The organism is Candidatus Poriferisodalis sp. (genome assembly GCF_965237655.1).
Taxonomy (GTDB): domain Bacteria; phylum Actinomycetota; class Acidimicrobiia; order Acidimicrobiales; family Poriferisodalaceae; genus Poriferisodalis.
In genome coordinates this window covers 1,993,803-2,224,488 of record NZ_CBDEGB010000002.1, presented here as the reverse complement: position 1 = coordinate 2,224,488, position 230,686 = coordinate 1,993,803, and the positions used below count along the sequence as shown (strand labels likewise).

209 protein-coding genes, 5 tRNA genes and 5 pseudogenes (2 of these 219 only partly in view) are annotated in these 230,686 nt (G+C 66.0%); 137 read left to right on the top strand and 82 right to left on the bottom strand.

The features are described from left to right. Positions 1-205: the final stretch of an LLM class flavin-dependent oxidoreductase gene (locus tag ACPXYO_RS18505; protein ID WP_423923608.1), read on the top strand. Its footprint begins 1,151 nt before the window's first position; only the last 205 of its 1,356 coding nucleotides appear in the window; its start codon lies off the left edge, out of view; the stop codon is at positions 203-205. A gap of 110 nt (positions 206-315) precedes the next feature. Here ACPXYO_RS18505 and ACPXYO_RS18500 read toward each other — a convergent pair whose 3' ends face one another. Next, positions 316-2,307, bottom strand: a complete 1,992-nt coding sequence (locus ACPXYO_RS18500) for a polysaccharide deacetylase family protein (RefSeq protein WP_423923606.1) — start codon at positions 2,305-2,307, stop codon at positions 316-318. A gap of 151 nt (positions 2,308-2,458) precedes the next feature. On the opposite strand from ACPXYO_RS18500, the gene ACPXYO_RS18495 reads away from it, so the two are divergent. The 5 genes from ACPXYO_RS18495 to ACPXYO_RS18475 all read left to right on the top strand — a co-directional run bounded on the left by ACPXYO_RS18495 (position 2,459) and on the right by ACPXYO_RS18475 (position 9,623). Then, entirely contained in the window at positions 2,459-3,382 is a 924-nt protein-coding gene (locus tag ACPXYO_RS18495) for a hypothetical protein (protein ID WP_423923604.1), read from the top strand. Between the two features lie 9 nt (positions 3,383-3,391). Continuing rightward, positions 3,392-4,333, top strand: a complete 942-nt coding sequence (locus ACPXYO_RS18490; RefSeq protein WP_423923602.1) for a hypothetical protein — start codon at positions 3,392-3,394, stop codon at positions 4,331-4,333. An 85-nt stretch (positions 4,334-4,418) separates the two neighbouring features. Further along, a complete protein-coding gene (locus tag ACPXYO_RS18485) occupies positions 4,419-6,974 on the top strand; it encodes a CaiB/BaiF CoA transferase family protein (protein WP_423923600.1) in 2,556 nt (851 codons plus the stop codon). Between the two features lie 73 nt (positions 6,975-7,047). Next, a complete protein-coding gene (locus tag ACPXYO_RS18480; RefSeq protein WP_423923598.1) occupies positions 7,048-9,009 on the top strand; it encodes a CoA transferase in 1,962 nt (653 codons plus the stop codon). After that, positions 9,009-9,623 (top strand): CoA transferase, encoded by a 615-nt coding sequence (locus ACPXYO_RS18475; RefSeq protein WP_423923596.1) that lies wholly within the window; start codon positions 9,009-9,011, stop codon positions 9,621-9,623. The genes ACPXYO_RS18480 and ACPXYO_RS18475 overlap by 1 nt, the downstream gene beginning before the upstream one ends. Positions 9,624-9,666: 43 nt before the next feature. Here ACPXYO_RS18475 and ACPXYO_RS18470 read toward each other — a convergent pair whose 3' ends face one another. Further along, positions 9,667-13,125, bottom strand: a complete 3,459-nt coding sequence (locus ACPXYO_RS18470) for a carboxyl transferase domain-containing protein (protein ID WP_423923594.1) — start codon at positions 13,123-13,125, stop codon at positions 9,667-9,669. 235 nt (positions 13,126-13,360) lie between these two features. Between ACPXYO_RS18470 and egtB the strand changes: the two genes are divergently transcribed. Beyond that, the gene (gene egtB, locus ACPXYO_RS18465) at positions 13,361-14,671 is read left to right on the top strand and encodes an ergothioneine biosynthesis protein EgtB (protein WP_423923592.1); all 1,311 of its coding nucleotides are present in this window, start codon (positions 13,361-13,363) and stop codon (positions 14,669-14,671) included. Continuing rightward, positions 14,671-15,711: an L-histidine N(alpha)-methyltransferase gene (gene egtD / locus ACPXYO_RS18460; protein WP_423923590.1), complete on the top strand. Its 1,041-nt coding sequence runs from the start codon at positions 14,671-14,673 to the stop codon at positions 15,709-15,711. The genes egtB and egtD overlap by 1 nt, the downstream gene beginning before the upstream one ends. 146 nt (positions 15,712-15,857) lie before the next feature. Here the strand turns inward: egtD and ACPXYO_RS18455 are convergent, their stop codons facing one another. Both ACPXYO_RS18455 and ACPXYO_RS18450 read right to left on the bottom strand, forming a co-directional pair. Further along, complete coding sequence (locus tag ACPXYO_RS18455; protein ID WP_423923588.1) at positions 15,858-16,592, bottom strand: SCO6745 family protein; 735 nt, start codon at positions 16,590-16,592, stop codon at positions 15,858-15,860. Between the two features lie 60 nt (positions 16,593-16,652). Continuing rightward, positions 16,653-16,814, bottom strand: coding sequence for a dienelactone hydrolase family protein (locus ACPXYO_RS18450; RefSeq protein WP_423923927.1), 162 nt, complete (start codon positions 16,812-16,814; stop codon positions 16,653-16,655). A gap of 365 nt (positions 16,815-17,179) precedes the next feature. On the opposite strand from ACPXYO_RS18450, the gene ACPXYO_RS18445 reads away from it, so the two are divergent. From ACPXYO_RS18445 to ACPXYO_RS18410, 8 genes are all read left to right on the top strand, one after another. Then, the gene (locus ACPXYO_RS18445) at positions 17,180-17,995 is read left to right on the top strand and encodes an enoyl-CoA hydratase-related protein (RefSeq protein WP_423923586.1); all 816 of its coding nucleotides are present in this window, start codon (positions 17,180-17,182) and stop codon (positions 17,993-17,995) included. 106 nt (positions 17,996-18,101) lie between these two features. Continuing rightward, positions 18,102-18,344: a FitA-like ribbon-helix-helix domain-containing protein gene (locus ACPXYO_RS18440; RefSeq protein ID WP_423923584.1), complete on the top strand. Its 243-nt coding sequence runs from the start codon at positions 18,102-18,104 to the stop codon at positions 18,342-18,344. Then, positions 18,341-18,742 carry a type II toxin-antitoxin system VapC family toxin gene (locus tag ACPXYO_RS18435; protein ID WP_423923582.1) on the top strand — a complete coding sequence of 134 codons (402 nt, stop codon included), beginning with the start codon at positions 18,341-18,343 and terminating at the stop codon, positions 18,740-18,742. Before ACPXYO_RS18440 ends, ACPXYO_RS18435 begins: the two co-directional genes overlap by 4 nt. Before the next feature lie 59 nt (positions 18,743-18,801). Beyond that, positions 18,802-20,298, top strand: a complete 1,497-nt coding sequence (locus ACPXYO_RS18430) for an amidase (RefSeq protein ID WP_423923580.1) — start codon at positions 18,802-18,804, stop codon at positions 20,296-20,298. Positions 20,299-20,321: 23 nt separating this feature from the next. Then, a complete protein-coding gene (locus ACPXYO_RS18425) occupies positions 20,322-21,815 on the top strand; it encodes a 3-hydroxyacyl-CoA dehydrogenase NAD-binding domain-containing protein (protein WP_423923578.1) in 1,494 nt (497 codons plus the stop codon). Positions 21,816-21,875: 60 nt separating this feature from the next. After that, a complete protein-coding gene (locus tag ACPXYO_RS18420; protein WP_423923576.1) occupies positions 21,876-23,045 on the top strand; it encodes an acyl-CoA dehydrogenase family protein in 1,170 nt (389 codons plus the stop codon). A gap of 51 nt (positions 23,046-23,096) precedes the next feature. Beyond that, positions 23,097-25,373, top strand: coding sequence for an acetate--CoA ligase family protein (locus ACPXYO_RS18415; protein WP_423923574.1), 2,277 nt, complete (start codon positions 23,097-23,099; stop codon positions 25,371-25,373). Beyond that, positions 25,370-26,185: an enoyl-CoA hydratase-related protein gene (locus ACPXYO_RS18410; RefSeq protein WP_423923572.1), complete on the top strand. Its 816-nt coding sequence runs from the start codon at positions 25,370-25,372 to the stop codon at positions 26,183-26,185. The genes ACPXYO_RS18415 and ACPXYO_RS18410 overlap by 4 nt, the downstream gene beginning before the upstream one ends. 56 nt (positions 26,186-26,241) lie before the next feature. Here ACPXYO_RS18410 and ACPXYO_RS18405 read toward each other — a convergent pair whose 3' ends face one another. From ACPXYO_RS18405 to ACPXYO_RS18395, 3 genes are all read right to left on the bottom strand, one after another. Continuing rightward, positions 26,242-27,171, bottom strand: a complete 930-nt coding sequence (locus tag ACPXYO_RS18405) for a DMT family transporter (protein WP_423923570.1) — start codon at positions 27,169-27,171, stop codon at positions 26,242-26,244. 262 nt (positions 27,172-27,433) lie between these two features. After that, the gene (locus ACPXYO_RS18400) at positions 27,434-28,018 is read right to left on the bottom strand and encodes a hypothetical protein (RefSeq protein ID WP_423923568.1); all 585 of its coding nucleotides are present in this window, start codon (positions 28,016-28,018) and stop codon (positions 27,434-27,436) included. 251 nt (positions 28,019-28,269) lie between these two features. Further along, positions 28,270-28,545: a hypothetical protein gene (locus tag ACPXYO_RS18395; protein ID WP_423923566.1), complete on the bottom strand. Its 276-nt coding sequence runs from the start codon at positions 28,543-28,545 to the stop codon at positions 28,270-28,272. 52 nt (positions 28,546-28,597) lie between these two features. Here ACPXYO_RS18395 and ACPXYO_RS18390 point away from each other — a divergent pair, with 52 nt between their 5' ends. Together ACPXYO_RS18390 and ACPXYO_RS18385 are read left to right on the top strand one after the other, a co-directional pair. Next, the gene (locus ACPXYO_RS18390) at positions 28,598-28,834 is read left to right on the top strand and encodes a hypothetical protein (protein ID WP_423923564.1); all 237 of its coding nucleotides are present in this window, start codon (positions 28,598-28,600) and stop codon (positions 28,832-28,834) included. Beyond that, positions 28,821-29,159, top strand: a complete 339-nt coding sequence (locus ACPXYO_RS18385; protein WP_423923562.1) for a type II toxin-antitoxin system PemK/MazF family toxin — start codon at positions 28,821-28,823, stop codon at positions 29,157-29,159. Before ACPXYO_RS18390 ends, ACPXYO_RS18385 begins: the two co-directional genes overlap by 14 nt. Positions 29,160-29,217: 58 nt before the next feature. Here ACPXYO_RS18385 and ACPXYO_RS18380 read toward each other — a convergent pair whose 3' ends face one another. The 5 genes from ACPXYO_RS18380 to ACPXYO_RS18360 are packed head-to-tail and all read right to left on the bottom strand — an operon-like array spanning position 29,218 to position 33,981. Further along, positions 29,218-29,976: an ABC transporter ATP-binding protein gene (locus tag ACPXYO_RS18380; RefSeq protein ID WP_423923560.1), complete on the bottom strand. Its 759-nt coding sequence runs from the start codon at positions 29,974-29,976 to the stop codon at positions 29,218-29,220. 2 nt (positions 29,977-29,978) lie between these two features. After that, the gene (locus ACPXYO_RS18375) at positions 29,979-30,695 is read right to left on the bottom strand and encodes an ABC transporter ATP-binding protein (protein WP_423923558.1); all 717 of its coding nucleotides are present in this window, start codon (positions 30,693-30,695) and stop codon (positions 29,979-29,981) included. Continuing rightward, positions 30,692-31,672, bottom strand: a complete 981-nt coding sequence (locus tag ACPXYO_RS18370; RefSeq protein ID WP_423923556.1) for a branched-chain amino acid ABC transporter permease — start codon at positions 31,670-31,672, stop codon at positions 30,692-30,694. Before ACPXYO_RS18370 ends, ACPXYO_RS18375 begins: the two co-directional genes overlap by 4 nt. After that, entirely contained in the window at positions 31,672-32,598 is a 927-nt protein-coding gene (locus ACPXYO_RS18365; RefSeq protein ID WP_423923554.1) for a branched-chain amino acid ABC transporter permease, read from the bottom strand. Before ACPXYO_RS18365 ends, ACPXYO_RS18370 begins: the two co-directional genes overlap by 1 nt. A gap of 45 nt (positions 32,599-32,643) precedes the next feature. Next, positions 32,644-33,981, bottom strand: a complete 1,338-nt coding sequence (locus tag ACPXYO_RS18360; RefSeq protein ID WP_423923552.1) for an ABC transporter substrate-binding protein — start codon at positions 33,979-33,981, stop codon at positions 32,644-32,646. 335 nt (positions 33,982-34,316) lie between these two features. On the opposite strand from ACPXYO_RS18360, the gene ACPXYO_RS18355 reads away from it, so the two are divergent. After that, a complete protein-coding gene (locus tag ACPXYO_RS18355) occupies positions 34,317-35,042 on the top strand; it encodes a hypothetical protein (protein WP_423923550.1) in 726 nt (241 codons plus the stop codon). Between the two features lie 42 nt (positions 35,043-35,084). Here ACPXYO_RS18355 and ACPXYO_RS18350 read toward each other — a convergent pair whose 3' ends face one another. After that, entirely contained in the window at positions 35,085-35,510 is a 426-nt protein-coding gene (locus ACPXYO_RS18350) for a GlcG/HbpS family heme-binding protein (RefSeq protein WP_423923548.1), read from the bottom strand. Positions 35,511-35,669: 159 nt separating this feature from the next. Here ACPXYO_RS18350 and ACPXYO_RS18345 point away from each other — a divergent pair, with 159 nt between their 5' ends. The 6 genes from ACPXYO_RS18345 to ACPXYO_RS18320 all read left to right on the top strand — a co-directional run bounded on the left by ACPXYO_RS18345 (position 35,670) and on the right by ACPXYO_RS18320 (position 42,190). Continuing rightward, positions 35,670-36,620: an LLM class flavin-dependent oxidoreductase gene (locus tag ACPXYO_RS18345; protein WP_423923546.1), complete on the top strand. Its 951-nt coding sequence runs from the start codon at positions 35,670-35,672 to the stop codon at positions 36,618-36,620. Positions 36,621-36,728: 108 nt separating this feature from the next. Beyond that, positions 36,729-37,301, top strand: a complete 573-nt coding sequence (locus ACPXYO_RS18340) for a VOC family protein (RefSeq protein WP_423923544.1) — start codon at positions 36,729-36,731, stop codon at positions 37,299-37,301. Between the two features lie 13 nt (positions 37,302-37,314). After that, positions 37,315-38,283 (top strand): quinone oxidoreductase family protein, encoded by a 969-nt coding sequence (locus tag ACPXYO_RS18335; protein ID WP_423923542.1) that lies wholly within the window; start codon positions 37,315-37,317, stop codon positions 38,281-38,283. 95 nt (positions 38,284-38,378) lie between these two features. Next, the gene (locus tag ACPXYO_RS18330) at positions 38,379-39,944 is read left to right on the top strand and encodes a 4-hydroxyphenylacetate 3-hydroxylase N-terminal domain-containing protein (protein WP_423923540.1); all 1,566 of its coding nucleotides are present in this window, start codon (positions 38,379-38,381) and stop codon (positions 39,942-39,944) included. A 111-nt stretch (positions 39,945-40,055) separates the two neighbouring features. After that, positions 40,056-41,366: an LLM class flavin-dependent oxidoreductase gene (locus ACPXYO_RS18325; RefSeq protein WP_423923538.1), complete on the top strand. Its 1,311-nt coding sequence runs from the start codon at positions 40,056-40,058 to the stop codon at positions 41,364-41,366. Next, positions 41,363-42,190, top strand: a complete 828-nt coding sequence (locus tag ACPXYO_RS18320; protein ID WP_423923536.1) for an alpha/beta fold hydrolase — start codon at positions 41,363-41,365, stop codon at positions 42,188-42,190. Before ACPXYO_RS18325 ends, ACPXYO_RS18320 begins: the two co-directional genes overlap by 4 nt. Before the next feature lie 67 nt (positions 42,191-42,257). On the opposite strand, the gene smpB is transcribed toward ACPXYO_RS18320, so the two are convergent. Beyond that, positions 42,258-42,722 (bottom strand): SsrA-binding protein SmpB, encoded by a 465-nt coding sequence (gene smpB, locus ACPXYO_RS18315; RefSeq protein WP_423923534.1) that lies wholly within the window; start codon positions 42,720-42,722, stop codon positions 42,258-42,260. A gap of 177 nt (positions 42,723-42,899) precedes the next feature. Between smpB and ACPXYO_RS18310 the strand changes: the two genes are divergently transcribed. The 7 genes from ACPXYO_RS18310 (at position 42,900) to ACPXYO_RS18280 (ending at position 47,909) form a co-directional block, all read left to right on the top strand. Next, complete coding sequence (locus ACPXYO_RS18310) at positions 42,900-43,175, top strand: ubiquitin-like small modifier protein 1 (protein WP_420623319.1); 276 nt, start codon at positions 42,900-42,902, stop codon at positions 43,173-43,175. A gap of 36 nt (positions 43,176-43,211) precedes the next feature. Beyond that, entirely contained in the window at positions 43,212-44,159 is a 948-nt protein-coding gene (locus tag ACPXYO_RS18305) for a PLP-dependent cysteine synthase family protein (RefSeq protein ID WP_423923532.1), read from the top strand. Between the two features lie 59 nt (positions 44,160-44,218). Continuing rightward, positions 44,219-45,010, top strand: coding sequence for a hypothetical protein (locus ACPXYO_RS18300; protein WP_423923530.1), 792 nt, complete (start codon positions 44,219-44,221; stop codon positions 45,008-45,010). A 59-nt stretch (positions 45,011-45,069) separates the two neighbouring features. Then, on the top strand, positions 45,070-45,819 hold the full coding sequence (locus ACPXYO_RS18295; protein ID WP_420623322.1) for an MBL fold metallo-hydrolase: 750 nt from the start codon (positions 45,070-45,072) through the stop codon (positions 45,817-45,819). Between the two features lie 46 nt (positions 45,820-45,865). Then, positions 45,866-46,594 carry a ribonuclease PH gene (gene rph / locus ACPXYO_RS18290; protein ID WP_423923528.1) on the top strand — a complete coding sequence of 243 codons (729 nt, stop codon included), beginning with the start codon at positions 45,866-45,868 and terminating at the stop codon, positions 46,592-46,594. A 56-nt stretch (positions 46,595-46,650) separates the two neighbouring features. Beyond that, positions 46,651-47,220, top strand: a complete 570-nt coding sequence (gene rdgB, locus ACPXYO_RS18285) for an RdgB/HAM1 family non-canonical purine NTP pyrophosphatase (RefSeq protein ID WP_423923526.1) — start codon at positions 46,651-46,653, stop codon at positions 47,218-47,220. Positions 47,221-47,288: 68 nt separating this feature from the next. Further along, the gene (locus tag ACPXYO_RS18280) at positions 47,289-47,909 is read left to right on the top strand and encodes an ATP-dependent Clp protease proteolytic subunit (RefSeq protein ID WP_423923524.1); all 621 of its coding nucleotides are present in this window, start codon (positions 47,289-47,291) and stop codon (positions 47,907-47,909) included. 85 nt (positions 47,910-47,994) lie between these two features. Here the strand turns inward: ACPXYO_RS18280 and ACPXYO_RS18275 are convergent, their stop codons facing one another. From ACPXYO_RS18275 to ACPXYO_RS18230, 10 genes and pseudogenes are all read right to left on the bottom strand, one after another. After that, positions 47,995-48,441, bottom strand: coding sequence for a hypothetical protein (locus tag ACPXYO_RS18275; RefSeq protein ID WP_423923522.1), 447 nt, complete (start codon positions 48,439-48,441; stop codon positions 47,995-47,997). A gap of 5 nt (positions 48,442-48,446) precedes the next feature. After that, the gene (gene rpe / locus ACPXYO_RS18270) at positions 48,447-49,166 is read right to left on the bottom strand and encodes a ribulose-phosphate 3-epimerase (RefSeq protein ID WP_423923520.1); all 720 of its coding nucleotides are present in this window, start codon (positions 49,164-49,166) and stop codon (positions 48,447-48,449) included. Positions 49,167-49,238: 72 nt separating this feature from the next. After that, positions 49,239-50,486: an acetyl-CoA C-acetyltransferase gene (locus ACPXYO_RS18265; protein ID WP_423923518.1), complete on the bottom strand. Its 1,248-nt coding sequence runs from the start codon at positions 50,484-50,486 to the stop codon at positions 49,239-49,241. Between the two features lie 156 nt (positions 50,487-50,642). Continuing rightward, positions 50,643-52,943, bottom strand: coding sequence for a xanthine dehydrogenase family protein molybdopterin-binding subunit (locus ACPXYO_RS18260; protein WP_423923516.1), 2,301 nt, complete (start codon positions 52,941-52,943; stop codon positions 50,643-50,645). Between the two features lie 152 nt (positions 52,944-53,095). After that, positions 53,096-53,893, bottom strand: a complete 798-nt coding sequence (locus tag ACPXYO_RS18255) for an alpha/beta fold hydrolase (protein WP_423923514.1) — start codon at positions 53,891-53,893, stop codon at positions 53,096-53,098. Between the two features lie 70 nt (positions 53,894-53,963). Next, positions 53,964-58,217 carry a hydantoinase B/oxoprolinase family protein gene (locus ACPXYO_RS18250; protein ID WP_423923925.1) on the bottom strand — a complete coding sequence of 1,418 codons (4,254 nt, stop codon included), beginning with the start codon at positions 58,215-58,217 and terminating at the stop codon, positions 53,964-53,966. A 56-nt stretch (positions 58,218-58,273) separates the two neighbouring features. Beyond that, positions 58,274-58,873 (bottom strand): annotated as a pseudogene (locus ACPXYO_RS18245) (ISL3 family transposase); the annotation flags it as partial. A gap of 358 nt (positions 58,874-59,231) precedes the next feature. Continuing rightward, positions 59,232-59,453 (bottom strand): annotated as a pseudogene (locus ACPXYO_RS18240) (transposase family protein); the annotation flags it as partial. Positions 59,454-59,627: 174 nt separating this feature from the next. Beyond that, positions 59,628-60,917: a deoxyguanosinetriphosphate triphosphohydrolase family protein gene (locus ACPXYO_RS18235; RefSeq protein WP_423923511.1), complete on the bottom strand. Its 1,290-nt coding sequence runs from the start codon at positions 60,915-60,917 to the stop codon at positions 59,628-59,630. 27 nt (positions 60,918-60,944) lie between these two features. Continuing rightward, entirely contained in the window at positions 60,945-61,148 is a 204-nt protein-coding gene (locus tag ACPXYO_RS18230) for a hypothetical protein (protein WP_419552642.1), read from the bottom strand. A gap of 228 nt (positions 61,149-61,376) precedes the next feature. Between ACPXYO_RS18230 and ACPXYO_RS18225 the strand changes: the two genes are divergently transcribed. The 5 genes from ACPXYO_RS18225 (at position 61,377) to ACPXYO_RS18205 (ending at position 66,266) form a co-directional block, all read left to right on the top strand. Further along, on the top strand, positions 61,377-62,708 hold the full coding sequence (locus ACPXYO_RS18225) for an aspartate aminotransferase family protein (protein ID WP_423923509.1): 1,332 nt from the start codon (positions 61,377-61,379) through the stop codon (positions 62,706-62,708). 10 nt (positions 62,709-62,718) lie between these two features. Continuing rightward, positions 62,719-63,864: an aromatic ring-hydroxylating oxygenase subunit alpha gene (locus tag ACPXYO_RS18220; RefSeq protein ID WP_423923507.1), complete on the top strand. Its 1,146-nt coding sequence runs from the start codon at positions 62,719-62,721 to the stop codon at positions 63,862-63,864. A 207-nt stretch (positions 63,865-64,071) separates the two neighbouring features. Further along, positions 64,072-64,323, top strand: a complete 252-nt coding sequence (locus ACPXYO_RS18215; RefSeq protein ID WP_423923505.1) for a hypothetical protein — start codon at positions 64,072-64,074, stop codon at positions 64,321-64,323. Beyond that, a complete protein-coding gene (locus ACPXYO_RS18210) occupies positions 64,313-64,669 on the top strand; it encodes a type II toxin-antitoxin system PemK/MazF family toxin (RefSeq protein ID WP_423923503.1) in 357 nt (118 codons plus the stop codon). The genes ACPXYO_RS18215 and ACPXYO_RS18210 overlap by 11 nt, the downstream gene beginning before the upstream one ends. Positions 64,670-64,793: 124 nt before the next feature. Further along, the gene (locus ACPXYO_RS18205) at positions 64,794-66,266 is read left to right on the top strand and encodes an amidase (RefSeq protein WP_423923501.1); all 1,473 of its coding nucleotides are present in this window, start codon (positions 64,794-64,796) and stop codon (positions 66,264-66,266) included. A 55-nt stretch (positions 66,267-66,321) separates the two neighbouring features. Here the strand turns inward: ACPXYO_RS18205 and ACPXYO_RS18200 are convergent, their stop codons facing one another. From ACPXYO_RS18200 to ACPXYO_RS18185, 4 genes and pseudogenes are all read right to left on the bottom strand, one after another. After that, on the bottom strand, positions 66,322-67,347 hold the full coding sequence (locus ACPXYO_RS18200) for a choice-of-anchor R domain-containing protein (protein ID WP_423923499.1): 1,026 nt from the start codon (positions 67,345-67,347) through the stop codon (positions 66,322-66,324). Continuing rightward, positions 67,313-68,887, bottom strand: a complete 1,575-nt coding sequence (locus ACPXYO_RS18195) for a choice-of-anchor R domain-containing protein (RefSeq protein ID WP_423923497.1) — start codon at positions 68,885-68,887, stop codon at positions 67,313-67,315. The genes ACPXYO_RS18200 and ACPXYO_RS18195 overlap by 35 nt, the downstream gene beginning before the upstream one ends. 178 nt (positions 68,888-69,065) lie before the next feature. Further along, positions 69,066-69,986 (bottom strand): annotated as a pseudogene (locus tag ACPXYO_RS18190) (choice-of-anchor R domain-containing protein); the annotation flags it as partial. A gap of 443 nt (positions 69,987-70,429) precedes the next feature. Continuing rightward, the gene (locus tag ACPXYO_RS18185) at positions 70,430-70,687 is read right to left on the bottom strand and encodes a hypothetical protein (RefSeq protein ID WP_423923495.1); all 258 of its coding nucleotides are present in this window, start codon (positions 70,685-70,687) and stop codon (positions 70,430-70,432) included. 233 nt (positions 70,688-70,920) lie between these two features. Here ACPXYO_RS18185 and ACPXYO_RS18180 point away from each other — a divergent pair, with 233 nt between their 5' ends. Then, positions 70,921-71,784: an acyl-CoA thioesterase gene (locus ACPXYO_RS18180; RefSeq protein ID WP_423923493.1), complete on the top strand. Its 864-nt coding sequence runs from the start codon at positions 70,921-70,923 to the stop codon at positions 71,782-71,784. A gap of 57 nt (positions 71,785-71,841) precedes the next feature. Here the strand turns inward: ACPXYO_RS18180 and ACPXYO_RS18175 are convergent, their stop codons facing one another. Next, positions 71,842-73,005: a CaiB/BaiF CoA transferase family protein gene (locus ACPXYO_RS18175; RefSeq protein ID WP_423923491.1), complete on the bottom strand. Its 1,164-nt coding sequence runs from the start codon at positions 73,003-73,005 to the stop codon at positions 71,842-71,844. A 189-nt stretch (positions 73,006-73,194) separates the two neighbouring features. Beyond that, a complete protein-coding gene (locus ACPXYO_RS18170; RefSeq protein ID WP_423923489.1) occupies positions 73,195-74,661 on the bottom strand; it encodes an amidase in 1,467 nt (488 codons plus the stop codon). 163 nt (positions 74,662-74,824) lie between these two features. Here ACPXYO_RS18170 and ACPXYO_RS18165 point away from each other — a divergent pair, with 163 nt between their 5' ends. Together ACPXYO_RS18165 and ACPXYO_RS18160 are read left to right on the top strand one after the other, a co-directional pair. Continuing rightward, a complete protein-coding gene (locus tag ACPXYO_RS18165) occupies positions 74,825-75,493 on the top strand; it encodes a hypothetical protein (protein ID WP_423923487.1) in 669 nt (222 codons plus the stop codon). A gap of 62 nt (positions 75,494-75,555) precedes the next feature. Next, entirely contained in the window at positions 75,556-78,006 is a 2,451-nt protein-coding gene (locus ACPXYO_RS18160) for a CaiB/BaiF CoA transferase family protein (protein ID WP_423923485.1), read from the top strand. Between the two features lie 55 nt (positions 78,007-78,061). Here the strand turns inward: ACPXYO_RS18160 and ACPXYO_RS18155 are convergent, their stop codons facing one another. Then, complete coding sequence (locus tag ACPXYO_RS18155) at positions 78,062-79,045, bottom strand: isopenicillin N synthase family dioxygenase (protein ID WP_423923483.1); 984 nt, start codon at positions 79,043-79,045, stop codon at positions 78,062-78,064. A 127-nt stretch (positions 79,046-79,172) separates the two neighbouring features. Between ACPXYO_RS18155 and ACPXYO_RS18150 the strand changes: the two genes are divergently transcribed. After that, entirely contained in the window at positions 79,173-80,159 is a 987-nt protein-coding gene (locus ACPXYO_RS18150) for an NADPH:quinone oxidoreductase family protein (RefSeq protein ID WP_423923481.1), read from the top strand. A 53-nt stretch (positions 80,160-80,212) separates the two neighbouring features. On the opposite strand, the gene ACPXYO_RS18145 is transcribed toward ACPXYO_RS18150, so the two are convergent. Then, complete coding sequence (locus tag ACPXYO_RS18145) at positions 80,213-81,868, bottom strand: AMP-binding protein (protein ID WP_423923479.1); 1,656 nt, start codon at positions 81,866-81,868, stop codon at positions 80,213-80,215. A gap of 101 nt (positions 81,869-81,969) precedes the next feature. Here ACPXYO_RS18145 and ald point away from each other — a divergent pair, with 101 nt between their 5' ends. Next, on the top strand, positions 81,970-83,082 hold the full coding sequence (gene ald, locus ACPXYO_RS18140) for an alanine dehydrogenase (RefSeq protein ID WP_423923477.1): 1,113 nt from the start codon (positions 81,970-81,972) through the stop codon (positions 83,080-83,082). A 446-nt stretch (positions 83,083-83,528) separates the two neighbouring features. Then, positions 83,529-84,539: an HNH endonuclease gene (locus tag ACPXYO_RS18135; protein ID WP_423923475.1), complete on the top strand. Its 1,011-nt coding sequence runs from the start codon at positions 83,529-83,531 to the stop codon at positions 84,537-84,539. Between the two features lie 547 nt (positions 84,540-85,086). Here ACPXYO_RS18135 and ACPXYO_RS18130 read toward each other — a convergent pair. Continuing rightward, positions 85,087-86,295, bottom strand: coding sequence for an ATP-binding protein (locus ACPXYO_RS18130; RefSeq protein ID WP_423923473.1), 1,209 nt, complete (start codon positions 86,293-86,295; stop codon positions 85,087-85,089). 219 nt (positions 86,296-86,514) lie between these two features. After that, the gene (locus ACPXYO_RS18125; protein WP_423923471.1) at positions 86,515-86,904 is read right to left on the bottom strand and encodes a very short patch repair endonuclease; all 390 of its coding nucleotides are present in this window, start codon (positions 86,902-86,904) and stop codon (positions 86,515-86,517) included. Positions 86,905-87,087: 183 nt separating this feature from the next. Between ACPXYO_RS18125 and ACPXYO_RS18120 the strand changes: the two genes are divergently transcribed. After that, positions 87,088-88,335, top strand: a complete 1,248-nt coding sequence (locus ACPXYO_RS18120) for an amino acid ABC transporter substrate-binding protein (RefSeq protein WP_423923469.1) — start codon at positions 87,088-87,090, stop codon at positions 88,333-88,335. Here ACPXYO_RS18120 and ACPXYO_RS18115 read toward each other — a convergent pair. Beyond that, positions 88,332-88,901, bottom strand: coding sequence for a peroxidase-related enzyme (locus ACPXYO_RS18115; protein ID WP_423923467.1), 570 nt, complete (start codon positions 88,899-88,901; stop codon positions 88,332-88,334). The genes ACPXYO_RS18120 and ACPXYO_RS18115 overlap by 4 nt on opposite strands. A gap of 145 nt (positions 88,902-89,046) precedes the next feature. Here ACPXYO_RS18115 and ACPXYO_RS18110 point away from each other — a divergent pair, with 145 nt between their 5' ends. Then, a complete protein-coding gene (locus ACPXYO_RS18110) occupies positions 89,047-89,652 on the top strand; it encodes a carboxymuconolactone decarboxylase family protein (protein ID WP_423923465.1) in 606 nt (201 codons plus the stop codon). Next, a complete protein-coding gene (locus ACPXYO_RS18105; protein WP_423923463.1) occupies positions 89,649-92,900 on the top strand; it encodes a cell wall-binding repeat-containing protein in 3,252 nt (1,083 codons plus the stop codon). Before ACPXYO_RS18110 ends, ACPXYO_RS18105 begins: the two co-directional genes overlap by 4 nt. Positions 92,901-92,929: 29 nt before the next feature. Here ACPXYO_RS18105 and ACPXYO_RS18100 read toward each other — a convergent pair whose 3' ends face one another. The 3 genes from ACPXYO_RS18100 to ACPXYO_RS18090 all read right to left on the bottom strand — a co-directional run bounded on the left by ACPXYO_RS18100 (position 92,930) and on the right by ACPXYO_RS18090 (position 93,764). Then, complete coding sequence (locus tag ACPXYO_RS18100; RefSeq protein WP_423923461.1) at positions 92,930-93,475, bottom strand: beta-class carbonic anhydrase; 546 nt, start codon at positions 93,473-93,475, stop codon at positions 92,930-92,932. A 96-nt stretch (positions 93,476-93,571) separates the two neighbouring features. After that, positions 93,572-93,645: transfer RNA gene (locus ACPXYO_RS18095), tRNA-Lys, on the bottom strand. 43 nt (positions 93,646-93,688) lie between these two features. Beyond that, a tRNA-His gene (locus ACPXYO_RS18090) sits at positions 93,689-93,764 on the bottom strand. Between the two features lie 107 nt (positions 93,765-93,871). Between ACPXYO_RS18090 and ACPXYO_RS18085 the strand changes: the two genes are divergently transcribed. From ACPXYO_RS18085 to ACPXYO_RS18050, 8 genes are all read left to right on the top strand, one after another. Further along, positions 93,872-94,381: a glycine/sarcosine/betaine reductase selenoprotein B family protein gene (locus tag ACPXYO_RS18085; RefSeq protein ID WP_423923459.1), complete on the top strand. Its 510-nt coding sequence runs from the start codon at positions 93,872-93,874 to the stop codon at positions 94,379-94,381. A gap of 18 nt (positions 94,382-94,399) precedes the next feature. Then, a complete protein-coding gene (locus tag ACPXYO_RS18080) occupies positions 94,400-94,867 on the top strand; it encodes a hypothetical protein (RefSeq protein WP_423923457.1) in 468 nt (155 codons plus the stop codon). 7 nt (positions 94,868-94,874) lie between these two features. Then, complete coding sequence (locus ACPXYO_RS18075; protein WP_423923455.1) at positions 94,875-95,813, top strand: NUDIX hydrolase; 939 nt, start codon at positions 94,875-94,877, stop codon at positions 95,811-95,813. A gap of 85 nt (positions 95,814-95,898) precedes the next feature. After that, positions 95,899-95,972 (top strand) — tRNA-Arg (locus tag ACPXYO_RS18070). Between the two features lie 71 nt (positions 95,973-96,043). After that, positions 96,044-96,712, top strand: coding sequence for a GTP cyclohydrolase I FolE (gene folE, locus ACPXYO_RS18065; protein ID WP_423923453.1), 669 nt, complete (start codon positions 96,044-96,046; stop codon positions 96,710-96,712). A gap of 102 nt (positions 96,713-96,814) precedes the next feature. Next, entirely contained in the window at positions 96,815-99,781 is a 2,967-nt protein-coding gene (locus ACPXYO_RS18060) for an ATP-dependent DNA helicase UvrD2 (protein ID WP_423923451.1), read from the top strand. 129 nt (positions 99,782-99,910) lie between these two features. After that, positions 99,911-100,171, top strand: coding sequence for a ribbon-helix-helix domain-containing protein (locus tag ACPXYO_RS18055; RefSeq protein ID WP_420623374.1), 261 nt, complete (start codon positions 99,911-99,913; stop codon positions 100,169-100,171). A 2-nt stretch (positions 100,172-100,173) separates the two neighbouring features. Then, positions 100,174-100,602 carry a TA system VapC family ribonuclease toxin gene (locus ACPXYO_RS18050; protein ID WP_419552688.1) on the top strand — a complete coding sequence of 143 codons (429 nt, stop codon included), beginning with the start codon at positions 100,174-100,176 and terminating at the stop codon, positions 100,600-100,602. Between the two features lie 48 nt (positions 100,603-100,650). On the opposite strand, the gene ACPXYO_RS18045 is transcribed toward ACPXYO_RS18050, so the two are convergent. Both ACPXYO_RS18045 and ACPXYO_RS18040 read right to left on the bottom strand, forming a co-directional pair. Further along, positions 100,651-101,307 (bottom strand): NUDIX hydrolase, encoded by a 657-nt coding sequence (locus tag ACPXYO_RS18045; RefSeq protein ID WP_423923448.1) that lies wholly within the window; start codon positions 101,305-101,307, stop codon positions 100,651-100,653. A gap of 47 nt (positions 101,308-101,354) precedes the next feature. Then, positions 101,355-102,197 (bottom strand): LLM class F420-dependent oxidoreductase, encoded by an 843-nt coding sequence (locus tag ACPXYO_RS18040; protein ID WP_423923446.1) that lies wholly within the window; start codon positions 102,195-102,197, stop codon positions 101,355-101,357. Positions 102,198-102,412: 215 nt separating this feature from the next. Here ACPXYO_RS18040 and ACPXYO_RS18035 point away from each other — a divergent pair, with 215 nt between their 5' ends. Then, entirely contained in the window at positions 102,413-102,604 is a 192-nt protein-coding gene (locus tag ACPXYO_RS18035; RefSeq protein ID WP_423923444.1) for a ferredoxin, read from the top strand. 181 nt (positions 102,605-102,785) lie between these two features. After that, positions 102,786-102,862, top strand: a tRNA-Pro gene (locus ACPXYO_RS18030). A 523-nt stretch (positions 102,863-103,385) separates the two neighbouring features. Here ACPXYO_RS18030 and ACPXYO_RS18025 read toward each other — a convergent pair. Beyond that, on the bottom strand, positions 103,386-104,936 hold the full coding sequence (locus ACPXYO_RS18025; protein WP_423917481.1) for a transposase: 1,551 nt from the start codon (positions 104,934-104,936) through the stop codon (positions 103,386-103,388). 51 nt (positions 104,937-104,987) lie between these two features. Here ACPXYO_RS18025 and ACPXYO_RS18020 point away from each other — a divergent pair, with 51 nt between their 5' ends. From ACPXYO_RS18020 to ACPXYO_RS17990, 7 genes and pseudogenes are all read left to right on the top strand, one after another. Then, positions 104,988-105,281 carry a protein-tyrosine phosphatase family protein gene (locus ACPXYO_RS18020; protein ID WP_423923442.1) on the top strand — a complete coding sequence of 98 codons (294 nt, stop codon included), beginning with the start codon at positions 104,988-104,990 and terminating at the stop codon, positions 105,279-105,281. Next, a pseudogene (locus ACPXYO_RS18015) lies at positions 105,274-105,897 on the top strand (ADP-ribosylglycohydrolase family protein); the annotation flags it as partial. The gene ACPXYO_RS18020 and the pseudogene ACPXYO_RS18015, both read left to right, overlap by 8 nt. A 76-nt stretch (positions 105,898-105,973) precedes the next feature. Next, complete coding sequence (locus ACPXYO_RS18010; protein WP_423917982.1) at positions 105,974-107,068, top strand: IS630 family transposase; 1,095 nt, start codon at positions 105,974-105,976, stop codon at positions 107,066-107,068. Continuing rightward, the gene (locus ACPXYO_RS18005; protein WP_423923440.1) at positions 106,993-107,385 is read left to right on the top strand and encodes an ADP-ribosylglycohydrolase family protein; all 393 of its coding nucleotides are present in this window, start codon (positions 106,993-106,995) and stop codon (positions 107,383-107,385) included. Before ACPXYO_RS18010 ends, ACPXYO_RS18005 begins: the two co-directional genes overlap by 76 nt. A gap of 184 nt (positions 107,386-107,569) precedes the next feature. Then, positions 107,570-107,809: a hypothetical protein gene (locus tag ACPXYO_RS18000; RefSeq protein ID WP_423923438.1), complete on the top strand. Its 240-nt coding sequence runs from the start codon at positions 107,570-107,572 to the stop codon at positions 107,807-107,809. After that, complete coding sequence (locus ACPXYO_RS17995) at positions 107,806-108,243, top strand: TA system VapC family ribonuclease toxin (protein WP_423923436.1); 438 nt, start codon at positions 107,806-107,808, stop codon at positions 108,241-108,243. The genes ACPXYO_RS18000 and ACPXYO_RS17995 overlap by 4 nt, the downstream gene beginning before the upstream one ends. Then, complete coding sequence (locus ACPXYO_RS17990) at positions 108,240-108,407, top strand: hypothetical protein (RefSeq protein WP_423923434.1); 168 nt, start codon at positions 108,240-108,242, stop codon at positions 108,405-108,407. The genes ACPXYO_RS17995 and ACPXYO_RS17990 overlap by 4 nt, the downstream gene beginning before the upstream one ends. A 116-nt stretch (positions 108,408-108,523) precedes the next feature. Here the strand turns inward: ACPXYO_RS17990 and ACPXYO_RS17985 are convergent, their stop codons facing one another. Further along, the gene (locus ACPXYO_RS17985) at positions 108,524-109,714 is read right to left on the bottom strand and encodes an HNH endonuclease (protein ID WP_423923432.1); all 1,191 of its coding nucleotides are present in this window, start codon (positions 109,712-109,714) and stop codon (positions 108,524-108,526) included. 48 nt (positions 109,715-109,762) lie between these two features. Continuing rightward, a pseudogene (locus ACPXYO_RS17980) lies at positions 109,763-110,047 on the bottom strand (hypothetical protein); the annotation flags it as partial. A 127-nt stretch (positions 110,048-110,174) separates the two neighbouring features. Between ACPXYO_RS17980 and ACPXYO_RS17975 the strand changes: the two are divergent. Together ACPXYO_RS17975 and ACPXYO_RS17970 are read left to right on the top strand one after the other, a co-directional pair. Then, positions 110,175-110,465, top strand: coding sequence for a hypothetical protein (locus tag ACPXYO_RS17975; RefSeq protein ID WP_423923430.1), 291 nt, complete (start codon positions 110,175-110,177; stop codon positions 110,463-110,465). After that, positions 110,452-110,865 (top strand): PIN domain-containing protein, encoded by a 414-nt coding sequence (locus ACPXYO_RS17970; protein ID WP_423923428.1) that lies wholly within the window; start codon positions 110,452-110,454, stop codon positions 110,863-110,865. The genes ACPXYO_RS17975 and ACPXYO_RS17970 overlap by 14 nt, the downstream gene beginning before the upstream one ends. 42 nt (positions 110,866-110,907) lie before the next feature. Here the strand turns inward: ACPXYO_RS17970 and ACPXYO_RS17965 are convergent, their stop codons facing one another. The 4 genes from ACPXYO_RS17965 to ACPXYO_RS17950 all read right to left on the bottom strand — a co-directional run bounded on the left by ACPXYO_RS17965 (position 110,908) and on the right by ACPXYO_RS17950 (position 115,962). Then, positions 110,908-112,737 carry an SWIM zinc finger family protein gene (locus ACPXYO_RS17965; RefSeq protein ID WP_423923426.1) on the bottom strand — a complete coding sequence of 610 codons (1,830 nt, stop codon included), beginning with the start codon at positions 112,735-112,737 and terminating at the stop codon, positions 110,908-110,910. A gap of 11 nt (positions 112,738-112,748) precedes the next feature. After that, on the bottom strand, positions 112,749-112,919 hold the full coding sequence (locus tag ACPXYO_RS17960; protein ID WP_423923424.1) for a hypothetical protein: 171 nt from the start codon (positions 112,917-112,919) through the stop codon (positions 112,749-112,751). A 153-nt stretch (positions 112,920-113,072) separates the two neighbouring features. Continuing rightward, entirely contained in the window at positions 113,073-114,338 is a 1,266-nt protein-coding gene (locus ACPXYO_RS17955) for an ATP-binding protein (RefSeq protein ID WP_423923422.1), read from the bottom strand. A gap of 127 nt (positions 114,339-114,465) precedes the next feature. Then, positions 114,466-115,962: a CoA-acylating methylmalonate-semialdehyde dehydrogenase gene (locus tag ACPXYO_RS17950; RefSeq protein WP_423923420.1), complete on the bottom strand. Its 1,497-nt coding sequence runs from the start codon at positions 115,960-115,962 to the stop codon at positions 114,466-114,468. 241 nt (positions 115,963-116,203) lie between these two features. Here ACPXYO_RS17950 and ACPXYO_RS17945 point away from each other — a divergent pair, with 241 nt between their 5' ends. The 5 genes from ACPXYO_RS17945 (at position 116,204) to ACPXYO_RS17925 (ending at position 120,135) form a co-directional block, all read left to right on the top strand. Beyond that, on the top strand, positions 116,204-116,716 hold the full coding sequence (locus ACPXYO_RS17945) for a VOC family protein (RefSeq protein WP_423923418.1): 513 nt from the start codon (positions 116,204-116,206) through the stop codon (positions 116,714-116,716). A 3-nt stretch (positions 116,717-116,719) separates the two neighbouring features. Continuing rightward, positions 116,720-117,673 (top strand): SDR family NAD(P)-dependent oxidoreductase, encoded by a 954-nt coding sequence (locus ACPXYO_RS17940; protein WP_423923416.1) that lies wholly within the window; start codon positions 116,720-116,722, stop codon positions 117,671-117,673. A 199-nt stretch (positions 117,674-117,872) separates the two neighbouring features. Further along, the gene (locus ACPXYO_RS17935; RefSeq protein WP_423923414.1) at positions 117,873-118,826 is read left to right on the top strand and encodes an SDR family NAD(P)-dependent oxidoreductase; all 954 of its coding nucleotides are present in this window, start codon (positions 117,873-117,875) and stop codon (positions 118,824-118,826) included. A 44-nt stretch (positions 118,827-118,870) separates the two neighbouring features. After that, entirely contained in the window at positions 118,871-120,028 is a 1,158-nt protein-coding gene (locus ACPXYO_RS17930) for a glycine cleavage T C-terminal barrel domain-containing protein (protein WP_423923412.1), read from the top strand. Between the two features lie 35 nt (positions 120,029-120,063). Then, positions 120,064-120,135 (top strand) — tRNA-Gly (locus ACPXYO_RS17925). A gap of 87 nt (positions 120,136-120,222) precedes the next feature. On the opposite strand, the gene ACPXYO_RS17920 is transcribed toward ACPXYO_RS17925, so the two are convergent. Both ACPXYO_RS17920 and tig read right to left on the bottom strand, forming a co-directional pair. Then, positions 120,223-120,864 carry an ATP-dependent Clp protease proteolytic subunit gene (locus ACPXYO_RS17920; protein WP_423923923.1) on the bottom strand — a complete coding sequence of 214 codons (642 nt, stop codon included), beginning with the start codon at positions 120,862-120,864 and terminating at the stop codon, positions 120,223-120,225. Positions 120,865-120,899: 35 nt separating this feature from the next. Beyond that, positions 120,900-122,405 (bottom strand): trigger factor, encoded by a 1,506-nt coding sequence (gene tig / locus ACPXYO_RS17915; RefSeq protein ID WP_423923410.1) that lies wholly within the window; start codon positions 122,403-122,405, stop codon positions 120,900-120,902. A 191-nt stretch (positions 122,406-122,596) separates the two neighbouring features. Between tig and clpX the strand changes: the two genes are divergently transcribed. The 19 genes from clpX (at position 122,597) to ACPXYO_RS17820 (ending at position 143,590) form a co-directional block, all read left to right on the top strand. Continuing rightward, positions 122,597-123,862, top strand: a complete 1,266-nt coding sequence (clpX, locus tag ACPXYO_RS17910; protein WP_420623395.1) for an ATP-dependent Clp protease ATP-binding subunit ClpX — start codon at positions 122,597-122,599, stop codon at positions 123,860-123,862. Continuing rightward, complete coding sequence (locus ACPXYO_RS17905; RefSeq protein ID WP_423923408.1) at positions 123,859-125,283, top strand: bifunctional folylpolyglutamate synthase/dihydrofolate synthase; 1,425 nt, start codon at positions 123,859-123,861, stop codon at positions 125,281-125,283. The genes clpX and ACPXYO_RS17905 overlap by 4 nt, the downstream gene beginning before the upstream one ends. A gap of 63 nt (positions 125,284-125,346) precedes the next feature. Next, positions 125,347-125,793 (top strand): nucleoside-diphosphate kinase, encoded by a 447-nt coding sequence (ndk, locus tag ACPXYO_RS17900; RefSeq protein ID WP_423923406.1) that lies wholly within the window; start codon positions 125,347-125,349, stop codon positions 125,791-125,793. Then, positions 125,793-126,851 (top strand): rod shape-determining protein, encoded by a 1,059-nt coding sequence (locus tag ACPXYO_RS17895; protein ID WP_423923404.1) that lies wholly within the window; start codon positions 125,793-125,795, stop codon positions 126,849-126,851. Before ndk ends, ACPXYO_RS17895 begins: the two co-directional genes overlap by 1 nt. 53 nt (positions 126,852-126,904) lie before the next feature. Then, positions 126,905-127,774, top strand: coding sequence for a rod shape-determining protein MreC (mreC, locus tag ACPXYO_RS17890; protein WP_420623398.1), 870 nt, complete (start codon positions 126,905-126,907; stop codon positions 127,772-127,774). A 16-nt stretch (positions 127,775-127,790) separates the two neighbouring features. After that, positions 127,791-128,324: a hypothetical protein gene (locus ACPXYO_RS17885; protein WP_423923402.1), complete on the top strand. Its 534-nt coding sequence runs from the start codon at positions 127,791-127,793 to the stop codon at positions 128,322-128,324. Then, positions 128,317-130,494, top strand: coding sequence for a penicillin-binding protein 2 (gene mrdA, locus ACPXYO_RS17880; RefSeq protein WP_423923400.1), 2,178 nt, complete (start codon positions 128,317-128,319; stop codon positions 130,492-130,494). Before ACPXYO_RS17885 ends, mrdA begins: the two co-directional genes overlap by 8 nt. After that, a complete protein-coding gene (gene rodA / locus ACPXYO_RS17875; RefSeq protein WP_423923398.1) occupies positions 130,491-131,660 on the top strand; it encodes a rod shape-determining protein RodA in 1,170 nt (389 codons plus the stop codon). Before mrdA ends, rodA begins: the two co-directional genes overlap by 4 nt. A 70-nt stretch (positions 131,661-131,730) precedes the next feature. Continuing rightward, the gene (locus ACPXYO_RS17870; protein ID WP_423923396.1) at positions 131,731-133,806 is read left to right on the top strand and encodes a radical SAM protein; all 2,076 of its coding nucleotides are present in this window, start codon (positions 131,731-131,733) and stop codon (positions 133,804-133,806) included. 67 nt (positions 133,807-133,873) lie between these two features. Next, positions 133,874-134,665, top strand: a complete 792-nt coding sequence (locus ACPXYO_RS17865) for a TIGR03936 family radical SAM-associated protein (RefSeq protein ID WP_423923394.1) — start codon at positions 133,874-133,876, stop codon at positions 134,663-134,665. Further along, a complete protein-coding gene (locus ACPXYO_RS17860; protein WP_423923392.1) occupies positions 134,658-136,631 on the top strand; it encodes an Rne/Rng family ribonuclease in 1,974 nt (657 codons plus the stop codon). Before ACPXYO_RS17865 ends, ACPXYO_RS17860 begins: the two co-directional genes overlap by 8 nt. A 57-nt stretch (positions 136,632-136,688) precedes the next feature. Then, positions 136,689-137,000, top strand: a complete 312-nt coding sequence (gene rplU, locus ACPXYO_RS17855; RefSeq protein WP_420623405.1) for a 50S ribosomal protein L21 — start codon at positions 136,689-136,691, stop codon at positions 136,998-137,000. A 3-nt stretch (positions 137,001-137,003) separates the two neighbouring features. Then, entirely contained in the window at positions 137,004-137,255 is a 252-nt protein-coding gene (rpmA, locus tag ACPXYO_RS17850; RefSeq protein ID WP_420623406.1) for a 50S ribosomal protein L27, read from the top strand. Between the two features lie 87 nt (positions 137,256-137,342). Beyond that, complete coding sequence (gene obgE, locus ACPXYO_RS17845) at positions 137,343-138,602, top strand: GTPase ObgE (RefSeq protein ID WP_423923389.1); 1,260 nt, start codon at positions 137,343-137,345, stop codon at positions 138,600-138,602. Positions 138,603-138,663: 61 nt separating this feature from the next. Further along, positions 138,664-139,758 (top strand): glutamate 5-kinase, encoded by a 1,095-nt coding sequence (gene proB / locus ACPXYO_RS17840; RefSeq protein ID WP_420623408.1) that lies wholly within the window; start codon positions 138,664-138,666, stop codon positions 139,756-139,758. A gap of 145 nt (positions 139,759-139,903) precedes the next feature. Then, positions 139,904-141,157 (top strand): glutamate-5-semialdehyde dehydrogenase, encoded by a 1,254-nt coding sequence (locus ACPXYO_RS17835; protein WP_423923921.1) that lies wholly within the window; start codon positions 139,904-139,906, stop codon positions 141,155-141,157. Positions 141,158-141,233: 76 nt separating this feature from the next. Then, the gene (locus ACPXYO_RS17830) at positions 141,234-142,115 is read left to right on the top strand and encodes an AAA family ATPase (RefSeq protein WP_423923386.1); all 882 of its coding nucleotides are present in this window, start codon (positions 141,234-141,236) and stop codon (positions 142,113-142,115) included. 33 nt (positions 142,116-142,148) lie between these two features. After that, a complete protein-coding gene (locus ACPXYO_RS17825) occupies positions 142,149-143,369 on the top strand; it encodes a VWA domain-containing protein (protein ID WP_423923384.1) in 1,221 nt (406 codons plus the stop codon). Next, positions 143,321-143,590 carry a VWA domain-containing protein gene (locus tag ACPXYO_RS17820; RefSeq protein WP_423923382.1) on the top strand — a complete coding sequence of 90 codons (270 nt, stop codon included), beginning with the start codon at positions 143,321-143,323 and terminating at the stop codon, positions 143,588-143,590. The genes ACPXYO_RS17825 and ACPXYO_RS17820 overlap by 49 nt, the downstream gene beginning before the upstream one ends. 75 nt (positions 143,591-143,665) lie before the next feature. Here ACPXYO_RS17820 and ACPXYO_RS17815 read toward each other — a convergent pair whose 3' ends face one another. Further along, a complete protein-coding gene (locus ACPXYO_RS17815; protein ID WP_423923919.1) occupies positions 143,666-145,069 on the bottom strand; it encodes a class II 3-deoxy-7-phosphoheptulonate synthase in 1,404 nt (467 codons plus the stop codon). Beyond that, a complete protein-coding gene (locus ACPXYO_RS17810; protein ID WP_420623412.1) occupies positions 145,062-145,928 on the bottom strand; it encodes a sigma-70 family RNA polymerase sigma factor in 867 nt (288 codons plus the stop codon). The genes ACPXYO_RS17815 and ACPXYO_RS17810 overlap by 8 nt, the downstream gene beginning before the upstream one ends. Positions 145,929-146,284: 356 nt before the next feature. Here ACPXYO_RS17810 and ACPXYO_RS17805 point away from each other — a divergent pair, with 356 nt between their 5' ends. Continuing rightward, complete coding sequence (locus ACPXYO_RS17805; RefSeq protein ID WP_423923380.1) at positions 146,285-146,878, top strand: nicotinate-nicotinamide nucleotide adenylyltransferase; 594 nt, start codon at positions 146,285-146,287, stop codon at positions 146,876-146,878. Between the two features lie 2 nt (positions 146,879-146,880). Continuing rightward, a complete protein-coding gene (rsfS, locus tag ACPXYO_RS17800; RefSeq protein WP_423923378.1) occupies positions 146,881-147,300 on the top strand; it encodes a ribosome silencing factor in 420 nt (139 codons plus the stop codon). 50 nt (positions 147,301-147,350) lie between these two features. On the opposite strand, the gene ACPXYO_RS17795 is transcribed toward rsfS, so the two are convergent. After that, positions 147,351-148,277 carry a DUF3048 domain-containing protein gene (locus tag ACPXYO_RS17795; protein ID WP_423923376.1) on the bottom strand — a complete coding sequence of 309 codons (927 nt, stop codon included), beginning with the start codon at positions 148,275-148,277 and terminating at the stop codon, positions 147,351-147,353. A 574-nt stretch (positions 148,278-148,851) separates the two neighbouring features. On the opposite strand from ACPXYO_RS17795, the gene galE reads away from it, so the two are divergent. After that, positions 148,852-149,859: a UDP-glucose 4-epimerase GalE gene (galE, locus tag ACPXYO_RS17790; protein WP_423923374.1), complete on the top strand. Its 1,008-nt coding sequence runs from the start codon at positions 148,852-148,854 to the stop codon at positions 149,857-149,859. 11 nt (positions 149,860-149,870) lie between these two features. Here galE and ACPXYO_RS17785 read toward each other — a convergent pair whose 3' ends face one another. Both ACPXYO_RS17785 and ACPXYO_RS17780 read right to left on the bottom strand, forming a co-directional pair. Then, positions 149,871-153,209 (bottom strand): glycosyltransferase family 2 protein, encoded by a 3,339-nt coding sequence (locus tag ACPXYO_RS17785; RefSeq protein ID WP_423923372.1) that lies wholly within the window; start codon positions 153,207-153,209, stop codon positions 149,871-149,873. Further along, positions 153,206-154,798: a hypothetical protein gene (locus ACPXYO_RS17780; RefSeq protein ID WP_423923370.1), complete on the bottom strand. Its 1,593-nt coding sequence runs from the start codon at positions 154,796-154,798 to the stop codon at positions 153,206-153,208. The genes ACPXYO_RS17785 and ACPXYO_RS17780 overlap by 4 nt, the downstream gene beginning before the upstream one ends. Before the next feature lie 244 nt (positions 154,799-155,042). Between ACPXYO_RS17780 and ACPXYO_RS17775 the strand changes: the two genes are divergently transcribed. The 5 genes from ACPXYO_RS17775 (at position 155,043) to ACPXYO_RS17755 (ending at position 161,865) form a co-directional block, all read left to right on the top strand. Then, entirely contained in the window at positions 155,043-156,431 is a 1,389-nt protein-coding gene (locus ACPXYO_RS17775) for a sugar transferase (protein WP_423923368.1), read from the top strand. Further along, a complete protein-coding gene (locus ACPXYO_RS17770) occupies positions 156,428-157,459 on the top strand; it encodes a glycosyltransferase family 2 protein (protein ID WP_423923366.1) in 1,032 nt (343 codons plus the stop codon). The genes ACPXYO_RS17775 and ACPXYO_RS17770 overlap by 4 nt, the downstream gene beginning before the upstream one ends. Positions 157,460-157,532: 73 nt before the next feature. Next, the gene (locus tag ACPXYO_RS17765; RefSeq protein WP_423923364.1) at positions 157,533-159,248 is read left to right on the top strand and encodes an N-acyl-D-amino-acid deacylase family protein; all 1,716 of its coding nucleotides are present in this window, start codon (positions 157,533-157,535) and stop codon (positions 159,246-159,248) included. Between the two features lie 4 nt (positions 159,249-159,252). Continuing rightward, positions 159,253-160,461 carry a CaiB/BaiF CoA transferase family protein gene (locus ACPXYO_RS17760; protein ID WP_423923362.1) on the top strand — a complete coding sequence of 403 codons (1,209 nt, stop codon included), beginning with the start codon at positions 159,253-159,255 and terminating at the stop codon, positions 160,459-160,461. A 150-nt stretch (positions 160,462-160,611) separates the two neighbouring features. After that, positions 160,612-161,865 (top strand): ATP-binding protein, encoded by a 1,254-nt coding sequence (locus ACPXYO_RS17755; RefSeq protein WP_423923360.1) that lies wholly within the window; start codon positions 160,612-160,614, stop codon positions 161,863-161,865. Positions 161,866-161,906: 41 nt separating this feature from the next. Here the strand turns inward: ACPXYO_RS17755 and ACPXYO_RS17750 are convergent, their stop codons facing one another. The 3 genes from ACPXYO_RS17750 to ACPXYO_RS17740 all read right to left on the bottom strand — a co-directional run bounded on the left by ACPXYO_RS17750 (position 161,907) and on the right by ACPXYO_RS17740 (position 165,218). Next, positions 161,907-163,241 (bottom strand): bifunctional o-acetylhomoserine/o-acetylserine sulfhydrylase, encoded by a 1,335-nt coding sequence (locus tag ACPXYO_RS17750; RefSeq protein WP_423923358.1) that lies wholly within the window; start codon positions 163,239-163,241, stop codon positions 161,907-161,909. Between the two features lie 175 nt (positions 163,242-163,416). After that, positions 163,417-164,442 (bottom strand): D-2-hydroxyacid dehydrogenase, encoded by a 1,026-nt coding sequence (locus ACPXYO_RS17745; RefSeq protein ID WP_423923356.1) that lies wholly within the window; start codon positions 164,440-164,442, stop codon positions 163,417-163,419. Beyond that, complete coding sequence (locus ACPXYO_RS17740) at positions 164,439-165,218, bottom strand: 2-keto-4-pentenoate hydratase (protein WP_423923354.1); 780 nt, start codon at positions 165,216-165,218, stop codon at positions 164,439-164,441. Before ACPXYO_RS17740 ends, ACPXYO_RS17745 begins: the two co-directional genes overlap by 4 nt. Before the next feature lie 144 nt (positions 165,219-165,362). Here ACPXYO_RS17740 and ACPXYO_RS17735 point away from each other — a divergent pair, with 144 nt between their 5' ends. Beyond that, positions 165,363-165,800, top strand: coding sequence for an ArsI/CadI family heavy metal resistance metalloenzyme (locus ACPXYO_RS17735; protein WP_423923352.1), 438 nt, complete (start codon positions 165,363-165,365; stop codon positions 165,798-165,800). Between the two features lie 21 nt (positions 165,801-165,821). Here the strand turns inward: ACPXYO_RS17735 and ACPXYO_RS17730 are convergent, their stop codons facing one another. The 6 genes from ACPXYO_RS17730 to ACPXYO_RS17705 all read right to left on the bottom strand — a co-directional run bounded on the left by ACPXYO_RS17730 (position 165,822) and on the right by ACPXYO_RS17705 (position 172,766). Next, entirely contained in the window at positions 165,822-166,640 is an 819-nt protein-coding gene (locus ACPXYO_RS17730; RefSeq protein WP_423923350.1) for an acyl-CoA thioesterase, read from the bottom strand. Between the two features lie 45 nt (positions 166,641-166,685). Then, positions 166,686-167,888, bottom strand: a complete 1,203-nt coding sequence (locus ACPXYO_RS17725; protein ID WP_423923348.1) for an acyl-CoA dehydrogenase family protein — start codon at positions 167,886-167,888, stop codon at positions 166,686-166,688. Further along, positions 167,888-168,706 (bottom strand): enoyl-CoA hydratase-related protein, encoded by an 819-nt coding sequence (locus ACPXYO_RS17720; protein WP_423923346.1) that lies wholly within the window; start codon positions 168,704-168,706, stop codon positions 167,888-167,890. Before ACPXYO_RS17720 ends, ACPXYO_RS17725 begins: the two co-directional genes overlap by 1 nt. 38 nt (positions 168,707-168,744) lie before the next feature. Beyond that, positions 168,745-169,866 (bottom strand): acyl-CoA dehydrogenase family protein, encoded by a 1,122-nt coding sequence (locus tag ACPXYO_RS17715; RefSeq protein WP_423923344.1) that lies wholly within the window; start codon positions 169,864-169,866, stop codon positions 168,745-168,747. Between the two features lie 95 nt (positions 169,867-169,961). Continuing rightward, positions 169,962-171,113 carry an acyl-CoA dehydrogenase family protein gene (locus ACPXYO_RS17710; protein WP_423923342.1) on the bottom strand — a complete coding sequence of 384 codons (1,152 nt, stop codon included), beginning with the start codon at positions 171,111-171,113 and terminating at the stop codon, positions 169,962-169,964. A 27-nt stretch (positions 171,114-171,140) separates the two neighbouring features. Then, positions 171,141-172,766: an NAD(P)-binding domain-containing protein gene (locus ACPXYO_RS17705; RefSeq protein WP_423923340.1), complete on the bottom strand. Its 1,626-nt coding sequence runs from the start codon at positions 172,764-172,766 to the stop codon at positions 171,141-171,143. A gap of 67 nt (positions 172,767-172,833) precedes the next feature. On the opposite strand from ACPXYO_RS17705, the gene ACPXYO_RS17700 reads away from it, so the two are divergent. Further along, positions 172,834-174,354, top strand: a complete 1,521-nt coding sequence (locus ACPXYO_RS17700) for an amidase (protein ID WP_423923338.1) — start codon at positions 172,834-172,836, stop codon at positions 174,352-174,354. A gap of 29 nt (positions 174,355-174,383) precedes the next feature. Here ACPXYO_RS17700 and ACPXYO_RS17695 read toward each other — a convergent pair whose 3' ends face one another. Beyond that, the gene (locus tag ACPXYO_RS17695; RefSeq protein WP_423923336.1) at positions 174,384-176,690 is read right to left on the bottom strand and encodes a hydantoinase/oxoprolinase N-terminal domain-containing protein; all 2,307 of its coding nucleotides are present in this window, start codon (positions 176,688-176,690) and stop codon (positions 174,384-174,386) included. A gap of 165 nt (positions 176,691-176,855) precedes the next feature. Between ACPXYO_RS17695 and ACPXYO_RS17690 the strand changes: the two genes are divergently transcribed. Continuing rightward, positions 176,856-177,263 carry a rhodanese-like domain-containing protein gene (locus tag ACPXYO_RS17690; protein ID WP_423923334.1) on the top strand — a complete coding sequence of 136 codons (408 nt, stop codon included), beginning with the start codon at positions 176,856-176,858 and terminating at the stop codon, positions 177,261-177,263. Between the two features lie 45 nt (positions 177,264-177,308). Further along, the gene (locus tag ACPXYO_RS17685; RefSeq protein WP_423923332.1) at positions 177,309-179,606 is read left to right on the top strand and encodes a N,N-dimethylformamidase beta subunit family domain-containing protein; all 2,298 of its coding nucleotides are present in this window, start codon (positions 177,309-177,311) and stop codon (positions 179,604-179,606) included. Positions 179,607-179,666: 60 nt separating this feature from the next. Here the strand turns inward: ACPXYO_RS17685 and ACPXYO_RS17680 are convergent, their stop codons facing one another. Further along, on the bottom strand, positions 179,667-180,368 hold the full coding sequence (locus ACPXYO_RS17680; RefSeq protein WP_423923330.1) for a hypothetical protein: 702 nt from the start codon (positions 180,366-180,368) through the stop codon (positions 179,667-179,669). 220 nt (positions 180,369-180,588) lie between these two features. Between ACPXYO_RS17680 and ACPXYO_RS17675 the strand changes: the two genes are divergently transcribed. Further along, entirely contained in the window at positions 180,589-181,743 is a 1,155-nt protein-coding gene (locus ACPXYO_RS17675) for an NAD-dependent epimerase/dehydratase family protein (protein ID WP_423923328.1), read from the top strand. 109 nt (positions 181,744-181,852) lie between these two features. On the opposite strand, the gene ACPXYO_RS17670 is transcribed toward ACPXYO_RS17675, so the two are convergent. Genes ACPXYO_RS17670 through modA form a run of 3 tightly spaced genes read right to left on the bottom strand, consistent with a single transcriptional unit; the run spans position 181,853 to position 184,715 of the window. Beyond that, a complete protein-coding gene (locus ACPXYO_RS17670; protein WP_423923325.1) occupies positions 181,853-183,037 on the bottom strand; it encodes an ABC transporter ATP-binding protein in 1,185 nt (394 codons plus the stop codon). After that, a complete protein-coding gene (gene modB / locus ACPXYO_RS17665) occupies positions 183,034-183,879 on the bottom strand; it encodes a molybdate ABC transporter permease subunit (protein WP_423923323.1) in 846 nt (281 codons plus the stop codon). Before modB ends, ACPXYO_RS17670 begins: the two co-directional genes overlap by 4 nt. Continuing rightward, positions 183,876-184,715 carry a molybdate ABC transporter substrate-binding protein gene (gene modA, locus ACPXYO_RS17660; protein ID WP_423923321.1) on the bottom strand — a complete coding sequence of 280 codons (840 nt, stop codon included), beginning with the start codon at positions 184,713-184,715 and terminating at the stop codon, positions 183,876-183,878. The genes modB and modA overlap by 4 nt, the downstream gene beginning before the upstream one ends. Positions 184,716-184,773: 58 nt before the next feature. Between modA and ACPXYO_RS17655 the strand changes: the two genes are divergently transcribed. Next, on the top strand, positions 184,774-185,685 hold the full coding sequence (locus ACPXYO_RS17655) for an MBL fold metallo-hydrolase (RefSeq protein WP_423923319.1): 912 nt from the start codon (positions 184,774-184,776) through the stop codon (positions 185,683-185,685). Between the two features lie 42 nt (positions 185,686-185,727). Here the strand turns inward: ACPXYO_RS17655 and ACPXYO_RS17650 are convergent, their stop codons facing one another. After that, positions 185,728-186,852 carry a DUF418 domain-containing protein gene (locus tag ACPXYO_RS17650; protein WP_423923317.1) on the bottom strand — a complete coding sequence of 375 codons (1,125 nt, stop codon included), beginning with the start codon at positions 186,850-186,852 and terminating at the stop codon, positions 185,728-185,730. Positions 186,853-186,895: 43 nt separating this feature from the next. After that, positions 186,896-187,987, bottom strand: a complete 1,092-nt coding sequence (locus ACPXYO_RS17645) for a Zn-dependent alcohol dehydrogenase (protein ID WP_423923315.1) — start codon at positions 187,985-187,987, stop codon at positions 186,896-186,898. A gap of 171 nt (positions 187,988-188,158) precedes the next feature. On the opposite strand from ACPXYO_RS17645, the gene ACPXYO_RS17640 reads away from it, so the two are divergent. The 4 genes from ACPXYO_RS17640 to ACPXYO_RS17625 all read left to right on the top strand — a co-directional run bounded on the left by ACPXYO_RS17640 (position 188,159) and on the right by ACPXYO_RS17625 (position 190,332). Further along, entirely contained in the window at positions 188,159-188,425 is a 267-nt protein-coding gene (locus ACPXYO_RS17640) for a hypothetical protein (RefSeq protein WP_323673011.1), read from the top strand. A 6-nt stretch (positions 188,426-188,431) separates the two neighbouring features. Further along, the gene (locus ACPXYO_RS17635) at positions 188,432-188,755 is read left to right on the top strand and encodes a hypothetical protein (protein WP_423923312.1); all 324 of its coding nucleotides are present in this window, start codon (positions 188,432-188,434) and stop codon (positions 188,753-188,755) included. 142 nt (positions 188,756-188,897) lie between these two features. Beyond that, a complete protein-coding gene (locus tag ACPXYO_RS17630) occupies positions 188,898-189,776 on the top strand; it encodes a 1,4-dihydroxy-2-naphthoate polyprenyltransferase (RefSeq protein ID WP_423923310.1) in 879 nt (292 codons plus the stop codon). 70 nt (positions 189,777-189,846) lie between these two features. Beyond that, positions 189,847-190,332: a YbaK/EbsC family protein gene (locus ACPXYO_RS17625; protein ID WP_423923308.1), complete on the top strand. Its 486-nt coding sequence runs from the start codon at positions 189,847-189,849 to the stop codon at positions 190,330-190,332. Between the two features lie 30 nt (positions 190,333-190,362). Here the strand turns inward: ACPXYO_RS17625 and ACPXYO_RS17620 are convergent, their stop codons facing one another. After that, positions 190,363-191,076 (bottom strand): ubiquinone/menaquinone biosynthesis methyltransferase, encoded by a 714-nt coding sequence (locus tag ACPXYO_RS17620; protein WP_423923306.1) that lies wholly within the window; start codon positions 191,074-191,076, stop codon positions 190,363-190,365. Beyond that, on the bottom strand, positions 191,073-191,516 hold the full coding sequence (locus tag ACPXYO_RS17615; protein WP_423923304.1) for a hypothetical protein: 444 nt from the start codon (positions 191,514-191,516) through the stop codon (positions 191,073-191,075). Before ACPXYO_RS17615 ends, ACPXYO_RS17620 begins: the two co-directional genes overlap by 4 nt. A gap of 105 nt (positions 191,517-191,621) precedes the next feature. Here ACPXYO_RS17615 and mshD point away from each other — a divergent pair, with 105 nt between their 5' ends. The 4 genes from mshD to ACPXYO_RS17595 are packed head-to-tail and all read left to right on the top strand — an operon-like array spanning position 191,622 to position 195,166. After that, positions 191,622-192,386: a mycothiol synthase gene (gene mshD / locus ACPXYO_RS17610; RefSeq protein ID WP_423923302.1), complete on the top strand. Its 765-nt coding sequence runs from the start codon at positions 191,622-191,624 to the stop codon at positions 192,384-192,386. Then, a complete protein-coding gene (rlmN, locus tag ACPXYO_RS17605) occupies positions 192,383-193,543 on the top strand; it encodes a 23S rRNA (adenine(2503)-C(2))-methyltransferase RlmN (RefSeq protein ID WP_423923300.1) in 1,161 nt (386 codons plus the stop codon). The genes mshD and rlmN overlap by 4 nt, the downstream gene beginning before the upstream one ends. A gap of 9 nt (positions 193,544-193,552) precedes the next feature. After that, a complete protein-coding gene (gene nth / locus ACPXYO_RS17600) occupies positions 193,553-194,194 on the top strand; it encodes an endonuclease III (RefSeq protein WP_423923298.1) in 642 nt (213 codons plus the stop codon). 54 nt (positions 194,195-194,248) lie between these two features. Further along, complete coding sequence (locus ACPXYO_RS17595; protein WP_423923296.1) at positions 194,249-195,166, top strand: HpcH/HpaI aldolase/citrate lyase family protein; 918 nt, start codon at positions 194,249-194,251, stop codon at positions 195,164-195,166. A gap of 32 nt (positions 195,167-195,198) precedes the next feature. On the opposite strand, the gene ACPXYO_RS17590 is transcribed toward ACPXYO_RS17595, so the two are convergent. From ACPXYO_RS17590 to ACPXYO_RS17575, 4 genes are read right to left on the bottom strand one after another with little or no spacing between them, the layout of a single operon-like run. Continuing rightward, the gene (locus tag ACPXYO_RS17590) at positions 195,199-195,387 is read right to left on the bottom strand and encodes a hypothetical protein (RefSeq protein ID WP_423923294.1); all 189 of its coding nucleotides are present in this window, start codon (positions 195,385-195,387) and stop codon (positions 195,199-195,201) included. 60 nt (positions 195,388-195,447) lie between these two features. Further along, positions 195,448-197,562, bottom strand: coding sequence for a cell wall-binding repeat-containing protein (locus ACPXYO_RS17585; RefSeq protein ID WP_423923292.1), 2,115 nt, complete (start codon positions 197,560-197,562; stop codon positions 195,448-195,450). A gap of 4 nt (positions 197,563-197,566) precedes the next feature. After that, the gene (locus ACPXYO_RS17580; protein ID WP_423923290.1) at positions 197,567-197,938 is read right to left on the bottom strand and encodes a hypothetical protein; all 372 of its coding nucleotides are present in this window, start codon (positions 197,936-197,938) and stop codon (positions 197,567-197,569) included. Beyond that, positions 197,907-200,687, bottom strand: a complete 2,781-nt coding sequence (locus ACPXYO_RS17575; RefSeq protein ID WP_423923288.1) for a cell wall-binding repeat-containing protein — start codon at positions 200,685-200,687, stop codon at positions 197,907-197,909. Before ACPXYO_RS17575 ends, ACPXYO_RS17580 begins: the two co-directional genes overlap by 32 nt. 102 nt (positions 200,688-200,789) lie before the next feature. On the opposite strand from ACPXYO_RS17575, the gene hisD reads away from it, so the two are divergent. The 7 genes from hisD (at position 200,790) to ACPXYO_RS17540 (ending at position 207,809) form a co-directional block, all read left to right on the top strand. Next, a complete protein-coding gene (gene hisD, locus ACPXYO_RS17570) occupies positions 200,790-202,094 on the top strand; it encodes a histidinol dehydrogenase (RefSeq protein WP_423923286.1) in 1,305 nt (434 codons plus the stop codon). Next, a complete protein-coding gene (hisC, locus tag ACPXYO_RS17565; RefSeq protein WP_423923284.1) occupies positions 202,091-203,164 on the top strand; it encodes a histidinol-phosphate transaminase in 1,074 nt (357 codons plus the stop codon). The genes hisD and hisC overlap by 4 nt, the downstream gene beginning before the upstream one ends. Positions 203,165-203,246: 82 nt before the next feature. Then, positions 203,247-203,855 (top strand): imidazoleglycerol-phosphate dehydratase HisB, encoded by a 609-nt coding sequence (hisB, locus tag ACPXYO_RS17560; RefSeq protein ID WP_419552775.1) that lies wholly within the window; start codon positions 203,247-203,249, stop codon positions 203,853-203,855. 63 nt (positions 203,856-203,918) lie between these two features. After that, entirely contained in the window at positions 203,919-204,578 is a 660-nt protein-coding gene (gene hisH, locus ACPXYO_RS17555) for an imidazole glycerol phosphate synthase subunit HisH (protein ID WP_423923282.1), read from the top strand. Further along, positions 204,575-205,381, top strand: a complete 807-nt coding sequence (locus tag ACPXYO_RS17550; protein WP_423923280.1) for a HisA/HisF-related TIM barrel protein — start codon at positions 204,575-204,577, stop codon at positions 205,379-205,381. The genes hisH and ACPXYO_RS17550 overlap by 4 nt, the downstream gene beginning before the upstream one ends. A 10-nt stretch (positions 205,382-205,391) precedes the next feature. Further along, entirely contained in the window at positions 205,392-206,174 is a 783-nt protein-coding gene (hisF, locus tag ACPXYO_RS17545) for an imidazole glycerol phosphate synthase subunit HisF (RefSeq protein WP_423923278.1), read from the top strand. Positions 206,175-206,252: 78 nt separating this feature from the next. After that, the gene (locus ACPXYO_RS17540; RefSeq protein WP_423923276.1) at positions 206,253-207,809 is read left to right on the top strand and encodes an acyl-CoA synthetase; all 1,557 of its coding nucleotides are present in this window, start codon (positions 206,253-206,255) and stop codon (positions 207,807-207,809) included. A gap of 12 nt (positions 207,810-207,821) precedes the next feature. Here the strand turns inward: ACPXYO_RS17540 and ACPXYO_RS17535 are convergent, their stop codons facing one another. Then, positions 207,822-208,487, bottom strand: coding sequence for an alpha/beta hydrolase (locus tag ACPXYO_RS17535; RefSeq protein WP_423923274.1), 666 nt, complete (start codon positions 208,485-208,487; stop codon positions 207,822-207,824). Between the two features lie 172 nt (positions 208,488-208,659). On the opposite strand from ACPXYO_RS17535, the gene ACPXYO_RS17530 reads away from it, so the two are divergent. The 10 genes from ACPXYO_RS17530 (at position 208,660) to fabZ (ending at position 216,608) form a co-directional block, all read left to right on the top strand. Further along, positions 208,660-208,956: a GroES family chaperonin gene (locus ACPXYO_RS17530; RefSeq protein WP_420627082.1), complete on the top strand. Its 297-nt coding sequence runs from the start codon at positions 208,660-208,662 to the stop codon at positions 208,954-208,956. A gap of 21 nt (positions 208,957-208,977) precedes the next feature. Then, positions 208,978-211,167, top strand: a complete 2,190-nt coding sequence (locus ACPXYO_RS17525) for an anthranilate synthase component I (RefSeq protein ID WP_423923272.1) — start codon at positions 208,978-208,980, stop codon at positions 211,165-211,167. Continuing rightward, positions 211,164-212,045, top strand: coding sequence for a YgfZ/GcvT domain-containing protein (locus ACPXYO_RS17520; RefSeq protein ID WP_423923270.1), 882 nt, complete (start codon positions 211,164-211,166; stop codon positions 212,043-212,045). Before ACPXYO_RS17525 ends, ACPXYO_RS17520 begins: the two co-directional genes overlap by 4 nt. An 89-nt stretch (positions 212,046-212,134) precedes the next feature. Then, positions 212,135-212,449: a putative quinol monooxygenase gene (locus ACPXYO_RS17515; RefSeq protein ID WP_419552782.1), complete on the top strand. Its 315-nt coding sequence runs from the start codon at positions 212,135-212,137 to the stop codon at positions 212,447-212,449. Between the two features lie 64 nt (positions 212,450-212,513). Next, positions 212,514-213,185 carry a phosphoribosylanthranilate isomerase gene (locus ACPXYO_RS17510; protein WP_423923268.1) on the top strand — a complete coding sequence of 224 codons (672 nt, stop codon included), beginning with the start codon at positions 212,514-212,516 and terminating at the stop codon, positions 213,183-213,185. Between the two features lie 90 nt (positions 213,186-213,275). Beyond that, positions 213,276-214,442: a tryptophan synthase subunit beta gene (gene trpB / locus ACPXYO_RS17505; RefSeq protein WP_423923917.1), complete on the top strand. Its 1,167-nt coding sequence runs from the start codon at positions 213,276-213,278 to the stop codon at positions 214,440-214,442. Positions 214,443-214,452: 10 nt separating this feature from the next. After that, on the top strand, positions 214,453-215,259 hold the full coding sequence (trpA, locus tag ACPXYO_RS17500; RefSeq protein ID WP_423923266.1) for a tryptophan synthase subunit alpha: 807 nt from the start codon (positions 214,453-214,455) through the stop codon (positions 215,257-215,259). A gap of 3 nt (positions 215,260-215,262) precedes the next feature. Continuing rightward, complete coding sequence (locus ACPXYO_RS17495) at positions 215,263-215,676, top strand: hypothetical protein (protein WP_423923264.1); 414 nt, start codon at positions 215,263-215,265, stop codon at positions 215,674-215,676. Then, on the top strand, positions 215,673-216,068 hold the full coding sequence (locus ACPXYO_RS17490; RefSeq protein ID WP_423923262.1) for a c-type cytochrome: 396 nt from the start codon (positions 215,673-215,675) through the stop codon (positions 216,066-216,068). The genes ACPXYO_RS17495 and ACPXYO_RS17490 overlap by 4 nt, the downstream gene beginning before the upstream one ends. An 87-nt stretch (positions 216,069-216,155) precedes the next feature. Further along, positions 216,156-216,608: a 3-hydroxyacyl-ACP dehydratase FabZ gene (gene fabZ, locus ACPXYO_RS17485; RefSeq protein WP_423923260.1), complete on the top strand. Its 453-nt coding sequence runs from the start codon at positions 216,156-216,158 to the stop codon at positions 216,606-216,608. A gap of 18 nt (positions 216,609-216,626) precedes the next feature. On the opposite strand, the gene ACPXYO_RS17480 is transcribed toward fabZ, so the two are convergent. Continuing rightward, the gene (locus tag ACPXYO_RS17480) at positions 216,627-217,421 is read right to left on the bottom strand and encodes an SDR family NAD(P)-dependent oxidoreductase (RefSeq protein ID WP_423923258.1); all 795 of its coding nucleotides are present in this window, start codon (positions 217,419-217,421) and stop codon (positions 216,627-216,629) included. 128 nt (positions 217,422-217,549) lie between these two features. Between ACPXYO_RS17480 and ACPXYO_RS17475 the strand changes: the two genes are divergently transcribed. Continuing rightward, positions 217,550-218,434: an alpha/beta hydrolase gene (locus ACPXYO_RS17475; protein ID WP_423923256.1), complete on the top strand. Its 885-nt coding sequence runs from the start codon at positions 217,550-217,552 to the stop codon at positions 218,432-218,434. 35 nt (positions 218,435-218,469) lie between these two features. On the opposite strand, the gene ACPXYO_RS17470 is transcribed toward ACPXYO_RS17475, so the two are convergent. The 3 genes from ACPXYO_RS17470 to ACPXYO_RS17460 are packed head-to-tail and all read right to left on the bottom strand — an operon-like array spanning position 218,470 to position 221,745. Then, positions 218,470-219,168, bottom strand: a complete 699-nt coding sequence (locus tag ACPXYO_RS17470; RefSeq protein ID WP_423923254.1) for a type 1 glutamine amidotransferase — start codon at positions 219,166-219,168, stop codon at positions 218,470-218,472. Beyond that, complete coding sequence (locus tag ACPXYO_RS17465) at positions 219,165-220,457, bottom strand: cytochrome P450 (protein ID WP_423923252.1); 1,293 nt, start codon at positions 220,455-220,457, stop codon at positions 219,165-219,167. The genes ACPXYO_RS17470 and ACPXYO_RS17465 overlap by 4 nt, the downstream gene beginning before the upstream one ends. A 4-nt stretch (positions 220,458-220,461) precedes the next feature. Beyond that, positions 220,462-221,745, bottom strand: a complete 1,284-nt coding sequence (locus ACPXYO_RS17460; protein ID WP_423923250.1) for a cytochrome P450 — start codon at positions 221,743-221,745, stop codon at positions 220,462-220,464. 350 nt (positions 221,746-222,095) lie between these two features. Here ACPXYO_RS17460 and ACPXYO_RS17455 point away from each other — a divergent pair, with 350 nt between their 5' ends. After that, positions 222,096-223,136 (top strand): glutamine synthetase family protein, encoded by a 1,041-nt coding sequence (locus ACPXYO_RS17455; RefSeq protein ID WP_423923248.1) that lies wholly within the window; start codon positions 222,096-222,098, stop codon positions 223,134-223,136. Positions 223,137-223,185: 49 nt separating this feature from the next. Here the strand turns inward: ACPXYO_RS17455 and ACPXYO_RS17450 are convergent, their stop codons facing one another. After that, complete coding sequence (locus ACPXYO_RS17450; protein ID WP_423923246.1) at positions 223,186-224,490, bottom strand: glutamine synthetase family protein; 1,305 nt, start codon at positions 224,488-224,490, stop codon at positions 223,186-223,188. Between the two features lie 90 nt (positions 224,491-224,580). On the opposite strand from ACPXYO_RS17450, the gene ACPXYO_RS17445 reads away from it, so the two are divergent. The 7 genes from ACPXYO_RS17445 to ACPXYO_RS17415 all read left to right on the top strand — a co-directional run. After that, the gene (locus tag ACPXYO_RS17445) at positions 224,581-225,855 is read left to right on the top strand and encodes an ABC transporter substrate-binding protein (RefSeq protein WP_423923244.1); all 1,275 of its coding nucleotides are present in this window, start codon (positions 224,581-224,583) and stop codon (positions 225,853-225,855) included. 60 nt (positions 225,856-225,915) lie between these two features. After that, positions 225,916-226,689 (top strand): ABC transporter ATP-binding protein, encoded by a 774-nt coding sequence (locus ACPXYO_RS17440; RefSeq protein ID WP_423923242.1) that lies wholly within the window; start codon positions 225,916-225,918, stop codon positions 226,687-226,689. Further along, positions 226,686-227,573, top strand: coding sequence for a branched-chain amino acid ABC transporter permease (locus ACPXYO_RS17435; RefSeq protein WP_423923240.1), 888 nt, complete (start codon positions 226,686-226,688; stop codon positions 227,571-227,573). The genes ACPXYO_RS17440 and ACPXYO_RS17435 overlap by 4 nt, the downstream gene beginning before the upstream one ends. Beyond that, positions 227,573-229,453, top strand: coding sequence for an ATP-binding cassette domain-containing protein (locus ACPXYO_RS17430; protein ID WP_423923238.1), 1,881 nt, complete (start codon positions 227,573-227,575; stop codon positions 229,451-229,453). Before ACPXYO_RS17435 ends, ACPXYO_RS17430 begins: the two co-directional genes overlap by 1 nt. A 69-nt stretch (positions 229,454-229,522) precedes the next feature. Continuing rightward, complete coding sequence (locus ACPXYO_RS17425; protein ID WP_423923236.1) at positions 229,523-230,260, top strand: Phenylacetic acid catabolic protein; 738 nt, start codon at positions 229,523-229,525, stop codon at positions 230,258-230,260. 6 nt (positions 230,261-230,266) lie between these two features. Next, the gene (locus ACPXYO_RS17420) at positions 230,267-230,557 is read left to right on the top strand and encodes a hypothetical protein (RefSeq protein WP_423923234.1); all 291 of its coding nucleotides are present in this window, start codon (positions 230,267-230,269) and stop codon (positions 230,555-230,557) included. Positions 230,558-230,579: 22 nt separating this feature from the next. Further along, positions 230,580-230,686: the beginning of an FAS1-like dehydratase domain-containing protein gene (locus ACPXYO_RS17415; RefSeq protein WP_423923232.1), read on the top strand. It continues 343 nt past the right edge of the window; 107 of the gene's 450 nt are visible here — the first part of the coding sequence; its start codon is at positions 230,580-230,582; its stop codon lies off the right edge, out of view.

The window sequence follows — 230,686 nt, the reverse complement described above, 5'->3', positions numbered from 1 at the left end:
CTTCGAGGAATGGTTCACCGAGCGTGCCGTCGACGGGTTCGTGATCGCCGGGACGCACATGCCGGGGGCCTTCGAGGACTTCGTCGAGCTGGTCGTGCCCGAACTGCAACGCCGCGGCCTCTTCCGCACCGAGTACGACGGCACCACGCTGCGGGACCACCTCCGCTTGAGTGTCCCCACGCCGGGAGCCTGGCGTTTGGCATAGGCGCCGCCTCGACGGCCACGACTCTGCGCAGAAATGCCGCCACAGACGGCAAATTTGCGCAAAGAATCGTGACAGTGGCGTTTCGAGACGTCATCTCTCGGCGCGTCTGCTCAGCCGAAGAAGGTCCGGGCGTGTGCGGCCAGGTCAGTTGCAGTTGCGGTGTGGATGTTGCCGAGAGCGGTCACCTGGTTGAGCGCATCGTCGAGCACCGGAGCCCGGAAAGGTTGGCCAGCGAGCCAGGGCCGCAGCGTCAGCATTAGCAGCCGGCCGCCGGCAGGGTGCTCGGCGCCATCGCGGTGCATGCGGGCTGCAGCGCCGGAGATGATTCCGCGCCAGCTGTCCAGCGATGCCCGGCGGTGCCACAGGGCGAATTCGTCATCGGCTTCGAGGAACAGCGGCAGCGACACCATGGGCGCCGTTGCGGGCGATTGGTGAGCCCCGGCCAAGACACCGTCGGTGGTCATGAGATATGGCTGCTCGTCGTTGGGCCAGTCGAGCACGGTGTCAATGCCGGCTTCGGCCAGCAGCGCCGGGGTGCGGAACGACTCGACGCCTTCGGCGGAGAACCAGGTAGTGGGCCGAGTCCCGGCCGCGCCCTCGATGGCGTCGAGGCATTGCGCAATGGCGGTCCGCTCGTCCGTCTCGGAGTTCTTCGAAGTGATGAGCCGGGTCGCTGCGATGCCCCGCCCAGTGATCTCGCAGCCCCGTTCGACCAGGTAGGACGCCAACCAGCTGTAGTGCTCGGCGGTCAACGCGTCGACAGCGACGGTGGCGGCGATGCCATGGCGTTCCAGCACGTCGAGCAAGCGGAAAATGCCGACCCGGTGGCCGTACTCGCGGATCGTGAGCTGCGGGTAGTCCGGAGCGGGCAGGCGTGCCAGCCCACCGCTGCGGCGGCGCAGCGAATACGCGTCCGGCGGCGGCTCCCACTCGACGTGTTCGAGAACGATGACCGCGCCAACGGCAAGAGGGCTCTGGTTCGGCCATTCGAAGGGGGCCCGGCTCGGCAGCGGCGACCAGTCGTAGTAAGGGTGGTCCATGCCGTGCTGATGATGGGCGGGGCCGAACTCGAAGGGGGCTTGCGACGCTGCTACGGGGCGTGAGCTCGGGGCCGAAGCCGCCGCCACGCGCGGTCGCGACGGGTGCGGTTCAGGCGGGACAGGCTCGTGGGCGGCGAAGTCGTCGTAGTGATGGTCGATGAAGTGCTGCGCAATCTGGCTGGCAGTGGTCTGCCACACGTCGTCGTGGCCCATCAGGTACTCGAGCATCGCCGCAAGCCCGTCGACCCGGTGCGGCATGCCCATCAGGTAGGGATGCAGCGCCACGCACATCACCCGTCCGCCAGCATCGTCGTCGGCTTCACGCCGCAGCACGTCGAGCTGGGCTCGCGCCATGGCCACGAAGTCGTCGGTGTCGTAGTGCTGGGTGAACACCGGCACGTCGTTCAGCTCCATCGAGTACGGCACCGACACGAGACGCTGACCGCTGCGGGTTGCCAGCGGCACGGGCTGATCGTCGTGGAACCAGTCAGCGTGGTAGATCAACCCCGCTTCGGCCATGAGGTCCGGCGTGAGGGCCGTGTTCGACACCGCCGGGCCCAGCATGCCCCGCAGCTGTTGACCGGCGTGGCTGCGCAACGCCTCGATGCACTCGATGTAGAAGGTCCGCTCGGCGGTCTCGTTAATCGAGGAGATGTAGCGGGTGTTGTAGATGCCGTGGGACATGATTTCCCACCCGCGCTCGACCATGGCGGCACCGACTTCGGGGTAGTGGTCGAACACGGCCAGATTCGTTGAGGCGGTGGCGACCACTCCATTGCGGTCGAGCACGTCAAGCATTCTCCAGAAGCCGACCCGGTTGCCGTAGTCGCGATAGCCGTACCCCTGCACGTCGGGGTGCGGCGACCGTGTCCACGTGTTGCGTTGCGGGTCTCGCGGCGGCAGGTACTCGTAGTGCTCGACGTTCGGCGCGATCCACAGCGCCACGCGAGCATCGTTCGGCCACCGGATTCGCGGCCGGTCCACGATCGGCAGGTACTTCACGCGGTGCGGGGGCAGGCTGCCCGGCAGCGGTGCGATCAGGCCGGATGCCGTGTTGTCCATGCGCCGAACCTAGATCAGCGTTCCCAGCCGGACCGCTGTTGCCCGACGGCCGCAAGTAGCTTCGCCATGTGCCTGTCGGGCGGCCACCACAGCCGAAGATCCCCCAGATCGTTCGTCAGATCCCACGGTCAAGGCCCTCGACGAAGTCCACGTGCCCGAGGAGCCGCCCGTAGATCCGCCTGAACCGTTCTTCTGGACCAGGCCCGCCGAGCCCGATCCCAGAACGCTCCGACCTATTCCCGCCCTCATCGGCGACACGTTGAGATTCGTTGCGCGCCAAGCGCCTGCGCTGGTGCGTGTGGCTGTCCCGGCCGCAGCGATCCTCATACTCGTCGGACTGGTTCGCTGGCGGGCGTACGAGTCATTCGCAAAAGTCGACGGGTCGGATGCGTTGTCCGCGTCGGCGTTCAGCCTGGTCGCTCTGGCCCTCGCTCCGGTTGCGGCTCTCGGCGCCTACTTCCTCAGTACTGCAATAGCGCTGCTCGTCGTGCAGCATGTGCGCGGCGGGTCGATGCAAGCAGGCGCCGCAGGCCGCCTGGCGGTTCGCAGACTTCCGCGCATCATGACGGTCAACCTGGTGTACGGGCTCTTGGTGGGCGCCGTGTTCTTCGCGCCTCAGTTTCTGCTGGTTCCATACCTCTACGACCACGACCTGGCGGCGTTGTGGCCGTGGTTGTACTTGGGCGCCGGCATTGTTGCCTATTCCACTCCGCAGATCAACGTCTTTTTCACGGCAATCAAGCTGGAGGACCGTCGACCGAAGTTCCGTCAAGCTCGCCAACTCGTTCGTGGTCAGCGTGCGGCGACCTGGGGTCGAGTACTGCTGTTGCAGCTCGTGCGTGTCGCATTGACTGCGGCTTGGCAGATCTCTGGGTTCGGAGCGTGGTCGATGGCGACCGTGCTCCTAGGGACGCTTTCCACCGTCATCGAGATCACCATCCTGACGACTGCCTTCACCCTCTTGTACGTGGACTTGGCGGGGGTGTCCGCCGACGATCCGATCCTTGTCGATGACGCAACTCTCCACGACGGTTCAGAAGCTGGCCACGACGTACTCGCACGGCGGCCGACCTAGCATCTCGCCGTGACTGATGACGACATGCGGCCGCGCCCGGTCCCACCGCCGTCCGAGTCGCGGCACAGTGGCCGGCGACCTGATGCGCACCGCTCTGTGGGAGCGCTGTGGGGGGGCACCTTCGCAGTGGTCGGCAGGCGGTGGCGCGACTTGGCCGTAGCCGCGACGCTCGGTTCGGCCTTGTGGCTCGTTGCGTTCGTGAGCGCCTACGTGGGCATGGACGAACTCTTCGATGGCCGATTCTGGGAGAAGCTCGACGCCCTGTTCGATGGCCAGATCGAGACGTCCGCTGAAGTCGAAGTATGGATGGCGTCGTTCGAATTCATCTTCACGCCACAGGCCGCGGTTCTGCTGCTTGTGGCGCTCATAGCCAGTTTCTTCAGCATTCTCCAAGCCGCCGCGAGCGCCCAGATTGCGCGCCAAGAGCTGACGGGCATCAATGCCGGTGGCAGCACCGCTGTGAGCATCGCGCTCAGTCGGCTGCCGGCACTGCTGCTCGTCAATCTCGTGTTGTTCGTCATTCAAGCGGTGCTGTTCCTGGTCGGGATGGGGCTTGCTGCGGCCGCTGACTCGCTCGGCGTCGTGTGGGATCTCATCACGTTCGTTGTTGTCGCAGTGATTGGCCCTCTCTTGACCATCTTGTGGGTCATGGTGTACGTCGAGCCTGGGTTGCCGTCGTTGCGCCGCTGGAGTCGGCTCCTGGGCCGCACCAAATTGGCGACATGGGGCCGAGTGGTGCTGTTCGACTTAGTGCGCATGGTCTTCGCGGCAGTTGCCTTCGTCGTGCTGATGCTGAGTCCGCTCTCGTTCGCGTATTCCTTGGCGATCGTGGTCGTCTTGGTTTGGCCGGTGACCGTCGGCATCGTCACCGTCTCGCACGTGATCATGTACGGGGATCTCGTCAGCGCGCTGTCGTCAGCTGGGGGCGCGCCCGAAGACGACCAAGGCTGACGTTTCACGGCTGGCCGTTGCACGCCGGAGCGAGGTGTTGCACTTCCCGGCAAGAAGGCATGGGTGGGCGTGCTGAAATGTGCCCATGAGTGGAGAAACGAACACAGACGTAGATGGTGTGCTGGCCGACTACCGCATCATCGACTTCACCGACGAACGGGGGCACCTGGCCGGGGCGATCTGGGCCCAGATGGGCGCCGACGTCATTGCGGTGGAGCCGCCCGAGGGCTCGCCGGCTCGCCGACTCGGTCCCTTTGCCGGCGATGTCGAAGATCCCGAGCGCTCGCTGCACCACTGGTCCTACAACCGCGGCAAGCGCAGTGTGGTGCTGGACCTCTCCACACCGGAGGGTGTCGAGCGAGCCAAGGCGCTCATTGCGGGTGCGGACGTCGTGTTCGAGTCGTTCGAGCCTGGCCAGGCCGAGGCGATGGGTCTGGGCCGCGACGTGCTCGCAGACCTGAACCCCGCCCTCATCCATGTCTCGATCACGGCGTTCGGCAGCGACGGCCCGAAGGCCAACTGGGCCGTGTCGGACCTGGCGCTTCAGGCCTCAGCGGTGAACATGGCCATCACCGGCGACAAGGACAGATCTCCGTTGCGGGCCGGCGGCACGCTCCCGCAGGCGATGCACAACGCAGCCTCTGAGGGAGCCGGTGCCGCACTCATTGCGCTGTGGGATCGCCAGACCCGCTCGGGGCTCGGCCAGCACGTCGACATGTCCGCGCAGCAGTCGATGAGCCAGGCCTCCATGTCGTCGACGCTCAACACGTCGCTGAACGCCACGATGACAAAGCGCATCGCGGGCGGCGCCAGCCTCCAGGGCATCGACATCCAGCTCATGTGGCCATGCGCCGATGGCCACGCGTCGGTGACCTTCCTGTTCGGGCCCGGATTCAGCGCCTTCACTCAGAACCTCATGGAATGGGTTCGCGAAGAGGGTTTCTGCGACGAGGCCACCCGGGACAAGAACTGGACCGAGTACGCCATGATGCTGCTCGACGGCCGCGAGCCGGTCTCGGAATACGAGCGGATCAAGCAGGTTCTCACCGACTTCTTCGCCACCAAGACGAAGGCTGAGTTGCTGGATGCGGCGATGACCCGGCGTGTGCTCATCACGCCCGTGTGGACGACGGGCGAGGTGTGCGACAGCGAGCAGCTGGCGTTCCGCCAGTACTGGGAGGACGTCGACCACAGCGATGTCGTGTCTGACGCCCGCGCGGGCTCCTTCGATCCAGCGGCAGTGCGCTATCCGGGCGCCTTCGCGAAGTTCAGTGAGACCCCGCTCGCGAGTCTGGGCCGTCCTCCGAGACTCGGCGAGCACACCGACGAAGTTCTGGCCGAGCTTGACGCTGTGGGCGCCGCCCGGACCCCGACCGTTCCGGTCTCGGTGCGTGAGGTCGCCGATGCCGCCTCGATCACGGCGCCGCCGCTTGAGGGTGTCAAGATTCTCGACTTCATGTGGGCGATGGCAGGACCGGCGGCATCCAGAGTCCTGGCCGACTACGGCGCCGAGATCATCCGTGTCGAGTCGGCCAACAAGCTCGATGCAGTGCGTTCGATCCAGCCGTTCCACAACGATGTCGGCGATCCGGACGGCTCGGGTCTGTTCAGCAACCTGAACGCAGGAAAGCGCGGCTTGGCGCTGGACATGTCCAAGTCTGAAGCGCTCGAGGTCATCTGGGATCTCATCGACTGGGCCGACGTGATCCTGGAGTCGTTCTCGCCTAAGGCCATGGCGGGATGGGGCATGGGCTGGTCCCAGATTCACCAGCGGCGGCCTGACGTGGTGATGGCGTCGAGCTGTCTGATGGGCCAGACCGGGCCGCTTGCGATGCTGGCCGGTTTTGGCACCATGGCCGCGGCGATCTCGGGGTTCTTCTACCCGGTTGGATGGCCCGACCGGGCGCCGGCTGGGCCATTCGCTGCCTACACCGATTACACGTCGCCTCGCTGGCTGGTGGCTGCTGTGATGGGGGCGCTGGAGCACAAACGCCAGACCGGCCGGGGCCAGTACGTGGATATGTCGCAGGCCGAGGCGGCGCTGCACTTGATGGCACCGGCGCTGCTCGAGCGCACCACCAATGGGCGCATCTGGGAATCGGCGGGCAACCGGGACCTGGTGTTCGCTCCGCAGGGTGTGTACCGGTCCGCTGTGGGCGGACCCCCAGGAGATGACCACGACGACAACTGGATCGCTATCTCGTGTGTGAACGACGGCCAATGGGCGGCCTTGGCGGGGTTGATGGGCCGCAGCGACCTGGCCTCGCTGAACGCCGCCGAGCGCCATGCGCGCCACGACGAGCTCGACGAGATCATCTCGGCGTGGACCCGGGGCCGCGACGGCTACGAGTTGATGGCCGAATTGCAGGCGGCGGGTGTTGCGGCGCACATCGTGCAGAATTCGCCCGAGTTCACGGTCGATCCGCAGATTGTGCACCGCCGGCACCTCGTCGAGGTGGGCCACGGCAAGCAGGGCACGACCACAGTCGAGAACAGCCGCTTCGTGCTGTCTCGCACGCCGGCGTCGGTGACCTATGGCGGACCGACACTCGGCGAGCACACCTTCGAGGTCCTGACTGAGACGCTCGCTTACGACGGCGACCGCATCGCCGAACTGGCGATTGCGGAGCTTCTGGAGTAGCGCACTCGGCACTTTGCAGTGGGTTGCGCACTCCACCCCGAACAACACAGCGTGTCCGTGCTGAAATAGGCGAATGACTGACGCAGCCGATGAGGAAGCCGACGCCGTTTCGATGCTGAGCCCGTTCCGCGTGCTCGACCTCACCGACGAGCGGGGGCACCTCACCGGAGCAATCCTCGCCCAGATGGGCGCAGACGTCATCGCGGTCGAGCCGCCCGAGGGATCGAAGGCGCGGCGGCTTGGGCCATTCGCCGGCGATGTCGAAGATTCCGAGCGCTCGCTGCACCACTGGGCGTACAACCGAGGCAAGCGCAGCGTGGTGCTTGACCTGAGCAGCGACGAAGGCGCCGACCGGATGCGGGGGTTGGCCGCTGTGGCCGACATCCTGATCGAATCAGCCGGCCCGGGTGTGATGGACCGCTGCGGCCTCGGCTACGACACGATGGCCGAGATCAATCCCGAGTTGGTGTACGTGTCGATCTCGCCGTTCGGCTCAGACGGTCCGAAGGCTGACTGGGCCGCATCGGACCTCACGCTGCAGGCGGCGGCGGTCAACATGGCCATGACCGGCGACGCCGACCGGGCGCCGGTGCGCACCGGTGGGCTGTTCCCGCAGGCGTTCCACAACGCCGCATCGGAGGCGGCGGGTGCTGCATTGATCGCGCTGTGGGAGCGGCAAACACGTTCAGGACTGGGCCAGCACGTCGACATGTCGGCGCAGCAGAGCATGAACCAGGCCTGCCAGTCGTACGCGCTGTCGACACCCATCGGCGCGACACCGCCGATTCGCAGCGCAGGCGGGGTGCTCGTGGAGGGCCTGCACATCCAGCTGATGTGGCCCTGCGCCGATGGGCACGCCTCGGTCACATTCCTGTTCGGGCCGGGGTTCCGGGCCTTCACCCAGAACCTCATGGATTGGGTGCACGAAGAGGGCTACTGCGACGAAGCCACCCGCGACAAGAACTGGACCGAGTACGCCATGATGCTGCTCGATGGTCGTGAGCCGGTCTCGGAATACGAGCGGCTGAAGCAGGTACTCCACGACTTCTTCGCCACCAAGACGAAAGCCGAGCTGCTCGACGCGGCAATGAGCCGACGGGTGCTCATCACACCGGTATGGACCGCGGACGAGGTCATCGACTCGCACCAGCTGGCGGCACGCGAGTACTGGGAAACCGTCACTCAGGACCTCGGCGATGACGGCCCAACTGACGTGCTCTACCCGGGGCGATATGCCCGCTTCAGCGTCACGCCGATGCAGCCGCTCGGACCGCCGCCCAAACTGGGCGAGCACACCGATGAGGTGCTGGCCGAGCTCGGTGCGGCAGGGGCTCGGACGCGGCCCCGCATCGAGGCCACCGGGGCCGACGTCACCGAGCACGTGGCGTCGACGGCCCTCCCGTTAGAGAACGTCAAGGTGCTCGACTTCATGTGGGCGATGGCCGGGCCCGCGGCGTCACGGGTACTGGCGGACTACGGCGCCGACATCATCCGAGTCGAGTCGGAGACCCGGCTGGAGGTGGCGCGTTCGCTGCAGCCGTTCCGCGACGACATCGGCGATCCCGAGTACTCGGCGCTCTACAACAACATGAACGCCGGCAAGCGGGGCATCTGCTTGGACATGTCGAAGCCCCCGGCGCTCGAAGTCATCTGGGACCTCATCGACTGGGCCGATGTGATTGTGGAGTCGTTCTCGCCCAAGGCGATGGCGGGTTGGGGGATGGGCCCCGAACAGGTGCGCGAGCACCGGCCCGATGTGATCATGGCGTCCAGCTGCCTGATGGGTCAGACCGGGCCGCTGGCGATGCTGGCGGGCTTCGGGACGATGGCCGCGGCCATCTCGGGCTTCTTCTACCCGGTCGGCTGGCCCGACCGGGCGCCGTGCGGGCCGTTCGGCGCCTACACCGACTACACCTCGCCGCGCTGGTTGGTGGCAGCGGTGATGGGAGCGCTGGAGCACCGGCGACGCACCGGCGACGCACCGGCGAAGGCCAGTACATCGACTTCTCCCAGGCCGAGTCGGCGCTGCACCTGATGGCACCGGCATTGCTCGACCGCACCGTGAACGGCCGTGTTGCCCACCGGGTCGCCAACCGCGACCGCCACATCGCGCCCCAAGGCGTCTACCAGACTGCAGCGACTGTGTCCGATGCTGCACCGGACGCAGGGTCCCAGACAGTGATGCACGACGACAACTGGATCGCGATCGCCTGCGTCGACGACGTCCAGTGGCGGTCGCTGGCGGCACATATGGGGCGTGGCGACCTGGCAGAACTGACGCTTGCACAACGTCACGAACGCCACGACGAGCTCGACGCGGTGATCTCAGCGTGGACTCGCCCCCAAGACGGCATGGCGGTGATGTATCGCCTGCAAGACGTCGAGGTGGCGGCCCACATCGTGCAGAACTCGCCCGAGTACACGGCCGATCCGCAGGTCATCCACCGGGGCCAGCAGGTGGAAGTGGCGCACGCCAAGCAGGGCACCACCGTCGTCGACGGGTCACGCTTCGTGCTGTCGCGAACGCCGGCGCAAGTGACCTATGGCGGCCCGACCCTCGGCGAGCACACCTTCGACATCCTCACCGACGTGCTCGGCTACCACGGCGACCGCATCGCAGAACTCGCCGTCGCCGAACTCTTGACCTGATCGGCTTCCTGCAGGCCGATCGAGGCCGGCATACGCCGGTGTGCTACCAGGTGTCGACCATCGGGCGCTTCTTGCCGGTTCGTGGCGCCGGCTTGGGCGCTGAGAGCAGGGCCATGCGGATCCAGTCGCGGCTCTCGGCGGGGTCGATCACGTCGTCGATCTCGAAGAACGCGGCGGTGTTCACAGCCTTGCCCTGGTGGTACAGACGGGCGACACGCTCCTCGTAGGACCGCTTGCGCTCTGCGGGGTCTTCGATGGCCTCGAGCTCCCTTCGATAGCCGAGCTTCACGAAGCCCTCGAGACCCATGCCGCCGAACTCCCCGGTCGGCCATGCCACGGTGAAGGTCGGTGCCTTGAAGCTGCCGCCGGCCATGGCCTGTGCGCCCAAGCCGTAGCCCTTGCGCAGCACGATGGTCATGAACGGCACGTCCACATTGGCCGCCGTCACGAACATGCGTGCGGCATGGCGAACAGTCGCCTCGTACTCGGCTTGGGGGCCGACCATGATCCCGGGCGTGTCGCAGAGGAACAACAACGGAACGTCGTGCGCGTCACAGAGCTGGATGAAGCGAGCTGCCTTGTCGCCGGTGTCGGCGTCGACGGCACCGCCGAGGTGGTGATTGTTGTTGGCCACAATGCCGATAGGGCGACCCTCGATGCGTGCGAGCGCCGTCACGCATCCCGGTCCCCATCCGCGGCGGATCTCCATCACCGAGTCGACATCGCAGAGCTTCTCGATGACCTCGCGCACGTCGTAAGCCCGCAGCCGGTTCTCAGGAACGACATGGCGCAGTTCGCGCTGGTCGTGGCATTCCCACTCGTCGATGGGTCCCTGGAAGTACGACAGGTACCGCTTGGCGGCGACTATCGCCTCGGCCTCATCGGGGACGAGCACGTCGATGACGCCGTTGGGCCACTGCACGTCGACCGGACCGACTTCCTCGGGACGGAACACGCCCAAGCCGCCACCCTCGATCATGGCCGGGCCTCCGACGCCGATGTTCGAGCCTTCGGTCGCGATGATCACGTCGCAGCAGCCCAGCAGCACCGCGTTGCCTGCGAAGCAGCGTCCGTTGGTGACACCCACCAGCGGCACCAGGCCGCTGAGCTGCGCAAAGTACGTGAATGCCCAGCAGTCCAGGCCTTGACCGCCGAGGCCGTCGGTGTCGCCCGGTCGCCCGCCGCCTCCCTCGGCCAACAGGACGACCGGCAAGCGATTGTGCTCGGCGATCTCGAACATGCGGTCCTTCTTGCGGTGGTTGTTCACGCCCTGGGTCCCCGCCAGCACCATGTAGTCGTAGGACATGACCATGGTTTGGGACTTCTCGGGGCCAAAGAGGTCGCCGTTGACGCTGGCCACGCCTGCGACCATGCCGTCACCCTGGGTGTTAGCGATCAGGTCCTCCATGGAGCGGCGCTTGCGCTGCGCGGCGACCATCAGCGGGCTGTACTCCACGAAGGTGCCGGGGTCCACGAGGTCGGCGACGTTCTCGCGCGCAGTGCGGTGGCCGCGGCCGTGACGCTTCGCGACCGCCTCGGGCTTGTGCTCATCGAGGCCCACGGCTCGCCGGCCCATGACCTCGGCCAGGTCAGGCCGGATGTAGTCCAAGTCGACCGCTGCGGCCGCTTCGACGAGTGCAACGTCCACATCGGCTTCCTCGACGAACAGCAGCGAGTGCCCCTCATAGACGATGTCGCCCGCGGCAACCCCCAGCATTCGCACGACTCCGGTGACCGTGGAGGTGACGACGTGCTCCATCTTCATCGCCTCCATCACCGCCACCTGCTGGCCCGCAGCAACCGCGTCGCCCTCGGCAACAGAGATCGAGACGATGGTCCCTTGCAGCGGGGCGGGCACGCCGACGCTGCCGTCGGGACCGGTGATCGTCGCCACGGGCACTCCGTGAAGCGACGCAGCAGCACCGGACATCGCCTGTGCGCGCACCGCGTCGGATGCAGCGCGGTCAGTGGAGGCGCCGTCGATGTCGCCGTGCCTCAGCACTGCCAGCGGATCGTCGTCGACACGCGCCCCTGCCAGTCCGCCAGCGCCAGAGACAGCGCTCGACGCTGCAGGGGCCCAGAGCGACGCGACGTCGGCAGCGGCGGCGCACAGCTCGGCCGCGTGGTCGGTGACGAATCGGGTAGTGATGTCGTTGGCGCTGATTTCGGGCCGGTCCATGAGCGCAGCCAGGAAGCTCAGGTTGGTCGCGACGCCGTCGATGCGGAACTCACCGAGCGCTCGCCGGGTGCGCCGGACCGCATCGGCATAGTCGCTGCTGCGGCTGTGGCCGATCACCTTGGCGAGCAATGAATCGAAACTCGGATTCGTGCCGTAGCCCACAAAGCCGTAGGTATCAGTGCGGATGCCAGGTCCGGTGGGCGGCTCGAACGCCGTCAGCATGCCGCCACTGGGTCGGGCCGTGCCGTCGTCGGCCATCGTCTCGGTGTTGACGCGGCACTGGATGGCGTGTCCGAGCGGGGCCCCGATGTCGGCTTGTGTCAGGTCCACGTCGGCCAGCGTCGCTCCGCCCGCGATCCGGAGCTGAGCTGCCACGAGGTCGACACCCGTCACCTCCTCGGTGACGGTGTGTTCTACCTGAATCCGGGCATTCACCTCGATGAACGCGACCGTGTCGGGATCGTCCGCGTCAACCAGGAACTCCCAAGTGCCCAGGCTGCGATATCCCGTTCCCGAGGCCATCGCCACCGCTGCATCGCAGATGCGCTGGCGCGTCGAGGGCGACAGGCTGGGGGAGGGCGCGATCTCGACGATCTTCTGGTTCTGGCGCTGCAGCGTGCACTCACGCTCGCCGAGGTGCGATACCGCGGCGCTGTCTCCGATGATCTGCACTTCGATGTGACGGGCGCGCCCGATGAGCCGTTCGACGTACACGTCGCCGAGGCCGAACGCGGCAGTCGCCTCGCTGATGCAGCGCTCGTAGGCAGCTTCCAGCTCATCGGGCCTCAGGACCGGCCGCATGCCGCGGCCTCCGCCGCCCGCGACGGCCTTGATCATCATCGGACCGTGCTCGGCCCCGAATGCAGCGGCTTGCGCGAGCGAGGTTGCACCGTTCGTGGCCGGCACGAGGGGCACGCCGTGTTCTTCGGCAAGCCGCCGTGCAGCCACCTTGTCGCCGAAGAGGGCAAGCTGGCCTGCCGTCGGGCCGACGAAGACGACGCCCGCAGACTCGCAGGCCTCAGCGAGCGCAGGATTCTCCGCCAGGAAGCCGTAGCCGGGATGGATTGCGTCACAGCCCGCCGCCACCGCCGCGCCGACCACCTGGTCGACGTCGAGGTACGGGGCTACGCCGCGGCCGTCGAGCGTGACGGCCTCGTCTGCAACGCGGGTGTGAAGCGAGGCAGCATCGTCCGCGCCCGAGACCGCAACGGTGCCGATGCCCAGCTCGGCGGCGGCGCGTGCGACCCGCACGGCGATCTCTCCCCGGTTCGCAATCAACAGCTTCTTCAGGCCCATCGGTGCTGTCTCCCTGTTCCCAGTCATCGTTGCCAGGCGTGGTGGCCGTCCGCCGCGTGGCGGCGGCAATGCGAGCGCACAAGCGTCGCGCTGCGTGTTTACCGCAGACGGCCTCGCTCGCGTCGATTGAGTGTCACGCAGACACGTGGCCTATGCAAATTTCGGCTGTCACCGAGCTCGAAACATGAAGCGGTGTCCATCGTACAAATGCGACGGCTTCATGAATTGCGGTTACCCTCCATCTGGCCCTGTGGCGACAACTATGACCAGCGACTCCTCCTTGAGCCTGTTGCAGGCGTACCGCTCGGTTCGGGCGCACACCGATTCGCTCACCGCACCGCTCAGCGACGAGGACCAATGCATCCAGACGATGCCCGATGTCAGCCCCACGAAATGGCACCGGGCGCACGTCACATGGTTCTTCGAGACCTTTCTGTGCAAGCCGCATCTCCACGGGTACGTCGAGCACGACCCCGCGTTCGGGTTCCTGTTCAACTCGTACTACGAGACCATCGGCAAGCGGCACCCCCGGCCCGAGCGAGGCAACCTCTCTCGGCCGTCGTGCGCCGAGGTAGCTGCGTATCGCCGTCATGTCGACGAAGCGATGCAGCGATTGCTCACCCTCGGACTTGATAGCGAGGTCACCGATCTCGTGACCCTCGGCCTGCATCACGAGCAGCAGCACCAAGAGCTGATCCTGATGGACATCAAGCACGTGCTGTCGTGCAATCCAGCGCTGTGGCCTGCGTACCGCGCGCCGGGTGAGGCGGCACCCGCCGCATGCACCCGTGCCGACGGAAGCGCCGTGAAGTGCGCGGACAAGGCCCGCTGGTCGAGCTTCGACGGCGGCGAGTTTGCCGTCGGCCATGACGGCGCGGGATTTGCGTTCGACAACGAGGGGCCACGCCATCGAGTGCTGGTTGAGCCGTTCCGGCTGGCCGAGTGCCCGGTCACGTGCGCGCAGTGGCTCGAGTTCATTGCCGACGGCGGCTACGAGACGCCGACGCTGTGGCTCTCCGACGGCTGGGGCCAGCGGTTGGCCCACGGCTGGGAGGCGCCGTCGTACTGGTATCTCGCCGATGACGGCTGGCAGGTGTTCACGCTTGAGGGCCTCAAGGCCGTTGCGCCCGAGGAGCCGGTGTGCCATCTGTCGTACTACGAGGCCGATGCGTTCGCTCGCTGGGCTGGCGCTCGGCTGCCCACCGAGTTCGAATGGGAGCACGCTGCGGAGGGTTTGCCTCGGAAGGGGAACATCGGCGGCTGTGCCAGCCTGCATCCCGTCCCGGCTGAGGGTCCCACGATGTCCCTCGGCAATGAGCCGGTCGAAGTCCAGCAGATGTACGGCGACGTCTGGGAGTGGACGTCGAGCCCCTACACCGCCTATCCCGGGTTCAGCGTCGCTCAGGGCGCAGTCGGCGAATACAACGGCAAGTTCATGATCAACCAGATGGTGCTGCGCGGCGGATGCTGCGCGACGCCCGAGCTTCACATCCGGCCCACGTATCGCAACTTTTTCCACCCCCACACCCGCTGGCACTTCTCGGGCCTGCGCCTCGCCGCCGACGCCCAGTGATGAATTCAGCTCACGCCGCGCAACCCGTTAGCGCGCCTGTGGTCGACAACTGGCTCGACGCTGGCTGGGCCGACCGCGAACTGCGCGCGGACGTCTCGGTGGGCCTGTCGTCGCGTCCCAAGGAGCTGCCGCCGAAGTGGTTCTACGACGACCACGGCAGCGACTTGTTCGACCAGATCACCCGTCTTGACGAGTACTACCCGACCCGACGTGAGCGGGAGATTCTCGAGCGTGAAGCTGCCGACATCGTGACTGCGTCGGGCGCAGGCAGCCTGGCCGAGCTGGGTTCAGGGAATTCGAACAAGACGCGCATCCTGCTCGACGCGTTCGCGGCTGCCGGCCAGCTCCGGCGCTACGTCCCGTTCGACAACAGCGAAACGATCTTGCGCACCGCTGCGGACGAGCTGGCTTCGGCATACCCGGGACTGCGCGTGCACGGCGTCGTCGGCGACTTCGAGCACCACCTCGGTCGCCTGCCGCTCGTCGAGCCGGCGGATTCCGGAGCGGGGCAGCCCAGCCCGCCTTGCATGGTGATGCTGCTGGGTGGCACCATCGGCAACTTCGCGCCAACAAAGCGCCCCGCCTTCCTCGATGCCGTTGCGGTAGCGATGCGGCCCGGCGATACGTTCCTCCTCGGCACCGATCTCGTCAAGGACCTCGGCCGCCTAGAAGCCGCGTACAACGACGCGGCGGGCGTTACCGCCGAGTTCAACCTCAACGTGCTGTCGGTGCTCAATCGCAGGCTCGGCGCGGACTTCGACCTCGACGCCTTTGAGCATGAGGCGGTGTTCGATGCGGACAACGAGTGGATCGAGATGCGCTTGCGCTCTGCTCGGACGCAGACGGTGCACATCCCGGCCCTGGAGATGACTGTCGACTTCGCAGCGGGCGAGCGGATGCGTACCGAGATCAGCGCGAAATTCCTTCCCGGGCGGGTTCGAGCCGAACTCGGCGCTGCCGGCCTCGTCGTCCAGCAGATGTGGACCGACGCGCAGGGCGACTACGCCCTCACCCTCGCTCGGCGGGTCCGACGACCCTGACGGGTCGGCCCGTCGCCGGCTACCAGCCGTTGACGTGGACGAATTGGTCGAACGGCTTGCGGCGGCCGGGCTTGAAATCGGTGCCGGACAGCCCGGGTTGTGGCCAGCACCTCGTCAGCGCTGAGAGACAGCGTCATCGGTCAGCGCTAGCCGGCGAGAGCGGCTTCGATGTTGGCGACGCCGTCAGTGAGCGCCGTGGCCTCGGCGCCGTCGAGCACCCCGTAGATCGGCGCCAACAACTCGTCGGTGAGTGCCTCAGCGGTTTCCCAGCGAGCCCTGTCGTCGTCGGTGACCTCGACGTCGTCGGTCCAGCCGAACATCGTCACGTCGTCGGGACGGCGGATCCGGTGAGCGGTTTCAGGCGTCAGTCCTGACGCCACCACTGCCACCAGGTGCAGGCTTCCTCGCAATTCGCGCAAGACAGCCACGTTCTGGAACGCACGAGCAGCAGTGTCATCGCTGCGGGGCTCTGCCGCCGTGCCGGCGAACAGGGCCTGGCCGGCACAGTTCGCCAAGCCCGCAGCGATCACCTTGTCGGCGGCAGCGTTGAAGGCGTCAAGGCCCTCGACGTCACCGAGCTTGGAGGCACCGAAGGCCCCGGCGCACTCCATGTACAGCGTCCCGGCCTCACGCGCTGGCATCACTTCCTTGGCGGAGTTCCAGATCTTGGAAGCCAGGCCGAAGTTGAAGTAGCCGAACGCGCTGTGCACGACCTCGGCCTCGACATCGCCAAGCACGCCGCCGCGGCCCAGGAAATACAGGCGGAAGCCGTCAAGGCCTGCCTCCTTGCCCCGCGCGAGCGTGCCGGGATCGAAATAGAAGCTCGAGCCCAGTGCTGCGATGGGCGGCGAGACGTTGCGGACGAAGTCAAGTGTCTCCATGGCGCGACAGTGTGGCACCGCGCCGCCGGGCTTGCTCCAGGGCTGGCCCGGCCGGCCCCCTCAGTGCAGGAGGCGGGCGAACATATCCAGCAGCAACTCCCAGTGGCGCTCGGCGGCTGGCTGGTCGTACACCGGCCGCTGCGGGAAGACGAATCCGTGGTGAGTGCCGTCCACCCAGTAGGTCTGTGCATCGGTACCTGCGTCGGCAAAGGCCTTGCACAGCCGATCGAAGTGCGCGCGGTCGACGTAGTCGTCGTGTTCGGCAGCAGCACGTAGTACCCGACGGTGGCGATACGCCGCGCCATGTCGTGCAGTTCTTCGCGCTTGCCCGGCGCATCCATCAGGAACAGCACGGTGGGGAACGGCCCCGGCCGGCGCTCGCTCGGCTCGGGATGGACGACGAAAGTGCTCATCTCGCCCTCGCCGGTGTCGATTGACACGTGGTCTTCGAACATCGCTGCCTCCTCGTCCTCGGCATTGTGTCTGCCGCCGGTGATCCAGTTGTCCTTGTGTAGTGCGTGCGTCAACCGTGCGCTCGCAAGCTCATCCTCCGACGGCGTCGGGCTCGCCGCATACGATCCCGGGCCATGAAGGCATTGGGAACCGAACCGCAGTACTTCGTCTACGAGGAGATCAGGCCACGTGTTGCCCGGATCACCATCAACAGACCCGAGGTGCGCAACGCCATCAACACGCCAGCCCACAAGGAGTGGTCCGACATCCTGGATCACGCCGCAGCCGACGAGGAGGTGTGGCTGATGGTCATCACCGGGGTGGGCCGACAGGCGTTCTGCGCTGGGCGCGACCTCAAGCACCTGTCGATGGTTCGCCAGTCCGACGAGGCGACCCAGGCCGCTGACCGCGAGCTGATGAGCCAGGTGACACGCCTGATCGAGCGCTTCGACTATCCCAAGCCGCTGATTGCCCAGGTGAACGGCGTGGCGCTCGGCGGCGGGTTCGAGGTAGCGATGGCGTGCGATCTTGTGGTGGCAGCCGACCATGCCCAGTTCGGGCTGACCGAGCCGCTGCGTGGCCTGTACGCGGGCGGCGGGGGAGTGCACCGCCTGCCGCGCCAGATCCCGCTCAAGCTGGCAATGGAGTTCCTGCTGACGGCTCGCACCATGAGTGCGCAGCGGGCACTGGAGCTGGGCATCGTGAACGACGTGGTGCCCTACGCCGACCTCGACGCGGCAACCGACCGGCTCATCGACGACATCATGCGGTGCGCGCCGCTGTCCATCCGGGCCACCAAGCAAGCGGCGATGCGCGGGCTTGACATGCCGCTCGGCGAAGCGTTCCACCATCCCTATCCGGCCGTCACTCGCCTGAGGGCCAGCGAGGACGTGAAGGAAGGCCCGCGAGCCTTCGCCGAGAAGCGTCAGCCCAACTGGCAAGGCCGCTGAACCGGGCTCTGACAGACCCTGCTGTGCTGGATTGCGAAACTGCGCCCAATGACTCGATAGCGCTAAATTGGCGCCACTAGCGTCACTCTGGCGTTAAGGTGGGCACATGGCGACGATCCAGATCAAGCACGTGCCCGACGAGGTGCACGACAAGCTGAAGCGACGAGCAGCTACAACCGGTCAGTCGCTGCAGCAGTACATGCTTGACGCCGTCTGCCGCGAGGCAGAGATGGCAGCGGTAGAGGAACTTCTCGCAGTCAAGCGTGTGGAGGCGTTGGCCTACGGCGAATTCGACCTCGATCCCGACATGATTGTCGAGATTATTCGCGTCGATCGCGAGTCGCATTGATCGTCGTCGACGCCAGCGTCGCCGTCACGGCGGTGGGAACGGTCGGCGAGCGCACTGATCGTGCCTTGCGTCGCATTTCGCTGGAACTGGCACTTGCACCTCACGTGCTCGACCTCGAAGTTGTTTCCGCGTTCCGTCGGATGTACCGCCGTGGCGAGATTTCGGAAGCCGCGGCGCGACGTGGTTTGCGCCATCTTGCAAGAGTGGGGATCAGACGCGTCGATCACACCCCGCTCATCGCTCGTTGCTGGGAATTGCGCGACAACCTGACGCCCTGCGACGCGTCGTACGTGGCGCTGGCTGAACAAACCGGCGCGACACTGCTCACAAGCGATGCCCGACTGTCGCGAGCGCCGGGCATTGAGTGCGATGTGGAGCTCTTTGACGCGTCGACCTGATCTGGTGCTGCGCGAGACTGCGCCGTGGACTGCGAAGCCTTCGACAGACGGGGACGACGATGAACGATGCGACGGCGCTGGCCGATCAGGTGCGAGCCGGCGAGGTCGACGCTGCCACGGCGGTCGATGAGGCAATCGCACGCTGCGAAGAGGTGAACCCGACGATCAACGCGATCGTCGAGCAGACCTACGACACGGCGCGGCATCGCGCCGCGCAATTCGATACAGCACGGCAGCGGTCCGCCGCACTTTCTGCCTGCGGCGACAACTCTGGGCTGCTCGCGGGCGTGCCGATCGCGCTGAAGGACCTGCACTGCCCGGCTGAGGGCGAGCCTGCGTACCAAGGCAACCGTCGGCTGGCCGAGCTCGACTACCGCTACAGCGAGACCGGCGCCGTGGCGCGCCGCTGGGCCGAAGCGGGCGCCGTCAGCATTGGGCACTCCCACAGTCCCGAACTCGGCGGGGGACAGTGTCCTGCCGCAGCCGAGACGGCGTTATACGGACCGACGCGCAACCCGTGGAACACCGACCACACGGTGCTTGGCTCAAGCGGCGGCGCTGCCGCAGCGGTGGCGGCAGGCATCGTGCGCATCGCGCATGCCAGCGACGGCGGTGGCTCCATCCGCATCCCGGCCAGCGCCAACGGGCTCGTCGGTCTCAAGCCGTCGCGGGGTCGGATCTCGGGCGCGCCGTCCGGCGAGGGCTGGGGAGGCGGCACCACCGATGGCGCCGTGGCTCTCACCGTGCGCGACGCAGCACTGGCGCTCGACGTGTTGGCTGGACCCGAACCGGGCGACCCCTACGTGCCGGCGCACCCTGCGCCTGCCGCCGGTTACGTCGCCGAAGTCGGCCAGGATCCCGGCCGGCTGCGCATCGGCGTCAGCTCGACCCTCCCGTTCGCCGACACCGAACTGCTGTGCACCCAGGCCGCTGAAGCCGCCGCCGGCATTCTCGACGGACTCGGGCATCGAGTCGAAGCGGGACTGCCTGAACCGATGGCCTCCAATGACTACATGTACGACTACATCCGGGTGATCCGCACCAGCGCGACGGCGACTCTGCGGTCCTACGAAGGGGTGCTCGGCCGCCCGTGGGCCGAAGACGACGTCGAGCCGGTGGCGTGGATCAACTACCAGCGCGGTGCCAAGATCAGCGCCCCCGACTACATGGACAGCCGTGAGCGCCTGCACCACTTCACACGCCGGATGGTCTCGTGGTGGAACGCCGAGCCCGGCAGCGGTGACGGTTTCGACCTGCTGCTGACTCCCACGCTGGGCGTTGTCCCACCCCCCGTGGGCTACCTCGTCGAGGGAGACGAGCGCACGCTGACCAAGCGGCTGGCAAAGGTGACGCCGTACCTGCCGCAGTTCAACGTCACCGGTCAACCCGCCATCTCGGTACCGCTGGGCACTCCCGACGGCATGTCGCCCGAAGGCCTGCCGATCGGCGTACAGCTGGTGGCCGCACCTGGCCGCGAGGACGTGCTGCTGCGCATCGCCGCGCAGATGGAACAAGCCGCCCCCTGGAGCCATCACCGCCCCGCCGTGGCTGCCTGAAGGAGATCGCGAGCGTGCCCACTGTGGACACCAGATCGGCCCGTACGATTGGGCTGGCAGGGACGGGCGTCATCGGGGCGGGCTGGGCGGTGCGCGTGCTGGCACGGGGCCACGACGTGATCGCCTGGGATCCGGCCGACGGTGCTGAGTCCCGGCTGCGCGCAGCAGTGGAGCGAGCCTGGCCATCGGCGACGCGCCTCGGGTTATTCCCCGGTGCCGACCCGTCCCGACTGCGCTGGGCCGACTCTGCTGAGGACATGGCGGCGGCCGCCAACTGGGTGCAGGAGAGCGTCCCCGAGGACGAGGCCGTCAAGCTCCCGCTGCTTCGCCGCCTTGCCGCAGCCGCTGCGCCCGACACCGTGATCGCCAGCAGCTCCTCAGGATTGCTGCCGTCACGCCTCGCCGAAGGCTGCCGACACAGCGAGCGCATCATCATCGGCCACCCGTTCAACCCGGTGTACCTGCTGCCGCTGGTGGAGGTGGTGCCCGGCGACTCCACCAGCCCCACCGTGGTGGAGGCCGCGGTCGCGCACTACCAGGACCTGGTCATGCACCCGCTGGTGGTGCACAACGAGATCGAGGGCTACCTGTCGGACCGCCTGCAAGAGGCGCTATGGCGAGAGGTGCTGCACTTGGTGAACGACGGCGTGGCCACCACCGCCGAACTGGACGACGCCATCATCTACGGGCCCGGTCTGCGGTGGGCAGCGATGGGCACCAACTTGACGTTCCATTTGGCCGGCGGCGAGGGCGGCATGGGCCACATGCTGCGCCAGTTCGGACCGGCGCTGAAGCTGCCGTGGACCCATCTGGAAGCGCCCGAGCTGACCGAAGAGCTGGTAGTGGCGATGGAGAGCGGCTGCGAGGCCCAGGCCGCCGGACGCTCGATAGCCGATCTGGAGCAGCTGCGCGACGACTACTTGCTGTCGGTGATGCGGGCGTTGCGCCCCTGCGACATCGGCGCCGGCCGCCTCGTGGCAGAGCGCGAAGCCCGCATCCTCGAAGCCGGCGTCACCGCCCAACCCTGGACGCCGGGCGCGCATGTCGCCGCTCCGCTCGAGCTGTACTCGACTGTCGTCGAGCCGGACTGGGTGGACTACAACGGCCACATGACCGAAGCGGCGTTCCTCACGGCCTTCGGCTGGGCGTCGGACATGCTGTTCCGCTACTTGGGTATCGACGAGGACTATCGCACGGCCGGCCACTCGTACTACACGGCCGAAACTCACATCAACTACCTGCGCGAGGCCTCCCTGGGCGAGCCGTTGCGGGTGACCACTCAGGTGCTGGGCAGCGACGCGAAGCGGCTCCACATCTTCCATGCCATGTACCGAGGCCGCAGCGAAGAGCTGTTGTGCACGACAGAGCAGATGCTCTTGCATGTGAGCACCGAGGCCGGGCGCGCGGTGCCTGCGCTGGCGGGCCCAGCAGCGGCTGTTGCCGCCATCACCGCCGCCCACGCCCCGATGCCCGCGCCGCCCCGGGCAGGCCGGCGCATGTCCATTCCCGCCGGTTGACGCCCGAGCCACCCTGAGATCCAAACCACGCCGGCACGACCAACACAACAGGAGCACCCCTTGGATTTCTCCATCGACGACGACCAGGAGATGGTGGTCGACACCGTGCGCGCGTTCGTGAACCGCGAGCTGGCGCCCTACGAGGACGAGGTGGAACGCACCGGACAAGTGCGCCCCGAGTTAGTGCAACAGATTCGCGAACGGTCCCTGGCGGCTGGCATCTATGCGGCCAACATGCCCGAAGACCTGGGCGGCGGGGGACTGGACGACCTGACGTTGTCCATGGCCGAGCGGGCCTTCGGCTGGACCGCTTACGCGCTGCAGTACATCGTGGCGCGACCGTCGAACATCTTGCGCGCCTGCACCGGTGACCAGGTGGAGGAATACCTATTGCCGACCGTGCGGGGCGAGCGGGTGGAGTGTCTGGCGATGAGCGAACCGGGCGCGGGCTCCGACCTGCGGGGCATGACCTGCCGGGCCGAGCGCCGGGGCGACGACTTCGTGGTGAACGGCACCAAGCATTTCATCAGTCACGCCGACCTCGCCGACTACGTGATCCTGTTCGCAGCCAGCGGCGTCGAGCCGGCCGGATCGGACGGCCGTCCGCCCCGCAAGCTGATCTCGTCGCTGCTGGTGGACTTCGACATTCCTGGCGTGGAGCGGTTGCCGGGCTACAACAGCGTGTCCAACCGGGGCTACCACAATCTCATCTTGAACTTCGACGACGCCCGGGTGCCCGCGGCGAACCTGCTGGGTCCCGAGCACCGGGGATTCGACGTGGCCAACGAGTGGCTCGGCAGCACCCGCCTGCAGGTGGCGTCCACCTGTTTGGGGCGAGCCGACCGGGCACTGGCAGTCGCGCTGGACTGGGCCGCCAACCGGGAGCAGTTCGGGCAGCGCATCGGCCGCTTCCAGGGGGTGTCGTTCAAGCTGGCCGACATGCGTCTGCGCCTGGCCGAGGCCGAGCTCATGACCTACCGAGCCGCCTGGCTGTCGGCGAGAGGCGAGATGACCGACGCCGATGCGGCGATGGCCAAGCTGTCGGCCACTGAGATGCTGCAGTTCGTCTCCGATGAGGCGATCCAGATCCTCGGCGGCATGGGCCTGATGGACGAGCTGCCGCTGGAACGCATCTGGCGCGACGCCCGCGTCGACCGGATCTGGGACGGAACCAGCGAGATCCAGCGTCACATCGTGTCCCGCGACATGCTGCGCCCGCTGGGCTCCTGAGCAGTCGTCGGGCGGCAGGCGGGCGATGTGCAGGCGGGCAGTGAGCAAGCGGTGAGCGAACGGCTCGACCGGCTGCTGCGACCACGGTCGCTGGCCTTCGTCGGTGGAACCGCGGCCGAATTGGCCATCGAGGCCAGCCGTTCGTTCGGCTTCGACGGCGAGATGTGGGCTGTCAACCCCCGCCACGAGCTGCGCGGCGCCCCCACTGTCGCGTCGGTCGCGGAGTTGCCTGGCGTCGCCGACGCAGCCTTCGTGGCCGTGGCCCGCGACACCGCCACAGAGGTCGTGCGAGAGCTGGCCGCCGCAGGGACAGGCGCGGCTGTGTGCTACGCCTCAGGCTTTGCCGAGACCGGCGACGCCGGGGCGGTGGCACAACGCGAACTGGTCGAAGCCGCCACTGGCATGCCGCTGGTGGGCCCCAACTGCTACGGCACGCTGTCGGCGGTGACCGGTGCTGCGCTGTGGCCCGACGTGCACGGGCTGGCCCGCTGCGAGCGCGGTGTCGCCTTTGTCAGCCAGAGCGGCAACGTCGCGGTGAACCTCACCATGGCGCGGCGTGGCCTTGCGGTCGCCCATGTGCTGGCACTGGGCAACCAGGCCGATGTGGGCCTGGCCGAGTCGTTGGAAACGTTGGTGGCTGATCCGGCCGTGACCGGGGTAGGCCTCTATCTGGAGGCGGTGGACGACATCGACCGGTTCGCTGCCGCGATGGACGTGGCACACCAGCGGAGCCTGCCGGTCGTGGCTCTCAAGTTGGGTGCCACCGAGGCGTCGGGCGTCATCGCCGTGTCCCACACGGCCTCGCTGGTTGGCAGCGACACCGCCTACGACGCTCTGTTTCGCCGGCTCGGCGTGCGCAGGGTGCACACGTTGCCCGAACTGCTCGACACGCTGTCGGTGCTGGTCGCCACCGGTCCGCTGCGGGGCAACCGGCTGGTCTCGCTGAGCTGCTCCGGCGGCGAGGCGGCGCTGATTGCGGACCGCAGCCGCGTCCGCGACCTGTCGTTTCCGGCGTTCTCCCTCGAGCATCGGGACCGGGTGGCTGCAGCGCTGGACCACCGCGTCGCGGTAACCAACCCGCTCGACTATCACACCTTCATCTGGGGCGACACTGCCCGACTGACCGAGTGCTTCACCGCCGTGCTGTGCGACGTGCAAGCCTCCGTCGAGCCGTCCGCCGAGCCCTCTGGGGGCGCGCCCGCGGCCCCGCCGTTCGACGCCGCTGTCGTGCTACTGGACGTGCCGGCTGAGGGACTCGACAGATCACGCTGGTGGCCCACGCTGGATGCCTTCGGTGCTGCATGCGTCGCCAGCGGCACTCCCGGCGTGGTCGCGGCCTCACTGGCAGAGAACCTGCCCGACGAAGCGCGTGTGCGGGCCGGCGAGCTCGGCCTGTGCGCCTGTGGTGATATCGACACTGCACTGGGTGCCTTGGAGGCTGCGGCTGCGTTCGGACAGTCGCTCGCCGCCTTCGCGGGCGCGCCACCGGCCCCGCTGTTCGCTCCAGCCCACAGCGCCCGGCCGGCACACGAGCCATACCTGCAGGGGGCCTCGAGCGGCGGGGAAGCAACGGCGTCGGAAGCCGCCGCCCTGGCTGAGTCGGTGCTGGCTGAGACGGTGCTGGCTGAGACGGTGCTGGCTGAGCCGGTCCTCACGGAGACGGTGCTGGCGGAGTCTGAGGCCAAGGAGCGGCTGGCCGCAGCGGGCATCTCGGTGCCTCGCGGGTTGCTGGTGACAGCGGCCGAAGCCGCTGCAGCCGCCGTTGAGATCGGTCTGCCCGTGGTGGTGAAGGCCACCGGCGTTGCACACAAGTCCGATGTCGGCGCAGTGGCGCTGGGATTGGACGACCTTGACGATGTCGCGAGTGCGGCCGCACGCATCGGCGCTCTCGGCGACGGAACCGTGACGGTCGAGGAGTGTGTCGCCGAGGCGGTGGCAGAGTTGCTCGTGAGCGTCCGTTCCGAGCCGCCGGTGGGAATGCTGCTGACGTTGGGAGCGGGCGGCACGCTGGTCGAGATGCTCGACGACACTGCCGCGTTGTTGCTTCCAACCGACCCGGCCGATGTCCACTCAGCTCTACGCAGCCTTCGCATCTGGCCGCTGCTGGCGGGCCACCGCGGAAAGTCCCCCGCAGCACTGGACGCCGTCGTCGAGGCGGTGTCGGCTCTCACCTCGCTGGTCAGCATTGATCGCAGCATCACCGAAATCGAGATCAACCCATTGCTGGTGACCCGAGAATCCGCAGTCGCCGTCGACGCGCTGATGACCGTCGCGCGGCCCGGCGGTGATGAGATCGAACCTGTCCACCGGAGGCCTGACCGACCATGACCAGCTCCACCGAGGCCAGCGCCGACGCTGCGCGTCCTGCCGTCACCAGCGTCGTCGACGGGCCGGTGCTCGAGGTCACCCTCGACCGACCGAAGGCCAATGCCATCGACGCTGCCACCAGCCGCGAGCTCAGCGCCGTGTTCGCCGAGTTCCGCGACACCCCAGAGCTGCGGGTCGCCATCTTCAGCGCCGCCGGTGATCGATTCTTCTCTGCGGGCTGGGATCTGAACGCCGCCGCCGCGGGCGAGGAGTTCGAGGCCGACTACGGCGAGGGGGGCTTCGGCGGTTTCGGCGAGCTGCCAGGACTGGCCAAGCCGGTGATCTGCGCCGTGAACGGCATGGCGGTGGGCGGCGGTTTCGAGATCGTCTTGGCGGCCGATCTGGTGGTCGCGGCCGAGACCGCTCGGTTCTGGCTGCCCGAGGCCGGCTTGGGCATCATCGCCGACACGGCCTCGGTGCGCCTTCCCAGAATGCTGCCGCCGGTGGTGGCCAACGAAGTGCTGTACGCCGGCCGCCGCCTCGATGCCGCCGAAGCGCTGCGTTGGGGGCTCGTCAACGCCGTGGTCACCGGTGGCGATCTGATGCCAGAGACCCGCGCCTTGGCAAAGCGAGTCGCACTGTCAGCGCCGCTGTCGGTGGCAGCAATCAGCGAGATCGGCCGCCGGACCGCCCACCTCGGTCTGCCCGAGGCCTTCGAATCGCTGCGCTCGGGCCAGCTCGCCGCCTATGAGGCCATGCTCGCCTCCGACGACGCCACCGAGGGCCCCCGCGCGTTCACTGAGGGCCGTCCCCCGCGCTGGCAGAACCGCTAGTCCGCGCAACCCGTTCCGCATTGCTGAGAGGCCAAGCGGAAGCGCAGCGCGCTCTCCTACGCGCGGGCGCCGCGGGACTGGTCGACGACCACCACGGCGAGGGAGAACATCACCACGGTCATGCCGACGAACTGCAACAGCGACACTTCGTCGCCGAGGAACGCCCAGGCCATCAGCGTGCTCGTGACCGGGATCGCCAGCGTCATCGTCGAGCCCACCCACGCCGGGATGCGCGCCAGCGACCAATTCATCAGCATGTGAGAGGCAAAGCCGGGCCCGATCGACAAGATGACCAGCCACACCCAAGCGCCGGGCGACGGGATGTCGAACACCTGCCCCGAACCGATTGCGAACGGCGAGCACACCAGCGAGCACACCAGCGCGCTGCCACCTGTGTACTGAGCCGAGCTGATCTTCTGCGTGCTCAGCTTGGAGAACACGAAGTAGCCGGTCCAGGCGAACAGCGTCAGCGCTGCCAGCAGATCGCCCAGCAGGCTCCACTCGGGAATCCCTGACGAACCGAACACCACGATGGCGATGCCGCCGCTGGCAATCATCACTATGCCCCAGTGGCGACCTCGCGGCTGCTCGCCGAACAGTTTCGGCGCCAGATACAGCATGAGCAGCGGCTGCAGCGACGCCACGACCGTCGCATTGGCCACCGTTGTCAGCCGCAGCGCCGTGAAGAACAGCATGATGTCGAACGCCAGTGAGATGCCGCCCCACGCCGAGATCTTGATCGAGTTCCATTTCAGCGGCGTGCCGTTCGCCCACAGGAACAGCAGCACCAGGCCGGTGTAGAGCCACATCCGCCAGAACACGACAGCCAGCGGGCCCAGCTCGGACAGCCCCTTGGCGATGACGCCGGAGGCAGCCCAGCCCACCATCGCGACGGCTGCGGCTGGAATGCCCAGCGCACGCTCGGAGGCGTCCGGCAGGCCGCGGCCGCCGTAGGGGTCGCTCGGCATGCCCGGTGTCTCGGCCATAGCCCCGCCCCCCTCGGCCGCGGGCATTCCGAGCCGACCTCGGAAGACTACGCCTACTGGAATCGGAGAGTGCAGTTGTTCGAGGGTCGTAGCTCAGTCGAAATGAGCGCGCTCATAAGTAGCGTGCGGGCAGCAATGCACCACGGGGACTGAACATGAGCATGCTCGGCAATGCCGTCGTGCGGCGGGAAGATCCCGGATTCCTGACCGGCTTGGCTGCCTACGTCGACGCCCTGCTGCCGGCGGATGCCCTGCATCTGGCCTACGTCCGTTCGCCGTTCGCCCACGCCCGCATCACGAGCCGATCCATCGACGCGACCTGTCCCGAGACCACGAGCACCTGCTGGAACTTGTCGGCCACATCGGCTCGAACTCGTCCGGGGTTGTGGGCTGCGGGGTGCAGCGGGAACGCCGACGCGACTGCGGGCACCCGCAGCGAGGTCAAGTAGGGGGGTTCGCACAGGTATCGCCAGAATCCGAAGTTCAACCCGGCGATGACCTGGTCGTGCACCTCTGCGCGCCTGCCTCCGCGGGTTGCGCGTTGCCGGGCGTCGGCGATGTCTTCTCGGGCCCGCCGAGCGTGCCGACCCGGGAAGAGTTGCATTCGCCGGTACCACACGTCCGGCCACTCCCTGGCCGATCCGTATCTCAGGAGCGCATCGTCGACCGCGTTGCGGAAGATGACTTCCAGGCGACCAAGATCGCCATGTAGAGCACTGGCCGCGCTGGTGTTCCAGTCGTATAAGTGAATGGCGGCCTCAACATCGCCGCCAGCCGCTTGCAAGTACGATTTTAAGCGTGGTGTCGTTTGGCGGGCGGCAACCTCTTGGAAGTTGATGCTTGACATTCTCTTCCCAGACCCTAGAGTTGTCTTTGAAGACCCCGGAACCGTCACTGCTTCGGCAAACGGCCGGGGTTACGCCTTTTTAGGGCTCTCGGCGGGAACCCTTGGCTCAGGTCCGCACCAGTTGCCAACAGGTCTGCGAAAGACTCCTCGCGCTTGGTGTCGAACCTGTCTCGCTCATGCTGCGTCAGGCTCTCATAACTGCGTAGATATGCGCTGGTCTTTTCGTGAGTCGGCACCGGCGTAGATCGGGGCTAGTCGGCGGCGCGGCTGTTACGGCGCAGCCGGATTGCCGACAGAAGCGACTCGTCGCTGTAGTAGCGGTCGAGGTCAATCTCGTCTGCCAGGAACGCCGCCGGAGCGTCGGGGCGTCGAGTGTCAGGTGAGTCGAGTCCATTTGCCGCCTTCGGCGCGTCGGGCACTATCGGCGCCATTCCCGCCGTCCACAACGCCGTCGTCGACGCGGTGTCACACCTCGGCATCCGCCACCTGATCACGCCGATCACCTCGCAACAGCTCTGCGAAGCCATCGCCGCAGGTTCGTGTAGACGAATTGTCTACACGATAGAATAGGATGCTCACGTGGATACGACGACGGTGCGAGTGGACCGCGCGACGCACGCGCGCTTCTTGGAGATGAGCAAGGCGTCAGGGCGGTCGCTCACCGAGACGCTGCGGGACGCCGCTGAGGCGCTGCGGAGAGTTCGCTTCGCGGAGCAGGTGCAGTACGAGCTTGAAGCGCTGCGCGAACGCCCTGATGACTGGGCTGGGTACCTGACGGAAGCCGCGGCAACCGAAGTCGGCGATGGCATCGGTTGACGAGCTCTGGTTGATCGATTTCGGCGAGCCGCACCCCGGGGAACCCGCCTTCGGTCATCCGGTGCTCGTCCTGGGGCCGCCGAACATCTTCGGCTCTGACTTCCCGCTCGTCATCGTTGTGCCGCTCACGACGACATGGCGAGGTCTCTCACTCCACGTCGAGGTCGAAGCCGACGAATCCAACGGCCTCGATGACACGAGCTATGTCCAATGCGAGCTGCTGCGCTCAGTTCACCGCCACCGTCTCGTGCACCGGCTCGGCACCCTCAGCGGTGATGTCAGCGCTCAGGTGGACAGCATCGTGAGGGTGCTCCTCAACCACTGAGACTGCGCCGAGGACCAGCAGCGGCCACCTGCTACTCCTCGTCGCCTGCATCGGCAGGTCAGTCGCGCAGCAGGTACGCCGAGTGCAGCACGTCGGGTCGCTCGATCAGGTCCTCGGCGCTGCCGTCGTAGCGAATCCGCCCGCCTTCGAGCACGTACGCCTTGGTGGCCAGCCCGAGGGCGACCTGCGCGAACTGCTCGATCAACAGCACGGCGACGCCGCTGTCGGCCACTTGGGCGAGCACTGGCGTGAGCCGCTTCACCACGATCGGCGCCAACCCCAGCGACAGCTCGTCCACAACGAGCACCTTCGGCCGCGACACCAGCGCTTGGGCCAGCACCACCATCTGCTGCTCGCCTCCCGACAGCAGGCGTCCGAAGTACTCCCAGCGACGGTCCAGTTCGGGAAACAGCGACCTTGCGTATTCGATCCCGTCCTCGGCAGCCTCGGCGTCCAGCGAGTAGGTCGCCACCCGCATGTTGTCGGCCACGGACAGATCGGTCAGCAGGCGACGACCCTCGGGAACCACCGATACTCCGGCGTGACGCACCCGCTCGGGCCGCCAGTTGGTGATGTCGACGCCAGCCATGGTGACGTGGCCAGAGCGCACCCGGGCCAGCCCGGCGATGGCCGCGGCAATGCTCGACTTGCCGGCACCGTTCGGCCCGAGCATCGTCGTGATCTCGCCCGGCGGCACTTCGATGGCGACGTCGTGCACCATCGGCCGCCCGCCCCGATCGACGGTCAGATCGGTGAGAACCAGGCTGGACCCCGCGCTGGCGGAGACGGCGGCTTTGGCCACAGTGCCGTCAGACATCGTCACGTCTCCTCGTCGCCGACGTAAGCGGCCAGGACCCGCTCGTCGCGTAGCACTTCGGCAGTCGGCCCGGCGGCAACGAGTCGGCCGAAGTCGAGCACCGCCGTCCACTCGCAGCACGCCTGCACCAGCGACATGTCGTGGTCGACCAAGATCACAGTGGCACCTGTTCGTCCCGGAACATTGCGAATGATCTCGGCCAGTTGCTCAGTCTCCTCCTCGGGCAGACCTGCTCCGGGTTCGTCGAGCAGAACCACCCTCGGCTCTCCCACAATGGCCCGCGCAACCTCGATGAAGCGCCGGTCGCGCTGTGGCAGCGTGCGCACTACCTCATCTCGTATATCGGTCAACCCGACGAATGACAGGACGTCGTCGACCGCATCTTGCCGTTCGGAGCGCGAACCCTCAGAGGCGTGCTCGTGGACTGTCCGTACGTTCTCGTACACGGTCAGGCTCTCGATGGTCTGCACGGTCTGAAAGGTGCGTCGTAGCCCCCAGCGCGCTCGCCGGTAGTCGGTCATCGAAAGCAGGTCTACGTCGTCGATCTCGACGCGGCCAGCAACCGGCGTCACGAAGCCCGACAGCACGTTGAACAGCGTCGTCTTGCCGGCGCCATTGGGGCCGATCAACCCGCACGTGCCGTCGGGAAACGTGAGTGTCACCTCGTCGAGCGAGCGGACGCCGCCGAACTGCACGCTCAGATCGGTGATCTCGATCACTCGAGCAGGCCCTTCTTTTCCATCGACTTCGTCGTCTGGATGAGGTTGATCATGAGACCGATGCCGAAGATGGTCAGGGCGAAGTCGTTCCAGAACTGGTGACCGATGACGTTCTGGGTCAGGAAGTCGAGCATGATCTTGGCGAAGAAGGCTGCGAGCAGAGCACCCCACAGCGAGTTGATGCCACCCATGAGCACGACCGCGATGAGGAGCAGCGCGGCCTGCCGGTTGAACTGGTTGATGCCGATCGAGTTCTGCACGTGGCCGGCGAACAATCCACCCGCCACGCCGGCCATGAACGCCGCGAGGCCGAACGCGATCAGCTTGTAGCGGGTGATGTCGATGCCTGAAGCCAGCGCGGAGGGCTCGCTCTGGCGCACCGACGCCCAGGCGCGTCCCGGCTTGGTTGCGAGGAAGGCCACCGCCACCATGAAGACGATGAAGGCAGCCACCACGGCGAACCGGAAGTAGGCAACATCGGTTTCTGCGAAGACCGGCCGTCGCACCGGCGTGATCGCAGTGAGCGACGCTGCAACACCCCGAAAGCCGCTGCCGCCGTTGGGCAGCTTCAACTGGAACAGGACGATTTCGACCCCCACCGCCAGCATGAGCGTGACCAGCGCCAAATACAGCCCGCTGACTCGCAGCGCAGGCAGGCCGATGAGCACGCCGATGACGGCGGCGCCGATGCCGCCCACGATCATGAGCAACGGGTAGGGGACATCGGTTGCGAACGCCAGCCGAACTGTGATCCAGGTGCCAATGCCATAGGGGGCAACCTGGCCGAGTGACACCAGACCCACCCGGCCATACAGCATTCCCACGCTGGCTGCCACGATCGAGAAGGTCGCCATCTGGGTGAAGTTGTGGATCCACGTAGCGTCGAAGATCGACGGCATCGCGAACAGGGCGAAGACGAACAGCGCGATGACGATCGCCGGCTGGAATGCCCAATGCGACACCACTCGGCTGGCCATCACGTCATCTCCCTGCCAGCGAGCACGACGGTCCGCCGACGCGAGATCCACAAGATCGCAACCACCGAAATCACAACAGGGGTGAGCCGGCGGTAGGTCGCCAGGAATTGCAGATTTCCGTGGAACGGCGTCAGCACCGACTCCACCACTCCGATCAGGAGGCTGGCACCGAAGGTGATCCACAGCGATCGCAGCTGGCCGACGATGGCGCCGGCCAATGCCGGGATCACGAACCAGGTGAGCGTGGCCTGGTCCATGCTCTTGAACAGCGACGGCAACAGCAGGAACACGCAGCCGCACAGGATGCCCGCCCCGAACCATGCCATTGCCTCGACGCGCCGTACCGGGACGCCCAGCAGGCCCGACGTCTCACGGTTGTTCGCGATGGCCCGCATCGCTGTGCCGGTCTCCGTTCGCCGCAGGTAGACCTCCACGACAATCACGACTGCGAGAGCGAACAGCAGTGCCAGCACCTGGGTGGTCGTCACGACCGTGCCGCCGACTCTGAACGTCGAGTTGGGGAAGTGCATGGAGCGCGGCTTGGACGTGTCCCAGCGCTCCTTCATGATCCCCATCAGGAACAGCGCAAGCGCCACCGTGCCGAGTGACTTGGCGAGCGCATCACGCCGGTCGAGCAATGGCGCCAAGAACCATCCGTAGATCAGGAAAATCAGCGCGCAGACGCCCACGAGCGCGGGGTACAGCAGGATCGCGAATCCAGATGCCCGGGGTTCGGGCAGGATCAGCGAGCCGCCCATCAGCGACCACACGATGTGGACGCCCATCGAGCCGATGGCCCCGAACGCCAGGTTCACCACACCGGTGGTGCGGTACAGGACGACGATGCTCGTCCCGGTTACCGCATACATCGCCCCGAATGCCAAGCCCTGGATGATGAAGGGCAGCAGTATTGAAGTATCGGGCATCCGAAGCGATGTATCCGGTGTAGCTCGGTTCGTGAATTGGGCGGATCAGCCGCCGGAGCCCAAGCCGCCCGTCCAGTTGTTCGGCTCGTCCGCAGTGAGGCCGCCGGCCCGCTCCGCGTCGCGCACGGCGATCAGGATCGGATCAACCTCGGCAATCTCGAAGCAGCCGCTGTCGTCCACCATGCGGTCGACGCCGTTGGGCACCACGTTGTAGTCCCAGTTGTTGGGCACATTGCCAAGTGGCAGGCCGCCGAAGTACCACGGCTTGCACAGGTGGTCGGTCTCGAAGTTGGCGACCGCGCCGATCGCTGCGTTGACCGCTACCGGGTCGTCCAGGTCGGCCGGGTCCATTTCAAGCAGGGCGTGCACGAGGATCTGGCCGGCCACGAAGCCCATCTGCTGGAAGCTGCCGAGCGTCGGGTCGGGGTTGAACTGGGCCGTCACCTGCCGGTACAGCTCCACGTCCGGGCGAGGATCGTCAAGCAGGCTGAACTCGGCGTTGACGTTGATGTTGCCTTCCCAAGCAGGGCCGAGCGCAACCGCTACTGAGCTGTCGTTCAGTGGCGTGGACGAACCCCAGAGAACCCGGTCAATCAGACCCTGCTCCTCGGCGGCCTTGAGGATCTTCAAACCCTCCGGCGGCGTGAAGTTGAGGATCACCCCGCCGCCGTCGCCGGCTCGGTTGACCAGGTCAAGCACAATCGACGTGGCATCGGAGAGCGGCAGCTCGTGCTGCACGTCTTCCCACTCGAGACCATGCTGCTGGACGTAGATGCCAGCCAGCGAGTTGTAGTAGTGCGAGGTGGGCGTGATGCCAGTTGTGGTCACGACCTTGCCAGCTGCGCCCTTGGCCACCACTGCCTGGGCCGCACCGAGTGCCGAGTAGGCGGGTCCCATGTTGGTCGCAGCGATGTTCGGCGAGCTGAAGCACTCCGCTGGCACTCCTGAGACGATGACTTTGTAGCCCTGCTCCTCGTAGTAGCCGGCGTTGACCGGGCAGTCCAGGATCGAGAAGCCTCCAGCGAGGGCCACGACCTGGTCGGTTTCGACCAGCTTACGAGCAGCCGCCGCAGCGTCCGCAGGATTCAAGTTGTCGTTCTCCCAGACCATCTCCAGCGGGCGACCGTGAATGCCGCCATTGGCGTTCACGCAGTCGAAGAACGCCTTCATCATGAGCGGACCGGTCGAGAAATCGATGCCGGGAACGGAGGTGGTCACGTTGCCGATGACGATCGGTTCACCGGTCGCTTGCTGACCGTTTCCGAGACCGCACGCGAGATGGTCGCCTTCGGCCATGTCGTCGTCGGCCATGTCGTCATCGCTTCCGCAGGCTGCGGCTACGAGTACGAACACGAACGCGATTGCTGTCAATTTGCGAAGCATGGGTGCTCCCCCTCCGTGTGGCGCCCGGGATCTCGCCCGGAAGGGAACCAGGCCTCTTTCGAGCCCGCGCCCCCTGCGAGCGAGATGTCGAACCCCGCCCAGCGCGGAGTATAAGTCGGTTTGAAGAACTGAGCCCACTCGGCAAATGTGCTGTATCTGGGGCGGTTGCCCGAGGAAGCGGAGCCAAGATTGCAGCCCACGCACTCGAGTTCTTACAGCCTGTCAAGGGGCACAACGGTTCAATGCATGGTGGGCTTGGCTACATTGCTGCCAGCGCGAAGCCAGTCAATGCGCAGCATGAGAAAAGCCCGATCGGGCAATACAAAGGGGAACCCATGGCCGACGCAGAATTCCGCCCGGTAGCGCTCACCGACGACATGCGCATGAAGTTCAACGCCGTGTCGACCGCCACGCTGGCGGGCCAGATGCAGCGGCGGGGAATGCAGAACAGCTTCCTGAACGGGCTGCGGCCGCTCAACGAGGGCCAGCGAATGCTCGGCTATGCACACACGCTTCGCTTCGTGCCCAAGCGTGAAGACTTCGAGCGGCGCCATCAGGGACCGAACGCGCAGCGCCAGGCCGTCGAATCGATCGAGCCCGAAGAGGTGCTGATTGTCGAAGCCCGGGGCGAGCCGCATGCCGGAACGATCGGTGACATCTTCTCCATGCGAGTGAAGCAACTCGGCGGCGCCGGTTTCATCACCGACGGCGCGCTGCGCGACACGCCCGCCGTGGCCGAGGTCGGCCTGCCCGTGTACCACCAGTCGTCCCACGCCGCGACGCTTGGCCGGCTCCACACACCGCTCGATCACCAGGTGCCGATCGCCTGTGCTGGCGTCACCGTGCTTCCGGGCGACATCATCGTGGGCGACGGCGAAGGCGCCGTAGTGATCCCGGCGCTGCTGGCCCCCGAAGTCGCCAACGACTCCTACGCCCAGGAGATCGAAGAAGAGTGGGCCATCGAGCGGGTCGCTGCGGGTGAGAGTTCGATCGGCGTGTTCCCGATCGCGAAGGACCGGCGCCCCGAGTTCGAGGAGTGGCTGGCCAAGCGCCAGGGCTGAGTTCGAGGCCCGGATTTACCCGATCCGGATGAACGGCTTCAGCTAACCGGCCAAGGCGTCGGCGCCTGCCTGGGCGACCTCGGTGTCCTCGTCAGCCGAACCGCCTGAGGCACCGATGGCACCCACCAGGGCACCGTCGACGAAGATCCCGACACCACCGCCGAACACGATGAGCCGCGGCGTGTGGGTGATGCCGTGCACCAGCGCGGGTTCGTCCTTGATGAGATTCCACCAGTTGCCGCTGGGCATGCCGCCAAAGCCGGCGACCGTGTAGGCCTTGTTGAGGGCGATGCCAGCCGACAGCCGAGGCGCGCCATCCATGCGGGCAGTGGCAATCGGCTCGCCTGAGGGGTCGGTCACGGCAATGCAGAACCGCCTGCCCATGGCCTCGGCCTTGGCCAGCGCGGCATCGAGCGCCTTGCGGGCGCCTGCGAGTGTCAGTGAGCGGGTGTCAGCGGTGTCAGCCATGGCGAATTCCAGCTTCCGGTCGGGCCTTTTCTAGGTGAACCGCGCCGAGACTACGCTCCGGCTCGCATGCACAGCGCAGCGCATCGCCCTTCGGAGTGACCGGCCCGGGTGACCGGTCTGGGTGACAGAAACGGTGCCTGCCCGCAGGGGGAGCGAGCAATGGATGTCGGCATCATCATCGGAGAGGCCACACCGCTGGGATGGGAGCGGTGGCGGCATGTCTGCCAGCTCATCGAGCGGCTGGAATTCAATTCGCTGTTCCGGTCCGACCACTACTTCAACGGCAAGCAGAAGGACGCCATCGACGTCTACCTGTCGTTCGTGATGGCTGCGCAGGAGACCGAGCGGATCCGCTTCGGCCCGTTGGTGACACCAGTCACCTTCCGTCAGCCGGTGAACGTCGGGCGGATGGCTCAGCAGCTCGACTCGCTGGGCGACGGACGGTTCGTCATGGGCCTCGGCGCGGGCTGGTACCCCGATGAGCATGAGATCTACGGGATCGACTTCCCGCCAGGCCCCGAGCGCTACGACCGTCTCGAAGAGGCGATCGCGCTCATGAAGGAGCTGTGGTACTCCGAGTCGGGCACGTTCGAGGGCACCCACTACCGGATCATCGGCACGAACTCGAAGCCCCACCCGCCCGCGGGACGCCCGCCGATCCTCATCGGGGGTACCGGGCCGCGGCGCACGCTGCGCATCGCCGCCGAGCACGCATACGAGTGGAATGCCATGCCACTCGACCTCGACGACTACCGGGCCGCCAACGAGGCCCTAGCGGCGCACTGCGAGGACTTCGGCCGCGACCCCGCGGACATCCGCCGCTCGATGCTCATCTTCGCCACGATCGGCCCCGATGAGCATCAAGAAGGGATGGCGCTGCAACGCTTCTGGGATATGATGGCTCCCGAGGGCTCGGGCATCAGCCAGGAGGACGCCATCGCAGCCGGCCACGGTCCGTGGCGCGGCTCGGTGGAGGAACTTGTCGACCAGGTCGGGCAGTTGCGTGATCTCGGTCTCGATGAGGTGGTGTTCGAGCATTTCTGCCATGAGGACGACACGATCCCTGAGTGGATCGCTGCGGAGGTCAAGCCTCGACTCGAGGCGCTCTGAGCGCAGTCAGGTTTTTACGTTCCCCGGCACAAGGGGCTAGGCTCAGCGCAAGGAAGCTGCGGTCGGCCGTAGGCCCCGGCCGCTTGTCCTCTCGAGCGAGGGTAGCCCATGAGCGAAACCATCAAGAAGCGCAGCACTGCGGTCACGCCTCGGGGCATAAACCACCTAGTGCTGAACGTCCGCGATATGGAGGAGTCGCATCACTTCTGGTGCAACCTGCTGGGCTTCAGGCAGGTCGGCGCCTTGGATTCGGAGAAGTATGACGTCCCCCCCGTGAAGATGCAGTTCTACAGCGGTGTCATCGATGATGTGAATCACCACGACGTTGCCTTGGTCGAGCTTCCGAACCTTCCGGCGCCGCCCGAGCAGTGGGACATGTTCGAGAGCGCATGCGCGGTGAACCACATCGCCATCTCCTATCCCGACCGGGAGTCCTGGTTGGAGCAGGTGCAGTTCCTCAAGGAGAACGACGTCCCGATGAACCTGCGAGTCGACCATGGCATGACCCACAGCGTCTACGTCAACGATCCCAACGGCTACGGCGTTGAAGTGCTCTACGAGCTGCCGGCCGAGGTCTGGGATCACGACATCAACGGTGCGCTCAACTACGCCAAGATTCTGCCCGAAGAAGACCTGCTGGTCGATACCACCGAGTACGAGACAAACTTCAGCAACGTCTGAGCTTGCCGCCCGAATGCGAGCGATACAGGTAGCGGAACCCGGCGGGCCCGAAGCTCTCGTCTGGACCGAGGTGGACGACCCGGTCGCTGACGCGGGCACCGTCGTCGTCGAGCTTGAGGCTTCGGGCGTCAACTACATCGACACCTACCACCGCAGCGGCCTGTACCCCGTGCCGTTGCCGTTCATCGCGGGCGTGGAGGGCGCTGGCGCCGTTGCCGAGGTGGGCGATGGGGTCGAAGGCCTCACAGTCGGCGATCGTGTGGCGTGGACGTCTCACACGGGTTCGTATGCGCAGAAGGCGCGGGTGCCAGCCGCGGCGGCGATCATGCTGCCCGAGGGCATCAGCACCGAGCTGGGAGCGGCGACGATGCTGCAGGGCATGACCGCCCACTTTCTGGCCTGCTCCACATTCCCGCTGGAGCCTGGGCATCGCTGCCTCATCCACGCCGGAGCTGGGGGCGTCGGGCTGCTGCTCATCCAGATCGCCAAGCTCCGCGGCGCCGAGATCTTCACGACGGTCGGCTCGGCGGAGAAAGCCGAGTTGGCGACGGGTGCCGGTGCCGATCACGTCATCAACTACCGCGACGAGGATTTCGGCGACGCCGTGGAGCGGATCGCCGGTCCCCGGCCCCTTGACGTGGTCTATGACGGGGTCGGCGCTGACACGTTCGAGCGAGGCCTGGAGGTCCTGGCGCCGCGGGGGACGATGGCCACCTTCGGCAACGCCTCGGGACCGGTGCCGCCGCTGGCGCCGCTGCGGTTGTCCGCCGGGGGATCGCTGTTTCTGACACGGCCGACGCTTGCTCATCACACGCTCACCCGCGACGAGCTCGAGGGCCGAGCGGGCGACCTCTTCGGATGGATCGCCGAGGGTCGCCTCGACGTGCGCATCGGCGCCCGGTTCGCACTGTCGGACGCACGCAGCGCCCATGAGGCCCTGCAGGGCCGGGCAACGACTGGGAAGGTCCTGCTCATTCCCTAAAGTGAGTTGGCTCAGTTTCAGCGCTGAGCAAGACTCCCTGTCAGCGTCCTGCGTTAGTGTCGGGCCGCATCCGTGGGAACCTGACAGGGGGAGCAATGAGCGAATCAGTCGAGACATGGTCGCCGATGACCGGGGATGAATACATCGAGAGCCTGCGCGACGGCCGCACGGTGTACTTCCACGGCGAGAAGGTGCGCGACGTCACGACGCACCCAGCGTTCCGCAACAGCGTGCGTTCGATTGCCCGGCTGTACGACGCGCTCCACGATCCCGATCAGCAGGACGTGCTGATGTGCGATACCGACACCGGCTCTGGCGGCAAGACGCACAAGTTCTTCCGGGTACCTCACAGCGCTGACGATCTCGTCGGCGCCCGTGACGCGATTGCAGGCTGGCAGCGCCTGACCTATGGGTGGATGGGTCGCAGCCCCGACTACAAGGCCTCGTTCCTGGGCACGCTCGGAGCGTTCCCTGAGTTCTACGGCGACTACTACGACAATGCCCAGTACTGGTACAAGCGCTCCCAAGAAGAGGTGTCCTACTGGAACCACGCCATCGTTCATCCACCGGTCGACCGCCACCTTGGCGCCGACGAGGCCGGCGAGGTGTGCATGCACGTCGAGCGGGAGACTGACAACGGTCTGATCGTGTCGGGCGCCAAGGTGGTTGCTACCGGTTCGGCACTGACGCACTACAACTTCATCGCCCACTTCGGCCCGGTCCCGATCCAGAAGCCCGAGTACGCCATCGTCTGCACGACGCCGATGGACTGCGAAGGCGTGAAGCTCATCTGCCGCAACTCCTACGAGCTGCAGGCGGCAGCGACCGGCAGCGTGTTCGATTACCCGTTGTCGAGCCGGCTCGACGAGAACGACTCGATCCTGGTGTTCGACAAGGTGCTCATCCCTTGGGAGAACGTCTTCCTGTACGGCGATCTCGAGACCGCCAACAACTTCTTTCCCGCGTCAGGCTTCATTCCCCGCTTCACGTTCCATGGCCTCGCTCGGCTGTGCGTGAAGCTCGACTTCATTGCGGGTCTGCTGTCCAAGGCGCTGCGGGCCACAGGTACTCGTGACTTCCGGGGGGTGCAGGCAAACCTGGGCGAGGTGATCGCCATCCGCAACCTGATGTGGGGGCTCAGCGACGCCATGTGCAAGAGCCCCGATCCGTGGGAGAACGGCGCGGTGCAGCCCTCACTGATCTACGGCATGGCATACCGGACCTTCACGCCCTACTTCTATCCGCGGGTCAAGGAGATCATCCAGTCAGTGGTGGCCTCTGGCTTGATCTACGTGAACTCCAACGCGGCGGACTTCAAATCGGACGAGATCCGGCCGTATCTCGAGAAGTACGTGCGGGGGTCGAACGGCATCCCGGCGCTGGACCGGATGAAGATCATGAAGCTCTTGTGGGACGCCACTGCCAGCGAATTCGGCGGCCGCCACGAGCTGTACGAGCGGAACTACGCAGGAAACAGCGAACAGATCAGGTTCGAGAATCTGGCGGTGGCCGACTTTGAGGTGCCAGGCATGGGCTCCATGACCCAGATGCTCGAAGGCTTCGCCGACCAGTGCATGGCCGAGTACGACCTCGACGGCTGGACCATGCCCGGCTTCTTCAATCCCGACGACGTGTCGATCGTCGGGCGCGATCTGGGCTGAGCCGCGCTTTCGATCAGCCGCAACGCCAGTCACAACTCAGAGTCGAACGCGGAGTAGATTTTTTCTGCCCGCCGCGTTCGCCTGCCTGTCGAGCCTTACGAGGAGCACGCCGTGAAGTCGATCTTCTTCCACCTGATGCCGTACCCGGAGCTCCCGCCGGATTTCCCCGCGGAGCACCGATCGGTGTGGGTTGACATCGACCCCAAGCTCTACGACCCGACCGTCGGCCACCGGACCTACAACACCTATCTCGACCAGCTCGAGTTCGCGGCCACATGTGGGTTCGACGCTGTCGGCATCAACGAGCATCACTCCAACGGCTACGGGTTGATGCCGAGCCCGAACATCATCGCCGCAGCGCTGTCACGCAACTGCCCTGACACCAACATCGTGGTGCTGGGCGACTCTGTGGCGCTGTACAACCCGCCGCTGCGAGTGGCCGAGGAGATCGCGATGCTCGACGCGATCACCGGCGGGCGGATGATCGCTGGCTTCCCGGTGGGTTCGCCGATGGACACGATTTATGCCTACGGCCAGAATCCCGCCACGCTTCGGGAGCGCTACCACGAGGGCGTGGACCTGATCCGGCAGGCGTGGACGTCCGACGAGGTCTTCAGCTTCAACGGCAACTACAACAAGCTGCGTTACGTCAACGTGTGGCCCCGCCCGGTGCAGCAGCCGCACCCGCCAATCTGGATTCCCGGCGGCGGCTCGGTGGACACCTGGGACTGGTGCGCAGCCGAGGACCTCGTCTACTGCTACCTCAGCTACTTCGGCTACAAGGCCGGGCTGCGGACCATGCAGGGTTTCTGGAAGAAGGTCCAGGAGATGGGCAAGGAGACGAATCCGTTCCAGGGTGGCTTCGCCCAGTTCATCGCCGTGGCCGACACCGAGGCGGAGGCCTGGGACCTGTACCGGGAGCCGGCCGAGTACTTCTTCAACACCTGCCTGCATGTGTACGCCGGCTTTGCCGACCCGCCTGGTTACAAGACGCCCAACACCGTTCGGGCTGGCGTGGAGGGCATGGTCGAGCGGGCGGCCCGAGAGGCCACCGCCCGCAGCGAGGCCAGGGCGGCCGATGCCGCCAAGGCGGGTGCTGCCCGATCTGGAAATGCATCGGCGTCGTATGGCTCCAAGAAGCTGACGTTTGAGGCGATGGTCTCCAAGGGCTACATCATCTTGGGCAATCCCACCCAGGTCACCGAGCAGGTGCACGAGCTGGCCACCACCATGAACGTCGGCCATCTCATGGTCTTCAGCCATTTCGGCAACATGGATCCCGAGCTGGTGAAGATGAACACCGAGATGTACGCCACCAAGGTGATGCCTGAGGTCGCGGGTCTCTTTGAGGACGACTACGAGGACCACTGGTGGCCGAAGACCGACCATCAGCTGGCGCCCGTGGGGAGCCGCGCCCAGTGAGCCCTGGTTCGACAGGCCTCAGTTCGCCGCTGGCCGGACATTTCGCGCCGGCCACGCTGCCCTACCGAGACGGGCACATCGGTCTCGTCGAGCTTGGCGAGGGGTCCACGGTGGGCTACTTGCACGGGATGCTCGGCAATCCCGGGGCGCACGCCGTGCTGGAGGAGTTGGCTGCGGCCCCGAACCGCGTGGTGGCGCCGAGCCTGCCCGGATTCACCGGTTCGAGCGAGGCCGATGGCCTGCGCAACCTGCACGACTGGGTGGTTGCCACGAGCGAGATCGTCGACCTCGCCGGGCTGACGGGCGCTCCGCTGGTGGCTTCCAGTGTGGGCGCGATGCTGGCGCTCGAGTTGGCGGCAGTGCGGCCCGAGGCATTCGGGCCGATGGTGCTCGTGGCGCCATTCGGCTTGTGGGATGACGATGACTCGGTGGCCGACCCCTTCGGCACCACGCTGAGCGTGCAGCGGGCCATGCTGACCGAAGACGCGGCAGCTTCAGCGGCATTCTTTGACGATCCGGCCGATCTGCCAGCCGACATGGTGGTGGAGCACGGCGTGCACCGGTACCTCACGCGGACGGCCGCGGCGCAGTTGATCTGGCCGCTGCCCGAGTGGGGCTTGGCGGCCCGATTGCACCGGGTGACCAACCCCGTGACGTTGGTGCACGGGGCCAAGGACCGGATCATCCCGGTCTCGTACCTGGGGCGCTGGGCTGAGGCGCTGCCGAACGTGGTGGGCACGCACCTGGTGGACGATGCCGGCCATCAGGCCGACTTCGATCAGCCCACCGAGGTCGCCCGGATCGCTGCCGCGGCCTTCGCCTGATCCCGCTGGCTCCAGTTACGCCGACCGGTGGCTCGCCGCCGCCTGGCCGACCCGTGTCTCGCCGCCGTTAGGCGGGCCCATGTCGCAGCGCTCGCCGGGCCTCGCGATCGGTCTCTCGCTTGCGGATCGCCTGGCGCTTGTCGTACATGCGACGGCCCCGAGCCAAGGCGAGTTCTAGCTTGGCGTGCCCATCGCGGAAGTAGATCTCCAGCGGGATCAGCTGCAACCGATCCTGTTCGGTGCGGGCACGCAGCCGGTTGATCTCGGCGCGATGCATGAGCAGCTTGCGGGGGCGCTCGACGTCGTGTCCCATCGTGGGCGATGCGTGGATCCACGGGGCGATGTGCATGCCCATCAGCCACATCTCGTCGTTGCGCACGCGGGCGTAGGCGTCACCCATCTGGGCCCCGCCGGCGCGCAGCGACTTCACTTCGGTGCCGCGCAGGACCATGCCGCACTCAAAGGTGTCGAGCACCTCGTAGTTGCGTCGTGCGCGCCGGTTCGACGCCACGACGGTCCTGTCCTTCGCCATCAGCCCGAGGGTACGGCTGGCGGTCACCGCACTCGCGCTGCCGATCCAGAGCGGCAGTAGGAGGCAGCGGTCGCGGCCCGTAGAATCCTGAGTGATCAGGTCGGGAATTGCCGTGGCGCAATCTGATTCCCCCGGCCACAGTTCGTCCACCCCAACGCCGCCGAACCGGGAGCTCCGATGGCTGTCACTGTCCGCTTGCCCACCGTCCTGCGTCCCCACGCCAACGGGCAGTCGCGGGTCGCCGCCGAGGGGAACACCGTGGCCGAGGCAGTGTCGTGGCTGGTCGGCCAGTTCCCTGGCATCGCCCCGAATCTGCTCGCCGAAGACGGCAGCCTGCATCGTTTCGTCAACGTCTATGTGAACGACGAGGACGTGCGGTACCTCTCCCAGATGGACACTGCGCTGGCCGATGGTGACGAGCTGTCGATCTTGCCAGCCGTCGCCGGCGGCTGAGCCGGCATCGCTCCGGCCCCGGCGCTGAGCTAGCTCGTGGCCGTCTATCGCTCCGTCGACGAGCTGATCGGCGGCACTCCCACGTTGGATGTCAGCGGCCTCAGCCCCAACCCGTCGGTTGCGCTCTACGCCAAGCTTGAAGGTCAGAACCCGACCGGCTCGGTGAAGGACAGGGTGGCGCTGGCAATGCTGGACCGCGCCGAAGCAGAGGGCCAACTCTCACCGGGTTCGATGATCATCGAGCCGTCGTCGGGCAACACCGGTATTGCGCTGGCCATGCTCGGGCAGCGCCGCGGCTACCGGGTGATGATCGTGCTGCCGGGCAACGTCACTGCGGAACGGCGCCAGATGCTCGAGATCTTCGGTGCCGAGATCATCGACAGCCCGCCCGAGCAGGGATCCAACGGCGCCGTTCGGCTCGCCTTGGAACTGGCAGAAGCGAACCCCGACTGGACGATGCTGTACCAGTACGGGAACGAGGCCAATCCTGAGATTCACTATCGGACCACGGGTCCCGAAATCGTGGCCGACGTGCCTGACATCACCCACTTCGTGGCGGGGCTGGGCACCAGCGGGACGCTGCTGGGCGTAGGGCGGTACCTGAAGGAGCATGCTCCCGGAGTGCAGGTGTGGGCTGTCGAGCCTCCCGCTGGCGAGCAGGTCGAAGGGCTGCGCAGCCTCGACGACGGGTACGTGCCTCCCATCTTTGAGAACTGGGGTGGCGCCAATCTGCTCGATCGCAAGATGATCGTCCGCCCACGCGAATCAATCGAAGCCACGCGCATGCTGGCGGCTGAGGGCGTCTTCTCGGGCATTTCGGGCGGAGCGGCGCTGGCGGGAGCCCGCAAGGCTGCTTCCCGCATCGACGAAGGCGTTATCGTGTTCGTGGTGAGCGACCACGGCTGGAAGTACCTCTCCGTCGGTGCCTGGACTGACGACCTCGATGCCGCGGCCGCCAACGCTGAGCACGTCATCTACTTCTGATTCCCTGTTTCTGATTTCCTGCTGCTGGTCTCTTGGGTCGCCGTCGTACCGTTGACGAGATGGACGAGATGAGTTCCCGCCGCAGTGTCGCGGCGCTCGTTGTCACGCTGGCGCTGTCAGCAGTTGCGTGCACGAGCCCGCCGGTCCTGGTTGCCCCCACCTCGCCGCCCCCGACTGCGCTGTCGCTTGACATCACCCAGACGACGTTGCTGCCGGAACAACCGTCATCGGAGCGGCCGGCTGCGGTACTGGTGACGGTTCCGTCCGATGCCGACGGTGCCGCCGCGGCACCCGGTGAGGACGCGGCTCAGACAACCGCATCCGAACGGCTGGGGGCCGCGGCAGTTCCGAACCCTGAAGGGGTGGTCCTGGCCGGAGACGGCCTCGGTTTCGTGAGCTTCGGTGCCGGCGTGCAGGCTGCGCTCGGTGCGCTGATCAATTCGCTCGGCCAGCCGGTGGCCGACACCGGATGGATCGACACGTTCTCGATATACGGAGACTGTCCCGGCAGCCGCCTGCGAGTCGTGGAATGGCCGGGTGTGCTGGCCCTGTTCGGGAATCCCGAAGACGGGTACCAGCACCGCGATGCCGCCGAAGAGCATTTCATGACGTGGCGGTTGGGATCGTTCGGACCCGATCCGTACCTGCTGCGCACCGCCGAAGGAATCGGCATCGGCGCCACGCGTAGCGAGGTGGCCGAGGCATACCCCGCCGCCACTTTCCGCCCGGCGACGGCCAGCGAACCGGCCTCAGTTCTGCTCGCAACCAGCGGCGGCCGGCTCACCGGCATTTTGGATGGCACCGGAATCCTCCGGTCGCTCGAAGCAGGAACGCGCTGCCCAACGGGCTGAAGTTCGCTGACTCCGGCGCGATGTGAGCCGCGTCGCCTTCCTGCGTAGTATCGGCCTCCGTGAGCGAGCTCTCGGTGACGGTTTTGGGTTGTTCAGGCAGCTATGCCGCCGCTGGCGAGTCCTGCAGCGGCTACCTCGTGCGCAGCGACTCCACGACGCTGTGGGTGGACTGCGGCCCTGGCACGTTCGCAAACCTGCAACAGCACGTGGCGCTCGAGTCCGTGGATGCACTGCTGGTGAGCCATCACCATCCGGATCACTGCGCCGAGCTGCCGGTTGTCTACAACGCCGCGAAGTACTACATGGGCATTGAGCGCATTCGCGTCCTTGCTACCAGCGGCGTGCGGGAGGTCACCGAGGCCTACGGCGACAGCTCGGATCTCTTCGGCTGGGAGATGGTGAAGGACTCGTCGAAAGCGCGTGTCGGTGACATCGACGTCCTGTTCTCCCGCACCGATCACCCGGTCGAGACGCTTGCAATGCGTTTCGAGTCCGACGGCAAGTCCATCGTGTACACCTCGGACACCGGCCGGGGCTGGGCGCTCGCTGCGCTCAGCCGCGACGCCGGGCGACCCGCACCGGACCTGGTTGTGGGGGAGGGAACGCTGCTCCATGCGACTGACAATCCCGACATCCCCCACGTCAGCGCTGCGTGGTTGGCGGCTGATGCCAACGACGTGGGTGCACGAAAACTCGTCGTGACCCATGTGCCGCCTGGCTCGGATCCGCAGGACCATCTCACGGAGGCGGGCGAAGTGTTCTGCGGCGATGTGTCGGTTGCCCGCACTGGCGCGACCTTCTGGGCGTGAAGGCCGGACCCCCGCTGTGGAGCGCACCGACGGCCGGACCCCCGCGGTGACGCGCGCTGATGGTCGGACGCCCGGCCAACTGCGCCCGGTCACCTTCGAACGCGACTTCACCGACCAGACCCCCGGCTCGGTACTGGTGTCCTTCGGCCGCACCAAGGTGCTGTGCACCGTGTCCATCGACGACAACGTGCCGCGCTGGATGCGCGGCCGAGGGACTGGCTGGGTCACCGCGGAGTACGCAATGCTGCCCGGCTCCAGCGGCGAGCGCGTCGGCCGTGAAGCCAAGCGCGGCAAGCAGAAAGGCCGCACGCTCGAGATCGAGCGCTTGATCGGCCGGGCACTGCGGGCGGTGTGCGACATGGCGGCGCTCGGAGAGCGTGAGGTCACCGTTGACTGCGACGTCCTGCAGGCCGACGGAGGTACGCGTACTGCGTCGATCTGCGGTGGGTACGTGGCCCTGCACGACGCCTGCACCCGCCTGGTCCTCAGTGGGGCAATCAGCCAACTCCCGCTCACCGACGAATGCGCTGCCATCTCGGTGGGCATCGTGGACGGCGAAGCCCGCCTGGACCTCCCCTACGAGGAGGACTCCCGGGCCGAGGTGGACATGAACGTGGTGATGACCGGTGGGGGCCGCTTTGTCGAGGTGCAAGGCACCGCCGAGGGAGACCCGTTCGACGATGCCCAGCTCGGGGCGATGCTGGCACTGGCCCGTTCGGGCATCGGCGAGATTGTCAACTTGCAGCGAGCGGCCCTGATCACGCCGCCATCTTGAGGCCAAACGACTCCATACACATGCGCTGAGAGGGCCCCGACGGCATGAGGCTCGTAATGGCATCGGCCAACCCGCACAAGGCGATCGAGATAGCTGACGTGCTGCGAGCGGCGATGCCGGAAGCGGAAATCGTGCCACGGCCCGGCAACCTCGGTGACGTGGCCGAAGACGGCGAAACCCTGGCAGAGAATGCGCTCATCAAGGCCCGATTCGTGCATGCAGCCACCGGCGAGCCGGCCATCGCAGATGACACCGGCCTTGAGGTCGACGCGCTCGGCGGCGCACCCGGCGTGCACAGTGCCCGCTATGCGGGGCCCGAAGCGGATCCGGTCGCCAACCTGGCCAAGCTCATGGCGGCACTGGTTGATGTGCCCCCGCCGCGGCGCACTGCCCGCTTTCGCACCGTGGTCGCTGTCGTATTCGGCGACGGGCGAGAACTGTTGGCCGACGGCGCCGTCGAAGGGACCATCGCCACGTCACCCCGCGGCGACGGCGGCTTCGGCTACGACCCTGTCTTTGTTCCTGACGAGGCAGCTCCGCTGACGTTCGCCGAGATGACGGCTGATGCGAAGAATCGGATCAGCCATCGGGGCCGGGCGCTGCGTGCACTGGCCAAGCAGCTCTGACACGCCTGCCCGCACATGCCCGCACCTGCCCTGCTGGGCAAGATGGCCTCGTCGGTAACCTGCGCCGCATGACCGACCTTCCATCCGCCCAGCACCCGAGCCCCGCTTCGGAGCGTGCATTCGAGTCAGGCGGGGTGTCCGGCTGGACCCAGATCTCGAACCGGCTGCTGGACGACCGCATCGTGTTCCTGGGCGACGAGGTGGACGATCATCTGGCCAATGTCGTGTGCGCGCAGATGCTGTACCTGGAGGGTCAGGATCGCGGCCGGGACATCTCGCTGTACATCAACAGCCCCGGCGGATCTGTCACTGCTGGCATGGCCATCTACGACACGATGCAGTTCGTAGCGTGCGACGTGGCCACGGTCTGTCTGGGGCTTGGTGCCTCGATGGGCCAGTTCCTGCTGACCGCCGGTGCGCCGGGCAAGCGCTACTGCCTGCCGCACGCCCGGGTGATGATGCACCAGCCATCTGGCGGCGTACGGGGCCAGGCGTCTGACATCGCCATCCAGGCCGAGCAGATGGCGTACATCAAGCGCCTGATGGCAGAACGCACTGCTCTTCACAGCGGTCAGGACGTGGAGCAGATCCTGCTCGATTCCGAGCGGGATCGCTGGTTCACCGCCGAGGAGGCCAAGGGCTACGGCTTGTGCGATCACGTGATCGTCAAGCGCGGCGAGATGATCTAGGCCCGTACCACCGGGTCGATCAGCCGGGCGCAGCAATGCTCGTGCGTCCGGTCTAGCCGGGCGCAGCAATGCTCGTGTGTCCGGTCTAGCCGGGCGCAGCAATGCAATGGCGGGTGACGTAGTCGATGACTCGCTGCGCAGCAGCGTCTTGGGTCTCGAGAAACGGATCCTGGGCTGCTATCAGCGCAGCGGCGCGGTCAAAGGTCTCCCGTGAGGCTGTGTCAGCGACAGCATCTCGAAGTGCGGCAGTCAGGTCGGCCAGCAGCTGCACGTCCGGGCGAATCTCCGCTGGTGCGGCTGCTGCGGCGTCGGCGAATTGGCGAGCGGTGCGGTCCATCGCGTCGCGGGCGCTTGCGTCATCATTCGGGTTGACCGTCAAGCTGAGCTCGTCGACCACCAGCAGGTGCGCGAATTCCTCGCAGAACTCTTCGGCGGAGGGTTCCCCGCTGTCGCGCAACAGCGTCACGCGCACGGCGAGGACGATCACCACGGCGGCGGCAGCAACGAGGAGCCAACGCCGGCGAGCTGCCACGGTCATCACGCTCGGGACGCAGCCTCCGCGCGGCACCGCAGGTCCGCGACGCCGTGCGCGAGCCCCTCGGCGTAGCGGTACAACGCGCTCCCTGACACGAGGACATTGGCACCTGCCGCCGCAGCGCCGCTGATGGTGTCCGCCGAGATGCCGCCGTCCACTTCGATGTCGATGCCCGAACCCGATGCGCCCGCTGAACCACTCAGATCGATGAGCTGGCGCAGCGCGGCGATCTTGGGCTCCATTGTCGAGATGTACGCCTGACCGCCGAAACCCGGGTTGACGGTCATCACGAGCACCATGTCAACGAGGTCGAGCACATGGGCCACGGCGTCGATTGGCGTAGATGGATTGATCGCCACCGCTGGCTGGGCGCCTAGCTCGGCCACCCGGCTCAGCGTGCGGTGCATGTGGGTGACCGACTCGGCGTGGACAATCAGCATCTCGCAGCCGGCATCCACGTAAGCGCCGAGCATCGGGTCGGGGTCGACGACCATGAGGTGGGCTTCGAAGAGCACGCCTGCATGGGGACGGCAGGCCGCGATGACGTCGGGGCCGAACGTGAGGTTCGGCACGAAGACGCCGTCCATGACGTCCCACTGGATCCGGTCGACACCGGCTTGCTCCAACGCAGCGCACTCGTCACCGAGGCGCGCGAAGTCAGCGGGCAGGACAGACGGAACGATTTCGATAGGCCGTGGTGCCGTCTGCGAGGTCGCGTTCACTCGGCCAGTGTTGCCGACGCGTCGCCGTCAGGCGCGGCAGTTATCGGGGGAGACACCCCGGAAAGCGGTGTCTTAGTTCAGCCGCTCCACAATCATGGCCATGCCCTGACCGCCGCCGACGCACATCGACTCGAGCCCGAAGGTCTTGTCGCGGTCGGCGAGACCGTTCAGCAGCGTGGTCATGATGCGTGCGCCGGTCATGCCGAACGGGTGGCCCAAGGCGATGGCGCCGCCGTGGAGGTTGAGCTGATCGACCATGTCGATGCCCAACTCGTCGGCGGAAGGAATCACCTGGGCGGCGAATGCCTCGTTGATCTCAACCATGTCGATGTCGTCCATGGTCATGCCCGCACGCGCCAGCGCCTTCTTGCAGGCTTCAATGGGACCCAGGCCCATGATCTCGGGGTTCAGCGCCGAGACCGCAGATGAGATGATGCGCGCCAGCGGGGTGATGCCCAACTCCTCGGCACGCTTGCGGCTCATCACCAGCACCGCTGCGGCTCCGTCATTGAGTGGGCAGGCATTGGCGGCGGTGACGCGACCGTCGGGCCGGAACACCGGCTTGAGCTGCGCGACGGCGTCGTAGGTCACGCCCGCACGCGGTCCGTCGTCGGCGCTGACGATCGTGCCGTCGGGCAGCTTGAGCGGTGTGATGTCCATCTCGAAGAAGCCGCGAGCGATGGCCGCCTCGGCCTTGTTCTGGCTCATCACGCCGTACTCGTCCATGGCCTGGCGGCTGACGTTGCGGTGCTCGGCGACGTTCTCGGCGGTCTGACCCATCGCGATGTACAGGTCGGGCAGTACTCCTTCAGCCGGCGTCCAGTCGTCATGGCCGCCCTCAGAGCGAACCTTGGTGCGCTCGCCGGGGGCCTGGAACTGCGGGTTCGTCGTGCCCGGCAGGCTGTCGGAGTTGCCCTTGGTGTAGCGGCTCACGCATTCGACGCCTGCGGAGATGAATGCATCGCCTTCGCCGGCGCGGATGGCGTGTGCTGCCATGCGGATGGTCTGCAGCGACGACGAGCAGTAGCGGTTGACCGTCGTGCCGGGTACGTTCTCAAGTCCGGCAAGAATTGCCGAGGCCCGAGCGATGTTGAAGCCGGCCTCGCCGCCCGGCTGTCCGCAGCCCAGCATCAGGTCTTCGATCTCGTCGCGAGGGAGATCGGGCACCTTGTCGAGCAGCTTGGTGACGATCTGTGCGGTCATGTCGTCGGGCCGCATCTCGGTCAGCGAGCCCTTGAAGGCACGGCCGATCGGGCTGCGGGCGGTGGCGACGATGACCGGGTCGGTCGCGGCGTCAGTGCTTGCTGCAACTGGGCTCATGGGGAGTCCCTTCGGAGGGCGCGCCGAACCCGTTTGCAGGGTCGGTCACGCTGTGTGTGCGAGCCCAGAGGCTACGTCATCACCGCGTGCTTCGTCCGAGAAGACGTGCGCGCTCAGGCAACCCCGCGAGCGTCAAATGGTGCGGCGCAGAGGGGTTCAGGCGTTTTGCAGGGCCCGCCAGACGTTCTGGGGGCTGCAGGGCATGTCGATGTGGTCGATGCCCAGATGAGCGACCGCATCGCACACGGCGTTGTGCACCGCAGGGGTCGAGCCGATGGTGCCCGACTCGCCGATGCCCTTGGCACCCAACGGGTTCCGGGGGCTGGCCGTCTCGGTGTTGGACACCTCGAAGCTGGGCAGCTCCGCAGCCGACGGGATCAGGTAGTCCAACATGCTGGCATTCAGCGGGTTCGCGTCGTCGTCATATTCCACGTGCTCGAACAGCGCTTGCGCGATGCCCTGCGCGATGCCGCCGTGCTGCTGGCCGTTGACGATGAGCGGGTTCATGATGGTGCCGCAGTCGTCGACAGCGATATGCCGAAGCAGCTCGACCTCGCCAGTGTCGCTGTCGATCTCGACCACGGAGACGTGGGAGCCGAACGGGAACGTGGCATCGGTCCCGTCGAAGTTCTCCTCGGCCATCAGGCCGGCCTCGATGCCCGAAGGACGGGCGCTGTCGTCGTTGGCCAGCTTGGCGATGTCGGCCCAGCTCACCGAGCTGGTCGGCACGCCGGCCACGGCCAATCCGCCTTCGGCGACCACGATGTCGTCGGCGGAGGCTTCAAGCAGGTGAGCAGCAAGCTGCTTGCCCCTCTCCAGCACGGCCTGGCTCGACAGGTACACCGCTGAGCCGGCGGTCTGCAGCGACCTCGAACCCAGCGTGCCAGCACCCGAAGGCACCTCGGCGGTGTCGGCGTCGATGTGGGTGACATCGTCCATGGAAATGCCCAGCACGCCCTCGACAATCTGGGCGAAAGTCGTGGCGTGGCCTTGGCCGTGGCTGGACGTCCCGACACGGATCGTGGCTGTCCCGTCCTCGTGCACTTCGGTGCTGCCGTACTCCACGTGCAGGCCTACCGGTGCGGTGATCTCCACATACGACGAGACGCCGATGCCCAACAGCTTCGAGTCGCCTGCGTCGCGGCGGGCCTGCTGCTGGGCACGAAGGTCGGAATAGCCCGATGCTTCGAGCACCGCATCCAGCGACCGCTCGTATTCGCCCGAGTCGTAGACGACCCCAGTCTGCAACGTCGCAGGGAAGGCGTCGGGTTGGAGGAAGTTCTTGCGGCGCATCTCCGCCGGGTCCATGCCGATCGCAGCGGCCGCCTTGTCCAGGATGCGCTCGACCATCTGGGTGGCCTCTGGCCGTCCCGCACCCCGGTACGCGCCGATCGGGGTGGTGTTGGTGATGACGGTGTATGCCTTGAAGTGAATCATGGGCATGTCGTACACAGCTTGGGAGAGCATGCCGGTGAGCAGCGGCAGGATCGCCCCGATGACCGGGTACGCCCCAGCGTCGGCGACGACGTTTGCCCGCAAGCCCACGATGCTGCCGTCGTTGCGCACACCCATCTCGGCGTTCATGACCATGGCGCGGCCCTGCACCATCGAGAGCATGTTCTCGGTGCGGGTCTCGGTCCAGCGGACCGGCCGGCCGAGGGCCTGGGCTGCCTTGCCAGCCACGATGTACTCGACGTAGCAGGCCGCCTTGGGGCCGAAGCCGCCACCCACCCACGGCGCAATGACCCGCAGTTGATCGGCTTCAAGGCCCAGCGCCGGCGCGAGCGCGTCGCGCATCGAGTGGGCCGCCTGCGTCGACAGGTACAAGGTCATCGAGCCGCCGTCGCCGGGCACGGCGACGCAGCCGTTGGGCTCCATCGGCACGCCCGCCAGACGCTGGGTCACGATGCGCTCGGACACCATCGCATCGGCGCCTTCGAACGGATCACCCGCGTCCTGCACTTCGGCATCGGGGGCGATGTGGGCGAAGCAGACGTTGGAGTCCTGGCCCTCCCACACAACCGGCGAGTCCGGCGACAGCGCAGCCTCGATGTCGGACACGATCGGCAGCGAGCTGTACTCGACGCTCACCATCTCGGCCGCATCGTTGGCTTCGCTCTGGGACTCCGCTACCACGGCAGCCACAAGGTCGCCGACGTAACGCACCCTGTCCGCTGCCAGCGGCGGCCGGTTGTACGCCGGGTCGATCATCGGGAAGCCTTGGAAGGCGTCCATGGGCATGTTGTCGGCGGTGTACACCGCCAGCACACCCGGCATCGACTCCGCGTCAGAGGTGTCGACCGAGGTGACTACGGCATGTGCCTCGAGCGAGCGCACGAACGCAACCTTCGCCGAATCAATGTCGAGATCGTCGACGTAATGATTCGCCCCGGTCAGCAGCCCGGGATCCTCCCGGCGCTGTACAGGATTCCCCAGGATCGAGCCCGATGCGGCCATCGCTTGCCCCCTTGTGGCCGACGCCCCGCGAGCGGCGCCAGATTGCGGTCAGAACTGTGTGCCCAGCCGCGCGCGGCCCGGCATCAGCCGCGACAGTAGCCCAACGATGAACCGGCGCTGTGCGCCGGAGGGGGCGTCGTGACCGGACCGGCTCAGGTCCGCAACGGTGCGGCGCTGGCCCTGTCGAGCGATGTCATCCAGCTCGCCACGGTGTGCGCCGCGAAGCCCGGGTTCTCGCACATCCACCAGTGGCCCACGTCGAGCAGCTCGGTGACGCGGGCACCCGCGCGCTTGGCGACTCGGCGATGCATGACACCGCCGCCGGTGAAGTGGTCGCCTGCCGCCAAGATGCAGAGCCCGGGTCGCTGACCAGCGGCGGCAATGTTGAAACCGAGGTCGGACATGGCCGGCTGGGAGGCGTCGCGGTAAAGCGCCAAGATGCACCGGCCCATGTCGGCGTCGACATGCGGCACGACTGCTGCCGCCACTTCGGGGCCCATGCCCAATCCGGCGTAGAAGGCGACGCTCTCGTCGTCAGGGCGGTTGATCATGCGCTCGATCGAGGCCTCACCGCGAGGCGACTGCCATACCTGCGCAGCGTCGTGCCACTCGTAGTCGGGATCGAACAGTCCGATGACATCGGTGCACCACGAGCGGATCAGGTCCGGGCGCTCCATGGCGATGCGCATGACGTGCCCGCCGCCCCAGTCGTGGCCCAGCAGGTCGATCGGCCCTGCGCCGCCCGCCTGCAGCTTTTCCAATTCGGTGACGAGCCAATCCCGGTACTCGTTCATGGTCGCACCGAAGCCGTTGGGCGCGGGTGTACCGAATCCTGGGGGTGAGAGAGCTACGACATTGTCGGGGCCGACGCCGTGGCGCGCGAGCGCGACCCGCATGGGGTCCCAGATGGCGGTCGTCTCCGGATTGCCGTGAACCAGCACGAGCGTCATGGCGAGCGTCTCCGTGTTCGAAGTGTGATGTCGGACCGTCGGGTCCCAACGGCGGGATTGGGTGTAGGGCTCAGGCGGTCGGTGCAGGAGTGCGGCCGCTTGCACGCAGTTGCTTGGTGGCATCGATGTCGATGGATCGGCCGTCGTCGCCAATGACGACGCCATAGTCGCGACGCGCACCCTCAATGCTGACGACGTCGTCCATCACGTCTCGCAGCACAGCAGCGGGCTCCCGTTCGAGTGCGTTACCCCAGCCGCCCCCGCCCGGTGTGTCGGCGATCATGCGTGCCGGACCAAGACGCTGGACCCCGTACTTGGGCGGCACAAACGTCGGTCCGTCGGCGTCAGTGTCGACGGGGACGATCCACTCCAGACCGACGCCGCCGGTGCCGCCGCCGCGCACGCCGTGACCCGACGGCGTGTCGAGGCCTTCGGCCCGGAACGACCAGATGGCCGGTCTGAGAATGTCGGCCTCGTAGCGCACGCCTGTTCCGCCGCGCTTCTGGCCTGGGCCGGCGTTGTCGCAGCGCTGTTCATGGCGGATGTAGCGCACGGGATACATCTGCTCGTGGAACTCCAGATTCGGCAGGTCGAGGCCGCCGAGCGTGATGAGATGGCCCATCTGCGGGAAGCCGTCGCGTTCGGCGGTCGCTCCGGGTGTTGCCATCGCATGCCACTGGTACATCACCCAGGTGGTGCCGTCATCGCGGCGCCCGGTGACGTGACCGTGCATCGTCTTGGACCACGCCGCACAGGCCCGATCGGGATCGGCCTGCGCGAGTGCCTGCCACACCGCGATCACGATCTCGTGGGCGACGAACACGGTGTTCATCGTCATCGGAGCAGGTGGCAGTGCGTTCACGATGCTGCCTTCGGGAGCAATGATCCGCACGGATCGGTACGTGCCCTCGTTGCGCGGGATCGACGTGTCGAAGAACGACGACACGGCCAAGTACACCGACGAGTAGGTGTTCGCCACCGAGCTGTTCTTGAAACCCTCGATCTGGGGATCGGTGCCGGTGAAGTCCAGCGTCATCTGGTCGCCCGCGACGGTGAGTTGCACCCGGACGGCGATGTCGGCGGGGCCGAAGCAGTCGTTGTCGGTGCGGTCCTCGCCGTAGTAGGTGCCGTCGGGCAGCGCCGCGATGGCGGTTCGCATGCGTCGTTCACCATGCGTGAGGACACCGTCGAGGTAGGCCAGGTAGGGCTCGATGTCCAGTTCTGCAACGAGGCCGAGCACCCGCTCGGCCCCGATGCGGGTCGATCCCAGCATTGCCAGCAAGTCGCCGTCGAGCAGCTCGGGCGTCCGGCAGTTGATGAGCAGCAGCTCCCAGAGGTCGTCACGGAGCTTGCCGGCTTCTATCAGCTTCATGACCGGCAGCCGGATGCCTTCCTGCCAGATCTCGGTCGCTTCAGGGTTGTAGGTGCCCGCAAGCCCGCCGCCGATGTCGGACTGGTGCGCGCGATTGCAGCAGAAACCGACGAGCGTGGGTTCGCCGGCGCCGTCGGCACGCGACTCATCGTCATCGATGAAGACCGGCCTCGCGATGACCCAGTCGGGCAGGTGGTTGCCGCCGGCCACGTAGGGATCCGACAGTAGGAAGACATCCTCGGGATTGATACGGCCCTCGTATCGCTTCAGCAGGGCACGCACGGCGAAGCCGCCGCCTCCGGTGTGAATCGGGATGCCGTCGGCATTGGCGACAAGCGTTCCGTGGGGTGTCGTCACATAACACGAGAAGTCGTGGCTCTGGCTGAAGATGGTGCTGCGCGCCGTGCGCGTCATGACCCAGCCCATGTGCTTGCTGATCTGATCGAGCCGGTTCTGCATGACCGCGAGCACGATCGGGTCCAGTCCGGTCGCTGCCTCGCCGTTTGCTTGGCTTCGGCTTCGGCCCGACTGGACGCTGCGAGACACCGACGCGTCACCCGGTGCCGACTCGCTCGCGTCCTCGTCGACTAGGGCGAGGTCGATGAAGAGATCTCCGTTGGCGTCCACCCACAACCGGTCCCCAGGACGAGCGACGACCGTTGTGGTGAGTTCCTCGACGAGCGCCGGACCGTCGATCGTGTGACCGCGCTGGAGCAGGTCACCGTCGAAGACGGGCGTGTCGCACCAGCCGAACGGCCCATGCCACACCGAACGCGTCTCGATGGGCTGTGGCTCGCCGGTCGCTGCGGGGGTCTCGGTTGTTGCGACGTCGCCGGTGGAGGCGCGTGCCACAAGGCGAAGCGAGGCCACCATGATCGTCCCGTCGGACTGGACGTGCCCGTACAGGCGCTGGTACTCGGCTTCGAATGCCGTGCGGACTGCGGCAGCGTCGACCGTAGACCCGCTCCCCGTGGGGCCGGGCTCGCCGTGAGCCGGAACGCGAATGGACCAGAGCTGGCCGGGGTGGTGCAGTTCCAGCTCGCAGTCGAGCGCCACCTGGTCGGCAGCGAAGCCCTCACCGCTCATCACCTCGAGCGCTTGAGCGCGCAGGGCCTCGAATCCAGCGTCGATCTCGCCGAGGTCGAGCTCATCCAGCGAGCCCATCAGGAATCGCGTGAAGTCCTGGCGTACATCGGAGTGCAGCATCCCGATGGCACACAGAGCGCCCGCATCACGGGGCACATAGACGCGATCGCAGCCAAGGCCCGCGGCGACCGAGGCGCCGTGCATCGGTCCGGCGCCTCCCGCAGCCACCATCGTGAAGCGCCGTGGCGAGTGTCCCCGCTCGATCGAGATGTGCTCGGTCGCGCTGAGCAGGTGTTGCTCGACGACCTCGACGATGCCGGCCGCTGCCTCTTCGATCGTCATTCCGAGCGGTTCGGCCACATGGGTGCGGATTGCTTCGCGGGCCGCGTCGATGTCGAGATCCAGGGTGCCGCCAGCGGATTTACCGGGGCGAAGGCGACTCAGGACCAACTGTGCATCGGTGACGGTCGGCAGCGTGCCGCCGTGGCCATAGCAAGCGGGACCAGGATCGGCGCCAGCGCCCTGTGGCCCCACGTACAGCAGGCCGGCCTCGTCGACTCCCGCGATGGTCCCGCCGCCTGCGCCGATTGTGTGGATGTCGATGGCAGGGGTGGAGACGTGGTAGCCCGCGATCATGATGTCGTCGCGGGTGTCCACCTCGCCGCCCGACATGAGCAGCACATCGCATGAGGTTCCCCCGATCTCCATCGAGATGAGGTTTCCGGGCAGGGCGGAACTGCTTGCAGTTCTGCCATTGGAGACCACACTCTGTGCATTTTTGCCGCCTGAGGCGGCATTTTTGCCGTGAGAAACAGTGGACGCATCTGCATTGCTGACCAACGCTGCGTCCACGGCATCGCGGTAGAGGTTCAGCGCGCCGACGGCGGCTGCGGGGCCGCTCAGCAGCAGGTTCACGGGTCGCCCCGACACCTGATCAACCGACGCGGCTCCGCCGTTCGACTGCACCAGCAGGATCGCGTGACGCAATCCAGCCGCCGCGAGCTCATCGTTCAGCGAACGCAGGTAGGACACGATCTTCGGTGACAGCGTGGCGTTCACGACGGTGGTGGAGGTGCGCTCGTACTCGCCCATGAGCGGTGAGACCGCAGCCGAGGTCGTCACCCATGTGCCGTCCCACTGCTCACGCACGGCTTCGGCAGCGGCGCGCTCGTGTGAGTCGTTCACGAACGAGTTCATGAACGCGATGGCGACCGCCTCGACGTCGTGGCTGGCGAACTGCTCAAGCACCGAGTCGAGCCCGCTCAGGTCCATCGGTTGGTGCTCGGTGCCATCGGAATCGATGCGTCCGGGAACCGTGGCGCGCAGGTACCGGGGCACCAGCACAGGCGCGTACGGGGCGCGGTGGTTCCACTGGTCCTCGCGCATCCCTCGGCGGATCTCCAGGGTGTCGCGGAATCCCTCGGTTCCGATCAGCCCCACGACGGCGCCTGTTCCCTCGAGCATGGTGTTGGTGGCGACAGTGGAGCCGTGGACGAACAGCGAGCAGCCGGTGAGCACATCGCCCAGCGGCATGCCGAGATCCACGGCGACGCGGGCGAGCGCGGCGTGCACTCCCCGGCTGGGATCTGCAGGCACTGAAGGCACCTTCGCTACCCACGTTGCGCCTCGCGCATCGGCTAGGACCAGGTCGGTGAAAGTGCCTCCGACGTCCACGCCGATCCGCCATGGCGCGGCAGGCCGCCCCGGTGGGCGGGCAGTACCGCCAGTAGAGCTGTCGCTTACAGGAGGCGTGGTGGACTTGCTCACACGCCCAGTCTCGCACCCTTGGCCTCGACTCGGCTCACGAAACCCGCAGCCGCACTCGCGGCGCACCACGCGCTGCCCGTCGGGCGTCTGCACACGCATCAAATGGGCCCTGCGCGGTTTTGTGGGATTGGGACTGCCGGGATCGGTGGGGGTCATTATGTCGTGAGGATGCCGCGGGCGGCGAAGTTGGCGGGGTTGGTGAAGCCGTGGGCGGTTCTTCGCAGCACTTGGAGGAGGTTGTTGGCACCTTCGATTCGGCCGTTCGAAGGTCGGCCGGTGTGGTGCCAGGCGAGGATCTCGGTGGACCAGGCGATGACGGTGTCCACGACGGAGCTGAACTCGGGCAGCTCGCCGGTGGCGTAGAGATCGGCGAACCGGTCCAGGGCGGCCAGGGCGCCTTGTTCGTCGTCGGCGAGGTAGAGGCCGTGCAGTTCCTGGAGGGCTTCCCAGGCTGCTCGCAGGCGGGGATGGTCGTCGAAGAGCTTCTCGAGGCGTGCACGGTCGGCTGGGTTGAGCTGGTCGCCGCGGCGCAGCAGCAAGAACCGTGACCGGAACACCTCGCGGTCGAACGCGGGCTTGACGCCGGGCGGCTGTCGGCGCTGGACGTCGCGGCGCACAGCTGTCAGCCCGGCGCTGAACCAGCGGATCACATGGAACCGGTCCAGCACGTGACGGGCGTGGCCGAGGCGGTCCTCGATGGCGGCCTTGTACGCCTTGGAGCCGTCGGAGACCACGACCTTGACGCCTTTGCACCAGCGAGGCCCCTGAGCTGCGGAACCCCGAAAGCGCCGCTGCGCTGCGGTGGGGGACCATGGCCAGGGTCTCGCCGGTGTCGCCGTTTTGGATCACCGTCACATAGCGGTGCCGCTTGCGCATCGAGGTCTCATCGACCAGCAGCACCCGGCAGCGGCGACCGCGGCGATGGCACGCGACCAGCGCCGACCAGCTCGCCACCAGTGTCATCACCGCGTGCCAGCCCACCTTGTGACGGCGAGCCACCGCTCGGATCGGCATCACCTTGGCGTCGGTGACCAGCCTGCGCGCCAGACGCCGCGTCAAGCGGCCCTCGAACTCGGGGTGGTCCTCCACCCAGCGCCTGTCGCAGTCACCGCAAACGAACCGGCGCCTAAGCCACACCAGCGTCACCAGCCGACCCGACACCTCCAGATCGCGAATCTCGCGGCGACGCGTGTCATGCACCCCCGCGCCGCCCAGCCCGCACCCCGGGCACCGAGCCCGCCGGACCGTGGACGCGACCTCCACACACAGCTCGTCGACCTCGTCGACCAGCACACTCAGCACGCGTATCTGACGCAGGTGCAACCGCACCCGCATAACATCGGCAGCCATCGAGGCCCTCCTGGATCGTGATCTTGCAATCACCGATCCCAGCAGGGCCTCGACCCCTGCTCAGGGACCCTCAACCACCCCAATCCCCACGTTTCCGCGCAGGCTCATCAAATGTGATGAGTCAGTCGTCGTATTCGGTGACGAGGTGACAAGTGGACGTCACGCAATGGGCAAGTGAATTGAGTCGAGGGATTGACCCGTGATGCGCCTATACAGTCTGATTGCCTGATCGTCCGTGAGGCTTGCGATGAAATCGGCGGCGCGACGCGCTGAATGGCATTCCAGATAGAACTTGCGGTCAAAAAAGGGCGTGCTGAGCGGCGTAGAATTCGGTCCGCTCTTGGAGCCGATATCGCAGTAGGCATCAAACAATTCCGTGATGATCCGCCTATGGCCATACCGCTGAGCGTTCAGGCTTGGAGCGTCGATGACGAATTTTCGCGTGAGGTATTTCAGAATCTCGGCGAGTGTCCGGCCTTCAGGCTGAACCATGACTTTGCCGTTCTCGTCTATCTCAAATGCTTGCAACAAGGTCGTGATCAGAGAACTGCGCATTACCGAGAGACGCCCAATACTGGCAGCCGTGCCAATGAATGGTGTGTCCGGAAGGAGCACCTTCAGGTTCTGAAACGCTTGTTGAGCCAGCTCACTATCGAGATTTCGTTCTCTGCATACCTCTGTTAAGAATTCTGAGCCAGTGTCCTCGTCCATGATGAGCGTTGGAAGCGGGATGAGGTTGGCACGGTAGAAGTCCTCAAGATCATGGACCGCGTATGTAACGTCATCAGCCCAGTCCATGATTTCGGCCTCCAGACTCCGTTGATTCTCGTCTGCGGGCTGAAGTTCCATCGCGAATTTGAAGTCTTCAAGCTCGGTTTCGTATGCGCTCCACTTCTTGCTGCGATCGCTGTCGATCCTAGGGTGGTTGTTCGAATCCAGATCCCTTAGCCATGGGTACTTCAACACAGCGCGCAAGGTTGCCCGTGTCAGATCTAGGCCTGGAGGGGTATCGGGATCAGCTTTCGTGAACGCAAGCTTTGTTATGACTCGAAAACTCTGTGCATTGCCCTCAAATCCATCATGGCACCCTTCATTGCGTACCAGTTCGTCAAGTGTGCGTTCGGTTGCATGGCCGAATGGCGGGTGGCCAATATCGTGCGCCAGGGCAGCCGCTTCGGCCACTTCCGGATCTAGGCCGCCCAAATCGTCGATTTGCTGGGGTTGAAAATTGCGGTGAGTGTCTTCAGCCAGCCGACGGGCGATCTGTCCGACCTTCATGGAATGTGTTAGGCGGTTATGAAAGGTGAGGCCCTCATGGGCTCCGACAACTTGTGTTACGCCTAGGAGCCGTCGGAAGGGATCGCAATACAACACTCGATCACGATCACGGGCCCCGTTTGGACGAGGGTCGTCGGGTGAAGCGCTGTCGTGCCGTCGGTGCTCGCGCACTCGAATGTCCCGGCTACTCGCCGTGAGCTACTTGACGAGTTGGGGGACGAGGCCTGGACCCAAGGTGACGGTGTGCTCGGACAGCATCTTGTAGAAGCGACGTTGCAGCGCCGGAAGGTCAGCATCTGCTTGCTTGCCCGCCTCTCGAAGCCATCCTCCGTCGCAATCGAGATGATTCTCAATTGCATTGCGGATGGCCTCATCGATGACTTGCGCTCGCTCATCAGTCACGGTGACCTCCGCCTCCAAGTCCGTTCCCCGGGCGACCCGCGTCGTCCGGAGCCGCTGCGCCGAACTGTACCGGCGACGCGAGCGGCCAGAGCGGAAATTTTGGACTGCCGTGTTGTCGTGTGAGGAACCGTACGTCAGGCGCTTGTCTGACCTTGCTTGGCCGCAAGACGCGCCCCCTGCGGGGGACCGGTGCCAGACTTGGCCGATGTTTGAGCAAGCTCAGCGCCGATGACCGTCCGGGCAACCCTGGCGGGGCCATGGTCCACGGATCACTCCGCGGCGCTGTACCGGCGGGCGCAGCAGTCGATCACCGACGGCACCTCGCGAGCAACGCTGCTTCGGAAAGGCCATCCCATCTACGTCGACCATGGCGAGGGCGCATGGGTGACCGATGTTGACGGCAACCGCTACTTGGACTGCAACAACAACTTCGCATCGATCATCGTCGGCCACGCCGACCCGGCGATTGCAGCTGCGGTCGGGGCCCGGATGGCCCGGGGGACAGCGTTCTCGCTGCCCAACGACGCCGAGATCGAACTGGCGGAGCTGCTGTGCGGCCGGGTGGAGAGCTTCGACCTCATCCGCTTTTGCAATTCGGGGACCGAGGCCGTCATGGGCGCGCTCAAGGCCGCCCGCGCCTACACCGGACGGCCGAATGTCATCAAGGTGGAGGGTGCATATCACGGCACCTACGACCACGCGGAAGCCAGCCAGTCGCCCGATCCCACCAACTGGGGTGACGCTGCGGCGCCCGCCACCGTGCGTTACGCCGTCGGCACGCCCGCGTCGGTCGAAGACGAGGTCGGCATCATCTCGTTCAACGATGCCGAGGGTGCCCGCGCAGCAATCCGACGCGGCGGCGATCGGCTGGCTGGCGTGCTGCTCGACGTCATGCCGAACCGTGTGGGGATGCCCGCCATCGATCCGCAGTTCATCGCAGCGATTCGCGAGACCACCCGGGAGGTGGGAGCGCTGTTCGTGCTCGACGAGGTGATCTCGTTCCGGCTCGGATACGGCGGGGCACAGACGAAGCTCGGCATCGACCCCGACATCACCTCGCTGGCCAAGATCATCGGCGGGGGATTCCCCGTGGGAGCCATTGCTGGCCGCGAAGGCCCCATGTCGATGTTCACTCGCGTGTCGGGCGACCGGGCCAAAGTTCCATCAAGCGGCACCTTCGCTGCCAACCCAATCACGATGACTGCCGGACACGCCGCGATGGCCCAGCTCGACCGCGAAGCCTTCGCCCGATTGGACAAGATCGGTGAAGGGGTGCGGATCGGGCTGCGGTCGATCTTCGACAAAGCGGGTCTCGACTGGCAGGTCACCGGTGCCGGCAGTCTCTTCCGGGTCCATCCGCACACCCGCACCATCCGCAATTACCGCGACTCGCACCTGTCGAGCGACGAGGCGACTGAGATCACCGAGTTCGGCCTGCGCATGCAAGCCCACGGCGTCTATTTCATTGCCGAGAGCCTGGGCTGTTTGAACCTGGCCACGAGCGACGACGACGTCGAACACTTCCTCGTGGCCGCAGAAGCATCTCTGCCGAGCCCATAATTCTCCGTACATGCCGACCGACCACATGACTGAGGACGCAGACATCGGGATCTTCGCCGGGTACGACCCCGATCCCACCGAGTCGATGTCGCTGCACGCCGACGCCTACACCGACGCCCGCTGGCACGAAATCGAGCAGCGAGAGGTGTTCGCCCGTAGCTGGCAATGGGTTGGCCACGTCGAGTCACTGCGCGAACCCGGCGACTACACGGCGCTGGACGTCGCAGGCATGCCAATCGCCGTCGTGCGCGGCAATGACGGCGTTCTGCGGGCCTTCTACAACGTCTGCCAGCACCGGGCCCATGCCCTGCTGTCGGGCGCGGGCCACACCGCCAGCATTGTGTGCCCGTACCACGGCTGGGCCTATGACCTGTCGGGCAGTCTGCACCGGGCACGCCACACCGACGACATCGCAGGCTTCGATCCGTCCACCATCTGCCTGACAGAAGTGCAAGCAGAGGAGTTCGGCGGCTTTGTGTACGTCAACCTCGACCCGTCAGCCGCCCCGCTGTCCACCCAGGCCGAAGGACTCGGCGACGAGATCGCTCGCTGGGCGCCCGATGTGGACAACCTCACCCACGTCCGTCGCTTCGGTTACGACATCGCCTCCAACTGGAAGAACGTGGTCGACAATTTCCTCGAGTGCTACCACTGCCACATCGCCCACCCCGACTTCGTGACGCTGGTGGAGATGGACACCTACCGGGTCGACACCCACAGCATCTACTCCAGCCACATGGCCCGAGCCGGCCATTCGGACAATGCCGCCTACAACGTTGACGGCTCCAGCGTGAAGGACCTTGCCGTGTGGTGGCTGTGGCCAAACACCTGCCTGATGCGCTACCCGGGTCGCGGCAACTTCAGTGTTCTGCACATCGTGCCTGCGGGGCCCGAGCGCACGCTGGAGACCATCGACTTCTACTTCGAAACAGCAGAGCTGACCCCCGCCGACATCGAGTCGATGCGCTACATCGACGAGGTGTTGCAGCCCGAGGACGTCGCGCTGGTCGAGAGCGTGCAGCGAGGCATGAGCACACCGGCATTCACCCAGGGCCGCCTCGTGTGCGACCCAGGCGGCTCGGGCCTGTCCGAGCACGGGCTGCACCACTTCCACGGCCTCGTGCTCGACGCCTACCGCCGCGCCGGCGACTCCTAGCTCCCCCAAGCGAGTCGGCTGTCTCAGCTTGGCGATGACCGACGACGACATCGCTCATCTCCTGGCAGCCGCCACGGCCGCGCTGCCGAGCTGAGTCCCGGCCCGCGGTCGATGTTCGAACGTGCACGCCTGGGTTGGCAGCTCATCGGAGCGTCCTGGCGTCTACGCAGGCGGGCCTCTTTGCAGCGGCCTAGGTAGGCTACATTCATGGCGCTTTCGGAGACTACGACCCTTCGTGTTCCCAAGGAGTTGCGGGACGAGATCTCTCGACTGGCTGAGCAGCGAGGCACAACGATGCTCGGTGTCGTCACCGACGCGGTGAGTCGGCTCGGCCGTGAGGAATGGTGGTTGTCGGTTCGCGACGCGCTTGATGGCTTGGACGCCGCGCAAACGGCCTCGTATCTGGGGGAGAGTGCGGGCTTGGACGCGGCGGTGGCGGATGGTCTCGATGGTCCGTGAGGGACATCTGATCCGTGGCGATATCTGGCTGGTCGACTTCGGCGCGGACCCACAGGACCCCGAACAGGCCTTCAAGCGCCCGGCGCTCATCGTGTCGGACGACCGGCTGCACCATCCAAATCTGCAGATGGTCATCGTGATCCCGGGAACGTCTGCGATTCGTGGGATCCCATTGCATCCGGCGTTCTCCCCGGACAACAGGAATGGTCTGGTCACCGACACGGCGTTTCAGGTTGAGCAAGTGCGGGCTGTCTCGACCGATCGCCTCGTCGAAAGGCTCGGACGGCTTGATGCACTCGGACTTGGAGTGATCGACGAGATCCTGCGGAACGCTCTCTGCCTGTAGCCAGCCCACCTTCTCGGGACCGCGCAGGCGAGGCGCATCAACGGCTGAGCTGGGGAGCTCGGCTCGGGCTGAGCCGGGGACGACAGTCGGACGCAGCCGCCGGTTGGCTCCTAGTCTCGGCGCGATGACAGACGCAACGAATACAGATCCGAATCTCATGCCGGCGGTCGAGCTGGCGTCACTGATCCGGCGAGGACGCGTGTCGGCGGCCGATGCGCTCGAGGGCGCAATCGAGCGGTACGAGCGCTTCAACCCGGCAGTCAACGCGGTGATTCTCACCCGGGTGATCGAGGCGCGCGAGCGGGCCGCCGCCGCCGATGCAGCGCTGGCATCGGGCGAGTGCTGGGGGCCGCTACACGGTGTGCCGATGACCATCAAGGAAGCCTTCGATTGGGCCGGCACGCCATCGACGTGGGGCAATCCAGCCTGGGCCGCCAACGTGGCCGACACCGACGCCGTCACGGTGTCTCGGCTACAGCAGGCGGGCGCGGTCATCTGGGGCAAGACCAACGTGCCGCTCATGCTCGGCGACTGGCAAAGCTTCAACGACGTCTACGGCTGCACCAACAATCCGTGGGACCTGACCCGCGTGCCCGGCGGGTCCTCGGGCGGCTCAGCAGTGGCGCTCGCCACGGGCATGGCGTCGCTGGAACTGGGCTCGGACATTGGGGCCTCCATCCGCAACCCCGCCCACTACTGCGGCGTATTCGGCCACAAGCCGACCTACGGGTTGGTGCCCGACGGTGGTCACGCCGTGCCTGGTGCGCTGGTCGGCAGCGATATCGCGGTGTGCGGCCCGCTGGCGCGCAGCGCCGCCGATCTGGATGTGGCGCTTGATGTGCTTGGGGGGCCGTCCGGCTTCGACGCGAACGGTTACCGCGTGGCGCTGCGACCAGAACATCGCGACACGTTGGGGGCGTTCCGGGTGGGCGTCATGCTGGACACGCCGGTGATTCGCAACTCGACAGCCATGATCGACACCTTGCAGCGGGCGGTGGATGCGCTGGCCGCTGCAGGAGCTGACGTCAGCGAAGCCACGCCCGACATCGACCAGCATGAATTCAACGAGAACTACCTCATGCTGCTGCGAGCCGCTACGGGCGCACTGGCCGACGACGCGATGTGGAACGACGCGCGGTCCCGTGCCCACCGGTACAACGACGGCGAGGGGGACTACCAGTCGCTGGTCGATTACGCGATGACGATGAGCCACCGTGAGTGGTTCGCTCACCACAACAAGCGCGAGGGTTACCGGCAAGCCTGGGCGCGATTCTTCGACGACTACGACCTGCTGCTGTGTCCGATTGCAGCGTCGGCGGCGTTCGTCCATGACCACACCGGCACGCGGCCCACCCGCACCATCGACATCGACGGCCACCAAGAGCTGGGCGTGGATCAGCTGTTCTGGGCCGGCTGGAGCTGCAGCGTGTACCTGCCGGGCACGGTGGCACCCGCAGGGCTGACCGCTGACGGGCTGAACCTGCCCGTCGGCATCCAGATCGTCGCCCCGCACTTGGGCGACCGCCGCTCGATCCGCTATGCGGCCCTCATCGAGCGCACGCTCGACGGCTTCGTCTCGCCGCCCGGCTACGAGTAGCCCAGCGGCATTCGCGCTGGGCTACGGATGCTGTGAGAGCCCCTCGAATCGCACTTCAGGGTAGGTTGGCCGGCCGGTAAGTCGACCAGAACCGCTGGGCCCCGATACTCGGCCCCGAGACGGTGAAGCTCAGCGAGTTGGACAGCTTGTTGTTGTCGCCGGTGCAGATGGCCCCTGTTGTGTTGCAGTCCGTGGTTGGCGGGAGTTCGATCGTCACGTCGCCGGTGGAGTTGGGCTTGATCGTGATGCGCCAGGAGATGTTGCTGGGCTTGTCGGTCCTTTGCACCTTCTGTACCGATCCGCCCGTCACGTTGAAGGCGTGGTCCCGCAGGGTCTTGTAGCTCAGGCCGAACTCCTCGCTGAACTCGAGGTCGAAGGTGAACGCCGTCGAGCCGTTGTGGGTCGTCGGGGCAGCGACGGTCACGCTGACGGTGAGGGGAGCCGGTTCCGAGTCGGTGTCTGTTTCGGTCTCAGCGTCGGTGGTCTGTTCCGAGACTGTTCCGGTCACTTTGATTTTGAAGCTGGCCGTCTCGTCGTAGGCATTCCATGTCCGGGTGTCAGAGCCGACGGTGAGGTAGTAGGCGTCGTCGGCTATCGACCAGCCTTGCGCACCTCCGGGGTCCTCGTCGCTGGCAGCGGACTCCTCGGTGGAATAGGTCTGCGGGATGAGCGCAAATGCGTCGGTTCCGCTCGGGCTGACCCACTCGATGACGACGAAGTAGGTGGTCTCGGCCACCAGTTGCGGGCAGGCGCTTTCACCTGTGGGCGCGTCGAAGGAGATCACGCCCGGTGTCGTGAAGGTCGACGGATGGGTCAAGGTGCAGTGCGCGTCGCCCGGCTCGCCGTCGGTTGCGGCGCTGTTGATGGTCACCTGGAGCTGGTCCCCCACGCTCGACATATCAGGAAAGCTCGAAACCTGGATGCCGACCGCATCCAGCGCGTAACCGCCGGTGTTCGTGCCCGTCGTGAACGCCTGCGCGAACCCTGACCGAGCAGCGCCAAGGGTGCGCTGTATCCCGCCGCTGTGGTAGCCCGTCAACCCCAGCTCACGGGACGACCGTGAAGATTGGCGAAATGGCATACAGCGGTCTGTATTCGTCGTCGTTGCCGGTGACGCGCCCCACACTGGCATCGACCGCGCCGATTGGAGCGTTGTTGGCCGCCGGGTCTCTCGGTGAGCCCGCGGCGATGAGCCCCATGTTGTTCGTTCCCATGGGGAACAGCGGGTCCGCGACCCCAGAGGCGTCGCACCCGGTCCACACCATGGCGGTCTCGCGGAAATGGGCGGAGTTGCCGGTGACATAGGCGCCGTGCTCGGTGTTGACCCACTCGTCGCCATAGAAATCGGAATACTGCTCCACGATCAGCGTGGGACGGTCCTGCCAGCCGCCGTCCAGCCAGTGGACCGGCACCGCGATGGCGCCCGCTTCCGCAATCTTGGTGTTCGTCACCGCGTCGACCGCCGCGGTGCACACCACCGCTTTGAACTGCGACGCGACCCTGTGGATGACCGGATCGGTGTACGGCACGGCGACTGCTTCGCCCCGCACAAGGGTCCCCGCCGCCTCCTCCTGGACGAATTTGTTGTAGTCCTCTATGTCCCCCGACGTGGGAAGCGTTGCGCGTTGTGTGACGAACACCAGCCTGAACTGGTCCCCCACCTCGGCGCCGTCGGGAATGTGAAGCCAGGTCGTGGTCACCGGGACACCGCGGGCCACGAAGGGGGCCTTGTCGTTGACCACGGTGTACACCGCGATCTCCAAGACATCGCTGTTTGAGTCCGCGGTCAGATTGTCAAGGCCTGCGCCCCGATAGAACGTGTTCGCGATGGCCGAGCCTGCTGTAGCGCTCGAGTCCTCGCTGTCGCTCGCTGTCTTCGCCAACCGGTGCACGGTGCCGCTGTTGTGGCGCCACACCAGCACATAAGACGTGTCAGGAGCCAGATGCGTGTCCGGCGGCGCCTCGAAGAAGGCGTGGTCGGCCGCGAACTCGCTGGGGCTGAGGAGGTCGAACAGCTTCTCGCCGGGCTTGCCGCCCGAGTCGGCGTGCACCGACACCGACACCGACGACGGCCCGTCAGGAAACCTGCTGTCGGAGCCCTCGATGTCGACGCCGATCCCCTGCAGCCGGTACCCGTACAACGCGGCATCGGACTCGGAATCGTCGGTCTCGCAGCAACTGGTGGTGAAGCCTTGCGAGAGCACCTTGGCGGTGGCGTTGCCGACAGTCTGGTAGCTGTTGTCGGTCTGGCCGAGGTTCTGGACCATCGCGGCGAGCGGCTCGCCGAACACGGCCATCAGCGGCGGGTCGCATGAGAAGACCCCGGTGTTGCCGTCGAGGGTCACCCCGGTCGCCGACGGCGAGTCCACCGCTGTGGACGAGGTGCAACGGTGGCGGCCCAGGGCGACGCCCCCCATCCGCTCGACCGAGTCGATGTCCTGGAAGAACTCGTATGAGTCGGTTCCTGTCACGGTCGCGCCCTGGGGAGCGGTGAATTCGTTGATGCCGTATATCTGGCGTGTGCTGACCATCCGGAACAGCTCGGTGCTTCCCGAGCGCAGTTCCCACGGGTTGGTGAAGCCCCCATTGCGGGTTGTTGAGTCGTCGATGCTGAACGACACGCCGCGGATGACGTAGCGATCCGCTGTCCCGACAGTGAACTCGACACCGAGCTCGTCGCTGATCGAGACGACTTCCTGGCTGTCCGCGACTTGCGTGTAGGTCGAGACCAGGATGCCGCGGGTCCGGCGAGCCCTTCACGGCCAGGCGCAGCACGTCGGCGCGCGAGCCCGCGTCGTCCCCCAGCGTCGCTCCCGTCTCGCCGCCCGCTTCCTCATTGTCGGAGGTCGTCTCCTTGATCGACAGCGACGACCCGAAACCCGACAGCACGACGTAGTAATCGTGGTTCTGGTACGCGAACGCGCCCGCCGGGGCCGTGAACTCGTTCAGGCCGACGGCGAACGACGGCGGGTTCCCGAAATCGAACAGCTTGGTGTTCGCGCCTACGGCGGACAGCCCAGGAGCGGTGCCCGCCCACAGCGACACGGTCAGGCTCGACGGCACCGCGGCCAGCTCGATCGACACGCCCGAGATCTCATAGCCCTGGCCGTGATCGCCCAGCTCGAATCCCATCGCGTACCGCTCGGTGATCATCGCCGTGGCCGAGTGCGTCTGGCCCGTGTTGGCGACCAGCGTCGATGAGGGCAGCCTCGGGAGCCCCGCAAGCGGGCCGAACGGCCCGCTCGTGACAGTCTCGAGGGTGCCGAGCTTGTCGGTGAACGACACCTCCACCTTGACCAGCTTGCCGACATCAGCGGCGACACGCCGGTAGCGGGCCGAGTCGGCGCCCACCACGGTCTCGACGCCGGTGCCGCTGTCGACCCGGACCCACCGATAGGAGAAATCGTGCAGGATGCCCGTCGCGTCCAGATTGCCCACATTGGGGATCCCGTCAGGATCCCCAACACGCGAAACGTCCGCAGCCAACACCCCCGCATCCTCCGCAGAAGCCAAAACCCGCGGCGCGCCGGTGGGGGACTGGTTAGGCGGAGTCTGGGCGTGAGCGGGAGTCTGGGCGTTGGCAAGCCACAACACGATCGCCACAGTGGCAATCACCGCCAGGCAATGAGCTGCGGCGGGAGCGTCGCAAGACGCCGGGAGGCGGTCACGACCTACCTCCCGCAAGCCGAGCGCCAAGGTCCCGGGGGGGGGGGGGGTCATGGCGCGCAACCCATTACGGCGAAGCGACCACAGTACGTGAGAGATATGCATAAAATTCTGATGGTATCTCACACTACGTAAACTCGGCGCGAAGTCCAGGGGGACCGCCGCTCGATCCGCAATGCGTCGCTCATCGAGCGCTCGCTCGGCGGATTCGTCTCGCCCCCCGGCTACGAAGAAACCTCGTGAGACTCGGCCGGCGGAGAACTAATGCGCACTCCGCGACTCCGAAATGTCAATTGTCACGGACGGGAATGGTGAGCAATCGTTGCAACGACCAAGCCTGCAAGCAACAGGCGGAATGGCTTCACCATCAGGTTCCTCTCGGGCGCCGGGGTCCGGAAAGACTAGTTGTGGGCGCGATGTAGTTCGTTGGGATCGCTCGCACAGCTGGGGTGTGTGCGTGGAGTGCCTCTTCTCCGATGGCGAGGTACTCCAGATCACTATGGATCAGTTGAAGGCTCCGCGGCGTGAGACGACGACAAACCAGCAGAACCCGCAGCCCCGGCTGCAGCATCTGCGGGCATGCCGATCCCCAGATAGCCCTCAATGCGCGCGAGTCTCTGCCCATTGAGAGCGACCTCTATGCGCACGTCGCCGACCTCAGCACGAACCTTGTCGGTGCTGCGTTGTTGGTGCCACACGATTGCAAGTGCAGCGAGCACCATCGTGGCGATCTGAGCGAGCGCCGCGGCTGTCATGTCGTAACCGTATCAAACTCGTTCCGGCTGGGCCTGCGACACTTATTGAAAACACTTGAAAATCTGCAAACCTGCGACGGAAGCAAATTCGCTTGTGCGCAACGGGAGCCCTGTCGAAACTGACGCAGCCACATCCATCTTCGGTCTTGGCGGTGTGGCAATCGCCATCGCCGGCTCGCCCTCGCCATCTCGGGTCAGCTTTGCGCCCAGGGAATCTGCTAAGGAACTAGGCCGTGAAAGACACCTTGGTGGCCTTGGATGAGCTGCTCGACGTGCTGGACCTGCAGCGTGTCGATGCCGAATCGGATGCCTTTCGTGGCAAGGGCTCGGGCTTCGACGATTTCGGCCTGTACGGCGGCCATGTGCTCGCGCAGGCGGTCGTGGCGGCGCAGCGCACCGTCGATGAAGGACGGCTGATGAATTCGGTACATGCCGTGTTCCTGCGGGGCGGCGACGGCATGTCGGACGTGGACTACACCGTCGGCCGAGTGCGCGACGGGCGGGCCTTCTGCACGCGACGTGCGCAAGCGCACCAGTTCGACCGGCTGATCTTCGAGCTCATGGCGACTTTCCATGTTCCCGAGGCGGGCCCAGTCGACATTGAGTGCCCGATGCCATCCGACGTGGCGCCACCCGAGTCACTGCCCACCTTTCAGGAGTGCATCGCCGAGGTGGGCCCGATCTTCGGAGAGCAGTGGTCATACATGACCCGGCCAGTGGAATACCGCCTTGCCTATGCCCCGTGGGCCCCGACGGGACCGTCGCCACGCGGCGGCATCGACTACTGGTTCCGAGCTCCCCGCCGGTTGCCCGACGACCCCGCCATCCATGAAGCGGTCATCGCCTACATGAGCGACGACTGCCTTGCCGACAACGTGATCGTGCCCTACGGCGTCACCTGGCTAGACGACGGCGTCCAGGTGGTCAGCCTCGATCACGCCATGTGGTTTCATGCACCCGCTCGTGCCGACGAGTGGATCTACTGCGAGCAGCGACCGCTCACGGCGGCCGGGAATCGCGGCACCGCCGAGGCCCGCTTCTGGCAGGACGGTCGCCTCGTTGCAACGGCAGTTCAGGAGGCGCTGGCCCGCCTCTGACTGCGCCCGCGTGCCACCTCGCCAACACGCACCGGCGGTTGCCAGCGCACCTAGCGCTCAGGCGACGATGCCGTCCTTGCGCAGCATGGCGATGTCGGCGGGGGAGCGCCCCAGTTCGGCGAGCACCTCGTCGGTGTGCTCGCCCTTGCCCGGCGCCAAGCGTTCCAGCTGGGTGGGGGTCTCGCTGAATCGAGCGGGGAAGCGAGTGGTGCGAATGCGGCCCGCTGTGGGGTGCTCGTGGGTGATGACGGTTCCGCTGTGTCGCACCTGCGGATCGTCGAACACCTCGGCGAGACGCAGCACCGGTGCGCACGGAACGTCGGCCCGCTGCAAGGCTTCGATCACTTCGGCAGACGTGAGCTCGCCGAACAGCTTGCCGAACACTGCTCGCTGTTCGACGGCGTTCTGCAGCCTGGCTGCCCGCGTGGCAAAGCGTGGGTCGCCGACGAGGTGAGGCGCGCACAGGGCCTCGCAGGCTCGGGTGTACTGGGCCTCGGTGACCCAGATGGCGCCCACCCAACCGTCGGCTGTCTTCCACGGGTTGTACCACTCCTGATAAGTGGGTGTCGGCGGGGCATCGGGCACTGATTCGTTCCAAAAGATGTCGAGCCACATCCACGACAGCATCGAGTCGAGCAGGTTCACCTCGACGTGCTGGCCGTCGGCACCGTTGGCGCGTGCCAGCAGCGCCCCGAGCACCGCATTGGCCCCGGTCATCGCTGCGGTCTTGTCGACCACAGCAGACTTGACGTAATCGCCGTCCTGCACGTCGGCCATTCCCGAGAGCGACTGGATGATCGGGTCGAAGACGGGCTGGTGTGCATACGGTCCATCGGGACCGAAGCCCGACACCGACAGGTACACCAATCCGGCATTGACGGCGCTCAGGTCCGCGTAGCCGATGCCGAGACGCTCGGCCACGCCGGGCCGGAAGTTCTGGACGAACACGTCAGCAGAATCGACAAGTTCCAGCAGGATTTCCCGTCCCTTGGGGTTGCGAATGTCGAGATCCATGCCGCGCTTGTTGCGGTGCATCTGGACCCAACTGCCCGACTGGTCGCCCACGATGGCGCCGGTTCGCCGCATGACGTCCGATGTGCCCACCTTCTCGATCAGCACGACATCGGCGCCCATCTCGGCGAGGTGGCTCGACACCCATGCGCCGGCAACGGCGGTGGAGACGTCCACCACCGTGATGCCTTCGAGCGGTCCTGTACCCATGGATGACTCCTCTAGCGGCTTCGGGGCGTCTCTGCGTGATTCCGGATGAATCTGGTGGCAGCGGCGTTCCATCCTGCGGGATCCTGAGCGTTCACCGCGTGCAACGCCGGTTGCATCATGGTCGGAGAACTCGCCAGACAGCTTGGCCCGCACCTCTGGCGAGAGGCGATTGGATGGGCGCTGCGTTGCTCAGAAGCCGGCAGGCCGTTGAAAGCCGTCCAGTGCCTCTTGCAAGAAGCGACCGACCGCCAGCGTCGTGCGGTCTTCCAGGAACGGCCCGGCGATCTGCACGCCGACCGGCAGGTCCCCGCCGTGCTCGCCGGTGCCTGCCGGCACCATGCCGACGGGCACCACGGTTGCAGGCAGCCAGGACACCCCGGTCAGGCCCATCCACTTGATGATGTCGAAGTACGGCCGGGTCTCGCCGTTCACGGTGATCCTGCGATTAGTGGCCGGACGGCTGTGATCGTGACGGACCGCGGCGGTCGGGGTCACCGGCAACAGCACTACGTCCCAATTGGTGAAGAAGTCCTCCCAGCGCCGACGCTGCTGCAGCCGGCGCTCATGCCAGCTCAGCCACTCCCGATGCCGCATCGCGGCGTACCAGATGCCCAGATCTCCCTGAGGCTCGTCATTCGAGGAGGCGAACTCTTCCAACTGCGCAAGCGTCCAAGTACCGGCTTCGGCTGCGGAGAGCAGGTGCAGGAAGGTGTCGACTGCCTTGTCGTAGGTGAATGCCGGGCGAGCATTGATGTCAACCCGGGCACCCGCCTGCTCCAAGGCACCGGCGGCCCCCAACAGCAGTTCCCGGTACTGGGTGTCGATCGGGCAGGACTCCTCATCCAGCCATACCGCCACCCGGAAGTCGGATATGTCGTTGTGACGGGCAGGTGGCAGATCCAGCGAGTAGGCCTTCGAGTTCCAGGCGTCTGGTCCGGCGAGCACGTCGAGCGCCATCTCGAGGTCGTCGACGTCACGGGCCATCGGGCCAGCCACGGCGATGTCGGCTTGGCTGAGCGTCCCGGGCATGCCGGGGATCTGGCCGAGCGCCGAGACGACGCCGTAGCTGGGCTTGTGCCCGCTGACACCGGACCAGTGCGACGGGATACGGATGGAGCCGCCGATGTCGGAGCCAAGCTCGAGCGGCGTATAGCCAGCGGCCAGCGCGGCGCCTGACCCGCCCGAGGATCCGCCGGGGGTGTGCTCGATGTTGTACGGGTTGGCGGTGGTGCCGTAGACCTCGTTGTAGGACTGGGCGTCGCCGGCGAACAGCGGCAGGTTGGTCTTGGCGAACACGATCGCCCCAGCCGCCTTGTAGCGGGCGACGGGGTCGGCGTCGCGTTCGGGCACGAATTCGGCCAGCGCCGGGGCACCCGACGTGGTGACGAGCCCCTCGGTCTGGAACGAGTCCTTGATGGTGATGGGCACACCATGCAGCGGACCCAGTTCGTCGCCCCGCGCCACCGCAGCGTCTGCGGCGTCGGCGGCAGCCAGTGCCCGCTCGGCATCAAGGGCGACGACCGCATTGATGGGACCGTCGAGACGGTCGACTCTCCCGAGCGCGGCTTCGAGCAGCTCTCGGGAGGAGGCGTCGCCAGCAGCGATGGCCGCCGCAGTCTCCATCGTCGTGGCGTACGCGAAATCGTCTGCGGCCATGTGCAGGTCCTCCCGGTCCGACGAGTTCGTAGTGAGAAGTTGGTAACGAACAGTGCTGGCAACCTAGTTCGCCGCCTCTTCCCGCCGCCCGTCTGCGCCGACAGTGCGAAAACCACTTGCTTGACGGGACGGTTGCCACGACAGTGTGCTGGTGCGAGAACTCATGAAATTCATCGTGCTGGGGGCATGCCTGTGTTCCGTCAGCCTCGCTGCGCTGCCGGCGGAGGCGGCCGGTCCGGCGCTCACGCTCGGTGGCGGCAGTTCTGGACTGCCCGACCGACCGCCAGCACGGGACCCGGCATTGGAGGGCGTGCACATCGTGGTGTCCAGCCGTGATCCAGACCATCGCGCTCGACGAGTGGGCGTCGCTGCCAACCGAGCACTGTCGTCACTGTCGTTCCCACGACCCGTGCCGCTGTTCGCGCCGCCGGCGCGGCGCGTTCGCACGCTCGCCGGAGTCGACACCTGGTTCTGGGTGCCGGCGGCAAGCTGGCGACCCATCGTGCGGATCGTTGCGGCCGGGAGCGTTGTGGTCACCCTTGTTGCAACGCCAGTGGCCTTGCAACTGGTTCCCGGGGACGGCTCGCCGCTCGTTTCCTGCCCAGGGCCGGGGCTGCGGTGGCTCGTGCCGGGCACTCGCTCGCCCTGTAGCCACATCTTCCAGCGGGCGTCTACAGCGCGGCGATCCGGTCGCTTCCGAGGAGCGGTGCAGTCGGTCTGGACGGTCCGATGGACATCCAATACCGGGCTCGCTGGCACCGTCGGGCCCATCGTGATCCCCACCCCGGTCATGCTGCGAGTCGTCGAGGCCCAGCCGGTCCTGGAACGCTGATCGGAGCCCTCACACAGGCGCACTAGGTTCTGCGCGAAACCACCTCGGCGAAAGGAATCACCGTGCTGGGCTGTCGAGTACTGGACCTGTCGGATCATCGGGGTCAGATGGCCGGAGCGCTGCTGGCCGATCTCGGCGCGGATGTGATCCTGGTGGAGCCACCGGGCGGATCCGCCTCGCGCACCGTCGGGCCGTTCGTCGCCGGGCGAGAAGGCGACCCCGAAGCCTCGCTGTGGTTCTGGTCCTACAACCGCGGCAAGCGCAGCGTGGTGCTGGATCTCGACGACTTGCAGGATCAGCAGCGGCTGCGCGACATGGCCGCGAGCGCTGACGTGTTGATCGAGTCCGATGCGCCCGGCGCCATGTCGGAGAGGGGCCTCGGACCGGACGATCTTGCAGCGCTCAATCCGGGACTGGTGTACACGTCCATCACGCCGTTCGGCCAAACCGGACCCAAGGCGGGCTGGGCAGCCACGGACTTGATCATCTCGGCTGCCGGCATGTTGTCCAACGTCATGGGCGACGAGGATCGGCCCCCGTTGCGCATCCCGCTCGATCAGTGCTTCCTGCACGCATCTGCGGAGGCTGCTGTGGCCGCGCTGATCGCGCTCCGGGATCGCAAACGCACTGGTCAGGGCCAGCACATCGATGTGAGCGCCCAGCAGGCAGTGACCCAGGCCACCCAGTCCGCCACGTTGTGCCACCTCTACAACTCGCCGGAATTGTTGCGCATGAGCGGCGGGGCACGGCTCGGGCCGTTCCGGGTGCGGCTGCGCTCGCCCGCCGCTGACGGCTACGTCTCGGCGACCATCCTGTTTGGCGAGTCCATCGGCCCCTTCGGAGCACGGCTGTTCGAATGGATGCACACCCAGGGCGGCTGCGCCGACAGCGACCTCGAGATCGACTGGATCCACTTCGTGGAGGGCGTGATCACCGGCCGCATTCCGCCCACGGAGTACGAGCGCATCCAGCAGGTCGCGGCGGACTTCACCGCCACTCGCACCAAGGCCGATCTGTTGGAGGTGGCGCTGGAGAAGCGGCTGCTCATCGTGCCCGTCACCACGGTCGCAGATGTGGTCGAGTCGCCCCAGTTCACCGAGCGGGACTTCTGGCGGGACATTCCCACCGGAAGCATCGAATCGGTGCGCTATCCAGGTCCGTTGGCACAGTTCAGCGCCACCCCGCTGGACATCTCGACGCCCCCGCCATCGGTGGGCGAGCACACCGACGAGGTTCTCGCAGAGGCGAGCGCTGCAGCAGCGGTCCCGGTGTCCGAAGCGCTGGTGGCTGCGGCCAATGCGAGTCACCGAGACCCGTCGCTCCCGCTCGCTGACGTCAAGATCCTGGACTTCATGTGGGTCATGGCCGGTCCGGGATCGACACGGGTTCTGGCCGACTGGGGCGCAACCGTGGTGCGTGTCGAGTCGTCCCACAAGGTCGAAGCGGCCCGGACCATCCAGCCGTTCCTGAACGACGAGGCCGGCGTCGACAACGGCGGTCTCTACCAGAACATGAACGCCGGCAAGCTCGGTATCACCATCGACATCTCCAAGCCCGAGAGCCGCGACCTGATCCTGGATCTCGTGCGTTGGGCCGACGTGGTGTGCGAGTCGTTCTCACCCCATGCCCTGCAGGATCTTGGCCTGTCCTATGACGACCTGCGTGCCGTCAAGCCCGACATCATCATGGCGTCGAGCTGCCTGTTCGGCCAGAGCGGCCCGCTGTCGTCGTTGGCCGGTTTCGGCACGATGGGGGCGTCGATGTCCGGCTTCTACGAGATGACCGGCTGGCCCGACCGAGACCCGGCGGGCGTGTTCGGCGCCTACACCGACTACGTGTCGCCGAAGTTCCTGAGCGCTGCCTTGCTGGCCGCGCTGGACCACCGCGACCGCACTGGCGAAGGTCAGTACATCGATCTGTCCCAGGCGGAAGCGTCGATGACGTTCCTCGCCCCGGCGGTGCTCGACTACAACGTGAATGCGCACCTGCCCGACAAGCTCGGCAACGACCATCGCGCCATGTCGCCGCACGCCGTGTTTGCCTCGGCCGGCGAGGACTGCTGGATTGCGGTGGCCTGCGAGAGCGACGACCAGTGGCGAGCGCTGTGCGGAGTCATCGGTGCTGACGGACTTGCCGGACTCGGCGTTGACGAGCGGCGCGAGCGGGCTGATGAGATCGCTGGGCTGATCACGGCGTGGACGTCTGAGCGAGACGGCGTCGAGGCACACGACGAGCTGCAGGCGGCTGGCGTCCCGGCGCATGCGATTGCGAACTCCGAGATCATGACTGGCGATCCGCAGCTTGCGCACCGAAACCACTTCCGCAACGTCGCCCACGGTACGAACGGCACGATGTGGGTGGAAGGCACCCGCTTCGCGATGTCACGCAGCTCCGACGGCATCAGCCATGGCGGCCCGACCTACGGCGAGCACACCTTCGAGGTGCTCGAACAGCTGCTCGGCTACGACGCCGACCGGATTACCGAACTGGCCGTCGCTGGCGTGCTCGAGTAGACCGCTTCGGAGTAGCGCACGCTCTAGGAGAGGCCCAGTAAGGCTGCCACGCTGGTTAGCTCGGCGACTCGCCGACGGCCTCGCCGGTGACGTTCTCGTAGTTCCGGTTCAGGAACCAGCGCTGGTAGTCGCCGTAAGTGATCGGCTCCCAGCGAGCCGGCGCCTCGCCGTTGACCGTCGTGGGCACTGGCGCGACCACGGCGTCATCCCGGGCGCCGTAGAAGAATGGTGCCGCGTACCGTTCGCCATCGGTGGGGTTGCGGGCCCGATGCGCTGTCGACAGGTACACGCCATTTGTCCAGCGTTTCAGCATGTCGCCGCTGTTGACCAGGTACGACTCAGCGAGCTGCGGCGGCCTGATCCAGTCATGGCCGGCGGGTCGGATCTCCAGCCCCGGCACGTCGTTGGCGGGCAGGAACGTGAATACTGAGCTATCGGGGTGGGGGGCGAGGCCCCACTCGTTGTCCGAGTAGTCCATCGGCGGGTAGTGCGACATGCGCAGCGTCACGCTCGGTGAGTCGAAGTCCGGCACGAACCAGTCGTGCGACAAGTCCAGCGACTGGGCCAGCACTGGCAGCAGCCGACCGCCAAGGTTGATGACCTGGTCGACATAGGCCTCACACCTCGCCGCGAATCCTTCGAGCGGCGGGAACTGATTGCTCTCGTGGTATCCGTGCCGGTGGCAGAAGAACGCTTCGTTCTGGTTGGGCTTGCGTACCGGTCCCGCGATGTCGGAGGCATACGAGGTGCCACCGCCCATGCCGAGATAGCCGCCGACCAGCTTCCCCATCGGGATCGAGTCCTTCGTCGGCTGCGGAAGTGCGTGCAGCTGCCGGGCCGAGTCGAAGATCCCGTCCACCATTTCCCATGGCACGCCGTGGTTGACAATGAAGAAGAAGCCCACCTCGGTCAGCGCACGTCGCAAGTCGCTGGCGAGCGCTGCGACGGCCATCCGGTCCGGGGCTGTCTGGTTCAGGGGCGACAGGTCCAGGACGGGGATCACGTCTGTCACTGGCGATTGCTCGACGATGAGTGCCATCTCGTCCCCTCGACTATTGGCGTCGACTGCCGCCACGAGCGTACGCGCCACGGCGTACCAGGGCTTGGGGCATGACCGGCGGGGCTGCTCAGCGGGTCGCCACAGCGCGTTGGTACGGTTCGGCCCCATGAGAGCATGGCGACTGAACGAGTTGGGCTACCCGTGGGACGTGCTGGAGCTGGGCGAGTACCCCTCGCCCGAGCCAGGGCCTGGCCAGGCGCGCATCACCGTGGAGGCCACCGACCTGAACTTCGCTGACATCCTGCATTGCCAAGGCACCTACCAGGTGCGTTCGAGTCCGCCGTTCACGCCCGGCATGGGAGCTTCGGGCACGGTGGTCGAGGTCGGTCCCGATTGCGATCTGAAGGTCGGCGACCGCGTCATCGGCTCGGGTACAGCCGGCTGGGGCGGTTACGCCAGCGAGGCACTGATCAAGGGCGCAACGGCACGGCGCGTGCCCGACGACGTGTCGATCCCGGCGGCATGTGCTGCCAATGTCATCTATGGGACGGCATGGTTCTCGCTGTACCGGCGGGGGCAGATGCAATCCGGTGAGACGGTGCTGGTGCTGGCGGCCGCTGGCGGCGTCGGCTCAGCAGCTGTGCAGATGGCCAAGGCTGCGGGATGCACCGTGATCGCCGCCGCGGGCGGCGCTGCAAAGGTGCAAACCTGCCGCGAGCTCGGCGCCGACACCGTCATCGACTACGACAACGACGACCTCTACCAGTCGGTGATGGATGCCACCGGCGGCCGGGGCTGCGACATCATCTATGACCCGGTCGGCGGCAAGTACTTCGACGTAGCGCGGCGCCTCGTGGCATGGGAAGGTCGGCTGCTGGTGGTGGGCTTCGCCAGTGGCACCATCCCCCAAGCGCCTGCCAACCACCTGCTGGTCAAGAACTACTCGGTGGTTGGCGTGCACATGGGTGGCTACCGCGGCCGCATGGACGAGGTACTCGAAGAGTGTTACGACGAGCTCTGGCCCCAGGTTGCCGACGGCAGGCTCGACCCGCTGGTCAGCCAGGTATTGCCGCTCGAGGGGCTGCTCGGCGGGCTGCAGGCGCTGCACGAGCGCAAGACGACCGGCAGGGTCCTGCTGCGCCCCGACCTGTAAGCCGTCGGCGGCGGGCCCGCTTAGCCGCGGGCCACTGTGTCGTCTGTGCCCGCTTAGCCGCGGGCCACGGTGTAGCCCACCGATTCGCGGTCCCAGAGGTCGTCGGTGACGCCGGTGTCGCGGATTGCCTGCTTGCGGATCTTGCCTGAAGCGGTCTTGTCCAGCTCGGCGACGAACTGCAGGTAGCGCGGGACGCTGTGGCGGGGCATCCGGGGCACACACCAGTCCAAGAATTCGACTGGATCGGGGGGCGGTCCGTCCACTGCCACCACGGCGAGCACCTCGTCTTCGCCGCCGGCCCCTTCGACACGCAGCCCGACCACGGCACTCTCGACGACGCCTTCGTATTCGTTGATGACTGTTTCCACTTCGTAGCTGGAGATGTTCTCGCCGCGGCGGCGGATGCGGTCGTTGAGCCGGTCCACGAAGTGCAGCCGGCCTGCGTCGTCGAGCTTGCCGGCGTCGCCGGTGTGGAACCACAGGTTGCGCCACGCTGCGACGGTCTTGTCGGGCATCTGGTGGTAGCCCACGTTGAAGCAGAAGGGCACGCGGGGCCGTACGAGGATCTCGCCAATCTCGTTGCCTGGTAACGGAAGATCGGTCGCGGGGTCGGCGACGATCACCTCGAAGTAGTCATCCAGAGGCGGACCGGCACATCCCGACATCACCGGATCGGCGGGGTTAGTGAAGGCGACCATGTTGACCTCGGTCATCCCGTAGCCCTGCGCGATGCGCACACCGAAGCGCTCCTCGAACCCGGCAGCCCATTCGTCGGCGACCGGGAGGGCGATGACTGCGCGCAGTTGGTGATCCCGGTCGCGCTCGGTTCGGGGACTGCGCCAGATGAATTCCGGCATGACCCCGAGGGCGTTCGTCAGCGTGATGCCCTTGTCGATGACCGTGCCGAGCCACTGCGCCACGCTGAACCGCTTGGTGACGAACACCGAGGCGCCGGCGTGCAGCGAGGCGTAGACCTGCATGAACAACCCATTCGCGTGGAACATCGGCATGCAGCAGAAGAAACGGTCCTCGGGCGTGATATCCAGCGATTGAGCCGTCGTGAGGCCGAACAGGTAGCAGTGCGCTTGAGGCATGAGCACACCCTTGGCGGGACCCGTTGTGCCCGAGGTGTACATGATCGTGCAGACGTCGCTGGGCTTGGCTTCCAGCACTGCGTCGGGCCGTGTCGTGGTGTCGAGCAGGTCACTGACCGCCAGCACCGTGGTGCCTATCAGCGCTCCTCCCGGGGTGCTGCCGCGGCTGCCGTCGTCGACCAGCAGCGTGGTCTCGATGTCATCCCCCGGAGAGGAGATTGCGCCGGTGTTCACGTCGTCGAATCGGTCCAGCAGGCCGCGATCAACCGCGACGATGCGCGGTTCGGAGTTGCGCACCTGGTGCTCGAGGAACGCGCCGCGCAGGTCGGTGTTGACCGGGACGAAGATCGCCCGCCGCTTCTGGGTGGCGATCATCAGCAACATGAACTCGGCACTGTTGGTGAGCAAGCCCAGCAGCCGATCGCCCGGCTCAAGGCCGAGGTCGGCCAGCGCAGTTGCCAACCGGTCAGTCAGCTCGTCAAGCTCGGCGAAGCTGACCGTGCGACCGTCCTCGAATGAGAGAAACTCGCGGGTGCCATGCGACCTCGCCGCTTCCCGAACGAGCCCAGGCAACGTCCAGCCGTCACGACTCGTGCCCTGGTCACGGGTGCCCATCGGCGGAATCGTAGACTTCGCCCGGGCAATTCAGCCCGAATGGGGGGCGCCTGCTTGCTGGGCGCGTACAGAAGTTGGGCACCTGTTTGGGAGGTGACCGTATGCTGATCGGATTGCCCGGCGAACTCAAGGCGGGTGAACAGCGGGTTGGGCTGACGCCCCACGCTGTGCGCGAGCTGGTGTTGCACGAGCATCAGGTGCTGGTGGAATCCGGCGCTGGTGCGGGCATTCGAGTTTCCGATGCCGAGTACGAAGCCGCGGGCGCTCTCATCGGTACCTGTGACGAGGTGTGGGAAAAGTCGGAGCTCGTCGTCAAGGTCAAGGAGCCTCAGGCGTCGGAACGCAAGCGGCTTGGCGATGGTCAGATCCTCTTCGCCTACCTGCACCTTGCGCCCGACCCTGAGCAGACGGCCGATCTCGTGGACTCCGGCGCGGCATGCGTGGCCTATGAGACGGTCACGGACTCGCGTGGGGGATTGCCGTTGCTAGCGCCGATGTCTCGGGTTGCCGGCCGGCTCGCAGTGCAGGCGGGCGCGTGGGCGCTGGAAACAGCGCATGGCGGTATCGGCCTGCTGATCGGTGGCGTTCCTGGGGTACCGCCGGCTCGTGTGGTGGTCATCGGCGGGGGAGTGGTCGGCGAGAACGCGGCCGAGATTGCCATCGGCATGGGTGCTGACGTGCGGGTGCTCGACATCGATCCGGCCGTGCTGGATCACCTCGAGCAGCGCTTTGGCGCCGCGGTCGTGACGGTCATCTCCACCCGCGCAACGGTCGAGACCGAGGTGCTCAACGCTGACCTGGTGATCGGCGCTGTGCTGGTGACCGGCGCTCGGGCGCCCAAGCTCGTCACCGCCGACATGATCCGCCAGATGCGAGCGGGTTCAGTGGTCGTGGATGTCGCCATCGATCAGGGCGGCTGCTTCGAGACATCGAAACCCACGACGCATGCCGAGCCAACCTTCATCTGCGACGGCGTCGTGCACTACTGCGTGGCGAACATGCCCGGCGCTGTGCCGGTGACTTCAACCCGAGCGCTCAGCGACGCCACCCTGCCCAGGGTGCTGGCCATCGCCGAGAACGGCCTCGACGCCCTGCGCACCGATCCTCACCTGCGGGCCGGCCTGAACGTCTACAAAGGCCACGTCACCGAGCCCAACGTGGCCGCCGCCCTCAACATCCCGTATACGGACCCCCTCACCGCCCTCGGCCTCTGACGCAGCTTCGACGACGGACTTGCTCGGCCCTCACCTGTGACGCCCATGACGGCCGTTGGAATTCACCACTCCACTCATCCGAGCCGGCAGTATCGCCCCATCAGATCGATTGAGGAGGATCGATGGCTCTCACCACGTCGCTCGATGAGATTCCACAGGCAGGCGGCAGGGCTCGACTCGTCGTGTCGGTCGATTTCGGCTACCGAGACTGCGAAGAGTGTCCGTTGCCGCCCAAGGGGCGCGGCGCGCTGTACTGCGTTTCCTGGAAGCTCGATTGCGGCAGGTTGAATTTCACCGTGTTTGTCTGCGAAGAACACCTCGATGAGGTGTTGGAGTGCGCGATCTTGGCTTCGTTGCCGCAGTTTCGTGATGGCAGGTTGTTACGAGGTTGCGCCGAGCCCTGCGAGTGTCGTCCGCTGGATCTGCGAACGTGAGAGATTGTCCGAGTGGCGTCGCTGAGCGACTACTTGGACCTCACTGAAACTGAGGCGGCCACGCAGTGGCAGAGCATCGTGCAGCGTCGCATGCCGCCGCCAGGCAAGCGACAGGTCAACTTCACGCCGGTAGAGACCGTGCTGTGCTACGGGCTCTTCTTGTCCGACGATCCAGTAGTGGACCCACACCGTTATGGCGGGCAGACGATCTACACCGCGCCGCAGCTCGTCCACGATCTCGCTGCCCTCTTCAAGCGCCGGGCGAGTTCGATTACCAGCAAGATGATGAATCTGAACGGTTCTCGAGTCAACGGAGCGAAGTACGAGGTTCAGTTCTTCATGAAAATGGGGGCCGACTTCGTCCGTTTCCTGGATCTGTATCGCACAGCGTTGCGGGCGGCGCGCCGCGTGGGCATTGGTGCCCGACGACTACCCGATTTCTTGCGGCTGGAGCAAGTGACTGACTACTCACTACTCGGCCTTGAGGACTTGGCGGATTCACGATTTGACGAAATGATCGAGCAGGAGGCGGCACAGCTCCGCGCTGCCAAGCTGCAGTACAACCAAGAGCTGTCGTCTGCTGAGACGACCCGGATTGTCCAGCACCGTGCCCGGGTCGGCCACAAGGCATTTGCGACTGAGGTGCTGCGACGCTTCGACCACACCTGCGGCTTCTGCGGCATGGCCCCCAGATCGCTCCAGGGCAACCGTCTCATCGTTGCGTCACACATCAAGCCGTGGGCTGATTCGAGCAACCGAGAGCGACGCGACCCGCGCAACGGAGTAGCCGCGTGCCCAACGCACGATGCTGCGTTCGACAAGGGACTGATCACCGTGAACGGAGGACTGCGCGTACATCGGTCCAGGCGGCTGCGAGCAAGCATCGAGGCTGACACCGGGGTCGAGCACAACTTCGGCGAGTCCCTGCGGGAAGCACTGCTCCTGCCGCAAGGCATCGAAGCGCCCAGAGACTCATATCTTCGTTGGCATCACCGGCACGTCTACCAGGATCCCGTGCCCTGAGCACTTGTCTGTCGGCGCACCGGGGTCCAGCCGACTGGCTTCCATGCGGGCGTCGGTGTCGGCATCGCAGGCGCGGTTGCAGGAGCGTGCTGAATGCGGCCATAAACGGCGTAACCCCGGCCGTTTGCCGAAGCATTGACGGTTCCGGGGTTTTCGTTGCCGACTCTAGCATCCTGGCGGTGAATGTGTCGGCTCACGAACTCAATGTCCTCGTCGGCAGGATCAGTACGCCGAGGCTCGCACCGTACACGTCTGACGCGCGGGAAGATGTCAGGGCTGCGGTGCGCCTCTACGACTGGAATATCAGCATCGGTGCCGCATTATTCGAGGATCTGAGTCGCCTTGAGGTCGTCATACGCAATGCGCTTGGCGCTGCGTTGCAGGCGCTCGAAGAAGCGGCGGGATGGACCGTGCCGTGGTACGAACACAACAGCACCTTTACCGGGCCAGCGCGAAGAGCACTCAGCGATGCACGGGAGCGCGCGTCGGTTGGTAACCGTTCCGCGACCCATGACCGGATCGTCTCTGAGTTGAACTTCGGCAGGCGTCAGGCCCACAGGGCGCAGATCGGGATCGCTTCGATGCTGTCCGATAGGCGGTACTTGCGACTGCCGACGTGGAGGACGGCACCTGCTACGAACTGGGGGCCGAGTTCATCGCGCAGCCAGAGAAGGTGCCGGGCGTCGCTGGCGTCGGGCGCGTTCGTGGCCTTGATCTCGATTGCGACGATGCCTCGGGCACCGAAGTCGGCGATCAAGTCGACCTCGTGGCGGCCCTCCGCCACTCGCAGGTGACACAGCTGTGGGCCGCGCGTCATCAGGGCGGTCTCGGCCCGCAGCTGATTGATGACAAAGGTCTCTAGGAGTCTCCCGATCAGATCACCGCTGGACATCACCGTCGCGGCATCGATCCCGACAGCAGCAGCCCACAGGCCGGTGTCTGCCACGAGACGCTTACGTCCCTTGACGAGGCGAGCGAGCCGGTTGCCGTGCCACGCCGGCAACTCGGCGATGACGCCGAGGTCGCTGAGCAATCGTGTGTAGGACTCTCCGGTTCGCCGGTCGATGCTCGCGGCCTTGATGAGTGTGGCATCGGTCGCAAGACCCGAAGTATTGAGCGCGTACGCTCCGAAGAAGCGACTGAGGCGATTGCTGTCGGGCGAAACACCCAGAGTCGACGGATCGCGGGTCACCATATGCCTGAGGTAGCCATCGAGCCATGCATCTCGGCGCGCCGGTTCGCCCTCCAGGACGGCTTCGGGGAAGCCACCCTCGAGCGCCGCATCTACGTAGCCACGCAGGTCCGGTGGGTTCGCCGGCAGCCGGATGTCTTCTCGGTCACGCAGACGCTCGAGGAATTCGACACCGATGGCGCCGACCCGTTCCCGCACTGTCAGCGGATGCATCGTGACCGGGAGCAAGCGACCAGTGCCGGGCCACAAGGAGGGATCGCGTGCCGAGCGGACGGACCCGCTGAGAATGAATCTGCCCGGGATGCGATCGAGATCCACAGCCCGTTTGACAGCGCTGAGCACCTCGGGGACTGTTTGCCACTCGTCGAGCAGTATGGGAGGTTCGAGATCGCGCAGGGCGGTGTCGGGATCGGCGCGTATGGCGGCAGCCTCATCGGCGTTGTCCAGTTGAATCACTGTTGTGGCGTGCCGACGGGCAGTCGTCGTCTTGCCGGTGGCACGTGCGCCGGTGATGAACAGCGCTGCAGGAGACCCCGCCAAGAACTCAATCCTGGCATCGGCCATCCGAGGAATATAGCTGGCCATAACGCCAGACTACTACTTCTGCACATATATAGATACATATTTCACACAATCTCAGATGTTGGTATTACACACTTTCAAATGCTGTTTTCGCACATTCATGCGTGGTGTTCTTGCACAACGTCGATTGCATGTCCTGCACATGCAAGATCGACTCCCTGTGGGGAGGTCGGCGTGGGCGGTAAGGCGTCGGGTCGCGAATCAACCGCCGAGGTGGCGGGCGCGGTCGCGGATGAGTTCTTCGATTTGGTCGGCGGCCGCGTTGGGTTCTTCGTGTTCCCAGACGCGCACCGGTGTCCAGCCGGCCGCCTCTAGGCGGGCATCGGTGTCGGCATCTCGGGCGCGGTTGCGGGCGATCTTGGTCTCCCAATATTCGGCATTGCGACGGGGCTTGGTGCCGTGAGTGGGACAGCCGTGCCAGAAGCAGCCGTCTACGAATATCGCCACCCGCAGCCGGGAGAACACGATGTCGGCCTCCCGGCGCACGTCGGGCAATGGCCGCCGGTGCACGAAGTAGCGCAGACCTCGCCGGTGCAGGGCAGATCGGATCAGGCGCTCTGGTCCCGTATCGCGGGACCGTTGCTTCGACATGCGCTCCGACGCTGGGCCCGGTAGCGCCTTGGGTTCCACGGTTCGGGTTCTACCAGTCGCCCGAGAGTGACCGGGATGAGGCTATGTGGCGCGATGCGATCAGCCATCTAGCGTTCCCGATGCAGTCTGGGCGGCAGGCCCGCGTGAGGACGGAACAACGCCATGCGGCAGCCTCGAAGGATCGTGCGCACGAGTGGGCCCGCGAGAGCTCTGGCGCTGCTTATCTCTGTGCTCCTGCTGGCGGTCGCTTGCACCGGAAGCGACGGCGACGACGGTTTCGACGGAACCGTCCGCCTGGGTGCCGCGCTCAGCGAGACCGGCGGGTTCGCCATGGAGGGCAGCGACTCGCGTCAGGGCTATGACACGTGGGTTCGCTGGGTCAACGAGGAATACGGGGGCATCCGGATCGGCGACGCCCGCTACAAGGCGGAGATCATCTACTACGACGACGAATCCGACGCTGACACCGCCGCCGAGCTCGTACAACAGCTCATGGACGGCGACAAGGTCGACTTCCTGCTCGGCCCTTATTCCAGCAGCCTGACCAGCACAGCCAGCGCCGTGGCCGAAGCCAGCGAGGTCATCATGGTGGAAGGCAACGGCACTTCAGACACGCTTTTCGACCGGGGCTTCCGCAACCTGTTCCTCGTTGCCACGGCCGCGACCGACTACACGCGATCGGGCATCGAGGCACTCGCCGCCCGGGGTGCCCGCACCGCCGTCATCGCCCACGAAGACACGCCGTTCGCCACATCTGTCGCCGCCGGCGCACGCCACCATCTCGAAACCAACGGCATCGAGGTGCTCACGGTCGAGGCATATCCCGAAGGTGTCGCCGACGTATCGGACCTCATGGCGAAGCTCGATGAGCTCGACCCTGATGTCTTCGTGGGGGGCGGCCACTACAACGACGCAGTGCTGTTCCTGCGTTCAGCGCAAGAACTCGGAATCCGCCCCGACGCGATGCTCATCACCGTCGGGCCCTCTAACCCACAACTGGTCGACGACCTCGGCGCCAGTGTCAATGGCGTGCTGGGACCGTCGCAGTGGGAGCCCGCGATGGCCTACGAAGGTTCGTACTTCGGAAGCGCTGCGGACTATGCGGACTACTACGAGAGTCTCTGGGGCGAGCGGCCCGTCTACCAGGCCGCCAGCTCGACAGCGGCTGCCCTTGCGCTGCACCTCGCGATCGAGGCGGCAGGCGACCTCGACACCGATGAAGTACGCGATGCCCTTCGAGAACTCGACGTCGAGACGTTCTATGGGCCGATTCGCTTCGACGAGCGAGGCGTCAACGTCGCGAAGCCAATGGGCACCGTCCAGGTGCAGGACGGTCAGATCGTCGTCGTTGCACCCGACGCTGCGGCCGTGGGGAGCTCGTCTATCCGGTGCGCTAGCGCGGTGATGCGGCGCTTGGAGCCGATGCGCTAGCGACCCATCGTGAAGAACTCGTCGTTGGGCCGCATGGACGTCAGGTGCGCCATGCGGTTCGACAGGGCGAACAGTGCCGTGATGGCGCCGATGTCCCAGATGTCGTCGTCGCTGAAGCCATGTGCCCGCAACTCTTCGTGATCGGCGGTCGACGCTGACGCCGGTTCACGGCACATCTTCAAGGCGAAGTCGATCATCGCCCGTTGCCGTTCGGTGAGGTCGGCCTTGGCGGGGTCCACCGCAAGCTGATCGGCCAGCAGCGGGTCCTTGGCGCGGATGCGCAGGATCGCCCCATGGGCCACCACGCAGTACAGGCAGTTGTTGGCCCCGCTGGTTGCCACCACGATCATCTCGCGTTCGGCTTTGCTGAGCCCGCTGGGGCCCTCCATCAGCGCGTCGTGGTACGCCATGAACGCCCGCATCTCTTCGGGACGATGCGCCAGCGCAAGGAACACGTTGGGCACGAAGCCGGTCTTGGATTGGATCAACTCCATGCGCTCGCGCAGATCGTCGGGAATGTCGGCGATGTCGGGCACGGGGAATGTCGAGATGGCTGGCTCGGTCATGCTCGCAGCCTAAACACGGAGGGCTGCGGTACACCGAAGCTGTATCGGATTATCCTGCGGCAGGCTGCAGTTGTTTCGCTGGCGCTTCAGCTTGCGTCGGCGGCGTCTCCTACATTCGTGGGGCCGACGAGAGGACTGCCTGCCGATGCACCTGCCACGACCGACTTCACCTCGCCTTGAACCGATCCCCAAGGTGGCCGAACGGGCCCGCGAGGTCATGGAGTCCTCGTTCGCAAACGCCGTCAATGTCATTGCGACCATCGCGCACAGCCGCCCGATCTCCAAGGCATTCGGCGAATTCGCCCAAACCATCCTGTTCAAGGGCGACCTGTCCCGGCGAGACGTGGAGATCGCCGTGCTGCGCATGGGCTGGAACTGCCAGTCCGTGTACGAGTTCGGCCAGCACACGTTGATTGCCCGAGCCGGAGTCATGACCGAGGAGGAGATCTATCTCGTCACCCGGCCGATTGCTGAGGGCAACTGGACGCCGTCCGAGGCGGCCCTCCTGCAGGTTGTCGATGACCTCTACTCCGACGACTGTGTCTCCGACGCCACCTGGGCCGAGGCGGCGTCGCACTTCAGCGAGGCCGAATTGGTGCACCTCGTCGCAGCGGCGGGCTGCTACCGCATGGTGAGCGGCCTGCTCAACAGCACTGGCGTGCAGCGCGACGAAGGCGTCCCCGACTGGCCCACCGCCTCGACGCCCACATTAGGCGGGAGTGCGATAAGCAAACCCGCGTGCGAACCATGAGACGTCTCGCGGCTATTGCCGCCGCGCTGCTTGCGTTGAGCGTCGGCGCTGCGGCGCTTGCGCCAGTCGCAGCTGCTGCTTCCGACGCCGAACTCGCGGACGTCACGCTTACCCGCTACGGGGGCGCCGACCGGTACGCCACATCGCTGCTCGCCGCCGAGGCCGTCGCCGCGGATGCCGGCGGCTCGCTGGAGACCGTGGTCATGGTCTCGGGCGTCAGCTGGCACGAGGCAGTCGTGGCGGCGTCGGTCGCTGGCCGGCTTGACGCACCGGTGCTGATGACACCTCCCACAGAGCTTCGAGCTGACGCGCTGGAATTTCTGCGGCGCGTCGAGGCCTCCGATGCACTGCTGGTGAGCGCGGGAGCCGACGCCGAGACGCGATCTATCTCATCGACCGTCGCATCTGCGCTCGAATCGGCCGGGCTCGATGTCGAGTGGGTCGGCGGCGCCGATCAGTACGAGACCGGGGTCGCGGTGGCGCGCCGCGCCGGCACCGTCGGCACGCTCGGCGATTTCGGATCGACGGCCATCGTCGCGAGCGGTGAAGTGTTCGCAGATGCGCTCGTCGCTGGTCCGCTGTCGGCCCGGGGCCGCCACCCTGTGCTGTTGAGCCCGAAGACACATCTCGACTCGGGCGTCGAGTCGTACCTGAGCGACGCAGGGATTCGCCACATTGTGCTGATGGGCGGGACCGGCGCGCTGTCGTCACCGGTCGAGGACTCCATCCGTGATCTGGGAATCACTGTGAGTCGGATTGCAGGAGCCACCCGGTACGACACGGCTATCAAGATGGCAAGTCTCATAGCCGAGCACTCGGGTGGCTCTTGCTTCGGGGGCTCCGCTGTCGGCCTGGCTCGTGCCCGAGTGCCCTTCGACTCATTCAGCGCGGCGCCGTTGCTGGCTCGGCAGTGCGCACCCCTTGTGCTGGCTGACCCCGGTGCCATCCCGTCGGAGACGGCAGCGTTCCTCGACGCGGCGCGACAAGCAAACAAGGTCGATGAACTGCAGCTGACCATCTTCGGTGGCGACGGCGCCGTCTCACAGGAGGCGATCGACACATACCTCACGGGCGGTACCACCGAGGAGACAGAAGCGATTGACGAGGAGGCCTTCCAGCCGACCGTCCTTCCAGCAGGTACCTGCGGCGGCTCGGGCAGTGGCGAGGACGTCCGATTCGCTGGTCCCAGCCCGAGCCTCTTCGCGCCGGCGTGGTCACCAGATTGTGAGTACATCGCGTTCGCAGAAAGAGGTGCGCTGCAGATATCACGACCCGATGGCAGCCACAAGCGTCAAGTTCTGAAATTGTCGGGCGCTGGTGTTGACGCTGATGCACCGGCGTGGTCTCCCGACGGTACGAAGATCGCGTATGTACGACGGGACAGCGTGGCGTCGCCGCGGACCTCGCGCATCTTCGTAGTGAACGCCGACGGCACCGGCAACAGGCAATTGTCGCGAGGCGAGGGGACCGACGATTCCCCGTCGTGGTCACCCGATGGAAGCCGCATAGTTTTCAGCCGCGAGGTCTTAGTCAGTAGCCCGGAGGATCTCGTCGTTCACGGTTCACGCTCAATCGTCACGATGGAAGCAGAAACCGGTGGCGATGTACAGGTCGCGGCGGGCCGACAGGGTCGTTGGTTCGACGCACCGCGCTGGTCTCCCGATGGCCGTCGTTTCGCTTTCGTGGAGTTTGGTCGACTCGGCGTGATGGACACAGACGGCTCCAATGTCCGCTTTCTGAGGGGCGGGGTGCGACGTGACAGCCTGTCATGGTCGCCTGACGGCAGCCGGATTGCGTACGCGAGTGGTGATCATCGCGAGTCGGACATTTACATTGTCGAGGTCGATGAAGCCCGCTCGCTACAGGTGACGAATGCGGCAGGGCCGGAATCTCAGCCTGCGTGGTCGCCTGACGGCGAGCGCATCGCATACCGAAAGAACCGACTCGAGGGCAATCGCCTTTTGGATTTCGAGATCTGGATCGCTGATGCCAGCGGCACGAGTGACGGCGATACCGCGGAGAGCGAGCACCGCGCGTGCATGCCGCTCGGCCTCATCGATGAGGTGACCGCGGGGTTCCCCTTGCCGACCTGGGCTCCCCCTGCGATCGGATCCCTGCAAGTAGCGGTTGTCTTCGCCGATTTCCCCGATGCCCAAGCCACCTACAGCACGCAAGAGGAAGCTGATGTTGGTTTGCCGCTCATGACGCGTTTTCTCGAAGAGGTCAGTTACGGCCGCCTCGACGTCACCACGACAGTGCGACACGGCTGGCTGCGAATGACTGGCGACTACAGCGACTACTTCAGCGAACGGACGACGAACGAGCAAGTTGCTCCACCCGACGCAGAGGCTCGGAGTTTGCCCCTCGAGATCGTGGCCGCTGCGGACCCCTCGTTCGATTTTGCTGGCTCAGACATCGTTCTCTTCGTGCTCCCGAGTAGCCATTTCGGCGGCGGTCAGGCAGGAGGCGACATCATTGCTGATGGCAGCCTCATGCAGATCACGTTCGCGAACACCATGACGCTGCCTCAACAGACGAGTGCCCGCAACTGGGGCTTGATCGCCGCACACGAGGTCGCTCACGCCCTCGGTCTGACCGATCTCTACCCATACGGTGATGACCATCGGCGCACACCACGCACGGATAGCCAAATCTGGGTGCGCACGGTTTTTGGCCGTATGAGACTTGAGTCTTACTTCCCGGCTTCGCCCGGCGATTCTCGCCTTGAGGAAGTTCGACGACACGTCGATGGCCATACGCAAACGGCAACTGCATGGCACGTGAGTTTTGACGAGATGTTGGCCTGGAGTCGGTGGCAGCTGGGATGGCTGGGTGACGACCAAGTGCGCTGCGTCACCGAATCCGTTACGACAGTTGAGCTGGAGCCAGTTGCAGCCCCCCGAGTTGGAACCGTCATGACTGTCGTTCCCTTGGCCCCGAATCAGGTACTCGTGATGGAGAGTCGACGACGGCTCGGGTTTGACAATGCCCGCCCCTACTCCGATTCAGTCGGTACACGTGTCACGCCGCCGGGCCTGCCTGCGGAGGGTGTGCTCGTCTACACCGTTGACGCCTCGTTGGGGGCCGGCGATCTGCCGCTCAAGATTGCGGGCGACAGCGGGGACGGCACGGTCGAGGACTTCCCGCTGTTGGAAGCTGGAGATTCGGTGACGGTTCGCGGGTACACCGTCTCGGTCACTGCGGACTCGGGGCAGACCCACACCGTCACGATCACCAAGACCAACTGAACGGCGCAGCACGGGGTGAGAGCCGCGTCTCAGGCCGTCGTCGAAACCTCGTTGAGCAGGCCGGTTTCGACGTCGTAAACGAAGCCGCGGATAGCGGTGTTGTGCTCGATGAAGGGCGAGGCTCGCAGCGCTGCGATGGCGATGTGCACGTCTTCGGCGGGGTCGGCGAATGATCCGATTGACCAATCTGGTTGCTTCCCGGTTCGCTCGCGTAGCACTGCCCGGAAGGTCGTCTCGTCGAGGCCGCACATGCCGCAGCCGGAGTGATGGATGACCAAGATCTCGCGGGTGCCGAGCAGCTGCTGAGAGATGCACAGCGAGCGGATCACGTCGTCGGTGACGACGCCTCCCGCGTTTCGCACGATGTGCGCTTCGCCGACGCTCAGGCCCAGCGCAGCCAAGGGATCGATGCGAGCATCCATGCACGTGACGATCGCCACGTGCCGGCTGGGTGCGCGTGCCATCCCAGGCGTCTTGACGATGTCGGCCACACGCCGATTGCGTTCGACCAAGTCGTCGGCCGTCGAGTGGAAGTCCGACACCCTCGGCTCGTCGTGTGCTTCCCGCTGATTCATCCGATGTCCTCGTCATGGCTATCGACGCGTGGAATATCAAACGTGCAGCGCTGTGCTGACCAACTCAGCAGCCGTTGTGATCCGGCAAACCAGTAGTACGCCCCCTGGGACTTGAACCCAGAACCTGCGGATTAAGAGTCCGTTGCTCTGCCAAATTGAGCTAGAGGCGCGAGATGCCCCGCAAGGCTAACGACACCCTCTGAGCGAAGGTGCGGCGGATCGAGGGGAATCGAACCCCCGGCCTCCAGTGCCACAAACTGGCGCTCTAACCGACTGAGCTACGACCCGCACGGGGTGGTCAAGGATGCCACGGGCGGCACCACCTCGCTACCGGATTTCACGGCGACTCTGCGGTGAGCTCTGACAGGCGCGAGCCCGACGGCGTACCGTAGGAGCGTGAGCACACAGACCGTCGTGGCTCGGAAGCCGCCAGTCGAGTACATCCCTCGGATCACGGCCCAGTACATCGGACTGGGATACGGCGAGTACCTCTGGCTCCACAGCGAGACACCGCCGCCATGGACACCGCTGACCAAGCCGATCTCGGAATGCCGCCTGGGCCTCATTGCGACGGGTGGCGTCTATGCAGTCGGCCAGACGGCGTTCCACTTTCGCGACGACACGACGTACCGGGCGATTCCGACCGACATCGACCCCGCTCAACTGCGCGCCACGCATTTCGCCTACGACTTGACCGATGCCCGTTCGGACATCAATTGCGTGTTCCCGATCGAGGGCCTGCGTGTCTTGCGAGACAGCGGGGAGATCGGCGAGCTGGGTCCCAACGCCTACACCCTCATGGGCGGCATCTACAGCACCCGAAGGGTCCGCACCGAGCTGATCCCTGAACTGGCGAAGCGCTGCGTGGCCGACGAGCTGGACGCTGTGCTGCTCGTTCCGGTCTGACCGGTCTGCCATCAGACCGTGGGTCTGATCGCACGGGCCATCGAGGCCGAGGGGATCCCGACGCTGTCGGTGACGAGCGCACGTGACATCACCAGGGCGGTCTGGCCGCCTCGCGCCGCCTACCTGGACTACCCGCTCGGCCACACGTCTGGCCGGCCCAACGAACCGGAGCTCAACCTGCAGATCCTTCGGGACGCGTTCGCTGCCTTCGAGAACCTGCGTGTGCCGGGGTCGATGGCGCACCTGCGCTACCGCTGGTCGGAGTCCGACCGTTGGAAAGACAAGGTGTTCGCGCCCTCCGGAAAGGCTGCTGATCGGCCTGAGTCCGCTGTGCCGACGGGCGGTGAGTCCGCATCTGCGACTTACGACGACGATCGGATCCAGCGTCACCCGACGCCGCAGTATCAGACCGAAGAGGATGCGGAAGCCGCCCGCGCCAGCCACGACGGCGAAGATTGCCTCGTCTGCGCGGGCATCGACTACTGACCCGCCTGTGAGCGAACAGCCCGAGCGCCGCGTCTCCGTGGGCGCCAAATCGCCCGGATCCGGCGGCGACTATGACCCTGAAGCCATTCCTGTTCGCGATGCGGCCACCGTGATGATCCTGTCCGGCGGCGACGATCCCCACGTGCTCATGCTGAAGCGCAACTCCCGATCGATCTTCGTGGGCGACATGTGGGTGTATCCCGGGGGCGCGGTCGATCCCGACGATGCCACCCAGCGCGCCGATGAGACGGTGGCGGGCCTCACTGACGCCGAAGCCTCGTACAGCATCGGCATCGAACGCGGCGGCATTGCGTTTTGGGTTGCAGCACTGCGGGAGACCTTCGAGGAGGCCGGTCTCTTGCTGGCGCACCACGACCACCCGGTCGGCGTCGAAGACCCCAGGGATCTGCCCTCGGGCATCATCGACCTCTCACCTGCTGATGTCGCTGAGCGGTTCTCGCAGTACCGCGACGAGGTCAATGCCGGCGAGCGCGACTTCATCGAGACCGTGCGCAGCGAAGACCTGCTCCTCGATGGCAACAACGTCTATTTCATCGGGCGCTGGGTGACGCCTCTGGGCTCGCCGCGCCGCTACGACACCCGGTTCTTCCTGACGGCGATGCCAGACGGTCAGACGCCCCTGCCCGACCACGACGAAGCCGTTGAGCACCAGTGGGTGCGCCCCGCCGACGCCATCAGGCGCAACGAGATCGGCGACATGGTGATGATGACGCCCACCATCGGCATGCTGCACCGCTTCGCCCGCTTCGGAACGGTGACCGATGCAGTCGCTGCAGCCGGAAGAGGCACCCCTGCCGACGACGAGCACGTGCGGATTCGCTACGACAACGAAGGCCCGCACCGGATCGCCTTCCCCGACGACTTGGACTACAAGGCCGCCGACGGCCGCACCGAGACCGGCATCCTGCGCTGGCCCTCGCGCTAGCCCGCATCCAGCACCGCCGACGCGGCCGCCGGGGCAGCCGAGCGAGCCGTGGAGCCGTGCGAGTTCGGTGGCAGGATGGCGCTGGGCCCCCGTGGCGCAACTGGACAGCGCAGCGGGCTTCTATCCCGCCGGTTGCAGGTTCGAGTCCTGCCGGGGGCGCGTCACCTGACCCACTGTGCAATATCCAAATGGGCGATGGTGTCACCGTCGAACGCGGGTAGGTTCACCGGATGCCGCACGGCTCAGTTCCTGGCACAAGCGCTGCTTCCACGCCCGATGTCACTGGTGAGACTCCGTCGATCGCCGCCGCCAACGGTGCCGTCACCAATCAGCCGACCGACACCGACCGCATCGAGCGAGCGGTCAGGGAGATCCTGATTGCCATCGGCGAAGATCCCGACCGCGAGGGGCTACGCAAAACGCCCAAGCGCGTCGCCCGCATGTACGCGGAAGTGTTCGCTGGCCTGCGGGAAGACCCCGAGCATCACCTCAAGGTGCAGTTCGAGACCGGCCATGACGAGATGGTCATGGTGCGTGACATCCCCTTCTATTCGATGTGCGAGCACCACCTCATGCCGTTCGTCGGCCGGGCGCATGTGGCGTACATCCCAGGCGAGCGGGGCATAATCACGGGGCTGTCGAAGCTGGCACGCCTCGTGGAGGCCTACGCCCGCCGGCCACAGGTGCAAGAACGACTCACGACCCAGGTCGCCGACAAGCTGATGGAGGTGCTTGAGCCACGAGGCACTCTCGTGGTGGTCGAGGCCGAGCACCAGTGCATGTCGATGCGGGGAGTGCAAAAGCCCGGATCGCTCACCATCACCTCAGCCGTGCGGGGCCAATTCCGCAACACCGCAACCCGTGCGGAGGCGATGCACCTCATCGGCATCGGCCGCTAGCGCATCGGTCGGTGCACACCGGGCTCTGTAGCGCGATCTGGAGGCACTGCGCCTCGGCGATGACGCGAACGAGAGATGCCGTGAACGGGAGATGACGTGAACATGACCGCGGCTGCACTCGCAGGACCGCCTCAGCTTGGCCGCAGCGTGCTGGTGCATCCCGGTGCCCGCCCACCCGAGCCCTGGGCGGAATGCGAACGCATCAGGGTGTGCCCGAGCGACTTCAGTGCCGAGATCGGCCACCGGCTGCGCGAAGCCTGGCGCACGCGTACCCGTCAGGTCATTGAACTCGACGGCGAGGTGCCCGATCCTGCACCCGTCCTGCAGTCGCCCTGGTGGGAGCTCGCGCCCGGCCTCACGATGCGGTCCGAGGTGCTTGCGCATCTGCTCTCGGCAAATGCCGTCGATGCTCGGAATCCGCAGCGAGCACATTTTGCTCCGGCCTCGGCGGCGCTGAAGCTCGGCGCGCAGCGCTGCCCCGGGCCTGAGAGGGGCGATGTGATCACCGGCGCCGGTCCCGTGCCCGGTCCCGTGTGGTGCGACGGCGGACCGCTCGATGCATTCGACCTCGACGCAATCGAGGGGGCCCCACCGGTCGTTCCTGCCGCGAACCTGGCCGCTGGCAGCCTGAGTGTTGTCCGGCGAGCGATCCCGCACGCCGATCTCGCACTTGATCAGCAGGCGGCGGTCGGTCACCTCGGGGGATCGGCGTGCATCGTTGCGCCCGCGGGCTCGGGCAAGACGCGCGTGCTCACCGAACGTGCTCGCTACTTGGTGAACGATGTCGGACTTGCCGCCGGCGCGGTCTGTCTGGTGGCGTTCAATGTGCGGGCCCGGCGCGAGATGCAGGAACGAACGACGGACATCTCCGGGCTGCAAGTGCGCACGCTGAACAGCCTGGCACTTGCTATCTGCAACGGATCGGGTCCGTTCGCCCGTCCGTCCCGGCACGGCCGCGTCGATGTGATCGACGAGATGGGCGTGCGTGGCCGCCTCGACGGGCTGATCAAGCGTCGCCGGCGGGCGATGACCGATCAGCTCGCACCGTGGCTTGAGGCGCTCAGTGCTTCGCGGCTGGGATTGCGCGATCCCGCTGAGGTGGAGCGCGATTTCCAGCCCGATGTTCCCGAATTCGCCGCTGTGGCGCCGCGTTTCGTCGAGGAGTTGTCGGCGGACGGCTTGGTCGACTTCGACCAGCAGATCATCCGGGCAATCGAGATCCTGCTGACCGACCCTGCCGCCCGTGCCGCCGCGCGGCGCGTCTGCGGTGTGCTGCTGGTGGACGAATTTCAAGACCTGACGTCAGCTCACCTGCTGATGATCCGGTTGCTCGCCGGTCCCCGAGCCGACGTGTTCGCCGTCGGCGACGACGACCAGACGATCTACGGCTATGCGGGCGCGTCGCCGCAGTGGCTCATCGACTTCGACAAGTACTTCCCCGGAGCGACACGGCATCACCTGAACGTCAACTACCGCTGCCCGTCGCCCGTGATCGACGCCGCGATCAACCTGCTGTCGCACAATCGCCGCAGGATCGACAAGCAGATCACAGCACCACATCGGGGTGCCCCCGACGAGGCGACTAATGCGGTCGGCAAGGCGTCCGACGCAGCGGACTCCGGTGCCGGAGAACCCCTCCTCAGTGGTGCTGGCGGGCTCCGGAAGAATCGCTCACTCGTCGTCAAGGCCGGAGCTAATGCGGCGGGAATCCTGCGCGAGACGGTGACAGCGCTGATCGACGACGGAGCCCGGCCCGCCGATATTGCCGTGCTGACGCGGGTCAACAGCACGCTGCTCGTACCGCAGGTCGTGCTCGACGACATGGGCGTGGCGGCTGACGCACCGCTGGGTCGCAGATTCCTCGAGCGCACCGGTGTCGCGGGTGCACTGGCGTGGCTCAGGCTGGCCGTTGCGCCCCGTCAGGCACTGCCGGGAGGGGCGCTGTCGGACGCGGCGCGCCGGCCGCCGCGGGCGATTTCGCCACGCGTGATCGAATGGATTGGCGAGCAACGCAGCCTTGCAGCGCTGCGTGCGCTGGCGGGCCGTCTCAGTGACGAACGCACATCAACAAAGATCGACGAGTTCGCCGACGACATTGACATGCTGCGCCAGCGCACCGCAAACGAGCAGCTCTCGACCCAAGCCATCCTTGAAGCAGTCCGAGACGAGCTCGGTTTGGGGCTCAGTCTCGACACTCGCCTGGACGCGTCACGCCGATCCGTGGACCGGTCGGCCCACGGCGATGACTTGCGGGCGCTGATCTCGGTTGCCCACCTGCACCCCGATCCGGCGGGCTTCGCCACGTGGTTGGAGAACCGGCTGGCCGGTGCAGGGCCAGGAGCGGCTGACACAGCCGGCTTCGGCAGCGACGAATCCCGCCCTCAGGCAAGTGCTGCGCAGGCGACGACGGCACGACGCCACGGAGTGCGGCTTGCAACCGTTCACAAGGTGAAAGGTCTCGAATGGCCGCACGTGATCGTCTACGAGGCTTCCGATGGCCTGATGCCGCACCGACTCGCGCCCGATGTCGAAGAAGAACGTCGCATTTTCCACGTCGCACTGACCCGCTGTTCGGAATCGGTGACCCTGGTATGTGCTGACGAGCCGAGTGCTTTCGTGGCGGAGCTCGACGAACTCGCGCCGCCGGCGCCCTCCGAACCGGCGCCCTCCGAACCGGCGGCCGGAGCGTCTCATGGTGTGGGGGGCAATTCGAGCGCCGATGCTGATGGCGCAGCCGGGACTGCTGCGACGTTGACGGGCATCGGGTCCTCAACCGCTCCTCGCAAGTCCAAACCCCAGCCGCCGACAGATCCTCGTGACGCAGAACTGTTCGAGGCACTGCGTGCCTGGCGCCTTGAGCGAAGCCGAGCCGATGCCGTCCCGGCGTTCGTCGTCTTCGCAGATGCGGTCTTGATTGCCTTGGCGACCCAGCGTCCCCGTAACGACACTGAGCTTCTGGCCGTGCCGGGCATCGGTCCGGCCAAGTTGGAGGCTTTTGGCGCGGACGTCTTGGCGATCATCGCTCAGCACCGGGCCCCTGATTCTGCGGCGCCACCCCAAACAGGGTGAGAACCATCTGCCCAGTCGACGGACACGGTGGGAGCTGAAACGGTGACCTGACGGATCCCACCATGGCGCTGAGATTCAGGCCCGCGTCATGATTGATCTATGGGAGCATCATGATGCTAAGGTGATGGCATGCGGACGACGGTGACGTTGGCCGATGACGTGGTCGCAGCGGTCGAAGAACTCCGCAGATCTGAGGGCATTGGCATGAGCGAGGCGCTCAACCGGCTCGCCCGGGAAGGTCTCGCCAGGCCTGCGGCCTCGAAGCCATACGTACACAAGAGCTACGACATGGGCCAGAAGATCGATGTCACCAACATCGGCGAGGTCCTCGGGATGCTTGATGAGCTCGAAATGCGCGACCGGGTCGACGAGCACTCTCCCCAAGGCTGAGTGTGCTCGTCGACGCCAACTTGCTGCTGTACGCCACGGACGCCTCGTCGGTTCGCCATGAACGAGCCAAGCAATGGCTCGATGAGACACTGCTGGGCAATCGCCGTGTGGCACTACCGCTTCAGACCGTCACGGCCTTCATGCGGATCAGCACCAATCCGCGTGTGTGGAACCGACCATTGACTGCGACCCAAGCGTGGGAACGGGTACGCGCATGGCTTGACGCCGGGCCGACCTGGATCCCGCCATCAGGCGAGCGAACCGCGGCGATCTTGGGCGCACTCGTCGTCGAGCACCACGTGACAGCCAACCTGGTGCCCGACGCCGTGTTGGCAGCGCTGGCTGTTGAGCATGGCCTGACGGTGATGAGTGCCGATACCGACTTCGCCCGCTTTCCCCAGGTCCGTTGGGAGAACCCCCTCGTCACCTAGTGGCAGGCGCTCTCAGCCGGATTCGCTGGTCGTGTCGTCGCTGGAGAATTAGACCGCGAGCGGGCCTTTGCCAGCCAAGAATCGCTGGGCCATCACCATCAGCACCACCCAGTACTCAGTGCCGGGCACAAGATCGTCCAGCGTCACCTCGGCGGTGACATCGTGAGCGTCGGGATGGCCAGCCGCTGCGACACCCTCGACGGTGATCGGCGGCCCGCCTTCGAGCAGCGTGAGGAACGGCGCAATCGGCACGTCGAATACAGCATCGACTTCGTCACGAGCGACCGCATAGTCCGCGAGCGAGCGGTCGTCACGCAGCAGGTACGCGCTGATCAGCTCGCAGTTCAGCGTGCCCTCACCGCTGTTGTCCGCCACTCTGCGGATCCCAAGAGGCACGAGATCGCTGGTGTCTGGAGCAACACCGAGTTCCTCGGTCAGTTCTCTCACTCCATCGAGCGGGGTCTCCCCGGCGGCAAGGTGCCCTGCCGCGCTGATGTCGAGCAGCCCCGGATAGGCCGCCTTGGAGCGTGATCGTCCCTGCAGGACGGCTGTCGGTACGTCGTCGCGCAGCGTGACGATGAGGCAGTGGAAGACGCGGTGCCAGTCGCCGCGCTCGTGAACCTCGGCCCGCGGTGCGGTGCCAAGGCGCCGCCCGAGCTCGTCGGTGAAGTCCAGGAGTTCCACCCCTGGCGCGCTGTCAGTCATCGAGCCATTGTCCCCGCTGGCGCTTCCAGCGGCGACGATGCCCGCGGCTACAGCAGCTCGGTGTACTTGTCCATGATCGGCAGCACGGTGTCTGCGGGTGCCGGCGGGAGCGCGAGCACGACCCGGCTGACGCCCACTTCGGCCAGGCTGTCGAGGATCTCGGGCTTGGGGGGCGTGCCGAACTGCCCGATCTCGATCTCGTCGGGATCGCGGCCCGCCTCGATCGCGGACTCGCGGATCTGCTTGATCGGCACGTCCAGGTCGTAACGGCCTGAGATCGGCATCCAGCCGTCGCAGAACTCCACGATGTCGGCGATGGTGCGCGGACCTGCGGCGCCGCCCAGGATTACCTTCGGGCCGCCTTCCTGCACAGGCTTGGGCCATTGCCATGACGAGTCGATGTTCACCCAGTCACCGTGGAACTCGGCCTCGTCTTGCGTCCACAGCTCGCGCACGGCCAGCATCGTCTCGCGGGTCACGGCGCGCCGGTCGGTGTACTTCACGCCGTGGTGGGCGAGTTCTTCTTTGTTCCAGCCGTAGCCGATGCCCAAGATGAACCGGCCACCCGAGATGGCGTCCACGGTCGCGGCTTCCTTGGCCAGCCACAGCGGGTCTCGCTGGGCGACCAGGGTGATGCCGGTACCGAGCATGATGTTCTCGGTCACCGCGGCGGCGGCACCCAGCGATACGAACTGGTCGTGCGTGCGCCAGTACTCCTCGGGCAGCGGTGGCGCTCCCTCGCGGCCGCCCCACGGTGTCTCACGGCTGGTGGGGATGTGGCTGTGCTCGGGGAACCACAGCGACTCGAAGCCCCGTTCCTCAGTGGCCTTGGCCAACTCGACTGGCCCGATGGCCTTGTCGGTGGGAAACATCATCACGCCGATTTTCACGGTCGTCCTCCTGGTGGTTGCCGTTGTGGCCGGTCGCGGCCGCCGCCGAGAGTAACGGCCACGCGTCACGCGTGCCCGGTTGCACCCGGGCCGCGATGCGTAGGGCGTTGCAGCGGCGTGGCGTAGCGTGTTGCCGGATCTCCAGGGGCACGTTGCGTGGGCACCTAGCAACGTGCGAGCTCGACGACCTGGGGGCCGGACGACCTGGAGGCACAGTGAAGATCACCATCGACGTCGACAAGTGCATCGGCAGCGGGTCGTGCGAGATGATCGCCCCGGGCAACTTCGAGGTGGGCAACGACGGTCTCGTGCAGCTGCTGAACGACAGCCCCAGCGCCGAGCAGCACAGCGCGGTGCGCACAGCGGCAGCGAGCTGTCCCACTCAAGTCATCTCGGTGAACGACTGAGCCCCAACGCGGAACAGGGTCCGAACTCAAAGCAAGGCGCAGGACGGCGCGGCGCAACCGGGTAGCACCACAACCCGACACAGCACCGCTCGCCCCAGAAACGACTCAGGCCGATCGGACCGCCACCGGTACGCTCGAACGCGAGAGCTGGCCCGCCAGCACTCCGTCAACTCTTCAGACTCGGGAAGTGGCGCAGCTTGGTAGCGCACCTGCTTTGGGAGCAGGGGGTCGTGGGTTCAAATCCCGCCTTCCCGACCAGTGGCGACACGGTCATTCACAGACTGACGAGTGATTCCGACTGGCCGGGGGCGGAGCTTGCCGGGTGCGAGGTGACCAATGACGGTGGACATGGGCGGTGCTTGTAGCTGTCATCAACTTCCGGCGAACACCTATTGGGTCGATCATGGCCGCTTCCTAGCGGGCGAGTATCCGGGGGCGCCAAGCCGGAACGAAGCCGCTCACAAGTTGAGGATTCTGTTGAAGGCCGGAATCAGCCACTTCATCGACCTGACCGAGCCGTATGAAGGATTGGCGCCCTACGCCCCGATTGCTGCGGAAGAAGCCAGCCGACTCGGCACGCCATACCAGCATTCCCGGCATTCCATCGTTGATCTAGGAGGGTGGTCGGCAATTGGGGTGTGGTGTGTGTTGTTTGTTGAGCGTGCGCGGTTGTCTGGTCGGTGGTTCGGGGTGGGTTGGGCGCGGGTGTTCTGCTTGATGATGCCCAGGCGCATCGTCGGTCGGCCAGTGGGGGCCGGGGTCGCCGGTCGGGGCGGGTGTTTTACCTGATGATGCCGAGGCGGCCGGCGCGGTCGAGGTTGAGGGCGGCGATTCGCAGGTCGAGCCACAGGTTGGCCTTGTCGAGGCCGCGCCAGGGGACGTTTTTGGTGCGGGACTTGATCTGAGCGATTTTGCGTTCGGCTTGGGTTCGCAGTCGGTATCGGCTGAGGAACTCCGGTGTCCATCGTTGCGCTCTTGCGGGGGCGAGGAGTTCTTCGTGGGGGTTGATCTCGACGATTCGGCCGCCGTCGCGTGTGGTGCATCGGGGCTTGAGCTCGCATGCTGCACAATCGGTTGCTGCGAACCGCGCCTGGCGCCGTTTGGCGCCCCGCGGCGGCGGGATGGGTGCGGTGTTCCCTTGCGGGCAGGTGACCGTCGCTGCTTCGAGGTCGATGTCGAAGTCGGCTTTGGTGAGCTTGTCGCCGCGGGTCGGGATCGGCTGGGCGGGGGCGACGAGGTGGATGCCTCGGTCGGCCATCGCTTGGCGGGTGGGCCCCGATCCGTAGTGGGTGTCGGCGATGATCTCGGCGACCGGGACCGGGTCGGCGTCGATGAGGTCTTCGATCACAGCGGCGTCGTGGGTGGTCGCGAGCGTCGCGGCCGCTGAGCAGACCAGGTCCGAGTCCACATCCGCGGACACGTGCAGCTTGTAGCCGTCGTAGCGGTCGGTGCGCGAACGGTGCCCGTGCCGAGCGTCGGGATCGACCGTGGAGATGACCCGGTCCGGGGCCACCCGTTGAGCTATCCGCGGGGTCTGGGCTCCGTCGTCGTCGGCGGCGATCTCGATGTCCTGGCCCGCCACGACCCTCAACAGCTCGACCGCCCCAGCCAGGCCCGGGTCCCCGAAACGGGCGCAGAACCCGATGACGGTCTCGGCGTCGCCGAACAGCTCCGCGACCAGAGCCGCCCGTGCTTGGGGGTCTGCCCACATGATCTGCGGCTTGGCCCCCCGGTCGTAGTCGTCACGCGACAACAGCCCCGCCAGCTCCGCCCCGGCATCGGCGTCGATCCCGCCCAGCACCCCGACGCACCTGCGGACCCCGGACCTGATGAGCGTGATCGTGTCCTGGGTCAGCACGCAGTCCGCCACACCGGTCGAGTCCATCGTGCGGCGATGGCCGATCACCCCGGCGCGCTTGGCAGCGATCTTGACACGATCCCCCAAAAAGGACTCCATCCCGGCGCGAACCAGACGCGCCCGGAACTCCACCAGCACCACATGAGCAATCCCCCGATGCTCCAGCGGCAAACCCAAAGCCGCTTTCCACGACATGTCGAACCGCGAACGCCGCTGCGCCTCACGGTCCGACACGCCATAGAACAACTGCAACAACAACAACGCCGCCACCACCGACGGCGGATGCGACGGCCGACCCCGGCCAGACGCATACAACGCATCAAAATCGGCATCACAGAACAGCTCGCCCCGAGCCTGCCCCAACGTCACCAAGAACCCCTCGGTGTCGAGCAGGCCGCCCACCAACACCCCGACATCGAAAATCGAACCCTGACCATCAGCCGAACCGCGCACCCCACCATCATCCGCGATCACGCCCCCCAACACGAGGACCCACCCCCGGACTTTCCGACCACCCTCCTAGATGTGCCGCACAGCCCCCAAAACACTGCCGAGATTCTCGATGTGATTGACGAGGCCATAGGTGCGGGCAAGACGGTCTACGTGCATTGTTGGGGTGGCGTTGGCAGAACCGGCACAGTGGTCGGCTGCTGGCTGGTGCGCCATGGCCAGACGGGCGAGCAGGCTCTCGACCAAATCGCGACGTGGTGGACGGGCATGGAGAAGGCGTACCGCACGCCTCGCTCGCCGGAAATGCCGCAGCAACGCGAGTACGTCCGCAACTGGAGCGAACCAGTCTCGGGCGGGCCGCGTGAGTGATCCCACACCCCGGGATCGATTCCGGGGATGTCTGCTCGGACTCGCCGCAGGTGATGCGCTGGGCACCACGCTGGAGTTCAAGAATCCCGGCTCGTTCGAGCCGATCGATGACATGGTCGGCGGCGGTCCGTTTGGCCTGATGCCAGGCCAGTGGACCGACGACACCTCAATGGCGCTGTGCTTGGCTACCAGCCTGGTCGAGTGCGAAGGGTTCGACCCGACCGATCAGATGCAGCGTTACGTGCGCTGGTGGCGCGAGGGCTACCTGTCCAGTACGGGGGCGTGCTTCGACATCGGGATCACCGTCAGCCGAGCGTTGTCGCGGTTTGTCCAGCACGGCGACCCGTACGCAGGATCCATCGACCCCATGAGTGCCGGGAACGGTTCGCTGATGCGGCTTGCGCCGGTGCCGATGTACTTCGCGGGCGACGCTGCGGAGGCCATCGCCATGGCCGCCGACAGTTCACGGGTCACGCACCAGGCACGGGAAGCGGTCGATGCCTGTCGCTACTTCGCTGGCCTGCTGGTCGGAGCTTTGCAGGGCGTCAACAAGCAAACGCTGCTGTCCCCGAGCTATTGCCCCGTCGAACGACTCTGGGAGCGCGACCCCCTAGTGTCCTGAGTGTTGAGTTAGTCGCGTTTTTGTGTTGGGTGCGCCATCATGGGGTCTTCGGCGTGGATCGGAGGCTGTTATGGGTGCTCGACGGGGACGGCCGGCGGTGCCGGTGGAGCTGGACGACGCGGAGCGAGAGACGCTGGAGCGGTGGGCGCGACGGCCCAAGTCGTCCCAGGCGCTGGCTTTGCGGTGCAGGATCGTGCTGGGCGCCGCGTCGGGGCGGGCGAACAACGACCTCGCCGCGGAGCTGGGCTGTCATCCGGCGACGGTGTCGAAGTGGCGCAAGCGGTTCGCGCAGCGCCGCCTGGACGGGCTGGCCGACGACCCGCGGCCGGGCCCGCCGCGCAAGATCACCGACGCGGTGATCGAGGACGTGCTCGTGCGCACCCTCGAGACCGTCCCGGCGGACGCGACGCACTGGTCGACGCGGTCGATGGCCACAGCAGCAGGGGTGTCGCAGACCGCGGTCAGCCAGATATGGCGCGCGTTCGGCCTCAAGCCCCACCTCATCGACGAGTACAAGGTGTCCCCCGACCCGCAGTTCGTGGACAAGGTCCGCGACGTCGCCGGGCTGTACCTGAACCCGCCCGAGGCGGCGGTGGTGCTGTGCGTGGACGAGAAGACCCAGATCCAGGCGCTCGACCGCACCGCGCCGATCCTGCCGCTCATGCCCGGCACGCCCCAGCGGCGCACCCACGACTACCGCCGCCACGGCACCACCGACCTGTTCGCAGCCCTCGACGCCGCCTCGGGCAAGGTCATCACCTCCATGACAGCCCGGCACCGCAGCGAGGAGTTCCGCTCGTTCTTGAACCTCATCGACAAGCAGGTCCCCGACGGGCTCGACGTGCACATCGTGCTCGACAACGTCTCCACCCACAAGACCCCCACGATCAAGCGCTGGCTGCTGCGCCACCCCCGCTTCAAGCTCCACTTCACCCCCACCTACAGCTCCTGGATGAACCTCGTCGAGCGCTGGTTCTCAGAGCTCACCACCAAGTGGCTCCGCCGCTCAACCCACCGCTCCGTCACAGAACTCAAGGACTCCATCAACCACTGGACCGACAACTGGAACGACAACCCGAAACCGTTCGTGTGGCACAAGACCGCCGACGAGATCTTCGACACCATGGCCGCATATATGCAACAAATTCCCCACTCAGGACACTAGCCGAGAAGATTGCGCTCGTCGCCGGTGGATCGTTCAAGGACCGTGACCCACCGCACATCAAGGGAACGGGCTACGTCGTCGACGCTCTTGAAGCGGCGTTGTGGGCCTTCCACCGCTCCGATGGCTTCCGCGAGGGCGCCTTGCTCGCTGTGAACCTCGGTGACGATGCCGACACCACCGGTGCCATCTACGGCCAGGTAGCCGGAGCCCACTACGGAGCGGAGGCGATCCCAGCGACGTGGCGGAACAAGCTCGCCATGGCGGAGGAAATCACCTCGCTGGCCGATCGCCTCTACGACCAGGCCAAATGGGCTTGAGTCCTGACCCCTTGCACCAGAGTCATTACCGCTGGGTGTGTCTCCTCATGGTTTAGGTGCCAACGGCGCAGGACTCCTTAAGACGGTGTCGAGCTTGAGGTGCTCATGGAGCAGCTCGTCGTAGGTGTATGGAGCCATATCTGCATATCTGCATATCTGCATATCTCACGATATGGTTGTATATATGAAAACGACGATCAACTTGCCCGATGGGCTTGCAGACATGGCGAAGCGCCGCGCCGCAGAGCGTGGGTGCACCTTCACGGCTCTCGTCGTCGAAGGTCTTCACCACGTACTGAGCGAGGTGTCGGAGGTTCGCCGTGTGCCGCTGCCGACATGGGGCAGCGCGAGTGATCAGGTTCTCGTCGATCCCGCAGACCCTGAGGCGCTCGGCAGCGCCCTTGACGCCGACGGCTGGAAATGATCTGCCCAGACGTCAATGTGCTGGTGTATGCCTACCGTGGCGATCTCGACGAGCACGAGATGTTCCGTCGCTGGCTGGACGCTGCGCTCGAGGGCCCAGAACCATTCGGTCTCGTCGACGTAGTCCTGACCGGGTTTCTCCGCGTGGTGACGAATCGCCGGGTATTCGCGAATCCTGCTCCCACCACGGCCGCCCTCTCATTCGTGGATGCGTTGCGCGCTGCGCCGGCTGCCCGGCAGTTGCAGGCGACCGAGGCGACCTGGCGCCAGTTCTCGCAATTCGCTGAACGCGACTCATTCATCGCCGGCAACCTTGTGCCTGATGCTTGGATCGCCGCGTTGGCCATCAGCAGCGGTGCCCGCGTCGCCACCGCCGACGCCGGTTTCGCTCGCTTCGACGGCCTGTCGTGGTTCAACCCGGCGCACGCCACATGAGTTCGCGCTCCCAATCGAGGCGACCTCACGAGTGGAGGCCGGAATGGCGGCGTACCAAGCGCCTGGACGACGTGCTGAGCGAAATCGCAGCGTCGGCTGGCGGCTTCCAGACGGCCGACAACATGTCTCGCGATGAGCTGTACGAGCGTGGTGCGTTCCGCTGATGCGGAGGTTTGCCCCCAAGGCCAGTCCGCCGCCCAGCGACACTCAATTGCGGAGAATCTGTGCACAAATCGAACAGCGGTGGAAAGTGCTGTTCGCTTGGTGCGCCAATGGGCGCTCAGCGTGGCGGTGCCCGTGACCCGGTTCGGCCGTTGGTGTCGTGGGGTGGCCGGGTCGGGGGTTGGAGCCGGTAGCGGCCGGTGTTGGGGTTGTGTTTGACGGCGAAGCCTTCGTGGTGGATCTTGTCGTGGCATCGGTTGCAGACCGACACGAGGTTGCCGTAGTCAGTGGGGCCGTCGTCCCGCCATTCGATGATGTGGTGGGATCGACAGTGGTCGGGAGACACACCGCAGCCGACACAGCCTTGGTCGCGCAGCGCCAGAGCAGCGCGTTGGAGGTCGGTGGCGGTGCGGCGGCTGCGTCCCATTCGCAGATCCCCTGTCGCGTGGTTGAAGATAGCGGGCAGCACATGCGCATCGGCGGCGACGTTGGCGATTTCGCCGATGGGGATCGGCGTGCCGTCTGACAGACGGGCATTGGTGAGCTGGTGGTTCACCATGTCGTAGTCCGCCACGACCAGGAGCGACGTTCCCGCAGGCCGCTGCGCGTCAGGTTCGAGGATCAGCTTTGCAATCGCGTCGGCAGTGCGCTGTGGATGGCTGGGCCGCGCCGTGGGGTCTTCGTGGTGGTACAAGTGGCGCTCCATTGCTGCGATCACCGTCGCCAGCCGAGCGCCAGTGACGCTGTCGAATTGTGCGTTGAGCACCACCATGTCGTTGTCACGGCTCGTGAACACCCGCCCCGAGCGCGCCTGGCGCTGTTGCTCGAGCAGCGAGGTGCCGTCGTCGCTGCTGTGGTCGGCCTGATGACGCGCCACGGTGCGACGGAACTCGTCATAGCCCTCGCGCTGTGCCCGCTGAGCCAGGAACCCCTCATCGATGGGGCCCTCGGTGGCGGCACGCGCAATCAATCGTGCGTGCCCCGCAGGAACCAAACCATCGGCCAAAGCATCACGCGTCATGTCCAATTCGCCCAGTGCCACTGCTGCTTTGACATCCCCACGTGCCGCGCGCCCTGAGATAGACAGCGTGTCTTTGGCGGCGTGCTCGGCAGCGGACGCACCCTTGCGGCGGACGATCTCGCCTAGCGCAGCAGCCTTCATCGCCGTCAGCGCCGACTCGGCCCGGCCGATCTCGCCAAGCCGGGCACGCAAGCCCTCGTCGCACAGCCCCGACACTTCCACCGGGTCCACACGCACCGCAGTGACTGCAGCCCTGCCCTGTGAGCCGGTTTGGCCGACGTGCTTCATGGGAACAAACGTACGAGAGGTGTGTTACATCAATAGGAGCAACAACACTCAGCGAGCGGTCGGAGGGCGCTGTGGCTGCGTCGGTGGTTGTAAGCCCAGGTCAACGCCGCGATCGGCGGGGTCGGGCCAGTGCTCGGTGACCGCCTTGAGCCTTGTGTAGAAGCGGATGCCTTCGGGTCCGTGCATGTGGTGGTCGCCGAACAGCGAGTCCTTCCAGCCGCCGAACAGCGAGTCCTTCCAGCCGCCGAACGAGTGGTACGCCATGGGCACCGGGATGGCCACGTTCACGCCGACCATCCCGACGGGAGCCTCCCGCCGGAACCGCCGTGCCGCCTCACGTGTGCACAGCACCTTCGGACCCGCTCGTAAGTGGGCGGAGAGACGGCGATCCAAGCCGATAGCTGTGGCACACAGATAACGTGTGTCACAATTACTGTGGTACAGCAGGAGGTTGATGGGCATGCGAAACATCACGGTGACAATTGACGACGACACCCACCGGTTGGCGCGCATTCGCGCTGCTGAGCTGGACACCTCGGTGTCTGCGCTGGTTCGCGGCTACCTCAGGCGTCTTGCGAGTGGCGATGGAGGCGTGCTGCATGACGACGAGGATCCGCCTGAGACGGCACAGCAGCGGCGGAGCAGGCACCTTGACGACGTGCTGAGCGTCATAGCTGCGTCAGCTGGCGGCTTCCGGACGGCTGACAATCTGTCGCGCGAAGATCTGTACGAGCGCAGTGCGTCTCGTTGACACGAACGTTCTGCTCTATGCGGCAAGTCCCGCGCCCGACGATGCCGCCAAGCACGGACTCGCCGTGGCGCTGCTCAAGCAGCCCGACCTGGCGCTCTCGGTGCAGGTGCTGGCCGAGTTCTTCGTTCAGGCCACTCGGCGCAGCCGCCCCCATGCCCTCAGTGCCGAACTGGCGCTGCGCTTTCTCAGCGTCTTCGACGACTTCCCGGTCCAGCCGATCACGGCTGAGGTCTTTCGTGCCGGCGTGTCGCTCAGCCAGCGCTTCGGATTGTCCTACTGGGATGGCGCGATCCTTGCTGCTGCGCAGGCATTGGGCTGCGATGCCGTGTACTCCGAGGACATGAGCGCACAGGAGGACTACAACGGCTTGCGGGTCATCAACCCATTCGTCGAGCAGTGACGGCCATCGAAGCGTCCGGATGCCGCAGATCGCCCGGCGGGATCACCAACCGGCGCGGTCAAGCAACTCCTTGAGCCGGCGCTTCGCCCGGTGCTCAGTCCGGACGCGTTGCAGCAGCGAATCGAACAATTCCGGCTCGCCCGCATCGGCTGCCAGACGCTGAATTCGAGACATCAGATCGACGGCGGACTTGTATTGGTTGGCCCTCTTGCGGTCGATGATCGCCAGCGCCGCCGAGGCATAGACCGTGATCGAGTCACGAGGTGAGCGTCGCTCTCGTTCCCTCGCGAGCGTCATCCACATCTGGCTGCTCGTGCCCAGCTGCACAGCCGTGTCCCATGCTTGCTGAGCGTGACCTTCGAAGAGCAGGATCTCCGTCAAGATGGCTGCTGCTGCGGGCGCGGCGGAAGCGTCGTCAGACATGACGTCTTCGGGCACCGAACCATCAGTCGGCGCCCCGTACGCCAGCAACGGGTTGTCACCGCTCGGATCGAGCCGTCTGAGCAGATGCTCGCGGCCTCGGCTCAGCCAGTCGACACCGGTGTCCTCCTGCTTCAGGCGGCGATAGTTGCTCAGCGACGGACTCGCCTCGAACGTCTTCCAGTACAGATCGACGGCGGCTCCGGTCTCGCCCCGCTCGCGCAGCTTGCGAGCCAAAAAATCGCGGGTATTACCGGCATGCCATGAGCCGTGCCCCGTGCCTGACAGACCCCGACGGGCCCACTCGACGGCTTCGTCGTCACGGCCGGCCCGTTCGAACGCAGCGGCGATCTCGACCATGTCGGTGGGGTGAATTCGCTCGCGCCGGTGCGCCTCGATGAGCGCGTCGGGGTCGTCCATGGCAAGCGCCCAACCGATCATCGCTTCACGCAGGCGGGACACGTCCGACGACCAGCCGTCGTCTTTGGGGTCGATCTGCCGCCATTGGGGCTCGATTGCACGGCGGAACGCGGTCAGCCCTGAGGGGCCGAGTACTTCCGCATATCTCGCTGCCGACCGGTGGAATCCGTCCAGTTCTGACGTCATTTCGAGCTTCGCGAGGCGCTTCGCCAGCTTGACCGGGTCTGATGTGCTCTGCTCGCACGCCTGAAGATGCAGATCTGCCAGTCGGTCGGATATGACCGTCAGCCACCCGTCAGAGTCGTCCACAAGGCCCATGGCCCTGTCCGCCCGCCTGTGCGCATATTCGGCGAGCTGCGCTGCTTCGGGGCCATGACCTGCATCGCAGATATCCACCATCGCGTCGATCATGTCGTCGACAATCGCTGCCCATTCAGGAGCTTCGTGATAGCTCACATGACGCCGGGCGCCAAGAACGCCCTTGATCCGCTGACGCCATTCATCGAGGTCCGGTCCTATGCCTTGCTCGGACCTCGCTTCGAGCAGCAGGCGTTCGCGTAAGCGCCAATCGTCGGCAGCCTGCTGCAGAACGATCTCCGCCAGCCGTTCGACATCGAGCCGGTGCACGAACCCCTCGAGCAGGAGGACATCAGGGTCGGCGCTTCGGCTGCGCTGCGACGGCCGCTTCGGCTCGCTCGCGCCTTCGGGACGCTCGCCGGTGCGCAGCAGCGACAACGCCACGGCGACGCAGTGCTTGCAGAACGAGCCGTCTTCGGCCGCAGGGCACGAGCACGACCAGTTCAGCGTGTCGGCGTCGAGCCACAACTCGACGTCGTACGGCATTGTTCCGCGCACCGTCGCGCGCACCCCTTTGTCGCTCGCTGCCGCCGATTCCACCCGACGGTCATTCAGGTATCCGACCCCTCGCTGAAAGGAGCGCAGACCGGCGAGTTCCCCGATCATGTGTTCGTCGAGCACTTCGTCCAGTTCGTCTGAACGACTCGATCCACTCAGTTCCCCGATATCGGTCACGACCTGACTTCCTAGTCGATGGCACCGAAGTCACGATGCTCTGCCGTCATGAGCGGTCCCATGCCCACGGCTTTAGGGCCAATCTGATGAGGCACACCCGCCGGGAGCCATGGCGAAGCGACGAACACGTCGAACTCGCGGCGCTCGGCTGGGTGCACTGGCGGAGCATCCAACGCGTCCACAGTTGCCTCGGCGACAGCACCCCTGACACTTTCGCCACCGCCTGCGATGTCTCCATTGTCAACCGGGTCACGATAGGAACCCGACAACCCGAGCCTCTACTCAGCCCGGGGTGGTTCAGACAGCGGTCTTGAATTCGGCTGCCTTGTGAGTCCTCATGGATGCTGGGGCTCGGCGTGCCACAGCGTGTTGATTGGGGCCAGCCAGAGGCGGTCGCCAACCGGGTGGCAGTGGGGACCAGTGTGCAGCAGCACGCCGATGCGGAACAGGCCCGGCGCCGTCCGGTCAAGCTGATCGCGCAGCCATCGCAGCGGCCTGAGGTGGTTCTCGCTGGGACTGCCCGTGGCCTTGACCTCAACGGCTGCTAGCGCTCCGTCGGGGCGTTCGAGCACGATGTCCACCTCGTGGCCGTCATAGTCGCGCAAGTGGTGAAGCCGCGCGCCGGCAGACCCGGCGGTCTGCCGTGTCAGTTCATTCGCCACGAAGGTCTCCAGCAGCGGGCCAGCGGCAGTTGACGTAGGAGATGCCAGAGCGTCGGCGTCGACGCCCAGCAGCGCCGTGGCCAGGCCGGTGTCGGCAAAGTGTGTCTTGGGTCGTCTGGCGACACGAGCGGCATGCTTGCGCGACCACGCCGGCACCGTATTGACCATGAACACGGTCCGGAGCCACGCGAAGTAGTGGTTGAACGTGGACCGGTCGATGCCGAGCTGCCGGCAGGCCGTCTGGACATTGAGCTCGCCGGCGGAGTTTGCTGCCAGCCATTGGACCAGATCGACGAGCGCTTCGGCCCGGCGGATGTCGCCGAGTTCGGCGACGTCGCGTTGCACGACCGTTTCGAGGTAACTGTCGTACCAGCCTTGGCGCTGTGCCGGGGCCAGAGCGACCGCCTCGGGAAAGCCGCCGCGGCACAGGCGGCTCATGTAATCCGCACGATCCTCCGTCTGTTGCGGCGGGTCAATCGAACAGGCGTCGAGCCATCTGGTGAGATCGAGCCGGAGGCTGCCCTCGAGCTCTGCCTCGGAGAAAGGGAACAGTCGCAAGATGCGCGCCCGACCTGCGAGCGACTCGCTGATGGTGGGCACCGACAAGAAGTTCGTGGAACCGGTCAGCAGGAATCGGCCCCGCTCATCGGAGTCGTCCACGATGCGCTTGACCGCTCGCACAACGCGGTCGCCGCCAAGCTGCACTTCGTCGATCACCGCGGGGGTCCGCAGCGCAGACAGGTACGCCACGGGGTCGTCGAGTGCGGCCAGCCGTGACGCATCGTCGTCGAGAGTCACATAGGAGCCGCCTCGCTTCTGCGCTGCGTGACGGGCCAGGGTGGTCTTCCCTGATTGACGCGCGCCGTGCAGCACGACGACGCGAGAGGCCTCCAGCGAGCGATCCAGTGCCGTCTCGAGGTGGCGTTTGACGTATCGCACAACCCGGAGGGTATCGGCTCACGCTTCTGTTAGCCACAGAAATTACGGACCGCTAACCGCAGATTTTACGAAGAACTCACCCTACAATTCACGAATGCTGTGATCGCCGGCGTACGGCGGGATGAACTTAGCGAGCTGTCGGGAAGCCCAGGTCGACGCCGCGGTCGGCCGGGTCGGGCCAGTGCTCGGTGACCGCCTTGAGCCTTGTGTAGAAGCGGATGCCTTCGGGTCCGTGCATGTGGTGATCGCCGAAGAGCGAGTCTTTCCAGCCACCGAACGAGTGGTACGCCATCGGCACCGGAATTGCGACGTTGACACCGATCATCCCGACGGGGGCTTCTCGCCGGAATCGCCGTGCCGCACCGCCGTCACGGGTGAACAGCGCCACGCCGTTGCCGTATGGGTTGTTCTCGATCAGCTCCATCGCCTCTTCGAACGACTCGACGCGCACCAGACACAGCACCGGGCCGAAGATCTCGTCCTCGTACACCTTCATTTCGGTGGTGACTTCGTCGAGCAAGGTGGGCCCGACCCAGTAGCCGTTCGGGTGGCCGTCCACCACAAGGCCGCGGCCGTCACGTACCAGCACCGCTCCTTCGGACTCGCCCAGGTCGATGTAGCTGAGCACTCGATCACGATGCTCTGCGGTGACCAGCGGGCCCATGTCGACGGCCTCGGCACCAAGTCCGGGGCCGATGCGCAGTGCGTCGATCCGCTCGCAAATCGCCTCAGACAGGTCGTCGGCGATTGCCCCCACCGCCACGACCACCGAGATGGCCATGCAGCGCTCGCCGGCAGAGCCGTAACCGGCCGACACGGCGGCGTCAGCGGCCTGGCCGATGACCGCATCGGGCAACACGATCATGTGGTTCTTGGCACCGCCGAGCGCCTGCACCCGCTTGCCGGCCATTGACGCTGTGCGGTGCACATGACGAGCAATCGGCGTCGAGCCCACGAAGCTCACCGCGTCGATCCCAGGGTGCTCGCACAGGCCATTCACCGCGTCCGCATCGCCGTGGAGCACGCTGAACACGCCGTCGGGCAGCCCGGCCTCGGCGAACAGCTCGCCGATGCGCACCGCCACCGACGGGTCCTTCTCTGACGGCTTGAGCACGAAGCAGTTGCCGGAGGCGATGGCTACCGGGTACATCCACATGGGCACCATCGCCGGGAAGTTGAACGGCGTGATACCCGCCACCACGCCGACCGGCTGGCGGACTGTGTAGGCGTCGTGCTCGGTGCTGATGTCGTCGGTGCGTTCGCCCTTCAGCAGCTGGCCGATGCCGCAGGCGAACTCCACCACCTCGATCCCTCGCCGCAACTCGCCCATGGCGTCGGCTCGCACCTTGCCGTGCTCGGCCGAGACCATCTCGGCCAGCTCCAAGCGATGCTCCTCGAGCAGCTCCCGGAAGGCGAACATGACCGCAGCTCGAGACGAGATGGAGGCCTCCCGCCAACCATCCCACGCCGTGCGTGCCGTGCCCACGGCCAAGTCCACGTCGCCCGCGGACGCCATGGGAACCGTGGCGATGACACTGCCGGTGACCGGGTCGGTCACTTCGAACAGCGTCTTGGGCGACCCTTGCGTTCGCTGACCGCCGATCCAGTGGTCGACTTGCCTCATGAGAGTCCTCCTTACCGGCAGCGCCGAGTGCCTGGCGAGCGCGCCGAATGACGCATTGTCGCAGCCTTGCGGGGTGAACGGGAACGCACTTGGGGGCGGCGCCGGGAGCAGCGTTGCGAGGTGATCGAAAATGCTCTTGAGAGCGGCTCTGGAAGCAGCGCTGGGGGTTGATCGGAAACGCACTTGGGAGCGGGGCTGGGAGCAGCGTTCCGCTTGGCGGGCCGTGGCTAGAGTCCGCGCCATGAGCGATGTGCAACCGATTCCCGCCGACCGGCCCTTTGTCGTGCCCTACATGACGATCGGTGCCCGCACCAATGGTTCGCCCGGCGGTGCTGCCGATGCCATCGAGTGGTACACGGCCGCGTTCGGTGCCCGCGAGGCGAACCGGCAGGCCACACCCGACGGCAGCAAGCTGATTCACGCCGAGCTGATCCTGGGCGACGGTCTGATCTTCCTGGCCGACGACTTTCCAGAGTTCTCCGGCTCGGAATCAGCCCCCGCTGCGCTCGGCGGCTCCTCGGTCACCATGCACCGTTACGTCGTCGACTGTGACGCCACCATCGAGGCGGCCGTGGCGCAAGGTGCTGAGTTGACCATGCCGCCGACGGACATGTTCTGGGGAGACCGCTTCGGCGGCATCCGCGATCCCTTCGGTCACAACTGGTCAATCGCCACCCATGTGCGAGACGTGACCCCCGAGGAAATGGAAGCCGCGGCCGCCGAGATGTTCGCTGGCGGTCCGCCGGAAGGCTGATCCATGGCCGTCACTGAACTCGCGGGACGTATTGCCGTGGTCACCGGCGGCGGCAACGGTATGGGCCGCGAGCTGGTGTGCCAGCTCGCAGTGGCAGGCGCACACGTAGCGGCGTGCGATCTCAACGATGAGACGCTGGAGCAGACCGCCGAGTTGGCCACGTCGCGGGCCGCAAGCGGCGTGCGAATCACCACGCACTCGTGCGATGTCACCGACGCAGGTGCCGTGGCAGCGTTCGCCGCGGAGGTAATGGAACAACACGAAACCGACCACATCAACCTGCTGTTCAACAACGCCGGCATCGGCCACGGCGGCAGCTTCGTGATCGATGATCAGCGAGCTGCGTGGGACAAGACTTTCGAGGTGTGCTGGAACGGGGTACTGAACTGCGCTCGCGCCTTCATGAACCTGCTCGTCCGCTCAGATGCGGCAGCGATCGTGAACACCAGCAGTGCCATGGCCGTCTGGGCGTCGCTCGGTCCAGGCGTGACGGACACGGCGTACTGCGCGGCAAAGTTCGCCGTCAAGGGCTTCACCGAGGCGCTCATGGTGGATCTCGCGCAGCACGCGCCCCACGTCAGCGCCCACGTAGTGATACCCGGCCACATCGGCACATTGATCGATCTGAACAGCGTCTCCGCTCACGGTCTCGATGCGCCGGTGTTGCGCAAGACCGTGGCGGCCCGGGGGGTGGCGCTCGATCAGTCCAGCGACACCGAGGTTGAGGCATTGGTCCTCGACCTCTACACGCGCTTTCGAGACGATGCCCCGACGACAGCTGCCGAAGCCGCCCAGATCATCTTGGCGGGCGTCCTTGCGGGCGATTGGCGCATCCTGGTCGGCGATGACGCGCACGCCATCGACAATGCAGTGCGCGCCGATCCTGAGTCGGCTTACGAACCGGAGTTCTTCGAGCGGCTGCGCAACGCGGGCTACCTGCAGGCGTTCGGCCGCTAGCCGCGCACCGGTGCCGAGGTGCTCATACCACCTGCCGAGATGTTCGCGGGCGGCCCGCCGGAAGGCTGACCTGGCGAGGTCGCGTCCGGCTTTGACGCGGAAGCATCGTGACACTGCGAGACTTCAGCACTGGTTGACACGACCGACCAACACGCAGCACGGAGCCGCGTCTGCGTGCACAAGTGGGGGAGACAGACGCATGGCTGTATCAAACTTTGCTGGGCGCATCGCAGTGGTGACCGGCGGCGGCACCGGCATGGGCCGTGAGTTGGTTCGCCAACTCGCGGCAGCGGGAGCGCATGTCGCTGCCTGCGACCTCAACAGCGAGACGCTTTCCGAGACAGCGGAACTTGCCAGTCAGGACGCCTCCGAAGGGGTGCGCATCACGACACACCTGTGCAATGTCACTGATACTGACGCCGTCGCAGCGTTTGCGGCCGACGTCGCCGCTGCCCACGAGACCGACCACATCAACCTGCTGTTCAACAACGCCGGTATCAGCGGCGGCGGCAGTTTCGTCATCGATGATCAACGCGCAGCGTGGGACAAGACCTTCGAGGTGTGCTGGAACGGGGTACTGAATTGCGCACGTGCCTTCATGGACCTGCTCGTCCGCTCAGATGCGGCGGCGATGGTCAACACCAGCAGCATCAACGGGTTTTGGGCGACCGTCGGGCCAGGCGTGCCCCACACGTCCTACTCCGCTGCGAAGTTCGCCGTGAAGGGCTTCACCGAAGCACTCATGGTGGACCTCGCGCTCCACGCGCCGCACGTCAGCGCCCACGTCGTCATGCCCGGTCACATCGGCACCTCGATCGCGTTCAACAGCATCGAGGCGCATGGTCTCGATATCCCACTGCGGCGCAAGACGATGGCGGCCCGGGGGATCCCAATCGATCAGTTCAGCGATGCCGAGATCGAGGCGCTGGTCGTCGATCGCAATACGCGTTTCCGTGTCGATGCCCCGACGACAGCCGCTCAAGCTGCCCAGATCATCCTGGCGGGAGTCCTCGCGGGCGATTGGCGGATCCTGGTCGGCGAAGATGCGCACGCCATCGACACCGCAGTGCGTGCAGACCCTGAGTCCGCCTACGAACCGCAGTTCTTCGAGCGGCTGCGCGACGCAGGCCACTTGCAGGCGATTGGCAGCTAGCTGCGCACCGGTCGCTAGTTCGCCTCGCAGGGCTGGAGCTCGGGGTGGAGCTGATTATCGGTCCCCGGACCAAGATCACGCCGTTCACTGACCGCGCGGTAGCAGCAGGCATGACCAAGGCGATGGTCTACAACCACACGGTGCTGCCTATCAGCACCGATGATCCTGCTGCGGACTACCGGGCACTGACCACAGCCGCGGCGATCTGGGACGTCGGCTGTGAGCGCCAAGTGCAGATCGCCGGACCGGATGCGCACCGATTGGTCACGTATCTCTGCGCCCGAGACTTGCGGGACCTCGAGGTCGGTGCGGCCAGCTATGCGCCGATGTGCGACCACGAGGGTCGCCTTGTCAACGACCCGATGGCGCTGCGAATCGATGAGACGACGTTCTGGCTCTCGATTGCCGATAGCGACGTGCTGCTGTGGGCACGAGCGGTGGCGGGCGAAGGCGGATTCGACGTCGACGTGACCGAGCCGGACGTCTGGCCGCTTGCGATCCAAGGCCCCCGCGCCGCCGATGTCGTGGCGGCGGCGTTGGGGGACTGGGTGCGCGACGTGCGCTTCTTCCGTTTCGTCCGCCACGAGCACGACGGCATCCCCATGATCGTGTGCCGCTCCGGATGGTCCGGCCAAGACGGCTTCGAGCTCTTCTTGATGGACGGCTCCCGGGGAGAAGAGCTCTGGGACCTGCTGTGGGAAGCGGGTCGACCTTTCGGGCTTGCAGTGGGCGCGCCGAACAACGCCGAGCGCATCGAGAGCTTCCTGCTGTCCTTCGGTGGCGACACCGATCCCGAGACAGATCCCGACGAGGCCGGAATCAGCCGGTTCGTCAGCCCGGAAGACGATGGTGACCATCAAGCGGGTCACGACTTCATCGGCAAAGCCGCGTTGGTGGCTCGGCGGGCTTCGGGCACCCAGCGACGCCTCGTCGGTCTCGTCGTCGATGGCGACCCGCCGTCGCCAATGCGGTCGCCGCGCACCGTGCAGTGCCCCGACGGTCACCCAGTGGGCACGCTGCGAGCGCTTGCTCGCTCGCCGAGGTTCGACACCAACATCGGCCTCGCGCTGCTCGATCCGCCCTGGTTCGAGCCGGACACGGCGCTGCGGGTCAATCTCGACGGCATCGACCGCTCAGCCATGACGACGCAACTGCCCTTCAATCTGCCGCCTGGCTCCAAGGCTGCTGCCGGGCCGAACTAGGCCGCCAACGTCGCGCCGCTACCCTGACCGCCTCCGCGGACGTAGTTCAACGGCCAGAACCTCAGCCTTCCAAGCTGATGATGCGGGTTCGATTCCCGTCGTCCGCTCGCCAGAACCTCAGCCTTCCAAGCTGATGATGCTGGCAGCACATGGTGTGCTGCGGGGGACTCAGTGATTCCCGTCGTCCGTTCGCTCTAGGCAGCGCGGATCGGGCCGTCCTCGAGCACCTGGCGGTTCGCGATCACCTCGTCGATGATCCCGTACTCCTTGGCGGCTTCGGCATCCATGATGAAGTCGCGGTCGGTATCGGTGTGAATGCGCTCGAACTCCTGGCCGGTGTGGTGCGCAATGATCCGCTCAAGCCGTTCACGCATCCGTTCAATCTCGCGCGCCGCCAACTCGATGTCGGTGGCTTGACCCATCGCCTGCCCGTAGGGCTGGTGCAGGAGCACCCGTGCATTGGGCAGCGCCATGCGCTTGCCCGGCGTGCCCGCAGCCAGCAGCACCGCAGCGGCAGACGCCGCCTGCCCGAGGCAGATGGTGGTGATGTCGTTGCGGATGTACTGGCTCGTGTCGTAAATGGCGAACAGCGAGCTGAGGTCCCCACCGGGCGAGTTGATGTAGATGTTGATGTCTTTGTCGGGATTTTCCGACTCCAGGTGGATCAGCTGCGCGCACACCAGATTGGCGATGACATCGTCGATCGGCGTGCCCAAGAAGATGATGTTCTCCTTCAACAGCCGGGAGTACAGGTCGTACGCCCGCTCACCCCGATTGGTCTGTTCCACGACGGTGGGCACGAGGTAATTGCGGGCACTGTGCCGTCCGGCGCTGATATCAGATTGATCCGCGTGTGCGGAGAACTCGGTCGTCACGGTGTGTCCTTGTCGTCTTTGTCGATTGCGTCTTCGGTGTCGTCAACGCTCTGCGAGTCATCGGGCGACGGGAATTCGAGCGCTGAGCGGTCGATGGTGTCGCCGTCCGGTCCGATGAGTGTGGCGGCTTCGATGACCCATTGAAGCGCCTTGCCCTTGCAAATCGCTGATGTGAGGTGAGCGAGTCCATCGGCATCTGCCATGACGTCGCGCAGCTGGGCCGGGCTGCGGCCATCGTTGGCTGCCGTCCGTTCCAACTCTGCGTCGATGTCATCGTCGTCGGCTTGCAGGCCTTCAGCCGTGGCCAGGGCACGTAGAGCCAGATCCAAACGCACGCCACGCTCGGCATCGTCTCGCAATTCCCCGATGAACGACGCAGGCTCCTGGCCCGTTTCCTCCAACCAGTCCTCGATCGTCATGTTTCGCTGCTGCAGCCCGCTGCCCAGCTCTGACATGCGATCCGCAATTGCCCCGCTCACCATGGCATCGGGAACCGGTCCATCGACAAGGCCGGCGATGTGCTTCTGTATTTCGTCGCGCAGAGCCATATTGGCTTGCATGATGCGGCCGAAGCTCAGTTGCCGCGCCGTGGCCTCGCGAAGGTCCGCGATGCAGCCGTGCTCGGTGTTCTCGTCGACCCAGTCGTCGGTGAATTCAGGCAGGACCAACTCCGACACCGTGTTGACGTTGATCTCGAAGTCGATCTCCATCTCGGGCTGCACCGGATGTGGCGCGCTGAACGACAACTCGGCTCCGGCTTCGCAGCCGATGAGCTGCTCGTCGACCTCAGGCACGATGCCGCCGCTGCCGACCTCATAGAGGTAGTCCTGGGCTGAGAGTCCGGGCAGCGCCTCGCCGTCCACGGACCCTTCGATGTCGATCGTGACACGGTCGCCAATTTCCGCGGTGCGGTCCACCTCGGCGATATCGGCAAACTGGCGGCGCGTCTCGTCGATGCGGGCGTCAATCTCCTCCTCGGGCGGCTCGGGACTGGGAATCTCGACCTGCAGGCTCTTGTAGCCCGAGATCGACACCACCGGTCGGATCTCGACCGTCGCCTCGAACGCCACCGGCCCTTCGCTTCCATCGAGAGTGAGCTCCAGTTCAGGCTGGTTCACCACGTCGACGTGGTTGTCACGCACCGCCTGGGCGTAGTAGCGGGGCACCGCTTCTTCGAGCGCTTGTGCGCGCCCAACCTCGGATCCGAAGTGCGATTCCAGCACCCGTCGCGGTGCGCGGCCGGGTCGGAATCCGGGAATGCGCACCTCACGGGCCAGCTTGCGGAACGCAGCCTCGATGTCGGCGTCGAACGTCTCGGCGTCGACCTCGACGGTCAGCTTGACGCGGGGACCGACAATTCGTTCTGTCGCAGTCTCGCCGTCGCTGGAGTCGTCGGTGTCGGGGTCAACCGGCGTCTCGTCCTCGACCGGAGGATCAGGTTCAGGAATCGGCGCGCGCCCGATGAAATCCGCTGAATCCAGCGGCGTCAGCGTCGTCTTCACGAAGCGCAGAGCCTACCGGTGCGTCTCGACCGCTCCCCGTGGATACCGAGCGGCCGGGATGAAACAGATCGCACTGTTCAGTGCGCGCTGTGCCATCCTTGGCGAGCAACTGTGAGGTCGCGTGCGGACGGACCGTGTGCGAGCCTTGTACGTCTACCGACGACCAAGTCTCAGCAGGAGGGAGGTGCAGCGTGGCGAAGTTCGGCGAGGGCAGCGAGCTGCTCAAGTGCTCGTTCTGCGGCAAATCCCAGAAACAGGTGCGTAAACTCATCGCGGGCCCAGGTGTCTACATCTGCGACGAGTGCATCGACCTGTGCAACGAGATCATCGACGACGAAGTCGAGACATCGACCGAGACGCCATTCGAGTCAGTCCCCAAGCCACGCGAGATCTTTGCCTTCCTCGACGACTACATCATCGACCAGGACAAGACCAAGACGATCCTGTCGGTGGCCGTCTACAACCACTACAAGCGGATGCGTCTTGAGCCATCCGGACCTGGTGCTGGTGAGGATGTCGAGATTGCCAAGTCGAACATCCTGCTGATTGGCCCCACGGGCTGCGGCAAGACGATGATGGCGCAGACCTTGGCGCGCATGCTCAATGTGCCGTTCGCCATTGCTGATGCCACGGCGCTGACCGAGGCCGGCTACGTGGGAGAAGACGTCGAGAACATCCTGCTCAAGCTGCTCCAATCGGCCGACTTCGACGTGAAGCGCGCCGAGACCGGCATCGTCTACATCGACGAGATCGACAAGATCGCCCGCAAAGCCGAGAACGCCTCGATCACCCGCGACGTCTCAGGCGAGGGCGTCCAGCAGGCCTTGCTGAAGATTGTCGAGGGCACCGTGGCCTCGGTGCCCCCGCAGGGCGGCCGCAAGCACCCTCACCAGGAGTTCTTGCAGATCGACACCAGCAACGTGCTGTTCATCTGCGGGGGCGCGTTCGACGGCCTCGAGCGCATCATTGCTGACCGTGTGGGGGAGCGGGGCATCGGATTCGGAGCGACGCTGCGCAACGCTGCCGGCAGCTCAGCGCTCGACGTGCTGCCCGATGTGCTGCCCGAAGATCTGCGCCACTTCGGCCTGATTCCCGAATTTATCGGCCGGCTCCCCGTCGTCGGCGTCGTCGACGCGCTGGGTCCCGACGCATTGCGCCGGATCCTCACCGAGCCGAAGAATTCGCTGGTGCGCCAGTACCGCCGGATGTTCGAGCTTGACGACGTCGAACTCGAATTCACTGAGGATGCTCTCGAAGCCATCGTGGATCAGGCGATGCTCCGCAACACGGGCGCGCGCGGGCTCCGGGCGATCCTCGAGGAAGTTCTGCTGGGGCTGATGTACGACTTGCCGAGCCGCGATGACGTGGCCCGCTGCATCGTCGACCGGAGCGTGGTGCTCGACAAGGTGAATCCCACGCTGGTGCCCCGTTCGACCGTCACACGCCGCGCATCTTGAGCCCTGCGCCGATCGGAGCGGCAGCCGGGCCGCTGCGCGACTACGAGGCCGCACTCGACTGGCTGGATTCCCATATCGACCTCGAACGGCTGCTCGGCAGCCCCGAGGCAACGGCACCCACGCTGGATCGCATGTGGACACTCATGGGTGTCTTGGGCGACCCGCAGGACAGCGTGCCGGCCATCCACATCACCGGCACGAACGGCAAAGGCAGCACGGCGCGGCTGTCAGTTGCGCTGCTCGGGGCGTGCGGGCTTGCCGCGGGCAGCTACACGTCACCCCACATCGAGCGCGTCAACGACAGGATCACCGTGGCCAACGAGCCACTCGACGACGAGTCGTTCGCAACGGCGATCAGCGAGGTCGCCGTCTTCGAGTCGATGGTGACCGAGCGCTGCGGCGAGCGGCCGAACTACTTCGAGGTGATGGCTGCCGCCGCGTACAACTGGTTCGCCTCCACTGCGCACGTCAACGTGATCGAAGTCGGCATGGGCGGCCGCTGGGATGCCACCAACGTGGTGGACGCTGCAGTGGCAGTCATCACCAACGTCGGCGCCGACCACCTCGAGATCATCGGGCCCACATTGGCGAACGTTGCCTCGGAGAAGGCCGGGATCATCTCCGCAGGGGCGATCGCCGTCTGCGGCGAGACGGCCCCTGAGCTCGTCGAGGTTGTGGCCGTCACGGCGGCAGGGATCGGCGCTGAGCTGTGGCGCCGCGGCGTCGACTGGGATGTCGCCGACCGCCAACCCGCCGTCGGCGGTCAGCTCGTGACTGTCCGCACACCGTTTGGGGAGCACGCCGATCACTTCGTGCCACTCCACGGTGCTCACCAGGCGATCAACGTCGCCACGGCCATCAGCTCGGTTGAGGCATTCTTCGGCCGGAGCCTCGACGACGATGTGATCACTGCCGCGCTCGGGGACATCACGCTGCCGGCGCGCTTTGAGATCGTGAATCGTCAGCCGACGGTGGTCATCGACGGGGCCCACAATCCCGCTGGTGCCGCTGCGCTGCGAGAAACGCTGGCGGAAACGTTGTCCATGGGCTCGACGCCGGCGGGAGAGCCGCAAGTCGCTTCGCAGGCAGGCACGGACGGCTCGAATGTGCTCGTGATCGGTGCCAACAGACCACACGATCCCGGCGAGTTCTGCGAAGCGCTCGATCTCGAGCCATTCGATGCGGTTGTTGCAACTGCGGCGTCATGGCCGCGTGCGATCCCGCCGAGCGAGGTTTCCGCTGCTGTAGAGAACGCAGCGGCCGGCCGTGACCGGCCGCTCGACATCATCGCGGCTGCGAGCGTCACCGATGCGCTGCAGCACGCCCTCGACCGGGCCGGTCCCGATGGGATCGTGGTGGTGAGCGGCTCGCTGTACATCGCTGCCGAAGCCCGGCGACTGCTGGGGAGTCACCCGCATTAGTCTCTGGCGCGCAGCCCATCGCGCAACGCGTCGGTGCGAGGCAGCAGGCTGAGGGAGACAGCGATGCGGCAAACGCTGGTGATCTGCAAGCCTGACGCTGTCGAGCGCGGCCTCGTCGGCGAGATCCTGGGCAGGTTCGAGCGCAAGGGGCTCACCATCGCGGCCTTGGAGCACCGGACAATCGACCGCGATACTGCCAAGCGGCACTACTCCGAACACGCTGGCAAGCCGTTCTACGAACCACTGCTGGACTTCATCACGCGCTCGTCATCGGTTGTCATGGTGCTGGAAAGCCCTGCCGACGCAGGCGGCGACGTCTTCGCCGTCGTGCGCACCCTGATGGGTGCCACCAATCCCGCCACTGCCGCGCCCGGCACCATCCGGGGCGACTACGGGCTGTCGCTCACCGAGAACCTCGTGCATGGTTCCGACAGCGAAGCCTCCGCCCAGCGAGAGATCGGCCTGTTCTTTCCGTCCGTCGTCTCGTCGAACAACAAGGTCGGCAGCTGATGGCGACGAACGGGTCGTCCCGACCCCGTCGGCGCCGACCCGTGTTCGGCGGCAGGGACATCGCAGTCGATCTCGGTACTGCGAACACGACCGTGTTCGTGCGCGGCCGGGGCATCGTGCTCAATGAGCCTTCGGTGGTGGCCGTCGATTCGATGACGGGCAATTCGCTGGCCGTCGGCCAAGAGGCCAAGCGGATGATCGGCCGCACGCCGGGGAACATCACAGCAATCAGCCCCCTCAAGGACGGCGTGATTGCCGACTTCGACATTTGCGAGAAGATGCTCCGGCATTTCATCAACCAGGTCACCCAGACGCGCTGGCCCAAGCCGCGCATGGTGATCTGCGTGCCGTCGGGAATCACCGGAGTGGAGCAGCGCGCAGTACTGGAAGCCGCCGAGTATGCAGGTGCACGCCGGGCGTACATTATCGAGGAGCCGATGGCAGCGGCGATCGGCGCTGGGCTGCCGGTTCAGACGGCGCAGGGGAGCATGATCGTCGACATCGGCGGCGGCACCACTGAGGTCGCCGTGATCTCGCTCGGCGGCATCGTGACGGCTCGTTCTGCCCGCGTCGGCGGCAACATGATCGACGCGTCCATCGTTGCTCACGTCAAGAAGGAGCATGGCCTCATCGTTGGCGAGCGCACCGCAGAGGAAGTCAAGCTAGCGCTGGGCTCTGCGTGGCCGCTGCAGCAGGAGATCTACGCCGAGGTCCGTGGCCGCGACATGGTGAGCGGGCTTCCCGAATCGGTCAGCGTCGACAGCGTCGAGATCCGCGAAGCAATTGCGGGACCCGTCAGCGCAATCGTCGACTCGGTGAAGGCGACGCTCGATGACACCGCGCCGGAATTGGCAGCCGACGTCATGGACTATGGCATCACACTTGCCGGCGGCGGAGCGATGCTGCGCGGTCTGCCGGATCGACTGCGCTCGGAAACAGGCGTTGCAGTTCACATCGCGGAGGACCCGCTGTTCGCCGTCGTGCGTGGCTCCGGCCAGACGCTCGAAGAATTCGACGTCCTCCACGGAGTGCTGTACTCGTCCACCGAGGGGCGCTGACGCCCCCGGCCGTGGCCCGCCGCGCCGGCATTCGGAGACGCACCTGGCTCCGCTTGGCCCTGCTCGTTGTGACCGCCATTGCACTGTTGACGCTCGACGCACGTGGCTCTGGCGGCGTGCTGGACACCGCGCGCGGCGCAGCGCTGGACCTGCTGGGACCGGTGCGAACCTTCGGAGACTGGGTGGTCGGGCCGTTTCGCAACGCTTGGCGCGGGGTCGTCAGCTTCGACGACTTAGAGGCCGAGAACGCAGAGCTGCGCGGCGAGCTGGCACAAGCGCAGGCATCGGTGCTGCGCGTCGGCGAGCTGGAACGGGACCGGCAGGAACTGCTCGCTCTGGTGGGCGCCCGTGACACCGCCCGAGCAATCCCTCGGGTCACAGCGAGGGTCATTGATGCACCGGTGTCGAATTTCGAACGCACGATCGAGCTGGCGAAAGGACGCCGGGACGGCATACGCGAGGGAATGCCGGTCGAGAGCGGCGACGGTTTGGTCGGGCGCGTCGTGCAGGCCAGCACCACTCGTTCGCGGGTAGAGCTGCTGACAGATCCCAACTTCGACGCCGGCGTGCGCATCGTCCGATCCGGAGACGACGGATTGGCCTCGGGACGAGGCCCGGGTCGCGACCTTGAGGTGAGCTACATCGAGCTTGAGACGGTCGTCATCCCAGGCGAGACCGTGGTGACCAGCGGTTTTGAGGGAAGCACGTTTCCCGCCGGGCTGCTTGTGGGCACGGTCACCGATGTCGAGCCCGACGCAGTCCGGGGAGCGCAGCGGGTCACCGTCCACCCTGCCGCAGATCTGACGCGGCTGCGATGGGTGCAGGTGCTGCTCTACGAGCCCGATGTCCCCGAGCCGGTGATTGTCGATCGCGAGCCATCAGACACCCCGGTCACCCCCGTCAATACGGACGGGGCATCGTGAGAGGGGACCTGCGGTGATGGCAGGTGCCGGGCCGCTGGCTCGATCGGCGCTGGTGCTGGTTGCTGCTGTCATGGCGCACGTCGGCTTGCTGGCGCACATCACCCCGGCCGGCGTCATTGTCGATCCGTTGGTGCTGCTCGCCGTCGCAGGGGGGATGGTCGGCGGTCGCAGCACCGGGGCGTCCTTCGGCGCAGGTTGTGGACTGGCCTCCGATCTCATCCTTCACACGCCTTTCGGCATGTCCCTGCTGGTCTTGACGTTGGTTGGTTACTTGTCAGGCATCGTGACGGAGCAGATCCCCTCGGCGCGCTGGTTCGCACGTGCATCTTTGGCGTCGGTGCTGGCGGCGGGCGGGATCGGCCTGTTCGCCAGCGCAGGCTGGCTGATGGATCTCGTCTATGTGACGGAGGCTCCGCTTGTTCGCATCGCCGTCGTCACCGGTGTCGCGTCGCTGCTGACCAATCCGCTGCTCGAACGCGTGGTTCGCTGGGCGCTCATCATCCGCCCGCGCATTACCGCCGAACGGGAACCGAGGTCTCGCAGTGGATGAGCGCGTCCGTCGGCGAATGGCCTTCCTGGGCATCGTGATGGTGGGCCTGTTCGGAGCGCTGTTCACTCGCTTGTGGTACCTGCAGGTGCTCGAGTCGGAACAATTCGCCGTAGCTGCGGAGTCGAACCAAGTCCGCATCATCATCACCCCGCCGACGCGCGGACGCATCCTCGACCGTCACGGTGTGGTCCTGGCCGACAACATCCGCACCGGCGTCGTAACGATCGACCAGTCGAGTTACACGGAGCCTCAGACCGAGGCGGTGCTGACCGAACTGGCCGACCTGCTCGATGTGCCGGTCGCCCAGCTCAGCCAGGGCCTTGCCGACCAGCGCACGCACCCGCTCGCCCCCAAAGTGGTGGCGACGGGCCTCGACGAGGACGGCCTGCTGCGGGTGGCCGAGCGGTCCATTCCCGGCGTCGAGGCCAAATGGGACTGGGTGCGCGTGTACCCGCAGAACGAGATCGCGGCGCACATCGTGGGCTACGTCGGAGCGATGTCGGAACGCCAGCACAGGGAGCTGATCGACGACGGCTACCTGCCCTACGAGCGAGTCGGCCGGGCAGGTATTGAGGGTCTCTTCGAGGCGGAGCTTCATGGCGAGCCGGGCCGCACCAAGCTCGAGGTGGACCGGCGCGACCGCGTGCAGCGGATTTTGGCCGATGTCCCGCCGGAGCCGGGTCATGACATCGTGCTGTCCATCGACGTCGAGTTGCAGGCTGCGGTGGAGTCGTACTTGCGACAGGGACTGATCGGAGCCCGCAAGACGGTGAGCGAGGACTCGGGCTTCTTCTACCCGGCACTCACGGGAGCAGCCGTGGTCATGGACGTGCGCAACGGCGACGTGCTCGCGATGGTGTCGCACCCCACCTACGACCCCAACTGGATGGTGGAGGGGTTGACCGTGGCGGAGTACCGCTCGGTCTTCGAGAACCCCTATTCGCCGGGAGCGCTCAACAACCTTGCAGTTCAGGGCACCTACTCGCCTGGTTCGGTGTTCAAGCCCGTGACGGCGCTTGCCGGGCTCGAAGCGGGTCTCATCTCGCCGCGAGCCTCGTTCCACGACATCGGCTACTACAAGATTCCCGACGAGCGGGGCTGCACCGGCCGCTGCACCTTCTTCAACTCGGACCGGGCCGCGCTGGGGACCCTGGACCTGTCCGGAGCGCTGACTCGGTCGAGCGACGCCTACTTCTACAAGGTCTCCGATGACCTGTATTGGATCGACGGTCCCGAGCAGTGGGCTATCCAGGACATGGCCCGATCGCTCGGGTTGGGCGCGCCGACTGGCGTGCAGCTGCCATTCGAGAAGACGGGCCGGGTGCCGGACGGCGACGTGAAGAAAACCCTGTTCGAGCTGAGCCCCGAGGCCTATAACCCCTACAACGAGCCGTCGCGCTGGTTCCCGGGTGACAACATCAACACCGGGATCGGCCAGGGGCTGGTGGCGGTGACGCCGATGCAGCTCGTCAATGCCTACGCCACTTTGGCCAATGGCGGAACCCGCTTCTCGCCGAACATTGTCGAGGCGGTCGTGTCGCGGGAGGCTGAGACATTCGGCGAGGCGGTGCTCACGTTCGAGCCGAGGGTGCTCGACGTCGTGGACTTCCCCGACGGCAGCTCGGTGGTGCGGGAAGGGTTGAGCAACGTCACCAACTCCCGGTTGCGAGGCACTGCCGCCAGGGCGTTCGAGGGCTACGACCACGAGGGTTACCGGGTGTCGGGCAAGACCGGCACGGCGCAGGCGCAGGGTCTGAACGCAGTGCTGCGACGCAAGAAGGAGGACACTGCGGTGTTCGTCGCGTGGGCACCCACGCATGACCCTCGCTATGCCGTCGTTGTCGTCATGGAGGAGGCTGGATACGGCGGCGAGGCGGCAGCGCCAGTGGCTCGGCGCATCATTGAGGCGGTGCGGGCCTACGAGCAGCGCTGGCCCGAGCCGCAGATTGCGTTCGTGCCGCCCCAGCCCGAGTGCCCTGAAGTGCCAGAGGCGCTGCGAAGCGATCCGGCGTTCCTGGGCTATGTGCCTGAAGGCTGCCCGTGGGGCATCCAGCTGCCACGGGCCAACACGCCCTCTGACGCGGACGGCGACGGCATCCCCGATGTGGACCAGATCGACGGAGCGCTCCTGGGCGATCTGCCCCGCCGCAGGGTGGAGGTGGCGTCGTGATCGGGCGTCTGCTGAATCGCACACAAACCCGGCGTGAATTGCGATCTCCGGCCTGGTTCGCCGACTACACGCTGGCGCTGTCTGCGGTTGCGATCGCGTGCCTGGGAATCGCCATGAACTACGCCTCGACGTGGCGAAGCCTCTCCTTCGAAGGTGGCGATCCATGGACCGTGGCGCGCCGTCAAGCGATCTTCGTCTTGATCGGCATCGTGGTCATGGTCGTCGCCGCCGCCGTCGATTACCGGGCGCTGCGCTTCTACGCCACGCCTGCGTACCTCGCAGTCTTGATCGCGCTGGGGGCACTCCTGCGCTGGGGCCCGGAGATTCGCAACGCGCGATCCTGGTTCGAATTGCCGGCGTTCGGATTCCAGGTGCAACCCTCGGAGTTCGCCAAGCTCATCGTGATCGTGTCGCTGGCCGCATTCGTTGCCAGCCACGAGGGGTACCTGCGTTTCGACACGCTGTTCAACGCCGGGCTGTTGCTGGTGGTGCCGATGGGCCTGATCTACCTGCAGCCCGACCTCGGCACGATGCTGGTCTTCGTGGCTATTGCGATGGGCATGCTGCTCGTCGCGGGTGCGCAGCTGCGGCACATCGTCGTCATCACGCTGGCCGGCGTCCTGGCTCTCGTGCTGGTGTTCAGCATCGACGCTCTCCAGGGGCCTCGGCTGCTGAATGAGACGCAGCGAAACCGCCTGACGGCCTTCCTGGATCAAGACTTCGAGCCCTTGGAGGCCTCCTACAACCTGCGGCAGAGCCAGATCGCCATCGGTGCGGGCGGTATCTGGGGTCAGGGCTGGAAGCAGGGCACGCAGACGAACCTCTCCCTGGTACCCGAGCAGCACAACGACTTCATCTTCACGGCGCTGGGGGAGGAGTTCGGCCTCGTCGGCGGCTCGCTTCTGCTCGCGCTCTATGCGTACATGTCGGTGCGCATCTGGCAGATAGCCCGCGTCGCCAGCGACCCCTTCGGACGATTACTTGTCGTCGGTGTCCTCTCCATGTTGCTGTTCCAGGTGTTCCAGAACATCGGCATGACGATCGGCATCATGCCGATTACGGGCATCCCCTTGCCGCTCATGAGCCATGGCGGTTCGGGCACCATCACGGCCTTCGCCGCCGTGGGCATCGTCATCAGCGTCGGATCGCGCCGCTACGCCCTCTAAGGGCGTACCAGCAACCACGGCGCCCTGAAACGCTTCATTATCCACAGGGGCCGGTAGCGTTGGAGTTGCAATGACAACGCTGTGGCCCCGGCTCGAGCCCCTGCTGCCACGTGTCTCCAAGCCGGCTCGGTACATCGGCTGCGAGGACGGGATGCAGCGACCGACGGTCGGCCCCCATCTCACTTCGTGGCTCCTGGCCTATCCCGATACCTACGAGATCGGCCTGCCGAACCAAGGCCTTCAGATCCTCTACGAGCTGCTGAACGAGCGTCCGGACTCCAGCGCCGAGCGCACGTATGCACCGTGGATCGACCTTGAGGCCGAGATGCGAGCCGCTGGGCTCCCACTGTTCTCGGTCGATACGCATCGAGCCGCAGCCTTCTTCGACATCATCGCCTTCAACCTCTCTGCCGAGCTCGTGTACACCAACGTGCTCAACTGCATAGATCTGGCGGGGCTGGAGGTGAGGGCGGATCGGCGCAGCGACGCCGACCCGCTGATCGGCGCTGGTGGTCATTGCGCATTCAACCCCGAGCCGCTGTCGGATTTTGTGGACTTCTTCGTCGTCGGCGAAGGTGAGGAAGTCGTCGGCGAGATCACCGAGGCGGTCGGTGCCTGGAAGCGAACCGGCAAGCGTCCTGGCACTCGCACCACGATCCTGCGGGACCTCGCAGGCATCGAGGGTGTGTACGTGCCGGCGATGTACGACGTCGCCTATGACGGCCCAGCGCTCGTCGAGGTCACGCCCAAGTACCCCGACGTGCCGCCGCTCGTTGCCAAGCGCACCGTTGCGGACCTCGGCGAGTGGCCCTATCCCCGCCGTCAGCTGGTGCCGGTCACCGAAGTCGTCCATGATCGGCTGTCGGTGGAGGTGTTCAGGGGCTGCACCCGGGGGTGCCGTTTCTGCCAGGCGGGCATGATCACCCGCCCAGTGCGCGAACGCCCCGCCGCGCAGGTCCGAGAGATGGTGACGGCAGGCCTCGAACGCAGCGGATACGACGAGGTCAGCCTGATGTCGCTGTCCACGGCGGACTACAGCGGCATCGCCGAGCTGGTCCGGGACACGGTCTCGGCCGGCACAGCCGGCGCGATGGGCACCGATGGCGCAGCCGGCGCGATGGGCACAGATGGCGCAGCCGGCGCGATGGGCACAGATGGCGCAGCCGACGGCAACGGTTTAGACCCAAGCCGCATCAGCGTCTCGTTGCCGAGCTTGCGAGTCGATGCCTTCACCGTCGACGTGGCGGCTCAGGTGTCGCGAGCACGCCGCACGGGGCTCACCTTTGCCCCCGAAGCGGGTTCGTGGCGGTTGCGCCAGATCATCAACAAGCTCATCACTGAAGAAGACCTGTACGGCGCCGTGCGCTCTGCCTACAGCCAGGGCTGGCACCGCATGAAGCTGTACTTCCTCACGGGTCTGCCTTCGGAGATGGACCCTGACACCGAGGCGATCGCTCACCTCGCCGATGCGTGCGCGCGCATCGGGCAGGAGTACAACAAACGTGCCTCGGTGACGGTGTCATTGGGGGGCTTCGTGCCGAAGCCCCACACACCGTTCCAGTGGTTCGGGCAGAACCCGCCCGACGAGCTGGCCCGCAAGGTACGGCTGGTGCGAGCGGCGCTGGGTCGCAACCGGCGTGTCCAGCTCAAGTGGCACGACCCGGCGGCCTCGGCAGCCGAGGGGATCGCCAGTCGAGGCGACCGGCGTGTGGGCGCGGCAATCGAATACGTGTGGCGCAAGGGCGGCACATTTCAGGAGTGGAGCGAGCGTTTCGACCTTGATCTTTGGGAAGAGGCGATGGCAGCGTGCGGCCTCAGTCTCGACTGGTACGTGTACCGCCATCGAGGCGAAGACGAAGTGCTGCCCTGGGACCACATCGGTGCCGGCTTGCACCGCGACTTTCTCTGGCAAGACTGGCAGGACGCCCTCGAGGGCCATGGCCTGCCTGACTGCCGCTGGACCCCGTGTTACGACTGCGGGGCCTGTACTGAATATGGGATCGAGCACATGGTTGCGTCCCCTGTCGCCCCCAATGGCGGCAGTCAGGGGACGGGACAGGATCTCGCGACCGGCCATATGGTGCCGGTCGAGCTGCGCCCCCGCTTGCTGGCGGGCGCAGGTGCATCGGCGGGAGGCGGCGCGTGATGCGCGGCCTCATTGCTCCGATGCCGAGCCGCAGTGCCGCTCCCACCCGCATGGGTGGGAGACGACATTGAAGCTGCGCGTTCGCTTCCGCAAAGTCGGCAAGATCCGGTTCATTGGACACCGGGATGTGGCCCGCGTGACCGAGCGCGCCGTGCGCAAGGTCGGCATTCCGGTCACCTATAGCCAGGGCTTCTCGCCTCGCATGAAGTTGAGCTTCGGCTTGGCGTTGCCGACCGGCTACGAGTCCGACGCCGAATTCTTGGAACTGCCGCTTGCCGCTGACGCGGTGCGCGACGGCCCCAACGGTCCGGTGATCGTTTGCCGCTCAGGTCCTCATGACTCGTGCGAGGACGAGTCCGAGGTAGCGACGGCGAGCTACTGCACCTTGGCGAGAGCGCTGACCGAAGCGCTCCCGGTCGGCATGAGCGTGTCGGCCGTCGTGCTGACCGACGGCAGCGGACCCTCGCTGCAAGCGGCGGTCCGTTCGTGCGGCTGGCAATTCGAGATCGCCGGGCTCGAAGCCGTTACGGCAACCAAAGCGGTCGAGGAGTTCCTGGCTTCCGAGACCGTGGTGACCGAACGAGTGCACAAGGGCAAGACCCTGAGCTCAGACATACGACCAGGCGTTGCCGCGCTTCGCGTCGAGGCTTCCTCGGGGCGGGGAGCGGTGCTGTCTGCCGAGCTGTCGGCGACACCCAGGGTCGTGCGCCCCAGCGAATTGGTGCCAGCGCTCGCGCCGGCACACGAGATGGGCATTGCCCGTAGAACACATCAATGGACGTGTGGCGCCGCAGGACGAGCCGAACCGGCCGTGCCTGCCCAGTGCGCCCAGAGACACAAGGAACCCCTCAGTGGATGAATCAACACTGAACGACACCACCAACAACACAACGAACAACCCGCAGAGCGAGACGTCGAGCGAATCGGCAGATACCGCACCCGCTGTTCGCAAGCGTCGGCTCGTCGCGCCTTCAAGCGGCGACAAGCCTGACGCACCCGAACCGGAGGCTGCTGCTCCAGCACCGCCTGAACCAGCATCAGGGCCGCAGACCAGACGCAGGCGGGCGACTCCGGCTCCCGACAAGCCCAAGGCCAAGGCTGAGCCCAAGGCCAAGGCTGAGCCCAAGGCCAAGGCTGAGCCCAAGGCCAAGGCTGAGCTCAAGGCCAAGGCTGAGCCCAAGGCCGACGCAGTATCGAAAGAAGCGGAATCCGAGCTCGCGAAGCCAGCCCCGCCAGGGGTTCCGCCGCCTGCTCGCAAACCCCAGATCGGCGACACCCGACCCTCACCTCAGGCTGGCGAGAGCGAAGGCACCACCGGGCGGCGCCGACGTCGGCGGGGTGGCCGTGGACGCGGCGGGCGTGGTCGATCCAACCAGGCCGGCACGCCAACCACCGACAACCGCAACGGCTCCCACGCTCCCGTCGAGGCGATCCTGGCCGATCAGAGCCCCGTCGAGCTCGACGACGAGCAGCTCTCCGAGCGTCGGGGCCAGTACCGCAACGGCAAGCCGCTCGGCCGCTACCGGATGTGCGTACATGTGGCCGAAGGCGCCACTCACATTTCGGTGCTCGAAGGCCGGTCGCTCATCGAGTACTACGTGAGCCGTCCTTCCGATGACATTTCCGAGATCTACGGAAACCTCTACCAGGGCCGGGTGCGCCGGGTACTTCCGGGCATGGAAGCTGCATTCGTCGACATCGGAACGCCTAAGCAAGCCGTTCTCTACCGTGGCGACCTCACCGTCGCCTACGACGACAGCGATGAAGATGCCAGCCCCGAGCGCAAGCGCACCGGCGGACGCCGAGGCCGCACGGTCGACGGTCCTGCGATCAGCGAGTTGATCCGCAACGGGCAGACGATCATGTGCCAGGTCATCAAGAACCCGATCGGCCACAAGGGCGCGCGTCTCACGACCGAAGTGTCGCTGCCCGGTCGCTTCGTGGTCCTCATTCCTGGCAGCAGCGTCACAGGCATCTCTCGTCGCCTGCCAACCCGCGAACGGCGGAGGCTGCGTGGTCTGCTGGCCAAGGAAATCCCCGAGGGATTTGGCGTGATCCTGCGGACTGCGGCTGAGAATGTCACTCCGGCCGAGATCCGGCGGGACATCGAGCGTCTCACACGCCAATGGACCCAGATCTCGGAGTTGGCGGAGCGTTCCGAGGCGCCGGCGCTGCTGTTCCGCGAGCCGGAATTGGCGGTTCGCATCATCCGGGAACAGTTCACTGCCGATTTCCGCGAGGTGGTGATCGACGATCCGGTGCTGTTCGAACAGGTCAAGGGCTACATGGAGGCGGTCGCCGCGCCCTTGATGGATCGCATCCGCTATTACGACCCCGTCGCTGAACGGTTGCCGCTCTTCGAGCGAGTTCATGTAGCCGAGCAGGTGCGCAAGGCCACCGACCGCAAGGTCTGGCTGCCGTCGGGAGGGTCGCTGATCATTGAGCACACCGAGGCGCTGACCGTGATCGACGTCAATACGGGGCGCAATGTCGGCAGGTCAAGCCTCAACGAGACGTTGTTCCGGAACAATCTCGAAGCCGCTACCGAGATCGCCAAGCAACTGCGGCTGCGCGACATCGGCGGGATCATCATCGTGGACTTCGTTGACATGGATGACAAGCGCCAGCGCGAACAGCTGATGTCCACGCTGAATGAGGCACTGGCTCGCGACAAGACCCGAACCGCGACTGAGCCAATCTCCGACATGGGCATCGTGCAGATGACTCGGATGCGCACAGGAGAGGGACTGCTCGAGTCGATGTCAGATCCCTGCGACGTGTGCGAGGGGAGGGGCATCCAGTTGCGCGAATCGCTCTTCTCCTGATTCGAAGAGCGAAATTCATGCGCCGATCGGGTAGCCCATCGGTATCCTTCCCAGTCGATGTATGCAGTCATCGCCACCGGCGGCAAGCAGCGCCGCGTCGAGGCCGGCCAACGGCTTGATGTCGAGTTGCTCGAGGTGCCGGCCGGCGAAGAGGTCACGTTTACGCCAGTCCTCGTGGTCGATGACGGCATGGTGCTGGCGACGCCCGCCGAGCTCGTCGGTGCCTCTGTGCGGGGCCGCGTGGTAGGCGAGACCAAGGGCCCGAAGATCGACGGCTTCACCTACAAGAACGCCACCACCAACCGGCGCAGGTGGGGCCACCGGCAGCGCTACAGCACAGTCGAGATCACCGCGATCGCGAGGGACTGAACCATGTCGAAGACCAAGGGCGGAGGCTCCACTCGCAACGGGCGCGACTCTGTCGCGAAGCGTCTCGGGGTGAAGGTGTACTCGGGACAGACCATCGACGCTGGCGGCATCATCGTGCGCCAGCGAGGCACCAAGTTCCATCCGGGGCAGAACGTGGGTCGCGGCAAGGATGACACGCTGTTCGCGACGGCTCCCGGCGTCGTACGCTTCGGCTATCGGCGGGGCCGCCGGCTGGTCGACGTCGTCACGTCGTAGCCCTCGTTGGTCATCACCCGAACTTCGAGGCGTCCGCGTGGGCGCTGAGAGGGTCTAGCCGGAATTGCCTGAGACAGGCGAATGCTGATGAGCGACTTTGTCGATGAGTGTCAGCTGCACGCGAAAGGCGGCGACGGCGGGGCGGGTTGTGTCTCGTTCCGGCGCGAGTCGCACGTGCCGCGTGGCGGTCCCGATGGCGGCGACGGCGGCCACGGCGGCGATGTGTGGGTGGTAGCAGACCGCAACGTGGCGTCGCTGCTGGCGTTCCGGGATTTCCCGTTCCGGCGGGCGACCAATGGTGCCCACGGTCAGGGCCGCAAGCGGCACGGCCGCAAGGGAGTCGACGAGATCGTGCGTGTGCCAGAGGGCACGATCGTGCGGGATCGTGACGGAACGGTGCTGGCCGATCTCGTGAATGCCGGCGACCGCTGGCTGGCTGCTCAGGGTGGCCGCGGTGGCCGGGGCAACACCCGCTTCGCCTCGAACCGGTTGCGGGCGCCTCAATTTGCGGAACAGGCAGAACCGGGCGAGGAGCGTTGGCTCGGCCTGGAGCTGAAGCTGATGGCCGACGTGGCGCTTGTGGGATTCCCGAATGCAGGCAAGAGCACCTTCATCAGTGCGGTGTCTGCAGCGCGGCCGAAGGTCGCCTCCTACCCCTTCACGACCCTGACGCCCAGCCTCGGTGTCGTCCGACTCGGCGACGGCAGGGGTGGTTTGGATCCCGACAGCTTCGAGATGGTGATCGCAGATGTGCCTGGGCTGATCGAGGGCGCTGCCGAGGGCAAGGGCCTCGGTCACCAATTCCTGCGCCACGTCGAGCGAGCCCGAGTGCTGCTGATGATGGCTGACCTCGCCGAAGTGACCGACCGCGATCCCCGCGAGCAGATCGAAGTACTCATCGCGGAACTTGAGCGCTATGACGCCGTTCTCGCAGCCCGCCGACGGTTGATCGTGGGAACGAAAGCAGATGTCGCCCACCTCGATTGGGACGGCCCGCGCGTCAGCGCCGTGACAGGTGAAGGCGTGGCCTCCGTGCTCGGCCAGTTGCGTGATCTGGTCTCTCAAGCCAGGGAGGCCGACGAAGCCCCCACGCAGTACGTGGTGCACCGCCCCGAATCCGCCGGCATCACTGTTCTGCACCTCGCAGACGGGATCTTCGAAATCGAAGGCCGACAGGCTCGCCGGGCAGTGGCCCTGTCGGACCTGACGGATCCGGCGGCGCTCGCATGGGCTCAGCGGCGATTGGAGAAGCTGGGTGTGTCCCGGGCCTTGGGCCGCAGCGGCGCACGGTCCGGCGACCTCGTACGCATCGGCGACTTCGAGTTCACCTATGAGCCCGACACGTGAGCCCGCTGGCTGTGAATGAGTTCTGGGTGATCGAGGCTGCGGCGAGGCAGGATTGATGTCGATGTCACCCACATTGCGACTCGTCACCAAGATCGGGACCTCGTCGATCACGACATCGGACGGCCGTGTCGATCTCGATGCGGTGTCGAAGCTGGCCGATGAAGTTGCCTCGGTGCGTGAGGCCGGTCATGAGGTCATCGTGGTGACCTCTGGGGCCATAACGGCAGGTGTGCAGAGGCTCGGCGTCGAACGCCCGTCGGAACCCGAGCGACTGCAAGCGCTGTCCGCCGTCGGGCAGATCGACCTGATGGCCTCGTACCGGGAGCTCTTCGCCGAGCGTGGCATGGTCGTGGGTCAGGTACTGATCGCGCCGCACGACTTCCGTGATCGCGACCAGTACTTGCACGCACGGGCCACCTTGGGCCATCTGCTGGACCTCGGAGTCGTGCCGGTCGTCAACGAGAACGATGCGATCGCCGATGACGCCATCCGCTACGGCGACAACGACAGGATTGCGGCGCTCGTAGCGAACCTGGTGCGCGCCGACGCATTGATCCTGCTGACCGATACGCCCGGTGTGCTGACTGCGGACCCAAGCGTCGATCCAGACGCCTCGCTCATTGCTGAAGTCCTCGAGGTGAGCCCCTCGCTGGCTGCGGCAGCCGGATCGGCCAACGCCGTCGGCAGCGGCGGCATGGCCTCGAAGCTTGCAGCAGCCCGCATGGCCTCCTGGAGCGGTGTGCGGACCGTCATCGCTGCGGCCCGCCGGCCCGATGTCGTCGCCGACGCTGCCGCCGGCCGCCCAGGCGTCGGCACCACGGTGCCCGCCCGCGATGCTCGCGTCTCCGCACGCAAGTTGTGGATCGGATTCGCGGTAGCGGCCCGGGGCTCAGTGACGGTCGACGACGGCGCCCGCCAAGCCGTGATGGCCGGCGGCAAGTCGCTGCTTGCGGCTGGCGTGGTCGGCCTCGACGGTGCATTCGCCGCTGGCGAAGCCGTCGAAATCGTCGACTCCGGTGGCCAGATCTTCGCCAAGGGCCTCGCGGCTGTGGATGCCGACGGGTTGCGTGCCACAGCCGGACTCCGCAGCGATCAGTTGCCCGAGGGCCTGCATCCGCTCGTCGTTCACCGCGACGACCTCGTCGTTCTCGGCTGATGTCGCAGCGGGCGGTCTGCTGGCGAGCGGGTGAGGCGAACGCAACGGGCGAGCAGCACGCTGCACAGGAGCTCTCCGCATCAATTTGGGGGCCGCCCACTAGTCTGCTCAGGTGCCTGACGCCACCGCGCGAACTGCACCGGAGATGACCGGAGACGCCAGCATCATGGCCGCTTTGGGCCTGCGAGCCAAGGCCGCTGCGACCGTGTTGGCGCAGGCGCCTGGCGCCGTGCGAGACGAGGCCTTGCTGTCCGCAGCTGACTTTCTCGAAGAGGCAACCGACAACGTTCTGGCTGCCAACGGTGACGACGTGGCCAACGCCGAGGCTGCTGGCACCTCGGCGACGCTCGTCGACCGGCTGCGACTCGATCCGGTCCGTATCGGGGCCATGGCTGCGGGCCTTCGTAACGTGGCGGCCCTCGCCGACCCAGTCGGTCAGGTGGTCGACGGATGGGTACGGCCCAACGGGCTCGCCATCGAACGGGTACGGGTGCCGCTTGGCGTCGTGGCCATCATCTACGAGAGCCGACCCAATGTCACCTCCGACGCGTTCGGACTGTGCCTGAAGTCCGCCAATACGGCGTTCCTGCGCGGCTCGTCGGCAGCGTTGAACTCCAACATTGCGATCACCGAGGCGCTGCGCGAGGGCATCGTCCCCGCTGGCCTGCCCGCCGATGCGCTGGTCCTCGTCACCGACACGAGACATAGCGCAGCCACCGAGTTCATGCAGCTGCGCTCCTGCATCGACTGCTTGATCCCGCGGGGTGGTCCAGCGCTCATCTCGTCGGTGCTCGCCAACGCCACCGTGCCCTACGTCATCGATGGCGACGGCAACTGCCACGTGTATGTCGATGCCCGGGCCGACCTCGAAATGGCAGCAGACATCGTCTCCAACGCCAAGCTCAGCCGGCCCTCGGTGTGCAACGCCGCAGAGTCGCTCCTCGTCCATCGAGACGTGGCCGAGACCTTCTTGCCCCGCATCGTCGACGATCTGGACGGCGTCGAACTGGTGGGAGATCCTGCCTCGCGGGCCATCTCATCGCAGATCGGGCCAGCCAGCCCCGAAGACTTCGCGACGGAGTTTCTGGCGCTCAAGATGAGCGTCGCGGTCGTCGATGACCTCGAAGCTGCGATCGACCACATCAACCGTTACGGCTCGGGGCACAGCGAAGCCATCGTGACCGGTGACCTCTCGGCTGCGCAGGAATTCACACGCCGCGTCGACGCCGCTGCGGTGCTCGTGAACGCCTCGACTCGCTTCGTGGACGGAGAGGAATTCGGCTTCGGGGCTGAGATCGGCATCAGCACCCAGAAGTTGCACGCGCGTGGCCCAATGGGCCTTGAACAGCTCACAACCACGAAGTTCGTAGTGACCGGTCGGGGCCACACTCGGGGCTGACCGTGCCGACAGGCCGCCGCGGCTGCCACACTGTCAGACCTGCCCACTGCCCAATTTGACTCCGGAGACACCCAACATGAGCGAAACAGTGTTCGGAGACCTGTCGGGTGTCCGCGAAGGACTGGCGAAAGTCGAATACCTCGCCGACGACGGCATCGCGAGCGTCGTGTACCTGGCCGAGCGGCTCGGCAAGCCGGTCCTGGTGGAGGGACCGGCCGGCACGGGCAAGACCGAGCTTGCAAAGTCGGTCGCTGCCATGACCGGTGCTCGGCTGATCCGCCTGCAGTGCTATGAGGGGCTCGACGAGGCCAAGGCGCTGTACGAGTGGAATTACAAGAAGCAGCTCCTGCGCATCCAGGCAGACCGCGGCACCGACGCCGAGCACGAGGACTGGGTGGAGCTGCAGGACGACATCTTCCAGGACGAGTTCTTGCTCACGCGTCCCTTGCTCGAAGCCATCAGCGCCAAGGACAAGGTCGTCTTGCTGATCGACGAGGTCGACCAGGTCGAGATCGAGACCGAGGCGCTGCTGCTGGAGATCCTCTCGGACTACCAAGTCTCAATCCCAGAGCTGGGCACCATCGTGGCCACCCAGATACCGCTCGTCTTCCTGACTTCCAACAACACCCGTGAACTCTCCGAGGCCCTGAAGCGCCGCTGCCTGTTCCTGCACATCGACTACCCCGACCTCGAGCGGGAGAAGCAGATTGTCATCACCAAGGTCGCTGACATCACCGAGAACTTGGCCGAACAGATCGCGCGAGTGGTCCGGTCGATCCGCCAGCTTGAGCTCAAGAAAGCGCCGTCGGTGTCCGAGACGCTGGACTGGGCTCGCACGCTCGTGCTGTTGGGCATCGAGAACATTGATGTCGAGCAGGCCAAGCAGACGCTTCACATCCTGCTCAAGTATCAGTCCGACATCGAGAAGGCAGCCAAAGAGCTGACGGTCGAGGTCTAGCCCACCAGGGCTTGCCAGGGACGGGAGTCGGAAATGCTGGACCTGCTCAGTGGCTTCGTCGGGGAGTTGCGCAGCGCTGGGCTGCCGGTGTCGCTGACCGAGAACCTCGATGCCATGGAGGCCGTCAAGCACATTCCCATCGAGGATCGCGACGCATTCAAGTACGCGCTCGCCGCCACCCTGGTGAAGAACGAGCAGCACTGGCGGGCATTCGAGACAGTGTTCGAGGTCTATTTCTCGTTGCGGGGCCCTGAATACAGCGTCGGCGATGAAGACGGCAACGGCGAATTCGATCCGGACAATCTCGAAGAGTGGATGTCCCAGCAGATGCAGGGCATGGGTGGCCGCGGGGGTGGGCAGGACATGTCCCCCGAGGAGATCGCCGAGATGCTCTTCCGGGCGCTGCTGAACGCCGACGAGGCGATGATGGCGGCCATGGCCCGAGCGGCAGTGACGCAGTTCGCGGGCATGGAGCCGGGCCGGCCCGTGGGCGGCACCTACTACCTGTACCGCACGCTGCGCAACCTCGACCTCGACGGGATGCTCGACCGGCTGATCGAGGAATCCTCCCAGCGATATGAAGGCGAGATGACCTCGCTGGCGGAACGGCTCGAACGCGAGGAATTCGAGAACCGTATTGAGCAGCTGAAGCGGGAGATCGAAGCCGAGATCCGGCGCCGCCTCGTTGCCGACAGGGGCGTCGAAGCGATGGCCAAGACCCTGCGCAAGCCACTGCCCGAAGATGTCGACTTCATGCACGCAAGCCGTGAGGAGATGGTGAGCATCCGCAAAGCCATCCAACCGCTCACGCGCAAGCTGGCAGCGCGCCTGGCGCGCAAGCGCAAGCACAAGCGCCGTGGTCCGCTCGACTTTCGGGCCACTGTGCGACGTTCACTTAGCTACGGCGGCGTGCCTGCGGAGCCCCGCTTCCGTCATCCACGTCCGAACAAGCCTGAACTCATCGTGGTTGCCGACATCTCGGGCTCCGTCGCGGCGTTCGCCCGCTTCACCCTGCATCTGGTGTATGCGCTGCAGAACCAGTTCTCCAAGGTGCGCTCGTTCGTCTTCATCGACGGCATCGACGAGGTCACCCACATGTTCCGGAACGAGGAAGATATCACCAACGCGGTGCACCGGGTGAACACCGAGGCCGATGTCGTATGGGTCGACGGCCATTCCGATTACGGCGATGTCATGCCTTCGGCGTGTTCTGGGAGAACTTCGGCAAGGACGTCAACGCGAAGTCCACGATGATGTTCCTGGGCGACGCCCGCAACAACTACCACTCGACGAACGCGTGGGTGCTGAAGGAGTGCCAGAAACGGGCACGTTCGGTGTTCTGGCTGAATCCCGAACCGCGCTCGTATTGGGACACGGGGGACTCGGTCATCACCGAGTACTCGACCTACACCGACGGCGTCTTCGAGTGCCGCAACCTGCGCCAGCTTGAAGGCTTCGTCGACAACTTGGCCTAAGACAACTTGGCCTAGGACAACTTGGCCTAGGACAACTCGGCCTCGCCAGCCTCCGCTGTGCGCGAGGGCGGCGTGTTAGATCACTTCGGCGAGCAACTCGGCTGCGATGAAGGCCAGGTCGAGTGATTGGCGAGCGTTCAGTCGGGGGTCGCACATCGTCTCGTAGCGGTCGCCCAGCTGGTGCTTGGTGAGGTCGTCGCCGCCGCCGATGCACTCGGTGACTGCGTCGCCGGTGATCTCCAGGTGCACACCCCCCGGCCACGTCCCTACCGCGGCGTGGACTGCGAAGTACTCCTGAATCTCGGCCAAGATTGCGTCGAAGTGCCGGGTCTTGACCCCTTCATCGGTTGTGTAGGTGTTGCCGTGCATCGGATCGCACTGCCACACCACCGGGTGCCCAGCCTGTGTGACCGCCCGCAGGATCGGCCCGAAGGACGCCGAGACGTTGCCGGCGCCCACGCGGCTGATCAGTGTGAGCCGCCCTGGTATCTGTTTCGGGTTCAGCACCTCGCACAGCGCGAGCGCTTCGTCGGGTGTCGCGGTCGGTCCCAGCTTCGTCCCGATCGGATTGTGCACGCCCCGCAGGAACTCGACATGGGCACCGTCGGGTTCCCGGGTGCGCTCGCCGATCCACAGCATGTGCGCCGAGCAGTCGTACCAGTCGCCGGTGATGCTGTCAGTGCGGGTCAGTGCCTCTTCGTACCCGAGCAGCAGCGCCTCGTGGCTGGTGTACAGCTCCACTTGCCTCATGGCGCTGTCATCGGTGTCCAGACCGCACGCGTTCATGAATCGCAACGCGGCATCGATGCCGTTGGCCAGTGTTTCGTAGCGTTGACCCGCTGGACTCGATGCCACGAATTCCTGGTTCCACGTGTGCACCTGTCGCAGGTCGGCGTAGCCGCCCCGGGTGAATGCACGCAGCAAGTTGAGGGTTGCCGCAGAGGTGTTGTACGCCTGCAGCAAGCGCGAAGGATCCGGCGTCCGGGACTGGGAGTCGAACGCGATGTCGTTGACGATGTGGCCCCGGAAAATCGGCAGTGTGACGCCGTCGCGGGTCTCGGTGGGCTTGCTGCGCGGCTTGGCGAACTGACCAGCGATCCGACCCACCTTCACGATCGGCAAGCCAGCGGAGTACTGCATCACGACGGCCATCTGCAAGATGACCTTGAGACGGTCGCGAATCTGGTCAGCAGTCGAGAGCTCGAAGGACTCCGCACAATCGCCGGCCTGCAGCACAAAAGCGTTGCCCGTGCTCACCCGTGCAAGATGCTCGGTGAGTCGCCTTGCCTCGCCGGCGAATACCAGCGGAGGCCGGCGCCTCAGCTCGGCCAGTGATTCGGAGAGCGCTGCAGGATCAGGCCACTCGGGCTGCTGGCCTGCCGGCCGCCCGGTCCACGAGCCGGTATGCCACCCCGGTGCGTGCTCAGGCGATCCGTCGGGGCTAGGCGCGCCGGAAGGTGAGACTGCGTCGTCAGACAGCGTCGGCGTCGGCATCGATGTCTACAAACTCGCCGTCAGCGGCGAGGCTCTGCAGCTCATCGACGGCGCGCTTGACGAGACGGCGTGCCGCTTCGGCAGTTACGCCGAGTTCCTCGCCGATCTCGCGGTAGCTGCGTTGCTCACCGTCGATGATCCCGTTGCGGCGGGCCACCGCATAGCGGGCGCGCTTGTCCAGCCGGCCGAGCATGGACATCACCATGCCGCGGCGATCCGATTCGATGGCGAAGTGCTCGGGTCCTGGCGCATCGTCGCCGATGAGGTCGATGAGCGCGCTGTCGCCGTCGTCGCCGACCGTCTTGTCGAGCGACGTCGGTGTGCTGATCCGCTGCAGCCACGCGTTCTCGTCGTCGAGTGAGTCGCTGTCGCCTCCGTTGTGGCGCAGCGCAGCTCGCAGTGTGGCGGAACGATCGGACGGCAGCCGGATGAGGCTGCCCTTCTGATCGAGCGCCCGTCCAATCGACTGGCGGATCCAGAACGTCGCGTAGGTGGAGAACTTGAAGCCACGCCGCCAGTCGAACTTCTCGACTGCGTGCTCGAGGCCGAGGTTGCCCTCCTGGATCAGGTCGAGCAGTTCCAGCGTCGGAGGCAGCGGATAGCGGCGCGCGATGGACACGACCAAGCGAAGGTTCGCCCGGATGAATCGGTCACGCGCGGCAGCGGCGGTCTGCACGGCCTTGCGCAGGTCGCGCCGCTCGGCCACGGACAGTTCCTCGTCGCTGTCAAGGCGCGTCCGCGCATCTCGTCCCGCTTCGATTTGCTGGGAGAGCATGCGCTCGTCCTCTGCAGTGAGAAGTGCAACCGCACCGATCTCGTTCAGGTACTGGCCAACTGAATCCATGACACACGCTCCAACCGGCAGGGGGCAGCCGGTTTCTTCGTCTTCGATTTGCATGCCGCCTAGTGCATGCGACCCGGTGGGGGGCACCGGGTATGTTTTGCCCTCGGCAGGCCAACTCAGCCCGGACTCAGGCATGACACCACCGCGGTGGCGGCGCCGTTCTTGGTTGTACGCCCGCATGCGATGCGAGGCCCGAGAACCCGGGCCGTGCAGAACTCTGCTATGGGCGGACGTTCAAACGTAACACATGGCGCACAGCGCGCGCAACAAGCGACACGCGAGGCCTGCTCAATGACGCAACGGTGCCTCGGTGCACGCAACCTATGTGATGTGGAGCGTGACTCTACACTGCGGCGGTGCCGCCGCGACAAGGGATCTTCGGGGGCACCTTCGACCCGCCCCATGTCGGACACGTCGCCGCCGCGATCTGCGCACGGGACCAGTTGGGCACCGACATCGTGCAGGTGGTGGTAGCGAACAATCCGTGGCAGAAATCCGCTGAGCGCTCGGTGACGCCGGCGAACCACCGGTTGGCCATGGCGCAGCTGGCCTTCGGCGGTCTCGCCGGCATCGACGTGAGTGCGCTCGAGATTGAGCGCGGCGGCCCGACCTACACGATCGACACCGTGATCGCGCTCGAGCGTCCCGGTATTGAGACCGTGCTCATCGTGGGCCCCGCCGCTGCGAGCGGCTTGCCGACCTGGCACCGAGTCTCGGAGCTATCTGAGCGCGTGAGGCTCGCGGTGGTGCAGCCGCGGAGCGAGCCACCCGCTCATGTCGAGGGCTGGCGCACCGAGACGGTGTTCATGGATCCCGTCGAGGCGTCGGCCACATTGGTGCGCGATCTGCTTGTCCATCGCACCCGATCGGAGGCGACTCCGGAGGTCGCCCGGCTCGTGCCGCCCGCCGTAATGAGCTACATCACCCGGCACAGCCTCTATTCTCCGTGAACGTGGCATCGGTTCCGCAGGCGTCCCCGGCTTCTACCGGGATCCACGCCGTCGGGCCGGTCCCAAGCAGCGCTGCCGCGACCGTCCCGCCGCTTGTGCGGGCTGCCGTGGATGGAGCTTCCGAGATGTCGGCCGAGCGCATCGTGGTGCTCGATGTGGGTGACGTGCTGGCCATCACCGATTGGTTCGTCATTGCGAGCGCGCCCAATGTGCGCCGGGTGCGGCGCATAGCCGAACTGATGGAACAACACGTCAAGGCCGCTGGTGGCGAAGGTCCGATCCGTACTGAGGGGCTGGACGAGGCCCAGTGGGTCCTGCTCGATTTTGGCGAGTTCGTGGCACAGGTCTTTCACGAACCGACCCGGGAGTACTACGACCTTGAGCGACTGTGGTCGCACGTGCCTCGTCACGACTTCGCCTGAGCCGCTGGCACCGCGTCGTAGCTGCGATCAGGCCGATCAGAGAACGCAGATCAGGGAACCATTTCGGCGGAGCCCGCTCGGGCAAGCGCGATCCAGGTGCGCCCGGGTGTGAGGGCCACGATGAGGGCGTTGTCGGAACGGAACACCGTGACGTCGAGCTCGGACAGCCGCTCCCAAGTGCCCTGCACCACCTGGCCATCGCTGAATATCCACGCCTCGCCGGTGCCGGTCAGCACGGGCTCGGGTGTCGCCGTATTCGCCGGGCTCTGGCGATACCGCACGAATTGCACGATGACGTTCTCGGGCGCGATCCGTACGCCATCGAAGTCTGTGTGCTCCCTGCCGTTCTGAGTGCGAGCCCACCCGCCAAGGGCAGTGTCCCACCGGTAGGAGGCTTCGATCTGCCCGAAGTCGATGTCGACGCCGCTGACGGCAGTGGCTCGCTGCAGCGTGTCGCCTTCGCCCCGGAACCGGAAGTACTCCGGGGGCGTCCGGCCCTCGCCGGCGCCTGCGGCGTAAATGCGAGCGGTGTCGGTGATGAGATTGTGGGGTGCCCTCTTGGCTGACGAGCGCTCGAACACACCCTTGGCGATCGTGCTTCCGTCGATGATGCTGACCGCGTCGACCCTGCGGAGGGCTCGTGCCGTGTACGCGTTGGCACCCGAGGTCACGAAAATGGGTCGGTTGAGATTCGACAGCAGCGCAAAGTCGCCAGTGCGAGCAGACCGAACGGGGCCAACCAGATCAGCATCGTTGGAATGAAAGATCGCCGCGAACCGCGTGAGGCGAGCTTCGACGATTTCCTCATAGACGACATCGGCTTGGTTGATGCCCCACTGAGGCAGGGCACGGGGGTGGTTGTCGATCTTCACGACGGCGGCCGGCCGCACGATCTTGTTCGCCGTCGGCAATCCGGTGAACGGGGCGGTGTAGAGGGGATTTGTGGTCGTAGTGGCCTCAGATTGAGTGGGAGCCACGGACGTCGTCGTAGTTGTCGGAACCGGGCTGGACGCAGCGACAACGGTGGACTGGGTCTGGACCGTGGCGGGTGGTTGCGATGTCGCGGGTTCGGTGGCAGTTGTCGCGGGAACGGTCACGCTCTGGCATGCAGTGAGGATGAGCAGCGGCAGCATCCAAGGCAGCCAAACTCCTGCCGAGTGGCACCGCCGAGCCGTGCCCATACGGCGTTCGGCGAATAGTTCGCGGAGACGCTCCAAAGTCCTGCTCCTTGAGATGTGCAGCCGAGCCACCGCGGTCACCTAGCCAGTCGCACACAATACCGGGTGGCATTGTGCGCTCGGTGTCATGTGAACCATCCAGAAACCGCTACCGAAGGCCCCGCTACCGAGGGCCCCGCTACCGAAGGCGAGAGGAATTGCCTCGCTGGGCTAGCTCCGGCCGCCCCAGTAGAATGCGAGCTCGAAGCGCGGGCGTGACGACGATGTCGACGACGCGTACGAACGCCTCCATGATGCGATCCAGCCCGAGGAAACCGTCGTTGTCCGTACCAACTGTTCGGGCGTCACGCCATACGATCGACATCGTCGCCCGATGACGACACTGGTGACCGGCGGCGCTGGCTACGTAGGCAGCCATACCGTCGTGGCGCTGCACGCCGCTGGCAGGGACGCAGTGATTCTCGACGACTTCTCGAATGCCCAACGCGGTGTCGTAGCGGCACTCCGCAGGTTGACAGGGAGGCGGCTCGAATTCGTCGATGGAGATGCCGCTGATCGCTTGACGGTTCGGCGGATCTTTGATGCCTATGACATCGATTCCATCATTCACTTCGCGGCACTGAAGAGCGTTCCCGAGTCGGTTTCGGAACCGCTGCGGTATTACCGGAAGAACCTCGACTCGACACTGACGCTCATTGAACTGGCGACAGAGCGTGGGGTTTCACGCTTCGTATTCAGCTCCTCCGCAGTTGTGTACGGCTCAGCTGGGGAATTGCCCATCACCGAAGAAATGCCAGTGGTTCCCGAGAGTCCTTACGGCGCCACGAAACTCATGTGCGAGCGCATCCTCGCTGACGCCGCAGCCGTCTCACAAATGCGGTCAGTGCTCCTGCGGTACTTCAATCCTGTCGGGGCACATTCCTCCGGGCACATCGGTGAGAATCCGCTTGGCGAAGCACAAAATCTGGTGCCAGTCGTCATGCAAGTAGCTCTCGGCACACGTTCCAGACTTCAGATCTACGGCGACGACTACGGCACCCCCGATGGCACTCCTATCCGCGACTATGTGCACGTCATGGACCTCGCTGAAGGCCATGTCGCCGCCCTCAACGCCGACCTAGGCAACCGCAGCAGCCGGGTGTTCAACCTGGGAACTGGGGTCGGTACGTCGGTATATGAAGTCGTTCGGGCAGCGTCGAAGATCACTCAGCGGGAGATTCCATTCGACGTTGTGGCGCGTCGGCCCGGCGATCTCGCGGAGTCATGGGCGGACTGCAGTCGAGCTGCCGCAGAACTCGGGTGGAGTGCCCAGCGGGACCTCAAGCACATGCTCGCGGACCATTGGCGATTCCTTTGCAGACACCCGCAAGGGCTGCCGTAGTGGGCACGAGGTCAGTCTTGTTGCAAATCGTTCCCGGCCAACAGCGGGTCACACGGCTCGCTCAAGATCCCGGCGAACGCGAGGTCGCACCCTTCGCGGATTTCTTGGGCTTGTTCTTCGAAGTACGCGTCGTCGACTCCCCAGGTGTGCGAGTCGCCGTGCCGTACCAAGACATAGCCCTTGCCATGAGTGCGGTAGAGGCGACGTCCGCTGGCAACGACATCTTCGATCAAGGCCTTGTCGACTCCAGACGGGATTTCCTGCCAGCCAAGGATGGAGTCGAGGTCGTTACGGGAGATGATCATCGCGCCGCCGGCCAAGCTGAGTTCGGAGCTAAGCCGTTCGGCGCCGCCTCGAAAGCGGTGGATCGTCTGGTTGCTGCGTTCCAGATAGACGTACTCGGCCGCCTTCCCGACGAGGCATGCCCGTGAGTATTCGTGGGCGAGCACGAGATCCCACACATGTTCGGAACCGTAGAAGTCATCGTCGTCGAACTTGGTGAGCAAGGTGCCCGACGAAGCCTCTACGGCCGCATTCAGCACGGCGCCGAGCGGTGCGGAAGCGGGCACTGGAACGACCTTGCTGGCGATGGGCAGTCGCCGTTGAAGGCCGTCAATCTCAGCATGGTCGAAGCCATCGCCATGCAGGGCCAACACCAATTCGATGTGTGGGTAACTCTGTATCGCCACACTCTTGATGGCAGATTCGACCAGCGCTGGACGGCAGGACGCCAGCAGAACTGAGACCAGAGGCGGCGCGGGTGCCTCGAGGTCAGCGACAGCGAACACTTGGCGGGCCCGGACTCGAAGCGAATGGTTCCGCAACGCCTCACGTCGCATGGCCACACTGAGCGATTCCCTCTCCTGTTCGCTTGACATTGGGATCTTGGGGTCCCTCATCAACGTGTAGAGATCGGGCCCGAGCAGTGTTCGGAGATTCGGATCCTCGTCGATGACGTGAACTACGACGCCGCTTGCAGCGAGCGCGGCAAGCGACGCGGCTCGCCGTGGAGTGCTCTCGTGATAAAGCCCGATGTCGACCACATGGTGAAATCGGCGGCAGGCCAAGATCTTGTCCGGATTTGTCGTCTTGCGGATTTCCAATTCTTCGGGCAGGAGCGCAACAGGACCAAGGGCCGCCGGCATACGACGGCACTCCAAAGACCAATTCTTAGGATTCACCTGCTCGGCGTCGAAAGCGGGCACCCGTGCAGTGGGATCGAGGTCGGCAACCTTGATGATGCGTACTGAAGCGCCGTCAGCCTCGAAAGGCGCGCCAGAGGTGTCGTCGATCAGTACGGCCCGTGTCGCGTGTCCAAGTTCGTCATCGACCCGACTCGAAGCCTCGAAGATCTCGCTCGCCGTTGTTCCGCGCGCCACAAGATGGGGTCCGAGGCGATAGGTCGCTGGTTGGATTCCCAAGGTTGACGGACCAAGGGATTGGCGTGTCCACCTGTGGGCCCGGCGGGTCTTCCACATCGTTCGTCTGGAGGCGCGTCTGGCCCAGCTTTGGGCGCGCAGGGTCTTCCACATCGTTCGTCTGGAGGCGCGCCTGGCCCAGCTTTGGGCGCGCAGGGTCTTCCACATCGTTCGTCTGGAGGCGCGCCTGGCCCAGCTTTGGGCGCGCAGGGTCTTCCACATCAGCCATCGTGCGGCTTGCCGGTGCTTCCAGGCGATCCAACGCAATCGCCACGCAAGTGCCGCCCCGACCCAGGCTCCGACGGCGCGGGCGAAGTGTGTCGCTTCTTCACGACTCCGAATCTGGGCCGCTTGCCGCGAGAAGCGTCGGGACATGTCGCGAATCTTCTGGATTCGTTCAGCAGCGGGAGGCCGTACGGACTGCCTCATGGCATGTGTCCGGCGACGATCAGCCCGCGCAGCGGAATCTGCCGCCTTTGCTGCCTTCGGCTCTTCCCGTCGAGGCAGCGTTGGCACAGACTTTCGCGCTGGTCGCGCAGGTCGCGCAGGCCGCTCGGCACCCTCAGGCGGAGGCGACTGGCTCTTCGGTTGATTCTTCGGTGCCTCGCACGAGGCATCCGCCACAACGTGCTCCAGCGGCTTTCCTGTGCGCACGGCCCGGTGCACAAACCGAGCTCGAGTGAGGGAGATCCTGTTGCCATCTGCCAAGTCCAGCGAGGTTTGTGCGGCCGACTTGAGCGTTCGAGTGAGCCGCGTCAGGTCGTCTTGGGCCAATTCTGTGCCTGCGGGCACCGTGATATGGAACGCCGCTGCCGCCAATGCCTCAGTCGCTGCGCCATCAGGCCCGAACTGTACGCGAGCATCTCCGGCGACGAGCCGTCGAATGCGCTCATACTCCGGGTCGTCACCGCCGTGGCGGTGCGGAGACTCGTTGATCCAGACAACAAGGTCGTGCAGGGTGCTGCCCAGAATGCGCTCGATCGTGTCGAGCAGTGTTTCGGGATCGGCACTGCCTGGAATCACAGTCACGACGTACTGCGGTACCGAGAAGCTCCGACCAGGCTTCGCCTGCCTGAAGCCATGGTGCGCAATGAGTTGAGAAATCTTGGCCCGTTGGAGCTCGAGGCTGGCCTTCTCGGCGCTGCTCGGCGCCGCCCCCGGTCCTTGATGCCAGCACATCGCGCCGCGCGCCGGAACCAGTACACCGCCGCGTGTGAAGGCTCGGTATCCGAATTCAGTGTCCTCGCAACCCCATTGGGTGAACGATTCGTCGTAGCCGCCCACAAGTTCGAAGAAAGAGCGGGAAACACCGAGATTCCCGCCAGTTACGACACGAAAAAGATCGTCGGCGTCGGAGGTGAGCTCATTGGTGCGCACCATGTGGAACTCGATCCACTCCGGTCTGTCGACAGCGCGGCCTGCGAACAGGTCGGACAGCGACCCGATTCGATTCCTGACGGCGTCTGCGTCGATGCCTGCAACGTCGACGTGGGCCCGAAAACCGAGCGTCAGGACGTCGCTTGCGGCGTGATGCCAGCGGGCGTGCCCAGCCATCCAGCCGGCTTCGGGCATCATGTCGCAGTCCAGGAACGCGATGATGTCGTTCGAAGCGGCTTTGACCCCGGTGTTCCGGGCCCTCGCGAGGCCGAAACCCAAATCCTCTTGGTGCACGACTCGGATTTCGAACGGGCAATGTGACGGTGTCTCCAGCGTTACCCGTGAACCATCGTCGACGATTACTACCTCGAAGAGGTCGCGTGGGTACGTCTGCCTCTCGAGAGCAGCAAGAGTCAGTTCGAGAGCCTCGGGTGCCTCGAAGTAGGTGATCACAACGCTCACCGAGCGCTCTGGCACGAAATGCTCCGCTGGAGCCGCGGGAAGCGAGCGCCAGTCGTTGCCCCGGATATCGGCAGGAGGTATGGGCTGGCTCACTCGACCAACTCCTCGGCAGTGATCAGCGTGTAGGACTCGCCAATCGCCAGCGCATTTGCCATTGCAGCCTCGGGGACGAATTCGGGAATGCGGTCATTGCGGAGGAGCACTAAGTCCGATGCGATGACGTCGTCGAGCTTGCTCTCATCCAGCGACCACACGGGCAAATCAAGATAGTAGGAGGCCCACCGGGCTGTCGACAGGCCCGACGTGATCCAAATGAGTTCAGCCTCAGCGACCTCAGGCGCCGTCGCCGTGGCTCGCTCCAGAACCGCTCCGGCGTCGGCCGGATCGGTCAGGTAGAAGTCCCTTGTCGGTCCTGTTACGACGAAGGCCAGGGTGATCGCCGGGACCACTGCAGCGGCAAGGCCGAGCGGCCATCGCAGCTTTGCGGCTGGGCCCTTCAGGGCACGCCGGACCCAGTCGGCAAGCGCAGCCACTCCGATGACAGTCGGAGCAAGCCAAGGGAAATTCCAGAGACGATGGATCCAAGCGCCCTGCTGGAAGACAAATGTCAGCGAAGCTGCGACAGCAAGGGTGACGAGCGCCGGGCCACGGGTGCGACGGTCGACGAACGCAGCCACGAGCGCTGGTAGCAACAGCAGCCTCAGCCACCACGAGGTCATGAGTTCGTGGCTCGCGAAACGCCACTGGCGTGACAGGAACTCCCCGAAGCTGAAGTTTCTCTGCTCGATCGCTGTCGAGACATCGGTTCCGGTGCGGAAAGCGATCCGTTCGCTGAGTTCGGAGATGTCGGTGGCGTTGAGCAACCACGCTGCCGTCAGCAACCCACCTGCGACCGCGCCGGCGAAGATCGCGACAAGTGAGGGCGACCAACCGAGGCGCGCCAACTGACCGAGGCTGCGAGGTGGGGTCGAGCCTGGGTTCTCGCCCTGTCGGCGTCGCTGGATGGTTCCGACAAACAGCCAGGGCACCAGAAGGCCGAGCGAGGCGATGGCAATCCACGAATGCAGCGCAGTGAACGCAGCGAGCGCTGCGGCTCCGGCTAACGCCCACCGCGGCGGCCGCTCGATCTGGCGCAACTTCGCGACAGTGGCGGTAAGGGCCAAGAGCAACGAAAAGCTGATGCCGTGACGTGCAAAGACGTAGAAAAAGCCCGTGCTTGACATGACCAACACCGCGAGCAACGTCGGTCCCCAACTCATTCCGACCACGCGCAGCAGTGCGGCCATGAGAGCGACCGTCGCTGCACCAATCAGGAAGTCGGTGATGCGCAGAGCCGGAAGATTGTCGCCAAAAACTCCGATGGAGGCGATCGTGATGAACAGTCGCAGCGGTGGGTGATGCGCATAAGTGACTGCGGCGGGTGGCGGCTCCGCGCGAGGTGGGACTTCGAACTCGGCGCGGATGTATGGATCCATGACCGCCCCGAACCGGGATTCCACCGGTCCCAACTCCCAGTAGTTCCGCGCTTGGAGGCCCGCACGGCCGAAGATGCGACCATCGTCGCTGTTGCCGAGCGGCAGATCGAGATCGGGAGCCCACAGAGCGAACACGCCGAGGCAGATCACGGCCACCACAGTCCAACCCGAGAAAATGCGTGTCACGGGCCGTTGGCAGGTCGTCATCGTTGGCCTCTCCATCCGCATTGGTTTGTCCAGGAAAACGGGACCGAGAGGACCGCAGACTGTGCCGCACCGAGCGGTCGAGGGAGCGCAGCGTAGCCTTGCTGTCGCGCTGGCGAACGGGAGGCGTATGCCTATCGGCCCTGTTCCGGATACTGCTGAAGTCGACGGGAGCGATAGTTTGCGGACTGCGCCTCCGCCGGCCGACAGGGTGCGCGACGGTAGAGCGAGCGATGGGTTGTTTCGCGTGAAGGTCCAGTCCCGCACCCAGTCACGTGTCGCCTCCAACCATGCACACGCCGTGACGCCAGCTGCGCCGCCGGAGTGGCGTCCGTCAAGCCGTCAGGGGTTCCGGTTCCTCTACGTGGTCGATGCGGTGACGCTGTTCGGCTTGATGGTCGCCATCACCGTCGTGCGTTTCGGCCTGGACTGGCCGACCTATCCGTGGACCCACTACCTGATCGGTTTCGCCGTCGCCACGGTCCTGCACATGACCGTCTACTACTTCGGCGGTCTGTACGAGTTCGAGCAACGGTTGGGACATCGCCCCTGGCTTCCGCGAGCCATGCTGCTCACGTTCATGGCGGTGGGCGGCGACGCCACCGTCACCTTGCTGACGGGTCGCTACCTGATGCCTCGGGGGAATCTGGTGGTGCTGGCCGTGGCGGGTGCCGTGCTGATCTCGTTCAATCGCTGGGGGGCGCGGCGCGTGCGCCAGCTGCGCATCGGCGAGCCACGGATGCTGCTGGTTGGCACGCCGGCCCACATCGACTCGGCCCAAGAGCATCTCGCCGACGCTGAGGCCGATGCCGTGGTCGTCGGAAGCCTGACCGATCCCGCCTTGATCCTCCCCGAGGCAGATCGCCTGGGTGCCACCGAGCTGCTGCTGTTGTCCGGACAGCCTCTCGACGCCATCTATCCCGAGCCGCTCGGTGAACTGGAACTGCGCAACATCGGTGTCTTTCGCCGCATCACACCAGCTGACACGCTGCTGGGACTACAGCGCAGCCGCCAGATCGGGGGCATGCCGTTTGTGGCGCTGCGGGAGCATGCATTGCCGATGTGCCGCCTGCGCTTCAAGCGACTGCTCGATCTCGCGTACCTGCTGCTCCTCGCCCCATTCGCTCTGCCGCTCACCGCAGCAGTCGCCTTGTACGTGAGAATCGGTGGTGGTCGAGGTGTGCTGTATCGGCAGGAGCGAGTGGGTCGTGGAGGAGCGCCGTTCGTACTGCTCAAGTTCCGCACTATGACGCGTGACGCGGAGAGCAATGGGCCTGTGCTCGCTACCTCGAACGACCCACGGGTCATGAGAGGTATGGGTTGGCTGCGCCGCACCCGGCTCGACGAGCTGCCGCAGCTGTGGAACGTGCTGGTCGGCACGATGTCGCTGGTGGGGCCCCGACCCGAGCGGCCCCAATTCGTTGCCCGGCTGGAACGCGAGATCGCCGGTTACGGCCGACGTCACGATGTGCCGCCCGGTATCACGGGGCTCGCACAGACGCAGGGCCATTACCAAACCGATCCGGGCTACAAGCTCGGTCACGACCTGCAGTACGTCGTCAACTGGTCGCCGGTACTCGACTGGGAGATCATGGCGAAGAGCCTCGTCGTTATGGCTCGCCGCAACGCCCGGTGAGCGACGCACAGACGGACAACGGGCGGCACGTCTCTGTGGTGATTCCGGCGCGCAACTGTGCGTCCGAGCTGCCCGAATGTCTCGATGCGGTGAGCGCGCAGACCTTTGGCGGGCCGCTGGAAGTCATCGTGGCCGTGGCGCCGAGCAGTGACGGGACCGATCGTGTCGCTTCAGAGGCCAGTTGCAAGTGGCCTCTGCAGATCGTCGAGAACCCTGCTGGCACGACGTCGTCGGGTCTCAACCTCGCGATCGGCGCTGCTGCCGGCGACGTCATCGTGCGGGTTGACGCGCAGGCCAGGCTGCCCCCTGACTACGTGGAGCGGGCGGTTGTGACCTTGGCGCGCACCGGCGCAGCGAATGTCGGCGGTGTGCAGCGGCCGGTCGGGCAGCGTGGTTTGAGTCGGGTCATCGCGGTAACCGTGTCCTCGCGGTTCGGCGGGGGTCCGGCCGCATTCCGGCACGGCAGTCACGAGGGGCCAGCCGACACCGTGTACCTGGGTGTGTTCGACCCTGCCGTGCTTGCGTCCGTGGGCGGTTTCGATGAGTCGTTGGAACGAAACCAGGACTACGAGCTGAACTGGCGCCTGCGCGAACAGGGGCATGTGGTGTGGCTCGACCCCAGCCTGGTCGTGGATTACCAGCCTCGAACCAGCTGGGCGGGACTGGCACGCCAGTACTACGACTACGGCATCTGGAAGCGCGTGGTGATCGGTCGCCACCCGCGCTCGACGCAGCCACGGCAGCTTGCAGCACCAGTTCTCGCGTTCGGTCTGGCGTTGTCGGCGCTGGAACTGGCCCGGGGCCGTCTGCGCGGGGGGATCATGCCCGCTGCATACTTAGGTGCCTGCACGCTGGCCGCGGCACGCCTTCGCCCCAGCCTTCCCGCGCTCACAGATCGCCTTCGAGCGGCCGCAGCGTTCGCCGTCATGCACCTGTCGTGGGGAGCGGGGTTTCTCGTGGGGTGCCGCAGCGGGCATCGGTCCTCACCCGAGGAAGCGACTGGCCCCCAAGTTGCGCAGAGGACCTGACCCCGGTACGAATCCTGGTATGAATTCAGTCAGTCTCAGTTCCCGATTGGAGACACTCACTACGCTCACTCCCATGGCTGAGGTCGTGATCCGTAACGGGACTGTGGTGGACGGGAGCGGCGGCCCACCGCGAACGGCGGACGTGGCCATCGACGGGGGCACGATCGTCGAGGTGGGCGAGGTGGCCGCCCGGGGTCAACGCGAGATCGATGCCGACGGGCAACTGGTGCTCCCGGGCTGGGTGGACATTCACACGCACTACGACGGCCAGGCCACCTGGGATCCCGAGATGACGCCGTCGTCGTGGCACGGGGTGACCACGGCGATCTTTGGCAATTGCGGCGTCGGGTTCGCCCCGGTCCACCCGGGCACCGAGGACTACCTCATCAACTTGATGGAAGGCGTCGAGGACATTCCTGGAACAGTCCTCGCCGACGGCATTGACTTCTGCTGGACCAGCTATCCCGAGTACCTCGACGCGCTTTGCGAGACACCCCGGGTCATGGACATCGGCAGCCAGCTGCCGCATGGGGCGCTGCGGTTCTTCGTGATGGGCGAACGCGGTGCCGACCATGCCGAAGTGCCGACCGCCGATGAGCTGGATCGGATCACCACGCTCGTCACCGAGGCCTTGGAGGCGGGAGCGCTCGGTTTCACCACCAGCCGTACCACCAAGCACAAGGCCGCGGACGGTCGCCTGACGCCGTCCCTGTCGGCGGGCGATCCCGAACTGGCGGCCGTCGCCCGTGCGATGCGACACGCGGATGCTGGGGTGCTGCAGGTGAACTCCGACTTCGGACCCGGCGAGTTCGCGACGCTGCGGGCTGCGGCGGAGCTCTCGGGACGCCCACTGTCGGTCCTGTTGTTGCAGGTGGACAATTCGCCCGAGTTGTGGCGCGAGACGCTGGCGGACATCCATGCTGCCAACGCCGACGGCATCGCCGCCAACGGACAGGTGGGCTGCCGGCCGATCAGCGTGCTGCTCGGTCTGGATGTGTCGGTGAATCCTTTCGGAAACCATCCGGCCTACAACGAGATTGCCAACTTGCCGACGCCCGAGCGAGCAGCCCGCATGCGTAACGACGGGACACTGCGGCGAGCGCTCGTCTCGGAGCGGCCGGTCGACGGATTCAGCAAGTGGATGGACTACGCCCTCACACGCGCCTTCGAGCTCGGCGAGGTGCCCGACTATGAACCCGACCCACGTGCTTCGGTAGCCGCCCGCGCGGCGGATCTTGGCATCAGTCCATGGGAGCTGGCTCTGGATCTGTTGTCCGACGGCGACGGCGACGCCCTATTGCTGTACCCCTTCGAGAACTACACCGGCGGAAGCCTCGACGTGATCCGCGAGATGCTGGCGGACCCCTACACGATCTGCGGGATCGGCGATGCGGGAGCGCATGTCGGCACGATCTGCGACGCGTCCTATCCCACGTACCTGCTGACCCACTGGGCTCGGGATCGCACCCGTGGCGAGGGGCTGCCCTTGGAGTACCTGGTGCACAAGCAGACCCGGGCCAACGCGCTGGCTTATGGGCTGGCCGACCGCGGCCTGCTGGCGCCGGGGTGCCGCGCCGATCTCAACATCGTCGACTTCGACGCACTCGGTTTGGAACGGCCGCAACTGGTGTACGACCTGCCGAGCGGCGGCAAGCGCCTGATCCAGCGGTCGACGGGTTACCGGCACACGTTCGTGGCAGGAACCGAGGTGTCGACCGACGGCGAGTTCACCGGCGCCCGTCCCGGCCGGCTCGTGCGTGGTGCCCAAGCAGACCCTGCGAACAGTTGAGGCTGTGAGCCAGGCATCGGCACCTGGCCCTAAGGCCGGCGAGCAGGCGCTCCCGCTTGCCGGCTTCGTCGTGCTCGACCTGACCATTGCTCGGGCAGGTCCCACCGCCGTGCGCCAGCTGGCGGACTGGGGCGCCGACGTGATCCGGGTCGACGCACCTGGCAGCAGTTTCGAGGAGAGCCGCGAGCAATCGCCCGACCATCTCAACATTCATCGCAACAAACGGTCTGTGGTGATCGACCTCAAGCACCCGTCAGGCCGCGACCTGCTGCACCGATTCGTGCAATCTGCTGATGTGCTGATCGAGAACTTGCGACCGACGGTCAAGTACCGGCTGGGTTTCGATTGGGAGACCTTGCACTCACTGAACCCGGCACTCGTCATGGGCTCGATTTCCGGGTTCGGCCAGGCGGGCCCCTACGCAACGCGCGGCGGCGTCGACCAGATTGCTCAGGGCCTTGGCGGGATGATGGCGGTCACTGGCCTGCCGGGGCACGGCCCAGTGAGAGCCGGTGTGGCAATCAGCGACGTGACGGCCGGGTTGCAGCTGGCCATCGGAGTGCTGGTGGCGCTGATCGAACGATCCCGGACGGGCATGGGCCGCTGGGTGCACACATCGCTGCTCGAGTCGATGATTGGCATGCTCGACTTCCAAGCCGCTCGCTGGACTGTGGCGGGGGAGGACCCGCCACAGGCTGGCAATGACCATCCCACGATGATCCCGATGGGGACCTATAAGGCTGCCGACGGGCATATCAACATCGCCGCTCCCGGAGGCCGCCTGTGGCAGGCGTTCTGCGCGGAGATCGGCCGACCGGATCTGCCCGACGACGAACGCTTCTCGTCGACCAAGTCACGCTCGGCCAACCGCACCGAGCTGAACGCCATCATCGGCGAGCGGCTCGCTGTGGCCACCTGCGACGAGTGGGTCGAGCGGCTGAACGCCGTGGGCATCCCGTGCGGACGCGTCAACACCGTTGCTGAGGCGTTCGCAGACCCGCAGGTTCAGCACCTCGGCATGGCCGCGCCGGTGCATCACCCAACTGCTGGCGACATTCGCATCGTGCGCAATGCCACCCAGATCGATGGTGTGTCCGGCGATATTCGCCGACACAGCCCGACCAAGGGCGAGCACACGGACGAGATCCTGGCCCAGTTCGGTCTGGGATCCGACGAGATCGCAGACCTGCGAGACGCTGGCGCCGTCCGCTGACACGGCTCGAACTCATTGCGCGGGCCGGGGCTTGAGTTTGACCCGTCGATCGATGCAGGAATGCACGAAAACCTGCCAGATAATCCCCTCGTAAACATACATTAATTAGAGTACAAAACCTAGCATGAATGAGCGGCGACTCGTTATGCTGTGAGCATCGCTGCGTACATACCCCGAATCGCTGATCGGCTGCTTGCCGACGATCTGGCCTCTTGGCCAGCAGTGATCGTCACCGGTCCCCGCGCAGTGGGAAAGACGACGACTGCGATTCGCCATGCCGCTTCGGCATTGCGGCTCGACCGTCCCGCACAACGAGGACTCGCTCTTGACGATCCCGATGCCGCCGTTTCCATTGGCCCTTTCCCGTTGCTGCTCGACGAATGGCAGCACGTTCCCGAGGTGCTCGGTGCAGTCAAGCGCGCTGTCGATCAGGACCGAGCGGAGCCGCAGCGCTACATAATCACTGGATCGGCTCGTGGTGACCTCATCGCTGGCTCTTGGCCTGGCACCGGACGTTTTCTCAGCATCGAACTGTGGCCGCTGACTGGTCGTGAACGCTTCGGCAATGCCGAAGCCCCCTCGCTCTTTGATCGGTGGGAGACCGAGCATCGCTTCTCTGTGCCGCCCCAGCCGCCCGGCATTCTCGACTACCTGCAGATCGCGCTGACCGGCGGCTTTCCCGACGCTGTCGAGGCGCCGAACCAGCGTCGGCGTGAACGGTGGATGCGTGGCTACGTGGAGTCGACGGCATCGCGAGACCTCGGAGAATTGGCGATCGGTTCGGGACGACGCCGAAGTCCCGAACGGTTGACTCGTTACCTCCAGGTGCTGGCGCTGCACTCGGCAGGTGTCGTCGCCGACGCTGCACTCGCTGAGGCAACCAAGCTGGATGTCCGCACGGCCCGTGGCTACCACGACATTCTGCGGACCCTGCGTCTGGTCGTGGATGTACCTGCGTGGCGGACGAACCGGCTCAAGCGGCTCGTCGCCACGCCGAAGCGCTACCTCGCAGACTCGGGCCTCGCTGGCTGGCTGGCACGGGTCGATGAGGTCGCAATCCAGCACGATGCGGACGCCCGCGGCCGGATTCTCGACACCTACGTCGCGGCCCAACTGCGCTCAGAGGCCGAAGCGGCACAGGACGCTGTGCACCTTCACCACCTGCGTACTCACCGGGGTGAACACGAGATCGACCTCATCGCCGAGTTCGGTTCACGAGTCGCTGCCTTCGAGGTGAAGTCCGGCAGCGCACCGACACAGAAGGACGCGCGCCACCTCGCTTGGCTTCGAGACCAGCTCCCCCGAGACCGGTTCGCCGGCGGAGTCGTCTTTCATACAGGACCGCAGCGGTACGGCCTCGGCCAAGGCATCGAGGCCGTACCGATCTGCGGTTTGTGGGGTTGAGCAGTAGCAGGACCCATCGAGGCCGCTGGCCGTGCCAGGCGTCAGACGCCGGCGGCAGCCTCGAAGCCGGTGTCGAGGTCGGCGATGATGTCGTCGATCGTCTCGATACCGACGGACAGCCGAACCAAATTCGGCTCAACGCCCGTGTCGGACTGCTCCTCAGGGGTCAGCTGGCTGTGCGTCGTGCTGGCCGGATGGATCGCCAAGCTGCGTACGTCGCCGATGTTGGCGACGTGGCTGTGCAGCCACAGGCTCTCCACGAACTTCTGGCCAGCCTTGGTGCCGCCTTCAATCCCGAATGCCAGCACTGAGCCGGCCCCCCTCGGCAGGTACTTGCGTGCCCGGTCGTTGTAGGGGCTGGACGGCAGTCCGGCGTAGAGGACCCACTCGACCCGCGGATGGGACTCGAGGTACTGGGCGACCGCCTCGGCGTTCGCGACATGCCGCTCCATACGCAGCGACAAGGTCTCGATCCCCTGCAGGAACAGGAAAGCGTTCATGGGCGAGACAGCGGCGCCGATGTCACGGAGCAGCTGCACACGTGCCTTCAGGATGTACGAACCTGCACCGAGTGCCGGCCAGTAGGCCAGACCGTGGTAGCTGGGATCGGGCTCGGTGAACATCGCGTGCCGTCCCGAGGCCCCGAAGTCGAACGTGCCGCCGTCGACGATCAGCCCGCCGATCGACGTGCCGTGCCCGCCGATGAACTTCGTGGCCGAATGCACCACGATGTCCGCGCCATGTGCCAGTGGCTGGCACAGGTACGGCGAGGGCACCGTGTTGTCCACGACCAGCGGAACGCCGACCGAATGGGCAACCTCGGACACGCCTTCGAAGTCCAAAATGTCGTTCTTCGGGTTGCCGATGGTCTCGCCGTAGAAGGCCCGCGTGTTGTCACGTGCCGCAGCACGCCACGAGTCGAGATCGTCAGGATCGTCCACGAAAGTGGTCTGGATGCCCATCTTCGGCAACGTGTAGTGGAGCAGGTTGTACGTGCCCCCATACAGCGACGGGCTGGCCACGATGTGGTCGCCCGACTCTGCCAGGTTGAGGATCGCCAGCGTCTCCGCGGCCTGACCCGAGGACACTGCAAGCGCGCCGGGCAAGCCGACTGCCGTGCGAATGCCGCCCTCAAGCGCACTCACCCGCTCCTCCAGCACATGCTGGGTGGGGTTCATGATCCGCGTGTAGATGTTCCCGATCTCGGCCAGCCCGAACAGCTTTTGGGCGTGCTCGGAACTCTCGAAGGTGTAGGAGGTGGTCTGGTAGATCGGTACGGCGCGGGCGTTGGTGGCGCTGTCAGGCGCTTGGCCCGCGTGAATCATTCGGGTTTCGAAGCCCCATTGCGCGCTTGAGTCCGTTTGTGAATCGCTCATGGCGATCTCCATTTCTGTCGCCCCATGAGGCGGGCTGTGCCTTACTCAGCGGTAATGCCAAGTGGCGAGCACTGTAGCGGTGAAAGCCGACCAATTAGGTCGGATTTTCTGTGACAGATCGGTGTCGGAATCTCGGAGCGGTCGATCCGGTGTCGCGACGCCGTGTCGCCGTTGGTCAGAAGCCGGTCTGTTTGTCGACGACACCTTCGAGCGCGCGGCCCTCACGCAGCGCCACAAGATTGCGGCAGAAGCGTTCGAGATTCCGGCGAGCCCGGTGCTGGCTGGCCCCAGCGGTATGCGGTGTCATGACACAGTTCTCGAATCCCCATAGCGGACTGTTTGCAGGCAGCGGCTCGACGGGTGCTACGTCGAGCGCCGCGCCGCCGATCGTCCCGTTCAACAGCGCACGCTCCAGCGACGGCCCGTCGATGATCTCGCCGCGCGTCACGTTCAGCAGGATCGCTCCGTCGGGCATTGACGCGAACATCTCGTCGTCGAACATTCGCTTGGTTGCGTCGGTGAGCGGCAGGCCCACTGCCAGAACGTCGCTGGTGGCCACGATGTCGGCGAGCGCTTCGGGGCCGCCGACGCTGTCCACGCCGTCGCTGGGCGACACCGGGTACAGGTCCATCGCCTGCACCTTCATGCCGAACGCCACGGCCCGGCGGGCGAGGTGCCTGCCGGTGCCGCCGAACCCCAGAATGCCCATGGTCAGGCCCTCGAGCTCCAGCTCGCTGTAGCGCATCCGCTCTCGGTGGTCGTTGTCCCATCCCTCGGGACCGAGCTTGACCGCCGTCGCGATGCGCCGAACGAGTGCCAGCAGCAGCCCGAAAGCGTGGTCGGCCAGGTGACTGCCCACGAGACCTTTCTCGCCCGTCAGCACAACGTCGCTTTCGAGAAACGCCGGGTACATGAACATGTCGACGCCCGATGCCGTTGCGTGGATCCACCGAAGTCTTGGCGCGGCTTCGAAGAGCCACTGCGGAACGATCCCGAGGATCACGTCTGCGTCGGCAGCCAACGGCACGCCGTCGCGCGGCCGGTCCACGATGTTGACGATCGCGTCCGGCCCCGCCGCCTCTGCGATCATGCCCTCCTCTTCGGGAGTCACGTCGGGCAGCGTCAATGTCTTCGTGACGAGAACGTTGAGAGGTGCATCGGGCGCTGCCACGATGGTCGGCCCAGGCGTCGACTGGCTCATGAGATCACTGCCTCCACGGTTCCGATACCGCTGTAGTGCGTGGTCCAGCGTTGACCAGCCTCAACCCGGAAGCGGGCATAGGCACCGGTGATGACGCTCTGGCCGGGCTCGAGCGCCAGGCCGTACCGGTGCAGCGTGGCGGCGAGCCGGGCGATGGACAGGTAGGGGTTGTCGACCTCGTCGGCTACGGTGCAGCTGAAGCGTTCTTCGCCGTCGCAGGACGCCGTCACCACGCAGCTGTCCAGTTCCTCGGCGGCAGGGGCGGCCACGCCGGAACCTCGCACGATGGCCCAGTTCGTCAGGTTGTCGGCCACGAGCATGGCCAGGTTCCTGCCGACAGCTACCCGCGCCTCGTTCACCTCGTAGCCGGCGCAGATCTGTGAGATGCGGGCGGGCACCGAGGCCGGATCGACATCGTCGCCCGCGATGCGCTCGCCGATCACGAAGCACATCTCGGGCTCAATGCTCACCTTGTTGATCTCTGCTGACAGGATCGAAGCCGGCGATTCGAGCACGCGATTGACGTGCCCGAATGGGCGGTCATCGATACCAACGGCAGTGCGTGCCCGATCCGACGTGAGCCCCACCTTCCAGCCTGCTTGCGCAACGCCATTCGCGACCGCTCGTCGCTGCATCTCGCACTGGATGGCAAGCCCGTCCTCGAAGCCCAGATCGGCAAACGCCCCAGTCGGCACGTCACCGCCGTTCGCGTAGAAGCTCGAGAGCGCGTCGGCTGCAGCGAGCTGTGCGGGGTTGAGCTGCCTGGGCGGAGTCACAGCGGCGCACCTTAGAGGCCGAGCGGCTCGTGAGTACAGCGAACACGAGAGGGAGAACGGGTTCCGCTGCCCGGTCTTGGCACCCACCTACAGATGTCCGGGATCGTCCTTTGCAGTGCATGGCGCTCGCCGTAGTGTGATCCCATGAGGTTGCAACTGGCGCTCAATGTGGACGACATCGACCAGGCCGTCGACTTCTACTCGCGACTCTTCGGCGCGGAACCTGCCAAGCGGCGCGACGGCTACGCCAACTTCGCTATCGACGAACCGCCGCTGAAGCTTGTGCTGTTCGAATCGCCGGGCCACGGCGGCACGATCAACCATCTCGGCGTCGAGACCACGTCAGACGATGAGGTGTTCGCAGCGCAGCGACGCCTCGCCGCGGCTGGCCTGGAGACGACCGGCGTCGACGAGACCATGTGCTGCTACGCCGACAAGGTCGAGACCTGGGTCACCGATCCGGCCGGTGTCGAATGGGAGTGGTACGTCAAGTCGGGCGACAACGAGGTCCGCGACAACGTGGTGGTTGCCAGCCCAGTAGCAGCAAGCTCTGACGCTGCCTGCTGCGCTGCCGCCAGCTGAACGCCGCGCCCGCAGCGCCGACTACGGCTGCGGGCGTCGCTCCCGCAGCAGCACTTCTTGAGCGATGGTTGCGATGTGGCGGCCGTCGGGGGAGAACAGGTTGCCGACGGTCATGCCGCGGGCGCCCGTCAGACCGTGGCAGTCGAACTGATACAGGTGCCAATCGTCGGCGCGCATCGGGCGGTGGAACCACATTGCGTGATCCAGCGACGCGCTCATGAAGGTCTCCTGGTACTGCCCGCGCGAGACCTGCATCGGATGCAGTGACCGGGCAGCGTTGAACTGGATGGCGTCGGATGTGAAGGCAAGACCGCAGGTGTGCAGGCGGGGGTCGTCGTCGATCGGGTCGACGATCCGCACCCAGCCCATTGACTGGCCGGCCCCGGGATAGCTGACCAACGGTCGGCGCTCCATGATCCAAGGCCACCGTTCCTCGTCGACGTTGCGGCAGTCTTCCGGGTCGGGTGCCAGCGGGATGCGCGCCGTTTGCACCTCGGCGTCCTGCTCGGCAACGTGGAACGAGCACGACAGGTTCAGGATTGCGCCGCCGCTCTGTCGGGCAACGACGGCACGGGTGCAGAACGACCGCCCGTTCCGCAGCCGGTCGACTTCGTAGCGGACCGGCTCGTCGAGCGTGCCTCCGCGGATGAAGTAGGCGTGGACCGAGTGCGGCACGAACGCCTCGTCCACCGTCTGGAATGCCGCCCACAATCCTTGAGCAATGACCTGGCCGCCGTAGATGCGGCCCCACGAGTACTCGGGGCTCACCCCGACGTAAGTGTCCGGGCCGTGTTCCTCGAGCAACATCACTTCGCTGTAGGTGGTGGGAACTCTGCTCATGCAAGAGCGTGTCTACAGCATTCCCTTTCGGGAATCGCGCTGTGCCTACAGCATTCCCTTTCGGGAATCGCGCCAGGGCACATCACGGTCGAGCCGGGGTTCGCCCGGGAGGCCGAGCACCCGCTCGCCCAGGATGTTGCGCTGGATCTCGTCCGTGCCGCCACGGATCGACATTGATGGTGCCGTCACCGTCTCGATGTAGCCGTGACCGTCTTCGAGCATGCCGTGAGTGCCTGCAGCTCGGTTGGCGGTATACGCCCGGCCCTTGTAGGACTCCACTGTGCGCAGCTTTGCCCCGCTGCCCGCTGGGCCGGGACTGCCGCCGGAGCGAGCCTCGTCGGCCGCGCGCTGGCTCGTCCAGCGTGACGCCATGTCGGCGGCATGAATCTGCATCGCCTCGTTGCGCAGGGCTGGCGCACTCAACGCATCCAGCCGTTCCAGGTCTGCGAGCCAGGTCGGAAGCCGTGCTCCGCGCCGGGAGCCATCACCGCCACCCCGGCTGCCCGCGCCCGCCCGCTCGTGGGCCAGTACGGTCATCGCAACTCGCCAGCCTTCACCGATGTCGCCAATGCGCCACTCGTCGGGCATCACGGCTCCGTCGACGAACACCTCGCTGAAGTGGGCGTCGTTGTTCATCTGCCGCAGTGGTCGCACCTCGACGCCAGGAGCGTCCATGGCCACCACGAACATCGTGAGGCCCTTGTGCTTGGGCTGTGACGGGTCGGTGCGGGCCAGGCAGATGGCCCACTGCGCCCACATGGCACGGCTGGTCCAGGTCTTCTGGCCGCCCAGTCGCCACTCCTCGCCGTCGGGTTGGGCGCTCAGCGCCACGTTGGCGAGATCAGACCCCGCTTCAGGCTCGGAGAACATCTGGCACCAGATCTCGGCGCCCGATGCGATCGGCCGCAACCAGCGATCCTGCTGTTCCGCTGTTCCGTGTGCCAGCAGGGCGGGGCCCATCATCCCCAGCCCGATCGCGAAGGGGTAGAGGTCCGGCACCACGTACTCACGCAGTACTGAGCCGATGAGATGGTTCTCAGCCGGCGATGCGTCGCGCCCTCCGTGTCCGGCTGGCCACGTCGGCACGTGCCAGCCCCCGTCAACGGTCGCCGCCAGGTACGCCCTGCCGTCGTCGAGGTCGTCGCTGCCGGCGCCCATCGAGGTCAGGCGGGTCTCGTCGGTCCTGCGTTCGAGGAGCGCGTCGAGGGCGTCGCGCACGTCGGGCGCCCCGAGCACGGCGTCGCCCATCAGCTGCGCGTGAAGTTCGGGGTGCGGCGTTCATTCATGGCGTTCACGCCCTCGCTCCAGTCATTGGTGGTGCGCAGGCGGTCTTGCTCGGCCTTCTCGTTGTCGGTCGCCGCCTTGATGGCATCGGGCAGGTGACCGCGCATCGTGTTGCGGATCGACTCGACGGCCAGCGGTGCGGAGCCGGCGATCTCCGCTGCCAGCTCATAAGCAGCGGTCCGCAGCTCGTCGAGCGGTACCAGCTTGTCGGCCAGACCGATCTCGACGGCCTCGTCGCCCTTGACGCGTCGGCCGGTGTACAGCAGCTCCAGTGCACGCTGCTGGCCGACCAACAGGGGGAGCGTCACGGTCAGCCCGAAGCCGTGATGGAAGCCCAGCCGAGCGAAATTCGCGGTGAAGCGGGCTTCGGGTGCAGCAACCCGGAAATCCGGGAAGCAGGCCACGCCGAGGCCGCCGCCGACCGCTGCGCCTTGGATCGCCGCCACGACAGGCTTGCGTTTCGAGAACAGGTCGAACGCTGCGTCGTACAGGTGGCGTGGGCTGCCGTCTTCATTGGTTGCCGTGATCTCGCCGCCTCGGCGGCCGTCGGAGCCGAATTGTGCCCCGGCGCAGAAGTTCTTCCCCTCTGCGCACAGCAAGCTGGCCCGGCAGCCGTCCTCGGCATCGAGATCGCCGAACGCGGCAACCAGCCCGTCGATCAGTTCCAGGTCGAAGAAGTTGTGCGGCGGCCGGTGGATTTCCACGATCGCCACGTGGTCGTCGCTCAGCTTGACCGAGATGTCCCCGTACTGGCCGAATTCGTCGAATGCGCTGTCATCCATGCGGCGAGCGTAGATGCGCCCGCCCCCGAGCGCTTGGCTCAGGCCAGGGCGGCGCTGCCGTCCGTGATGAGGTGGTAGAGGCCGTCGGCGCCGGCGCCGACGGCCATGTTGCCAAGCACCGCCGACCAGTGGGCGTCGGAGCCGTATTCCTTGCGCCAGCTCCACAGGCGACGGCTGTAGTGGTGCAGCGGGTACTCCTGGGTCATACCCATGGCGCCATGGGCCTGGTGGCAGGCTTTCGTCGCCCGAGCGGCGGCTTGATTGGCGATGAGCTTCGCTGCCGCAATCTCGAAGTCGGCACCTCCGCGGGTGGCTTCCCGGGCGGCGCACTCGGCTGCCATGCGCACCAGCGCTGCATCCTGCGCAGCCCACACCAAGTGCTGCTGGACGGCCTGGAAGCGGGCCACTGGGCGGCCGAACTGGACACGGTCGTTGGTGTAGGTCACCGTCAGCTGGCACATCTTCTCGATGGCGCCGGCCATGAGAGCGACCCGCGACAGGGCGCCCCGCTGGGCGAGCGAATCGGCGTCGACGCCGTCGGGCGCGGGGGCTGCGCGGCCAGCCGCGCCGTTGAGCCGGACAGTGTCGCGTGGCTCTCCGGCCATGTTCGGAAGCGGTGTGATCTCGCAATGAGCCGCCGGGAGCGCCACCACGACGGGTTGCCCGTCGCACTCGCACACGCAGACGATGACCTCTGCGCTGCGTGCCCAAGGCACCCGCAGCGCTTCACCGGTCACCGTTGCACTGCCATCTCCGGCAACATCGACCGAGCAGGCGCCACCACCGCTCCAACCGCCATCGGCGGCGCGCGGCGGTATGACCGTGACGAGTCCGTCGGGCCGGTCCAGCCCTGCCGACGCCAGCAGCCAGCCGCCGAGGATGCCATTCTCGGCCGCCGGGATGGGCGCCGCGTGGTAGCCCACCATCCGAAGCACCTCGGCAGCGTCGGCCAGCGTGCCGCCCGATCCGCCGGCGTCCTCGTCGATGGCGATCAGGTCGAATCCGGTCTCGCAGAACGCGTCCCAGATCTCAGGCGCAGCGCCGTTGTCCTCGGCAGCCTGTACCGCCTCATGTGTGCACAGCTCGTTGAAGAGCCGGTGTGCGGTCTCGGTGACCAACTCGTCAACCACGACCGGCTCACCTGGAGCACGCGCCGTCATGCCGGCAGGCTGTGTCGATGGGGCCGCCGTCATGCCGGCAGGCTGTGTCGATGAGGCCGCCGTCATGTCGGCAGGCTGTGTCGATGGGGCCGCCGTCATGTCGGCAGCCCTTGGAGGCCCTTGGAGGCGACCGAGCGCAGGATCTCGATGGTTCCGCCCCGGATCGTGTTGCCCGGGAAGGTCACCACGCATTGAGCCAGCATTCGCTCGAACAGCGACTCCGACTCTGGTGAGTATTCCTCGTCGATGAGCTGCACGAGCTTCTCGACGACCTCCTGCTCGTAGCGGGTGCCCATCTCCTTCACCAGCGCGGACTCGACCGACGGGGCCTCGCCCTCGTCGATCAGCCGCGCCACCGACAGCGACAGGTTCCGGATGCTCCACCAGCGGGCCGCCAGCTCGCCGAACAGATCCGACACGGTGTCTTCCATCGGCGTGCCTGCCGTTTCGCGCAGCAGCTGTTCCACCGTTGAGAACGGCGACAGCCAGCGGTCGGGGCCGCCGCGCTCGTAGGCCATCTCGGTGGTGTTCTGATGCCAGCCCATTCCGGGATCGCCGACGACGTTGGCGTCGGGCACATACACGTCGTGGAAGGTGACCTCGTTGAAGTGATGACTCCCGTCAAGGAATGGGATCGGGCTGATCTCGAGGCCCGGCGAGCGCAGGTCGATCAGGAACTGCGAAAGCCCGGCGTGCTTGTTGCCGTCCTCCATCGGCGAAGTCCGCAGCAGGCAGATGAACCAGTCATTCATGTGCGCATTGGACGTCCAGATCTTCGTGCCGTTGACGATCCAGCCGTCGTCGGCGCGCTCGGCCCGGGTCGACACTGATGCCAGGTCCGAGCCGCTGTCGGGCTCGCTCATGCCGATGGAGAAGCCCAGCTCGCCCCGGCAGATCGGCGGCAGAAATCGCTCGCGCTGCTCGTCGGTGCCGAACTTCAGGATCACGTTGCCGGTCTGGCGGTCGCCCACCCAGTGATGCCCCAACGGCGCGCCCCACCGCAGCATCTCTTCCACCACGATGAAGCGCTGCACGGCGGTGCGGTCCGAGCCGCCCCAGCGTGACGGCAACGCCATGCCCACCCAGCCCCGGGCGGCCATCTTGGCCGAGAACTCGCGGTCGTGGTCCGCAGCCATTCCCAGGCAGGGTTCGTGGGAGCCCGGCGGCAGTTCGGCTGCCAGGAACTCGCGCACCTCGGCCTGGAGGCCGAGTTCGGGGCCGGTCAGTTCCGTCGGAGTGAATCGCATCTGGAGCCTTGTGTGGTGGACGGCCGTCTAGGCCAAGGCGAAGCCCTGGTAACCGTCGGCCGCCGCAGCATCGCAGATCTCAACGTAGGGCGGGAAGCCGACGAGGGGCATGAACACCCGTGTCTTGCCCGGGATATTGGATCCCAGATACCACGAGTTACACGTCGGGTACAGCGTCATGTCGGCGACGGCGTTGACGTGGTCGACCCATTTCGCCTCGGCTTCCGGCTGCGCCTCGATGGTCTCGATGCCGTACTCGCGCAGGTGGCCGAGGCATTCCGCAATCCAGTTCACGTGCTGTTCGATCGACGCGATCATGTTGGTCAGCACCGAGGGGCTGCCCGGACCCGACACGGTGAACAGGTTCGGAAAGCCGGCCACGCCGAGCCCGAGGTAGGTGCGAGGACCGGCATCCCAATGTTCGGCCAGCCGGATGCCGCCGCGCCCAGTGACGTTCATGCGCAGCAGTGTCCCGGTCATGGCGTCGAAGCCGGTCGCGAACACGATCGCGTCGACGGCGTACTCCTGTCCGTCGACGACAACGCCGGAGGGGGAGATGCGCTCGATCGGCGACTCTGATACGTCTACGAGACGTACTTGGGGCAGGTTGTAGGTCTCGAAGTAGCTCGTGTCCAGGCACGGTCGCTTGCAGGCGATGGTGTTGTGCGGAGTGAGCTTCGCCGCGACTTCGGGATCGTGGACGGCGTCGGCGATCTTGGCGCGCACGAATTCAGCGATGCGCTGGTTCGATTCAGGATCGAGTGCGGTGTCGCCGTAGGCCCCATAGAACGTGAAGCCGCCCACCTCCCAGTGGTGCTCAAGCCGTTCGACGAACTCGTCAGGATCTGCGTCTTTGGCGAGATCATCCGAGCGGGGCAGGCGGGTGAGGAAGGCCGGCATCTCCTTGAGCGCCTTGGCGCGCAGATCGGAGTAGTTCGCCTTCCACTGGTCTTGCTCGTGGGGGTCAAGCGGCTCGTTGCGAGCTGGGATCGAGTAATTCGGCGTTCGCTGGAACACCGTCAGCTCCTCGCACTCCTGTGCGATCACCGGGATCGCCTGCACTGCGGACGAGCCCGTGCCGATCACTGCAACCGACTTGCCTGCTAAGTCCACGCCCTCATGCGGCCAGCGGCCCGTGTGATACGTGTCGCCCTCGAACGAATCGATCCCATCAAATCGGGGCGTGTTCGCCGTCGAAAGACAGCCGGTCGCCATGACCACGAAACGCGTCCGGTACTCGCCGCGGTCGGTCTGCAGCCTCCAGTGGCGGGCCTTGTCGTCCCAGTCGACGCGTTCGACGGTGGTCTCGAAGCGGATGTCGCGGCGTAGGTCGTAGCGGTCCGCGACATGGTTGGCGTAGCGCAGGATCTCCGGCTGGGACGAGTAGCGCTCGGTCCACTCCCATTCCTGTTCAAGTTCAGGATCGAACGAGTACGAGTACTGCATTGACTCGACATCGCAGCGAGCGCCGGGGTAGCGGTTCCAGTACCACGTGCCGCCCACGTCGTCGGCTCGTTCGAGCACGACGGTGTCGAAACCGAGCCAGCGCAGCTTGTGGAGCATGTACATGCCGGCGAACCCGGCACCCACGACAACCACTTCGTTGACGTACGACTTGTGGCCGTTCGAGCTGGCCCCATCCCCGCTGCTCATGGCCGGTCAGACTACCGAGGGCAGCTGAGCGCAGCCTGTGGCGGGCCGCTGTGGCACGCTCCGGGGGATGGGTGAACCCTGCGATCTCACCGCGACCCAGGCACGGCGGTTGATGGCAGCCGCCGAGCTGTCAGCCGTCGAACTGCTGGAGTCGTGTCTTGCACGGGCCGATGCGACCAACGAGGCGGTGAATGCGCTCGTCAACCGCGATGACGATGCAGCGCGAGCAACGGCTCGTGCAATCGACGACGCCCGCGCCCGCGGCGACGAATTGGGGCCGCTGGCGGGCCTGCCGGTGGCGATCAAGGACATCCAGGCCACCGCAGGTTTGACCACGACCTTTGGCGCTGTGCCTTTCGCAGACAATGTGCCAATCGCCGACGACGGCATCGTGGCGCGGGTCCGGGCCGCCGACGCCGTCATCATCGGCAAGACGAACACGCCTGAGCTCAGCATCGGCGCGAACACCGTGAACCGGCTCTTCGGCGCCACCGGCAATCCGTTCGATCCCTCACGGACCTGTGGGGGCAGCTCGGGCGGTTCCGCTGTCGCGCTGTCGTGCGGGATGGCGCCGTTGGCTACCGGATCTGACCATGGCGGCAGCCTGCGCATCCCGGCCTCGTACTGCGGTGTGGCCGCTCATCGCTCCACGCCTGGCACGGTTGCACACGACGAGCGCACGATTGGGCGTACCAACTACAGCGTGCAGGGTCCGATGGCCCGCTCCGTCGCTGATGTGGCGTTGTTGCTGTCGGTGGTAGCGGGCCGCGACCGTGCGGCACGCCGTGATCCCATGGCGTTCCCGTTGGACGCTGGGGCGTTCGCAGACCTCCCTGTGGTCGATGTGGCATCGCTGCGTGTGGGCGTCAGCGCCGACTTGGGTGGCCTGCTGGTCTCTCAGGCTGTCCGTTCCGTGTTCGCCGACCGTGTCGAGCGGCTGAGCGGCATCGTCGGCTCGGTGTCAGAGGCCGCCCTCGACCTCAGCGATGCGCTCGAAGTGGACTGGCAGCTCCGGTCGGACATCTTCGCCACCAACTACCACCGCAGCATCCACCGTTTCGATCCCGACGCCGCCGGGCCCGACGGCGGCTTCAACCCCAACATCCGCGCCACTTACGACGAGGCCCTGCGTACGACGGTGCTGGACATCGCAAAGGCGCGGAGGCGGCAGGTAGAGCTGTACCGGGCCACTGACGCGTTGTTCGACACCCTTGACGTGCTGATCTGCCCCGGCGTGAGCGTGCCGCCCTTTGACTGGCACCAGCTGTATCCCGCTGAGATCGACGGGCGACCTGTTCGCAACTACATGGCATGGCTGGGACTGTCGGCGGCCCTCACCGTGGTCGGCCATCCCACCACAGCCTTGCCCTGCGGACTCGACGGCCAGGGCACGCCGTTCGGACTGCAGCTTGTGGGTCCGAGCTACAGCGACCGGCAGTTGCTCGGGATTGCCGCGGCCATTGAGGCTGCGTTCGCTGACGATCTGGTCACCGCACGGCCTGTGCCCGATGTGGACTGGCTTGGCACGGTGCAGACAGCGTGCAGGACCGAGGGACGTCTCGTTCACATATCTGCTCCGCCTCAGTAGCTGGGCTCTCAGCTTGTTGCCGGGGCGCTTCAGTGCTGTGAGGGGCGGCCGGCGGCGGTGACGCTCAGGGTTGCCTCCACGAAGAGTTCGCGGCCGTTGCTGGGGGCGGTGCGCGTTTCCCAGCTGACGGTGAGCTCTACGTCGTGAGCGCCGGCTGCGGCGGCCTCGGCTTGGGCGGCTTCGGTTGCTTGGGTCGTCGCCCACTCGCGGGCTTCGTCGAGGTTGTGCCACACCGGCGGATCGTCGCCCCAATGTGCCCGGTAGCTGCCGCGACGGGGCGCGGTCACGGTGATCTGTTTCGTGATGCGGACCCGGGCCACAGCTGCACCGACTGCATTGGCCACTTCGGCATGCGCTGGAACCACAGCAGTGGTGCCGAGCAGTGCCGCAACAAGCGGGGCATAGGTGGGGGCTGGTGCTCCGATGGCAACGATTGGCGATGCGACACCTGCGCCGAGGTGGGCGAGCGGTGTTGGATCAGCCGGAATCGATGCCACATCGCCTGCGACCGGCACGCCCGGCTGCTCGCTGGGCTCGAGCAAGCCCCACAGCGGGTTGGCTGAGCGATCACCGTGAGTGCTGCCGGTTTCGCTGGCGGTAGTTCGCCCGAGGTCGCGATGCCGGCGGTCGAGAGCTGCTTGCGCAAGCGGTCGCCTGGTTTCGCCAGGGGCAATGCCGTCCGCACCGAGCGCGACGCTGAGCAGCGCTTCAGCGGCGCCTCGCAGCGCGGAGCGCATCACGCGTCGGGACAGGTCGGCGGCGCCGGTACCGACGTTGACGCCGTAGCGGTCGCGCTGGCGGCTGAACAGCTCTGCTCCTGCGTGGGCCGCGGCCGCATCGCCCACCGATTCGGCATCGACCAACCCGAGTACGACGCAGGCGTCAGTCGGCGTCAATGCAGCGCGTCGCACCATGCCGCGGCGCTCAAGCCTTCCCACGGCACTGCGCCAGCGGGCCGACCGTTTCAGGTCCTCCAAGGGCAGCGCGCCGCCGGCGCTATCGACGAGCCGCAGCACCTCGTTCTCGAGACCGTCGAGGTGCTCAGTCGACGCAGGGATCGCGGCCCGCAACAGCACCTCCCCGAACTCTGCAAGGGGACGTTTGGCCTCAAGCTGACGTTGCAGTATCGGCAGCACTGCGTCGGGGTGCCGTCGCGCTGCCACACACAGCGGCACCACTCTGCGAGGACCAACGGCCAGTTCGCCGAGGACTCCGTCGGGAGGAATGCTGATCTCGCTGTCGCCGCCAAGGCCCACGGTCATCGTCGGGAGTGCCGTGACCATCGTGGCGTGACCGCCGACCGTTGCAGTGGCGCTGTCGCTGCCGCCGTCAGCAGGGACGACCGCGCCGTTGCGGATCGCTGCGATGTCAGTCGTCGTGCCGCCGATGTCGACGACAAGGCAGCCCGCGTCGAGTGCATCTGCATCCGTCGCAGACGATGCGGCGAGGTGGCGGGCACCGATCACGCTGGCCGCAGGCCCCGACAACACCGTCTCGATCGGCCGCTGTGCCACGAACTCGGCCGAGACGAGCGAGCCATCGCCCCGAACGATCATCAGCCGTGCGTCGAGCCCGAGTGATCCCATGGCGGCACGGATTGCTTCGGTGAAGCGGGCAGTCACCGAGATGAGTTGCGCGTTGAGGAGGGTCGTGACCGCTCGTCGTGGACCGCCCAGCCGCGGCGACAGCTCGTGGCTGCAGGTCACAGGCTTGCCGGTGCGCTCGCGGATCGCGTCCCGTGCGGAGAGTTCGTGTGCGGCATTGCGGACGCTGAACTGCGCTGCGACGGCATATGCCTCGACAGAAGCGTCGATTCGGTCGATGGCTCGTGTGAGCTCGCCGAGGTCGAGCGGGTCGCGCTCGTCACCGTGGGCGCTGTGCCCGCCTCCCACGATCACGACCGGCGCTGTCGCGAGGTTGCTAGTCGGCCGATCGCGTCCGCCCTCGGCGGGAGAGGTGTCTGCTCGTGAATTCAGATCCTCGCTCGTGCCGGTTGCAGTGCCGGGGCGCAGTCCGACGCGAGTCAGCGCTTCGGGCTCGAACCCGATGGCCACTAGGCCGGCAGGTCGTCCAGCGCCCTCGACCAATGCGTTGGTCGCCAGCGTCGTCGAGACCGCCACAAGTCCGATGTCGCTTGCGCTGACGTGGCTGCTGCTGAGCACATTCGTCATCGCCGCCACGACGCAGCCGTACAGGTCCTCATGGCTGGTCGGCGTCTTGGCTGCCGCGACCACCCGATCCGTGTTGTGGTCATAGACGACCGCGTCGGTAAACGTGCCGCCGGTGTCAACGCCCATACAGAAGCGGCCTGGCGGCGTTCGGAGCGGCTCTGTCACCGCCGCAAGTGTGCCAGCGCGAACCCTTCGGGAGTGCTGACCGCCCGGCCGAGTGGACTCGGGCGCCCGCGTCGGTGAGACTGCATGCACGGCGCCCGTTGCTTTCGCTGCGGTGCAACGATGGCCGCCGGCTGAACCCGAATGCAGCGCCGCAAGGAGGAACCGATGGGCGTCAAGTCAGTCAACGAGATGGTCGCGGAGGCCAAGACCCGTATCGACAACATCTCGCCGGCGGAGGCGCACCGACGGGTCACCGAGCAGGGAGCGCTGATCGTGGACATCCGTGACGTGCGCGAACTGCAGCGTGATGGCGCCATTCCGGGCTCGATGCACACGCCCCGAGGCATGCTCGAGTTCTGGGTCTCGCCCGATTCGCCCTACACCAAAGAGGTCTTCACCGAGGATCGCGAGTTCATCCTGTGTTGCGCCGGAGGCGCCCGCTCGGCCCTGTCCGCTGACACGATGGGGGACATGGGCGTTGCCCGGGTCAGCCATGTGGTGACCGGCTTCGGCGGCTGGCGTGCCGACGGCATGCCGGTGACCGACTACGACACGTTCAGGTCGCAGCGCTGAGCTCGGCACACAACCGAGCCCGTTGAACAGTCCCAGTACGACACTGTGACCGAGTCAACCGCGTCCAGCGCCGTCGCGCCCGCCCCCACCGACGCCGGCCCGCCCAAGCAGATCCTCGGCTACTGCGAGCCATGGACATTGCGCGCCGGCGAGAGCATCCACCTGTTGGCATCCACTCACCAGCCAGGCCCGGCTGTGGTCGATGTCACCAAGATCGTCTGTGGTGATCCGACCCGCTACGGCCCAGGCTTTGACGAGCGTCCCGTCGATGCGATCGACAACTGGTCGGTTGAGCTCGACGAGCAGCCGCTCACCCCTGGCTCGTACGGGGTCGCTTCTGTGGATGGCGTGCCGAGCGCGCCGCGCCTTGGACTACGGGTCTGGGTGATGCCAACCCTGCTCGATCGGCCGGCGCGCATCGCGACGCTGACCGCACGCTCGTCTGCCGCGCCGAGGGACTCATCGGAGTTCGAGGTATTGCGGCTCGACCTCGTGGACGGGCGCGCCGTCGCATCAACTTCGGCGGCTGGCACCGAGACGCGAGTGACGGTTGACGAGCTTCCGTTGACCCGCAACCGGTGGTACCTGCTCGACGTCGAGCTCGATAATGAAGCTGGAACGCTGAGCGCGGCCTTGGTCACGGCGCGCTCCGAATCGCCAGGGCGCGATGCCGTCGAGGCAGGCCGGCTGAGTGACATGACGTTCGTGGACCTGGAAGCCGAACTCGACGCATCTCCGGGCGAGGACCGTGTCCGGCACGGGGTCCGAGTCGCGTCCGTGCTGGGAGCGCCAGTCGGCGCAGCTGCGCTGGCTCCGGTCGAATTGTGGCTGGGCGCGGGTCCCGGAGGCGAACGGTTCGACGGCCGCATCGCACGGCCGATCCTGCGGTCCGGTGATTTCTCGGCATCGTGGGATCTGGCCGCCGACATGGCGGGGCGCCGAGTTCCCGCGAGCAACCCGAACTGTGGGCCAGTCGTGCTGCACCAGCTGCCGACGCGAGCCATCACGGGGCCGGCATGGGACGGTTCGGCGCACCGCTGGATCGACAACCCGGCGCACTTCGACGCAGTGCACTTCCACCACGACGATCTCTACGACGCCGGGTGGGAGACCACGGTCGAGGCGACGCTGCCTGACGACCTGCCGAGCGGGATCTACGCCTTCCGGGTGCGCAGTTCCGCCGGTGAGGACCGGGTGCCGTTCTTCGTCCGGCCCGCCCCAGGTGCCCCGACCGCTGATGTGGCTCTGCTCATGCCGACGGCTACCTACATGGCCTACGCCAACCACCGGATGTTGTTCGAGGGCGCCGATTTCATCCCGACCAAGACACGCCTGCGGCCTGAGCATGCGTACATCCGCGACCATCCCCAACTGGGACGCAGCCACTACGAGAAGCACCCTGATCGAAGCGGCGTGATGTTCAACTCGCGCCTGCGGCCAGTGCTGAACCTCCGCCCCGGCGCCGACGGCTGGAACTTCACTCCGGACACCGACATCAACGCCTTCCTCGAACATCTTGAAGTCGATCACGACATCGTGACCGACGAGGACCTGCATCACGAGGGCATTGCCGCCATCGCGCCCTATCGCGTGCTGGTCACCGGCAGCCACCCCGAATACTGGTCAACCGCCATGCTGGATGCGCTCGCGGACTGGCAGCGCGAAGGCGGCCGGCTCATGTACCTGGGAGGCAATGGCTTCTATTGGCGGGTGGCATTCAGTGACGACTGGCCGGGTGCCATCGAGCTGCGCCGGGCAGAGGACGGCGTGCGGAATTGGCAGACCGGCCCGGGCGAGAGCTACCACGCCTGGGGTGGTGAGTACGGGGGGCTGTGGCGCCGGCAAGGCCGGGCGCCCAACGAGATCTGCGGCATCGGGTTCGCCGCCCAGGGCTTCGAGAAGGCCACGTATTTCGTGCGCGATCCGGGTGCGGACAGCTCGCGGGCCTCGTGGGTCCTCGAAGGGGTGCCCGGCGAGCGCATCGGCACGTCAGGACTCGGCGGCGGCGCAGCCGGCCAGGAGGTCGACCGCTACGACGTTCGCCTCGGATCGCCCGACCATGCTGTGGTGCTGGCTTCGGCAACCACCTTCGGGCCCGACATGCTGCGCACAAAGGAAGAGTTCGAAGGCTCGATCTCCTTCCCTACGCCCGATCCGTACGTGCGTGCGGACATGGTGTTCTACGAGACGCCCAACGGCGGAGCGGTGTTCTCGGTGGGTTCGATCTCGTGGTTCGGCGCGCTGGCCCGCGACGGTTTGGACAACGACATCGCGCGCATCACGGCCAACGTGGTGCGACGGTTCGCAGACCCCGAGCCGTTCCCGCTGCCAGGCGTTGACTGAAGTTTCTCGCTGTGCCGCTTGGGGCGGTCAGGTCCTCGTGTGTGTGGGCCTGTTTGCCGCTCAGTCGTCTTTGCGGACTTGCCCCAGCAGCTCGCTGACTCGGTTCGCGGCAGGCGTGTAGTCGGGATCGACCTCGGGGCCTGGCACGAACTCGGGAATCTCGGCGCGTTCGGGACCTGACGGAGCAGCGGTGCGAGCTAGCCGGGCAGCCGCAGTTGCGGCGGCGGGCTCTGGTGGAGCCTCGGCGGCCGGTGCGGGAGCTGGCTCGGCGGCGGCCGGTTCCGAGGCTGCAGTCGCGGGACTCTGCGGAGCGGGGACGCCGGTTTCAGCACGTGCCGACTTGGAACGGGAGAGCAGAGCCGCCAAGCGGGGATCGCCGGCTTCGTCGCTCCCGGAGGTCTCCGCAGGGGCTTCGGCAGCGGGTGCTGGTTCGGGGGCAGTCTCTGTGGCCGGTGCTTCTGCGCTTGCAGCGGGCAGTCCGCGCGATTCGGCGGCGGCGGCACGGGCCTCGGCAATCCGGGCGCGTTCGGTTGCTGCTTCGATCTCTGCACGCGCCCGCTTGGCGAGGAACTGTGACCATTCGCCCTCGGGCACGAGCTTGCTGTGCGCAACAGATATGGCCTCGACGTCATTGTCGAAGCGCACGCGGTAACGCTTGATGGCGAAGCCGATACCGCGTCCGCATTTGCCTGCAGTGCCTTCGGGGACGCCCGAGATGTCCTCGGTCACTACTACCCGAGTACCGCGCTTGTACTCGATCATGACCCGGTTCCGCTGACACTCGCGTTCATCGTTGCGGGAGCGTACCGGCGAACGGTGCGAGCATCACGGGACGTCACGATTGACGCAGCGGGCGTCTCGGTGCGAGCTGCGCAGGCAGGGCCGTAATGTCGCCAGGACATTGGCATTTCCCGAGCGACATCGACTGTGGGGCCGTCTCACGGTCCGGGTGCCAGGCGACGGGTGAGACGGAGGTCAAGGCGTGAGCGAACGAACGGCGTTGGTGGTCGGCGGCACCGGTCCCACCGGACCGCACGTGGTGAAGGGCTTGCTCGAACGTGACTACCGGGTCACGATCTTGCACACGGGTCGTCACGAGGTCGACGAGATCACCGACCTTGTCGAGCACATCCATACCGACCCGTTCGACGCCGATCAATTCGCCGGCGCACTGGGTGCAGCGGAGTACGACTTGGCCGCGGTCATGTACGGGCGATTGCGGGAGATCGCCAAGGTGCTGGCGGGGCGCGTGAGCAAGTTCGTCAGCGTCGGCGGGTTCCCCGTGTACTCGGGCTGGGGCGATGCCGATGCGCTCTGGCCTGCCGGGATGCGCGCGCCCACCCGCGAGCATGATCGGCTGGTTTCCGACGAGCCGCCTGAGTTCCGCGTGAATCGCAAGGTCCGCCAGATCGCCGTGACCGAGCAGGTCGTGTTCGCGCAGCATCCCACCGCCTCGCACCTGCGGTACCCCTGGATCTACGGGCCCGGACAGATCAGCCCGCGCGAGTGGAAGATCGTGCGGCGCGTTCTCGACGGGCGGGAGCACATCGTGCTGCCCGATGGCGGCACGACCCTGCAAGGACAGGCGCACGCGCGCAATGCCGCAGCGATGCTGTTAGCCACCGTTGACGGCGGAGCGCGTTCGGCTGACGAGGCGTACAACGTTGCCGACGAATGGACGCCCACGCTCATCCAATGGGTGGAGATTCTCGCTGCCGCGCTGGATCACACCTTTGAGATCGTGTCGATTCCCTGGGAATATGCAGCCGTCGGCCATCATCTGACGTTGCGCAGCACCCCGCATCATCGGATGATCGGGTGCGACAAGGCGATGTATCAGCTCGGCTACCGCGACGTCATCGACCCAGTCGAGGGTCTCGCTGAGACTGCGCGCTGGTTGTCCGACGAGGCCAACCACCCTGCGCCGGGCAGTGCCATGGAACGTTCGATCGGCGATCGATTCGACTACGGGGCCGAAGACCAACTCATTGAGGCATGGCAGTCTGCGATGACCGATGCCGACATGGCGACCGTCGCCGCAGCTGCCGACCCCGGGTTCGTCGACCGCTATAGCGCCGCCTTCGACGATCGCCCCGGCGCCGACAAGGGGTGGACTTCCGTCAGCCGCTCCGGCTAGAAACGGCCTCCATGAGGCGGGTGGTTCGAAGAGCAGGGCGCTGGCTAGGAAAACCGCTGGGTCACGCCTGGGATGTCTTGACCTTCTGGCACTAACGGAGCCGGCGCCATCAGCCGCGCGGGCTCGGGCTGTCGGGCGCCAGTTCGACCTCGGTGGCTTTGACCGAGACCCACAGGGCGGTGCCGGGCCGGATCAGCAGTTCGTGGGCCGCGCCGGGCGTGATGTCGGCGGTGAGCGGCAGCGGCGCTCCGAGCAACACGCGGGTGATGTCTCCCAGCGGCTCGACGGCGTCCGCGGTCGTGCGCCACACGTTGCGCGGGCTGCCGCTGGGTCGCTCGCGATGCAGTGCGATCGCCCGCGGGTGAATCGTTGCCAGGACCGGCCCGTTCGCTGTTGTGTCGGCGGCGTGCAGCACAGTGGCTGGCCTGCGGCTCTGACCCGCCGTCGAGGGGTCATCGGACGTCACGGTGACCTCCCCGCCCTGCGCCGTGCCTCGCACCAGGTTGATGCCTGACAGGTCGGCCGCGTATGGGGTGGCAGGTGCCCGGCGTAACTCTTCGGGCGTGCCCGACTGGGTGAGGCGACCGTCTTCAAGAATGTGCACGCGGTCAGCCAGGACAAAGGCATCGGTGGGGTCGTGAGTGATGAGCAATCGGGGCACGTTCTCAGCGCCCTGCAGCGATTCCGGTGTCACGCTGCCGCCGTTGCGACCGCTGCTGAGGTGTGCTGCCAGGTTGCGCCGAAGGCGATTACGCGCGGTGACGTCCAGCGATCCAAGCGGCTCGTCCGCAAGCAGCAGGTCGGGTTGGCAAGCGAGCGCTCGGGCCAGCGCGACCCGCTGGCGCTGGCCGCCCGACAGCGCTTTGGGCCGGCGCTGGGCAAGGTCGCGGAGGTCCATTGCGCCGAGCCACGCTTGCGCCTGCTCGCGCGCCTCGGCCCGGCGCATCCCGCGAGCGGTCAAGCCAAATGCGACGTTGTCGAGCGCGCTGAGATGCCCGAACAGGACTTGGTCTTGGAACACGACACCAATGCGACGTTGTTCGGGCGGGACGAAGACGCCAGCCGCCGGGTCGTCGAGGACCCGGCCGGCGAGGCGGACGCCGCCGCCTTCGAGCGGTAGCAGTCCGGCGAGCGCCGCCACAATCGTGGATTTGCCGGCGCCGTTCGGTCCCAGCAGCGCCGCCGTCTCGCCGACTTCGACGCGCAGCGAGACATCCAGCTCGAAATCACCCCGCCGCAGCCCGATGTCGGCATCGAGAGCGCCGTCGGCTGTGTTGCGTGCTGCGGGAGTCATCGGCTCGGCCACCAACGGTCCCGCAGGGCGATGAGCAAGCCCAGCGACAGCGCCACCAGGACCAAGCTGATGGCAACGGCAGCATCGCGATCTGCCTCGAGTGCCACGAACACCGCGAGCGGCAATGTCTGGGTCCGCCCTCCGAGGTTTCCGGCAAACGTCACGGTCGCACCGAACTCGCCGAGAGCGCGTGCCCAGGCCACCACGACAGCAACACCCAGTGCCGGTCCGATCATGGGCAAGGTGACCCGCCACAGCGTGCGCAGCCGCGACGCCCCGAGCGTGGCAGCAGCCGCCTCGTAGCGCCGATCGAGGTTCCGCAGCGCCCCTTCGGTGGTGAGGATCACGAGCGGTGTGGCGACGAACGCATTCGCCAGGATGACACCCCAGATCGAATACGGCAGCAGCAACCCGGTGGCGTCGTGCAATGGTCCGCCGACGACGCCTCGGCGACCGAGCGCGAACAGCAACGCCGCGCCGCCGACGACCGGCGGCAGCACCATCGGCAGCGTCACGAGTGCTCGAACCACCGAACGGCCCCGGAAGGACACCCGCGCCAACACCCACGCCAAGGGAACGCCGACCGCCGCTGCGACGATCGCGGCGGCAACAGACGACACCACCGAGAGCACTGCGGCGTCCACCACGAAGCGGCTCGACAGATGCGTCCAGAGCCCGGTCCACGGTGTGCGCGCTGCCAACCCAACCACGGGCAGGGCGAACAGCACCACGCCGACGGCCGCCAGAACTGCCACGGGCCACGGCGGCAGGTCCCGCTGCGCCCGGCGCGTCACTCGTCCGTCGGAGCGGCCACTGCTCACAGGAGTCGTTCCGTCAGTCATGGCGCGGCGAATCCGTGGTCAGAAAACGCGTCACGCGCCGAACTCGTCTGCAGGTACTTCACAAACGCTTCGGCCGCTGCACGATTTGGTGCATCGGCCAGCACTGCGGCAGCGTATGACGTTCGAGGAGCTGCACCGGCGGTCCAGCCCAGACTCACGATGGAACCGTTCTGCGAGCCAACTCCCGCACTTGGGGCTGTGTCGCTGGCATACACCACGGCGGCGTCGAGTTCACCGGCGGCCAGCTTGGTGATCAGGGCCCGTACGTTCGGCTCATCGGTGTCCGGAACCGGTTCGATCCCGGCGTCGGCCAATCCTGTTCGGGCCAGAGCGCCGCAGGGAACCTCGGCCGCGCACAGCCCGATCAGCAGCTCGGGCCGGGCCAGGTCGGCGAGCGACGTCACCCCGGCGTCATTGCCGGCCGGTACTGCCAGCACCAGCGAGTTTCGGGCTACGACGACGGGTGCGCTCGCCAACCCGACTTCGTCGCGGATGGTGTCGAGATGGACAGGGTCAGCGGGGATGAACACGTCGGCCGGTGCGCCGGCGAGTACCTGCTCGCGCAGCGCGGAACTTCCTGCCCCCGCGATCAGCACGTCCACGCCGGGGTGGAGCTGCTCGAAGTCGTCGGCGAGCATTTCGGCAACCGGCAGCAACGAGGCGGCAACGAGGACATGCAGGCTTCCGTCGAGTGCTGCGTCTGGAGGCCTGGCCGGTTCGCTGTCGCGACTCGACATGCATCCGGCCACGAACGGCAGCGTCGCCATGGTCAGCAGCGCCAGCGCAGCACCGACACGGGTCGCAGCCCGGCATTTCCCCCTACGGCAGCCACCCATAGTCGCGCCAGTGTGCCCGGCCCGCGGAGCCATTGAGCCCGGGCGTATGGTTCCGGCCATGGCTACGACGCTCGATTGGTACGGGTGCGCAACATTCCGGCTGCGCACCGCAGGCCTCACCATCTTTCTCGATGCATATATCGACCGGGCACAAAACGCCGTCGGACCCGGGCTCTCGGCAGACGATGTCACCGAGGCTGACTGGGTACTCGTGGGCCATTCCCACTTCGACCACCTCTATGGCGCTGAGCGGATTGTTGCCAACACCAACGCCACGCTGGTTGCTTCGTACGAGTCAGTGCGGCTCATGGCCGAAGCCGGCATCCCAGCGGACCGGATGATCTGCGTAGCCGGTGGAGAGACGATCAACTTGAGCCAGGGGGACCGGGGGAACGGTGTACGCGTGTCGGTGTACCCGAGCCAGCACTCCTGCGTGTGGTCGCACACCCAGATGCACCAACCTGGCGAGGTGTGCCTCGGTGACCTGGGCGTCACCTGGCAAGAACAGCAGGAGCGCTTCGCCCAGCTGATGAAGTACCTGGCCAGCGAGGTCGATCCAGCGACGAGCGAGCACATCGCGGCATCAGCAGTCGGTCACAGCGATCGGGGCGACGGGGGAGCGCTGCTGTTCCTGATCGAGGCACCCGACGGCTCGGTGCTGTTCCAGGACACCTCGGGGCACTGGTCAGGGGTGATGCACGATCTTCGCCCTGATGTGGCGATCCTCGCGGCGGCTGGCCGCGGAAACATCGACGGCGAGCCCATCCAGGGCTCGCTGGCCCAATTCATCGGCCGTCAAGCCGACCTGCTCCGGCCCCGCAAGATCATCCTCGGTCACCACGACAACTGGCTGCCGGGGTTCTCAGTGCCCACGGACACATCCAGCATCGCGGACGAACTGGCTCGCGTCACGCCCGGCGTCGAGTTCCTCGAGCCCGGCTACATGGAGGCCACGCAGATCCTGTCGTAGCCGAGCCCAAAGGCACCCGCTCGGGCTCTCGTCGCTCTGTGGCTAGCGAGCGCGCAGAGGCTGCCAGCGACGGTAGGTCGCACTACGCCACAGCCATTCAAGGGGCCCGAACCCGAATCGCGCAAGCCACGCCTGTGACCACCAGAGCTGCAGCGCCCACACGCTCACCACGAATATGGCGATGCTGCTGCGGGTGAGCGAAACGTCACCGAGCAGCCATCGAAGCACCACCATGCCCACCGCAGTCTGCGTGAGGTAGTTCGTAAGCGCCATCTGTCCCGCGGCACGGATGCGCCGACGCGCTGGCGAATCGCTTCCGCGATTCCACAGCACGATCAAGCTCAGGTAACCCATACAGATGGGCACGGTGGCGACGGTGTTCGGGATGGTTCCTGCGATGGCCCAGTCGATGTCGAAATCGGTTCCCACCATCAGCGCGAGACCTGCACCCGACAGCGGCAGCCCGATGCCCAGGCCCCATGCCGCCATGCGGCGGTAGAACGACGGCGCCTTGTTGCCGCCGATGACGCCCGTCCGGTACAGCGCCACGCCGATGAGCATGGCGCCCAAGGCTCGCCCGAAGTAGTCCGCGAGAAACCATGTCTCGATGACGTCGTAGTAGTCGCCGTAGTGCCAGAAGTCGATGAGGACGCTGGAGAAGCTTCGCAGAGACGATTGCACGCTCCAGGAGATGACTGCCACTGCTGCGTAGAACGCACCGCCCAACGCGAAGAGCACTTTGGGCGGCAGTCGCCGCAGCGCAAGCACGACCGGGGCGCACAAGGCGTACACCGTGAGCACGTCGCCGTCCCATACGAGCAGATGCACCACGCCCATGACGAGCAGCAGTGCGTTGCGCCACAGGCTCAGCAGCACGCTGCGCCGACCCTTCGCAGCGGCGCGCTCAGCGAACAGCACGATGCCTGCGCCGAACAGCATGGAGAATAAACCCATGAGTTTCTGATCGGCAAAGATCTCTCCGGCACCGCCGATGAGCCAGTCCAGCAGCGTGCGCGATCCGGCTGCGTCGAGATTGGTGTACGCCGCAGCGGGCAGGCCGAACGACACGGCGTTCATGACCAAGATGCCGAGCACCGCCACGCCACGCACCGCATCGAGGGTGGAATTCCGCTCACTTGACGGCGTTGGCAAGGCCTCCGACGGCATCGGAGTCAGTCGAAGTCTTGGGCGCCGCAGGTCGACTGCGGGGTCAGTCGAAGGTGATGACGGTTCGGTTGGAGGTGCCGGCCTTCATCCAGGAGTAGCCCTCGTTGACCTGTTCGAGGCTGATGCGTCCCGAGATCATCTCGTCCAGCATCAGGCGTCCGTCGAGGTAGAGCTCGACCATCATCGGGATGTCGCTGCGGAACTGGTTCGAGCCCATCATCGAGCCCTGCAGCTTCTTTTCTGACAGGAAGTCGATGCCGCGCAGCTCGACCCTGGTCTTGGAGGGAACCATGCCGATCACGGTGGCGGTGCCGCCGATGTCGAGCATCCCGAAGGCTTGCTGCACGGTCTGGGCCAAGCCGATGGCTTCGAAGCTGTACTCCACGCCGCCGCCGGTCATGTCCTTGACGGCGGTGACGACGTCGTCCACCTCACCGGCATTGACCGTGTCGGTAGCGCCGAGCTGGCGGGCGGTCTCGAGCTTCTCATCGGTCATGTCGACGGCGATGATGCGGCCCGCCCCGGCGACCCTTGCGCCCTGCACGGCCGAGAGCCCGATGCCACCGCAGCCGATCACGCAGACCACGCTGCCGACGCCGACACCGGCGGTGTTGACCGCTGCGCCGAAGCCCGTGGTGACACCGCAGCCAATCAGGCACGCCCGATCGAGCGGCATGTCAGGACGGATCTTCACCAACGCGTTCTGGTGGACCAGCATCTGCTCGGCGAATCCCCCGAGGCGGGCCATCTGGCCGACTTCGGTGCCGTCGTCCCGGCTGAGCCGGGCGGCTGCGTCCTTCGGGCGGGATGTTGCCCGGACATTGGTGCAGCGATGAGGATTGCCCGACAGGCAGCGGTGACACTGGCCGCAGAAGATCGACAGGCAGGCCACGACATGGTCGCCGGGAGAGACGTAGTTGACGTCGCAACCGATCGCTTCGACCACGCCGGCGGACTCGTGGCCCATCACCAGGGGGAGCGGCGTCCGGAACAGCCCCTCCATGAAATGCAGATCGCTGTGGCACAGACCGGCACCGACGGTGCGGATCAGAACCTCGTTCGGCCCGGGTCCGTCAATGCGCAGATCCTCGATTACCAGGTCGCCCGGCTGTTCGCAGAGCACAGCAGCCTTCATGTCACGCCCCCTCGCGTTGGTCGGCCGTCCGAGTTGGCCGCAATTGGTTCAGGCCGAGACTAGGCGCGCGTCCGAACGCATGTGCCTGGAAAGTCCGGTGGGAACAGCGGTGCAGTTGTGGCTGCTGCGGTAGCGTCGTTGGCAGCGAGCAATCCGCGCCGAGGGGGAGTCATGGCCAACGAGCACGGCTACTTGCCGAAGGTGACCGAGCTGGACGACAAGCAGCAACGGCGCTTGGACACGTGGTACGCGAAGGCCTACACCGACGACAACCTGTTCCGGACGCTCGCGGCGGACGAGACCACCATTGACCTGTTCCTCGGCTGGGTCGGTGCCGTGTACGGCGGCCATCCCGACGAAGATCCGGGTGCGCTCGATCGGCACATGATCGAGCTGTGCCGCATCCGGATGGCCAACCGGAACGAGTGCTTCCACTGAAGCCTCGTGCGCAGCGCATCGTTGGTGCGCACCGGACTCACGAACGAAGTCGTCGCACAACTGACCGACTACGAGGCATCGGAGTTGCCCGAGTCGTGGAAGGCCGCACTGGCGCTGTGCGACTGGCTGTCGGGCTTCGAGCACTCGGGCGTGATCCCGCCCGAGATGTATGAGCGGCTGAACGATCACTTCAACGAGCAGCAGATTCTGCGCCTCGGTGCGCTGCTTGCTTCCGCGAGTGGATGGCACCGGATGATCGAGGCTTTCGGCATCCGGCCCGACCACTACCAGGCGGGTCAGTCGGCCCCGTGGGCGGCCGCGGCGGGCTGAGCAGCGACGCAGACGTCGAAGCTGACTGGAAGCATGACCTTCGTCAGTGCGCCCCATTCCGCCATTCGCGCCTAGCTTTCGAAACCGTGGCGGACCCAGCCCTGTCTCCCGACGACGCCGGACCGCTGGGTTCACCGCAGGAATGACCGGCGTTCGAACCTGGCTCGCCGGGGCGCGACCCCGCACCTGGCCCGCATCGCTGGTGCCGCCGTTCGTGGGCACCGCAGCCTCGGATGCCGCGGCAGAGGGAGCGATCGTGTGGTGGCGGGCTGTCTGCGCGCTGGTCGTGTCGTTGTTCATCCAGATTGCGGTGAACTACGCCAACGACTACAGCGACGGCGTGCGAGGCACCGATGTCACCCGGGTGGGCCCCCAACGTCTCGTGGCATCGGGCGCGGCTTCGCCGAACGCCGTGCGCAATGCTGCGTTCGCTGCGTTCGGGGCAGCGGCGGCGGTCGGCATGGTCGTCGCAGCAGCAGTTTCGTGGTGGCTCATTGTGGCGGGAGCGGCGTCGATGCTGGCCGCGTGGTACTACACCGGCGGCCGGCGGCCGTACGGCTACCGCGGCCTCGGCGAGCTGTTCGTGTTCGTCTTCTTCGGTCTGGTAGCGACTGCAGGGTCGGCATTCGTGCAAGACGCCCACCTGACCGTGGTGGGCCTCGCTGCGTCGGTGCCCGTCGGGCTGGGCTCAGTGGCACTGCTGATCTCGAACAATCTGCGGGACTTGCCCACCGACGAGCAGGCCGGCAAGCGCACGCTGGCCGTGCGCGTAGGCGATAGGCCGACCAGGGCGATGTACGTGGCCGTCGTGTTCATCGTGGTGATCTCGCCGCTGTACCTGTCGCTTCTGCGGCCTTGGGCGATCCTCGCGCTCGCCTCGGCCATGGTGGCCATCTCGCCCGTGCGCACGGTGCTGCGCGGTGCCACTGGCGCAGCACTGGTGGCAGTGCTGGCGGGGACCGGGCGGCTCCAGCTCGTTGTGGGCGCGCTGCTCACGGTCGGATTGGCCTTGGGCGTATGAACCGCGTCTACCCAATGTTGGAAGCCGTGCATCCTGCGGTATCTCGGCCGCGGTCCGCCAAGATGTCGCGATGAGCTCCGAGGCAGTCCTGGATCATCTCGCCGCGCTCGGCGTGGCATACGAGTTGGTGGAATGCGATCCCGACTTCGCCGACACGGCGCAGTTCTGCGAGCGATACGGCTACTCGATGGACGCGTCGGCCAACGCCATCTGCGTGGTGGGCAAGTCGGCCGAGCGGCCGATGGCCTGCTGCGTGGTGCTTGCCACGACCCGGCTCGATGTGAACGGCATCGTGCGGCGCAGGCTGGGTACTCGCAAGGCATCGTTCGCGGATGCCCCTGAGACCATCGAGCGCACCGGCATGATGATCGGCGGCGTGACACCGTTCGGATTGCCCGATGACATTCCCGTGTGGATCGACAGCAGGGTGATGGACTGCGATGCGGTCATCGTGGGCGGTGGCTCGCGTGACTGCAAGATCCTGTGCCCGCCGGCCTCGCTTGCTGAACTTCCCACAGCCGAGGTTGTCTCCGATCTCGCCAAGACGGTGCCGTAGACCTAAACGGACTCCGCCTGCGGGCGCTGTTCAGGCGTCTCGCGTTGCCGTGATGAGCTGAGCGATGCCTCCGCTGAGCGCGTTCCGCTGGACATCGTGGAATCCCGCCTCGGCGATCCGGGAGAGCAGTTCTGGCACTGCGGGCAGGTACGCCACTGATTCGGGCAGGTAGCGGTAGGCCGACCGGCTCGAGAGCAGGCTGCCGACGGCGGGAACGACCTTGCCGAAGTACAGCTTGTGCCCCGCACGCAGCACCGGATTGGCGGGTTCGGCGACTTCGAGCATCGCCACCCGAGCGCCGGGCCGGAGCACCCGAGCCAACTCGGCGAAGAAACGATCGAGGTCGGCGAAATTTCGCAGAGCGAAGCCGCAGGTCGCACCGGCGAGCCAGCCCTCGCGCACGCCGAGGCTCAGCGCATCGGAACGCACCAGCGGAGCACGGGTTGTCGCGGCTTGAAGCATTCCAGCGGAGAAATCGACTCCGACGGCGAACAAGCCCGCCGCCTCGAGCTGGTTGCACAGGTCGCCGGTGCCGCAGGCCAGATCAATCACTGTCTCGCCCGGCTGCAGGCCCAGTGCTGCCACCGCACGCCGTCGCCACAGGGTGTCGAGCCGAAACGTCAGCAGGCGGTTCAGCAGGTCGTAGCGCGGGGCGATCTCGTCGAACATCTGCTCGACGGTGTCTGCCTTGTCCTGCGGACTGGGCAGTTCGGACCGCCTCCGTCGACGCAGACGCAGACTCACCGGAACCAGACGCGTCGATGACTGCGGCTGATCGGGTGGAAGAGCAGCACCAGAAGCAGAGCGTCGAACAGGAGCCGCATGAAGATTCCGAGCTGGAAGCTGGTGCGGGCACCCCACCACAGCGTCGCGACCGCCGAGTAGACCGCCGCTGCAGAGCACAGCCAGTGGCCCCACCGCCGCTCATTGGCGGTTCCCAAGCCGCCAGCGACGAGTGAGCCGCCGAGCAGCACAGTCACGGACAGCGGCACGACGCTGTCGCTGAGCCCGATGGCTGTGCGTTCGCTGGCGAACAGCGAGACGATGCCCTCGAAGACGTCGACTGCGAGTTGCCAGTCGATGCGGTTTCCGAATAGCAGCAGGACAGCGGAGAAGTAGCACAGCAGCACGGCGCTGTAGAGCGTCTGAGGCTGGCTGCGGTTCAGCCACCGCATCTGGTTCACCGGGCAAGTGTGGCACCTGCGCCCGCACGATCCCCTCCGGCGCGGCGCATGCGGCCGGCTGGTACGGCCTGGGGGCCTCAACCGCGCAGCATTAGCCTTCTGGCAGTGAGTGCCGATCCCGTCATCTCGATCGGTGCTGATCAGCATGGCCCTCTCGTGGAGGCCAACGCCGCACAGTGGCCGGCGGGAGCGCTGGCTGCAGCGTTAGGGCGGCAACTCGACGACGTTGCCGGCCCGCTGTCGGTCTGGATCGACCATCCCGATCACGCCGAAGCGGCGGGCAGCGATCTGGCGCCTTCGCAGACTGCGCTCGGGCGTGAGCTGACATCGCTGGGCCTGACGTTCGAGCGCGATCTGTACCGGATGGAGCGGTCCCTGCCGATGGATCAGCCCAGCGGAATCGAGACGCGTTCGTTCGTGGTCGGCCAAGATGAGCAGGCATGGGTGGAGGTCAACAACCGGGCGTTCTCGTGGCACCGCGAGCAGGGTGGATGGACGCTTCCTCAGGTCGCTGAGCGTCAAGCCGAACCGTGGTTCGACGCCGACGGCTTCCGGGTGTACGACATCGACGGGCAGATCGTTGCCTACTGCTGGACGAAGATGCACAACGACGAGGACCCGCCGGTCGGTGAGGTGTACGTCATCGCGGTGGATCCCCAGTATCACGGACGGGGACTCGGCCGAGCCCTCACGCTGGCTGGCTACGAGCATCTCTCCGACGCTGGGCTGACTCGGGCCATGCTCTACGTCGACGCCGACAACGCGCCGGCCGTCACGCTCTACGGGGATCTCGGCCTCGAGGTTGCCGTTGTGCGGCGGCTGTTCACGGGCATCGGACCGCTCGCGTCCTACGGCACTGGCCGGTCGTGACAGCCTCCGTCGCCGATCCCGCACTCGCGGACCTCAGCCGGGCGGAGCTAGGTGAGCTGCTCGATGGCGAGCCCTCATACCGGCTGGACCAGGTGTGGGATGGCCTGTACGGACAGCGCCGCCCGCTGGCCGAGCTCACCAACGTTCCCAAAAGCCTGCGACAGGCCATCGGCGAACTGCTGCCACCAGCGTTGAAGCTGGTGCGTACCCAGACAGCGGATCGCGGCAAGACCCGCAAGCACTTGTGGTCGCTGCGTGATGGACATCTGGTCGAGACCGTGCTCATGGGCTACCGCAATCGGACCACGCTGTGCATCAGCAGCCAGGCTGGCTGTGCCATGGCGTGCAGTTTCTGCGCCACGGGTCAGGTGGGATTCGACCGGAATCTGAGTGTCGGGGAAATCGTCGAGCAGGTGCTCGGCACGCTGCAGCAGCCGTCGACCAGCCACAGCAGCTCGGCGGGCGGAGCCATCAACAGCGGAGCCGCCCGCGGCGGAGCCATCAACAGCGGAGCCGCCCGCGGCGGAGCCATCAACATTGTGTTCATGGGCATGGGCGAGCCACTCGCAAACTACGACGCCGTGTGGGCAGCAGTGGAGCGTTTCCATGGCGACATGGGCATCGGTGCCCGGCACATCACGGTGTCCACTGTGGGTGTCATTCCGGGCATTGTGCGTCTGGCAGCTGCCAGCCTGCCGGTCAATCTGGCAGTCTCGCTGCACGCCGCGAACGACCGCCTGCGGAATCGCATCGCACCGATCAATCGCACGTACCCCCTGCGCGACCTTGCGAGCGCACTGGCCGACTACCGCCGTGCCAAGCGGCGCCGTATCAGCCTCGAGTGGGCGATGATCGACGGCGTCAACGACCGCGACCGTGACGCTGCCGAACTGGCTGCATATGCACGACCGCTTGCGGCGCATGTCAACCTCATTCCGCTGAATCCAACGCCGGGTTACGGCCACGCGCCATCGCCATCGGGGCGCATCGAGCATTTCGCGTCAGAGTTGGCGTCCTACGGAGTGAACGCCACCGTGCGCGTCAACCGGGGCACCTCCATCGATGCGGCGTGCGGGCAGCTGCGTGCCGACAAGCTGGTCTCGATCCAGCGGGGCGCCCGAGCCCGCCGCGGCGCACGCGTTCAACGAGAGCGCTAGAAACTCGCTATGGCTAGGCCTCGATCGCCGAAAGGGCGCGCCCAGCGGACCCACGAACGGCTCAAAGACGAGTACGAAGCCGTGTGCGAACTCGAGCACCGCAATCCGTTCGAGCTGCTGGTGGCGACGATCCTGTCGGCGCAATGCACAGACGTTCGCGTCAACGCGACTGTGCCGGCGCTGTTCGAGAAGTACCCCGACGCCGAGGCGCTGGCGTCGTGCGACCTCGTTGAGCTGGAGGAGTTGGTGCATCCCACCGGCTTCTTCCGCAGCAAGGCCCGCAACCTGCAGGGCATGGCCCGACAGCTGCTGGCCGACTACGGAGGCGAGGTTCCGACCCGCTTGGAAGACCTTGTGAAGCTGCCTGGCGTGGGCCGCAAGACGGCGAATGTCATCCGCTCGGTCGCCTTCGATCTGCCCGGTTTGCCCGTGGACACCCACGTCGGCCGTCTCGTGCGGCGACTCGGCATCACCGATGAGGAGGACCCGGTCAAAGTCGAGCTGGCGTTGAATCCGATGATCCCTCAGTACGAGCGGGGCGACTTCAGCCTGCGGCTGATCCTGCATGGCAGGCGGGTCTGCTCGTCCCGGAAGCCCGCCTGCGATGACTGCGTGCTCAACGATTACTGCCCGAGTGCCTTCGCGGCCTGATCCATCAGCGGCGCCCGCCGCAACAACGACCCGAGGCCCAGGAGGCCCGACCGAATGACCGAGTCCCAGAGTGTTGGCAACGCAACCGTGCGGCGATCGTCGCATTTCGTGCCCGGCGCCAACGAGCGCATGCTCACAAAGTCCCTGGCCACCGACGCGGACAGCCTCGTGCTCGATCTTGAAGACGCCGTCACGCCCGACAACAAGGACAGCGCCCGGGTCACCCTGGCGGGCTGGCTGGCCGATGTCGACTTCGGTGGCAAGGAGCGGGTAGTGCGGATCAACCCGCTGGACACCCCGTGGTGTGCAGCTGACATTGCCGAGACGATGGTCTGCCCGCCCGACGCCTACCTGGTGCCCAAGGTGAACAATGCGGCGGAGGTCGTTCAGCTCGACGGGATGATCACTCGCTGGGAACTTGAGAACGGCCACCCAACCGGGGACGTGGTGCTGTTGGTGCTGGGCACCGAGACACCGCAGGGCCTGATCAACATCGGCGAGCTGGCACGCCACGACCGTGTGGACGCACTCAGCTGGGGTGCCGAGGATCTGTCCGCAGCGATGGGTTCGAAGGCCAACCGGGATGCCTCAGGCGCCTACCTGCCAGTGTTCGAGTACGCCCGGGTCATGTGCCTGGTGGGCGCCACGGCATGGGGCAAGCAACCGCTCGACACGGTGTTCGTGGACTTCCGCGACGACGAGGGGCTTGCTGCGGAGTGCGCCACGTCAGCGGCCATGGGATTCACGGGCAAGATCACTATCCACCCCGCACAAATCGACATCGTCAACGCTGCGTTCACGCCCAGCGCCGCCGACATGGCCGACGCTCAGGAGCTGCTCGAGGCGTTCGCTGAAGCAGAGGCCGCCGGCCTGATGGCGTTCGCCCACAAGGGTCAGATGGTCGACGTGCCGCACCTGACCCGCGCCCGCAAGATCGTTGCGACTGCCGGGGCCATCGTCGAGCGCTCCTGAAGTGCCGCGCCGGGCGGCAGCTGACCGGGCGCTCAGCGAAGCGAGTCGGTGGCTTGGGCCAATCGGCGCCGGGCCATGCGCAGCGAGCGCTCGACCTCATAGAGCTCGACGCCGACATCTTCGTGCGGTGTGCCCATCAGTTCGTCGGCTGCCTGAGCGACTCGAGTTCCGATTTCACCCACCGCAGTCTCTATCGATGACAGCTCCGCTGCGCTGATCACCCGCGGCACGCTAGCCACAACGGTCCTCGCCGGGCGATTCCAAGGTCTCGAGGGTCGGATTCAGCCGGTGGGAACGTCTGCAGACGTCGGCGGGGGAAACCGCACGACGTAGTGACGCGGTTCATCGTGTGTGTTCACAATGTGACTGCTGTAAAGAATCCCGCGACCGTCGGGAATCCACTGGGGCCTGAATATTCTTTGGTTTTGGTTGTGAGGCCCCGTGTAGCTGACGAGCGTCGTGACCGAAGAGTCCTCAAGGTTGATGACTTTGATTGATTCTTCGGCTTGACCGTCGTCAAGTCTGCGCCGCGCCACCACGGCAACCTGACAACCGTCCGGCGACCACGCGTACTCGCCAAACCGGAGATCTGCCCGACTGACGGGCCAGACCGGCATCCAGTCGGTGCCGTCCTCACGCACCGTGGCGATGCCTCCCCCCGAGCGATAGGCGATGCGTTCACCGTCGTGCGTCCAACGCGCATAGATCTCGCCGCCACCTCCCTGGACCACGCGAGTCTCATTACGACCGTCAGCGTCGATGATCATCACCGAGTTCTTTTTCCAGCCGCTGTCGGGATCACGTGGATCGCCTTCGAGATCCCGGCGTTCGAAAACGATTCTCCGTCCGTCAGGCGAGAAGGACGGCCTCTTGTCGGTTGCGTCAGCATCAGTGAGCTGGAATTCGCCGGTCCCGTCTGCGTTGACAACGTAGATGTGATAGACGGGCTCATCGGCATGAATCCACACACCCGTATATCGGACGAAGACGATGCGGGTGCCGTCGGGCGACCAATCCGGTGAGAAATCTGACCGTTCCTCGAATGTCTGGCGAGGGCTGTGGTCGGACCACAACGTCGTCAAGCTCTCATCCGATCGCGCACCTGAGGTGAGTTGTACGGGGTCCGTACCGTCCGCTTGAGCCGTCCAGAGGTTTCCCTTGTCGGCGCCGGCAATCCGCGAGCAGTCGGGTGACCATGCGGCCCGCTTTCCGCCAAGATTGACGAACAGTTGGACCGGTTCGTCCCCGAGCTCTATATCGCACGTCACCTCACTGGTTCCCCTCGCGAGGTAGGCGCTGATTGCAGCGTCCGAGACCGCGCTGTTGCCTCCGAAGATGTGCCCAGCGAGCGAGTCATCGCCGCTGGGTGCGATGTCTTCTCGAAGTCGATCCAGATGGTTAGCCGTGTCTGAAGGAATTGAGCCAGGATCAGCGAGCAGCAGCGGCGCGCACAACCGGGCCAGCAAAGGGGCCGCGCTGAATGAGTCGAACGGGACTCGGGCGCGCGCCAAGCCCATGCGCCGTGGCGTGAAGCAAGTCTGGGTGTAGCGGTAAACGACAAATTCAGCGGCTTTGACAGCGGTGTCGTAACGATTCGCGCCTGCGAGACGTGTCACTTCGATGCCGAGGGCCGTCAGTCCATCTTCGACCGGTTGCCGAAGAGCGCCGGTGCCGCCCATGATCACTACGTGCGCAACTCCGGCTCGGATGAGAAAGTCGGAGACCCCTTGGTGCAGTCGTTCGGGCGGAGTCAGCAACACCGGGTGGGGGCCGCGTGCCGCAAACGCGCCAGCAACCAGAGCGTCAGCGAAGACCTCTCCACTGGCCAGAATGGCAGTCCGGCCAAGTATTGCCATTTCCCCAGGTTCGCCGAGTCGATGCGCGGCCGCCACGCTGGTCCCATACTGGTCGGCACGGGTGACCCGCTCAACCGTGATGCCAAGGGCCTGCAGCGAGGCTTCGACTGTAGGCCCCACCCCGGTGGCGTCACTGTCGGCACCCACGATGGGTGCGTGGGTCACTCCAGTGCGCCGGAGGAACTCTGCTGCGTCGTCGCGCAGCATGCCCGACGGCGTCGCCAGCACGGGCGCACCCAGTGATCCAGCCAACGGCGCTGCGACGACGGCGTCGGTCCAATTGCGCCCTGAGACCATGACGACCGAGTCGAGCATGCCGCCGGCTTCGGTAGCTACTGCCTCCGCTACCAGCAGCGATGTCGCGTACCGGTCCGCGCCCCCATAGCGCGTCATGTCGATCTCGGCGAAACGAGGTACCGCACCGACAGCGGTGACCGGCACCAGCACGCCGCCTGACGCAATGGCAATGGCCGCCACGAGCAGTGCGAACGTCCGCACGGCGGCGGGGAAACTTCTGACTCTGGGCCGCTTGGTGCTCATGCTTTCAACCTGCCTTGACAATGGAAACGGTGTGGACAGATCCTGTGTCGGAGATGACGGAAATCCTGTAGCCCGCCACCGTGACCGATTCACCCATGTCGAGGAATGGGTAGCGGTCGAGGTACCCGTACCCGTTGTCGCCAGGGAACCGGATTGGTCGTTGAGCGCCCGTCGGATCGACGACGTATACGAGCACCCGGTCGCCCACAAGGCTCGGGTCGATGCTGCCTGCGAGGATTGCGCTGCGGTGCGCGCTTGAGAGGGTGTCGTAGCCGATCCTGCGGCGGCTCTCTACGACGATTATCGCATCGTGAGCGGCGGGCACCGCCGCCATGACCGTTCCGTCACCCGAACCGGCGAGTGGCACGAGCTGCACCGTCGCCTCCGGCCGGTCGATGCACGCAACTTGTTCCGTATCCAGCCATCCCAGCTGCCAGCGGGTCCAGCTGGGTGGCTCGTGATGATCGCCGATATAGATCGGGAAGCGTGACGCGAACAACCCGTATAGACCTTGGGTGCCCACCTTGATCCGATGCCACCGCTGCCCCGGGGTCGCATCGGGCCGATCGACCCGGCTGTCCGGCAAACCGAGCGAGCCTGAGCCTCCCAGGTGAGGCGCTCCCAGCATCGATACGGTCAGCGGAACGAGATAGCCGCTCCAGTCCGCCCCATTCGACTGCGCGGGGAAGATGTTGACGGCGGCCGAGAGCAAGCGAGGCCGCGACCTCGGCGATTTCGAAGGACCCGACAGATCCCTCGATGTCGAAGTAGTGCTTGGAATCTTCCGGAGCCCGCAGCCACTCGTGATGCGGCACGAACTCAAGGTCCAAGTTCCCATAGCTCACTTGTTCGATGAAGTCATCGGTGAGTTGCGGGTTGCCGCGTGCAAGCTCTTCTTGGGTGCTGTGAGAAGCCTGTGCATCCGGAAAGTCGACGAACAGCACAGCCATGCGCAGCGTGCCTTGAGAGATGGCGTCGGAATCGGAAGTCGGGAATCCAACGCCGTGGCTCGGTCCACCGGTCGGCCGACAGTCCACGGCAATGCGAGCCCTGCGCAGCTGGGGAACGGGCGCCACGTAGGTACGGGTGCCTTCGGCTAGGTTCGCATAGCGTTCGAACATGATGCTGCGCCCGTCAGGCGCCCACTTCGGCGTGCGGACGTTGATGTATCTGTCTGTGGCCGAATCCGTGGTGACGTGGCTGGTGTACCGGACAACGACCGCGGTCGACGAGCCGTCGACTTCAGCGATGGTGATGCTCCGGTCGATGCGGACGCCTTCGCTGTAAGTGTCGTCCTCCACAAAGCGAAGCGTGGCGAATGCAATTGCAGTGCCGTCGGGCGACCATGAGTAACCGTCCCGCGTGCCGGTGACTGGTACCTTCCGGGCGCTGCTGCCGACGGCATCCATCACCCACAAGTTGTGGTCCGCGCCGTAGGCGATGCGTGTGCCGTCAGGCGACCATGACGGGGCTCGGTCGGCGAGGCCGCCTCGCGTCAATGGCCTGATATTGCTGCCGTCGGCGTCCAGAACGGCGATGTACTCGTCGTCCAAGTTCTGATAGTGCTGCGGTGTCTCGAGATTGTGACGCGAGAATGCGATGTGCTTGCTGTCCGGCGACCACGTAGGTGAGCGGTCTCTGAAGTTGCCCGATGTGAGCTGCATCTCACCCGTTCCGTCCGCATTGATGACAAAGATGTGCTTGACGGGATCGCTGTTCAAGAACCGGCCTGCGTATCTGACGAAGGCGATCCGCGTGCCGTCGGGCGACCACGCAGGTGACTCGCCTTCCTCTTCCTCGGTGTAGCCAGCGGTCAGCCTGGTCCGTTCCGTTCCGTCGATCCGAGATGTCCAGATCGCTTGCTCGTTGTCGAGATACACAACGCGACTGCAGTCCGGCGACCATGCCGCTGCGAAGGCAAATTCGTCTCCGAGCACCGGCATCGGTTGGCTGCCGAGATCGGCGACGCACGGCAGTTGAGGCTGCACGCCAGTAACGACGGTGCCGGTCTGCAGCCCATCGGCGCCGAAGGGGTTCACGGCGCCGGTGAAACTCGCAACATAAGTGTTGATCGCTCCTTGGGAGATTGCCGCATAGCCGCCGAAGACCCGAAGGTCGACTGCGGCGTCGCCACGGGCGGCCGTTGCAGAGCGAGCTTGGTTGAGGAACTCGATGGTGGGTGCGGGAATGGCTCGCGGATCGGCGAGCAGCAGGGGAGCGCACAGGCGGGCGAGCAGCGGGGCGGCGCTGAAGGAGTCGAACGGAATTCGGGCGCGCGCCAAGCCGACTCGTCGGCTCGTGAAGCAGTCGTCGCCATAGATGCCCGAGACGAATCTCGCTGCCTCGATCGCAGTGTCGTAACGGGAGCTTCCCGCAAGCCTTGTTACTTCGATACCGAGCGCGACGATCGAGTCTTCGACGGATTGGTGCAGTGCACCGGTTCCGCCCATGAGCACCACATGTTCGATTCCCAGTTCGGCGAGGTAACTGGCCACGCCTTGGTGCAAACGGCTGCGCGGAGTCAGCAGCACGGGATGCGGGCCGCGAGCCGCGAACGCACCCGCCACCAGCGCATCAGCAAACACCTCCCCGCTCGCCACTACAGCAGTTCTGCCCAGATTGCCCATGTGGCCCGGCGTGCCCATCCGATGGGCGACTGCGAATCCAGTGGCGTACTGGTCCGCACGCGTTACTCGCTCCACCGAAATGCCAATGGCCTCGAGGCCTGCCACGACCGTGGCGCCCACCCCCTCGGTGTCGCTCTCGGCGCCCACGACAAGCGCCTGAGACACCCCTGTGCGGTGCAGAAACTCGGAGGCGTCCGAGCGCAGCTGGTCCGGCGGCGTCGCAAGAACTGGTGCGCCCAGTGACCCTGCAAGCGGTGCAGCAATGACTGCGCCGGTCCAGTTGCGGCCCGAGACCATCACCACCCACTCGAGGCTTCCCCCCGCATGGGCTGCCACCGCTTCGGCCACCAGCAGCGAGGTCGCATACCGGTCCGCGCCCCCATAGCGCGACACATCAAGATCGGCAGGGCGTTGCGATGCTCCCACTGTGACGACCGGCACGAGCACACCGCTAGCCATCGCAATAGCCAGCGCCATGATCAACATGCATCTCCGCATCAGAGAAATCTAACTGCTGGCCGGGGGCAGATTGTGGGCTCAGCAGTGCTCCAGCCGCAATTCGCAGCAGTGGCTCAAACAGGCACAGGTACCCTCGGCGCGGTGCTCAAACGGCTGGACCTGCGGGGTCGGAGCGACAAGCTGGCTGATCTGCTGCCGCGCCCGCAAGCGAGCACCGCGGTGCCAGCCGAGGCTGTTCGCGAGCTGATCGACCAAGTCCGAAACGGCGGCGATGCGGCTGTCCGGGAACTCACTGCCCGCTTCGACGGGGTTGACGTGCCCGACACGTTGGTGCCGGCGAGCGAACTTCAGGCTGCGTGGGCAGGTCTGTCGCCTGCGTTGCGTTCGGCAATGGAGACCGCTCACCGGCGCATACTGGAATTCCATCGCACAGAAGCGGCTGCTGGCCATACCTACGAACGCGACGGGGTCACCGTTCGCTCGATCAGCCAGCCGGTGGACCGCGCTGGCGTATACGTGCCGGGCGGGTTGGCCGCCTACCCCTCCACGGTGCTCATGACCGTGCTGGTCGCTCAAGCGGCCGGGGTGGACGACATCGTGCTCTGCTCACCGCCGGGTCCCGACGGCAACCTGGCGCCGTCGGTGATGGCTGCCGCGCATCTTTGCGGTGTCACCGAGGTGCACCGGGTGGGCGGCGTGCAGGCCGTCGCGGCCCTGGCCTACGGCACTGAGACCATCCGTCCGGCTGATGTCGTGGCTGGGCCTGGTAACGCCTGGGTCGCGACTGCAAAGCAGCTTGTGGCCGGAGACGTGGGCGTCGCGTCTGCGTTCGCGGGGCCCTCGGAGATCGTCGTGATCGCCGACGGGACGTGCCCGCCGGCCGCTGCAGCGACCGATGTGGTGCTGCAGGCCGAGCACGGCCCCGGGGGCCGGGCTTGGCTTGTCACCTGGGACCCTGCCTGCGCTGACGCCGTCTGCGAGGCAATCGTTCAGATCGTCGACCTGTCGCCACGGCGCGACGAGACCCTGGCCACCTTGGAGGCCGACGGCTTCGTGTGCCTCGTTGACGGCCCCGCCCAGGCTGCCGAAGTCGCCAACTTCGTTGCGCCCGAACATATTCAGCTCATGTGCGATGGCGCCGATGAACTGGTGGGCGACATCCGTCACGCCGGGGCAGTGTTTGTCGGGCCATGGGCACCGGCATCGGTCGGCGACTACGTGGCAGGACCATCCCACGTGCTGCCGACTGCTGGAACCGCCCGATTTGCCGGAGCGCTCACCACCGACGACTTCACCAAGCGGATGCATGTGGTCGATGTCACCGAAGCCGGCTTCGATCGACTCGCGCCGGCAGTGGCTGAGCTGGCGGAAGCCGAGGGGCTGTGGGCACACGCGGTTTCGGTGTCGCGCCGCAAGGAGTGGTCCACATCGGGGATTCGGCCGTGAAGCCGCCAGTCCGTGACGACCTGCGCCTGCTTGAGGGGTATCACTCGCCGCAGATCGACGTCGAGGTGCGCCTCAACACGAACGAGGCACCGGTGGGACCGCCGCCAGAGTTCTCTGAGGCACTCGCGTCGGAACTGCGCAACGTCGAGTGGCATCGCTACCCCGATCGCACGGCAAGCGGGCTACGGGCCGACCTGGCGAAGCTGCACGACATCGAGCCTGAGCGCATCTTCGTGGCCAACGGCTCCAACGAGGTGCTGCAGACCGTCTGTTTGACCTACGGCGGGACAGGTCGAAGCGTTGCCACCTTTGAGCCCACCTATGCGATGTACGGCCAGATCGCGCGCAGCACCCAGAGCGCGGTGGTCGAAGGCGAGCGGCACGTAGACGGCAGCGTCAGCGTCTTCGAGTTGGAGCGCGTCATCGAGCGGCACCAGCCCTCGATCGTGTTCCTGTGCTCGCCCAATAATCCCACCGGCACGCCCGAGCGATTTGAGGTGCTCGAACGAGCACTGGAGATTGCGCCGGGCCTCGTAGTGGTCGACGAGGCCTACGGCCAATTCGCCGACTGGAGCGCCATCGACCTCTGCGACGATGCAGGAGGGCCCCCCAATCTCGTCGTCACCCGCACGTTCTCGAAGACGTGGGCGATGGCGGGGGCGCGGCTGGGCTATGCGGTGATACCCGCAGGCATGGCTCCTGAGTTCGAGAAAGTCGTGCTGCCGTACCACGTCGACACGTTCAAACAGATTGCCGGGCGCGTCGCTCTGCGGTTCGCGGACCAGATGGAGCACCGTGTGGCTGCGATCGTGTCCGAGCGCGAGCGGATCGAGACGACCCTGGGCCGGCTGGGCCTGAACGTCTGGCCCTCGCAGTCCAATTTCATCCTGTTCCGCACCAGTCCCACCGGGCGCAGCGGCGACGATGTCTGGCAAGCACTCGTGGACCGCTCGGTGCTCGTGCGCAACTGTTCGGGGTGGCCCCGCCTCGCCGACTGCTTGCGGGTCACCGTCGGCACGCCTCCCGAGAACGACAGCTTCCTCGAGGCCCTCGCAGAGGTGCTCGCATGAAGTCGTCCAGCCGGAGGGTGCGAAACCGCCGCGCAGGCCGCAGGCTGATGCGACCGATGCTGATCGATGCGGAGGGGTCCTCATGACTGCTCGCCCTGTCTCCTCACGGACTGGCACCGTGCAGCGCCACACCAAGGAGACCCAGATCGACCTGACGCTGGATCTCGACGGCACCGGCCAAAACGACATTTCGACGGGCCTGCCGTTTTTTGACCACATGCTCGCTCAACTGGCCAAGCATGCTCGATTCGACCTGCGACTGCGCACCGTCGGCGACCTCGAAATCGACGCCCACCACACCGTCGAAGACACCGGCATCGCGCTCGGCGAGGCCATGCGGCAGGCCTGGGGCGACAAGGCAGGCGTGCGCCGCTTCTCGTCGTACACGGTGCCGCTCGACGAGGCGGCCGTCGAGGTCGTGCTCGACCTGTCAGGTCGCCCGTTCCTGCACTACGACATCGATCCGCCGGGAGAGAAGATCCTGGGCGACCCGCCCTTCGACCCACAGCTGTGTGAAGAGTTCTGGCGGGGGCTCGTCATGTCGGCAGGCATCACGTTGCACTTGGTGATGCTGCGCGGCCGAAACACCCATCACATCATCGAGGCCAGCTTCAAGGGCGCGGCGCGGGCGTTCTATGACGCCATCCGTATTGCTGACGACGTGCTGCCCTCCACGAAGGGCGTCCTATGACGGGCAGCCGGTGATCGGCGCACCGCCAAGCCCGCGTCAAGTAGATCTCAAGGCGACCGCACAGTGACCGAATCAAACGAAACGGCTTCAGGCCGACCGCTGGTCGCCGTGCTCGACTACGGCATCGGCAACCTGCGCTCGGCCCAAAAGGCACTCGAACGAGTAGGTGCCGATGCCCTTCTCACTGCGGATGCAGGCCTCATCCGTGACGCGGATGGCGTCGTGCTGCCAGGCGTCGGGCATTTCGGCACCTGCATGAGGCAACTTCGTGTGACCGGCTTGGAACAGCCGGCGCTCCAGGCCATCGAGAGCGGACGGCCCTTCTTGGGCATCTGTGTCGGCATGCAGATGCTGTTCGAAGCCTCCGAAGAGGCCCCAGGAATACCCGGATTGGGCGTTATGCCTGGGACGGTGCGGCTTTTGCCGGACGGCATGGTGCGGCCCCAGATGCAGTGGAATCGGCTCGACGTGAAGCGGCCGGGCTGCCCGCTGCTGGCAGGTCTGGAACAGGGTGCCTGGATGTACTTCGTCCACAGTTACGCGCCCGACACCGAGGCCGGCCTGGTGGTCGCAACCTGTGACTATCCGACGCCGATCACTGCGGTCACGCAGAGCGGCCGCACGTGGGCAACGCAGTTCCATCCCGAGAAATCCGGTGACGCCGGCAAGCTGCTGGCGCAGAACTTCCTCGCCGCAGTGGTGGCAAACCGGTGCAGCCAATGAGCTTCGAGCTGTATCCGGCGATCGACCTGCGCGAGGGTCGCTGCGTGCGCCTGCTGCAAGGCGACTACGACCGTGAGGTGCGCTACGACGCCGACCCGGTCGACGTAGCGCACGAATTCGCGAAGGCAGGCGCGCGCTGGATTCACATCGTCGACCTTGACGCAGCCCGATCGGGCGTTGTCGACAGCACCAACCGGGATGTGATCCGGTCGGTCGTTGCCGCCATCGGCGATGCTGGCGTTCGCGTGCAATGCGGCGGAGGCGTACGCGGCCGCGCCAGCGCCGAAGCGCTCTTCGACGCGGGAGTCACGCGCTGCGTGGTGGGCACTGCGGCAGTCGAGAACCCGGACCTCGTGGGGGAGCTGAGCTCTGCGGGGCACCGCGTCGCCGTCGGTCTCGATGTGCGGGGAAGCGAAGTCGCCACGCGCGGCTGGGAGCATCGCAGCGGTGTGAGCCTGTCCGAGGCGCTGTCCCGGCTGGCTGGCAGCGGCGCCGAGGCGGTTGTCGTCACCCAGATCGCCCGCGATGGCATGGGCGGCGGGAGCGACCTGTCTGGCCTGCGGAACGTGCTGGACGCACCTCAACGCCCGCCGGCCATGTCGGTGATTGCCAGCGGCGGGGTCGGCTATCTCGCCGACATTGCCGACCTGCGAGACCTGCGTTCGGCGAATGGCCACACGCTCGCTGGGGCCATCGTCGGCAAAGCGCTCCACGATGGCGCGATCTCGCCCGGCGCCGCCGTGGTGGTGGCACGCGGGAGCGCAGCCCACGACGAGCCGATCCCCGAGGTCGGCCAATCATGAGGGCTTTCTCATGAAGACCGTGCGGGTCATTCCCTGCCTGGACGTGGACGACGGGCGGGTCGTCAAAGGCGTCAACTTCGTCGGCCTGCGAGACGCAGGCGATCCAGTCGAGCTGGCGGCCGCCTACGACCGACAAGGCGCCGACGAGATCGTCTTTCTCGACATCACCGCTTCCGCTCACGACCGCGACACCATCATCGAGCTCGCCCGCCACGCCGCCGAGGAGGTGTTCATTCCCTTCACGATTGGTGGCGGCATCCGTACCGTCGACGATGCCCGGGCCCTGCTGCGGGTGGGCGCTGACAAGGTGTCTGTCAACTCGGCCGCCGTGGCCCGCCCCGAATTGGTGCGCGAGATTGCCGACGAGTTCGGCAGCCAGTGCGCCGTGGTGGCCGTGGACGCCAAGTCGAACCCTGCCGATGTAAACGGGAACACGACGTGGAATGTCTATGTCAAGGGCGGGCGCGAGGACGCTGGCATCGACGCGCTGGAATGGGTACGTCGAGTAGCCGAGTTGGGGGCCGGCGAGATCCTGCTGACCTCTATGGACGCCGACGGCACCAAGGCGGGCTTCGACCTGGAGCTCACCCGGGCGGTCGTCGACGCCGTCGGTATCCCTGTCGTGGCCAGCGGCGGCGTCGGCACGCTCCAGCACTTGGTGGACGGCGCTGTGATTGCCGGCGCCGATGCTGTTCTGGCTGCGTCGATCTTCCACTTCGGTGAGCACACCATCACCGACGCCAAACGGGCCCTCCTGGATGCAGGCGTTGCCGTTCGCCCTCCGTCTGACTGACCTTCGCTTCAGGCCGGAGTGCGAGGACGCCGGATAGCTTCAGTCTGTACTTGAAGGCGCCGAAGTAGCTTCGGCACTATGAGCTATCCCGGCACGTTCTCGAAGACCGATCCTGACCGTCCCGCCGTGATCATGGCCCGCGACGGTCAGGTACGGACCTTCGGCGAGCTCGAAGCCCGCAGCTCACAGTTTGCCCAGCTCATGTGGACAGCGGGTCTGCGCCCTGGCGACCATGTGGCGATCTTCGCCGACAACAACATCGGCTACTTCGACGCCTACTGGGGTGCTATGCGCAGCGGTCTGTACTTCACGACGGTCAACCGGTACCTGACTGCGGAAGAGGCGGCGTTCATCGTCAACGACTGCGGCGCTCGGGTTCTGGTGGCGTCGCCGACGGTTGCTGAGGCTGCAACCGAGATGCTCCCGCTCATCGGCGACTGCGACGTTCGGCTCATGCTGGACGAGGCCGTCGACGGCTTCGACTCGTTCACCGATGCGATTGCGGCCCACCCCGCGGAGCCGCTCGCCTCCCAGCCACGCGGTTCGGCAATGCTCTACAGCTCGGGCACCACCGGTCGGCCGAAGGGCATCATGCGACCGCTCGACGGTACGTCGATCACCGATCCTGACCTGATCGGCGTCGGGCTCGTTGGAGGCATTTTCGGCATCGGCGACCGAAGCGTCTATCTGTCGCCCGCGCCGCTGTACCACTCGGCACCGTTGTCGTTCACGACCGGCACCCAGTCGATGGGTGGCACGGCTGTGGTCATGGACCGATTCGATGCCGCCGAGGCGCTCTCGTACATCGAGCGGTACCGCGTCACGCACAGCCAGTGGGTGCCGACCATGTTCAGCCGGATGCTGAAGCTGCCCCCCGACGCCCGCACCCGCCACGACCTGTCGAGCCATCAGGTCGCCGTGCATGCCGCAGCGCCCTGCCCGATCGAGGTCAAGCGTCAGATGATCGAATGGTGGGGGCCGATCCTGCACGAGTACTACGCCGGCACTGAGCTGAACGGCTTCTGCTACGTGAACTCGCCAGAATGGCTCGAGCGCCCAGGCACGGTGGGCAAGCCGCTCATCGGGGTCATTCACATCTGCGACGACGAAGGCAACGAGCTGCCAGTGGGCGAGTCAGGCACCATCTACTTCGAGCGGGAGATACCGGCGTTCGAATACCACAACGATCCGGACAAGACCGCTGATTCCCGCCACGCTGAACACCAGCTGTGGTCAACGCTCGGCGATGTCGGACGCGTCGATGAAGACGGCTATCTCTACCTGACCGACCGCAAGGCCTTCATGATCATCTCGGGCGGGGTCAACATCTACCCCCAAGAGATCGAGGACTGCCTGATACTGCACCCCAAGGTTGCCGACGTGGCGGTGTTCGGTGTGCCCAACGACGACTTCGGCGAAGAGGTGAAGGCCGTCGTGCAGCCGATCGCAGGTGTCGAGGCGAGCGATGCTTTGGCGTCCGAACTGCTGGCGTATTGCCGCGAGCACATCTCGGGCTACAAGATGCCGCGTTCGGTTGACTTCCGGGACGAGCTGCCCCGCCTTCCCACTGGCAAGCTCTACAAGCGCATCCTGCGAGACGAGTACTGGGGCGACCGGCCCTCCCGCATCGTGTAGGCCCCGGCGTTGCTACAGGCCGGCAACGAACGAAGTGATCTCTTCGGTGACCGCCCGGGCATGACCCATCAGGAAGTGATCGCCGCCTGCGATCACTTCAAGCTGGGAATTCACCCAGTGCTGGGTGATCTCAGCGGCCTCGGCGGGAGAGCGGAACTGATCGTGCTGGGGCACCAGGAGCAGCTTGGGACGCGGGTCGATCGGGGACGACATTGTGGCCGGGTCCACAATCCTCAGAGGCGCCGCAATTCCGATCCACGCCGCCAGATGGTCGTGATGGGCCGCGAGGGAAACGTCGCCGCCGAAGGACCAGCCTGCTGACACGACCGGCGGCGGGGGATCGCTGCCGGGTTGCTCCGTTGCCAGGCGCGCTGCCGCGTCGAACGCTGCTGCCGCGTCGAGCTGCTCCGCCTTTCCATCGTCGTGACTGCCGCCGGAACTGCCGGCGCCGCGGAAGTTGTAGCGAAGCGCTGCGACGCCGGCCGCGGGCAGAGCTCTGAAGAGATGGTCGATGAGCGGGTTCCACATGTCCCCGCCATACAGCGGGTGCGGGTGCGACAGCACAACCACAGCGGTGGCTGCGGATGGCCAAGCCAGCTCGGCTTCGAGCTCGGTGCCATCGGACGCCGCCACGGCGATTGGCTGGGGTGCGACCGCTGAATTCGCTGCGTCATTCACGCTGGTGAACGGTACCGTGCGGGCGGTGAGTGCTCCTGAGACAAACAATGAGCACGGGACCGGATCGGCGACCAAGGCCGCCCGACCCTCAAAGAGTCCGAAGACCGGTGCTCGCAAGGCCAAGACGCCCGTTGCGGTCGACCACGACGACGACGAGCGGCGGCCGATCAAGATGCTGCACGACCGCCTGTTGGTGCGACTCCCCAACGATGGATCGGAGCGGCGCACCAGCGGCGGGATTCTCATCCCGGCGACGGCGCAGCAGAATAAGCGCCTCGTGTGGGCCGAGGTCGTCGGCGCGGGGCCGAACGTCCGCAGCGCCCAGGAGGGCGACCGGGTGCTGTTCAGCCCCGAGGACCGCCATGAGGTCGAGGTACACGGGGACGACTTCCTGATCCTGCGTGAGCGGGATGTTCACGCCATCGCGGCGCCCCGGATCGAGCCAGGCAGCACCGGCCTGTACTTGTGACCAAACGGTGACCCTGGACCTATGACCACCGCCGACACGCAATTTCGCACCGTCGGGGGCATCACGATCTCGCTGGCTACGACCACCGTGGACGGCATTGCTGAGGTCGAAGATCTCGTGGACCGGCTGGACGAGGCCCGGGGCGTGCTGCTCTCGTCGAGCTACGAGTATCCCGGTCGCTATACCCGCTGGGACATGGGTTTCACCGATCCGCCGCTGGTCATCACCAGCCGGGCCCAGGACGTATCGGTGCGGGCGTTGAATGAACGGGGCACAGTGCTGCTCGAGCCGATCCATAAGGCGCTGGCGGCGCTGGGAGCAGCTGCGGGGGTCGTCGACTTGCGACACGACCTGAGCAACCGTGGCGGCGAAGTGGCCTGCACGATTGAGCGTCCGGACCGGCGTTTTGCGGAAGAGGAGCGCAGCCGCCAGCCGTCCACGTTCACGGTCGTGCGGTCCTTGGTCGACCTGTTCAGCTGCGACGACCCGCACCTGGGCCTCTACGGCGCATTCGGCTACGACCTCGCCTTCCAGTTTGAGCCCATTGCCCTGACGCTGCCGCGCCCATCCCACCAGCGCGATCTGGTGCTGTACCTGCCAGACGACCTGCTCATCGTGGATCACCAAGGCGGAATTGCGCAGCGACTGCGTTACGAGTTCGCCGCGGCTGGTCGCAGCACTGCCGGGCTCGCGGGCGGCGGCCAGCGCGTCCCGTACGAGCCTGATCTCGACCTCGAAGCGCGCCGGGACCACGAGCCGGGCGGCTATTCGGCCGGCGTGCGGGCTGCACGCGAATACTTCGCCCGGGGCGACCTGTTCGAGGTTGTCAGCAGCCAGATGTTCTCTGAGCCGTGCGTCGAACCGCCCTCGGAGCTGTTTCGCCGTCTTAAGGAGCAAAACCCATCGCCATACGGATTTCTCATCAACCTGGGCAATGCTGGCACATCCGGCGAGTGGCTGGTGGGAGCCTCCCCGGAGATGTACGTGCGTGTCGAGGGCGACCGCGTCGAGACCTGCCCCATCTCGGGCACCATCGCTCGCGGTCAGGATCCCATCGACGATGCCTCGCAGATCTTGGCGTTGCTCAACTCGGCGAAGGATGAGTCCGAGCTGACGATGTGCACCGACGTGGATCGCAACGACAAGAGCCGCATCTGCGTGCCCGGCTCGGTGAGGGTGATCGGTCGCCGCCAGATCGAGATGTACTCGCGCCTCATCCACACCGTCGACCATGTGGAAGGCCGCTTGCGCCCCGAATTCGATGCGCTGGACGCCTTCCTGTCCCATACGTGGGCGGTGACGGTGACCGGTGCACCCAAGACGGCGGCGATGATGTTCCTCGAGCAACACGAGCGCACCGCCCGGGCTTGGTACGGCGGCGCGGTCGGCAAGGTCGGATTCGACGGCAGCCTGAATACGGGGCTCACGCTGCGCACTATCCGGGTGACGGACGGCCACGCTGAGGTGCGGGTAGGCGCCACGTTGTTGTGGGACTCAGTTCCCGACGATGAGGAGTCCGAGACCGAGCTGAAGGCATCCGCATTCCTCGACGCGATCCGGCGGCCGCGCTCGGCACCGGCCGCGGGGGCTGTTGCAGTCCAGCAGAGACATCGGCGCGTCCTGCTCGTCGACCACATGGACTCGTTCGTGCACACGCTCGCGAACTACCTGCGCCAGACCGGTGCCACTGTGCTGACGCGCAGGGCTGGATTCCCGGCAGCGGAGATCAGTGCCGACGAGTTCGACCTCGTGGTGCTGTCGCCGGGTCCGGGCCGCCCCGACGACTTCGGCATCGGCCCTGTGGTGCGCGCCACGATCGATGCCGGCCTGCCGCTCTTCGGTGTTTGTTTGGGCCTGCAGGGGATCGTGGAGTACTTCGGGGGCGAACTCGGGCAGCTGTCCACGCCGATGCACGGCAAGCCCTCTGCCATCCGCACCCTCGGCGGGCAGTTGCTCGACGGTTTGCCGAAGGAGTTCCGGGCGGGCCGCTATCACTCGCTGTTCGCCCATCGTGCTGAGGTGCCTGACGTGCTGGAAGTGACCGCAGTGAGCCTCGACGACGACATCGTGATGGCCGTGGAGCATCGTGAACTGCCCGTCGCGGCGGTGCAGTTCCACCCCGAGTCGATCATGTCGCTCGACGACGGTGTCGGGCTCGCGCTGATTCGCAATGCAGTGGATCGGCTGGTGCCCGGCTGGAGGAACGGATGACCCTGCAGCCTCAGCTTGATCGGCTTGTTGTGGCGACCATCCCGCGCGACGTCGTTGTGGTGTCCGGACCTGAGGCGGCCGTGTATCTCCACGGCCAGATCTCTGCCGACGTGACGGCGCTGGACCTGGGCGAGAGCACCCTGTCGTTCCTGCTGGAACCGCGGGGGCGCGTTGAAGCACTCTTCGACATCTGCCGTACGGGACCCGACACCTACGTCGCCGACACTGAGCCCGGCTTCGGTGAGGCCATGGCCACGTCACTGGAGCGCTTCAAGCTGCGCACCCGAGTTGAGATCACCTTCCAGCAGTGGCAGATGCACTCGCTTCGAGGTCCCGCTTCAGCCGTCGACGCACTGCAAGACGCCGTGAACGACGCAACGGCATCGCCGTCGCTCGTTGTGCGGCGTTCGAATTGGCCGCTTGCATCCGGGTTCGACGTCCTGGCACCGACACAGAGTGCGGAGAGGCCCGACTTCGCAGCTGTGGAGGTCATCTCCGCAGACGAGTACGACATATTGCGCATGGCATTCGGCTTGCCTGCGATGGGCACAGAGATCCTGTCTGGCGACATTCCCAACGAGACCGGACTCGTGGATCGCGCGGCGTCGTTCACCAAGGGCTGCTACCGCGGCCAGGAATTGGTCGAGCGGATCGACTCGCGGGCAGGTGGACGCCGCAGCGTGTGCCGGCTCCGGGCTTCCGTTCCGCTCGCGCCCGACGATCACTTGCACGACGGCACTGGCACTGCGGTTGCCACCGTGCGGAATGCGGCAGTGCTCGGTGACGCCGTGGTGGGGTTCGTGCTGGCGCGCCGGGATGCCGGCAACACGGCATACACGAAGGCTGGCGAGCCGGTCCTGCTCGCTGAGCTGTTCTGACGGAGCCCTGTTGATCGGCCCGCCCAGAGGCCCTCACCGGTACGCTCGCAGGCTGTCGCTGACACGACTGGATCGCAGGGAGTTTCGACATGGCAAAGACCGCACTGCTGGCCAAGCTGACCGCCCAACCAGGAAAGCGCGATGATCTGCTCGCCGTGATTGCCGACATCGGCATGAGCAACGCTGCCGGAGAACCGGGCACCGAGGTCTATGCCGCGCACAAGGACCAGAACGATGCCGATGTCGTGTGGTTCTACGAGCTGTACACCGACCAATCCGCGCTTGAATCGCATGGCGGTTCGGAGGAGATGAAGGTCTTCGGACGGGCAATGCGCGATTACATGGCGGGCCGGCCCGAGCTCATCTTCCTGGACCCGATCGTCGCCAAAGGCGTCGACTTCTGACGCTGGGCCCGATGCCCCAGCGCCCGATGACCCAGGGCCCCCAAGCGGCGAGAGGTCACCTGACGTGTTCGTAAAGATCTGCGGTGTCACCAACGAGGAGGACGCGCTGGTAGCCGTGGGCATGGGCGCAGACGCGGTCGGCTTCAACTTCGTGCCGGGCTCGCCTCGCCAGATCTCTCCGCGACTCGCGCGTGACATCGTGCGCCGGTTGCCCGGAGGGATCGTCACGGTCGGCGTCTTCCGCAATGAGCTGCCGGAGCGCGTCGTACAGGTGATGGACGGAGCAGGCCTGCGCTTGGCACAGCTGCATGGCAACGAGACCGCCGCCGACAGCCGCTGGATCGCCGAGCGCGTGCCGGGACTCATCAAGGCGTTCGTGGCAGGCGATCCCAACGTGGAGCGAGTGCGCGACTACGGCGCCTCGGTGCTCATGCTGGACGGCTCCGAACCTGGCAGTGGACGCGTCTTCGACTGGCGTCAACTGGAGGGCCGCGATCGCGGCATCAGGCTGCTGCTGGCTGGCGGGCTGCGCCCCTCCAACGTGGCCCAAGCCATCGAGATCGTGCGTCCCTGGGGAGTCGATGCGGCCTCGGGCGTCGAGTCAGAGCCGGGCCGCAAGGACGTACTCAAGATGCGCGAATTCATTGCGAACGCCAATGACGCAGGGGCGTTGTACGACGACACTGACGAGGTGCAGATGCCGGGTTCGGCGCCGTACGACTGGCGTGACGACTGAGCGAGGGACCACATGGCAGCAGCAATGGGCGAGCCCACGCCGGGCACGAGGCCGGTCACAGGCGAGCCCACGACGAATATCAGGTCGGTCATGGGCGAGCCCACACCCGATGGCCGCTTCGGCGACTTCGGAGGCCGATTCGTTCCCGAGACCCTGGTCGCGGCGTGCGAGGAACTCGAAGCAGCGTTTCGCGAGGCCTGGGTGGACCCGGCCTTCATCGCCGAGTTCGAGGCCACGCTGCGCGACTACGGGGGCCGCCCCTCACCGCTTACCGAGTGCAGCAATCTGTCCCGCCAGCTCGGCGTGCGCTTGTTGGCCAAGCGGGAGGATCTCAACCACACCGGTTCCCACAAGATCAACAACGTGATCGGACAGGCACTGCTGGCCCAGCGCATGGGCAAGACCCGGCTCGTCGCCGAAACGGGGGCCGGCCAGCATGGCGTTGCTACGGCCACAGCGGCCGCACTGCTGGGGATGGAGTGCAAGGTCTACATGGGTGCGGTGGATGTCAACCGTCAGGCCTTGAACGTGTTCCGCATGCAGCTGCTGGGGTCAGAGGTGGAGGCCGTGCACTCGGGCAGCCGCACGCTCAAGGACGCCGTCAACGAGGCGCTGCGGGACTGGGTGGCCACGGTGGAGAACACGCACTACTGCCTCGGTTCAGTGATGGGCCCGCATCCATACCCATGGATGGTGCGCACCTTCCACCACGTGATTGGCGACGAGGCTGCAGCCCAATGCAAGGATCTGATGGGCGGCAGTCCCGATGTCGTGGTGGCATGCGTGGGCGGCGGCAGCAACGCCGCCGGCATCTTCTCGGGCTTCGCTGACGGTGATGCCCGCCTTGTGGGTGTCGAGCCCGCTGGCGGGGCAGCCGTTGGACGGGGCGTGCCTGGAGTGGTCCACGGCATGACGAGCTACCTCATGCAGGACGAAGTGGGTCAGGTGCTCGAAGCCGAGTCGATTTCGGCCGGGCTGGACTACCCCGGCGTCGGGCCCGAGCACGCGTACCTGGCGACGATCGGCCGTGCCGAGTACCCGAGTGTGACCGACGACGAGGTGGTCGAGGCGTTCACGCTGATGAGCCGGTCCGAAGGCATCATCCCGGCGCTGGAGTGCGCACATGCGCTCGCGTGGATCGTGCGCGAGGCGCCAAGAATCCAAGGCCAGACAGTGCTCATGAACCTCTCGGGCCGCGGTGACAAGGACGTCGACCAGATGATGGACGTGCTCGGGATGGAAGGGCCGGAACAATGAGTGCAGGTCAGTGAGCGATCAGCACCGCAATTCACAGCCGGGCGCATTCGGCGCGCTGGAAGAGCACCTGCGGGCTCGGCGCGACAGCGGCGCGAAGCTGCTCATCCCATACGTGACCGGTGGTTATCCAGGCTGGCAACGCGCTGTCGAGGCAGCGGCCGCAGCCGGGGCCGATGCCATCGAAATCGGTGTTCCCTTCTCAGATCCGGTGATGGACGGGCCAGTGATCCAGCAGGCATCCACCGCCGCGCTCGATGGGGGAGCAACACCGGCGAGTGTGCTGGCGCAGGCGCGTGGGCTTGACACCGGTGTGCCGCACGCCGTGATGACCTACTACAACCTCTGCCACCACCAGGGGCACGAACGCTTCGCTTCAGCGCTCGTCGAAGCGGGTGTGTCCGCCGCCATCCTGGCCGACCTGCCATACGTGGAAGCGGGGCCGTGGCTCGAGGCCGCTGAGGCGACGGGCGTTGAGGCAGTCCTGCTCGCGGCTCCCACCACGCCCGAACATCGGCTCGCTGAACTGTGCGAAGCCTCACGCGGTTTCGTCTATGCAGTCGGCTTGCTCGGTGTCACCGGCGAACGGGCGGCACTGGCCCGGACAGCCACCGAGATAGCGGCCCGCTGCCGGGACGTGACCGATCGCCCCGTGCTGACCGGTGTCGGCATCGGCTCTCCCGCTCAGGCCGTCGAGGCGTGCAAGGCATCAGACGGCGTGATCATCGGCTCCGCCGTCGTCCGTACCCTGATGTCCGACGGCCCCGAGGCGGTGGGTGAGCTGGTGGCTGCATACCGGACGGCGCTCGATCGCGGCTGACGGGTGACTTCAGCCGCACCGAACGCTGCCGGACCGGTCCCATCTGGTGCGGCCGCATCAGATCCGGCAGGACTCGACCCCGACTGCGAGCTGTGCGAGGCAGCTCGCTTCACCCACTGGTACTTCGAGGACGAGCTGTGCTGGGTGGCTGACTGCGAGGTTTGCGCCACGCCGATGGTGGTCTGGAAGCGGCATGGAACCGATCCGCCGGCGCCGGCGTTGGAAGCAATGCTGGCTCGCTTGACCGAAGCCGGCGAACAACGCTTTGGACCCAACGGCGGAATCGTGGATCAGGTGATGCGTCAGATACCGGGCCACTTCCACGCCCACTACCGGGATGCCGACTGGATGTCCCGCCGCTGGAACGAGCCACCGAGCCGCTACACCGGCGTCGGCACGACACGGGTGACCCGATGAGCAAGCGATTCACGCCCAATCGTGGTGAAGTGAAGCGCCGCAGGTGGCGGGTGCCAGCGCTTGCGGTCGCGGTCGTGATCGGGCTCGCGAGCTGTGGTGGGGGCGATGCGACCGAGGCCGACTTGGAGCGACTGGAGCTGGCGTTCGCCAACGCCGATGTGGAGCTCGGTAACGAGGTCTTCGGTGACAGCTGCTCGGTGTGCCACGGCAGCGACGGCAGCGGCGGGGTGGGTGCGGCACTCGGCGGCGTCAGCGAACGGCTCACCGTTGGCGACCACCTGTCGGTGGTGTGGAACGGCCGCGGCTCGATGCCTCCTTTCGGTGGGCTCCTGACCGATGCCGAGATTGCCGCCGTCGTGGCCTACCAGCGCAGCACCTTCAGCACTGAGTGAACAGCGGGTACGCGGCTTGGGGCTCTTGTTGGCTGCGCTCACGGACCGCTCGGCCCCTCGGCGCGGACAGGCGGTAGCTTCGCCACGGTGAGCGAGCCTGACTTCCCGCACCCCGAGGAGTTGCTGCCGCACCGAGCGCCGTTCCTGCTCGTCGATGAGATCGTCGAACTCGAACCCGGTAAGAGTTGCGTGGGGCTCTGGCACCTCAGCGGCGACGAGGCGTTCTTCAACGGTCACTTTCCCGGTAGGCCGACTCTGCCCGGGGTGCTCATGGTCGAAGCCATTGCACAGACGGCGGGTCTCGCAGCCGCCTCGGACTCGTCTCTGGAAGGCAAGCTCGCGCTTTTCGGTGGCATCGACAAGGCCCGATTCCGCCGCCAGGTGATTCCGGGCGACACGCTGCGGCTCGAAGCCACGATCGATCGCTTGTCAACCAGGGGCGGCCGTGCAAGAGGCACGGCGAGCGTGAACGGTCAGGTGGTCTGCGAAGCCTCGATGATGTTCCTCTTCGCCGACGCAGAAGCTGGCGCAGGCGCCTGAACAGTCCCGGCGCCCCTCTCAGCGCAGGTGGGCGGGGCGGGGATCGGCAAGGCGGCCCAGTGGCGATTGCGCTCGCAGGCCGCCGTCCACCACGATGGCCTCACCGGTGACAAACGAGGATTCCTCGCTGGCCAGCCATGCTGCGACGCTCGCGATTTCGTCGGGATGTCCGAGACGCCGCAGCGCGTGCGCGTTGATGTTGCGTTCGAGGATGACTGGGTCACTCATCATCCGCTGCACCGGAGGTGTCTCGATGGTGCCGGGGCAGATGGCGTTGACGCGCACGCCGGCGGGGGCGTGATCAGTCGACAGTGCGCGGGTGAGATTGATCACGGCCGCTTTTGAGGCGGCGTAGACCACGGAGCCGCCGTCACCGTGTAGCCCGCTGACGGACGCGGTGTTGATGATCGAGCCGTGGCCGCGGGCTTCCATCACCGGGACCGCGTACTTGGCGCCCAGGTACACCGATCGCACGTTGACATTCATGACGAGGTCCCAGTCGTTGGGCTCAAGCTCCACCGCGGTGCCGGGCCGCAACGTGCCGGCGTTGTTGAACAGCACGTCGAGCCCGCCCCAGCGCTTGATCGCCGCGTCCACCATGGCCTCGACATCGTCCGGTTGGGACACATCGGCCCGGAAGCCGTGCACCTCGCCACCGGCTTCGATGATGTCCTCCACGACCCCATCGACACGCTCGCGACGGATGTCGACGGCCAACACTGACGCACCTTCGGCCGCAAAGCGGCGGGCGCTGGCGGCGCCGATGCCAGACGCAGCACCGGTCACGATGGCGATCTTGTTCTCCAGCAGCATGGGGCCTCCTCGCTCGTCGGGCTCGGGCCGCATCGACACGGCGCATCGACACTACGGCGCAGTGCCTGACTACGTTGTGGCGGCTGATCGTGATCAACCCGATGCGGGCCGAAGCAGGGGAGGGCTCGATGGCGAGCGCAGAGTTCTACAGAATCCGCGAGATCATCGCGTCGCAGCAGATGCCAGCCGACATCGAAGCCATGCGCAAGGGCATAGAGCTCACTGCACGGCCGTTGCCGGCAGCAGTGAGCGGCGAGATGGTGGATGCCAATGGCGTTTCCTGCGAGCTGCAGACGCCCGACGCCCACAGCAGCGACGCAATTGTGCAGTACGTGCACGGCGGCGGCTACGTCGCCGGATCGATCGGCTCGCACCGGAACCTGACCGGGGACCTGGCCCTGAAGCTGGGTTGCCCGGTACTCTCGGTCGACTACCGCCTCGCACCCGAGCATCCGCACCCCGCTCCCGTCGAGGACTCCGTGGCGGTCTATCGTTGGCTGCTCGAGCGGGGCTATTCGGCAGACCGGATCGCCATCGCGGGCGATTCCGCCGGCGGCGGTCTGACCATGTCGACGCTGATGAAGCTGCGGGACCTGGGCTTGCCACTGCCCGCAGCAGCGGTGCCCATATCGCCGTGGGTTGACATGTCGGGCACCGGGGAGAGCGCAGTCACCCGCTCGGACCGCGACCCGGTGGTGAGCGCTGACGATCTGAGCCGGATCGCCGGTGTCTTCCTTGGCGCAGACGGCGATGTTGCAGATCCGTATGCGTCACCGCTGGAAGGCGATCTCGCGGGACTGCCGCCGTTGCTGATTCACTGCGGCGACGACGAGGTCCTGCTGTCGGACAGCGAGCGGCTTGCCCACAAGGCTCGTACTTCGGGCGTCGATGTGACCCTCGAGGTCTGGCCCGAGATGATCCACGTCTGGCATTCGATGGTGGGCTTGTTCCCTGAGGCCGACGAGGGCATCGCACGGGTGGCCGAGTACCTCGGCGAATACCTCGGCGACTAGGCCGCTGGGCCCGCCCGGGTTCGCCTAGGACGGGTCTAGGACTTCGCGACGTCGTCGAGGAACCAATCGACCAGGTCGAAGCAGTTGCGCCGGTTCGCGGGCTCGTTGTGGCTGACGTCGGCGAGAATGCCTTCGCGGGTCACACCGCAGGAGTCGAGGTAGCTGTCGCTCGACTCGCGCATCCAGTCAGTGGCCAGCTCCACGCTGATCTCGGGATGGAACTGGGTGCCCACACTCCGATCCACGCGGAACAGCTGAGGGCAGGTCTCGGTGCTGGCGAGCAGATCGGCGCCCGGCGGCAGCGAGAAGCGGTCGTGATGCCATTCCATCCACGGCCCCGCCGAGATCGGCAGTCTCACTCCGTTGGCGGGCGTGATCTCGTACCAGCCGATCTCAGTCTCGGGTGATCGCTCGACCGTTCCGCCGAGCGCGGCAGCAAGAGCCTGGCCCCCAAAGCAGATGCCCAGCACCGGCGTGCCGCTCTCGTGTGAGCGGCGAATGAGGTCCAGTTCGTCGCCGATCCAGGCGCTGATCGCGTCCTCGTACACGGACCAGTACGAGCCCATGATCACCAAGAGGTCGAAGCCGTCGGCCGGAAGCGGCTCGAAGCGCTCGGGATCGGAGGTGTCGGGCACCATGACGTGCAGGTCGCATTCCACGCCGCGCTCGGTGAGGCGATCGCCGATGAAACCGGGCTTGGTGCCGGCCTCGTGCGAAACGATGAGCGCCTTCATGGGGCGCGCTCGACGACTGAGACCGGCAGGTGCTTGATGCCAGAGATGAAGTTGGACCGCAACCACTCGATCGGCCCGTCCTGTTCGATCCTGACCACCCGCCGCAGCAGCTCCTCGAACACCACTTTGATCTCCATGCGCGCCAGCCACGCACCGAGGCACAGGTGAGGACCGTTGCGGCCGAATGCCATGTGCTCATTGTCCGGGCGGGCCAAGTCGAACCTGTACGGGTGTGCGAAACGGTCCTGGTCGTGATCCGCGCTGACGTAGTAGAGGACCACCTTGTCACCGGCCCGCACCTTGGTGCCTCGGATCTCGGTGTCGCATGTGGCGGTACGTCGAAAGTGCGTCGTGACTGAGCTTGCCCGCAGCACTTCCTCCACCGCGGTCGTGGTCAGCGCCTCGTCGCCGGCCAGAACCGCGGAGCGCCACGCGTCGAATACATGGGGGTGAGCCATGAGCACCCACAGGCCGTGGGTCATCGTGTAGCGGGTCGTGTCGTTGCCCGCCGCGATGAGCAGCGTGAAGAAGTTCTTGAACTCCAGGTCTGTCAGCGGTGTGCCGTCGGTGGTGGGGGCCAGCAGCTGGCTGATCACGTCGGATGCCGGGCACCCGCGGCGCTTGGTGGCCTGCTCGGCGGCGTACTCGAAGATCTCAACTGTGGCGGGACTGCGGAAGGGCATGAAGCGGAACTCGTCGGTGTCGACAAGCCCGACGGGATAGTCGGTGAAGTCCGGATCGGTGTTGCCGAGCAGGGCGTCGCCCCACTCCACGAGCTGGTGACCGTCCTCGTCGCTGGTGCCGAGCATGCGTCCCAGCATCCGCATCGGCAGCTCCGTCGCAACTTCGGTGACGAAGTCGAATCGGCCTTGCGGCAGCGCCCGGTCCAGCACTTCGCACGCGAGCCCGCGGATGGCTGCCTCGTAGGTGTTGACGACTCGTGGCGTGAATCCCCGGCTCACCAACCGGCGGTAGCGGGTGTGGGAGGGAGGGTCCATCTCCATCATCGTCGTGCGGGCTTCCAGCTCGTCGGGCGCCATGTCCTCGAGGCGGATGCCCTGCGACGAGGTGAACGTCTGGGTGTCCCGGCTGATGCGGAACGCGTCGTCGTACTTGGTGACGGCCCAGTAGCCCCGTCCGTCGATCTCGTCAATCCACGCCACCGGCTCATTGCGCCGCATCCGCGCGAACGTCGCATGGGGGACGCCTTGGGTCCAGACGTCGTGGTCGGAGATGTTGGCGTCGTCGGGCCCGAGGTCGTCGAGGTACGGCTCGGCCCAGCTGCTCATGGCCTCAGGCTCGCACAGGGACGGTCGCAGGTGCAGACGAATCAGCGACTGAGACGTCAACCGATGCAACGCCGTGAACGAAGTTCGACGGGATGCGCTCCAGGTTGCCGGCGCTGGCGGGTCGGATGCCACGGTCCAGCATGGCCTCGAGCAGCACCGTCAGCTCCATCCGCGCCAGGTAGGCACCCAGGCAGAAATGCGGCCCGCCGCCTCCGAAGGCGATCTGCTCATTGTCGACCCTGCTGATGTCGAACTCGTCCGGGTGCTCGAACACCTGCTCGTCCCGGTTGGCCGACGGGTACCACATGACGACCTTGTCGCCCGCTGAGATCTGGGTGCCCGCCAACTCGGTGTCGACAGCGGCGGTTCGGCGCATGTGCAGGATCGGCGACGCCCAGCGGATGACCTCCTCGACGGCGTTAGGCACCAGGCCTGGATCAGCCACCAGCCGATCCCACTGGTCAGGATGCTCAGCGAACGCGATCGTCCCGTGGGTGATCGCCGTGCGTGTCGTCTCATTGCCGCCGAACACCAGCACCTGGAAGAAGTTGCGGAACTCGGTCGCAGTCAGACGGTCGCCGCCGACCTCGGCGTGCACCAAGTGGCTCACGACATCGTCAGTGGGATGGTCCAAGCGCTGATCGCCGAGCTTCGCCCCGTACTCGTACAACCCCCACGCGGCGGGACTGCCGAACGGAAGCAGGCCCAGCGGTGTGGTGTTGCCGTACGCGTCGGGCGGCAACGACTGGGCCTCTGTGGTGCCTTCCACCAGGTGATTCGACAGCTCCACCATGTAGCCAGCGTCTTCGGGTGGCACTCCCAAGATGGCGATGATCACCCTGATCGGCAGTGGCGCTGCCACCAGATCGACCCAGTCGCCCCCGCCCTCGCGAACCACGGTGTCGAGCAGTTCATCGGCGATGGCACGTGTGCGTTCTTCGTAGCGGCGCATCTGGCGGGGTGTGAACGCCTTGCTGACCACCCGGCGCAGGCGCGTATGCGCTGGCGGGTCGTGTTCGAGGATCGAACGGCGCGCCTCGAGCGCGTCGGCTTCGAGGTCCCACAGGTTCACGTGGCCGATCGCCGACGAGAAGCGTTCAGGGTGGCGGGACACCTCGCACACGTCGGCGTGGCGCGTCGCGGCCCAGAATCCGTGGTGTTCGTAGGGGTTCCAGTGCAGCCCGGGACGCTGTCGCAGCGTGCGGAAGTCTTCCCAGGGGATGCCATCCGCATACCGGCGAGCGTCGGCGATGTCGATCTGTGTGGCCGGGTCGGCCCCGCATGTCATGGGCGAATGGTAAGTCTGTGCAGACGTTTAGGCGGACCTAGGAGGCAAGCCTGTGACAACCCTCGCCGAAATCGAGAGCGCGCTGCGCTCTGCCGCAGTGCACACCGTCGAGGTCGCCATCGTCGACACCTACGGGCACCTGCGCGGCAAGCGCTTTCCCGTGGACCACTTTCTTCGGTCCGCAGTGGAGAACGGCTGCCACCTTGCGGATGCCATCTACATATTCGACCTGCACAACGACCTCGTCTACAGCCCCTACATCAACATGGCCAAGGGTTTCCTCGACACCCACCTGGTTCCCGATCTCGGCACGCTGAGAATCTTTCGGGCACCGCCCCGGCTACGCGCTGGTGTTCTCAGTCAGCCTCGATCCGTCCCACGAATTGCACCCGATAGCGCCGCGCACCGTGCTGCAGCGCCAGATCGAGCGATGCGAAGTGCTCGGCTACAGCCCAGTAGTAGCCACCGAGATGGAGTTCTACCTCTGCGAGGCGGACTGGTCGCACGTGCAGAGTCACATTCAGTACTCGTCGTTGACCGACCGGGGCGATATCGAAGCCGTGCTGCTCGACATGCGCCTCGCAATGATCGACGCAGGGATACCGGTCGAATCGTCGAACTCCGAGTACGGACCGGGTCAGATCGAGATCAACGTGGCCCACGCCGATGCCATGACCACGGCCGACAACACAGCGCTCTACAAGAGCATCGTCAAGGAGATCGCCGAAGAGACCGGGCTGAAGGCCACGTTCATGCCCAAGCCGTGGACCGAGCCCTCAGGCAGCGGGATGCACGTGCACACGAGCCTGTCATCGGGTGGCGAGAACGTGTTCGCCCCCTCGCACGACTCACCGAACGAGATCATGGCGCCGTGGCTGGGCGGCCAGCTCGACAATGCCGGGGCGCTGTCGTTGCTCGGCAGCCCCGTGCCCAACGGCTACAAGCGAGTGCGCCCCTACACGTTCGCGCCCACCCATGTGCACTGGGGGCTCGACAACCGTTCGGTGATGTGTCGGTGCACCGTGGGTGCCGGGAATGCGAACCGGGTCGAGTATCGGGCACCAGGCGCCGACGCCAACCCCTACCTGATGATCGCGGGATTGCTCGCGGCGGGAGCCGACGGGCTCGAGCGGGGCGCTGATCCCGGGCCGATGAGCGTCGGCGACAAGTACGACGACCCTGGCGATGCGGTTCCCCTGCCTGCCACTGCCGCTGACGGCATCGCGGCGTACAAGGGAAGCGCGTTGGCGGCAGCGCTGGGAGAGGAGTTCTCGACGAACTTCTTGCTCATGGTCAACGCAGAGTTGGAGAAGTTCCTCGAAGCTGGCTGCGACCCCGCTGGTGATGAGGTCTCTGACCCCGAACGCGAGCGCTACCTCGAGTTCGCCTGACCAGCGCCTGACCAGCGCCTGACCAGCGCCTGAGCCGCACCTGAACAGCTCAGTGGAACGGCAGGTACTCGTTGATCTCCCACTCGCTGATGCTGTCTGAGGGCTCGCCGGCAGCGGCGACGTAGCGCTCCCACTCCGCTGCCTTGATGGCAAGGAAGTTGTCGACGAGGTCGCTGCTCACCGCCTCCGCGAGCGCAGCGTCTTCACGCAGGTCCCCGAGCGCGTCCGCCAGGTTGAGCGCCGAGGTGACCTCGGTGTTCCACGCCTCCATGCCGTCGTTGGTCTCGGGCTCGGGGCAGTCGAGCTGGTCAACCAGGCCGAGACGCGCTGCCTGCAACACCGCGGCAATCGCCGTGTGGACATTGCAGGTGCCATCTGCGAGGCGGGATTCGATGCGCGTGCGCTCGCCTCGTTCGGGCGGCACTCGGGTGCCGACCACGCGGTGGTCGTAGCCCCAGTTGGCCCGCCGACCGCTGAACGTGAACGGCCGCAGGCGCCGGTACGCGTTCACCGTCGGGGCGCACAACGGCGTGAGCCCTTGGTGATGGGCACACAGCCCGGCCAAGCATGACTTCGCCAGCTCGGACAGCCCGTCGTCGGTGCTGGTGTCGACGAGCGCATTCGAGCCGTCCGCGTCGATCAGCGAGAAGTTGACGTGGACGCCGTTGCCCTCGAACTCCTCGTAGGGCTTGCCCAAGAAGGTGAGCTTTAAACCGTGCTCCATGGCGCACTCTCGAGCCAGCACTTTGAACAGAAAGGCGTCGTCGGCGGCCCGCAGCGCATCGCCGTAACGAAGCGTCAGCTCGAATTGTCCTGAATCGAACTCGGCGTTCACCGATTCGAGCACGATGTCGCTGCCGGTTGCGAGATCGACAACGTCGTCGATCAAGCCGACGGGATCCACACAACGGCCGGTGCCATACACGTACGACTCGGGCGTGTCCCAGCGCTGCCAGCCGTGCTCGTCGGTGAACTCGAGCACGTATGCCTCGAATTCGATGCCGACCATGGGGCGGTAGCCCAACGCCTCCCAGTCGGCGATTGCCTTGCGCAGGGCATACCGGGCCGAATAGCGGAACGGCTCGCCCGCTTGGGACAGGTCGCACACCGCCACCTGGGTCCGGTCGTCGTCCCAGCCCGGTCGCAGATCGGCGGGGTCGAAGCTGGCGTGCATGTCGGGGAAGCCGTCGAGCACGCCTGATCCAGGCGCAGCGACGAACGAGCGGTCGTAGGCGAGGCTGAAGACGGCTGCCGCGTGGCCGGTGCCTGCATGGGCCAGGGCCGCAGGAACGTATTTTCCCCGCGCCATTCCGAGATGGTCTGGCCACAGCATGCGGACGCGTTCATTGGCCACGGGTGTTTCCTCCGGAACGATCAGCAGAACTTATCTGAGGGGATTGGTCTGGAGGAGTAGCATCGACCCGACCCACGGAAAGGTCTCATCATGAAACGACGCATCCTGGCCTTGCTGGCTGTTGCGGCATTGTTCGGAACTGCATGCAGCAGCGACGACTCCGCGGAAAGCGAGCCGGCTGCCACCGATGCGCCGTCCGCCACCGAAGCACCGGCTGCCACCGAAGCGCCGGCGCCCGCCGTCACGATGACCAGCATCGATATCGACCACATTTTGAGTGCCGATCTGGCGAACTGCGAAGAAGCGCCGACAGGTGACCCGATCCGGGTGGGCATGGCGATGGACTTCAGCGATGTGGTCGGGTTCGTCGATATCCCGGGCTCCAAGGTGGTGCCGTACGTCGCGGATCTCGCCAACTGCCGCGGCGGCTTCAACGGCCGGCCGGTGTCCGTGCGGGTGGAAGAGGTCGGCACCGACGCTGCGCTCGCTACCGAGGACCTGCTGGACTGGGGTGCACACTTCCTCATCGGCCCGCCCTTCGCCGACTTTGCGCTGCCGATCCTGCAGACCACAGGCGGCAATGTTCCGCTGTTCGTAGCGGCATCGACCGAGCCGACCTTGGCAGATGCCTCCAACAACTCCTACCTGGTCACTTTCGACGACCACCAGATGTCGGGTGCGGCGGCCAAGTGGGCGCTTGACCAGGGCATCACCCGGGCGATCGTGTTCACCGAAGGCGAAGGCATCCCCTACACCGGCGTCAACCCCGACGCGTTCATCGCCGCCTTCGAAGCTGGTGGCGGCGAGGTGGTGAGCGTTCAGACCTACGTGTGGTTCGTCGACACTGACTTCTCGTCGCAGGTGAATGAGATCGCTCAGATCTCAGAGAACAACGAGGCCGTCTTCTCGGCCGCATTGGGCTTCCAGGTGACTGCCCTGCGTGGCCAGCTCGAAGGCCAAGGCCTCGACGGTCTTACCTACATCGGCACCGACGCCTTGGACGCCACCGGCATCCAGGTCGAGGCGAACAACGAGGGCATCGCCCATACGCCGCATACGAGCATCACTGCAGGCGACCGCATCGATTCGATGCTCGCCGCGTTCGAGGCCGCCGAAGGCGAGGCGCTCGACAGTCGTGGCTTCATGGCGCTCTATGTCGACTCGATGTTCATCGGCATCCAGGGGATGCTCGACTGCGGCTGCGACGACACTGCCGAGATCGGCGAGGCCGTCAAGCAGATCTCTGGATTCCAGGGATTGTCGGGTGAGATCACCTACGAGGGCACGAACGGCATCCCGCCAAAGGCGGTGCCGATCAATCGCATTGTGAACGGCGAGGACGTACTCGTCGCCACAATCGAATAGGTCCGTATCGGCGCCGCAGGAGCGGGCACAACGCCAGACGCGGTGGCCTCGCGATCTCCAATGCTCGAAGTCGAAGGCCTCACCGCACGGTACGGCTCGATAGCTGCATTGCGCGGCGCGTCCCTGAGCGTCGGGTCGGGTGAGGTCGTCGGCCTCATCGGGCCCAACGGAGCGGGCAAGACCACCTTGCTGTCGACCATCGCCGGGCTGATGTCTCCCGCAGAGGGCAGCGTCACCTTCGAGGGACAAGACATCACGAGCCACTCGCCAGAGAAGCTGCTGCGCTCGGGGGTGGCGCTCGTGCCAGAGCACCGTCGCATCTTCGCCGACCTCACCGTGGAGGAGAACCTGAAGATCGGCGGGGTGACGGTGCCAGCGGCGAAGCGCGCAGAACTGCTGGATGAAATGGCAGAACGCTTTCCGGTGCTGAGGGAGAAGTGGGATGTCTCGGCCGGATACCTGTCGGGGGGCGAGGCTCAGCAGCTAGCCATCGGGCGGGCGCTGATGTCGGCTCCCCGATTGCTGATGATGGACGAACCCTCGCTCGGCCTCGCCCCCGTGCTGGTCGACCTGGTATTTGAGCTCATCGGCACGCTTCGTGAACAGGGACGCACGCTGCTCGTCGTGGAGCAAAACGCAGCACGGATGCTCGCTGTGGCTGACCGCGCTTATGTGCTTCGCAGCGGCGAGGTAGTGGCCTCGGGCACGGGTGCTGAGCTGAGTCAACAAGACGATTTGTTCGACACTTTCGTAGGTCATGTCATGCCTGCGAATGAGGGGCTGCCCGCCTCAGGCGCGCATGAATCTCACAGCGCCGGGGGTCCCACGGGGTGACCGAGCTGGCGCAGAACCTCATCGACGGCCTTGGCCGGGGCAGCATTTACGCACTGCTGGCGCTGGGCGTGGCCGTCGTGTTCGGCGTCATGCACCTGCTGAATTTCGCCCACGGTGAGCTCATCACCGTCGGGGGCTACATCGCGCTGTGGACCCTGGGGCGCGACTGGTCGTGGTACGTGGTGGCACCGCTGATCGTGGTGGGCGCGGTGCTGACCTCATTGGTGATCGAGCGGGTCGCTTTCTCACGTGTGCGGGGAAGCTCAGACTTCACACTGCTGCTCACCTCATTCGGTGTGCACTTCGTCATCTCCGCGATCTTCTTGCTGTACGTGTCGGCGTCGGTGAAGCCGTTCGACAGGCCCTCGTGGGTGACGAACACCTACTCAGTCGGGCCGCTACGGATCGAGGTGTACGACACCGTCGTCATCGTGGTGACTGTGCTGACGCTGATCGGCACGACCCTGCTGCTGCAGCGAACCATGTTCGGGCTGTCGCTTCGTGCCGCCGCAGCCGACTTCGACACCGCCCGGCTGATGGGCGTGCGCTCCGACACCGTGATCCGGGGCGCTTTCGCCCTGTCGGGACTGCTGGCGGGCATCGCCGGGGTCTTCTGGTTGATGCGAGCCGGCAGCATCAACCCCAGCGCTGGCATCACTCCGATGCTCAAGGGCGTCTTGGCCGCACTGATCGGCGGTCTGGGCAGTCTGCGTGGGGCCGTCATCGGCGGTTTGGCCCTGGGCTTGGCTGAAGTGATCCTTCGATCACGCCTGCCCGACAGCGTCGCCAGCCTCACCGAAGGCGTGGTGTTCCTGTTGATCGCCCTGCTGTTCATCTTCAGACCGCAGGGCCTCGTTCGGGTCGTTCACGCCGAGCGGGTCTGATGTTTCCTCGTTTCGGACGCGACATCGGCTTCCCCATCGTGGGTTGCGCCGTGCTCTTTGCCGTGTTTGTGACGGGTGGCCTCATCTACCAGAGCCTGCAAGCTCGAGCTGCCGAACGTCTGGTGACGGTCATGCTGATCGACGCCATCATCGTGCTCGGTATCCAGATCTACGTCGGCAACACCGGTGTGCTGTCGTTCGGCCACATCGGTTTCGGTGCGATCGCCGGCTACGCCTTTGCGATATTTGCCATCAGCCCCGCGGAGAAGCTCAAGCGCATTCCGGATTCCCCATTCGGATTGCAGGAAGTTCTGCTGAACCCGTTGCTGGCCGGTGCCGTGGCCATCGGGGTGGCCGTGGTGATAGCGCTTGTGGTGGGCATCGGATTGGCGCGCTCGGGCGCGGAATCGGGTGCTGTCGCGGCCACGGTGATCACCTTGGCTCTGCTGTTTGTCACCCATGAGGTGGCTCGCAACTGGCCTGACCTGACCGGTGGCAACCGTGCGGGTCTCACCTTCAAGGTCGGGGCGGCGCTTGACAGCAGGCTGCCGATCTATGCCTGCCTGCTGGCGGCGTTGATCGTCGCTCGGCTCTATGCGCAGAGCCGCAGCGGCAAGCTCGCGGTTGCGGCCCGCGAAGACAACCTGGCAGCGCGCGCCATGGGCGTGAACCCACTGGTGCAGCAGATGGCGGCGCTGCTCATTTCCGTCGTGATCGTCAGCGCCGGATCGTCGCTGCGGGTGTACGAGAACGGCTCGATCCTTCCCGACGATTTCTTCTTCAGCTATACGTTGCTCACGCTGGCAATGCTCATAGTTGGCGGCCGCAACAGCGTCACCGGAGCGCTCGTTGGAGTGGCGGTGATGACCGTCGGGCGCGAACTGGCCCGGCGTATGGGACAAGACGGCTTCGAGGTGTTCGGACTCAGCCTGGACGCTGGACCGCTGGATTGGATCTTCCGAGAAAACCTTCAGACGGTGTTCTTGGGCCTGGCAATGCTCGGCTTCATGATCTTCAGATCGGACGGCCTCCTCGGGGACTGGGAGCTGGATGCCTGGCTGTGGCGTCGGTGGCAGCGCCGTAAACCCGATGTTCGACCCGAAGCTCTCGCTGAAGTCGCGCCGGTGGGCTTGCACGCCGAGGTGGCCCATGGGGGTGCAGTCCTCGAGGTGGGAGACATCGTCGTCAATTTCGGCGGCTTTCGAGCCCTCGATGGTGCAGGCCTCACCGTCGCGCCCGACGAGGTCGTCGGATTGATCGGCCCCAACGGGGCTGGCAAGACGACGCTGGTCAACGTGATCACCGGGATCGTCGATCCTGCTGAAGGCTGGTTCAGGGTGGGCGAGCGCGATCTGAATTCCGAGCCGAGCTATGAGATCGCTCGTGCAGGTCTCCTGCGTACGTTCCAGAACCTACGGCTCTTCGGAGCGCTGACCGTCCGTCAGAACGTGGAGTTGTCCAGCCGTGTGGCGGCCCGGCACCGGCCGGGGACCGGTCCGCCGGTGGACGCGCTCATAGCCGAGGCTGGCCTGTGGGAGGTGAGAGATCGCCGCGCCCGCGAGCTCGACTACGGCAGCGCTCGACGGCTGGAATTGGCCCGCGCGGCAGCTATGGCGCCGGCGTTCCTGCTGTTGGACGAGCCCACAAGCGGCATGAGTGATGCCGAGTCAACCGAGATGATCCGACGGATTCGCCACATGGCTGCGGCTGTCGACGCGGGCGTCTTGGTGATCGACCACGATCTCAACTTCATCACCGGCATCAGCGATCGGATATACGTTCTCGATCAGGGCAAGGTGATCAGCATCGGCACCCCCGATGAGGTGCAGGCCGACCCAGCCGTGCGTGCCGCGTACCTCGGCACCGAGACCGGCGCGTAGACCTGAGGCTGAGTACTCTCGGATACTGCTGGTCATGTGCCACCGAGATCATGACGACGTGGGAGTGACATGAGCACGGCAACGCTGGAACGCACAGACGAACCACAGCGAATCTGGGACGAGGGCGACCCCGACATGCCGGCCGAGTTCGCTGAGTTGCTCGTGCGGATGCTGAGCTACCACGTTGAGAACAGCACGAATCCGCATTACACCGACCTGCTGACCAAGCTGTGGGATCGCTGCCTGCGGTTCGCACCCGACGAAGCGACCAAGGGGCTCTTGGTCAAGCTGATGCAGCAAGAGGTCGAGCACGGGATCATCAACGCTCACATCCTGGCCGGCCTTGGAGTCGACAAGGTCGATCGCCCGATCGAGCAGTACGCGTTCCGGCTGCCAATGGACACGTTCTGCGACCTGTCGTACTTCCATGCGCTGATCGACCGGGTCGGCGTGTACATCGGCGAGACGTGGGACGGCGTGCCCTACAAGCCGCTGGCAGACATCGCCACACGGGTGCATAAGGAAGAGCTGTTCCATTGCACGCTCGGACTGCGCAATTTGCGCATCGTCTGCTCGACGCCCGAGGGCCTCGATGAGGCGAACGAGCGGATCGGGGTCTGGTGGCCGGCGGCGCTGGACATGTTCGGACGGTCTGATTCCGATTTCGGAGACGCCTACGTGCGGTGGGGCCTGCGGAAGAAGAACAACGCGGACCTCCGCAGGCAGTACATCGCGGACACGAGGCCGCTGCTTGGAGAGCTGGGGATCGAGGTGCCGCCGAACCGGCTGAACCGCCGGTTCCTCTAGCTGGCCATGGATCCTGGAGCTACAGGGCTCGCGGTCAAGGTCTCACGGCCGGCGCCCGAGGTCGCGATCATCGAGACGTCGTCGTCGGTGCACTGGGAGTGCTTCTGGATTGCCGAGGGCGACCACACGCTCGTCGTGGGAGCCTTCGACCGAGGCGACAAGTCATCGCCAGAGCCTCGCATCCACGTCATGAACAAGCCGTACGGATGGGACATGCAGCCGGCTTCTGATCCGCCGTCTGCCGGCGACGATGAGGACCTCTTGGTGCAGGTGTGGCAACTGCTGAGTTCGAACTGAACGTGCGGAGCGAGGTAGCGGCGTGAATCTCGAGACGCTGGGCCAAGTGCTGGTGGAGACCGAGGTGGTCGTCGAACCCGAATCCGTCGCGCTGCTGGTCGATGCGCTTGGAACGCCCACCGCAGGGGA

Excerpts from the sequence above, each read along its gene's own strand:
- ACPXYO_RS18500 (WP_423923606.1), bottom strand. The coding sequence starts at position 2,307 with ATGGACAACACGGCATCCGGCCTGATCGCACCGCTGCCGGGCAGCCTG.
- ACPXYO_RS18485 (WP_423923600.1), top strand. The coding sequence starts at position 4,419 with ATGAGTGGAGAAACGAACACAGACGTAGATGGTGTGCTGGCCGACTAC.
- ACPXYO_RS18480 (WP_423923598.1), top strand. The coding sequence starts at position 7,048 with ATGACTGACGCAGCCGATGAGGAAGCCGACGCCGTTTCGATGCTGAGC.
- ACPXYO_RS18475 (WP_423923596.1), top strand. The coding sequence starts at position 9,009 with ATGGCACCGGCATTGCTCGACCGCACCGTGAACGGCCGTGTTGCCCAC.
- ACPXYO_RS18470 (WP_423923594.1), bottom strand. The coding sequence starts at position 13,125 with ATGACTGGGAACAGGGAGACAGCACCGATGGGCCTGAAGAAGCTGTTG.
- egtB (WP_423923592.1), top strand. The coding sequence starts at position 13,361 with ATGACCAGCGACTCCTCCTTGAGCCTGTTGCAGGCGTACCGCTCGGTT.
- egtD (WP_423923590.1), top strand. The coding sequence starts at position 14,671 with ATGAATTCAGCTCACGCCGCGCAACCCGTTAGCGCGCCTGTGGTCGAC.
- ACPXYO_RS18455 (WP_423923588.1), bottom strand. The coding sequence starts at position 16,592 with ATGGAGACACTTGACTTCGTCCGCAACGTCTCGCCGCCCATCGCAGCA.
- ACPXYO_RS18445 (WP_423923586.1), top strand. The coding sequence starts at position 17,180 with ATGAAGGCATTGGGAACCGAACCGCAGTACTTCGTCTACGAGGAGATC.
- ACPXYO_RS18440 (WP_423923584.1), top strand. The coding sequence starts at position 18,102 with ATGGCGACGATCCAGATCAAGCACGTGCCCGACGAGGTGCACGACAAG.
- ACPXYO_RS18430 (WP_423923580.1), top strand. The coding sequence starts at position 18,802 with ATGAACGATGCGACGGCGCTGGCCGATCAGGTGCGAGCCGGCGAGGTC.
- ACPXYO_RS18410 (WP_423923572.1), top strand. The coding sequence starts at position 25,370 with ATGACCAGCTCCACCGAGGCCAGCGCCGACGCTGCGCGTCCTGCCGTC.
- ACPXYO_RS18405 (WP_423923570.1), bottom strand. The coding sequence starts at position 27,171 with ATGGCCGAGACACCGGGCATGCCGAGCGACCCCTACGGCGGCCGCGGC.
- ACPXYO_RS18400 (WP_423923568.1), bottom strand. The coding sequence starts at position 28,018 with ATGTCAAGCATCAACTTCCAAGAGGTTGCCGCCCGCCAAACGACACCA.
- ACPXYO_RS18395 (WP_423923566.1), bottom strand. The coding sequence starts at position 28,545 with ATGGCTTCGCAGAGCTGTTGCGAGGTGATCGGCGTGATCAGGTGGCGG.
- ACPXYO_RS18385 (WP_423923562.1), top strand. The coding sequence starts at position 28,821 with ATGGCATCGGTTGACGAGCTCTGGTTGATCGATTTCGGCGAGCCGCAC.
- ACPXYO_RS18380 (WP_423923560.1), bottom strand. The coding sequence starts at position 29,976 with ATGTCTGACGGCACTGTGGCCAAAGCCGCCGTCTCCGCCAGCGCGGGG.
- ACPXYO_RS18370 (WP_423923556.1), bottom strand. The coding sequence starts at position 31,672 with ATGGCCAGCCGAGTGGTGTCGCATTGGGCATTCCAGCCGGCGATCGTC.
- ACPXYO_RS18365 (WP_423923554.1), bottom strand. The coding sequence starts at position 32,598 with ATGCCCGATACTTCAATACTGCTGCCCTTCATCATCCAGGGCTTGGCA.
- ACPXYO_RS18360 (WP_423923552.1), bottom strand. The coding sequence starts at position 33,981 with ATGCTTCGCAAATTGACAGCAATCGCGTTCGTGTTCGTACTCGTAGCC.
- ACPXYO_RS18355 (WP_423923550.1), top strand. The coding sequence starts at position 34,317 with ATGGCCGACGCAGAATTCCGCCCGGTAGCGCTCACCGACGACATGCGC.
- ACPXYO_RS18350 (WP_423923548.1), bottom strand. The coding sequence starts at position 35,510 with ATGGCTGACACCGCTGACACCCGCTCACTGACACTCGCAGGCGCCCGC.
- ACPXYO_RS18345 (WP_423923546.1), top strand. The coding sequence starts at position 35,670 with ATGGATGTCGGCATCATCATCGGAGAGGCCACACCGCTGGGATGGGAG.
- ACPXYO_RS18340 (WP_423923544.1), top strand. The coding sequence starts at position 36,729 with ATGAGCGAAACCATCAAGAAGCGCAGCACTGCGGTCACGCCTCGGGGC.
- ACPXYO_RS18335 (WP_423923542.1), top strand. The coding sequence starts at position 37,315 with ATGCGAGCGATACAGGTAGCGGAACCCGGCGGGCCCGAAGCTCTCGTC.
- ACPXYO_RS18330 (WP_423923540.1), top strand. The coding sequence starts at position 38,379 with ATGAGCGAATCAGTCGAGACATGGTCGCCGATGACCGGGGATGAATAC.
- smpB (WP_423923534.1), bottom strand. The coding sequence starts at position 42,722 with ATGGCGAAGGACAGGACCGTCGTGGCGTCGAACCGGCGCGCACGACGC.
- ACPXYO_RS18310 (WP_420623319.1), top strand. The coding sequence starts at position 42,900 with ATGGCTGTCACTGTCCGCTTGCCCACCGTCCTGCGTCCCCACGCCAAC.
- ACPXYO_RS18300 (WP_423923530.1), top strand. The coding sequence starts at position 44,219 with ATGGACGAGATGAGTTCCCGCCGCAGTGTCGCGGCGCTCGTTGTCACG.
- rdgB (WP_423923526.1), top strand. The coding sequence starts at position 46,651 with ATGGCATCGGCCAACCCGCACAAGGCGATCGAGATAGCTGACGTGCTG.
- ACPXYO_RS18280 (WP_423923524.1), top strand. The coding sequence starts at position 47,289 with ATGACCGACCTTCCATCCGCCCAGCACCCGAGCCCCGCTTCGGAGCGT.
- ACPXYO_RS18265 (WP_423923518.1), bottom strand. The coding sequence starts at position 50,486 with ATGAGCCCAGTTGCAGCAAGCACTGACGCCGCGACCGACCCGGTCATC.
- ACPXYO_RS18260 (WP_423923516.1), bottom strand. The coding sequence starts at position 52,943 with ATGGCCGCATCGGGCTCGATCCTGGGGAATCCTGTACAGCGCCGGGAG.
- ACPXYO_RS18255 (WP_423923514.1), bottom strand. The coding sequence starts at position 53,893 with ATGACGCTCGTGCTGGTTCACGGCAATCCGGAGACGACCGCCATCTGG.
- ACPXYO_RS18250 (WP_423923925.1), bottom strand. The coding sequence starts at position 58,217 with ATGCGTGTGCAGACGCCCGACGGGCAGCGCGTGGTGCGCCGCGAGTGC.
- ACPXYO_RS18225 (WP_423923509.1), top strand. The coding sequence starts at position 61,377 with ATGACCGTCCGGGCAACCCTGGCGGGGCCATGGTCCACGGATCACTCC.
- ACPXYO_RS18220 (WP_423923507.1), top strand. The coding sequence starts at position 62,719 with ATGCCGACCGACCACATGACTGAGGACGCAGACATCGGGATCTTCGCC.
- ACPXYO_RS18215 (WP_423923505.1), top strand. The coding sequence starts at position 64,072 with ATGGCGCTTTCGGAGACTACGACCCTTCGTGTTCCCAAGGAGTTGCGG.
- ACPXYO_RS18210 (WP_423923503.1), top strand. The coding sequence starts at position 64,313 with ATGGTCCGTGAGGGACATCTGATCCGTGGCGATATCTGGCTGGTCGAC.
- ACPXYO_RS18205 (WP_423923501.1), top strand. The coding sequence starts at position 64,794 with ATGACAGACGCAACGAATACAGATCCGAATCTCATGCCGGCGGTCGAG.
- ACPXYO_RS18200 (WP_423923499.1), bottom strand. The coding sequence starts at position 67,347 with ATGCCATTTCGCCAATCTTCACGGTCGTCCCGTGAGCTGGGGTTGACG.
- ACPXYO_RS18185 (WP_423923495.1), bottom strand. The coding sequence starts at position 70,687 with ATGACAGCCGCGGCGCTCGCTCAGATCGCCACGATGGTGCTCGCTGCA.
- ACPXYO_RS18175 (WP_423923491.1), bottom strand. The coding sequence starts at position 73,005 with ATGGGTACAGGACCGCTCGAAGGCATCACGGTGGTGGACGTCTCCACC.
- ACPXYO_RS18170 (WP_423923489.1), bottom strand. The coding sequence starts at position 74,661 with ATGGCCGCAGACGATTTCGCGTACGCCACGACGATGGAGACTGCGGCG.
- ACPXYO_RS18165 (WP_423923487.1), top strand. The coding sequence starts at position 74,825 with ATGAAATTCATCGTGCTGGGGGCATGCCTGTGTTCCGTCAGCCTCGCT.
- ACPXYO_RS18155 (WP_423923483.1), bottom strand. The coding sequence starts at position 79,045 with ATGGCACTCATCGTCGAGCAATCGCCAGTGACAGACGTGATCCCCGTC.
- ACPXYO_RS18150 (WP_423923481.1), top strand. The coding sequence starts at position 79,173 with ATGAGAGCATGGCGACTGAACGAGTTGGGCTACCCGTGGGACGTGCTG.
- ACPXYO_RS18145 (WP_423923479.1), bottom strand. The coding sequence starts at position 81,868 with ATGGGCACCCGTGACCAGGGCACGAGTCGTGACGGCTGGACGTTGCCT.
- ald (WP_423923477.1), top strand. The coding sequence starts at position 81,970 with ATGCTGATCGGATTGCCCGGCGAACTCAAGGCGGGTGAACAGCGGGTT.
- ACPXYO_RS18130 (WP_423923473.1), bottom strand. The coding sequence starts at position 86,295 with ATGGCCGATGCCAGGATTGAGTTCTTGGCGGGGTCTCCTGCAGCGCTG.
- ACPXYO_RS18125 (WP_423923471.1), bottom strand. The coding sequence starts at position 86,904 with ATGTCGAAGCAACGGTCCCGCGATACGGGACCAGAGCGCCTGATCCGA.
- ACPXYO_RS18115 (WP_423923467.1), bottom strand. The coding sequence starts at position 88,901 with ATGACCGAGCCAGCCATCTCGACATTCCCCGTGCCCGACATCGCCGAC.
- ACPXYO_RS18110 (WP_423923465.1), top strand. The coding sequence starts at position 89,047 with ATGCACCTGCCACGACCGACTTCACCTCGCCTTGAACCGATCCCCAAG.
- ACPXYO_RS18105 (WP_423923463.1), top strand. The coding sequence starts at position 89,649 with ATGAGACGTCTCGCGGCTATTGCCGCCGCGCTGCTTGCGTTGAGCGTC.
- ACPXYO_RS18100 (WP_423923461.1), bottom strand. The coding sequence starts at position 93,475 with ATGAATCAGCGGGAAGCACACGACGAGCCGAGGGTGTCGGACTTCCAC.
- folE (WP_423923453.1), top strand. The coding sequence starts at position 96,044 with ATGCCGCACGGCTCAGTTCCTGGCACAAGCGCTGCTTCCACGCCCGAT.
- ACPXYO_RS18060 (WP_423923451.1), top strand. The coding sequence starts at position 96,815 with ATGACCGCGGCTGCACTCGCAGGACCGCCTCAGCTTGGCCGCAGCGTG.
- ACPXYO_RS18055 (WP_420623374.1), top strand. The coding sequence starts at position 99,911 with ATGCGGACGACGGTGACGTTGGCCGATGACGTGGTCGCAGCGGTCGAA.
- ACPXYO_RS18045 (WP_423923448.1), bottom strand. The coding sequence starts at position 101,307 with ATGACTGACAGCGCGCCAGGGGTGGAACTCCTGGACTTCACCGACGAG.
- ACPXYO_RS18010 (WP_423917982.1), top strand. The coding sequence starts at position 105,974 with ATGGGTGCTCGACGGGGACGGCCGGCGGTGCCGGTGGAGCTGGACGAC.
- ACPXYO_RS18000 (WP_423923438.1), top strand. The coding sequence starts at position 107,570 with ATGAAAACGACGATCAACTTGCCCGATGGGCTTGCAGACATGGCGAAG.
- ACPXYO_RS17995 (WP_423923436.1), top strand. The coding sequence starts at position 107,806 with ATGATCTGCCCAGACGTCAATGTGCTGGTGTATGCCTACCGTGGCGAT.
- ACPXYO_RS17990 (WP_423923434.1), top strand. The coding sequence starts at position 108,240 with ATGAGTTCGCGCTCCCAATCGAGGCGACCTCACGAGTGGAGGCCGGAA.
- ACPXYO_RS17985 (WP_423923432.1), bottom strand. The coding sequence starts at position 109,714 with ATGAAGCACGTCGGCCAAACCGGCTCACAGGGCAGGGCTGCAGTCACT.
- ACPXYO_RS17975 (WP_423923430.1), top strand. The coding sequence starts at position 110,175 with ATGCGAAACATCACGGTGACAATTGACGACGACACCCACCGGTTGGCG.
- ACPXYO_RS17950 (WP_423923420.1), bottom strand. The coding sequence starts at position 115,962 with ATGAGGCAAGTCGACCACTGGATCGGCGGTCAGCGAACGCAAGGGTCG.
- ACPXYO_RS17945 (WP_423923418.1), top strand. The coding sequence starts at position 116,204 with ATGAGCGATGTGCAACCGATTCCCGCCGACCGGCCCTTTGTCGTGCCC.
- ACPXYO_RS17940 (WP_423923416.1), top strand. The coding sequence starts at position 116,720 with ATGGCCGTCACTGAACTCGCGGGACGTATTGCCGTGGTCACCGGCGGC.
- ACPXYO_RS17935 (WP_423923414.1), top strand. The coding sequence starts at position 117,873 with ATGGCTGTATCAAACTTTGCTGGGCGCATCGCAGTGGTGACCGGCGGC.
- ndk (WP_423923406.1), top strand. The coding sequence starts at position 125,347 with ATGCGGCAAACGCTGGTGATCTGCAAGCCTGACGCTGTCGAGCGCGGC.
- ACPXYO_RS17895 (WP_423923404.1), top strand. The coding sequence starts at position 125,793 with ATGGCGACGAACGGGTCGTCCCGACCCCGTCGGCGCCGACCCGTGTTC.
- ACPXYO_RS17885 (WP_423923402.1), top strand. The coding sequence starts at position 127,791 with ATGGCAGGTGCCGGGCCGCTGGCTCGATCGGCGCTGGTGCTGGTTGCT.
- ACPXYO_RS17870 (WP_423923396.1), top strand. The coding sequence starts at position 131,731 with ATGACAACGCTGTGGCCCCGGCTCGAGCCCCTGCTGCCACGTGTCTCC.
- rplU (WP_420623405.1), top strand. The coding sequence starts at position 136,689 with ATGTATGCAGTCATCGCCACCGGCGGCAAGCAGCGCCGCGTCGAGGCC.
- rpmA (WP_420623406.1), top strand. The coding sequence starts at position 137,004 with ATGTCGAAGACCAAGGGCGGAGGCTCCACTCGCAACGGGCGCGACTCT.
- obgE (WP_423923389.1), top strand. The coding sequence starts at position 137,343 with ATGAGCGACTTTGTCGATGAGTGTCAGCTGCACGCGAAAGGCGGCGAC.
- proB (WP_420623408.1), top strand. The coding sequence starts at position 138,664 with ATGTCACCCACATTGCGACTCGTCACCAAGATCGGGACCTCGTCGATC.
- ACPXYO_RS17835 (WP_423923921.1), top strand. The coding sequence starts at position 139,904 with ATGACCGGAGACGCCAGCATCATGGCCGCTTTGGGCCTGCGAGCCAAG.
- ACPXYO_RS17830 (WP_423923386.1), top strand. The coding sequence starts at position 141,234 with ATGAGCGAAACAGTGTTCGGAGACCTGTCGGGTGTCCGCGAAGGACTG.
- ACPXYO_RS17825 (WP_423923384.1), top strand. The coding sequence starts at position 142,149 with ATGCTGGACCTGCTCAGTGGCTTCGTCGGGGAGTTGCGCAGCGCTGGG.
- ACPXYO_RS17810 (WP_420623412.1), bottom strand. The coding sequence starts at position 145,928 with ATGGATTCAGTTGGCCAGTACCTGAACGAGATCGGTGCGGTTGCACTT.
- galE (WP_423923374.1), top strand. The coding sequence starts at position 148,852 with ATGACGACACTGGTGACCGGCGGCGCTGGCTACGTAGGCAGCCATACC.
- ACPXYO_RS17780 (WP_423923370.1), bottom strand. The coding sequence starts at position 154,798 with ATGACGACCTGCCAACGGCCCGTGACACGCATTTTCTCGGGTTGGACT.
- ACPXYO_RS17765 (WP_423923364.1), top strand. The coding sequence starts at position 157,533 with ATGGCTGAGGTCGTGATCCGTAACGGGACTGTGGTGGACGGGAGCGGC.
- ACPXYO_RS17750 (WP_423923358.1), bottom strand. The coding sequence starts at position 163,241 with ATGAGCGATTCACAAACGGACTCAAGCGCGCAATGGGGCTTCGAAACC.
- ACPXYO_RS17745 (WP_423923356.1), bottom strand. The coding sequence starts at position 164,442 with ATGAGCCAGTCGACGCCTGGGCCGACCATCGTGGCAGCGCCCGATGCA.
- ACPXYO_RS17735 (WP_423923352.1), top strand. The coding sequence starts at position 165,363 with ATGAGGTTGCAACTGGCGCTCAATGTGGACGACATCGACCAGGCCGTC.
- ACPXYO_RS17730 (WP_423923350.1), bottom strand. The coding sequence starts at position 166,640 with ATGAGCAGAGTTCCCACCACCTACAGCGAAGTGATGTTGCTCGAGGAA.
- ACPXYO_RS17725 (WP_423923348.1), bottom strand. The coding sequence starts at position 167,888 with ATGGGCGACGCCGTGCTCGGGGCGCCCGACGTGCGCGACGCCCTCGAC.
- ACPXYO_RS17720 (WP_423923346.1), bottom strand. The coding sequence starts at position 168,706 with ATGGATGACAGCGCATTCGACGAATTCGGCCAGTACGGGGACATCTCG.
- ACPXYO_RS17715 (WP_423923344.1), bottom strand. The coding sequence starts at position 169,866 with ATGACGGCGCGTGCTCCAGGTGAGCCGGTCGTGGTTGACGAGTTGGTC.
- ACPXYO_RS17710 (WP_423923342.1), bottom strand. The coding sequence starts at position 171,113 with ATGCGATTCACTCCGACGGAACTGACCGGCCCCGAACTCGGCCTCCAG.
- ACPXYO_RS17705 (WP_423923340.1), bottom strand. The coding sequence starts at position 172,766 with ATGAGCAGCGGGGATGGGGCCAGCTCGAACGGCCACAAGTCGTACGTC.
- ACPXYO_RS17700 (WP_423923338.1), top strand. The coding sequence starts at position 172,834 with ATGGGTGAACCCTGCGATCTCACCGCGACCCAGGCACGGCGGTTGATG.
- ACPXYO_RS17690 (WP_423923334.1), top strand. The coding sequence starts at position 176,856 with ATGGGCGTCAAGTCAGTCAACGAGATGGTCGCGGAGGCCAAGACCCGT.
- ACPXYO_RS17680 (WP_423923330.1), bottom strand. The coding sequence starts at position 180,368 with ATGATCGAGTACAAGCGCGGTACTCGGGTAGTAGTGACCGAGGACATC.
- ACPXYO_RS17670 (WP_423923325.1), bottom strand. The coding sequence starts at position 183,037 with ATGACTCCCGCAGCACGCAACACAGCCGACGGCGCTCTCGATGCCGAC.
- modB (WP_423923323.1), bottom strand. The coding sequence starts at position 183,879 with ATGACTGACGGAACGACTCCTGTGAGCAGTGGCCGCTCCGACGGACGA.
- modA (WP_423923321.1), bottom strand. The coding sequence starts at position 184,715 with ATGGGTGGCTGCCGTAGGGGGAAATGCCGGGCTGCGACCCGTGTCGGT.
- ACPXYO_RS17655 (WP_423923319.1), top strand. The coding sequence starts at position 184,774 with ATGGCTACGACGCTCGATTGGTACGGGTGCGCAACATTCCGGCTGCGC.
- ACPXYO_RS17650 (WP_423923317.1), bottom strand. The coding sequence starts at position 186,852 with ATGCCGTCGGAGGCCTTGCCAACGCCGTCAAGTGAGCGGAATTCCACC.
- ACPXYO_RS17645 (WP_423923315.1), bottom strand. The coding sequence starts at position 187,987 with ATGAAGGCTGCTGTGCTCTGCGAACAGCCGGGCGACCTGGTAATCGAG.
- ACPXYO_RS17640 (WP_323673011.1), top strand. The coding sequence starts at position 188,159 with ATGGCCAACGAGCACGGCTACTTGCCGAAGGTGACCGAGCTGGACGAC.
- ACPXYO_RS17630 (WP_423923310.1), top strand. The coding sequence starts at position 188,898 with ATGACCGGCGTTCGAACCTGGCTCGCCGGGGCGCGACCCCGCACCTGG.
- ACPXYO_RS17625 (WP_423923308.1), top strand. The coding sequence starts at position 189,847 with ATGAGCTCCGAGGCAGTCCTGGATCATCTCGCCGCGCTCGGCGTGGCA.
- nth (WP_423923298.1), top strand. The coding sequence starts at position 193,553 with ATGGCTAGGCCTCGATCGCCGAAAGGGCGCGCCCAGCGGACCCACGAA.
- ACPXYO_RS17595 (WP_423923296.1), top strand. The coding sequence starts at position 194,249 with ATGACCGAGTCCCAGAGTGTTGGCAACGCAACCGTGCGGCGATCGTCG.
- ACPXYO_RS17585 (WP_423923292.1), bottom strand. The coding sequence starts at position 197,562 with ATGAGCACCAAGCGGCCCAGAGTCAGAAGTTTCCCCGCCGCCGTGCGG.
- ACPXYO_RS17575 (WP_423923288.1), bottom strand. The coding sequence starts at position 200,687 with ATGCGGAGATGCATGTTGATCATGGCGCTGGCTATTGCGATGGCTAGC.
- hisB (WP_419552775.1), top strand. The coding sequence starts at position 203,247 with ATGACTGCTCGCCCTGTCTCCTCACGGACTGGCACCGTGCAGCGCCAC.
- ACPXYO_RS17550 (WP_423923280.1), top strand. The coding sequence starts at position 204,575 with ATGAGCTTCGAGCTGTATCCGGCGATCGACCTGCGCGAGGGTCGCTGC.
- hisF (WP_423923278.1), top strand. The coding sequence starts at position 205,392 with ATGAAGACCGTGCGGGTCATTCCCTGCCTGGACGTGGACGACGGGCGG.
- ACPXYO_RS17540 (WP_423923276.1), top strand. The coding sequence starts at position 206,253 with ATGAGCTATCCCGGCACGTTCTCGAAGACCGATCCTGACCGTCCCGCC.
- ACPXYO_RS17530 (WP_420627082.1), top strand. The coding sequence starts at position 208,660 with ATGCTGCACGACCGCCTGTTGGTGCGACTCCCCAACGATGGATCGGAG.
- ACPXYO_RS17525 (WP_423923272.1), top strand. The coding sequence starts at position 208,978 with ATGACCACCGCCGACACGCAATTTCGCACCGTCGGGGGCATCACGATC.
- ACPXYO_RS17520 (WP_423923270.1), top strand. The coding sequence starts at position 211,164 with ATGACCCTGCAGCCTCAGCTTGATCGGCTTGTTGTGGCGACCATCCCG.
- ACPXYO_RS17515 (WP_419552782.1), top strand. The coding sequence starts at position 212,135 with ATGGCAAAGACCGCACTGCTGGCCAAGCTGACCGCCCAACCAGGAAAG.
- trpB (WP_423923917.1), top strand. The coding sequence starts at position 213,276 with ATGGGCGAGCCCACACCCGATGGCCGCTTCGGCGACTTCGGAGGCCGA.
- ACPXYO_RS17490 (WP_423923262.1), top strand. The coding sequence starts at position 215,673 with ATGAGCAAGCGATTCACGCCCAATCGTGGTGAAGTGAAGCGCCGCAGG.
- ACPXYO_RS17480 (WP_423923258.1), bottom strand. The coding sequence starts at position 217,421 with ATGCTGCTGGAGAACAAGATCGCCATCGTGACCGGTGCTGCGTCTGGC.
- ACPXYO_RS17475 (WP_423923256.1), top strand. The coding sequence starts at position 217,550 with ATGGCGAGCGCAGAGTTCTACAGAATCCGCGAGATCATCGCGTCGCAG.
- ACPXYO_RS17470 (WP_423923254.1), bottom strand. The coding sequence starts at position 219,168 with ATGAAGGCGCTCATCGTTTCGCACGAGGCCGGCACCAAGCCCGGTTTC.
- ACPXYO_RS17465 (WP_423923252.1), bottom strand. The coding sequence starts at position 220,457 with ATGAGCAGCTGGGCCGAGCCGTACCTCGACGACCTCGGGCCCGACGAC.
- ACPXYO_RS17460 (WP_423923250.1), bottom strand. The coding sequence starts at position 221,745 with ATGACATGCGGGGCCGACCCGGCCACACAGATCGACATCGCCGACGCT.
- ACPXYO_RS17445 (WP_423923244.1), top strand. The coding sequence starts at position 224,581 with ATGAAACGACGCATCCTGGCCTTGCTGGCTGTTGCGGCATTGTTCGGA.
- ACPXYO_RS17440 (WP_423923242.1), top strand. The coding sequence starts at position 225,916 with ATGCTCGAAGTCGAAGGCCTCACCGCACGGTACGGCTCGATAGCTGCA.
- ACPXYO_RS17430 (WP_423923238.1), top strand. The coding sequence starts at position 227,573 with ATGTTTCCTCGTTTCGGACGCGACATCGGCTTCCCCATCGTGGGTTGC.
- ACPXYO_RS17425 (WP_423923236.1), top strand. The coding sequence starts at position 229,523 with ATGAGCACGGCAACGCTGGAACGCACAGACGAACCACAGCGAATCTGG.
- ACPXYO_RS17420 (WP_423923234.1), top strand. The coding sequence starts at position 230,267 with ATGGATCCTGGAGCTACAGGGCTCGCGGTCAAGGTCTCACGGCCGGCG.